Consider the following 226,849-nt stretch of genomic DNA (forward strand, 5'->3'; position numbering starts at 1 on the left):
GGGCGGCGGATCGCGGGTGATGCAGTTCGGCAAGTCTCGCGCCAAGCTCGCGACCAAGGACATGCCCAAGGTCACCTTCCACGACGTGGCCGGTGCCGACGAGGCCGTCGAAGAGCTGGAGGAGATCAAGGACTTCCTGCAGGCGCCGAAGAAGTTCCTCGACGTCGGGGCGAAGATCCCCAAGGGCGTACTGCTCTACGGCCCGCCCGGCACCGGGAAGACGCTGCTGGCGCGCGCCGTCGCGGGTGAGGCCGGCGTGCCGTTCTACTCGATCTCCGGTTCGGACTTCGTGGAGATGTTCGTCGGTGTGGGTGCGTCCCGTGTGCGCGACCTGTTCGAGCAGGCCAAGGCGAACTCCCCGGCGATCATCTTCGTCGACGAGATCGACGCCGTCGGCCGGCACCGCGGTGCGGGTCTCGGCGGTGGCCACGACGAGCGTGAGCAGACCCTCAACCAGCTGCTGGTCGAGATGGACGGCTTCGACGTCAAGACCAACGTCATCCTGATCGCTGCGACCAACCGCCCGGACATCCTCGACCCGGCGCTGCTGCGCCCGGGCCGCTTCGACCGGCAGATCGCGGTGGAGGCCCCCGACATGGCGGGCCGTCACCACATCCTGCAGGTGCACGCCAAGGGCAAGCCGATGGTCGAGGACATCGACCTGCTGACGGTCGCGCGTCGTACGCCGGGCTTCTCCGGTGCCGACCTGGCCAATGTCCTCAACGAGGCGGCGCTGCTGACCGCCCGCAGCAACGCGCAGATCATCGACAACCGCGCGCTGGACGAGGCGATCGACCGCGTGATGGCGGGTCCGCAGAAGCGGACCCGGGTGATGAGCGCCAAGGAGCGCAAGATCACCGCCTACCACGAGGGTGGTCACGCCCTGGTGGCGTCGGCGCTCAACTACACCGACCCGGTCAGCAAGATCACGATCCTGCCGCGTGGTCGCGCCCTCGGTTACACGATGGTGCTGCCGGCCGACGACAAGTACTCCACCACCCGCAACGAGCTGCTCGATCAGCTGGCGTACGCGCTCGGTGGCCGGGTCGCGGAGGAGATCGTCTTCCACGACCCCAGCACCGGTGCCTCCAACGACATCGAGAAGGCGACAGGGCTGGCCCGCAAGATGGTCACCCAGTTCGGGATGAGCGAGCGGATCGGGGCGATCAAGCTCGGGTCCGGTGGCGGTGAGGTCTTCCTCGGCCGCGACATGGGCCACGAGCGCGACTACTCCGAGGACCTCGCCGGTGTGGTCGACGAGGAGGTGCGCCGTCTCATCGAGGCCGCGCACGACGAGGCCTGGCACGCGCTGAACGACAACCGCGACCTGCTGGACCAGTTGGTGCTGGAGCTGCTGGAGAAGGAGACGCTCAACGCCGAGGCGCTGGCGGAGCTCTTCTCCACGGTGCACAAGCGACCGCGCCGTCAGGTGTGGCTGTCCAGCGACGCCCGCAACGTCAGCGACCGACCCCCGGTCCTGACTCCGGCCGAGCGCGAGGCGGTCGCCCGCGGCGTCGACCTCGACAAGCAGGATCGCCAGCAGGTCGATGCCCACCCGCCGGAGGCGGTCATCGAGGTGCCGGACGGTGGGTATGTCGACCCCACCGAGGGTTGATCTTCAGCGCGCCGCCGCCGCGGTCCGTGAGCTGCTCTTCGCGGTCGGGGAGGATCCCGACCGCGAAGGGCTGCTCGACACACCGGACCGGGTGGCCCGCGCGTACGCCGAGATCTTCGCCGGCCTGGGTAAGGATCCCGCCGAGGTCTTGAGCCGCACCTTCGACGTGGCTCACGACGAGATGGTCCTGATCCGCGACATCGAGGTCTACAGCACCTGCGAGCACCACCTGCTGCCCTTCCACGGTGTCGCGCACGTCGGGTACCTCCCGCCGAAGGACGGCCGGGTGCCCGGTCTGTCGAAGATCGCCCGGCTCGTGGATCTGTACGCGCGTCGCCCGCAGGTGCAGGAGCGGCTCACCAGCCAGATCGCGGATGCACTGGTCACCCATCTGCACGCGCAGGGTGTGATCGTCGTGGTCTCCTGCGAGCATCTGTGCATGTCGATGCGCGGCGTCCGCAAACCCGGTGCCCTCACCACGACCTCCGCGGTGCGGGGGCAACTGCGCGACGCCACGACGCGCGCCGAGGCGATCAGCCTGATGGCGCCGGATCACCGACGGTGACGGCGCTCCCAGCCCGCCCCGCGACCCGCCCGCTCGTGATGGGGGTCGTCAACGTCACCCCCGACTCCTTCTCCGACGGCGGCCGCTGGTTCGCCGCGGACGCTGCCGTGCGTCACGGCCGCGAACTGCACGAACAGGGCGCAGACCTCGTCGACGTGGGCGGTGAGTCCACCCGACCGGGTGCGCGCCGCCCGGACGAGCGGGAGGAGCTGCGCCGGGTCGTGCCCGTCGTGCGTCAGCTCACCGCCGACGGAGTACGCGTCTCGATCGACACGATGCGCGCCCGGGTGGCGGCCCGTGCCGTCGAGGCAGGGGCGAGCATCGTCAACGACGTCAGCGGGGGCCTGGCCGACCCCGAGATGGCCGCGACGGTCGCGAGCCTCGGGGTGGGGATGGTGGCCATGCACTGGCGTGGCCACAGCCACCAGATGGCCGACCGGGCGGTCTACGACGACGTGGTCGCCGACGTACGCCGCGAGCTCGGCGCCCGGGTGGAGGCGCTGCTGTCCGCCGGGATCGCCCGCGATGCCCTGGTCATCGACCCCGGCCTGGGCTTCGCGAAGACGGCTGAGCAGAACTGGACGATCCTGCGCGACATCGCCGCATTCGAGAAACTGGGCCTGCCGGTCCTCGTAGGAGCCTCGCGCAAGGGGTTCCTGGCCCGGGTGGGATCCGACGCCCCGCTGCCGCCGGACCGGCGCGAAGGGGCGACGACCGCTCTGACGGTGCTGCTGGCGCAGGCCGGGGTGTGGGGCGTGCGGGTGCACGACGTGGCGGCGGCGCGGGCGGCGCTCGCGGTGCTGGAGACGATGGGGGCAACGGAATGAGCGACCGGATCGGGCTGACCGGGATCGTGGCCGAGGCGTGTCACGGGGTGCTGGAGCACGAGAAGCGCGCACCGCAACGGTTCGTCGCCGACATCGTGCTCGAGTGCGATCTGCGCCGGGCGGGCACCGATGACGAGTTGGCCTCCACCGTGAGCTACGCCGACATCGCCCAGGGCGCGTACGCCGTCCTCACCGGTGACAGCGTCGACCTGATCGAGACGCTCGCCGAGCGGATCGCCGCCGTCGCGCTCGCACCGGTCGCTGTCGAGGCGGTCGAGGTGACCATCCGCAAGCCGCAGGCGCCGGCCGGCGTGCCGTTCGTGGACGAGGTGACCGGCGGCCCGTTCGTGACGGTGCGCAGGGAGCACGACCGGGAGGTCGTGATCGCGCTCGGCGCCAACATGGGCGACCGCGCGGGCACGATGGCGGACGCCGTACGCGCTCTTACGGCAGTCGACGGGCTGGAGGTCGTGGCGTGCTCGCCGCTGCTCGAGACCGGCGCGGTCGGCGGCCCGGAGCAGCCGGACTACCTGAACGCGGTCGTCGTCGCACGCAGCCGCCTCGCGCCGTGGACCCTGCTCGACGAGCTGCACAGGATCGAGCGCAACCACGGCCGGGTGCGCGAAGTGCGCTGGGGTGCCCGGACGTTGGACCTCGACCTGATCCAGGTCGGTGACTCCACGGATGACTTCGACCTGCGGTTCGAGACCGAGGAGCTGACTCTGCCGCACCCGCGCGCGCACGAGCGGGCATTCGTCCTCGTGCCCTGGTCCCGGGTCGACGGCACCGCACAACTGCGGACCGCCGCCGGCTCCGAGGACATTCGCGAGCTGATCGACGGGCTGCCGGCCGCTGCGCTCGACGGCATCCGTCCCGGGCCCGCGTGGGATCCGCTGTGAACGCCGGACAGCTGACCTGGAAGCACGCACTCGGTGTCGCCGCCGTGGTCTTCGTGGTCGCGTACGCCGCCCTCGCCGTGTGGAACGCGCACGGTCACGCGATGCCGCAGAACTCCTGGATCGCCGTGGGAGTCGTGGTCGTCATGGCGGCCATGGTGCTCTTCGCCGGCAACGAGATCCGGATCTATCTCAAGGGCGAGTCCACCCGACCTCCGTCACCGCAGCGGTCGCGTAGCACCCTGGTGGCCGCGCAGGCGTGCATCCTCGCCGGTGCCGCGTTCGCCGGCTGGTACGCCGGGACCGCCGCGGTCGATGCCGGGCGGATGCAGACCACGACGGGCCCGAGCTCGTTCCTGCTGGCCGTCGTGCTGATAGTGGTGTGCGTCGCGCTGGTGGTGAGCGGCCTGGTCGTGCAGTGGTGGTGCAAGCTGCCCGAGGACGACGAGGACAAGAAGCGGCGCACCCCGAAGGGGCCTCCCGGCGAAGTCGTCTGAACGCGCGCGCACGACAGCGCGCGTTCGTTTCCGCCCACGTCGACGCGGGCGGACCCGCTACTTGTCGATGTCGCCGACGACGAAAAACATCGAGCCGAGGATCGCGACCATGTCGGCCAGCAGATTTCCCGGCAGCAGCTCGGCCAGGACCGCGACGTTGTTGAACGACGCCGACCGCAGCGCCAGCCGCCACGGCGTCTTGTCGCCCCGGGAGACCAGGTAGTAGCCGTTGAAACCGAGCGGGTTCTCCGTGGCGACGTAGTCGCTGCCCTCGGGCACCTTCAGCACCTTCGGCAGCTTCAGGTTGACCGGGCCCGCGGGCATCGCGAGCAGTCGTTCGACGCAGGCCTGCGCGAGGTCGAGGCTGACGTGGGTCTGCTCCAGCAGCACCTCCAGCCGCGCGAGGCAGTCGCCGGCCTGCCGGGTGACGACCCGGCCCGGGCCGCCGGCGGCGAACAGCTCGTCGTACGCCAGGTAGGGCTGGTCGCGGCGCAGGTCGACGTCGAAGCCGCTGGCGCGCGCAATGGGTCCGGAGACGCCGTACGACGCGACGGCCTCGCTGGTGAGCACGCCGACGCCGCGGGTGCGGGCCTGCAGGATCTCGTTGCCGATCAGGAGGCTCTCCAGCTCGGGCATCCGGGCACGCACGCCGTCGATCGCGGCCTGGACGCGCTGCAGCCACCCGGCCGGGATGTCCTCGCGCAGGCCGCCGACCCGGTTGAACATGTAGTGCATCCGGCCTCCGGAGATCTCCTCCATCACCGCCTGCAACTCCTCGCGCTCGCGGAAGGAGTAGAAGATCGGGGTGATCGCGCCGAGCTCCAGGGGATAGGAGCCGAGGAACATCAGGTGGTTGAGCACCCGGTTCAGCTCGGACAGCAGGGTCCGCGTCCAGGTCGCACGGACCGGTACCTCCATGCCGAGCATCCGCTCGACGGTGAGCGCGAGACCCACTTCGCTGCTGAACGCCGACAGCCAGTCGTGTCGGTTGGCCAGCACCATGATCTGGCGGTAGTCGCGCACCTCGAAGAGCTTCTCGGCGCCGCGGTGCATGTATCCGACGATGGGCTCGGCGCGGGAGATGCGCTCGCCGTCGAGGGTCACCCGCAGCCGGAGCACGCCGTGCGTGGCGGGGTGCTGCGGACCGATGTTGAGGACCATGTCCGCGGTCGCGAGCTCACCCGCGCCGACACCGACGGTCAGTTCACGGGTGGCCATGGCATCAGTCTGCCAGGGAGCCTCTATCGTCCGCGGCGCGCACGAGCACCACGCCGAGCACGATCAGCGCGCCGCCGGCCAACTGGACCGGCAGCGGCAGCTCACCGAGCAGGAGCCACGCGAAGAAGACCGCGAAGAGCACCTCGGCAAGGGCGACGAACGACGCGACCCGGGTGCCGAGCATCCGCGCGGCGACCACGCCCGAGACGTAGGCGAACGCCGCCGCGACCAGTGAGATGCCGAGCACCGGCACCAGCACGCTGACCTGCCACCCGCCGAGCGGCACCGAGTGCATCGAGGCGTGCATCGGCAGCGCGCCGACCATCCCGAGCAGGAGCAGCGGCACGAGGCCGACCGCCATACCCGCGCCCGAGAGCGCGAGGGGCGACAGGCCGTCCTGCGGCTCGTCGGACGCCACGATGAAGTACGTCGCCGAGCAGACCGCCGCTGCCAGCCCGAAGAGCACGCCGACCGCGTCGACACTCACCGATCCGAAGACGTCGAGCACCAGCACCAGTCCGAGGAGCGCGACCGCGGCGCCGGCCAGCGTCAGGCGCGAGGGCGCCCGCCGGGTCCGCGCCCACGCGAGCACCACCAGCAGCGTGGGGGACAGGTACTCCAGCAGCAGCGCGACGCCGACCGAGAGGTGCTGCACCGCGACGAAGTAGAACAACTGACACCCGGCCACCCCGAAGAGGCCGTAGAGCAGCACGGCACGCGCGTTGGTGCGCAACAGGCGCCAGCGACCCCGCAGCTCATGCGCCGTGGGGATCGCGAGCACCAGGGCGGCGATCCCGATCCGCATGGTGACCGCGGCCGCGGGGGACCAGCCGGCGGTGAAGAGCTCCTTGGCGAACGGTCCGGACGTACCGAACGCCGCGGCGGACGCGAGCGCGATGATCAGGGCGCGCGACGTGGCGCCCGCGGGCGACCCGGTCGTCGTGAGGGTGTGACTGGTCTCGACGTCGACCGACATGGAAGCCCCTTCCGTTACTGATCGCATGTTCGCGTGTAATGAGTCAAGATGATTTAGACTCGTGACTGGATCCGAGCGTACGGTGCCTACAGATCAGGAGTCAACATGCCGTTCACCCATGACACGGAGGATGCGTTGACCTCCGCGGTCGCGCTGGTGAACTCCGTGGCGTCCACGGGTCCGGCCGGGCGGACCGACCCCGAACACGACGTGCTGCTCGACCCGCAGGAGTTCGAGGAGTTCGTCGACCAGTGGGAGTGGACCGGTGCGCGCGACCACGACGAGGCCGAACGACGCGCCGTCCGCGCGTTGCGACCGAGACTGCGCGCGCTGTGGGAGGCCGACGGGGAGGACGAGCTGGTGGTCCTGGTCAACGAGCTGCTGCGAGCGGGCAGGGCGCTCCCACAGCTCGTGCGGCACGACGAATGGGACTATCACCTGCACGCCACGTCGAGGGACGCGCCGTTCGCCACGCGCTGGATGGTCGAGGCGGCCATGGCGATGGTGGACGTGCTGCGGGCCGGGGAGATCTGGCGACTGAAGATCTGCGCGGCCGACGACTGCGACGACGTGCTGATCGACCTGTCCAAGAACCGGTCGCGCCGGTTCTGCGACGCGGGGTGCGGCAACCGCGCGAATGTCGCGGCGTACCGGGCCCGCCGCAAATCCGGCGACGATGCGGCGCGCGGGTAATCTGCGGCAGGTGTCAGACCATCAGGAGCCCTCGTCGCAGGACCGCTACTACCAGCGGTACGAGCAGGCCGGCGGCGGGTTCGGCGGACCCGGCGGCCGGCGTCGGCGCACCGGGGCCTGGATCCTCGGCGGAGCCGCGGCTCTCGTGGTGATCCTGGTCGCGGTCGTGGCCTTCGTCCTCGTCGGTCGCGGCGGCACGAACGACACGGGCGCGTCATCCTCGAGCTCCACGTCGTCCAGCAATGTCGTCACCGCCTCCGCCAGCCCCACCACGGGAGCGCAGGGCGCGCTGTTCGCCCGGCCCGTCGTGCCGGGCTGGCAGGCTGTCGGCGGCGTGGTCAACGACGAGGTCCAGATCTACGGCGCGTACGACGCTCCGCCGAACTGGCAGGTCAAGCAGGACAACGCCATCTACTACGACACCGCCCAGGGCACCAAGATGTTCGGTCAGCACACCAGTTGGGGTCTCTCAGAGCTCAACTACGGCAAGTGCGCCGCCCACCCCAACAACTCGCAGGCCAACGCCAGCTTCGTCGACATCGGCAAGCGTGATCCGGTCGATGCCGTGCAGGGTGTGCTGCAGGACTTCGCCTCCGCCGCCAGCCTCAACAAGGACAAGTCCACCCACGCGGCGCAGGGCACCGTGTCGGTGCAGAACACGACGGTGGCCGGGGGATCGATACCGGCGGTGCGCGGCACCATCACGGCGACGGGGGGCACGCTGAACGCGGACTGCGGCACCGGCCGGACCACCACCTTCCAGGCCGTGGCCTTCACCACCAACGGCAGGTCGGTCATGGTGCTCGTCGCCATCGCGACCTGGCCGGGATACCCGGCGCCGGCCGCCGGCACCATCGACAAGATCCTGAGCTCCGTGCGCCCCGCGGGCGGCTGACCGGACCTCACCGATCCCCTCCCGCGGGGCGGCTGCGCGGATACGATCCGCGGGTGAGCGACAACGGGCGTTACGGGCCGCCGCCGGGTGGCGAGCCGCCCACCGGCCCGCCCGGGTCGCCCCAGGATCGCTACTACCAGCGGTACTCGCAGTCGTCGGGCCCGCTCGACCGGCCACCGCGCCGTGGCCCCGGTCGGTGGCTGGCGCTGGGCGCGGGCGCACTGGTCGTCGTCCTGGTCGCCGTGCTGGGTTTCATCCTCTTCGGCGCGAACGGCAAGGGCGACGCCGTGACGTCGTCGTCCTCGACGGCGCCGTCACCGCGATCCGCGTCGAGCGGCACGCCGTCGTCCGGGACCACGTCGACCGCAGCGGACGGTGCCCTGTCGGTGCGTCCGGTCGTCCCGGGATGGCAGGCCGTCGGCGGCATCGTCAGCTCCGATTTTCAGATCTACGGCGCGTACGACGCTCCTCCCGGGTGGCAGGTCAAGCAGTCCAACAACATCTATTTCGACGATGCCGACGGCACCGGCATCGAAGGCGAACACACCGACTGGGGGCTCGCGGCGTACAACCTCGGCAAGTGCTCGGGATATCCGAACAGCCCTCAGGCCAGCGCGAGCTTCATCGACATCGGCAAACGCGACCCGGCCGAGGCCGTCGGGTCCCTGCTGGTCGACTTCGGATCCGCGGCGAGCATCAACAAGGACAAGACCACCCACGCCGCGCAGGGCAGTCCGGTCACGACGAACTTCACCGTGGCGAACGGGTCGATCCCCGCCGTCCGCGGTCAGCTCACGGTGACCGAGGGCACGCTGAACGCGGACTGCGGGGTGGGGAAGGCCATCACGTTCTACGCCGCGGCGTTCACGTCCAACGGGCGTTCGGTGATGCTGCTCGTCACCGTCGGCACCTGGCCCGGTGTCCCGGGCCCGTCCTCCTCGACGATCACCACGATGCTGCAGTCGCTGCGTCCTGCCGGCGGCTGACCGGATCGACCGACCACCAGAAGTCGCCCAGCCCTCCCGAGGCGGTCAATGCGGTGTAGGCGCTTCGGAGCGCGAGCGATCGCAGGTATGCCGGCGGATCCGTACGCGCGAGCGCGTCGTCGGCAGCTTCCGGGCGAATGCCCAACTCGGTGAACAGGTCCCGCTGTCGCACGAGCCGAGGTGCACCGAGCGTGTCCATCGCGACGTGCGCCGTGACGTCGGTGCTGCCGTCCGGACGTGGCGCGCAGGCCTGGCCGTCGCGGTAGCCCATGAGCGTGCCGCCGTCCGGGCGAGCGTCTCGCAGATGGCCGTAGTCGATCGTGACCACGACGCCGCTGTCCACCGACCCGCGCAGCTCGGCGTACGCCGCGTCGCGGGTCCGGCCGACCTCGATCCGGGAGTCCTCGCGGTCCCAGCCGGGCCAGTTGTCCTCGCACCAGCGCTGATCGGCGGCCGATGCCGGCGCTCCGAGTCGTTCGACGCCGTGCTGGTCGATCTCGACCACCCGCAGCCGCCGCCCGTCGTGCCGCAGCACCGGACACGGCACCACGTCGAGCCACTCGTGGGCCAGGACCAGCACGTCGGACAGTCCGTGCAGCCCCGGCGGCACCTGCGCCCCGCCGGGCCCGGCGACCCAGGCGGCGTCCTGCGGTAGGTCTGCAGGACGGTCGACGACGTCGACTCCCGTCAGGGTGAGATCCGGCGCCAGCGCGCTCAATTGTGTGAGCAGTTCGCCTCTGCCGCAGGCGAAGTCGAGGATGTGCCGTGCCCGGTGCACGCGGGCGAGCGCCACGACGGCCCGCGCCAGCACCGCGCCGCCTCCGGGGATGCCCTGCGCGGAGGTCGCGAAGTGCGCGGCGGGGCCGTGCGTCGAGCGGTAGAAGCCGCGTTCGCCGTACAACGCGTCCTCCCACGCCTGCTCCCACGGCGTCCAGCTCATCGGGCCACCGTAGGTGCAGATCGGCGCGCAGGTAGCGTCACTGCCTGTGAGTACGACGGGTCGGCCACCGAGCTTGCGCGTCGCGGTCGTCGGATGCGGCCGCGTCGGCGCGGTGCTCGGTGCCGCGTTCCGCGCGGCAGGTCATGAGGTCACGGCCACCAGCGCGGTGAGCGACGCCTCCCTGCAGCGGGCGGCCGAGATGCTGCCCGGCGTGCCGGTGCTCCCTCCGCCGGAGGTCGCCCGGTCGGCCGAGGTCGTGCTCCTCACCGTGCCGGACGATGAACTCGGCGATCTGACCCGTTCGCTCGGCGCCCAGGGGGCCTGGAACGGCGGCCGTCTCGTCATCCACACCAGCGGTTTCCACGGCTGCGACGTGCTCGCTCCGGTCGTCGAGGCCGGCGGCGACGCCATCGCGATGCATCCCGCGATGACCTTCACCGGCACAGCGCGCGACCTGCCCCGACTCCTCGGCATCCCGATGGCCGTCACTGCGTCGATGGGCGCGGACCTGATCGCCGAGGCGCTCGTGCTCGACCTCGGCGGTGAACCGTTGCCGCTGTCGGAGGAGCAGCGCCCGCGCTACCACGCCGCCCTCACCCACGGCGCCAACCATCTGGTCACCCTCGTCGCGCAGAGTCAGCAGATCCTGCGGCACGCCGGGATCGAGGCGCCGCAGCAGGTGCTCGACGGCCTGCTCACGGCCGCGTTGACCAACGCGCTCGAGCACGGTGACCGGGCGCTCACCGGGCCGGTGGCACGCGGTGACGTGGAGACGGTGCGAGCCCATCTGCAGGTGCTGTCCGACGAATCACCCGACGTGCCCGACTCCTACCGCGCCATGGCGCTGGCCACCGCCCTGCGCGCCGCGGAGCGCCACGCGACCCCGGCGCGCACCACCCGACCGATGCTGGATCTGCTCGACCCGAACGGACAAGAGGGATGACGCACGAGACACCGACGATCGCCTACAGCCGCGACGAACTGCAGACCGCGCGTGCGGCGCTCGGTGACGACGTGGGCGTCGTGATGACGATGGGAGCGCTGCACGAAGGTCACGCGCGGCTCATCCGCCAGGCGCGCCAGGAGATGGAGCACGTCGTCGTGACGATCTTCCTCAACCCGCTGCAGTTCGCGGCCGGCGAGGATCTGTCGCGGTATCCGCGCACGTTCGAGGAGGACCTGACGATCTGCGCACGCGAGGGCGTGGATCTGGTCTTCGCGCCCTCACCCGACGTCGTGTATCCCGACGGCGAACCCGGTGTGCGCATCTCGGCGGGCGCGCTGGGCAACGTGCTGGAGGGCGCCGCCCGGCCCGGGCACTTCGACGGGGTCCTCACCGTCGTGGCCAAGATGCTGCACCTGGTCCGGCCCTCACGGGCGTACTACGGGCAGAAGGACGCTCAGCAGCTGCTGCTCATCAAGCGGATGGCCCGCGATCTCGATTTCCCCACTGAGGTGGTGGCCGTCGAGACCGCCCGCGAGGAGGACGGGCTGGCGCTGAGCAGCCGCAACCGCTATCTGACCGAGACGGACCGCGAGGTTGCGGGCTGCCTGTCACAGGCGCTGCGCGCAGGCGCCGACATGGCGCGGATCGGACCGGCCGCCGTACGACGTGCCGCCCGCGACGTGCTGGTGCGTGAGCCGCTCGCCCTGATCGACTACCTCGTGCTCGTGCACCCGACCGAGCTCACCGAAGTGGCCGAGTGGTACCGCGGACCGGCCCTGCTGGCGGTCGCGGGACGGGTCGGCACGACCCGGCTCATCGACAACCTGCCCATCGAGCTCGGCCCGGACGGCGGGGCGCGACCGATCTCCTGACGGGGCGATAACACGCGAGAAACCGACATGTCGTTTTTCCGCTAGCTTCGTACCGGCGACCGGCGCAGACTGGTCGCATGCACACCGACACCGACGCTTGCCTGCGGGCCGTCCGATCCCGTGACGCACGGTTCGACGGCTGGTTCGTGACCGGCGTGCGCAGCACCGGCATCTACTGTCGACCCAGCTGCCCGGCGACCCCGCCCAAGGCGCGCAACATCACCTTCCTCCCGACCGCCGCCGCGGCGCAGTCGGCCGGCTTCCGCGCCTGCAAGCGCTGCCGGCCGGACGCCAGCCCCGGCTCGCCGGAGTGGAACGTGCGCGCCGACCTGGTGGGGCGCGCCATGCGCCTGATCGGCGACGGCGTCGTGGACCGCGACGGCGTCACGGGGCTCGCACAGAGACTCGGCTACTCGGTGCGGCAGATCGAGCGGGCCGTCCAGGCCGAGCTCGGCGCCGGTCCGCTCGCGATCGCCCGGGCCGGGCGCGCACAGTCCGCGCGGATCCTCATCGAGACCACGACCCTGCCGCTCGCACAGGTGGCGCACGCCTCCGGGTTCGGCAGCATCCGGGCGTTCAACGAGGCGGTGCAGGAGGTCTTCGCGATGACGCCGTCGCAGCTGCGCGCCGCGAAGACAGCGCGCGGTCGGAGCGGCACCTCGCCCGAGCGCGACCCTTCGCCGTGGCAGCGGCTGTCCCTGCGGTTGCCGTTCCGCGCGCCGTTCCACCCGGACAACGTCTTCGGCCATCTCGCCGCGACCGGCGTGCCGGGGGTGGAGGAGTGGCGCGACGGCCGCTATCGGCGCACGTTGGACCTGCCCGGCGGTCCGGGCATCGTCGAGCTGTCACCCACGACGGACCACGTCCGCGCGGACCTGGCACTCACCGATCTGTCCGACCTCACCGTGGCGGTGAGCAGATGCCGGTGGCTGCTGGATCTCGACTGCGATCCGGAGGCCGTCGACGCCGCGCTGGCCGAGGATCCCCACCTGGCGCCGCTCGTCCGTCGTACGCCGGGCCGGCGCGTGCCCCGGACCGTCGACTCCCGAGAGATGGCGATCCGCCTCGTGCTCGGCCAGCAGGTCTCCACGAAGGCGGCGCGCACCCACGCGGGGCGTCTCGCGGCGACGTTCGGGGCGCACGTCGACGACCCGGGCGGAGGTCTGACGCGGCTCTTCCCCGGGCCGGAGGCACTGCTGACGGCCGGCGACGAGTCGTTCGCGATGCCCGTGACCCGGCGGGAGACGATCCGGTCGCTGTGCCGGGTGCTGTCGCAGGGGTCCCTGGACACCAGCGCCGGTGCCGACCGCGAGGAGGCCAGGCGGGTGCTCGGCGACGTGCCCGGCATCGGACCGTGGACCGTGGAGAGCTACGCCATGCGGGCGCTGGGCGATCCCGACGCCTTTCCCGGCACCGACCTCGGCGTGCGGATCGCGGCCCGGGCCCTCGGCATCGAGGACAGGCCCCGCGTCATCGAGAGCGCATCGGCCCGCTGGCGGCCCTGGCGTTCCTACGCCGTGCAGCATCTGTGGGCCACCGGCGACCACGAGGCCAACAAACTCCCGGAAGAGGACATCTTATGAACCAGATCTCGCATTTCCAGATGACCGGCACTCCGATCGGCGACCTCACGCTCGTACGTCGCGGATCGGCCCTCTCGGCGCTCTACATGCAGGAGCACCGCCACCAACCCGATGAATCCACCTTCGGCCCGCGCGAGGAATCCGCCACGGGCGTGCTGGGCGAGGCAGTGCGCCAATTGAGGGAGTACTTTCACGGCGAACGCCGCACCTTCGACCTGCCGCTGGACCCGACCGGGACCGACTTCCAACAGCGCGTGTGGGCCCAGCTGCGGGCGATCCCCTATGGGCGCACCCGCAGCTACGGCGACCTGGCCCGCGCGTTGGGTTCGGCCGGCGCGAGCCGTGCCGTCGGCCTCGCCAACGGGCGCAACCCGATCTCCATCGTGGTCCCGTGCCACCGCGTGATCGGGGCGAACGGCGCCATGACCGGTTTCGGCGGGGGCATCGAGCGCAAGGTGTGGCTGCTGGACCACGAGCGCGAGACGCTCGGTGACGAGGGTGACGTGGGCTCCGGAAGGGGCGGGACGCAGCAGATGCTGGACCTGCCGCGCTGAGCGACGGGAGGGGCGGCCTACCCTGGAACCATGTGGGCCGCCCTGGAAACACTCGTCCCGTCGATCGGGCTGCTGTTTCTCTTGTATCTCGTGCTGCGCCACATGATGGAGGGCGACCGGCGCGAACGAATAGCGCAAGCGCAGTGGGAAGAAGAACACAAAAGCGATAGGGCGGACGCTCAGGCGCAGCCTCCGACAACGCCCGGCGCATCTCAAGACTCCTGAATTAGTATGTTAGGTTTGTAACTCCTTCGAATGATGCCCAGGTGTGCGTCGTTGAAGGGTCCATCAAACGATGCATAACCCACATCGGGTACACAGGAGATAGATATGGCTCAGCGCGTACAGATTCTGCTCGAGGACGACCTCGACCACTCCGAAGCTGCGGAGACCGTGACTTTCGCCCTCGACGGTGTCAACTACGAGATCGACCTGTCGGCGGCCAATGCCGCGCGGCTGCGAGATGACCTGGCCACCTGGACCGGTCACGCCCGCAAGGTCCGCGGCGCCCGCAAAGCGACCACTTCCCGGGCCAGCAGCGGCAGCACCGCAGGTCGCGACGACCTGAACAAGATCCGCGAATGGGGTCGCGCCAACGGTTTCACCGTGAGCGACCGCGGTCGTGTTTCCGGTGAGTTGCAGACGGCGTACGCCGAGGCGAATTCCTGAATTCAGTCGCCCAGCGCCGCGCCGAATAGATCCCCGTCGGAATCGAGTCGGTCCAGCACTTCTTCGAAATCGAGTTGAGTGAGTCGGCCGGGCTCCTGCACTTCTTCCCAGCTGCGCGGGGCGGCCACCATGGGCCGTTCCCTGCCGCGTAGTGAATACGGGGCGATGGTGGTCTTAGCAGCGGTGTTCTGCGACCAGTCCAGCAGGACTTTCCCCCCGCGGATGGATTTGGTCATCTTCCACACGACCAGGTCCGGATTGCGCCGCGTCAGCGACTGAGCCAACTCCTTGGCCCAGTCGCGGATCTCCTCGCTCGTGCGCGAGCCGTCCAGCGCGGCGTACACCTGCATGCCTTTGCTGCCGGAGGTCACCGGCACGGCGCGTTCCATCCCCGCGTCCGCCAGCTCCTCCCGGACCTGCAGCGCGAGATCCGCGCACTCGGCCAGGCCGGCGGGGGATCCCGGATCCAGGTCGATCACGAGCCGATCGGGGTTGGCCGCGGCGTCGTCGACCCAACGCCACTGGGGCACGTGCAGCTCGATCGCCGCGAGGTTGGCCAGATAGGTCAGCGCGGCGAGGTCCTCCACGAACGGATAGGTGACGCGGTCGCCGCCACCACGCGAACCGCTCGACGCCACCGTCATCCGCGGCAGCCAGGACGGCGCGCCCTGTGGCACGTTCTTCTCGAAGAACGACGTGTCACCGACACCGTGCGGCCAGCGCACGCGCGTGACGGGCCGGCCCGCCAGGATCGGAAGCAGCACCGGCGCCACCCGCGCGTAGTAGTGCAGCACCTCGCCCTTGGTGGTCTCGGTCGCCGGATAGAGCACCTTGTCCAGGTTGCTGAGGGCCAGGCGGCGTCCCTCGACCTCGACGCTCACCTGCTGCGCCTCAGCCATCGGCGACATCCTGTACGGCCGTGTCCATGAGTTCGGCAGGGCTGAGGTCCGGGCGCAGTCCGCGCCACGTCGGTTGCCGCAGCCGGCCCCCCTCGGAGACCCCGTGGTACTCCAGGTCGGCCACCAGGTCCGGCTCGACCCACGTGCAGCCCTTCGCATCGATCGCCGGCACCCGTTCCAGGAACGGGGAGTCCGGTCGGCTGCGAGAGCGCAGCTGTGCCAGGAGCCGGTCACCCGCGGCGCCGGCCAGCCCCGAACCGATGCGGCCCCGGAAGGCCAGTCCGTCCGGGGTCGGCGTCCCCACGAGGAGCGCTCCCAGTCGCGCGGAGTCGGTCTCCGGGCGCCAGCCGCCGATCACGTACGAGCCCGTGGTGCGGTGCACGATCTTGCGCCACTGCGGGCTGCGCGACCCCGGCAGATACGCCGAGTCGGTGCGCTTGGACACGATCCCCTCCAGGCCCTGGTCGGCCGTCGCCCGCAACAGGTCCTCGCCCTCGGTGAACACCGGCGGCACCTGCACCCGCGGGGTGGCGAGGCCGATGCCCTCCAGCAACTCCCGGCGCTGCGACAGCGGCCGCGCCAGCGTCGACGTGCCGGCCATCCGCAGCACGTCGAAGGCCATCAGCGTCACCGGCGCCTGCACCGCGAGGGTCGCGGCGGTGCGCGCATCGCCGACGTTGAACCGCTCGGCCAACGCACCGAACGACGGTCGGCCCTCGCGCAGGCTCACGATCTCCCCGTCGAGGAGCAGATCGTCGTACGCACTGAGGCCCGCGGTCTCGGTCAGCAGCTCGGGGAAGGCCACCGACACCTCGCGTTCGGTGCGGGAGGTGAGCCGCACCCGGCCGTCGTGCACGTCGGCCAGCACGCGCATGCCGTCCCATTTGACCTCGTGCTGCCACCGGTCGCCGCTCGGCACCCGTGCGGAAGGGGTGGCGAGCATGGGGCGCATGGGGCAATCTTGCCTGGTGCGAGCCATTTGGAGAGGTGCCGTGTCGTTCGGCCTGGTCAACGTGCCCGTGCGGCTCTACTCGGCGACCGAGAACCACGACGTGCAGTTCCGCCAGGTGCACCGTGAGGACGGGGGCCGGATCCGCTATCAGCGGGTGTGCTCGATCGACGGCGAGCAGGTCGCCTACGACGACATCGCCAAGGGGTATGAGACCGAGGACGGCCAGATGGTCGTGCTGACCGACGACGACCTGTCGTCGCTGCCGACGAGCAGCAGTCGCGAGATCGCCGTGGACAAGTTCGTCCCGAGCGACCAGATCGACCCGATGTACCTGGACAAGTGCTACTACCTCGAGCCGGACAAGGCAGCGGTCAAGCCGTACGAGCTGCTGCGGTCGGCTCTGGAGGAGACCGACCGGGTCGCCATCGTGACGATCTCGATCCGCACCCGGATGACGATCGCGGTGCTGCGGGTGCGCGGCGGGGTGATCGCGCTGCAGACCCTGCTGTGGCCGGACGAGGTGCGCGAGGCCGACTTCGGCGTCCTCGACGGCGCCGACGATTCGCCCGCCAAGCCCGCGGAACTCGCGATGGCTCAGATGCTGGTCGAGTCGCTGGCCGGCGACTACGAGCCGGACGACTACGTCGACGACTACGAGCAGGCCGTCAAGGAGGTCGTGCGCGCCAAGCTCGACGGCGGCGAGGTGCAGACGCCCCAGGAGGAGGACGACGGAGATTCCGCCCAGGTGGTCGACCTGCTGGCGGCGCTGCAGCAGAGCGTGGACCGGGCGAAGGCGTCGCGGGGTGAAGCGCCGGCGAAGAAGAGCGCAGGCGCCGGCAGCAGCAGAGCCAAGGTGCCTGCAGCCGAGAAGACCGGCGCCGGCAAGGGCGCGGCGAAGAAGGCGACGGCCAAGAAGACGACCGCGAAGAAGACGGCCGCGAAGAGCACTGCGAAGAAGACGACCGCGAAGACGAGCAAGAAGACAACGGCCAAGAAAGCCAGCTGAGTCGGCCTGGTGCGTTCGGGGCCGAGCGGGCCCTAACGAGGGCTGGGCCGGGCAGCGGGTGGTGCGTTTGGGGGCCGAGCGGGCCGTAACCGGGCCTGGACCGGCCAGCGGGGGTGCGTTTGGGGGCCGAGCGGGCCCTAACCAGGGCTGAGGCGAGCGGCGGGGCGTTTTTTGGGGGCTGAGCGAGCCGAAACGGGGGCTGGTCCGGCGGCGGGTCAGGCCTGCGCCAACACTCCGTGCGCGCACAGTTCCTCGACGGCGGCGTGGACCAGCGCGTCGGCGTCAGGGTGGTCGCCGTGCAGTTCGACGCAGATGGAGACCAGCTCCTCGAGGGTGCGCGGCTCGCGGGCCGCATCCCAGACGGTGGCGCCCAATCCGCTGCAGCGGATCGGCAGGTCCTCGATGAGCAGCAGGATCTCCTCGTCGATGCGCACCGCGTCCGCGTACGCGCCACGGCGGACCGATCCGATCGCCCCGGGCGCGGGCTCGTCGGTGGGCGGCGAGAGGTGTTCGACCTGCGCGACCTCCGCCGGGTCGTCGGCGGCCAGCGCCCGCAGCGTGTCGGCGCACTCCTCGATCTCGCTGTAGTGCAGCCGGTGGATGCCACCGCAGGACTGCACGTGCCGGGTGAGGGTCAGCAGGGGCTCGGGCATCTTCGTCAGATAGGACAGCTGCGGGATGAGGGCGAGGATGCCGTCGAGCAGCGGCAGTTGCTCCACCCTGGGCGCTGCACCCGGGGCGCCGTCCCGCTGCAGGAGGACGATGCGCCGCAGCTGCAGTAGCGGTGGCTCTGCCACCGGCAGCAGGCCGAGCTCGTCCGGTCCGTGCTGGTGCTTGTGCTCCTCGCCCTCGATGATCACCGAGAGCGGCTTGGGGAACGGCAGGACCCGGCTGTCGCCGCGTACGGCGACCGTCTCGTCGGTCACGTACGCGAATCCGGCCGCGCACAACCGCTGGGCCGCGGTCGTCTTGCCCGTGCCGGACTCCGCCACCAGGGCGATCACCGCACCGGTCTCGGGGTCGGCCACCCCGGAGGCGTGCAGCATGGTGAGTTGCCCGGCACACAGCTGGATGAAGCGCAGCGTGACGCCGGAGACCACCGAGTACTCGGCGAAATCGGTGTCGAGATCGGCGACGTACTCCACCGAACGCAGCGTGGGGCCGGCGCCGGGATCGGCCAGGCACCGCGACCACTGGTCGCGGACCCGCCCCGCGGACACCTGATCGGGCACCTCGATGTCGACGGTGTGTCCGAAGGCCCCGACCTTGACCACCGTCGTATCCGCCACGGTATGGATCGTAAACGTGCCGCTTCGGCTTTCTGCTGACGGCGAACGTCTTTCGTCTGAGGCCCCTGTGCGGAACACACTGTGAGTGGGTCGCGTTGAGGTCATCAGACACCAGCAGCAGGGCAGGTCGCCCAGCCGCTGCGGATAGCATCGAACGACGCAGGCAGCAGCCTCAAGGGAGTTGACATGTTCGAACGGTTCACCGACCGCGCACGGCGTGTGGTGGTGCTCGCCCAAGAAGAGGCGCGCATGCTTAACCACAACTACATCGGCACCGAGCACATCCTGCTCGGTCTCATCCACGAGGGTGAGGGCGTCGCGGCCAAGGCCCTGGAGAGCCTCGGCATCTCCCTGGAGGCCGTGCGCGAGCAGGTGCAGGAGATCATCGGCCCCAGCCAGCAGACCCAGCCGGGCCACATCCCCTTCACCCCGCGGGCCAAGAAGGTGCTGGAGCTCTCGCTGCGCGAGGGTCTGCAGCTCGGCCACAGCTACATCGGCACCGAGCACATCCTGCTCGGGCTGATCCGCGAGGGCGAGGGCGTCGCCGCCCAGGTCCTCGTGAAGATGGGTGCCGACCTGGCGCGGGTGCGCCAGCAGGTCATCCAGCTCGTCTCCGGCTACCAGGGCAAGGAGACCGCGGGCGCAGGCGTCGGCGGTCAGGGCCAGCAGGAGGGCACCCCGGCGGGTTCGCTGGTGCTCGACCAGTTCGGTCGCAACCTGACCCAGGCCGCGAGAGACGGCAAACTCGATCCGGTCATCGGGCGCGAGTCCGAGATCGAACGCGTCATGCAGGTGCTGTCGCGGCGTACCAAGAACAACCCGGTGCTCATCGGTGAGCCCGGCGTCGGCAAGACCGCCGTCGTCGAGGGCCTCGCCGCGGACATCGTGCGCGGCGACGTGCCCGAGACGCTGAAGGACAAGCAGCTCTACACCCTCGACCTCGGGTCGCTGGTGGCCGGTTCGCGCTACCGCGGTGACTTCGAGGAGCGCCTGAAGAAGGTGCTGAAGGAGATCCGCACCCGCGGCGACATCATCCTGTTCATCGACGAGATCCACACCCTCGTCGGGGCGGGCGCGGCCGAGGGCGCGATCGACGCGGCCTCGATCCTGAAGCCGATGCTGGCGCGCGGTGAGCTGCAGACGATCGGCGCGACGACGCTGGACGAGTACCGCAAGCACATCGAGAAGGACGCTGCGCTGGAGCGCCGCTTCCAGCCCATCCAGGTGATGGAGCCCTCGATCCCGCACGCCATCGAGATCCTCAAGGGTCTGCGCGACCGCTACGAGGCCCACCACCGGGTCACGATCACCGATGCCGCGCTGGTCGGTGCGGTCAACATGGCCGACCGCTACATCAACGACCGGCACCTGCCGGACAAGGCGATCGACCTGATCGACGAGGCCGGTGCGCGACTACGCATCCGCCGGATGACGGCGCCGACCGACCTGCGCGAGTACGACGAGAAGATCCAGCACGTGCGCCGCGAGAAGGAGTCGGCGATCGATGGGCAGGACTTCGAGAAGGCCGCGTCGCTGCGTGACGACGAGAAGAACCTCATCAACGCCAAGGCGCAGCGCGAGAAGGAGTGGAAGGCCGGCGACCAGGACGTCGTGGCCGAGGTCGACGAGGAGCTGATCGCCGAGGTGCTCGCCGCCTCGACCGGCATCCCCGTCTTCAAGCTGACCGAGGAGGAGTCCTCGCGACTGCTGCGGATGGAGGACGAGCTGCACAAGCGGGTCGTCGGCAACGACGACGCGATCAAGGCGCTGTCCCAGGCCATCCGTCGTACCCGTGCGGGCCTGAAGGACCCCCGTCGTCCCGGCGGCTCGTTCATCTTCGCCGGTCCGACCGGTGTCGGTAAGACCGAGCTGGCCAAGGCGCTCGCGGAGTTCCTCTTCGGCGACGAGGACGCGTTGATCACCCTCGACATGTCCGAGTTCGCCGAGAAGCACACCGTCTCGCGGCTGTTCGGTTCGCCTCCCGGCTACGTCGGCTACGAGGAGGGCGGCCAGCTGACCGAGAAGGTGCGGCGCAAGCCGTTCTCGGTGGTGCTCTTCGACGAGGTCGAGAAGGCCCACCCCGACATCTTCAACAGCCTGTTGCAGATCCTGGAGGACGGTCGCCTGACGGACTCCCAGGGCCGGGTCGTGGACTTCAAGAACACGGTGATCATCATGACCACCAACCTCGGCACCAGGGACATCTCCAAGGGTGTCTCGCTGGGCTTCGCCTCCGGCAATGACGCCGCGACCGATTACGACCGGATGCGCGCGAAGGTGCAGGACGAGCTCAAGCAGCACTTCCGCCCCGAGTTCCTCAACCGCGTGGACGACACCATCGTGTTCCCGCAGCTGACCGAGGAGCAGATCGTCGAGATCGTCGACCTGATGGTCGAGAAGCTCGACGTGCGGCTGAAGGACAAGGACATGGCGATCGAGCTGACCACGCCCGCGAAGGCGCTGTTGGCCAAGCGCGGGTACGACCCCGCGCTCGGTGCCCGACCGCTGCGTCGCACGATCCAGCGGGAGATCGAGGACATGATGTCCGAGAAGATCCTCTACGGCGAGCTCGGTGCCGGCGAGATCGTCCTGGTCGATGTCGACGGTGAGGGCAAGACCGCGAAGTTCACCTTCGCCGGCTCGCCGAAGCCGAAGGCGCCCGACGCGCTGCCCGAGCCGGCCGGTGTCGGCGACAGCGGCGGCGAACACGGCGTCGACCTCGGCAAGGACTGACCCAGAACGCAGCACGCATCGGCCCCGGATCCGGCTCGGATCCGGGGCCGATGCGCGTCCGGGAACGCTCTCGTTAGGGTCGTGACGTGGACCACGCGTCGGTGAGCACGACCCTGCGCCCTGCCCGCACTGCCGACGTCCCCGCCATCCGTGCGCTGATCGAGCCGTACGTCGAGACCCGGGCTATCGTCGCCAAGCCGCCGGTCGCCTACTTCGAGGGGCTGCAGGAGTTCATCGTCGCCGAGCGCGACGGAGAGCTCGTCGGGTGCGGTGCTCTGCACGTGATGTGGGAGGACGTCGCCGAGGTGCGCACCATCGCCGTGCACCCGCAGATGCGCGGCCACGGGACCGGCCACCAGATGCTCGGCCACCTGCTGCAGCACGCCCGCGACCTCGGGGTGGCGCGCGTCTTCTGTCTCACCTTCGAGGTCGACTTCTTCGCCCGTCACGGGTTCCGGGAGATCGAGGGCGATCCCGTGGAGCCGGACGTCTACCTGGAGCTGCTGCAGTCCTACGACGAAGGTGTCGCGGAGTTCCTCGACCTGGATCGGGTCAAACCCAACACCCTAGGCAACACCCGGATGCTGCTCACTCTGTGAAGGAGTCGTCGTCCGCGAGCCCCGGCAGCGGTCCGAGGGCAGCTTCCGCCGCGTCGGCCAGGTCGGCGAGATCGGCCCGGTAGCGCCGGATCGCCACTCCCAGTCCGTTCGGTTTCAGCACCAGCCCCTCGTCGTCCCAGTGATCGAGGGCATGTACGCGTACGTGGGCCGGCAGGTCGCCGTACGAGCTGACCACCCGCCACCACGGCACGTCCTCCTGCTCGCACAGCGCCATGAAACGGCCGACCATCCGCGGTGACATGGCGAGCATCCCGGCGATGTCGCCGTAGCTGACGACGGTGCCGGGCGGGACCAGTCGGACGATGGCGTAGACGCTGCTGCGCAGATCCATCAGCGGCTCCCGGCGTAGATGCGGCGTACGACGTCCTCGATGTCGGGCTCCTCGATGGACAGATCGCGCACCTCGGCCCGTGCGGCGACGGCGGCGAGCACCGTCGCGGCGGTGGCGACCTCGGGATCGAACGCCAGGCGCTGCCGGATGCCGCCCGCCTCGCTCCCCAGGTGGGTGGTGGCGTCGATGTCCAGCAGGTCGGGCGCGGGCGCCGCGAGGTCGACGACGAGCACCCGCCTCGCCCCCACCCGCTGGGAGAGCCCGGGCAGGGTGCCGTCGTACGCCAGTCGGCCGTGGTCGACGACGAGGACCCGGTCGCACAACCGCTCGATGTCGCCCATGTCGTGGGTCGTGAGCAGGAGGGTGGTGCCGTGCTCGGCGCGCTCGCGGATCAGGAACTCGCGCAGCCGTTGCTTGGACAGCACGTCCAGGCCGATCGTCGGCTCGTCGAGGATGACCAGCTCGGGAGAGTGCAGCAGCGCGGCCGCGACCTCGGCGCGCATCCGCTGCCCGAGCGACAGCTGGCGCACCGCGGTGTCGAGGAAGTCACCCATCTCCAACTGCTCGGTCAACTCCTCGGTGCGCGCGCGTCGGACCTGCGCGGGCAGGGCGTGGATCGAGGCCAGGATCGCGAAGGACTCCCTGACCGGAAGGTCCCACCACAACTGGGAACGCTGGCCGAAGACCACCCCGATCTGTCGGGCGAGATGGCGTCGCTCACGCAACGGATCGCGTCCGCAGGTGCGCACCGAGCCGCCCGTCGGCACGAGGATGCCCACGAGCATCTTGATCGTGGTCGACTTCCCGGCGCCGTTCGCGCCGATGTAGCCGACGGACTCGCCGGCGCCGATCCGCAGGGTCAGCTGATCGACCGCGGTCAGTTCGGTGCGCACCAGACCACGGCGACGCTTGAAAACTCTTGTCAGAGAATCAGTCTCGATGATCACTTCGGTCATCCTCCTGCTCCTTGATAGTGCCGTACGCCGATCCGCCAGAGCCACAGCCCACCGGCCCACGCCCAGATCGCCGCGAGTGGAGTGCACCAGCCGAGCCACGCCGGCAGCAGGGACGGCCCGGGTTTGCCGAGCAGGAGCAGCGCGGGCAGGAACGCGGTGAAGGCCATCGGGAAGAAGAATCCGAACGCGGCCTTGACCGGGCGGGTCCACACGGAGGCGACCTGCGTGGCGGCGTACCGGCCGCCGTACACGAAGGAGTTGGTGAGCTCGCCGCCGCTGATGACGAAGAACTGGATGCCCGCGGCCCAGGCGAACATCGCCGAGAAGATCGCGATCCCGGCGATGAGGGTCATCGCGAGCAGTCCGACGTGGGCCGGGCTCCACCGGATGTCGTTGATGGACAGGGCGATCACGATGGAGGCCAGGCCGACCGCCGCTCGCGCGAGGCGGCGCAACTCGATGTTGCTGGTGATCAGCTGAAGCAGCAGCGGTTGGGGACGCAGATAGAACACGTCGAGGGTGCCGTCGCGGACGTACCTGTCCAGGTCGTCGCAGTGACCGACCACCATGTCGGCCATCGAGAAGCAGAAGTCGGCGATGCCGAAGACGAGCAGGATCTGCCGGAAGTCGAATCCGCCGAGCGACTGCACGGCGTGGAAGAGCACCCACACCTCGGCGAGCTCGATGAAACTCACCAGGAACGACGCGGCGAGGTCGACGCCGAAACTGAGCCGGTAGGAGCGCTGCGCGCGGATGCGGGAGGCGAGCACGGCCCGGTACGGCGCGGTGCGGGCGGTGACGGTGTCAGCCACCCTGCACCTCCAAGCGCCGCCGACCGGCGTTCGTCAACACGTGTCCGACCGTCCCGACGAGGGCGAGCCACCCCACCTGCGCGGCGATCAGGCCCACCCCGCCGCGGCCGGTGAACACGTCGATCGGGTACTGCAGCATCGACGGGAACGGGGTGCTCGAGGCGAGCACGAGCAGCCAGTGCGGGAAGAGCGAGATCGGGACCAGGAGTCCCGCGAAGAAACCGGACACCATCATGTAGAACACCTGCAGCCCGCGGATCTCCACGAGCCAATACGCGGCCGATGCGACGAGGTAGACGCTCGCCCACGACACGGTAATGCCGAGCAGCAGGCTCACGGCACCCAGCACCCAGGGGAGCGGCCGGTGCGGGATCGTCATACCGACGAACAGGTAGCCGATCAGCATGCTCGGCACGCCACGCGGCAGCAGGGCGCACACGGCCTTGCCGACATCGGTGGCGACGGTGCCCCACTGCAGGGAGATCGGCCGCAGGAAGTCGGTGACCACGGCACCGGACTTGATCCGGTCCGCCAGGTCGGTGCGCCCGGTGAGGTTGAGCGATCCGAGCAGCCCCTGCGACAGCCACACGTAGGTCGCCATAGTCCCGACCGCGTATCCGTGCAGATTCCCGCCACCCGCGCGGACCGCGGCGAGCAGGATGACCGACTTCAGCAGCCCGAACGTCGTGTTGGCGACCAGCCCGCCGAGCATCGCCAGGCGGTAGGTCGTCTGCTGCCGGATGCCCGCTGCGAAGAGGCGCCCGTAGGGCGCGAGAGCGACAGGCACAAACGCAGGAACCTACCAGCTTCTGCTCCGACCGGGGATCGGGATGTCGCGGCCGCCTCGTTAGAGTCGTGGTCCATGAGCGGTGTACCCGACCCGGACCGGCCGACCGACGAGCGCCCGCAGTTCGTCATCGTGATGGGTGTCTCCGGGTCCGGCAAGACCACGATCGCCACGGCTCTGGCGACCAGGCTGGGGTGGGATTTCGCCGAGGGCGACGACTTCCACCCCGAGGCGAACGTCGAGAAGATGGCGCACGGCGTGCCGCTCACGGATGAGGACCGCTGGCCGTGGCTGCGGGCCATCGGGGCGTGGATGGACGAACACGCGCGCGAGGGCCGCAGCGCGGTCGTCACGTGTTCAGCGCTGAAGCGGGCCTACCGCGACCTGTTGCGAGAAGGCCGTGACCGGGTGCGCTTCTGCTGCATCGACGTACCCGTCGAGGAGCTCGAACGACGGCTCGCGGTGCGCACCGGTCACTACATGCCCGCGTCCCTGCTCCCGTCGCAGCTGGCGACGTTGGAGGCGTTGCAGCCCGATGAGCCCGGAGTCGTGGTGCACGCGCACGGCGACCCGCAGCACGTGGTCGCCGAGGCCTTCGAGAAGCTGGGCCTGATCGATCAGGCCGGCAGCGCGTAGGTCCGATCCGGCAGCGGGTCGACCAGGCCGTCCTCGATGAGGCCGGCCAAGCAGCGGCCGCGCTGCGCCGCGTCGGACCAGACGAGGTCCAGGGCGGCCTGCTGCACGGGACCGTCCGCGTCGCGCAGCGCCTGCAGCAGCAGCCCCCGGACCTGTCGGTCAGTGCCCGCCCACCGCTGCGCCCGTTTCACCGGACCGTCGTACGCCGGTCGGCCGGCGGCCAGCCAGGCGCACCGGTCGGAGATCGGGCACAGCTCGCAGGTGGGGGAGCCGGCGGTGCATACCAGTGCGCCCAGCTCCATGACCGCGACGTTCCACGTGGCGGCGTCCGCATCGTCGCGGGGGAGAAGCTCCTCGGCCAGGCGCGTTTCCGCGGCGGTGAGCGCCGGGGCGGCCTGGGCCGACCCGGTGACCGCGCGGGCGTGCACCCGGCGCACGTTGGTGTCGACGACGGCGCAGCGGATCCCGAACGCGAACGCCCCCACCGCCGCCGCGGTGTAGGCGCCCACTCCCGGCAGCGCGCGCAACTGCTCCAGATCGTCCGGGACGGCTCCGTCGTGCGAAGCGACCATCGCCGTGGCAGCGGCGTGCAGCCGCAGGGCCCGGCGCGGATATCCCAGGCGACCCCAGTGCCGCACCGCGTCGCCGGGTGCGGCGGCGGCCAGATCGGCAGGTGCGGGCCAGCGCGTCATCCAGTCCGTCCACACCGGCAGCACGCGCGCGACCGGGGTCTGCTGCAGCATGATCTCGGAGACGAAGACACCCCACGGCGTGGCGTCGAGGGCCCGCCAGGGTAGATCGCGTCGGTGGTCGGCGTACCAGTCCAGGACCGGCTGGTGCAGTCCGGCGTGCGCAGCTGCGGTCACCGGTCGCCGCTCAGACGTACCGCTCGAGGATGCTGTTCTCGGCGAGACGCGACAGGCCCTCGCGCACCGAGCGGGCGCGCAGCTCGCCGACGCCCTCGACGGCCATCAACTGATCGAAGTCGGCCGCGAGCAGCTTCTGCAGGCTGCCGAAGTGCTCCACCAGGCGGTCGTTGATGAGCGGTGGAAGCCGCGGGATCTTGCTGAGCAGCCGGTAGCCGCGCGGCGAGACCGGCGCGTCGAGCGATTCCGCTGCACCGGCCGAGCCCAGCGCGCCGGCACCGGCGTGCAGGTCGAGCAGGTCGGTGGAGCTGATCGCCGCCAGCCGGTCCAGCGCCTGCTGGGTGGTCATGCCGTCACGGGCGACGTCGACGTAGTCGCGCACGACCAGCTCTCGGTCGTCCGACAGGGTGCCGACCAGCTCGTCCAGCTGCAGGGACATCAGCCGACCGTCGACGCCGAGCTCGACGACGTATTCGGCGATCTCCTCGCTGATCCGTCGCACCATCTCCAGCCGCTGCAGCACCGTGGCCACGTCGCGGACCGTGACCAGGTCCTCGATCTCCAGGGCGGACAGGGTGCGGGTGACCTCGTCGAGGCGCGACTTGTAGCGCTCCAGGGTCTGCAGCGCCTGGTTGGCGCGGGACAGGATCGCGTTGGAGCCCTCCATCACGTGCCGCAGCGACCCGACGTAGAGGGCGATGGTCTGCATCGACTGGCTCACCGAGATGACGGGAAGGCCGGTCTGCTTGGCGACCCGCTCCGCCGTGCGGTGCCGGGTGCCGGACTCCCGGGTGCGGATGTTGGGGTCCGGGACGAGCTGTACGGCGGCGCTGATGATCCGCGTGACGCCCTTGTCCAGGACGATCGCGCCGTCCATCTTGGCCAGTTCGCGCACCCGCGTGGAGGAGAAGTCGATGTCGATGGGGAAACCGCCGGTGCTGATGCTCTGCACCACGGTGTCGTAGCCCAGCACGATGAGCGCTCCGGTGCGGCCCCGCAGGATGCGCTCGAGGGCGTCGCGCAACTGGGTGCCCGGAGCGGCCGCGGCGAGCGTGTCGCGCAGCAACTGTTCCTCGGTGGGTGGCACGCGCTGGATTCTATGTGAGGCGCGGGCCGCCCCCGTCGATCAACCGCACGGCGTCGCGTACGTCGTCCACCTCGACGACCTGCATACCCTCCGGCGCCGCTTCCCCGGCCAGCGACCCCGCGGGGATGACAGCCCTCCTGAAGCCGATGCGGAAGGCCTCGGCCAGGCGTCGCGCGACACCGGACACCGCGCGTACCTCACCGGCCAGTCCGACCTCGCCGACGGCCACGGTGCCCGCGCCCATCGGACGGTCCTGCACCCCGCTCGCGATGGCCAGCGCGATCGCCAGGTCGGCCGCCGGCTCGCTGAGCCGCACACCGCCGACGGTCGAAAGGTAGCAGTCGCTGCGCGAGACCGGCAGGCCGGCGCGGCGGTCGAGCACGGCGAGGATCATGGCCGTCCGCGAGGAGTCGATGCCGCTGGTGGTGCGCCGGGGGTTGCCCTGCACGCCGTCGACCATCAGGGCCTGCACCTCCGTGACCAGCGGACGGCGCCCTTCGAGGGTGACCGTGACGCAGGTGCCGGGCACCGGCTGCTCCCGGCGGGTGAGGAAGAGCCCGCTCGGATCCGGCAGGCCGACGATGCCGACGTCGGACAGGTCGAAGCAGCCCACCTCGTCGGTCGGGCCGTACCTGTTCTTCGCGGCGCGCACCAGGCGCAGCCGCGAGTGTCGCTCGCCCTCGAACTGCACGACGACGTCGACCAGGTGCTCCAGCACGCGGGGACCGGCGATGGAGCCGTCCTTGGTGACGTGGCCGACCAGCAGCACGCTGATGTCGCGCTGCTTGGCGACCTGGATGATCGCCGCCGCGACCTCACGCACCTGGCTGACGTTGCCGGGAGAGCCGGGGATCTCGGTGGAGGCGATGGTCTGCACCGAGTCGATCACCAGCAGCTCCGGGCGGACCTGGTCGATCTGCGCCAGCACCGTGCCGAGATCGGTCTCGCTGGCCAGGAAGAGGGTGCGCGCCAGCGCCTCGATCCGCTCGGCCCGCACCCGCACCTGCGCGGCCGACTCCTCACCGCTGACGTAGAGCACCCGGCGCGGCCCTCGTGCCGCGCGCGCGGCCACGTCGAGCAGCAGCGTGGACTTGCCGATGCCCGGCTCGCCGGCGACCAGGATGACGGCCCCGGGCACCAGCCCGCCGCCGAGCACGCGGTCGAACTCGCTGACACCGGTCGGCCGGGCGGAGGCCTGCGACCCGTCCACCTCGCCGATCGGCACGGCGGGCCGCTCGAGCACCGTCGCGGCGGCGGTGTGCACGCCGACCTGGCCGACCTCTTCCAAGGTGCCCCACGCCTGGCACTCGCTGCAGCGTCCGACCCACTTGATCGCGGTCCAGCCGCACTCGGCGCAGCGGTAGGACGGCGCTGGGGGTTTCTTGCGGGCGCTCGCGGTCGGCATACGCAGAAGGTATGCGCCGCCGCCGACAGACGTGCGGCCGGTCAGACGCGCTTGCGGTTCTGCTTCTGCGCGTCGAGCGTGGCGGGGTGGATCAGCAGCGGCAGCAGGGTGCGGTTGCCCGGGCGGCGCGCTGCCTTCGCGAGCGCCAGGTGGGCCTCGCAGTGCGTGACCAGCACGTCGTACGCCGCGTCGCCCATCAGGTGCCGCAGCTCGCCGGCGTTGGAGAGGTAGAGCGGCTCCTTGCCGACGTGCGCCTCGGGGTTGGAGCTGCAGTACCAGTCCAGGTCGTGTCCGCCCGGGCCCCAGCCGCTGCGCTGGTACTCGCCGATCGAGATCTCCAGGTACGACGTGTCGTCGCCGCGCTCGACCGTGCGGAAGGTGCGCCGCAACGGCAACTGCCAGCAGACGTCCGGCTTGACCGTGTGCGGTTCGACGCCGGTGAGCAGCGCGTGCTGGTGCAGGGAGCAGCCGTCGCCCGCGGGGAAGCCGGGCCGGTTGAGGAAGATGCAGGCGCCGTCGACGACGCGCGTCTTGGTCGCGCCGTCCTCCTTCTCGCGCCAGCCCAGGTCGGAGTGTCCCTCCTCGTAGTACTGCCACTCATCGGGGCCGAGCTCCTTGACCACCCGGCGGACGTTCTTCAGGTCGTCCTTGTCGGCGAAGTGCGCGCCGAGCGTGCAGCATCCGTCGTCGGGGCGGTCGGCGTAGATGCCCTGGCAGCCGCGCCCGTAGATGCAGGTCCAGTTCGAGGTCAGCCACGTCAGGTCGCAGCGGAACCGCTCGGCACCGTCGTCCGGGTTGTCGAACTCGACCCAGCTTCGTGCGACATTCGGATCGGTCTCGGCCACGGGCGTGATCGTAGCCCCGGCACACTGCACCCAGCAGACGCAGAAGGCTGTCGCGGGAGATCCTCGACGGCCGGCGGTGGATGGTGCTCACCGACCGAAGGTGCGCCGACTAGTTTGGCCGCATGCGCCTCGGAGTGATCGACGTCGGCTCGAACACGGTCCACCTGCTCGTCGTCGACGCGCACCGCGGAGCCCAGCCCATCCCGGCGTTCTCCCACAAGCGTGAGCTGCGGCTCTCCGAGCACACGACCTCCACCGGCGACATCGCGCAGGAGGGCGTTGCCGCGCTCATCGGCTTCGTCGAGGAGTGCAAGACCATCGCGGAGGACCAGGGCGCCGAGCAGCTGCTGGCCTTCGCGACCAGCGCCATCCGCGAGGCCCCCAACGGCGAGGGCGTGCTGAAGACCGTCCACGACAAGACCGGGATCCACCTCCAGGTGCTCTCCGGCGAGCAGGAGTCGTCGCTGACCTTCCTCGCCGTACGCCGCTGGTTCGGATGGTCCTCCGGCCGGCTGATCGTCATCGACATCGGCGGCGGGTCGCTGGAGCTCGCGAACGGGCAGGACGAGGTGCCGGACGCGGCGATCAGCCTGCCGCTCGGCGCAGGCCGCCTGACCCGCACGCTGCAGGGCGATCCGCCGGCACCGGAGGACCTGCGCGCCATGCGCAAGCAGGTGCGCACCGAGATCGCCCGCAGCATGCGCGACCTGACCCGGTTCGGCCGCCCCGACCACGTCGTCGGCACCAGCAAGACGATCCGGTCGCTCGCGCGGCTCTGCGGAGCGGCGCCCAAGGACGAGGGCCCGTACGTCGAACGCACCTTGGAGCGGGCCGACCTGACCAAGCTGGTGCCGCGCCTGGCGAAGATGACGGCCGCCGAGCGCGCGGGCCTTCCAGGGGTGTCGGCCAGCCGGTCGGCGCAGATGCTGGCCGGCGCGGTGGTCATCGAGGGCACGATGGAGCTGCTCGACGTACCCGCCCTGACGCTGTGCCCGTGGGCACTGCGCGAGGGCGTCATCCTGCGCCGCCTGGACGCCATGGACGGATGGGACGCGGCCGAGTGAGCATCAGCCGCATCCCGGACGCCAAGGTCGTCCTCTCCAGCGCCTCGGTCTACCCCCACGGCGTCGCGGCCACCTTCGACCTCGCCGACCGGCTCGGCTACGACGGGGTCGAGGTGATGGTGTGGAACGACCCGGTCAGCCAGGAGGCCGGTGCGCTGCAACGGCTTATCGACCACTACCAGCTGCCGGTGGTCTCCATCCACGCGCCGACTCTGCTACTCACCCAACGCATCTGGGGCACGGAGCCCTGGGACAAGGTCGACAACTCGGTCCGGGTCGCACGCGAGGTCGGCGCCGACACGGTGGTGCTGCATCCGCCGTTCCGCTGGCAGCGCGAATACGCCGCCGAGTTCGTCGCGGGGGTGGCGCAGCGCGAGGAGGAGACCGGCATACAGCTCGCGGTGGAGAACATGTTCCCGTGGCGTGCCCGGCAGCGCGAGATGCAGGCCTATCTGCCCGGCTGGGACCCGGTCGACATCGACTACGCGCACGTGACGCTCGACCTGTCGCACACCGCCACCGCCGGATCGGACGCGATGGCCATGCAGGCCGCGCTCGGCGAGCGACTGGCCCACGTGCACCTCGCCGACGGCTCGGGGTCCTTCAAGGACGAGCACCTGGTGCCGGGACGCGGTGGGCAGCCGTGCGCGCAGTTCCTGGAGGCGCTGGCGGCGCGCGGGTATGACGGGTCCATCGTCCTGGAGGTCGGCACCCGCAAGCTCGACGACGAGGAACGCGAGCTGGATCTCGCGGAGGCGCTCGCGTTCGCGCGGCTGCACTTCGCGGCACCGGCCCTTCCCTGACAGAGCTGGGTCCAGCCCGGTGCCGGGCGCCAGGTGCGGGTTTTGCGTCTGCGGCCAGCGCTGCAGTCCTGGCCGCAAACGCAAAACCCACACCTCGTCTGTTGCGGCGGACGCGTCGTCGCGCGCCCCGGCGTCCTCTAGTGCAGCTGGTCCTGCCAGTCGGCCGGGATCCTGTCCGCCGGACCGGGGACGCTCTGGTCCCTGGGGTGACTGGTCGGGGGTGCGAGCGCGGGCCCGTAGGCGAATCCGCCGGTGCGGTAGTCGAAGCACCAGTCCTCGCCGGGTTCGAAGCTCTGGATGACCGGGTGGCCGGTCGCATCGTGGTGGGCGGTCGCGTGCTGGCCCGGGGAGGTATCGCAGCATCCGATGTGCCCGCACTGGGCGCAGCGCCGCAGGTGCACCCACCAGCCGGGGCTCGCGCCGTCCAGGCAGTCCGCGCATCCCTCACCGCTCGGCGGGACGGAGGTGTCGAAACCCTCGGTGTCGCTCATTCCGCCAGGCTAGGCCTGTGGGGCTGCGGCGTACGGCGCATGATGACACTGCGCGCACGACATACTTCCGCTCCATGGAGGCGATGCGGGAGCTCACCTGGGGCCGTGGCCAGATCCTGTTGGGGGACAAGCAGATCGGATCGTTCGAGACCATGACGTTCCGCGAACGTGCCACCGTGAGTTTCGAGACGGAGCACTGGGAGTACGCCAAGGAGTTCGGCGGCACCGTCGTCGCCGCGCGGACCGAGGGAGAGCCGCGGCGGATGTCCGCCGACAAGGGCGGCCTCTTCTTCACCTACTGGGACGTCTGTACGCCGACCGCGACCTACCGGCTCAAAGGATCGCGGGTGTCGGTCGCCGGGGCGGCGATCGGACAGTATGACCAGCGCGGGATCGTCCGCTATCTCGCATCGGTGACGGTGCCCGAGACGGTGCCGATGTGCGACCACGTGTTCCTGCTGTGGGTCGTGACCGTCGACGAGCGGCGCCGCCGAGCCCGCTCGCACGCTGCTGGAGACACGGGCTAGCGCGACGTCGCTACTCGAGCTCGTCGTCGTCCTCGACGACGCCGACTCCGACGACGTCGTCGACGCCGCTCAGGACCTTCACCAGGCGCTCGGGTTCGGCCTGACCCGATGCGGTGATGACCACGCCGACGACGCCCTCGGGCAGTCGCGAGGAGTCCTGCATCCCGGTGAGGCCGTCGACACGCCAGCCGAGCGCGGTGAGCCGGTTGATCAGTGAACGCAGCACCCCGCGACCATCGGTGTAGATGATCTGCAGCCGCGTGGCGTTGGTAGGGCTCCCCGGCAGGTGGTGGGCGAGCTCGGTGTAACCGAAGACCGTCACGAAGTGCAGGGCGGTGACCACCAGCGCGATCAACCACAGACCGGCTCCGGCGGCCATTCCGATCGCTGCGGTCTCCCAGACGGCGGCGGCCGTGGTGAGACCGCGTACGACGCCGCCGCGGGACAGGATGAGGCCGGCGCCGAGGAATCCGATGCCCGAGACGACCTGCGCCGCGACGCGTGAGGGGTCGAGCACGACCGAGCCGCTGTGCAGCACGTCGGTGAAGCCGTACTTGGAGACCAGCAGGATCGCCGCCGCGGTGGTGCCGACGATCGACTGGGTGCGCAGGCCCGCGCTCTTGCCGCGCAGCGTGCGCTCCAGCCCGATGCCGGAGGAGAGGACGAATGCGAGCAGGAGCTCGGCGATCTGCACCACGCCCTGTCCGGCGAACGGTCCATGGGCCATCAGCCCAAGCTATCCGGGTCGCTCGCGGCGCGTGCCGGCCCCGGTCGGTCCGGCGAGCACGAGGCGCTCGTACGCCGAGCCCACTCGTCCACCGGCGTCCTGTGCTGATCGTCGAACGGGAGGGCCGACGTCAGCGGCGGTAGGTCCGGCCGTCGATCGCCTCGCGCAACAGGTCGGCGTGGCCGGCGTGGCGGGCCATCTCCTCCACCAGGTGCAGCAGCACCCACCGCACGTTGTTCGACGCGCCGCCCTGGTAGTCCGGCACCTCCTGATCGAGGTCGATCCCGGACCGCACCACCCCCTCCGTGTGCGCCGCCTCGACCTCCCACGCGGCCAGCCACTGAGCGACCGTTTCGTCGTCGCCCAGGGTGAACTCGTCCGTGCGCGGCTGCTCCTCGCCGCGTTCGACGTCGGTGCGGATCCACGACCTCTCCGTGGCCACCACGTGCTTCAGCAGCCCGCCGAGGGAGAGGGTCGTCGATGGGATGGGCGTCAGCCGCGCCTGCGCGTCGGTGATGCCGTCGAGCGCGTAGCGGATGCCGTGGCGCTGCCACTCCAGGAACCCGAGCAGGCCGTCGACCTCGTCCGGCCGCGGAGGCGGGGGAGAGGGCGGGAAGGGCGCCGAGGGCATGGCCGTCACTGTAGGACCGGCGTACGACGCGGTGGACGGTTTGCGTCGGCGGCCAGTGCTGCAGCCCTGGCCACGAACGCAGACCCGCAGCACGAACGCAAACCGGCGGCTCGGACACACCCCGCGACCTGGACCGCGGACCGCGACCCGTGCTGTCGGCGACCGATCGGGTGGGGGCGCCTCGGCCTTTCCACAGCCCGCCCGTCTTTACTGGACTCATGAAGCTGCCGCGGACCAGGATCCCGCGGTCGCGCGCCGTACGCGGATTGCTGGCGGCGTTCGTGGTCCTGGCTCTCGCCGTCGGCGGGATCGCCCTCTTCAGACCCGGCAGCCCGCACATCGCCACGCGGTCGCAGTTCGTCACCGGCACGCCCGAGGGCGGCACCCCGGTGCGGCTCGACACCACGGTCTACCTCCCTGCGAAGACCCCTGCCCCGGCGATCCTGCTGGCACACGGCTTCGGCGGCAGCAAGACCGACCTGGCCGGTGAAGCGCGCTCTCTCGCCGCGGACGGTTACGTCGTACTCGCCTACACGGCAAGGGGATTCGGACGGTCCGGCGGTCTGATCCATCTCGACGCACCTGACTACGAGGTCGCCGACGCGCGACTCCTCGTCTCCTACCTCGCCGCCATGCCACAGGTCATCAAGGACCACCCGGGCGACCCGAGGATCGGTGTCGCCGGGTCGTCGTACGGCGGGGGACTGGCGCTGCTGCAGGCCGGCACCGACCGCCGCATCGACGCCGTCGGCGCCGACATCACCTGGAACGACCTGTCGACGGCGCTCTTCCCCAACGCCGCGCAGGGCCACGCGCCCGGGGTCTTCAAGAAGCTGTGGGCGGGCCAGCTGTTCGGCGCCGCGGCGGGCAGGGCGCCGAGCAGCAACGGCTGCGGACGGTTCGCGGCCGATGTCTGCGCGGCGTACCAACAGGCAGCTGCCACCGGCCGGCCAGATGCGACGATCCTCAGCCTGCTGCAGGCCTCGAGTCCCGCGCGGGTCCTGAGCCGGATCACGGCGCCCACGCTGCTGAGCCAGGGCCAGCAGGACTCGCTCTTCGACCTGTCCCAGGCCGACGCCAACGCCCGCGGCATCGCCGCCGCGGGCACCCCCACCAAGGTGATCTGGCGCAGCGGAGGTCACGACGGCGGCACCTCGACGTCCCAGCTCGTGGGCTTCCTGCGCAGCTGGTTCGACCCGATCCTGAAGCACGGGCGGGTGCCCGACCGGTCGTTCACCGCGTCCCTCACCGGCGCGGCGCTGTCGTCGCAGGACGGCTCGAGCATCGACCAGACCGTCCGAATCGAGGGCGGGTACGGCGCGAACCGGCAGGTGCCGGTCGCCCTGTCCGGTGCTTCGAGGACGATCTTCGCCCCGGCGGGCGGAAACCCCGCCGCGGTCACGGCGGTCCCGGGCCTCGGTGGTCTGCTCGGCCAGGCAGCCGGTCTCGCCGGAGTGACCGGGGCGACCCAACTGGCTTCGATACCAGGGCAGTTCGCATCCTTCTCCTCCGCGCCGCTGACCAGGGCGGAGCTGGTCGCGGGCTCCTCGACCGTCCAGCTGCGCATCACCGCGCGGACCACCACCGACGCGACCCTCTTCGCGTCGCTGCACGACGTCGCGCCCGACGGCAGCGACACCCTGCCCTCCGGTCTCGTCGCCCCGATCCGGTTGACGGGCCTGCGTCCGGGAGTGCCGACCACGGTCACGGTGCGGCTGCCGGGCATCGTGCAGTCGGTGCCCGCAGGGCACCGGGTCGTCGTCCGGGTCGCGACGACCGACCTCGCCTACCAGCTGCCGACCGACGCCCGCAGCTACGACGTCGCGCTCGCCTCTCCCCAGCTTGGGCTCTCCACCGCCGTAGGCCGCGCCGAGGCGACCGGCCACCCGTGGCCCTGGTTGATCGTCGGTCTCGTCGCAATGGGGCTATTCCTGCTCGGCGTCGCGTTCGCCGCCGTACGCCGTCGCCGACGTCACTCGTTCGAGCCCGCGCTCCAGCACGTGCCGGTGAGCATCGAACACCTCAGCAAGGTGTACTCCGACGGCTACCGGGCCGTCGACGACGTCACCTTCTCGGTCCAGCAGGGGCAGGTCGTCGGGCTGCTCGGACCCAACGGCGCGGGCAAGACCACCCTGCTGCGCACCCTGATGGGGCTGATCGCGCCCACCACCGGCTCCATCCGGCTCTTCGGCGAGCTCATCGGACCGGGCGCCGCAGTGCTGTCGCGCACCGGCGCGTTCATCGAGGGCCCTGGGCTGCTGCCGCATCTGTCCGGCCGCGACAACCTGCGGCTCTTCTGGGCAGCGACCGGCCGTCCGGAGGAGGACGCCGACTTCGAGACCGCGCTGGAGATCGCCGGGCTCGGACCCTCCATCGAACGCCGCGTGAAGACCTACAGCCAGGGGATGCGCCAGCGCCTGGCGATCGCGCAGGCCATGCTCGGGCTGCCCGAGGTGCTCATCCTCGACGAGCCCGCGAACGGTCTGGACCCGCCGCAGATCATCGAGATGCGCGAGGTGCTGCGCCGGTACGCCGAGACCGGGCGCACCGTGGTCCTGTCCAGTCACCTGCTCGACGAGGTCGAGCAGACCTGCACGCACGTCGTGGTGATGCACAACGGGCGTCTGATCACGGCCGGGTCGGTCGAGGAGATCGTCGGCGCGGTCGCCGGACCCGACCGGCTGCGGGTGGCCGATCCCGAACGCGCGGTGCGGGTGCTCGCGGACGCCGGCATCGAGGCCCAGCAGGTCGCCACCAGACACTCGCTGGAAGAGGTCTTCATGCAACTGGTCGGAGCGGACGAATGAACGAGATCGCCGCCACCCGCCGCGGTGTCCACGACCGGCTGGCCGAGCTCCCGCCGGGCGAGCGCGCGGCGTTCCGGCCCGGCCGCACCCTGTCGCTGCGGGTGGAGTTCGTGCGCCAGCTGCGCCGTCGTCGTACCCAGCTCGCGGCCCTGCTCCTGATCGTCCTGCCGGTGATCGTGGCGATCGCGCTGAAGGTCAACAACCCCGGCGGAGGTCGTGGTGGTGGCGGGGGTGGGGCCGGCGCGTCCGGCTCGGCCCTGATCACTCTGGGCAGCGCGGGCGCCGCCAACTTCGCCTTCTACACCGAGTTCGCCTCTGCTGCCTTCCTGCTCGTGGTCATCGTCGCCCTCTTCTGCGGCGACACCGTGGCGAGCGAGGCCAGCTGGTCCTCCCTGCGGTATCTGCTCGCGATCCCGGTGCCCCGCTCGCGGCTGCTGCGCCAGAAGCTGGTCGTCGCGCTCAGCCTCAGCCTCGGCGCCAACCTGCTGGTGCCCGTGTGGTCGTTCCTGATCGGCGGGGTGTTCTTCGGCTGGGCGCCCGCACAGTCACCCCTGGGCGGCTCGTTCGGCACCGGTGTCGGACTGCAGCGGCTGCTGATCGTGGTCGCGTACGCGAGCCTTCAGTCGCTGCTGGTCGCCGCCCTGGCCTTCCTGCTGAGCGTGCTGACCGATGCTCCGCTCGGCGCGGTCGGCGGCGCGGTGCTGCTGGTGGTGGTCTCCAACATCCTGGACGCCATCACCGCCCTCGGCTCCTACCGCAACGTCCTGCCCACCCACTTCCAGTACTCCTGGCTCGACGCCCTCGGCCCGAGCGTCAACTGGGACGGGATGATCCGCGGCACCGGAGTCGCCCTCACCTATTCGGCGGTCTTCCTGGCCCTGGCCTGGTGGCGTTTCGAGCGCAAGGACATCGTGAGTTGACGCGTCCGGCACGGACCTCCGCGCGGATCGATGCGGCCGATCGAAACAGGGACGCAACACGGTGCCGATAACGTGACGGCGTGACGCAGAGCCAGAGCCAGACGCAGGGCGGCACCTCGGGTCAGGTTTTCGGCGGATACCGCTCGGGGCCGGACACGTTCGACGAGATGTACGACGGCACCGGCTGCCGGCCCGACTACATGGGCATTCAGCGTCAGATGCAGCGTCTGTCGATGCAGGAGGTGCAGGCGCGCGCCGACTATCTCGGCCACTCCTACCTCGACCAGGGCGTCACCTTCGACATCGGCGGCCAGGAGCGGCCGTTCCCGATCGACATCGTGCCCCGGCTGATCGAGGCGCAGACCTGGTCGCACGTGGAAGCCGGTGTCGCCCAACGAGTCCGGGCTCTGGAGGCGTTCCTGGCCGACATCTACGACGAGGGGCAGGTCTTCCGGGACGGGGTCATCCCGCGCCGTGTCGTGACGAGCAGCCCGCACTTCCTGCGCGTCGCCAAGGGCATCAACTACCCGCACGGCGTCCGGGTGCACGTCTCGGGCATCGACCTGGTGCGCGACGGCAACGGCGACTTCCGGGTGCTGGAGGACAACGTCCGGATCCCCTCTGGGGTCTCCTACGTCATCTCCAACCGGCGGGCGATGTCCACGGCGCTGCCCGAGGTCTTCGCGCACCACCGAATCCGGCCGGTCTCGCAGTATCCCGCGAAGCTGCTCGCCAGCCTGCGGGCCTGCGCGCCGAGCGGTGTCACCGACCCCACGGTCGTCGTGCTGACACCCGGCGCCTTCAACGCCGCGTACTTCGAGCACGCCCTGCTGGCCCGCCTGATGGGCACCCGCCTCGTGGAGGGCCGCGACCTGGTCGCCCAGGGCGGCCGGGTGCTGGTGCGGACCACGAACGGCCTGCGACCGGTCGACGTGATCTACCGACGCGTCGACGACGATTTCCTGGATCCCGTGCATTTCCGCAGGGATTCGATGCTCGGCGTGCCCGGTCTGCTGAACGCTGCCCGGGCGGGCAACGTCACGATCGCCAACGGCGTCGGCAACGGGGTCGCCGACGACAAGCTGACCTACACCTACGTGCCCGATCTCATCCGCTACTACCTGGGCCAGGAGCCGATCCTGCCGAACGTCGACACCTGGCGGATGGAGGACGCGGAGCACCGCGCCGAGGTGCTCGACCGACTCGCGGAGCTGGTGGTCAAGCCCGTCGACGGCGCCGGCGGCAAGGGCATCATCATCGGTCCGCGCGCCACCGCGGCCCAGTTGGACGAGATGCGCAAGCGACTGATCGCCGACCCGCGCGGCTGGATCGCGCAGCCGGTGATCCAGCTGTCCACGGTGCCGACCCTGATCGGCGACACGATGGCGCCGCGGCACGTGGACCTGCGGCCGTTCGCGATCAACGACGGCGAGAAGGTCTGGGTGCTGCCCGGCGGCCTCACCCGGGTGGCCCTGCCGGAGGGTGAGCTCATCGTCAACTCCAGTCAGGGCGGCGGTTCCAAGGACACCTGGGTGCTGGCCGCCGATCGCGGTGCCGTTCCCGAGGCGTCACCGGCCCCCGCGGCCGAAGACGCCGTCGTGCACCCGAGCCTGCGGGCCGGGCGGGCCGCGGAGCGCGCGTCGGACGCCGACGACACCGCACCGCCCCCGAGCGGCCACGGTGGCGAGCAGAGCCAGACCCAGAGTCAGAGCCAGACCCAGACCGCGGTGCGGACGTCGTTCGGCGGTGAGCGCTAGATGTTGAGTCGGATCGCCGAGGCGCTCTTCTGGATCGGCCGCTACGTCGAGCGCGCCGAGTGCACGGCGCGCATCCTCGACACCTACCTGCAGCTGCTCATCGAGGACCCGGTCATCGACGAGGAGGCCACCTGCCGTTCGGTGATGGCTGCCATGGGCATCGCGTACGGCGAGGGCACCCCGGACGCCGGGACGCTGCTGCAGACCCTGTTGCTCGACCGCACGGCTGCCCCGTCCATCGCATACGCAATCGAGACCGCCCGGGAGAACGCGCGCCGCTCGCGGGAGGTCGTCTCGACCGAGGTGTGGGAGGCCATCAACAGCACCTACAACGCGGTGCTCGCGGGGCAACTGCAGCAGCGGCGGCCCGCTGACGCGTTTCGTTTCGTGCGCGAGCGGGCCAGCATGATCTCCGCGCTCGCGGACAGCACCCAGAGCCACGACGACGGCTGGCAGTTCATCGTCCTCGGGCGCAGCATCGAGCGGATCGACATGACCGCGCGGCTGATCACGATGGGCAACTACGTGTCCGGGCCGAACGGCGCCTGGGCGCTCACGCTCCGCTCGTGCGGCGCCGCCCACGCGTTCACCCGCGTCTACCGGGTGACCGAATCCCCGCGCGCCGCAGCGGAGTTCCTGCTGCTCGACCGGCTCTTCCCGCGCTCGATCTCCCACCTGCTCGAGCAGGCCGGGCATTGCCTGGAGGAGCTGGACCCGAGGTCGAGGCGGGTCGGTTTCGGCGGCGACGCGGCACGGGTCATCGGGCAGGCGCACGCGCGACTGTCCTACCTGTCCCTGACCGACCTGGTCACCGACCTGCCCCGGGAGATGGAGGAGCTGCAGCGCGTCTGCGCCGATGCGACCGAGGCGATCGCGAAGCGGTATTTCGAGGGCGTCGTGGCGCCCGAGTGGCTGACGGAGGCCCTGTGAGCGTGACCATGCGGCTGGTGCACCGCACCGGCTACACCTACACCGGCCCGGCGACGCAGTCCTACAACGAGGCGCGTCTGACGCCGCTGTCGAGCGCCCGCCAGACGGTGCTGCACTCCCGCGTCGACGTCACGCCGACGCCGTGGATGGAGCAGTGGACGGACTACTGGGGCACGACCGTCACGTCGTTCGAGCTTCATGAACCGCACGACGAGCTGAAGGTCGTCGCGATCAGCACCGTGACGGTCGACCGCCACCCCGCCGAGACGGCGGGCATGACCTGGGAGCAGTACGCGGACCCCTCGGTGCGCGACGAGTTCGAGGAGGTGCTGCGCATCGTCCCGCGGACGGCGCTCGGCCCCGCCTTCGAGGAGGTCGTCGCGCGGGCGCGCGAGAACGCGGCGACTCCTGCGGTCTTCGTCACCGACGTCATCGCCGCCATCCGCGAACGGCTGGACTACATCGCGGGACGGCGCACGGTCTACGCACGCTGCGCCGGTGCCTGGGACGACGCCCAGGGCGCCTGCCAGGACTTCGCCCATCTCGCCCTGGGCGCCCTGCGTTCGCAGGGCATCCCGGCCAGGTTCGTCACCGGCTACGTCTTCCCCGACCGGGACGCTCCGGTCGGTGCGAACGTCACCGGTGTGTCACACGCATGGATCCAGTGGTGGGACGGCGCATGGACGGCGGTCGACCCGAGTGCAGGAGTCGTCCCCGACGACTTCTACATTGAAGTGGCGCAAGGTCGCGACCATTCAGATGTCGTGCCCCTGCGGGGCATCTTCACCGGCACCCCGGGCAGCAAGATGTTCGTGACCGTGGAGATCAGCCGGCTCGCGTAATTCGAGGAGATCAATCGTGTTGGACCCCAGCGCAGCACTGCGCGCAGGCCTGCTCGGCCTGTCCCGTAACGACAAGGTGCGGCGGGTCGTGCAGAACGCGCCCGTCAGCCGGGACGTCGTACGCCGCTACGTCGCCGGCGAGGGCACCTCCGACGCCGTCGAGGCGACGACCGGACTGCACGGGCAGGGACTGCTCGGCACCCTGGACTTCCTCGGCGAGGACTGCACGGATCTCGAGGGAGCACGGCACACCCGCGACGCCTACCTCGACGTCCTGCGGGCGCTGAGCGACGCCGGGCTCACCGAGCGCGGCGGCGTGGAGGTCAGCGTCAAGCTGAGCGCCATCGGGCAGGCGCTGCCGCACGACGGCCACAAGATCGCTGTGGACCACGCGCGGGAGATCTGCGCGGCCGCGGCCGCCGCGGGCACGACGGTCACCATCGACATGGAGGACCACACCACCACCGACGACACCCTCGAGGGCGTGCGCGAGCTGCGCGCCGACTTCCCCTGGGTGGGCGCGGTCCTGCAGGCCTACCTGCGGCGTACCGAGGCCGACTGCCGCGACCTCGCGACCGCCGGCAGCCGGATCCGGCTGTGCAAGGGCGCCTACGACGAGCCGGGCAGTGTCGCCTACCTCGACAAGGCGCACGTCGACCTGTCCTACGTGCGGTGCCTCAAGGTGCTCATGCACGGCGACGGCTACCCGATGGTCGCCAGCCACGACCCCCGGCTCATCCAGATCGCCGGGTCGCTGGCCGACCGCTGCCTGCGTGCCTCGGACTCCTTCGAGTACCAGATGCTCTACGGCATCCGCCCCGACGAGCAGCAGCGACTGTCCGATGCCGGCCACCAGATGCGCATCTACGTGCCGTACGGCGACCAGTGGTACGGCTACCTCGTCCGCCGGATGGCCGAACGGCCGGCGAATGCGATGTTCTTCGCCCGCTCCCTCATCAGCAGGGGATGACCGTGTCGCGCGCCGACACCGTTGCCATCCTGGGCGCCGGGGTGATGGGCGAGGCGCTGCTCTCGGGCTGGCTGCGCGGCGGACGCGATGCCGTCACGGTCCTGATCAGCGACCGCAGCCCCGAGCGGCTCGCGAACCTGAAGGACAAGTACGCCGTGCGGGCGCTTCCCGCCGCGGAGGCGGCAGCCCAGGCGGCGACCCTCGTGCTCGCGGTCAAGCCGCAGGACATGCGCGCGCTGGTGCAGGAGATCTCCGGCGCGGTCGGCGACAGCACGCTCGTGGTCTCCCTCGCGGCCGGCATCACCACGGCGTTCCTGGAGGCGCAACTGCCCGAGGGCACCTCGGTGGCCCGGGTGATGCCCAACACCCCGGCCCTGGTCGATCAGGGCATGTCCGCGGTGAGCCCCGGCGCGCACTGCGACGCCGACCAGCTGGCCACAGCGACCGGGCTGCTGCAGGCCTGCGGCCGGGTCGTCGCGCTGCCGGAGCACCACCTCGACGCGGTGACCGCGATCAGCGGCAGCGGGCCAGCATACATCTTCTACGTCGTCGAGGCCATGATCGAGGCCGGCGTGCTGCTGGGGATGCCGCGCGCCACCTCCACCGAGCTGGTCGTGCAGACCCTCTACGGCGCCGCGACCATGCTGAAGGAGACCGGCGAGCACCCCACGGTGCTGCGCGAGCAGGTCTCTAGCCCGGGTGGCACCACGATGGCCGCACTGCGCGAACTGGACGACCACAAGGTCCGCGCGGCGTTCCTCACCGCGATCGAGGCGGCGGCACGGCGCTCGGCCCAGCTGGCCGCAGGGGAGTGAGTCGCGAGGGGTGGACGCAGCTACCCCCGGGCGCGACGGCCGTGCGAGAGTACCCGCATGACTGACATCACGGTTCGTGCTCTCGGGGAGCAGGACTGGCAGATCTACCGTGACGTACGGCTGGCTGCACTGTCCGACAGCCCCGATGCCTTCGCGGCCAGCGTCGCGCAGGAACGACAGTTCGACGACGCCTTCTGGCGACGTCGTCTGGTCCGCTCCCGCCGGTTGATCGCCGAGCGCGGCGACGACGTCGTGGGCGTCGTGTCCGTCGGGCGGTCGCCTGCGGAGGACCCCCGCAGCTGCGAGCTCTTCGGCCTCTGGGTGAAGCCCGACCTGCGTGGTCAGGGCGTCGCCTGGCAACTCGTGCAGGCGGGTGTCGAGCAGGCCGGCACCGACTCCTTCCAGTTCGTCGTCTACTGGGTGGGCACCGACAACGGCCGGGGCGTCGCGTTCGCGAGCAGCTTCGGCTTCCGTCCCACCGACGCGCGGCGACCGATGAAGGTCACCGGCGTGCCCGAGGGCACACCCGCCACCCAGGAGGAGCCGGACGTCCCCGAGGACGAGATGGCGATGGTCTACTCCCTCGGCGAGGACCCCGGCTCGGTGCCGAGCTCGGTGCTGTGACGCGGGACCGTCGATGACGAGCCGATGACCGCCTCGACCCGGATCGTCTGGGACGAACGGCTGACCCGGTACGACTTCGGCGATCACCACCCGATGGACCCGCGGCGGCTCGCGTTGACCGCCGTACTGGCCCGTGAGTACGGCGTCTTCGATGCCCCGGGTGTCCAGGTCACGGGGCCCTCGGACCCGACCGAGGACCTGATCCGCACGGTGCACGACGCGGCGTACGTCGAGGCCGTGCGCGTCGCGTCCGCCGACCCCGAGCTGGCCGACACGACGTACGGGCTCGGCACGACCGACGACCCGGCGTTCCTCGGGATGCACGAGGCGTCCGCGCTCATCGCGGCCGGCACCCGCGACATCTGCGACGCGGTGTGGTCCGGTGAGGTGTCGCACGGCGTCAACTTCGCCGGCGGCATGCACCACGCGATGCCCGGAAACGCGTCCGGATTCTGCGTCTACAACGACGTGGCCATCGGGATCGAGTCGATGCTGCGGGCCGGCGCGCAGCGGGTCGCATACGTCGACCTCGACGTGCACCACGGCGACGGCGTCGAGAAGGTCTTCTGGGACGACCCCCGGGTGCTCACCATCTCCATCCACGAGGGCCCACGCACTCTCTTCCCGGGCACCGGCGATCCGGCCGACATCGGCGGCCCGGGCGCGCTCGGCGGCGCCGCCAACATCGCGCTGCCGCCCGGGGTGGGCGACGCGGCCTGGCTGCGGGCGCTGCACGCCGTCGTACCCGGTCTGCTGCGCGCGTTCGCCCCGCAGGTGCTGGTCACCCAGCACGGCTGCGACTCCCACTATCTGGACCCGCTGGCGCACCTGCGCCTGTCGGTGGACGCGCAGCGGACCGCGGCCGAGTCGATGCACGACCTGGCCCATGAGGTGGCCGACGGTCGCTGGGTGGCACTCGGTGGCGGCGGATACGAGATCGTCGACGTCGTCCCGCGCACGTGGACCCACCTGCTCGGGATCGCCGCGCACGCACCCATCCCGCTGGACACGGCCATCCCGGCGGCCTGGCACGACTACGCACGGATGACCTGTGGGCGGCCCGGTCCGCCGCGGATGGGCGACGGGGTGGCCGAGCACGACCGGGTGTGGTGGAAGTCCTGGGCCACCGGCGCCGACCCGAACGATCGGGTCGACCAGTGCGTGCTCGCGACCCGTGAGGCGGTCTTCCCCGAGCACGGGCTCAACGTCTGGTTCGACTGAGCTCGCCGCAAGGGCGCCGCGTGGTCCGTTGTGGGCGCTGATCCGGTGGGGTCGTCGCTGCAAGGGTGCCGCGTGGTTCGTTGTGGGCGTCGGCGTCACTTTCAGGCGGCCTTGATCGGTACGTGGGGTGGCCGGGTGAGCGTGCCGCGGGGAGGGCGCCGCGCGGTCCGTTGCGGGCGATCCGGTGGGGTCGTCGCCGCAAGGGCGCCGCGCGGTCCGCTGTGGGCGTTGGCGCACGCGTAACCGGGCAGGAGGAAAAACACGCTCGTACGGCGTGTCGAGTGGACATTTTAGTCTCAAACTTCACACAGGATGCGTTCTACCTCTAGGGTGCATTTCAGCACCAGCCGACCCGCACTCCTGGCCTGCTGAAAAGACCATCCGTTGCGGACCGCACAGAAAATAGAGGCCCCACCATGCCGCACGAGACGCACGTGGGCGAGGTTACCTTCATGACCGTCGCCGAGGTGGCCACCATCATGCGGGTGTCGAAGATGACGGTCTACCGACTGGTGCACAGCGGCGAGCTCGAGGCCGTTCGGGTGGGACGCTCGTTCCGGGTGCCCGAGACCGCCGTGACCGAGTACCTCAGCCAGTCCTACATGGGCACCGCCTGAATCCGCCCGGCCGGTGCGGGAGACGGTTGATTCGGCCGCATCCCCGGCATGCCGTAGCCTGACTGGCAGCCTTTCTGAAATTTCCGATCATCGAAGGACAGCGTTCACGCATGGGTTCAGTAGTCAAGAAGCGCCGCAAGCGGATGGCGAAGAAGAAGCACCGCAAGCTGCTGCGCAAGACGCGACACCAGCGTCGTAACAAGAAGTAGCAGTAGGACCTACGAAGGCCCCTGTCGCCTGGCGTGAGCCGTGGCGGGCGGGGGCTTCGTCGTACGATCTGCGCACAGCGATCATCCGCACCCGCGAGAGGGAACCCGATGGCTACGACCGTGCTCGTCACCGGGGTCTCGCGTTTCGTCGGCGGACTCGCCGCGCGGGCCCTGTCGACCGACCCGCGGATCGAGCGGGTGCTGGCCGTCGACGTCGTACGCCCTGCCCATGACATCGGCCGCGCGGAGTTCGTCCGTGCCGACATCCGCAACCCGATCATCGGCAAGATCATCAAGCAGGAGAACGTCGACACCGTCGTGCACCTGGGCGTGATCACCACGCCGCGGCAGGCGGGCGGGCGCACGACGCAGAAGGAGATCAACGTCATCGGCACGATGCAGCTGCTCGCTGCGTGCCAGAAGGCGCCCTCGCTGCGACGGCTCGTCGTCAAGTCGTCCTCCGCGGTCTACGGCAGCTCGCCGCGCGACCCCGCGATGTTCACCGAGGACATGACGGCGCGGCGCACCCCTCCGCGCGGTTTCGGCAAGGACTCCGTCGAGGTCGAGACCTACGTACGCGGCTTCGGCCGTCGCCGGCCCGATGTCGACGTGTGCATGCTACGGATGGCCAACGTCGTCGGCCCCGGGCTGCGCACCACCTTCTCCGACCTCTTCCACCTGCCGGTGATCCCGGTGCCGTTGGGATTCGACGGCAGGTTCCAGGTGCTGCACCTGGACGACGCGATCGGCTCCATCCATGCCGCCACCTTGCGCGAGGAGTGCACGGGGGTGATCAACGTCGCCGGCGACGGGGTGCTCACCGTGCACCAGGCCGCCCGCATCGCCGGTCGCCCGACACTTCCGGTGCTGGCGCAGGCCGGGCCGCTCGTTCAGCAGTTCACCTCCCGCGCCCGGGTCGGCAACTTCTCCGCGGAGCAGATGGACCTGCTCTGCTTCGGGCGGGGGATGGACACCACAGCACTACGTACGTCGCTCGGTTACACCCCCGAGCGCACCACACGCGAAGCATTCACCGACGTCTTCGGCGGCGACAACCGAGTGTCGGCGCTGCTGCGAGCAGGGGGAGCCCATGCCTGACAAGACCACCGGATCCGACGCGACAGGCGCGCGCAAGCGTCCGCCCCGCGCCGCGTTCGCCGGCGCGCGTGCCGACCGACCGCTGCGCGTCGTGCCCGACCCCGCACCGGCACCCGAGCCGAGCGGGTCGCCGTACGACATCGAGTCGATCGTCAAGCTGCTGGTGCGCACCCTGCGGATCGCCGGCTCGGCGGCAGGGCTCTCCGGTGACGACCTGGACCGGCGGATCACCAAGGCGCTCGCGTTCCTGCGGCGTCGCATCACCGGGGAGTACGAGGTCGACGACTTCGGCTTCGACCAGGAGTTCACCGACGAGGTGTGGCTGCCGCTGCTGCGGCCCCTCTACAAGCGCTGGTTCCGCGTCGAGGTGCGCGGCATCGAGAACCTTCCGCTCGAGGGCGGCGCGCTGGTGGTGTCCAACCACTCCGGCACGGTGCCGGTCGACGGGCTGATGGTCCAGGTCGCCATCCACGACGAGACGCCCGGCCACCGGTACGCGCGTGCGCTCGGCGCGGACCTGGTCTTCCAGTCCCCGGTGCTCGGCGATCTGGCGCGCAAGTCCGGATCCACGCTGGCGGCGAACGCCGACGCCGAGCGGCTGCTGCGCGCCGGCGAGCTGGTCTTCGTCTGCCCCGAGGGCTTCAAGGGCGTCGGCAAGCCGTTCGGCGAGCGCTACCGGCTGCAGCGCTTCGGTCGCGGCGGGTTCGTCAGCGCGGCGCTGCGCACCGGCGTGCCGATCATCCCGTGCTCGATCGTGGGCGCCGAGGAGATCTTCCCGCTGCTGGGCAACGCCAAGAGCCTGGCCCGGCTCTTCGGCTTCCCCTACTTCCCGCTGACGCCGACCTTCCCCTGGCTCGGCCCGCTCGGTCTGCTCCCGTTGCCCAGCAAGTGGATCATCGAATTCGGCGCGCCCATCCCGACCGACAGCTTCGAGCCGGCGGCCGCCGACGACCCCATGCTGGTCTTCGATCTGACCGACCAGGTGCGCGAGACCATCCAGCAGACGCTCTACTCGCTGCTGCTGCAACGACGTTCGGTCTTCTGGTGAGCGACGAGCCGCGCATCACCCTCATCAGCAAGCCGGGGTGCCATCTCTGTGACGATGCCCGCACGGTCATCGCCGCGGTCGCGGCCGACACCGGCGTCGGGTGGGTGGAGATCTCCATCCTCGATGATCCGGCGTTGCGCGAGCAGTACGCCGAACAGATCCCCGTCACGCTGGTGGACGGCGCCCAGCACGACTACTGGCGGGTCGACGAGAAGCGGCTGCGCGCCGCCCTGGCCTGAGCCCCCGACTCTTCGCCCGAACGCCCGCGAGATGCAGCAGGTGTAGTACCGCCTAGCACTTTCAGCGCTCCAGAGCGATTTTGTGCATGCCTTCACAAAGTCTTATGGTCAGGGGGTATTACTTCCTCTGCGCAGGCGTTTGATATAGGGCCTGCCGACCTCGGGAGGAGTCGAGCGCCCTTGACGACCGACCCCATGACGCGGCGGGACATCCCGGACGCGACGGTAGCTCGACTTCCGGGCTATCTGCGTGCTCTGCACCCCCTCGTATCCGCTGGTGTGGAGGTCGTGTCCTCCGAGGAGCTCGCGACCATCGCGGGCGTCCGCTCGGCTGGTTTGCGCAAGGACCTGTCCTACCTCGGCTCGTACGGCGTGCGCGGCGTCGGCTACGACGTGGAGCGGCTGGCCAGCGAGATCACCCGCCAGCTCGGCCTGCAGCACCCCTGGTCGGTCGCGATCATCGGGATGGGCAACCTCGGGCACGCGCTCGCGGCGTACAGCGGTTTCGCCACCCGCGGCTTCAAGGTGCAGTGGCTCGTCGACCGCGACCCCGCCGTGGTGGGCACCACGATCGCCGGCATGCAGGTCGTGGACTTCGAGCAGTTCGCGGCAAGCGTGACCGAGCAGGTCATCGCGGTCATCTCCACGCCGCCGGTCGCCGCCCAGGAGGTCGCCGACGCCGTCGTGGCTCTCGGCGTGCGCTCCATCCTCAACTTCGCGCCCGGCGTGCTGAACGTCCCGGCCCACACCCAGGTGCGCAAGGTCGACCTCGCCACCGAGCTGCAGATCCTGGCCTTCCACGAGCAGCGCGGCAAGGACGACGCCCGCCTCGGCGCCGACGGGATCGAGGCCAGCGGATGAGCGTCATCGTCATCGGCATCTCCCACCGCACCGCCGACATCGCCACGCTGGAGCGCGTCGTCCTGAACGACGTGCAGCAGGACCGGATCGGGGAGTCCCTGGTCGGCAATGAGCACGTCAGCGAGCTGCTCGTGCTGTCGACCTGCAACCGCACCGAGCTGTACGCCGAGGTCGGCACCTTCCACGGTGCGGTCACCTCGATCAGCGAGACGCTCGCCGCGGTGACCGGTATGCCGCTGCCCGCGCTGCGCGACCACCTCTACGTGCACTTCGAGGACCGGGCCGTCGCCCACCTCTTCTCCGTCGCCGCGGGGCTGGACTCGATGGCCATCGGCGAGAGCCAGATCCTGGGTCAGTTGCGCGCCTCGATGCGGGCCGCCCAGGACGCCGGGCGGCTCGGCTCGTCGCTGTCCGAGCTGGTGCAGCACGCCCTGCGGGTGGGCAAGCGCGTGCACGCCGAGACCGACCTCGACACCGTGAGCCGGTCGCTGGTGGAGCAGTCGCTCGGCATCGCGCAGGAGCACCTCGGCGCACTGTCCGCGCAGTCCGCGGTCGTCATCGGCGCCGGTTCGATGAGCGCCCTCGCCGCCCACACCCTCACCCGCGCCGGCGTCGGCGGCCTCACGATCGTCAACCGCACGCCTGAGCACGGGCAGCGACTGGCCGCCGCGACCGGAGCGATCGCGCGACCCTGGGCGCAGCTGACCGACGCCCTCGCCGGGGCCGACATCGTGATCTCCTGCACCGGTGCCGTGGGCCACATCCTGGTGCCGCACCTGCTGACCGCCGACGGCCCGCCCGCCCGGCACATGGTGCTGATCGACCTTGCGCTGCCGCGCGACATCGACCCCGCGTGCGGCGAGCTCGACGGCGTCACGCTCGTGACGCTCGAGGAGCTCGGCGCCCGGACCACCGCCGACGGCCCGCAGCGCGACTCGCTGCGCGTCGTACAGGACCTGGTCACCGCCGAGGTCGCGGAGTTCCTGGTGCTGCGCCGCTCGGCCGCGGTCGTGCCGACCGTCTCCGCGCTGCGGGTGCGCGCCGCGGACGTCGTCGACGCCGAGATGGACCGGCTGGTCGGTCGCCTGCAGCTGACCGATGCGCAAGCGGCGCAGGTCCGCCAGACCCTGCACCGGGTGACGGAGAAGATCCTGCACACGCCCACGGTACGGATGAAGCAGCTCGCCGGTGAGGAGCACGGACAGGACTACGCCGCGCTGCTGCGCACCCTCTTCGACCTCGACCCGCACGAGGCCCGCGTCTCGCGGGTCCCGCGGCTGTCGGACGGTGATCGCCGATGATGGTGCGACTCGGCACCCGGCGCAGTGCGCTCGCGACCATCCAGAGCGAGAGCGTGGCGCAGTTGCTGCGCGACCGCGGCCACGAGGTGGAGCTGGTGATGATCACCACCGAGGGCGACACCAATCGCGCACCCCTGGAGACCATGGGCGGCACAGGCGTGTTCGCCGCCGCGATCCGCCACGCGCTGCTCGCCGGCGAGGTCGACCTCGCGGTCCACTCGCTGAAGGACCTGCCGGTGCAGCCGGAACCGGGCCTGGTGCTCGCCGCCATCCCGTCCCGTGAGGATCCCCGCGACGCCATCGTCGCCCGTGACGGACTCACGCTCGCCGAGCTGCCCCAGGACGCTGTCGTCGGCACCGGTTCGCCTCGGCGGGCCGCGCAGCTGAACGCCCTCGGGCTCGGACTCGCCGTGCGCGGGATCCGCGGCAACATCGACACGCGCATGTCGCTGGTGACCAGCGGCACGGTCGACGCCGTCGTCCTCGCGCGCGCCGGGCTGGCACGGATCGGTCGTACCGCGGCGATCACCGAGGTCCTCGACCCCTTGCAGATGCTGCCGGCTCCCGGTCAGGGCGCGCTGGCGCTCGAGGTCCGCGAGGACGCCACGGAGCTGCGCGCGGCGCTCGCGCCCCTGGACGACCCCGACACCCGTGCCGCGGTCACTGCCGAACGCGCGCTGCTCGGTGCGCTGGAAGCGGGCTGCTCGTCGCCGATCGGGGCGCTGGCCGAGGTCGTCGAGGAGCTCGACGGTTCTCTGATGATCTCGTTGCGCGCGTTCGTCGGTAGCAAGGACGGCGGTTTCGAACTGCGCCGATCCGTCACCGGCCCGATTGAGGCCGCCCCCCGGCTGGGTATCGAACTGGCACAGCTGTTGCTCCAGGACGGTGCCGCCGACGTCATACCTCCAGGGGCGCCTCCGAAACCGGATGCGTTCCCCACCCACCCCGAAGACCTCGTCCCAACAAACGCTGCGGAGCGTGAATCGTGAGCACCACCACTGCATCGAATCGCAAGAGCGGCACGGCGAAGGGCGCCAAGGCCGTGAAGGCCCTGCCCACTGTCGCCTTCGTCGGCTCGGGCCCCGGCGACCACGGACTGCTGACCACGCGGGCCGTCAGCCTGCTGCGTCGCGCCGACGTCATCGTGATCGACCGGATCGCGCGCGAGGACTTCGTCGCGCCCTACGCCCGCGCCGACGTGGAGATCGTCGACGCCGGACACGGCGAGGCCGGCCAGCCGCTGACCCACGCCTCCCGCGCGAAGCTCGTCGTGCGCGCCGCGAAACAGGCGTCGCCGAGCGACCCGTCCTCCGAGGAGACCCTGGTGGTCCGCCTGATGGACGGCGACCCCGCGATGTTCAACGGTCTGGCCGAAGAGGCGGTCGCCCTGCGCAAGGCCGGTATCCCCTTCGAGATCGTGCCCGGCGTCAGCGCGGTGTCCGCGGTGCCGTCGTACGCTGGAATCCCGTTGACCAACAACGCGACTCGTGCTGTGCACGTCATCAGTGCCGGTGACGGCAAGGTCGTGTGGGAGCGCTCCGCCGGCGACGACACGACCGTCGTGCTGCTCGGTGCCACCGAGAACATCGCCGACGCGCTGGGCCGGTTGCTCGCGGCCGGGCGGGACGGCGACACCGGTGTCGCGCTCACCTCGCAGGGCACCCTGATCGAGCAGGCCACCCAGGTCACCACCCTCGCCGAAGCGGCCGATGCGATCCGCGCCGACAAGGTGCACGCGCCGACCGTCGCGGTCGTGGGCGGCACCGTGGCGCTGCGCGACCAGCTGTCCTGGTGGGAGAACAAGCCGCTCTTCGGCTGGAACGTCCTCGTGCCGCGCACGAAGGAGCAGGCCGGCACGATGACCGAGCGGCTGGCGTCGTTCGGTGCGGCCAGCGATGTGGTGCCGACCATCAGCGTCGAGCCACCGCGCACCCCGCAGCAGATGGAGCGGGCCATCAAGGGCCTGGTCACCGGCCGCTACGAGTGGATCGGCTTCACCTCGGCGAACGCGGTGCGTGCGGTCAAGGAGAAGTTCGCCGAGTTCGGTCTGGACGCCCGCGCGTTCGCCGGGCTGAAGATCGCCGCCGTCGGGGGAGTCACGGCCGATGCCCTGCGCGAGTGGGGGCTGGAGCCGGACCTGGTGCCGGACGGTGAGCAGTCGGCCAAGGGACTGCTCGCGGGGTGGCCGGAGTACGACGACCTGCTCGATCCGATCAACCGGGTCTTCCTGCCGCGCGCCGACATCGCCACCGACACTCTGGTGGCCGGCCTGCAGGAGATGGGCTGGGAGGTCGACGACGTGACGGCCTACCGCACGGTGCGCGCCGCTCCGCCGGCTCCGCAGGTGCGCGAGGCGATCAAGTCCGGTCGATTCGACGCGGTGCTCTTCACCTCCAGCTCCACCGTGCGCAACCTGGTGGGCATCGCGGGCAAGCCGCACACGTCCACCGTGGTGGCGTGTATCGGCCCGGCGACCGCGAAGACCGCCGAGGAGCACGGCCTGCGGGTCGACGTCCTGGCCGCCGAGCCCTCCGCCGCGTCACTGGTCGACGCCCTGGCCGACTACGGCCGCGGCCTCGCGCTGTCCGCCGCCGAGGCGGGCGACGACGTACGCCGTCCGAGCGAGCGGCGTACGGCGGCGCGGCGCAAGGCCAAGGCCTGATGGAGCACCGCCCGCGCAGGCTCCGCCAGACCCCGGCGGTCCGGCGGCTCGTGGCACAGACGCGGCTGCACCCGGCCGATCTGGTGCTGCCGATGTTCGTCAAAGAGGGCCTGGCCGACGCGGTCCCGCTCGCCTCGATGCCGGGCGTGCTGCAGCACAGTCTGGACTCCCTCGTGGTCGCGGCACGGGATGCGGTCGCGGCCGGCGTCGGCGGATTGATGATCTACGGCGTGCCCGAGCACCGCGACGAGATTGGTTCGGGCGCAACGGATCCGGACGGCATTCTCAATGTCGCGCTGCGCCGCCTGCGCGACGAGCTGGGTGACAGCACGGTCCTGATGTCCGACCTGTGCCTCGACGAGTTCACCTCCCACGGGCACTGCGGAGTGCTCGACGACCGTGGTCGCGTCGACAACGACGCCACCCTGGAGCTCTACGCGCAGATGGCGCTGGCGCAGGCCCGCGCGGGCGCCCACGTGCTGGGGCTGTCCGGGATGATGGACGGCCAGGTCGCCGCGTGCCGCGCGGCCCTGGAGGAGACGGGCTTCACCGACACGATCATCCTGGCGTACGCCGCCAAGTACGCCTCAGCGGCGTACGGGCCGTTCCGCGAGGCCGTCGACTCGGCCCTGCAGGGTGACCGCGCGACCTACCAGCAGGACCCGGCCAACTTCACCGAGTCGCTGCGCGAGGTCTCTCTCGACCTGGCGCAGGACGCCGACATCGTGATGATCAAACCGGCGCTGCCCTATCTCGACGTGCTGCACGCCGTCGCCGGTGAGGTCGACGTCCCCGTCGCCGCCTACCAGGTGAGCGGTGAGCTCGCGATGATCGAGGCGGCCGGCGCCAACGGCTGGATCGACCGGGACCGGATGATGCTGGAGACGCTCACGTCCATCAAGCGCGCGGGTGCGTCGATCATCCTCACCTACTACGCCGTCGAGGTCGCCACGATCCTGCGAGCCGCCATCTGAGAAGGTCGGTCGGCGGTAGGCTCGGCTGCCATGAGCGGGCGTCCGTGACAGCCACCGACCAGGTCTGGCTGACCAAGGAACAGCAGCACGCCTGGCGCGCCTATCTACGTGCCAGCCGCGCCCTCGAAGTGCGCCTGGACACCGAGTTGCAGGGCGCCGGGCTCTCGTTCGCGGAGTACGAGCTGCTGTCGATGCTCTCGGAGGCCCCCGAGGGATCGATGCGGATGAGTCAGCTCGCCGACCTGATCATCCAGTCCCGCAGCCGGGTCACCCACACCGCCAACCGTCTGGAACGTCGCGGGTGGGTCGTGCGCAGTGACGCGCCCGAGGATCGTCGCGGTGTGGTCCTCTCCCTCACGGTGCCCGGATGGGACACCGTGCGCCGCGCCGCACGCCTGCACGTGCAGGGGGTGCGCGAGCACTTCATCGAGCAGATCGGTGCGAGCGACCTGGAGGTGCTGGGCGACGCGATGGACGCCGTACGCCGGCATCTGACCGGCAAGGACACCGAGGTCGCCTGACCCGTCAGCTGCCCGACCGCGGCAACGCGTCGCTCTGTGTCGGGGTGCGCAGTTCGCGTCCTCGGCCAGTGCTGCAGCACTGGCCGAGGACGCAGAGCGACCACCTGGACACAGGGTGACCACCTGCCACCCGCTGACCGGCCCTGGTGGGGGCCGAACCGGGCGGCGCAGGGCCTGCGAGGATGGCGCCATGCCTTCTGCACAGCCCACCACCCGGTCCGACGAGTTGATGCGCACCGCGCGCACGGTGATCCCCGGCGGGGTGAACTCGCCGGTGCGAGCCTTCCGATCCGTAGGCGGCACACCGCGTTTCATGGCGTCCGGCACGGGTCCCTGGCTCACGGACGTCGACGGCAACCGCTACGTCGACCTCATCTGCTCGTGGGGGCCGATGATCCTCGGGCACGCCCACCCGGACGTCGAGCAGGCCGTGCGGGAGGCGGCGGCCAAGGGGTTCTCCTTCGGCACGCCGAGTGAGAACGAGGTCCTGCTCGCCGCCGAGATCGTCGACCGGGTCGCGCCGCTGGAGCAGGTGCGCCTGGTGAGCTCCGGCACGGAGGCGACGATGAGCGCGCTGCGCCTCGCGCGCGGCGCGACCGGCCGCAGCAAGGTCGTGAAGTTCGCCGGCTGCTACCACGGCCACGTCGACGCGCTGCTGGCCGCGGCCGGCAGTGGGCTGGCGACGTTCGCGCTGCCGGACTCGGCCGGAGTGCCGGTCTCCAGCGCGCACGAGACCATCGTGCTGCCCTACAACGACGTGTCCGCCGTCGAGGCGGCGTTCGCGGAGCACGGCGACGAGATCGCCTGCGTCATCACCGAGGCGGCCGCCGGCAACATGGGCGTGGTGCCGCCGGAGCCCGGGTTCACCGCTGCGCTGCGGCGGATCACCCGAGAACACGGGGCGCTGCTGATCAGCGACGAGGTGATGACCGGCTTCCGCTGCTCGGCCGCCGGCTGGTACGGCCTGGAGGGCGAGCCCGAGGGCGGCGCACCGGACCTGTTCACCTTCGGCAAGGTGATGGGTGGCGGCTTCCCGGCGGCGGCGTTCGGCGGGTCGGCCGAGCTGATGAGCCGGCTCGCACCGGACGGGCCGGTCTACCAGGCGGGCACGCTGTCGGGGAACCCCGTCGCGACGGCCGCAGGGCTCGCGACGCTGCGCGGGTGCACAGCGGCGGTCTACGACCGGCTGACGCAGGTCAGCGACGCACTGATCGCTGGTGCCACCGAGGCGCTGAACGTAGCCGGGGTGCCCCACGTGATCGGCCGCGCCGGCTCGATGTTCAACGTGTTCTTCCGTGAGGAGCGGGTGCGCGACTACGACGATGCGCGCGATCAGGACACGGCGGCGTTCGGGCGGTTCTTCCACTCGATGCTGCAGCAGGGCGTGCATCTGCCGCCCAGCGCGTTCGAGTCGTGGTTCGTCAGCGCCTCGCACGACGACGAGGCCGTCGACGCCGTACTCGCGGCGCTGCCGACGGCTGCCGCTGCCGCAGCGGCGGCCTGAATCGCCGCCCCTGCGCGCCGTGTTCGCGGCGGTGCCCCGGCGGTCACGAACCACACAGACATGGATGAGAAACTGGGGGACATGACGGGAGGGGACCGCACGATCGTGCACCTGGTGCGCCACGGGGAGGTCTACAACCCGGGCAAGGTGCTCTACGGCAGGATGCCGGGTTTCAAGCTGTCGGAGCTCGGCGTGCGGATGGCGCACATGACCGCGGCCTACCTCGCCGACAACGACATCGCCCACCTCGTGTCCTCGCCTCTCGAACGCGCTCAGCAGACGATCGAGCCGCTCGCCGAGGTGGCCCGGCTGCCGGTGACGCTGGACGATCGGGTCATCGAGGCCGACAACGACTTCGAGGGGCTGACAGTGGGCGTCTCGCCCCGTCAGCTGCTCCAACCGCGCTTCTGGCCGAAGCTGGTCAACCCGGTCAAGCCGTCCTGGGGCGAGCCGTACGCACAGATCGCCGCCCGCATGCGCGCGGCGATCGCCGATGCACGGGTGAAGGCCGAAGGTCGGGAGGCAGTGATCGTGAGTCACCAGTTGCCCGTGTGGATCTCGCGGCTCGACGCCGAACACCGCCGCCTGTGGCACAACCCGCGCAACCGCGAGTGCACGCTCGCCTCGGTCACGAGCCTTACCTTCCGCGGGCCGGAGGTCACGATGGTGACGTACGCCGAGCCGGCCGCCTCGCTGCTGCCCCTCGCCTCCGCGGTGGTCGGCGCATGAGGCCGCTACGTCTGACCGCGGGTGCGGTGTGCGCGGCCGTCCTACTGACGGCGTGCAGCAGCGGTGGCGGAGGCAACACCATCGGCGGGCAGGCCCGCAACGCCGGCGGCACCGGCGGTGGGGGCGCCGTCGAGCAGTTGTCGGTCGCGCAGCGAGGCAAGCCGCTCGCGGTCTCCGGCACGGAGCTGACCGGTGCGCCGTGGTCGAGCAGCGCCGATGCCAAGGGCAAGGTCGTCGTGCTCAACGTCTGGGGTTCATGGTGCGGGCCGTGCCAGACGGAGTTCGCCGACCTGCAGAAGGCGTGGACGCAGCTGAAGGCCAGCGGCCAGCCGGTCGTGATGATGGGCCTGGACTTCAAGGAGGGCGCCGACACCGCGCTCGCGACGACGCGGGAGCGGGGCATGACCTATCCGTCGCTGCAGTACGGCGACGGCCGAACGATCGCCGCGCTCGGCGGCAACTTCAAGAACAGCCCGCCGACCACCCTCGTGCTGGACTCCCAGCACCGCGTGGCGGCCCGGGTCACCGGACCGGTCGACAGCACCACCTTGGTGGGCCTGGTCGACGACACCCTGTCCGGCAAGTGACGGCGATGTCAGCCGACGTGCAGCAGGTCGTGGCCACCGGCAGCCTCCCGCTCGCGGTGGGGCTCGCTCTCGTCGCCGGCTTGGTGTCCTTCGCCTCGCCGTGCGTGCTGCCGCTGGTGCCCGGATTCCTCGCCTACGTGACCGGTCTGACCGACGAACGCCGCCGTACCCGACTCGTCTCGGGCGCGCTGCTGTTCGTGCTCGGTTTCGGCGTGGTCCTGGTCGGCATCTCGATCGCCCTCAACTGGGCGCTGGACCTGACGCGCAACCACCTGGGTCTGGTGACCCGGGTCGGCGGGGTCGTCGTCATCCTGCTGGCACTGGTCTACCTGGGATTCATCGGGCAACGCGGGCTGCCGGTCAGCTGGCGCCCCGCCGCCGGCCTGTTCGGCGCACCGCTGCTCGGAGTGGTGTTCGGGCTCGGGATGAGTCCGTGCGTCGGTCCGGTCTACGGCGCGATCCAGGTCGCGGCGGCCCCGCTCGGCCATGAGGGCGGGCCGGTGCCGCGCGGTGTACTGCTCGCCGTCTGCTACACGATCGGGCTCGGCATCCCCTTCGTGCTCATCGCCGCGGGATGGTCCCGTGCCGAACGCGCGTCGCGCTGGCTGCGCGACCACCACCGGGCGGTGCAGCTGGTCGGCGGCACCTTGATGCTCATCGTGGGAGTGCTCATGGTGAGCGGTCTCTGGGAGGACTTCGTGGCCTGGATCCAGACACAGCTCGTCGGCAACGGCGCGTTCGAGCCGGCGATCTGATGAGCACCATCACCCAGCCCCGGCTCGGCCCGCTCGGGACCGCTCGATGGTTCTGGCGGCAGCTGACCTCGATGCGCACGGCGCTGTTCCTGCTCCTGCTGCTGGCGGTCGCGGCGATCCCCGGGTCGATCATCCCGCAGACCGGCATCGACGCCGGCCGCGTCGCGACGTACAAGACCAACCACCCGAGCCTGGCGCCGTGGCTCGACCGACTGGGCTTCTTCAACGTCTTCACGTCGCCGTGGTTCGCGGCGATCTACATCCTGCTGATCATCTCGCTCATCGGCTGCGTGATCCCGCGCATCCGCATCCACCTGCGCACGCTGCGGGCGCCGGTGCCGCGGACGCCGAAGAACCTGTCGCGACTGCCGGCGTACGTCGAGCGCAGCGTCGACGAACCGGCCGACGTCGTGCTCGACCGCGCGCGGGAGGTGCTGAAGCGCAAGCGCTACCGGGTGCGCGAGGACGAGACCGTCGAGGGCAGTGCGCAGTCGTCGTGGTCCATCGCGGCGGAAGCCGGTCGGATGCGCGAGACCGGCAACCTGATCTTCCACTCGTGCCTGATCTGGGTTGTGTTGGCCGTCGCCGCGGGGCACCTGTGGGGATGGCGCGCCGACGTGATCGTGCCGGTCGGCCAGGGCTTCTCCAACAGCGGCGGCTACGACACCGAGAACCTCGGGCCGCTCGTCGACGACTCGAAGTTCAGCCCGTGGTCGATCCGCCTGAACAGCCTGGACGTGTCGTTCGAGGACAAGGTGCCGCCGACGTCGCCGCAGTACGGCCAGCCGCGCCACTTCACCGCGTACACCACGGTCACCGGCACGAACGGCAAGTCCAAGCGCGAGGTGATCTCCGTCAACCACTCGCTGCCGATCGGCGGCAGCTCGGTCTACCTGCTCGGCAACGGCTACGCGCCGATGATCACCGTGCGCGACGCCAAGGGCAACGTGCTCTACCGGCAGGAGACGCCGTTCCTGTCCCAGGACAACAACTACAAGTCCACCGGCGCGATCAAGGTGTCGTCGCTGCCTGCTGCGAAGCAGATGGGCTTCTTCGGTTTCTTCCTACCGACCGCGGCGTTCTCCGACACCCTCGGACCGGTCTCCACCTTCCCGGCGCCCAAGGACCCCGCGCTGGTGCTCGGGATGTACGTCGGCAACCTCTTCCCGGGGAACGCTCCGCAGTCGGTCTACACGCTCGACACCTCGGCGATGAAGCAGGTGCAGGGCACCGGCGCCCAGGCCAAGCAGCCGCTGCGCATCGTCCTCAAGCCCGGACAGACGACGAAGCTGCCCGGCGGACGGGGCTCGATCACCTTCGACAACGTGCAGCGCTGGGCGGGCCTCTCGACCCGGCACGACCCCGGCAAGATGCCCGCGCTCTACGGCGCGCTGCTCGGCCTGATCGGGCTGATCATGTCGATGACGCTGCGCCGCCGGCGGGTCTTCGTCAAGGTGTCGGCGGACCCCCAGGATCCCGCGCGTAGCCTGGTCAGGGTCGGCGGCCTTGCCAAGGGCGAGGACCCGCGGTTGCAGGTGGCGATCGACGGGCTGGCGCTCGCGGTGGCCGGCGATGACAGCACGCACGTACAGCTCCGTACTCAGGCAGGTGCCCGCACATGAAGCTCGACTTCAGCAACGACCACATCAACACGGGCGTCGCCACCCTCTCCTCCCACTTCCTGTGGGCCTCGGCGCTGGTGCTCACGCTGGCGATGGTCTCCTTCGCGCTCGACCTGGCCGGTGCGCCGCACCGAGCGGCGCGTCTGGAGGCTCGTCGTTCCGCCGCCGCGCAGACCCGGGCCACGGCCGACGGCGACGTGCTCGTCGACGCGCCCGCCACCACGCAGCTGACGCCGGAGAAGCGGCAGTGGGGCGGCATCGGCATGTCGCTGTCCTGGCTCGGCACGCTGCTGCTCATCGTCGCCGTCGCCACCCGCACCATCGCGGTGGGTCGCCCGCCTCTGGGCAACATGTACGAGTTCTCCATGGTCGGCTGCATGTTCGCCATGGTGTTCTTCCTCGCGTGGAGCCTGAAGTCCGACATCCGCTGGCTCGGCGTCTTTGTGACCGGCCCGATCGTGCTCTTCGAGATGCTCGCCGCCGTCGTCTACTACACCGCGGCCAGCTCGCTGATGCCGTCGCTGCAGAGCTACTGGCTGTCCATCCACGTCACCGTCGCGACCCTGTCCGTGGCGCTGTCGACGCTGGCGTTCAGCTTGACCGTGGCCTACTTCGTGCAGAACTGGCGCGACGAGCGGGGCGAGGCGGGTCGCGAGCGCCTCAAGTGGATGGACGCGCTGCCGTCCGCCGCGTCGCTGGACCGCACGACGTACGGCGTGCTCATCGTGGCGTTCCCGATGTGGACCTTCACGCTCATCGCCGGGGCGATCTGGGCGCAGGAGGCCTGGGGCCACTACTGGAACTGGGACCCCAAGGAGGTCTGGACGCTCGTCATCTGGGTCGTCTACGCCGCCTACCTGCACGCCCGCGCGACGGCCGGCTGGTCCGGCAAGAAGGCGGCGTACATCGCGCTGGCCGGTTTTGCCGCGATCCTGATCAACTACGGCGTCGTCAACGTCTACTTCGTCGGCCAGCACTCCTATTCGGGGCTGTGACCTGAATGGCCCGCTACACCCTCCTGCGCCTGTCGACGTTCTTCCTCGTCCTCATCGCGTTGTGGTTCTGCCAGCTGCGCGGCTGGCCGCTGCTGGTGATCTCCGCAGTGGTGTCCGCGGTCATCTCGGTCTACGCCCTGCGGGTGCCTCGTGAGCGGTTCGCCGCCCAGGTCGAGCGCCGGGTCGAAAAGAAGCGCGAGAAGGCCGACGCGATGCGCACGGCCGAGGACGACGACTGACCTCCTGCGCCGAGCAGCTGTGGGTGCTCGACCTGGGGGTGTGCGGCTGCACCGCCTCGACCGTGGCGCCCCGGTCGGGCGGGTCACGTCTGCGGCTCCCGGTCTCGGCGTACCTGGTGCGGCTCGCCGACGGCGCCCACCTGCTCGTCGACACGGGGATGCACCGGGGTCACGTCTACGACGCGGACCTGGCCTGGCGGGGGACGGACTCCGAGGGCGATCTGCGCGGGGTGATGACTCCTGCGGACACGCTCACCCACCGGCTCGGTGAGCTCGGTCTGACGCCCGCGGACGTCGGGTACGTCGTCAACACCCACCTGCATTTCGACCACGCCGGCGACAACGACCTCTTCCCGCACGCGCGGTGCTTCGTGCAGCGTGCCCTGGTCGATTTCGCGCGCGACAACCCCGACTACCCGGCGCGGTTCTGGGACCTGCCGCAGCTGGCGTACGAGCTGCTCGACGGCCCGGCCGAGGTCGCGCCGGGGGTGCGGGTGCTGCCCACTCCAGGACACACGCCCGGTCATCAGTCCGTAGTGGTGCAGCTCCCGCAGACCGGGACGGTGATCCTCGCGGGAGATGCTGTGCACGTCGCGAGCAGCTTCGAGCGGGACGACTGGACGGCCCATCACGACCCGGTGGCGGCTCGGCGCAGCGCGTACTCACTACGGGAGCTGGCCGACGCGACGGGCGGGCTGCTGATCTACGGCCACGACCGGTCGCGGCCCCAGTCCCTGCGTCTCGCGCCACACGACTCCTATCGCTGAGCCGGCGTCAGATCGACCAGGCGAGCCGGAACAGCTCGGCGACCTCCTCCGGTTCCCGGTCACCGTAGGTGTCGAGCTCGTGCCGTCGTACGCCGACCGTGGCGTCGACGATGTCGTCGCCCAGCAGCCGCCTGGCGCGCGTGGATCCGTCGAGCGCCGCCAGGACGGTCGCCAGGTCGTCGGGTAGCAGGGGCACCCCGGCCGCAGCCCGGTCCTCGTCGCTCCATCCGCTGGGGTCTTCGTCGACCTCGGCGGGCAACGACGTGCCGTCGGTGATGCCCTCGAGGGCGAGCGCCAACACCGCCGCGCTCGCGGCGTAGACGCCGGCGGACGGGTCGATGCACTTCACCTCGACATTGGAGCCGCCCGGGGTGCTGCCCCGGATGAGGCGGACGGCGGTCTCCCTGTTCTCCAGCCCCCAGCCGGCGTGCGCGCCGGACCACATGCCGGGGGAGAGGCGCGCACCGGAGAGCAGCGACCCGGTCAGCAGACCCTGCACCTCGGCCAGCCCGCGCAGGACGCCGCCTATCGCGGCACCGCCGTCGCTGGTCATGCCGTGTGGTCCGTCACCGCCTCCGAAGAGCGGCCGGCCGTCCCGTTGCAGCGAGAAGTGCTGGTGCGCACCGTTGCCCACCGCCCCGTGGAACGGCTTGGGGGAGAACGACGCCCGCATCCCGTGACGTCGCGCCGTGCGCCCGACGAGGAGCTTGGCCAGCACGACGGCGTCGGCCGCGTCGACCGGGGACTGCGGTGCGAGGGAGAACTCGAACTGCTGCGGGCCGTACTCGCTGTGCAGCTGCTCGATCCGGAGCCCGCCGGCCTGGGCGGCCATGAGCAGGTCGGAGGCGAAGGCCTCCTGGTCGAGCAGTCCGGTCGCGCCGTACGGCACCCAGCCGCTGCCCTGCGCCGCTCCGTCGGAGCCGACCAGCACGAACTCCAGCTCGTGCCCGACGAGTGCCGCCAACCCCGCGGTCGCCAGCTGCTGCTCGACGGTCCGCAGGAGGCTGCGCGTGCACGCGCCGACCGGATCCCCCTGCTGTGTCCGCAGATCGGCCGGGGCCCACGCGAGTCCGTCGCCGAGGTCGTGCAGCGCATCGATGTCGATGCGCAGCCGCAGATCTCCGGTGGCGTCGATGCCCGGGGCGGAGGCGATCGCGGCGTCGATGCAGAACACCGGCCACACCCGTGCCGCCCCGAGGCCCGTGCGGTGGAACGCCTCAAAGCGCGGCATCGGCACGCTCTTGGCGAGAGTCAGCCCTGCGGCGTTGACGGTGGTGCCGAGCACCGCCCGCACCCCGGCCGTCTCGAGCGTCGTGCGCAGGTGCTCGAACTTCTCGCGATCGGCGTGCTGCGAAGTCGTCATCGCAGCATCATGCCGGGTCGGTCACCGAACCATCCGCAATCCGACGGCGCCGGAATCACCGTCAGGGACGGTCGGGCACCAGCCGCAGGGTGGCGTCGGCCGCGTCGTCGCCGACCATCCGGTCCCCGGAGGTGCTGCCGTACTTGGCGCGGTAAGCGGCGTCGACGTCCGCGCGCAGCTCGGCGGGGCGGCTGCCGACGTCCTCGATGGTGACGTCGGCCTCGAGGCCGGGGACCTCGATGCGGCCCTTCAGGGACCTGGTCGCGTGACCGAACCAGCCGGTGTCGCGCCGGTACCAGGTCCGCACGTACACCTCCGTGCCGACGCACACGACCCAGATCGTCACCCACCGGCGCAACGTCCCGTCCGCCCGCCTGACGGCGATCTGCAGTTCGTCGGCGGCGGCGATATGAGCCGCCTCGTCGGTGGACCACGAAGAGGTCATGACGCTGCTCCGATCCGCATCGACCGTCCGCCGACGCCGTCACCATCCATCATGCCGCGTGGGGTCAGCGCACCATCCGGATCTCCGGCAGGGCCGCGGTCTCGGGCAGGTAGACGTGCCGGCTGCCCTCCGGCGTGAAGCCGTTGCGCCGATAGAAGCGCTGCGCCGCGAGGTTGGCCTCGAAGACCCAGAGTTCGGCCGGCTCGTCGTTCGGGAGCGCGGCGTCGAGGAGGTGTTGGCCGAGGCCGTGGCCGGGGGCGCCGACGTACAGGGTGTAGAGCTCGCGGCTGCGCGCCCGTGGGATGTCGATCTGCTCCGAACGGGCCGGGCCGCTGCACACCCATCCGACGACGTCGTCCCCCTCGACCGCGACGAGCGCGGTCGGCGCGACGCAGAGGTGGGAGCGGACCTCCGCGGCCCAGAACGTCATCGGCACGGTCGCCCAGAAGGAATCGTCGACCAGATCGGCGTACGTCGTGCGCCACATCCGGTCGACCAGGGCCGCGATCGCCGGGACGTCCTCGATCGCGGCAGCCCGGATCGCAGGGCCGCCGCTGTCGCCATGTGCTGTCGTCACCGCAGCATCATGCCCTCGTCGTGCCGAGTGAGCAGCAGTGATGAATCAGCCGACCAGGTAGTCGAGGTAGAAACCGAGGCCGAGCAGCACGCCGTACCCGAGCGCCGCGAGGCTGGTGCCGGCGATCGCGGGGATCAGCGCCCGACCGCGGGTGCCTCGCACGATCAGCAGCATGGACGGGACGGCCGCGCCCACGCCGAGGATCCCGAGCAGCGTCCACGTGCGGGTGTGGGCCGCGAAGATGGTTGCTGCCAGCGCGACGCAGAGCAGGAAGACGTAGAAGATCGCCGTGCCGTGCTCGCCCATCCGCACGGCCAGGGTCCGCTTGCCGACCTCGCGGTCGCCCGGGATGTCTCGCAGGTTGTTGGCGACGAGCACCGCGCACGCCATCGCGCCCACGCCCACGGCGGCAGCCCACGTGGCGCTCTCGACGTGCCCGACCTGGGTGTAGGTGGTGCCCAGCGTGGCGACGAGGCCGAAGAAGACGAAGACGAAGAGCTCGCCGAGGCCGAGGTAGCCGTACGGGTGTTTGCCGCCGGTGTACTTCCATGCGGCGACGATGGCGAGGACCCCGATGAGCAGCAGCCAGAACTGGTTGGCCAGCGCCACGAGCGCCAGCCCGCACAGCGCGGCGAAACCGAACGCCATGAAGGCCGCGAGCTTGACGTTGCCCGCCGTCGCCAGCCGCTGCCCGACCAGCCGGACCGGGCCGACGCGCTCGTCGTCGGTGCCGCGGATGCCGTCGGAGTAGTCGTTGGCGTAGTTCACGCCGATCTGCAGGCTGACGGCGACGAGCAGGGCGAGCACGGCGTACGCCGGGTTGGCGTGCCGCAGCGCGTACGCCGCTCCGGTGCCTGCCACCACGGGGGCGACGGCGAGGGGCAGGGTGCGCGGCCGGGCGCCCTGCACCCACTGGTTCAACGTGGCCATGGTGGGGTGCGGCTGCCTTTCGGACGTGCGGGGAGGTGGCTCAATCCTGCCATCCGGGTAGGGCCGCCAGCGCCACGCGGTCCGGCTTACCTGGTCCGCGCAGCGGGAGCGCGTCCAGCACGAGCAGCCGGCGGGGCAGCGCGTACGCCGGGAGATCGCCTCGCAGTGCGTCGCGCACCTCGTGCACCGTCCATGAATCGGACATGCGCAGCGGGTCGGATGTGCCCCGTTGCGCATGTCCAAAACGGGTGGGGACGACGGCCAGCGCGACCACCTGCCCCCACTCGGGGTCCGGGAGCGCCAGCGCCACCGCGTCCGCGACCCCGGGGAGCGCGGCCGCCGCGTCCTGCACGACCTGCGGAGCGACCTTCATGCCGCCGGTGACGATCACGTCGTCACGGCGCCCGAGCACCCGCAGCACCCCGTCGCGCACCTCACCGAGGTCGTCCGTGCGGAACCGCCGCAGCGGGGTCGAGAGGTCGAACGCCGCTTCCGTGCGCTCGGGGTCGGCCAGGTAGCCGTGCGCGATCGTCGGGCCGGCCAGCGTGATCCGCCCGTCGTCCTCCAGCTCGACCGACACACCCGCCAGGGGCACGCCGTCGTAGACGCAGCCACCTGCGGTCTCGCTCATCCCGTACGTCGTGAGCACCCGCACCCCGGCGTCCGCGGCGCGCGCGAGCAGGGTCGGTGAGGCCGCGGCCCCGCCGAGGAGGATCCCGTCGTAGCGGCGCAGGGACTCCGGCGCCGCGTCGAGCAACCGGCCGAGCTGGGTGGGCACCACCGAGGTGTACGCGCGCTCCTCGGTCAGCTGCGCGGTGCGAGCGACGAATCCGTCGACGTCGAACCGGTCCAGCACCAGCAGGTCGGTCTCGGCGCGCAGCGACCGGATGATCACCTGGGTGCCGGCGATGTGGTGGGCCGGCATGGCCAGCAACCACTGGCCGGGACCGCCGAGTCGCTCGTGCGTCGCGTCCGCGCTCGCCCGCAGCGCCGCCGCGGTCAGCATCGCCCGCTTGGGGGAGCCGGTCGACCCGGACGTGCTGACGACCAGGGCCAGATCGTCCGGGAGGGGACCATCGGGCAACGCAGCGGAGTCGGGCGCGAGCGCGGGCCCCGTCCCCTCCAATGCCTGACCCAGCGCGCTGCGGTACGCGCCGACGTCATCCGGGCGGACGGCGTACGGGACGAGGGTCGGCACGGTCAGCAAGCGTAGGCCGCGGCCCTATCGTTGCCCCCATGACCAAGCGGATCGCAGTGGTGACCGGCGCGAGCAGCGGGATCGGGGAGGCGTCGGCCCGGCGGCTCGCGGCGGACGGCTTCGAGGTGATCTGCGCGGCGCGTCGAACCGACCGGATCGACGGTCTGGCCCGCGAGATCGGCGGACGCGCGGTGCGCTGCGATGTGACGTCGAGCGCCGACGTGGCTGCGCTCGCCGAGGGGGCGGGCGACCGGATCGACCTGCTCTTCGCGAACGCCGGTGGCGCCTACGGTCTCGACCCGGTGGCCACGGCCGATCTCGATGACTGGCGGAAGATGTACGAGGTCAACGTGATCGGCGTCGCCGCGACGATCAAGGCGCTGCTTCCCGCGCTGACCGCCGGGCACGGCACGATCCTCGCGACCGGGTCGTACGCAGCGTGGGCGCCGTACGAGGGCGGCGCGGGCTACTGCGGCGTGAAGGCGGCGGTGCAGGCGCTGATGGGGTCGCTGCGGCTGGAGCTGTGGGATCAGCCCGTCCGGGTCTGCGAGATCGACCCCGGGATGGTGGCAACGCCCGAGTTCAGCCTCGTGCGCCTCGGCGGCGACCAAGCGAGGGCGGACGCGGTCTACCGGGGGGTGAAGGGGCCGCTGACGGCCGAGGACATCGCCGAGTGCGTGGCGTTCGTCGCCGGTCAGCCCGAGCACGTCAACCTCGACAGCATCCTGGTGCGGCCCCGAGCGCAGGCCAGCAAGGACAAGATCGACCGCGAATGATGCAGACCGAGGAGATCCTGGCCCTCCTGCAGGAGGTCGGGGAGCAGGTCGTCACGCCACGGTTCCGGGCCCTGTCGGCCGACCAGGTGATGGAGAAGAATCCCGGCGACCTGGTGACCGTCGCCGACCGCGAGGCGGAGGTGCTGATCACCGCGCGGCTGCGGGCGGCGTACCCCGGTGTGCTCGTCGTGGGCGAGGAGGCGGTCGCGGGTGACCCGTCGCTGCTCACCGCCGCCCGGACGACGCAGGACTTCTTCACGGTCGACCCGATCGACGGCACCAAGAACTTCGTGCACGGTTCGGTCGACCACGCCATGATGATCGGCGAGGTACGTGGGGGCCAGCCGGTGCGCGCGTGGATCTGGCAGCCCGAGCACCGGGCGGCGTACGTCGCCGAACGCGGCTCGGGCGCCTACCGCGACGGCGTGCGGCTGGAGCAGCGGGCGGCGCACGAGCCGGCGGACGGGCGTACGTCGGACCGGGCCATGATCGGCCGAACCCCGGCCGGGTTCGAGCCGCTGACCCTGACCTGGGTCAGCTGCGGGATCGACTACCCCAAGCTGGCCGTCGGCGAGTGCGACTACCTGCTCTATCGATCCGTGATGCCGTGGGACCACGTGCCGGGCTCGCTGATCGTCGCCGAGGTGGGCGGGGCCGTCGGTTACCTCGACGGTGGCGCATACGACGCGGGCAGCCTCACGAAGCCGCTGCTCGCGGCTGCGACGCCCGAGTTGTTCGAGTCGGTCAGAGGTCCCTTGCGCGATCTGCGCTGAGTGCTGTTCGGCAGGCCGAGACGCGGTCCTGCCACCACTGGACCCGGTCCGGCGCTGCCGCCCACCGGTCGAGCAGTTCGGGGGAGACCTCGGGATTGCGGACCTGCAGCGAACCTGCCTGCGGCACTAGGCGATCCGTGGTCACGTCGCCTTCGAGCAGCTCGACCGTGCCGAGCCCGCAGGCGTGCTCCAGCGACGGCAGCGCCGCCGCCAGGGCGAGGCCGGCGGCGATGCCCACACTGGAGTCCAGCGCGCTCGAGACCACGATAGGCAGTCCGCACTCCTGCGCGACAGCGAGGGCAGCGCGCACGCCGCCCAGAGGTGCGACCTTGACCACGGCGATGTCGGCGGCGCCGAGCCGCGCGACCCGCAGCGGGTCCTCGGCCTTGCGGATCGACTCGTCGGCCGCGATCCGCACGTCGACGCCCCTGTGCGCCAACAGGGTTCGCAACTCGACCAGCTCCTCGACGGTCGCGCAGGGCTGTTCGGCGTACTCCAGTCCATACGCCGCAAGGCGTTCGAGGGACGCGGCGGCCTCCTCCACGGACCAGCCGCCGTTGGCATCCACCCGCACCCGGCCGTCCGCGCCGAGGACGTTGCGCACCTCCGCCACTCGCGCCAGGTCGTCGGCCGGGCGCTGCCCGCGCTCGGCGACCTTCACCTTGGCGGTCGTGCAGCCGTCGTAGCGTGCGAGGACGGCGGGCACGTCGACCGCGTCGACGGCAGGGACGGTCGCATTGACCGGAACGCTCTCGCGGACCGCGACGGGCCACTCGTCGTACGCCGCCTCGATCGCGGCCAGCAGCCATCGCGACGCCTCCGGCGGCTCGTACTCAAGGAACGGCGCGAACTCCCCGTAGCCGGACGGGCCTGCCAGGTAAGCGATCTCGCGATATTCGATGCCGCGGAACCGGGTGCGCAGGGGGATGCTCACGACTCTCAGACCGTCGAGCAGATCCCCGAGAGCGGGTACGTCGGCGCTGCTCACGAGGCTCACTCCGGTGGTGCGTCGTGCGGCAGCGGCCCCAGGCCGGCGAAGAGCTCGACGTACGACTCGATGTCGCCCTCCACGGTCCAGGCGCGCAGCTGGTCGGCGCTGCGGCGTGACATCAGCGCGCGGGTCAGGTCGAACTCCGAGGCCTCCACCCGCACCGCCGGCGCACCTTCGCCCGCGACGAACTGCCACGTTGGTGAACGGAGTTCGATCGTGGAGGCGCCGGTGTCACGCACCCGCTCGGCGAACCCGTCCGCCATCCGGTCGCGCAACGCGCGCAGCCCATTGGTGTCCCGGGCACCCGGGGAGTGCAGCGCGGCGCGCAGGTCCTGTTCGTGGATCACCACGTCGCCGAGCGGGCGGGTGGTGTGCGCCTGCATCCATGTCGCGAGAGGCTCGGTGAGCGAACGCCATTCGTCGACCAGAGCCGCGACGTCCCGCCCACGGCGCTGGTCGACCTGTCGGCCGGTCCACGCCTCGTTGTGGTCATCGGGCTCGTCACCGGCGAGGACGTCGGCGTCCAGACCGATCATGTGCGACAGCAGGTCGCGCACGGTCCAGTCCGGGCACGCGGGGACGATCGTCTCCGCCGCGTCCGCGGACAGCCCCTCGACCAGCTCGATGACGCGCGCCTGGGCGTCCTTCCACTCCTGCACCGCATCCATGGCACCGACAGTACGACCGGGTCGACAGCCGCGACCGGCAGGGAGTGCACCCGCACGACCGCCCGGCATACAGTCGTCCGCGTGACCGACGCAGCCGCCGACCAGCCGTTCGATCCCTCGTCCTGGGAGCCGGTGGCCGGCTTCGACCTGACCGACATCACCTATCACCGGTGCACGCTGGAGGGCCCGGCGCGCGGCACGGTCCGGATCGCCTTCGACCGTCCGGAGGTGCTGAACGCGTTCCGGCCGCACACCGTCGACGAGCTCTACCGGGTGCTCGACCACGCGCGGATGACCCCCGACGTCGGCGCGATCCTGCTCACCGGCAACGGCCCGAGCCCCAAGGACGGCAAGTGGAGTTTCTGCTCCGGCGGCGATCAGCGCATCCGCGGGCGCAGCGGATACCAGTACGCGGAGGGCGAGACCGCCGACACCGTGGACGCCGCGCGGGTCAAGGCGCAGGGCGGGCGGCTGCACATCCTGGAGGTGCAGCGGCTGATCCGCACGATGCCGAAGGTCGTGATCGCGGTCGTCGGCGGCTGGGCAGCGGGCGGCGGCCACTCGCTGCACGTGGTGTGCGATCTGACCATCGCGAGCCGCCAGCACGCGCGGTTCAAGCAGACCGACGCGGACGTCGGCTCGTTCGACGCGGGCTACGGGTCGGCGTACCTGGCCAAGCAGGTCGGCCAGAAGTTCGCGCGCGAGATCTTCTTCCTGGGCCGCACGTACGACGCGGAGGCCATGCAGCGGATGGGCGCGGTCAACATCGTGGCCGACCACGCGGAGCTCGAACGCGAGGCGATCCAGGTCGCGGCCGAGATCAACGGCAAGTCCCCGACCGCGCAGCGGATGCTGAAGTTCGCCATGAACCTCACCGACGACGGTCTGATGGGGCAGCAGGTCTTCGCGGGCGAGGCGACCCGCCTGGCGTACATGACCGACGAGGCCGTCGAGGGCCGCGATTCGTTCCTGGAGAAGCGCGACCCCGACTGGTCGCCCTACCCCTGGTACTTCTGATGAACGACCACTACGTCGACCCAGCGGGACCACCGCGCACTCGCGGCTGGTGGCCGCTCGGAATCGGGCTGGTCTGTCTGCTGATCCTGGCGCCCGGATGCCTGGGCCTCGGGATCTGGACCGGCGTGCGCAGCGGCCTGGACGCCCTGCAGCACGGCCGATGGACGGCGTCGGCCCCGCAGCGGCTGGAGGCGTCGACCCGGTACGTCCTCCTGGCCTCCCGCGGCACCGCCGACCAGATCGGCGCGGGCGCGCGGTGCGGCGCGCTGGACCCGTCCGGGCAGTTCATCCGCTTCGTCAGCAGCTCCGGCAGCACCATCAACGACGACACGGAGGCGGCCGCCTTCACCTCGACCACGGCGGGCAGTTACCGGCTCGACTGCGGCGACGCGTCCTTCCGGGTCGCCACCCAGAGCAGGATCGACGGCCTCGGTCACGACATCGGGATCCCGGTGCTCCTCGGCTTCGCCGGTGCGGCCGTCTTCGGGCTGCTCGGGCTCGCACTGGTGATCTTCGCGATCGTGCGGCTCGTGAGCTCCTCCGGCGAGCGCCGCCGGTGGACCCAGAGCGGGGCACCGAACCAGTGGTGAGCGGCGCGCCGTTCGTCGTGGGGTTCGACCTCGACATGACCCTGGTCGACTCCCGGCGGGGGATCGTCGAATGCATGCAGCGGGTGCTGTCCGCTCGCGGTGTCACCGCACGCGACGAGCAGCTGTGGCCGCTGATCGGCGCTCCGCTGGAGGCCAACCTGGGCGGTTTCCTCCCCGCTGAGCAGGTGCGCGGCGCGGCTGACGACTACCGGGCGGTCTATCTACAGCACGCTGTACGACTGACCACCGCCCTCCCGGGGGCGGTCGAGCTGGTCGAGCTGATCCACGCCGACGGCGGCCGGGTGCTGGTGGTGAGTGCCAAGGCTCCCGCGGCGGTGCACGCGGTGCTCGAGCACGTGGGCCTGCGCCCGGATGTGGTGGTCGGGGCGGTGTTCGCCGAGGACAAGGCGGTCCCGCTGCGCGCTCACGACGCGCGGATGTACGTCGGTGACCACCAGGGCGACATGTACGCCGCCCGGGCCGCCTCGGCGTACGCGGTCGGCGTGACGACCGGGCCGCACGACGAGGCGATGCTGAGAAAAGCCGGGGCCGACGCCGTCGTGCCAGACCTGGTGGCTCTGGGGGAGCGGCTCAATGAGTTCGAGCGAGCCGCCTCGACGGGTTAACCTTGTCCGTCAGCGGAAATGCGACGGAACACCCCAACACGCAGCGAACGAGTAGGTGCATCGTGCCCAGCGGCAAGGTCAAATTCTTCGATTCCGAGAAGGGCTTCGGATTCGTCTCCGGCGACGACGGCCAGGACGTCTTCCTGCCCTCCAGCGCCCTGCCCACCGGCACGACCGTGGTCAAGGGCGGCACCCGCGTGGAGTACAGCGTGGCCGAGGGCCGTCGCGGCGCGCAGGCGCTGAGCGTGAAGATCCTGGACGCCGCCCCCTCGCTCGCTGCCCGCCACCGCAAGCCCGCCGACGACATGAGCCTCATCGTCGAGGACCTGATCAAGATGCTCGACGGGCTCGGCAACGGACTGCGCCGCGGCCGCTACCCCGACAAGGCGCAGAGTGGCAAGATCGCCGCCGTCCTCCGCGCGGTCGCCGACGACCTCGAGGTCTGAGTCCATGCCCACCAAGACGCGCTCGACGCGGCCCAAGGCCGACAAGGTCCTGACCGATGCGGTCGAGGTCGCCCGCGCGGCCGCCGTCGAGATCTCCTCCGCCGAGGACGTCGGTGAGCACCTGGGTGTCGTGATGCTCGACGAGCGCCTGGCTATGCACCAGTTCGCTTGCGAGCGCAGGGGATACCAGGGTTGGCACTGGTCGATCTCCGTTGCCCGCGCCCCCCGCGCGAAGATTGCGACGGTCTGCGAGGCCAACCTGCTCCCCGGCGACCAGGCCGTCCTGTCGCCCGAGTGGCTGCCGTACGCCGAGCGCTTGGCGCCCGGTGACATCGGCGCCGGCGACATCACGCCGTACATCGAGGACGACCCGCGCCTGGAGGCCGGCTTCGAGGCCACCGGCGATGAGGACGTCGACGAGACGGGCTTCTTCGAACTGGGCCTCGGACGACCGCGCGTGCTGTCCGCGGAGGGTCGCGACGAGGCTGCGCAGCGCTGGTACGACGGCGCGCACGGGCCCACGTCCGAGATCGCCGTGAAGGCACCGGCACAGTGCACGACCTGCGGTTTCTTCCTGCCCATGGCCGGTGCACTGCGCCAGGTCTTCGGGGTCTGCACCAACGCCTGGTCGCCGAGCGACGGCGCCGTGGTCTCCCTGGACCACGGGTGCGGCGCGCACAGCGAGGTCGAGCTGGATCTGCCGTCCTCCGAGCCCGAACAGGGCCATGTGCTGGACGAGTTCGCGCTGGAGGTCTCCGAGCCCGCGCCTGCTGCGCCCGAGCAGGAGCCGCCCGCCGCGGTGGAGGTCGAGCCGGCCGCGGCAGAGTCCGAACTCCCCGAGCCGACCGACGCGACCTCCGAGTCCGACGCACCGGACGACGGGCCGCAGGAGGCCTGAAGTTCGCCACACCCGATCGCGCTCCACGTTGACGGTGTTCGCGTTCGTTGACGGTGTTCGAACGCCGTCGATGAACGTAAACGCCGTCAGCGTCACGCGGCGGCCCGCTGTCCGGGCCAGGTGGGCATCAGGCCTGGCGTGAGATCCCAGGTGACGCCGGTGGCGGTGACCTGGGCGGTGAGGAGGTCGCGGTGCACGATCGTGTGATGTCGCGCGCAGAGCAGGGCCGCGTTGCCGAGGTTCGTTTCGCCGCCGGCCCACCAGGGCGTCACATGATGTGCATCGCACCAGTCCGGTGGCCGATCACAGCCGGGGAACGTGCAGTGCCGGTCTCGGTGGATAACGGCCGTTCTGAGTCCTCCGGTGAAGAGGCGTTTCGCGCGCCTGACGTCCAACGGTTCGGAGTCGGTGCCGAGGACTGCGGGGATGAGGTCGGCGTCGCACGCCATCCGTCGCAGGGTGCCCGCGTCGAGATGCTCACCGTCGGTGGTGCGCCCGACACCCGGCAGGTACGTCGGTGCGAATCCGCCGTCGTCTGAACCATGTTGGCCGAGCCGACCCGTTTCGCGGAGCCCCTCGTACAGAGTGTTGTAGTCGAGGGTCACCAGGATCTTCGCGGTGCCGCCGAACTCTCCGACCGGCCGCGAGCTGGTGCCATCGAGGACGCCGGCGGCGGTGTCGACCAAGCACACCAGGGCGTCCGCTCGCCGCTTGGCCGGCGTGCGAGTATCCCGCTCTGGCCCTTCGCCGCCAGCTGCCACCGGCGCGGGAGCGGATAAGGCGCGCAGGGCGTGCTTGACCATGGCGGCGTGCCCGCTCGAGAGTTCGGCGACGAACCGGGTCCACCCGGACGGTAGGTCGGCCCAGAACACCGACTCACACTCCTGCTGACGCTCCTCATCCCGCACCAGCTGCTGCGGCGCGTACTCCCCCAGGATGCGGGTGGTCAACTCCCGCAACGTCTTTGCGCCGTAGTCCGACAACGACAGGTACCGGCCCAGCAGGTCATCCCGATCCACGGTCGGCAGCTGCGGCAGGATCATTGGCACCTGCCGTAACGCGGCAGCAGCCACCGGCACACTCGCCGACCCGGTCGCCAACGCCTCAACAACCACCTGATTGGCCGGATCCGCACAGTCCACGCCCACCGAACCCACCCGGCGCACCACCGCGGGTTCGACACCAGCTGCCTGACGGGCGACCCACGCCGGAGCACCCGTCGCCGTGGAGTTCGCCACGGTCCCCCGACTCAGCGCATCCGCGGTCGCCAGCGCGGCGACGTTCTCCGCGCGAGCTGTGATCCGCAGCATGCCCCCGACGACCTCACCCAGGGCCGCTTCGTCCAGTTGCCACAGAGCGTCCGGCCATTCGTCCAGCCCGGCAGCGAACTTGCCCAGCAGAGCCATCAATCGGTCACCGGTACCCGGCGCAGCAGGGCGCCGGTGCTCAGTTTTCGACTGCGCCATGGCCCCTCCTGCGCTGATGACGGCGCCCCTTGCCGTCTATCTTGAATCATACGCGTGTTCGATATGTCACGCAAGAGGTTGAACCACGAAAACTACTGCCAATGTTCACGATCCGAGCTTGAGTTATCCACATTCCCCTGCGCCGAGGTGACATTTTTCGAGGTCGTCCACACCCAGAGCGGACATCACGAGCCGACGGTGGATCGCCGACTGACCTTGATCGATGACGGGGTCCGCGACGGGGGTGCTAGGCCGGGTCCTAGGTCTAAAAATCAGCGAAAGTTAGGTCTGAGATGGATGGGTCCTACACACCGCTGAACCCGACGATCCGCGTGCCGGCAGTCGCCGGCCTCAACAGCTGGTGAGGGCCCGCGCTCACACCCTCAGCAAAAGGATTCAGCCATGTTCAAGAAGTATGTCGCGTTGGCCGGTGTGGGCTTGGTCGCCACGTCCGCACTGCTCGGTACCAGCGCGGCGCACGCCTCGGCGTCGACGTCGAGCGCTGGGGGACCGGTCTTCGTGCACGGTCTGCGTTACCTCGCCCACTTCGACTCGCGCGCCGTGTGCGACAGCCACGCGCAGTGGGCCGTCGATCAGGTCTCCAAGGCCGGCAGCGGGATGACGTTGCTGCCGAGCCTGGGGTATTCGCGCACCTCCGCTCCGACGGAGTGCTACCCGATCGTCAACCGCGACTACCCGGGTTACAGCGGCGAGTGGAGCTACGTCGTGGCCTATCGCTCGGTGACCGGCAAGCCGCTGCTGTCCCCGGTGGACGTCAAGGTGGACCCAGGGCAGAGCCACCCGCCGGCCGTCAATCCCGACCACGACTCGGTCTACGGCTACGCGCACAAGGTCGCGTTCTCGACCAAGACCACCTCTCTGCAGGCGTGCAACAACAAGTTGAACTGGTCGGCGAACGCGGTTCTGGCAAACCCGAATGCGCATCTGAGCTACGCGAGCAAGACCTGCTCGACCCAGGACCAGCTTCTGCCGGGCTACATCGGCTACGAGGTGGACTATCTCGGGACGTCGGAGAACATCGGCCTGGCCGGTGACCGGGCGATCCAGTTCGACAACCCCTCGATGCTCGCGTCGCTGGGGTACAACGTCCGCTGACAGGACTGCACGCGTGGGGTGGCCGGGGGTGTTCTCCCGGCCACCTCTCGTACGTCCGAGGACCGCATGGCCAGCAAGACCGGTGGACATCCGAGCGTTCGCGGACGTGCATCTGGGGTCGTCCACTTTCGACCACTCGATCCTGTGAGAACCCTATGATCTGGGAGCCCGTCGGCGGTCGCCGACGGCTCACTCATAGGGGAAAGAGCTCACACATGCTCAAGACGCTCGCCGCGGTGGCCGGGGCCACTGCGCTTGCCGGCACCGGCATCGCCGTGTCGGCCACGCCGGCGTACGCCGCGGCACCCGCCGCCGCTCATGCCAAGGGATCGATCTACTTCCACGGCTCGAGCCCGGCGGCGCACTTCTGGTCGCGCAGCGACTGCAACTCACACGCTGCGTGGGAGGTCGGGCAGGTCAAGAAGGCCGGATCGGCAGCGGCGCTGCTCCCGGCAGTCCCGGACCCGACCAGCCACGGACAGGAGCTGCGGTTCACCTGCTACCCGGTGCAGGGCGCGCAGTGGAGCTACCTGATCGCGTACAAGTCCGCGACGGGCAACCCGGTGGCGAGCAGCGACCGGTACGTCGACACGGCGCACCGCGACCAGGGGACCGCGAGCACGCTGCCCGACGGCGAGAACGTGTGGCTCTTCGACCACGAGGTGCGCAAGCCGGCCGGGTCGACCAGCGCGTCGACCTGCAACGGATGGCTCAAGTGGTTCCAGAACCTCGTGACGACCAACCCGCATGCGCGGCTGGCCTTCTCGGACAACTCGTGTACAAGGGACGACAGCGGCTTCGGCTACGGCGTCGTCTACTTCTCGACCACGAAGACCGCCGGACTGCGCGGTGACCAGGCGTTCGGCATCCGGGGCATCCCGATGTTGGACGTCCTCGGCTACGACTACGGGCAGGACCTCGGCGACGCGGTGCAGGCGCGGGCGCACGCCTGGTACACGCACAAGTAGCACGTCGACGGCGGGTGTCCGAGGCCATGAGCTCCGGGCACCCGCCGTACGCCGCGAACGTCCGGCGAGAAGCAGGTGAACAACCGTGTCAACGTGGCCACCGAGCCGTGCGCGACTCCTATGATCCGATCGTGAGCGGTCGCTCACGCCGTCTCCCGATAAGGATCACCTCATGCTGAAGACGCTCGCGGCGGTCGCAGGTGCGGCCGCGCTCGCCGGTACCGGCATCACCCTGGCGGCCGCACCCGCCCACGCTGCCGCCCACCCTGCGGGCTCGATCTTCCTGCACGGCACCAGCCGCCAGGCGCACTTCTGGTCGCGCAGCGACTGCGAGTCGCACGCCAAGTGGGAGGTCGGCCAGGTCACCAAGGCTTCCGCGACCGCGACCCTCCTGCCGGGCACCCAGGACTCGGATTTCCAGGGTCCGGAGCTGCGCTTCAACTGCTATCCCGTACGCGGCGCGCAGTGGACCTATCTCACTGCGTACACGTCGAAGACGGGCAACCCGGTCGCCTCCACCGACATCTACGTCGACACCTCCAACCGGCTGTCCGACCTGCTCAACGGCGTGAAGACGGTCGATTCCGAGAACGTCTGGGCCTACGAGCATTCCGTCAGCAAGCCCGCGTCGTCCACCGACGTGGCGACCTGCGACAAGTACCTGAACTACTTCGTCAACCTGGTCAAGGTGAACCCGCACGCCCGTACCGTCGCCGCGGACACCGCCTGCGAGGTCGACAACGGCACCATCAGCTACTACGTCGACTACGCGGCGACGACCGCCACCGCCGGACTGCTGAGCGACAAGCCGCTCCCGACCAGCGAGGCGCCGCAACCGCAGCCGATGCTCGACGCGTTGGGCTACGACTACCCCTTGGCGCAGGACGCCCACCAGGCGCACACGCACGCGTGGCGCGTCCGCCACTGACCGGCAGATGAGAACGGCCGGTCGGGGTGATCCCCGACCGGCCGTTCCTCGTGTGCGCAGCTCAATCGCGAGCAGGCGCACGCCATTTGCGCTCGAAGGGAAGCCGCCAGGCTCGCGGGGCGATGAGCTGGTGGATCTGATTCGGACCCCATGAGCCGAGCGCGTAGGGCCGCACCGGCGGCGGGTTGTCGAGCAGCGGTTCGGAGATCTCCCACAGCCGCTCGATGCCCTCGGCCGAGGTGAACAGCGTGTGGTCACCTCGGATCGCGTCGTAGATGAGCCGCTCGTAGGCCTCCAGCACCGACCCGGCCCAGCTGGTGTCCTGGTAGGCGAACTGCATCGAGAGCTTGTCGAGGCGGAAGCCGGGTCCGGGCCGCTTGCCGTAGAACGACAGCGAGAGCTTGGCCTTGTCCGCGAGGTCGAACGTCAGGTGGTCCGGGCCGTTCTGTCCGACACCGGAACCGGGCGGGAACATCGACTTCGGCGGCTCCTTGAACGCGACCGAGATGATCCGCTGGCCCTCGGACAGCTTCTTGCCGGTGCGCAGATAGAACGGGACGCCGGCCCACCGCCAGTTGTCGATGTAGGCCTTCAGGGCGATGAACGTCTCGGTCTCCGACTCCGGAGCGACGCCCTTCTCGTCGCGGTAGCCCTGGTACTGGCCTCGTACGACGTCGTTGGGGTTGATCGGCTGCATCGACCGGAAGACCTTGTTCTTCTCCTCGGTGATCGCCTGGGGCAGTAGCGCGGTCGGCGGCTCCATGGCGGTGAACGCCAGCACCTGGAAGAGGTGGGTCACGACCATGTCCCGGTAGGCGCCCGTGCCCTCGTAGAAGGACGCCCGCTGTTCCAGGCCGAGGGTCTCCGGCACGTCGATCTGGATGTGCTCGATGTTGTTGCGGTGCCAGATCGGCTCGAAGAGTCCGTTGGCGAAGCGGAACGCCAGGATGTTGAGCGCCGCCTCCTTGCCGAGGAAGTGGTCGATGCGGAAGACCTGGTCCTCGTCGAAGAACTCGTGGACCGCGGCGTTGAGCGCCACGGCGCTCGCGAGATCGGTGCCGAACGGCTTCTCCATGACGATCCGGCTGCCCTCGGCCAACCCCGCCTCGGCGAGCGTGCGGGTCACCGCCAGCGCCGCCTTCGGCGGCACGCTCAGGTAGTGCAGGCGCTGCGGCGGGAGGGTGCCGGTGACCTCGGCCTCCGCTTCGGCCACGGTCTTGGCCAGTCCCTGCGGACCCGCCGACCCGGGCACGTAGTAGACGCGCTTGGCGAAGGCCTGCCAGACCTTGTCGTCGCGGTTGTGCACCGAGAACTCGTCGATGGAGCGCGACGCGAGGTCGATGAACTCCTCGCGAGTCATCTCCTCCAGCGACGTGGCGACGAGCCGGATGTCGCCGAGCAGCCGGGAGTGGAAGAGGTGCAGCAGGCCCGGGAGGAGTTTGCGCTTGGCCAGATCGCCGGTGGCGCCGAAGAGCACGACGGTTGCCGTGCGGTCGGCCACGTTGTCAGTGGACGTCTCGGAAACCATGGGCAGCCTCTCGGGAGAAGGAGTTTCGCCGGATCATGCCGCGCTCGCGTTGCCGCGCCCGCGTCGTACGTAGGCAAGCCCCAGCGCGCCGAGGAGGAGGCCGGACAACGCTGCCCACGGCCACCAGTGACGGTCGCCGCTGTGCAGAGCCGGCACGGCGAGCGTGGCCACGAGCGCGATCGCCCACAGCACCAGACCGACGATGATGATGTGCGGGGTGTCGACCTGCAGCGGCTCGATCTGCGCATCCTGCCCGGGCTCCCGGCCCACGTCCTGGCTCACGGATGCCAGCCTAGCGGCGCCCGGTCAGCGCGCACCGGACGGAGCAGTGTCCCCGAGGTCCTCGGCGTCGACGATCCGGTAGGCGTAGCCCTGCTCGGCGAGGAACCGCTGGCGGTGCGCCGCGAACTCCGCGTCGACGGTGTCGCGGGCGACGACCGTGTAGAAGTGCGCGGTGCCGTGGTCGCGCTTGGGGCGCAGCACGCGCCCGAGGCGTTGCGCCTCCTCCTGGCGTGACCCGAAGGTGCCGGACACCTGGATCGCGACGCTCGCCTCCGGCAGGTCGATGGAGAAGTTCGCCACCTTGCTCACCACCAGCAGGGTGATCTCGCCGTCGCGGAACTGCTGGAAGAGCTTCTGGCGTACGGCGACCGTCGTCTCGCCGGTGATGATGTCGGCGTTCAACCGGCCGGCGAGAGTGTCGAGCTGGTCGAGGTACTGGCCGATCACCAGGGTGGGCGCGCCGGCGTGCCGGGCGACCAGCTGCTCAACGACCGGGTTCTTGACCTCCGAGCAGGACGCGAAGCGGTAGCGGTCCTCGGGCTCGGTCGTGGCGTAGACCAGACGATCGTGCTCGGGCAGGGTGACCCGCACCTCGACGCAGTCGGCGGGGGCGATGTAGCCCTGGTTCTCGATGTCCTTCCACGGCGCGTCGAAGCGCTTCGGCCCGATGAGGCTGAAGACGTCGGACTCACGGCCGTCCTCGCGTACGAGGGTCGCGGTCAGACCGAGGCGACGCCGGGCCTGCAGGTCGGCGGTCATCCGGAAGATCGGGGCCGGCAGCAGGTGGACCTCGTCGTAGAGGACGAGGCCCCAGTCGCGGGCGTCGAGCAGCTCCAGGTGCGGGAAGACGCCCTTCCGCTTGTGCGTGAGCACCTGGTACGTCGCGATGGTGACCGGGCGGATCTCCTTGCGTGCGCCGCTGTACTCGCCGATCTCGTCCTCGGTCAGTGAGGTGCGCTTCAGCAGTTCCTCGCGCCACTGCCGGGCCGAGACCGTGTTGGTCACCAGGATCAACGTGGTGGCCTTGGCGCGTGCCATCGCGCCCGCGCCCACCAGCGTCTTGCCGGCGCCGCAGGGAAGCACGACGACGCCGGACCCGCCGTGCCAGAACCCGTCGACGGCCTGCTCCTGATAGGGCCGCAGCGACCACTCGGTCGTGTCGAGGGAGATCTCGTGGGCCTCACCGTCGACGTACCCGGCGCGGTCCTCGGCGGGCCAGCCCACCTTGATGAGCTGCTGCTTGATCGCGCCGCGCTCGCTGGGATGCACCGCCACGGTGAGGTCGTCGAGCCGCGCGCCGACCATGGGCGCGATCTTCTTGTGCCGCAGCACCTCCTCGAGCACCGGTTTGTCCGTGGAGGTCAGCACCAGCTGGTCGTGCTCGCGCTTCTCCAGCACGAGGCGGCCGTACCGGTCCATCGTCTCGGCGATGTCGATCAGCAGGGCGTTGGGCACGGGGTAGCGGCTGAAGCGGACCAGGGCGTCGACGACCTGCTCGGCATCGTGCCCGGCCGCACGCGCGTTCCACAGCCCGAGCGGGGTGACCCGGTAGGTGTGGATGTGCTCGGGTGCGCGTTCGAGCTCTGCGAAGGGGGCGATCGCCCGGCGGGCCGACGTCGCGTCGGGGTGGTCGACCTCCAGCAGCACCGTCTTGTCGCTCTGCACGATCAGGGGTCCGTCGGTCATACCTGCTCTTTCGCCTCGGGGTTCGCCCGTACAACGCATCGGGCGGCGCCGATCTTCCGGCGCCGCCCGTTGGGAACTGTCTGCGAGGTCAGAACGTCGAGCTGTAGCTGGGAGAGTTCCCGTAGTCGTCGTTGTAACTGCTGGAGTGGCTCCCGAACTCACCCACGGCGAAGAGCACGATCAGAGCGATGACCGCGAGCGCGACGAGGACGCCGAAGACGATCCACCCGATCTTCGCGAGCCGAGCCGCGCCGCCCGGGTCGTTGGATTGCTTGGTGAGCGCGATGATGCCCAGGATCAGCGAGGGAACGCCGGCCCCGCAGCACAGGAAGATCGACAGCCCCGACACGACCGTCAACACGATCGCCGAGGTGTTGCTGCCGTTGCCCTGGGTGGCGGGTGGGGAGTAGTAGCCCTGCTGTCCGTAACCACCCTGGCCGTACGCGTCGTACCCGCCCTGCGGCGCGCCGTACGGGTCCTTCTCCGTCTGGCCGTAGGGCGCCGACTGGCCGTACTGCGGAGCGCTGCCGTACTGCGGCGCCGATTGGCCGTACTGGGGCGCGCTGCCGTACTGCGGCGTCGGCTCGCCGTACTGAGGGGGCGGGGCCTGCCCGTACTGGGGCGCGCTGCCGTACTGCGGCGTGGACTGTCCGTAGGACGATCCGGACGATTCGCCGTACGGGGCGGCGGAGGGCGGCGCTGACCAGCCGTTGCCGCTCTGGGTGCTCCCCGAGTCGTCTCCCTGCCCCTGCTCCTCCACGTGCGGCACGCCCTGTGTCGGCTGCTCGTGGATGGGGTTCTGCGAGCCGTCGTAGGGCGGCTGGTTGCTCATCGTGATCTCCCGGTGCTGGCGTGAGCGGCAAGCATCGCACGAAGGCAGGGCCGCAACGGGATGCGAGCCGGTGGCGCCGAGGTCAACCGTTCTGGGAGCGCTGGAGCGTGACCCAGTCCCGCAGTGCGGCTGCGGTGGTCGTGACGTCCTGTTCCGTGGTGTCGATCACCTCGACCATCCACGAGGGACCCGTCCCGGCACCCGGCAGCCACCGGTCCCAGCGCATCCCGGCTGCGGCGCCCTCGGTGAGGACCTCGGGGTGGAACGCCGCGTCGACGGCGTGCGCACGATGCCACCGCGCCCACCCGACGAAGGCGCGCTTCTCCTCCCTGGACCACTTCCCCGGATCGCGCTCCTCCAGGCGGCGCCATCGGGTGCGGTCTTCGACATCCATCAGGAGCACCGCGGTGGCCAGTCGGTCGGCCTCGGGCACAGCCAGGAGTTCGCCGATGGGGGACTGACCCGTGAGCAGCAGGTCGGTGCCCGTCCGCTCGAGCCGGGTCGCCTCCTGCACCCAGCGACGCAGGTCGCGCTGGCGCCAGGCGGTGTCCGCGTCGCTCGGTACGCCGTGTTCGTCGCTGTCGTGCACGGCCAGGTGCGGCAGGTCGGCACAGAGCCGCGCGGCCGTGGTCTTGCCCGAGCAACTCGATCCGGTCACCAGCAACAGCACGATTCGACGATGTCATGCGGCGAGCGGCGTTACGCCTGGGCTGGTGACGTCAGATGGGCAGCTGGGGTTCATCGTCGCGGAGGCGCTCGGCGGCTGTGACGGCGGCGAGAACGTGGTGGGCGGCGTCGACCACGGCGTCGGGATGGGTCGTGGGCACCATGTGCGCGGCGCCTCGAACAGTGCTCAGGTGGCCGCCCGATGCGCTCTGCACCGTGGCCGACCACTCCTTCGCCGCGATCTGGTCCCGCTCTCCCCGCACGATCGCCACCGGTGCCTGCACCGAGCGGAGGGCGTGATCGGTGCGGAAGGGGCGTACGGCGTTCATGCCGCGGATCATGCTCCCCGGCCCCGTGCGCGCCCACTGCCGGAACAGCGCGGGCAGCTGCCACCACGGTTCCCGGACCGCCGTACGAGCCCACTGCACCAACAACCGCGGCCACGACGCGGCAGCGGGATCGGTCACCGGTCCTACGAGGACCAGGCCGACCACATCGCCTGACCGGGAGGCGAGGTCGGCAGCGATCGGGCAACTCGCGGAGTGCGCGACCAGGATCAGCGGAGCGTTCCGGGGCAGGCGCCGCGCGAGCAGTGCCGCCTGGGCCTCGACCCGCAGGTCGAGACCGCGGGGAGCCGGCTGCCCCATCGTCGGTAGCACCACCACGACGCTGTCCCGATCGAGACGGGCGCGTACCCGCTCCCACTCCAGTTCGTCCAGACCGAGGCCGGGTACGAAGACGACCAGTGGGTTCCCCATGATGTCGCCGACTCTGTCAGACAGGCGCCACCCCTTCGACCATCACCCTGCGGCCCCAGCGACCTGCAGTGCCTCGTCGGCCGCGCAGGGGACGTCGGGGGCGACTCCGACGCCTTCCCAGTTCCCGCCCGTACGGGCGATGACTGAGCGCGCCACGGGGATCTGACAGATGAGCCCGTCGGCCAGCGTGAAGCGTTCGACCGGGTGCGCGCCGCCGCCCGTCCTCTCACCGATCACGCGGGCACGCCCGTTCGCCTGCAGGACGTAGGCCAGGTCCTCGCCACCGGAGAACGTGCGGTGGGAGGTCAGGATGTCCACCGGGCCGTCGTACGCAAGGGTCCGCGGCCTGCTGAGGTAGTCGACGGTCGGCTGGTGGCGATGCTCGAACCAGCCCAGCAGGACCGGCTCCGCGCCCAGCAGCCAGCCGTGGATCATCGCGATCGTGTCGGTGTCACCTCCACCGCAGGCCCGCAGGTCGATGACGAGCCGCTCCGCGCCGGCGACCAACGCGCACATCGCGTCGATGCAGGTCTCAGCGCGATCCGCGTCGTCCAGGTACGGGCTGATCGTGACGACGGCGATGCCATCGAGGCGACGCTGCACCCCGGCGATCCCCGCGGCCGGAGGGCGCGGTGCCGGTGCCTGCACGGTCGCGGCCCGCAGACTGAGGTGCCGGTCGGGGATCAACTGGTGGATGCGGGCGTTGACGGCATCGCGGTCCGGTACGAGCGCCGCGAGCTCGGCCGAGTGCTGACGCAGGAGTCCTGCGTATCGGGCCGCATCGGCCTCGAGAACGTAGTGGTGCTCGACCAGGTCTGCCATCTCATCGAAGATCGTCATCGGCACAGGATCGAAGGCTCTTGACGCTCACGCCAGTCCAGTTGACGCTTCGGGGGTGAGCACTGACGTACCGGATGCCTTGAACGTGTCGACGCCCCAACAGCACGAGGCGATGCGGCACCCGTCACGGCACCGCATCACCCTGGCCCTCGGCATCGAACCCATGACGGTCAGCGCCCTCTCGCGCGAGCTGGCCATGAACAAGGGCAACGTCGCCCACCACGTCAAGGTGCTGGTGGACGCCGGCCTCGTGAGGCGTGTCGGCACACGGACCGGCCGTGGCGGCACCGGGACGCTCTACGCGCGCGCCGGTCGATCGCTGCACTTCCACGACCGTGACGCGACGACCGGCATGCTCGGCGCGGTCCGGGCCGGACTGGATGCGGATCCGCAGTCCTTCGCGTTCCTGCGCGCCGTGCGTCTGACGCCCGTCCAGACCCGCGAACTGACCGCGCACCTCGAACGATGGGTCGCGGGCCTGCCCGCCGACGACTCCGGATCTCTCGTGAACGTCTTCGTCGCCGTCGCTCGCGGCTGACGTGCGGCGTGATGGCAACATGACGGGATGAGCCTTCCCCAGGTCGAGCCGTCCTCCGTCATGCCGGACCGGATCACGATCTACGAGGTCGGTCCGCGCGACGGACTGCAGAACGAGAAGACGATCCTTTCCACGGACGTGAAGGCGCAGTTCGTACGACGCCTGGTCGCGACCGGCCTGCAGACCATCGAGACGACGTCCTTCGTGCCGGCCGCGTGGGTGCCGCAGATGGGCGACGCGCCGCAGCTGCTGGAGCAGTTGGGCGAGCTCGGCCGCGGTGCCGACCGGCCGGTGCTCGTGCCGAACGAGCGGGGCCTGGACGCGGCGCTCGCAGCAGGCGTGGGAGCGGTGGCCGTTTTCGGGTCGGCGACCGAGACCTTCGCGCAGAAAAATCTCAACCGCAGCGTCGAGGAGTCCCTGCGGATGTTCGCTCCCGTCGTCGAACGCGCGAAGGCCGCAGGGCTGTGGGTGCGCGCGTACGTCTCGATGTGCTTCGGCGACCCCTGGGAGGGCGCGGTCCCGATCGATCAGGTGGTGACGGTCTGCGAGGCGATGCTGGCGCTCGGCGCCGATCAACTCTGCCTGGGCGACACCATCGGCACCGGCACGCCCGGTCACGTCGTACGGCTGCTGGATGCGTTGGGGGAGAAGGGGATCGCGCCGGCGACACTCGGCGTGCACTTCCACGACACCTACGGCCAGGCCCTGGCCAACACCCTGGCCGCGCTCGCGAAGGGGGTGCGCACGGTCGACGCCTCCGCCGGCGGTCTCGGTGGGTGCCCGTACGCCAAGAGCGCGACCGGCAACCTCGCCACCGAGGACCTGGTGTGGGCCTGCCGCGGGCTCGGGATCGAGACCGGAGTGGACCTGACCGAGCTGGTCGCCACGAGCGTCTGGATGGCCGGGCAGCTCGGCCGCCCGTCCCCGTCGAGGGTCGTGCGCGCCCTTGGTGACAGTGGTCAGTGACAGGATGCAGGAGACCAGACCAACGTCGGGTCCTCGCGCGCCACGGGGGAGCAGCACCGCGCCCGTCGCGCTCGCGTGAGGCACCCGCAGTCGACGCAGCGGACAGGATTCTTCGTGGGGCAGACATCGGGCATCACCGCAACCTTCGATCCGGACATCCGGGCGCAGGACGACCTGTTCGGGTACGTCAACAGCGTCTGGGTGCGTGAGACCCAGATTCCCGGCGACCGGGCGCGCTACGGCTCGTTCGACCGGCTGCGCGAGGCGTCCGAGGCGAGCATGCGCGAGATCGTGCAGCAGGCGGCAGCCTCGCAGGACGCGCCCGGCACCCCCGGTCGCAAGGTCGGCGACCTCTACACCTCGTTCATGGACGTGGAGCACATCGACTCCCTCGGAGTGGCCCCGCTCGTGCCGACGCTCGACGCGATCACCGCCGTCGCGACGGTGGAGCAGCTGTGCAGCCAACTCGGCGTGCTGGCCCGCGCGGGCATCCCGAACGCGGTGGCGGCGTACGTCAGTGCGGACGCCAAGGACCCCGACAGCTACGTGGTCTACCTCGAGCAGGCGGGCCTCGGGCTGCCCGACGAGTCCTACTACCGCGAGGAGAAGTACGCCGAGATCCGAGGCACGTACGTCGCGCACATCGCGGCGATGTTCGGGCACGCCGGCATCGACGAAGGTGAGCGGCGTGCGCAGGCCGTGCTGGAGCTGGAGACCCGCCTCGCCTCCCACCACTGGGACGTCGTCGCCACCCGCGACGCGGTCAAGACCTACAACAAGTTCGACGCGGCAGGCCTGCGTGAGCTGGCGCCCGAATTCGACTGGGACGCTTGGACGTCGGGCCTGCAAGCCCCCGAACGCGCGTTCGCCCAGATCGTCCTGGGGGAGCCGTCGTTCTTCAGCGGCCTCTCGGACACCCTGCGTGAGCTGCCGCTGGAGGACTGGAAGTCCTGGCTGCTGTGGCACACGATCAGTGCGCGCGCGCCCTACCTCAGCTCGCCTCTGGTCGATGAGAACTTCGCCTTCTACGGCAAGGCGCTGTCCGGGGTGCCGGAGCTGCGTGAGCGGTGGAAGCGTGGGGTCGCCCTGGTGGAGGGCGCGCTCGGCGAGGTCGCCGGGCAGCTCTACGTCGAGAAGCACTTCCCGCCGCACGCCAAGGAGCGGATGGTGCAGCTGGTCGACAACCTCATCGAGGCCTACCGGCGCGATTTCCAGACGCTGCCCTGGATGGGTGAGCAGACCCGGGCCAAGGCCCTGGAGAAGCTCGCGAACTTCACCCCGAAGATCGGTTACCCCGACAAGTGGCGCGACTACAGCGCTTTGGAGATCGACGCGGACGACCTGCTCGGCAACGTGGTGCGGTCGGCACAGTTCGAGTCCGATCGTGAGCTGGCCAAGCTCGGCGGACCGATCGACCGCGACGAGTGGCTGATGACCCCGCAGACGGTCAACGCGTACTACCACCCGACGATGAACGAGATCGTCTTTCCCGCCGCGATCCTGCAGCCGCCGTTCTTCGACGTGGATGCCGACGACGCGGTCAATTACGGCGGCATCGGCGCGGTCATCGGCCACGAGATCGGGCACGGCTTCGACGACCAGGGCTCGCGGTACGACGGGGACGGTCGGCTGGAGGACTGGTGGACCGAAGAGGACCGGTCCCGGTTCGACGCCCTCGCGAAGGCCCTCATCGAGCAGTTCGACGACCAGGAGCCCGCGGACGCGCCCGGGTCGAAGGTCAACGGCGGCCTGACCGTCGGGGAGAACATCGGCGACCTCGGCGGCCTGACCATCGGCTTCAAGGCCCACCGGATCGCTACCGAGAAGGCACCGTCACCGGAGCTCGACGGGCTGACGGGCGACCAGCGGTTCTTCGTCGGCTGGGCGCAGATCTGGTGCGCCAAGGCCCGCGGCGAGGAGGCCGTGCGACTGCTCGCGATCGACCCGCACGCCCCCGCGAACTGCCGGGCCAACATCGCCCGCAACCTGGTCGAGTTCCACGAGGCGTTCGGCGTCTCCGAGGACGACGGCATGTGGCTGCCGGAGGACCGGCGGGTCCGCATCTTCTGATCATCGAGGGGCAGGGAACGAGCCGAGGGGTGGGGACATGTCACCACCCCTCGTGCGTTTCTGCACCCCTCGACGGGGACGGATCGCTCAGGCGACCTCGACGATGCCGGTGATGCGGTGGATCGAGAACGTCCGCGGATGCTCCGGATCCTGCTCGTTCGGGCTGATCAGGCCGGACACCCGGCCGCCCTCGATCCGGCGCGGCCGGAAGAGACCGCGACGCAGCTCACCGGACGGCTCGGCATACCCGATCCACACCCGCGCGCTGCTGCCGACGGCCTCCTGCAGCAGCGACCGGGTCACGCTCGGCTCGGTCGACGGGATACGCGGACCTGCGGCAGGCTCCGGGCGGTCGCGCTCGCCGGCACGCATGGCGGCGACCAGTCGCTCCGCCAGGGGTTCGTCGACCAGGGAGACCTGCACGGCCTGCGGCGCGCGTGGCGTCGGAGCGCGGTCCTTGCCCGGGCCGGTGCCGACGACCGTGCCGGTCGCGCTCTCCGCGACCGGCGTGTGCCGATGGTCCCGCAGCATCTCCAGCACGGTCGTCGCAGGCGCGGGGGAGACCAGCACGGTCGGCGCGATGCGGCGCAGTTGCAACGGGGCGAGCGAGCGGTCGCCGAGGATCGCCTGCAGCGATGCCTCGTCGTCGCTGCGCAAATAGCAGCCGGCGGCTCCGATCCGGGTCTGTCCGTGCCGGCGGGCGACGTCTCCGACCAGATACTCCAGCGGTTGGGGCAGCGGGGTGCGACTGGCGCCGCGCAGGCGTTCCAGGACGTCGTCGGCGTCGGCGCCCCCGTCGAGCACCGTGCGGACGGAGGTGGGCGTGAAGCGGTAGACCGTTGCAGCACCCCGTGATTCGACCTCCGCTGCGCGGTGCATGAAGCGGCGCAGGTCGTCGCTCAACGCGCCGGGCGCCACCGCGGTCAGGTCGGCCTGCACCAGGAGTTCGTCGATCGGCGTCGGCAGCGCGGGCGCCGGTTCGGTGCCGCCGACGAGCGCGCGGCCCGCACTCGTCACGGCACCCGTTGCTACCAGGCCGAGCCATTCGGCCTCCCTCAGCACGATCGCGGCGCGGGTCGGAGCGCTGCGCGGGAGCCGCATCGGCAGGTGCCAGCGCAGCAACTCGCCCACCTCCTCGAGCGTCGCGGGCCGGCCCGGCTTGAGTGCGGCAAGGACGCCGAGCACCTCGTGCCGGCGGGTCCGCAGCAGCGGCCAGGTCGCCTCGGGCGCGAGCACGTTCAGCGGACCGCCCGGCTGGTCGGCGTCGGTGCACAGGCTCGGCGCGCGCAGCGTCGTCCACCACGTCTGCGCGAGCAGCCTCCACCGGTGGGCGGGCTCGGCGTCCAGCCACTCGTCGTACTCGGCCGTGGGAAGGAAGACGGGCACGGCGTCGACGGTCCGGCCGACCAGACCACTGGCCGCGGCGATCTCGATGACGAACGCCGCGATCTCGGGTGAGACCTCCAGCGCGGTCGTGGCCGCACGGTGGTCCTTCACGCCCAGGCCACCCGAGCGCAGCACCCGTGGCCGTTCGCTGCTCCACAGGTCGGCCAGCTCCTCGACCCGGACGAGCAGGTCGTAGGCTGCGCTGCCGCCGGCGGCATCGACCGCGGCCGGGTCGAGCGCCGCCGAGGCGGCATCCGGACGTGAGAGCGCGTCTTCGTAGAGTCGACCGTCGCGCAGTGCGAGGCCGACCTCGCGGGGCAGAACAGCGGTGTCCTCCGCCACGGAGGCTGCGAGCGACGCCTCGAGCAGCTCATCCCGCACCGCGCGGGCGCCGTTGCTGGAGAACGTCACCCGCGGACCGGCCCACCGCAGGCGACCCAGCGCGCCTCGGGTCGCGTCGGAGCACTGTTCGATCGTGGCGGCGATGTCGGCCGGCGGCCGCACACCGAGCTCGCGGGCCGTCGGTCCGAGGTGGGCCGGCTCGGGAAGCACCTCGGCGACTGCACGGGCCGGGGTGAGACCGGTCGACGAGCGCCAGAGCAGGCCGAGCTCCTGCAGCGAGCGCAGCTGCGGGGCGACGGTCTTCTGGGCGACGCCGAGCAGTCCGGCCGCGCTCTTGTCGTCGGCGACCAGGACCGCTTCCAGCACCCGTAGCGTGTCGGCCTCGAGGGCCTCGATCGCGCGTTGCACGCTCGGCCGGGTCGCCGCGCGCGCGGCGAGGCCGGTCAGATCCGCCGGGGCGGGCCGGGCCAGGTCGGGGCGGCGAAGCACCAGACGGCGCAGCTGGGCATCGGTGCGCGACCGCACGTCGTCGGCGAAGCTGCGGGCGGTCATCACCCGAGCGTATGGCGCGGGCGAACGACGCCGCGAACCCCCGCCCGCCGGTCTAGGGTCTTCTCACCGCATCGCCCGCGTTCCAGGAGGCTCCCCGTGGTCACCGTCCCTCTGCCGTCCTATGCGTCCGGCACCTCCGACGTCCCCCTGCTCGGCGACACCATCGGCGCGAACCTGCGTCGTACGGCGGATGCCCACGGTGAGCGCGAGGTGCTGGTGGACGTCCCCAGCGGACGGCGGTGGACCTACGACGAGTTGGTGCGGGACGTCGACCGGCTGTCCCGAGCGCTGCTCGCGAGCGGGGTGCAACGCGGCGACCGGGTGGGCATCTGGGCGCCGAACGTCCCGGAGTGGGTGCTGGTGCAGTACGCCACCGCGACCATCGGCGCGATCCTGGTCTGCGTCAACCCGGCGTACCGCTCGCACGAGCTCGCGTTCGTGCTGCGCCAGTCGGGCATGCGCACCCTCGTCAGCGCGACGGCGCACAAGTCGTCGGACTACCGCGCCATGGTGGAGGAGGTGCGCGGCGACTGCCCGCAGCTGCAGGACGTGGTCTACCTCGGCGAGGACAGTTGGTCGCAGCTGCTGGCGCGGGCGGGCGAGGTGAGCGACGAGGACCTGGCGAGCCGAGCCGCCGACCTCGACCCCGATCAGCCGATCAACATCCAGTACACGTCGGGTACGACCGGTTTCCCCAAGGGCGCGACCCTCACCCACCACAACATCCTCAACAACGGCTTCTTCGTCGGGGAGATGATCGCCTACTCCCACGAGGACCGGATCGCGGTGCCGGTGCCGTTCTACCACTGCTTCGGGATGGTCATGGGCAACCTGGCAGCGACCTCGCACGGCGCCTGCCTCGTCATCCCGGCGGCGTCGTTCGAGCCGGCCGCGACGCTGAAAGCTGTGCAGCAGGAACGGTGTACGTCGCTCTACGGCGTGCCGACGATGTTCCTGGCCGAGCTGGGGCTGGAGGACTTCACGTCGTACGACCTGTCGAGTCTACGGACCGGGATCATGGCGGGTTCCCCGTGCCCGGTGGAGGTGATGAAGCGGGTCATCGCCGACATGCACATGGAGGCGGTCGCGATCTCCTACGGCATGACCGAGACGTCGCCGGTGTCGCTGATGACCCGGATGGACGACAACCTGGCCCGGCGGACGGAGACCGTGGGCCGGGTGATGCCGCACCTGGAGGTGCGGATCATCGACCCGGCGACCGGTCAGCGGGTGGGACGCGGGGAGACCGGCGAGCTGTGCACGCGCGGCTACAGCGTGATGCGCGGCTACTGGGAGCAGGACGACAAGACCGCCGAATCCATCGACGAGGCGCGCTGGATGCACACCGGCGACCTCGCCACCATGGACGACGACGGCTACGTCGCGATCGTCGGCCGCATCAAGGACCTGGTCATCCGCGGCGGCGAGAACATCTACCCGCGGGAGATCGAGGAGTTCCTCTACACCCATCCCGACATCGCAGACGTGCAGGTCGTCGGGGTGCCCGACGAGCGGTACGGCGAGGAGCTGATGGCGTGGGTCATCATGCGTCCGGGCCGACCCGAGCTGCAGATCGACGCGCTGCAGGACTTCTGCCGGGGCAAGCTGGCGCACTACAAGATCCCGCGCTACCTGCACGTGACCGGAGAGTTCCCGATGACCGTGACCGGCAAGATCCGCAAGGTCCAGATGCGCGAGGAAGCGGTCGAGATCCTCGCCCGCTGACGTTTTGGACATGCGCGACGGGGCGGATGTGCCCCGATGTGCATGTCCGAATGCTGGATCGTGCTGAGATTGCCCTATGGCAACGGCGCTTCCCAGCGGGGACCAGTGGACGATCCGGCACGATGACCACGAGGCGGTGATCGTGCAGGTCGGTGGCGGGCTGCGCACCTACCGCGCCGACGGCCGCGATCTGCTCTTCGGCTATCCGGAGGACGCGAAGTCCGATGCCGGTCGCGGACATCTGCTGATGCCGTGGCCGAACCGGATCCGCGACGGGAAGTACACCTTCGCGGGCAAGGACCAACAGCTGGCGCTGACCGAACCGGCTCGCTCGAACGCTTCGCACGGCCTGGTCCGGTGGGCCGACTGGTCTGTCGTGCAACATGACTCGGATGCCATTGTGGTCGAGCACCTGCTACGACCGCAGCCCGGCTGGGACTGGACGCTGCGCCTGCAGGTGGCCTACACGCTGAGCGCCCTCGGTCTGATGGTGACGCCGGCGGCGACCAACCTCAGCGACACCCCGGCCCCGTTCGGGTACGGCGTCCACCCCTACCTGACCGCGGGGGAGGACACCGTCGACGAGTTGACGCTGACCCTGCCGGGATCGCGCACCATCACCGTGGACGAGCGGCTGCTCCCGATCGGGTCGGCGGCGGTCGAGGGGACGCCGTACGACTTCCGCGCCGGGCGCGCCATCGGCACCACCCAGCTCGACCACTGCTACGCCGACCTGACCTCGAACAACGGGCGGTGGACGATCTCCCTCGACCACCGCGGGACCCGGACGACCCTGTGGGCGGACGCGACCCGCTTCCCGTACGCGCAGGCCTTCACCGGTGACACGCTCCCGCCGGGACGGGTGCGTCGCACCGGCGTTGCGCTGGAACCGATGACCTGCCCGGCGGACGCCTTCAACAACGGCGAAGGGCTGCTCACCCTCGAGCCGGGTCAGACCTGGACCGGGTCGTGGGGGATCAGCCCGGGCTGAGGCTCAGCGCGGGGGCATCCGCAGCGCGCCGTCGAGTCGGACGACCTCGCCGTTGAGCATCGGGTTGTCGACGATGTGGGCGACCAGTGCGGCGTACTCGGCGGGCTTGCCGAGGCGCGACGGGTGCGGGATCTGCGACTCCAGCACCTCGATGGCCTCCTGCGGGAGCCCCGCGAGCATCGGCGTCTCGAACGTGCCGGGCGCGACCGTCATGACCCGGATGGACTTGTCGGCCAGGTCGCGCGCCGCCGACAGGGTGAGCCCGACGATGCCGCCCTTGGACGACGCGTACGCCGCCTGGCCGATCTGACCGTCGTACGCCGCGACCGACGCGGTCATCGTGATGACGCCGCGCTCGCCGTCGACCGGCTCGAGGTCGAGCATCGCCGCGGCCGCGAGGCGTAGCACGTTGAAGGTGCCGATGAGGTTGATCTCGACGACGGTGCGGTAGTCCTCCAGCGGGAGCACCCCACGCTTGCCGACGATGCGGCCCGGCGTGCCGATCCCTGCGCAGTTGACGGTGATCCGCAGGTCGCCGAGCTCGCGTGCAGCATCGATGGCGGCCTGCACCTGCTCCTCGTCGCGCACGTCGGCGGCCACGAACCGGGCCCGCTCGCCGAGCGACGCCGCCACCTCGGCACCGGGGGAACGGTCCAGGTCGAGGATCACGACCGCTGCACCGTCCGCGGCCAGCCGTCGCGCGGTCGCCTCGCCGAGGCCGGACCCGCCTCCGGTGACGAGGGCGACGGTGGAGTCAGTGATCTGCACTGGGGGTTCCTTTCGGGGGAGTGGTGCCCGCGAGCAGGTGCCGGGCGATGACGATGCGCTGGATCTGGTTGGTGCCCTCGAAGATCTGGGTCACCTTGGCGTCACGGAACATCCGCTCGACCGGGAAGTCACTGGTGTAACCGGCGCCGCCGAGCACCTGGATCGCGTCCGTCGTCACTCGCATGGCGGCGTCGGTGGCGATCAGTTTCGCGCTCGATGCCTCCATCGAGAACGGCCGGCCGGCGTCCTTCAACCGGGCGGCCAGCAGGTACGCCGACCGCGCGGCATACGTCTGCGCCTGCAGGTCGGCGAGCAGGAACTGCAGTCCCTGGTTGCTGGCGATCGTGCGCCCGAACTGCGTGCGCGTGGCGGCGTAGCTCACGGCGGCGTCGAGTGCCGCCTGGGCCAGTCCGGTTGCGGCAGCCGCGATCCCGAGACGTCCGGAGTCGAGCGCCGCCAGTGCGAGATGCATGCCCTCACCGTCGGCGCCGATCCGGCGACCGGTGTCGACGTGGACGTCCTCGTAGTGGATCTCCGAGACGGTGTCGCTCGCCAGGCCCATCTTGCGCTCGGGCGTCCCGGCCGACAGCCCCGGCGCGTCCGCAGGGACGAGGAAGCAGGACAGGCCGCGGCTGCCGGTGTCGGCAGTGCGCACGAAGCTCGTGTAGTAGTCGGCATGGCCCGCGTGCGAGATCCAGGCCTTGGTGCCGCGGATGATGTACGCCGAGCCGTCCGCGACCGGCTTCGCCCGCGTCCGCATGCTCGCGATGTCCGAGCCGGCGTCGCGCTCGGACAGGCAGTAGGCACCCAGCAGGTCGCCGCCCAGCATGTCCGGAAGCCACGTGGCCTGCTGCTCATCGGTGCCCGCTGTGACCAGGGGGAAGCACGTCAGTGCGTGTACCGAGACGCCGACCGCGACGCTCATCCAGGTGGCCGCGATCTCCTCGACCACCTGCAGATAGGTCTCGTACGGCTGGCCTCCGCCGCCGAGCTCCTCGGGGTAGGGCAGGCCGAGCAGCCCGCTGCGGCCCAGGGTGCGGAAGACATCGCGGGGCAGCTCCCCGCTGGTTTCGGCGGCCTCGACGCGCGGCGCGAGCTCCTTGCGGCACAGGTCGCGGGTCAGCTCGATCAGGTCGTCGCCAGCGGCATCCGGCAGCAGGCGTGAGGCAGGCATGCGACCGACTGTAATTGGCGTCCGGAACGGCGTGTGGCGCGCCCCACATCCCGTCTTGCGGCAGGAAATAATCTCGCCTAACCTTCGCTCGACAGGAAATAGTGATGCAAGGAGACGTGGTGGCTGTCTTTCCGAAGGTTCTGGTCGAGCAGGAGCATTCCAGTGCCTGGGCGCTGGATCGCGGGCTCGCTGCGGTGATCAATCCCGCGAACCCCGACGACGCCAGCCTGGAGCGCGCCGCGGCGACGCTGCGCGCCCGCGGCTTCGAGGTCGCCGCGCGGCACGACGGCCGGGTCAGCGCCTCGAGCCTCGACACCGCCGACGTCTACGTCATCGCCCACCCTGCCGACGGACGCTCCGAGCGGGTCGCCGGCAGCCTGCCCGCGGCCTTCGAGCAGTCCGAGCTGGACGCGATCCTGCAGTTCGTGCGCGCCGGCGGCGGCCTGGTCGTCCTTGCCGACTGCGACCAGGACGTCCACGGCAACAACGTCAACGACCTGCTCGCGCACTTCGGCGTCAGCGTCCGCAGCACCGTGGTGCACGAGTCCGCCGACGGCGGCCACCGCCACCTGGGCAACGCCACCTGGGTGCTCGCCGACCTGGCCGGCACCAAGGGCCAGGGCCTGCTCGCCGGCGTCGACGAGCTGTGCTTCTACCGCAGTGGCGTCATCGACATCGAGCCCGGCGCCGACGTGCAGGTGCTCGCGCGCACGAGCCCCACGGCGTACCCGGCGGAGGAGGCGCTGGTCGTGACCGCGTCGTACGGCGCGGGCCGGGTCGTCGTACTCGCCGACTCCGACATCATGGGCGACGACTCGATCGGCGAGCTCGACCACGGGCAGTTCTGGACGAACGCCGTCACCTGGGCGGCCGGTCGGCGCACCCACGAGACGCGGCACCAGGGGTCGGGCGTCGAGACCTCGGCCGAATGGCTGCGGTTGAAGGACGCGGTGCAGGAGCTGCGCCTCCTGCAGTCCAAGGACGGGTCCATCGACGGTGCGGCGCACGACCACACGCGCGCCGCCGACCTGGTCGACGTGATGAAGCGCGAGATCGCTGCGCTGGCGCCGCGATTCCCGCACGACGCCGCCTACCTCGCGGCGCTGCCGCGCGACCTGGACGCCTGGGTCGACGGCGGCTTCGGCGTGCCGGACTTCCTGGACTCCCTCATGCTGTTCCGCCCGGACCAGCACCGCGCGGACGGCGTCGAGCACCTCGTGCTCTTCCCCATGTACACCCAGAACGGCAACCCCGACCGCGTCTTCGAGGCCGTCCTGCTGTGGGTGGCGTGGCCGGACTGGCTGGCGTGGGTCGAGGCGTCGTACGACAACCCGATGTTCCTTGCGATGAACTTCATCGACTTCACTCCGGGTTACGACACCAACTCGGCCGTGCTCTTCCCCGAGACCGTCGCGGTGCGCGAGATCCCGAAGTTCAACTGGGGCGGCATCTTCTGCGACCGCGAGGGCGCGCGGTTCCGCCGCGTCGTCCGCGAGGCCTCGGCGCTGCTGTCGCTGCAGCTGCCGCCGGACGCCGAGCGGCTCATCGCGTCGCAGGACCTGGCTCAGAGCACCTTCGCCATGTGGGACCTGATCCACGACCGCACCCACAGCCACGGCGACCTGCCGTTCGACCCGTTCATGATCAAGCAGCGGATGCCGTTCTGGATGTACGCGCTGGAGGAGCTGCGCTGCGACCTCAACACCTTCCGCCAGGCGGTCAAGCTGGAGGCGGCCGGTCAGCCGTACGCCCGGTCGGTGCAGCTCGCGATCGTCTTCGACCGCATCTTCCGCTTCCCGATCACCGGTGACCGGGTGCGCAACTACGACGGGCTCGGCGGGCAGCTGCTCTTCGCCTACCTGCACAAGCACGACGCGCTTCGCTGGACCGACAACAAGCTGTCCTTCGACTGGCGCCGCGTGCCCGAGGTGGTCATCGAGCTGTGCGACGAGGTCGAGCACCTCTACCGCGCGGGCATCGACCGGTCGCGGGTCGGCCATTGGCTCGCGTCGCACGAGTTCGTGGCTCGGTACGTCGCGCCGCACCCGGCCTCGACCTGGGCGAAGGGCGCCGCGGCGCTGCCGCTCGACGGTCCGCTCAAGCCGCTGACCGACGCCGTGCAGCCCGACGAGTTCCCGCTCAACGTCTTCTACGAGGCGCTGCGCAAGAAGATGACACCGGTCATCGCCTCGACCGCGGGCATCACTGCGGCGACCGCGGATGACGCTGCCGGTGCTGCTCCGGCACCTGCGGTGCGGGTCGCATGACGGATCTCTCCCAGCTCGTGATCGTGGTCACGGGCGCCACCGGTGCGCTCGGACCGGCCGTCGTACGTCGCGCGGCCGGCGCCGGTGCCCATGTGGTGGCGGCCGGCCGTGACGAGACCGCGCTGGTCGAACTCGCCTCTGCCACCGAGGGATCGGTGAGCCCGAGCACGGTCGACCTGGCCGACGAGCAGGCCACGCTGGCGTGGGGCCATGAGCTGGTCGAGCAGTACGGCCGGGTCGACGGGCTGCTGCACCTGGTCGGCGGGTGGCGCGGCGGCAAGGGCATCGTCGATTCGGACCTCACCGACTGGGACGTGCTGCACGCGTCGCTGATCCAGACTCTGCAGCATGCGTCCCGGGCGCTGCATGACCCGATCCGGGACAGCCCCCGCGGGCGGCTCGCGATCGTCTCCTCCACCGGCGTGGCGCGCCCGCGGGCCAAGAACGCGTCGTACGCCGCCGCGAAGGCCGCCTCCGAGGCGTGGACCCTCGCCGTGGCCGACTCGTTCAGCGGCACGCAGGCCGCCGCGAGCGTCGTACGCGTGATGGCGCTGCTCACCCCGGCGATGCGCGAGGCGCGTCCCGACGCGGCGTTCAAGAACTACCGGGACGTGGACGACGTCGCGGCGCAGCTGATCTCGCTGTGGGACTCGCCGGCCGCAGAGGTCAACGGCGCGATCCTCTGAAGGCCCCCGCCCTGACCAGCCCCGAGTGGCATACATATGTTTCGGGTGCACCCCGCACAGGTATGCCACTCGAGCAGTTGGTATGCCACTCGATGAAAGGTGGCCGACCGTGAGCCTGCCGATCCTGCACGACCGCGCCGAGCGCGGATTCGCGAGCGACAACTACTCGGGGGTGCATCCCGAGGTGCTCGCCGCCATCATCCGCGCGAACGGCGGCCATCAGACGTCGTACGGCGACGACGTCTACACCGCTCGCCTGCAGGAGGTCTTCCGCGAGCACTTCGGCCCGCGCGTCGAGGCGTTCCCTGTCTTCAACGGCACCGGTGCGAATGTCGTTGCGCTGCAGTCGGTCACGCAGCGGTGGGAGTCGGTGATCTGCACCTCCACTGCGCACATCCACGTCGACGAGTGCGCGGCGCCCGAGCGGATGGGCGGCCTGAAGCTGATGACCGTGCCCACCCCGGACGGCAAGTTCACCCCCGCCCTGATCGACACCGTGGCCATCCGGCTCAACGACGAGCACCACGCGCAGACCAAGGTCGTCTCCATCACGCAGACGACCGAGCTGGGCACCGCGTACGCCGTTGACGAGATCGCCGCCATCGCCGAGCACGTGCACTCCCGCGGGTGGGTGCTGCACGTGGACGGGTCCCGCCTGTCCAACGCCGCCGCGTCGCTGGGCGTTTCCTTCAAGGAGATGATCACCGACACCGGCGTGGACATCGTGTCGTTCGGCGGCACGAAGAACGGACTCATGGTCGGCGAGGCCGTGCTGGTCCTCAACCCGGACGTCGTCACCGGCATGAAGTACCTGCGCAAGCAGTCGATGCAGCTGGCGTCGAAGATGCGCTTCATCTCCACCCAGCTCGAGGCGCTGTTGTCCGGCGATCTCTACCTGCGCAACGCCTCGCATGCCAACGCGATGGCCCGGCTGCTCGCGGAGCGGGTGCGCGACATCCCCGGCGTGCAGGTGCCCCGGCCGGTGCAGGCGAACGCCGTCTTCGCGATCCTGCCGCACGACGTCAGCGAGCGGCTGATGGAGCGTTTCCACTTCTACTTCTGGGACGAGGGCGTCGGCGAGGTGCGCTGGATGTGCTCCTTCGACACCACGGAGGACGACATCGAGACGTTCGCCGCGGCGATCCGCGCCGAGATGACGAGCGCGACGAGCGAGACGAGCATCGCGCACTGACCCGCTCGGTAAGAGCGGGCCGGGGTCACCAGAGGTGCAGCGACCCCGCGAAGACGTCGTGGATGTCCTGCTCGGTGACGTCCTTGGGAGCGGTGGCGAGCAGCCGCTGCTGTTTCATCGTCCCCTCGACGAGGTCGTCGAAGTCGGAGGCCGAGTAGCCGATCGCCGCAACGCCGTTCGGCATGCCGATGGCGCGCATGAGGTCTGCCAGCACCGAGGGCAACTGGTCGCGGGGGTCGTCGGTTCGGGGCGCGTCGGGCGCGAGCAGGGCTGCCGCCCGCAGGTGCCGATCGGGTGACGCGTCGTACGTGAAGCGGAACGCCGCCGGCGCGGTCAGCGACACCGACATCCCGTGCGGCACCATCGCGGCGTCCTGCGGGTAGTCGGCGGGCCGGTAGTCGCGCACCCGCCCGGCGATGGGGTAGGCGTTCGCGTGCGGGATGTGCACGCCCGCGTTGCCGAAGCCCATGCCGGCGAACGTCGCCGCGAGCGCCATGTCGAAGCGCGCGTCCTTGTCCGACCCGTCCTGCACGGCGCGCCGGAACGAGCCCGCCATCAGAGTGAGGGACTTCTCGGCCCACATGTCGGCGACCGGGTTGGCGCCGCAGTAGGGCACCCGCTCGCTCGGTTGCTTCGCCGCGAACGACGTGTACGGCTTGGCCGTGTAGCTCTCCAGCGCGTGGCACAGGATGTCCATGCCGGAGCACGCGGTGACCATCGGCGGCTGGCTGACGGTGAGGTCGGGGTCGACGACGGCGGTGGTCGGGCGCAGCGAGACGTGGCTGATGCCGGTCTTCACGTGCTGGGAGAGCACGTCGAGCACGCAGATGGTGGTGCTCTCCGACCCGGTGCCCGTCGTGGTCGGTACGGCGACCAGCGGCTTGAGAGGCCGCGTCGGGTCGGCGCCCTTCCCGACCGGCGCGTTGACGTAGTCCATCAGCTCGCCGGAGTTGGTGGTGAGCAGGTTGATGGCCTTGGCGGTGTCGATGCTGGAGCCGCCGCCGACGGCCACGAAGGCGTCCCACGGTCCATGCTCGCGCGCCCAATCCACAGCAGCCGCAAGGCTCTCGTCGGTCGGCTCGACATGGGACCCGTCGTACACCTCGACCTGCACGCCCGCCTCGCGCAGCGAGTCGGCGACGTGTCCGGGCGCACCCGTGGCGGCGACGCCCTTGTCGGTGACGACCAGGACCCTCCGCGCTCCTTGCGCCGCCAGGTCGTAGCCCACTTCGCGCGATGCCCCCGGGCCGAGCTTCAGGTGCGGTGCGGCGTAGGTGAAGACGGTCTCGCGGGCATCGCTCATTTCGCCAGTATGTCGTCGCCCGCCGCGGCGCCCTGATCGGCCCATACGACGACGCGTGCCGGGTCGACGTCGAAGCGGCAGGTGCCGCCGACCGGTACCTGCGACAGGTCGCGGGCCGTGGCGGCGAGGAGGACGTCGTCCCCGAGCCGCAGGGTCACCGCGATGTGGGATCCGAGGTCGGCAGCGTCCTCGACGACCGCATGATGCTCGCCGTCCGGGCGGAGCACGACGTCCTGCGGGCGCACGCACCACGTCACCGGCGTATCGGCCGGTAGCCCTGTCGTCACGAGAAATTCGCAACCCCCTGCCCGCAACGCCCCGCCGGCCGTGAGCCGGCCCACCGCGACGTCCGGGATGCCGACCAGCCGCGCCACGGTCGGTGATGCCGGGCGCCGGTAGACCTCGGTGACGGGACCTGCCTGCAGCAGCTTGCCGTCCGCGATGACCAGCACCTCGTCCGCGAGCAGCGCCGCCTCGACCGGGTCGTGCGTGACCAGCACGGTGGACAGCCCGCTCTCGCGCTGCAGACGTCGCACTGTCGTCTGCAGGCCGGCGCGCACGGGTACGTCCAGCGCGGAGAACGGTTCGTCGAGCAGCACGACGCGAGGGTTCTGGCTCAGCGCCGCCGCGAGGCTCACCCGCTGGCGTTCCCCGCCGGACAGCTCCTGCGGGCGGCGGTCGAGCAGCTGGTCCAGGCCGAGCGTCTGCAGCCACCACGCGGCCAGCGCCGGGTCCGCGCGCACCCCGAACGTCGCGTGCTCCCACACGGTCAGATGGGGGAAGAGGCCACGGTTCTGCGGGACGTAGCCGACGCCGCGCAGTTGGGCGGGCACCTGTGCGACCGCGTCCCCCGCGAAGTCCACTTCGTCGCCGGGTGCGGCGTTCAGTCCGGCAATCGCTTTCAAGGTGAGGGTTTTTCCCGACCCGGAGGGTCCGAGCACGGCCAGCCGATCGCTGCCCGCCCGATGGGCGAGCTGGAGGTCGAAGTCGCCCACCCGCTGTCGCAGGGCGAAACCGACGGGCACCCGTGCGGCAGCCTGCGGGTGCACGGGCGAGGGGACCCGGGCGCGGTGTCGGCGCCGGGGGAGGCGCAGACCGGCGAGCAGGAGGCCGACGACCGCGATGCCGAGCGCGAGGGCGGTCGGTGCCTGGGTGGTGGGCAGACCGGTGGCCGAGAACTGCACCGAGGTGAAGACGGGCAGCGTGTACGGGTGGTAGGCGAGCAGCACCGTGGCGCCGTACTCGCCCAGCGCTCGCAGCCAGGTCAGCACCGCACCCGCTCGGATCCCGTCCGCGGCCAACGGCAGATCCACCTTGAGGAAGCGAGCGAGCGCGCCGTGACCGAGGGTGGCTGCCAGGTCGTCGAGCGCGGGGTCCCGCTCCGCGAAGGCCGACCGTGCCGCGATGATCAGGAACGGGGCGGCGACGAAGGTCTGCGCGATCACCACTCCGGCCGTGGTGCCGGTGAGCCCGCCGCTGACATGCGTGCCGAGCCAGGTGTAGGGCCCGACCAGGTAGATCAGCACGATGCCGCTCATCACCGGCGGCAGCGCGAGCGGCAGTTGGACGACGACCGTCACCACGCGTGCGAACGCGCCGGTCGACGTCGCGAGCCAGCGCGCGAGCGGCACCCCGAGCAGCAGGACGATGACGGTGCTGATGCTGGCGCTCGCGACCGACGTACGCGCCGCCGCCCACAGCCCGGACTCACCGAATCCACGGTCGCCGGAGGTCGCGAAGCGCCAGGCGAAGTAGACCAGCGGCACGAGCAGATAGAGCGCCAGCAGCCCGCCGAGATACCTCAGCGGGCTGCTGCGCGTCGTGGCGCGACGGTGGGCTACGGGGTGCTCCTCAACTGCTGGGCAGCAGACCTGCGGGCGGTGTGCCGGTGACCTTGGGCGGCGAGGTCACGGTGAACGCCGCGGCCTTGAAGATCGCCTGTGTCTGCGATCCCAGCAGATATTTCACGAACGCCGCGGCACCCGCGGCGTTCGGCGCGCCCTTCAACACCGTGACCGTGTAGCTCGCCTTCAGGTCGGTCCCGGTCAGCGGGACCGTCTGGATGCCGGCCGTCTTGGCCTCGCTGGTGTAGAAGAAGCCCGCGTCCAGCTGCCCCGACTGCAGATTCGCGACCAAGGTCTCCTCGGGGAAGACGTCGGAGGTGGACGAAGCGACCTTCGACAGAGCCGGATGGGCCTTCGCGTCGTCGCTCAGCGCCTGCGCGGTGAGCTTGCCCTTCGGATCGGTCTTGGGGTCGGTGAAGCCGACCTCGAAACCGGGCTGGGTGATCACGTCGTACCAGGGCTTGGTCTTGAGGGCGCTCGCGAACCTGCTCTTGGGGTTGATGCCGAGGACGAGCTTGGAGGAGCCGAAGGTGACGTACCAGCTCACCCAGTCACCGTTGGCGGTGCCCATCAGGGACTGGTCGGCCTTCGGGCTGGCGCTCACGAAGACGTCGCCCCGGCGCACCTTGCCCTTGATCTGGCTCGCCAGAGCGGTCGACCCCGCGGAGAAGCCACTGAACGAATACCCGGTACCGGCCTTGAATCCCGGCCCGATCTTGTCCTCCATCAGCTTCACCAGCGACCCGGCGTAGAGCACGTTGACGCTCCCGGTGCCCTTGGCGGGCGACGTGGACGAAGTCGTGGTGGACGCACTGCTCGAGCTGGAGCCGGACCCGGATGCGCCGGCCGAAGACGAGCCCGGCGAGGACGACCCACTGCTGCATCCGGCGGTGGCGCAGGTACCGAGGGTCACGAGGACCAGACTGCCGAGCAGGCGCTTCATGGGTGGTGCCTTCCGGTGGACGACGACAGCGCGTGCGCGCGACGGGACCATCCTGTCCCATTCGGTAGTCAAGGTGCGACTACTACGCCGGTTCGTCGAGGATCGTGTCGAGGAAGTCGATCGCCACCCGGGTCGACAGCAGCCGCCACACCACGACCCGGCGATCGAAGCCCACGCTCTGCTCCAGTTCCTGCTCGATCTGCGCCACCCGTTCGGTGAATCTCGTGCGCTGTGCCCGGGCGAGCGGACGCGGGTCGGCCCCGGCGCCGTCGATCAGGGCCAGCTTGAGCAGGAACATCGACCGGAAGTCGCGTACCCGTTCGACCGGCTCCGCCAGCCAGCGCTCGGTCTCGACCTGCCCGGCCGCGGTGATGTCGACGATGGTGCGCCGCGGGCCGCGGTCGCCCGGCTCGCCCGCCCGCTCGCGCACCAGGTCGCGTTCGATCAACCGGGCCAGCTCGCGGTAGACCAGGGGCCGGGTGAGACTCCACACCCGTCCCAGGTCGCCGGTGGGCTGCAGCCGCCGGGCGATCGCGAAACCGTGGGTAGGCCCCTGCGCGATCGCGCCCAGCACGGCGTACGCCGCGGGGCTCATCGGTGGGTGGCTGGGCGGCATCGTGCGGGCGGTCGCCGAAACGGCGGGACGCTCAGTCGTTCCGCGACGTGAGCCGGCGCGGTTCGGGCTGCTTGGGCAGCAGGTCGTCGCCGGAGCTTCGGCCCTTCAACCGCCGCTGCACCCAGGGCGCCAGGTAGTCCTTCGCCCAGGCGGCGTTCTCGTGGGCGATGTGGGCGCGCGACAGGACGGGCCCGGCGGGCAGCGCCGCGGCCCACTCGCGCTCGCCCTCGATGACGCCCAGGGTCCAGCCGGCCTGCAGGGCGACCCGACGGTGGCCCTCGGTCGACAGGTGCAACCGGTCCGGTGACCACATCCGCGCGTCCCGCAGCGACCGCATCGACCAGATGTCGAGCACGTACGCCTCGGTGCGCTGCGCGATACCCCACAGGTTGGCGTTGTGTGCCGCGATCCTCGGGCGGGCGGCCTTGATGACCGGCGCCTGCGCGGGATCGGCCAGCGTGGCCAGCAGGACGTCCGCGCCCGCGGTCCGGGCCCGCATGACGGCCGCCTCGATCCGGTCGGCGATGTCGTCCAGGTCGGCCCGGGGGCGCAGGATGTCGTTCCCGCCGCCGATCATCGACAGCAGGTCGGGTTTGAGGGGCAGCGCGGCGTCGAGCTGCGGCCCCACCACGTCGGCCAGCAGCCGTCCGCGGATCGCGAGGTTGGCGTAGTCGAAGTCGGTGCGGCGGTCGCTGTTCTGCTTGGCCAGCTGCCCGGCGAGGCGGTCGGCCCAGCCGATGTAGGACTCCGGGCGCGCCGGGTCCGGGTCGCCGACCCCCTCGGTGAAGGAGTCCCCGATCGCGACGTACCGATGCCATGTCATGCCAAGCTCCAATCCACGGGGGCGCCACCCTGCTCGGTGAGCAGGGTATTCGCGCGACTGAACGGGCGGGAGCCGAAGAAGCCGTTGCGTGCGGACAGGGGGGAGGGGTGCGCGCTCTCGACGTACGGCGTGCTGCCGAGGCGGGGCACCAGCGAGCGGGCGTCTCGGCCCCACAGGATCGCGACCAGCGGCTGGTCGCGCGCGACGAGCGCGTCGATGGCGCGCGCCGTGACCTCCTCCCAGCCGTGGCCGCGGTGGCTCGCCGGCTTGCCGGGCTGCACGGTCAAGACCCTGTTGAGCAGCAGCACCCCGCGCTCGGCCCACGGTGACAGGTCGCCGCTGCCGGGGGTCGGGACGCCGAGGTCGCTGCTCAGCTCGGTGTAGATGTTGGCGAGACTGCGGGGCACCGGGCGCACGTCCGGTGCGACCGAGAAGGACAGCCCGACCGCGTGGCCGGGCGTCGGATAGGGGTCCTGACCGACGATGAGCACCTTCACCTCGTCCAGCGGCTGCCCGAACGCGCGCAGCACCCTGTCACCGGCGGGAAGGTAGCCACGTCCGGCGGCCAGCTCGGCGCGCAGGAAGGCTCCGCAGGCGCTGATCGTGTCGGCGACCGGCTCGAGGGCGCCGGCCCAGCTCGGGTGGACGAGCTCGGGCAGCGGCGCGGTCGGCATACGGCCAACCTACGACGCCCATGTGGCGCGGCCGGCCTGGCACCTACACTCGCGGTCGTGCACGGCTACGACGAATACACGCAGGACCTGGGCAAGTCGATCCTCGAGTACGCCGCGGAGCGACTCGCGCTCGACCCGGTCCCTCTCGACGGTCCGCGGACCAAGGAGCAGCTGGACGCTGTGGCCGGGGAGGCGTTGACGGAGAAGGGTATCGGCGGCCAGGAGGCGCTGCGCCTCTTCGCCGAGGAGCTCTCGCTGGCGTGCCTGTCGACCGACCACCCGCGCTATCTGTCCTTCATCCCGTGCGCACCGACGCGCGAGGCCGCGATGTTCGACCTGGTCGTGGGGGCCTCGTCCATCTACGCGGGTTCATGGCTCGAGGGGGCGGGCGCCGTCTACGCAGAGAACCAGGCCCTGCGCTGGATCGCCGACCTCGTCGGGCTGCCCGAGGGCGCCGGCGGCTCCTTCGTGCAGGGCGGCACGATCGGCAACCTCTCGGCGCTGGTCACCGCCCGCGAGACCGCCCGCGTACGTAGCGGCGCCCGACCGTTCCGCGTCGCGGCCACCGTCGGATCGCACTCCTCCATCGCGTCGGCCTGCCGGGTCATGGACGCCGAACTGGTGCAGGTGCAGGTCGGCGACGACCTGCGGCTGACCGGTGAGGCGCTGCGCGAGGTGCTCATCGACGAGGGGCCGGAGTCGTTCTTCGCCGTCGTGGCGACCTGCGGCACCACCAACTTCGGCGTCATCGACGACCTGGAGTCGGTCGCCGCGGTGTGCGAGGAGTTCGGCATCTGGTTCCACTGCGACGGCGCGTACGGCGGCGCCGGGCTCGCCGCGCCCAGCGTCCGGCCCAAGTACGCCGGCATCGAGCGCTGCGACTCCTTCATCGTCGACCCGCACAAGTGGCTCTTTGCGCCGTTCGACTGCTGCGCGCTGCTCTACCGCGACCCGGCGCTGGCCCGGGCCGCGCACACCCAGCACGCGTCGTACCTCGACGTCCTCACCGACGCCCCGGACTGGAATCCCACGGACTACTCGGTGGGGCTCACCCGGCGCGCGCGGGGTCTGCCGTTCTGGTTCTCCCTGGTCGCGAACGGCACGCAGAAGTACAGCGCGGCGATCGAGCGCACCCTGGAGGTGACCCGGTTCGCCGAGGCGCAGGTGATCTCGCGCGACTACCTCGAGGTCGTGCGCCACGCCGACCTGTCGATCCTGGTCTTCCGCCGGCTCGGCTGGGAGCCCGCGGACTACCACCGCTGGTCCGACGGTCTGCTGGAGCGCCAGGAGGGGTTCGTGGTGCCCACCTCGCACGACGGGGAGACGCTCGCGCGCTTCGCGATCGTCAACCCGCTCACCAGCGAGGACGACATCACCGCGATCCTCGACTCGATGGCCTGACCTGCCCGGACCTCCCGCGGCGCGCGGACGTTCGTTGGTGCGGGTTCTGCGTCTGCGGCCAGTGCTGCAGCCCTGGCCGCAGACGCAAACCGGCCACGCCGACGCTTTGGCTTCGCCGTCGGATCGCCTCAGGCGGCGCGGATCTGCAGCTGTTGCCCGTCCGGGTCGGTCACGTGGACCGACCGCGCGTCGTCCTCGTGGGTGACGGTCGCGTCCGCGTAGCCGTGGTCCTGTAGGTCCTTCGCGACCGTGTCGAGGTCGCGCGCCGTGGTCAGGCACAGGCTCACCAGAGCGCCGGACCTGCCGGTGAGGGAGGTGCCGTCGCCGACGTGCAGGCCCACCGCGCCCGTCCCCGCGGAGAACTGCGCGTACGTGCCGTCCGCCGCGCTCATCGAGCGCTCGAGCCCCAGTGTCCGGAGGAACCGCACGTAGGGGCCGGCGGGATCGGTGAAGCGGACCGCCACCACGCAGGTCGAGGCGTCGGGCGTCGGTTCGTGCGTCTGGTAGCCGTAAGTGTCGGCGTGCACCGAGTTGATCTGCACCTCGTCACCCAGCGGATCGGTGATCATCAGCGATGCGCCGAAGGTCTCATCGACGTACGTCGTGCCGAGTCGCTCGGCCAGGCCGATCAGGTCCGAGGACTCGAAACACAGATTCGTCTGACCGGCGGCGCTCGGGGAGTCCGCGTCGCCGGCGGAATGCAACCAGACGCGGCCCGCACCCGCGTGCAGATCGACCCAGCCGGACGACGTGACGGCGGGGGAGAGGCCGAGCACCTCGAGGAACTCCCGCATGGCCGGCAGGTCGTCGGTGTAGCGGATGGCGGCGACGGTCAGAGGCATGGTCATGACTCCCTTTCGGTGGACGTGCTCGTGGGCGTGCCGGGGTGGTCGGGGGCGTCGCCGTCGAGGTAGTCGGTGAGCGCACGTGAGACGAGGGTGGACAGGCTGCTGCCCTCGTCGACGGCCCGGTGCTTCACCCGGGTCACGAGGTCGGGCGGGAGGTAGACGTTGAACTGCACCTTGGAGGAGGGGTCGCGAGCTGTCATGACAGAATGCTAGCAAAGTAGCAAGCGAGTGGGAAGGGGTTGACGAGATGCTCGAAGATCGCCCCATCCGGCTCATCCGTCACGGCACGCCGCAGCGGAATGACAAGGGTGTGATTCGCTCCTATAGTCGAGGCTGTTCATCTCGACGGCTGAAAGGTTGCCCATGAGCGTCGCCGACGCGCAGGTCCAGGGGGCCGACCGCACCAGTGATCTGTCCGATCGTGACCGTCGCATCCTGGACTTCGAGCGCACCTGGTGGAAGCTGCAGGGCTCCAAGGAGCAGGCCATCCGCGAGACGTTCGACCTCAGCTCCACGCGTTACTACCAGGCGCTGAACTCCCTGATCGACACCCCGGGCGCCCTCGCGTACGACGCCATGCTGGTCAAGCGACTGCAGCGGCTGCGGGCCGGCCGGATGCGCCAGCGCACCGCTCGTCGACTCGGGTTCGACCAGGGCGAGAAGGCCTGACCCCCTCCAGCCGCCGGGCCTGAAGTCCGGCCTCCCATCCGGTGCGATCCGCGGGGCCCCAGCCGTTTGCACTCGGGGGCGGCGAGTGCCAATAATGCTGTTAGCACTCTCGCCATGAGAGTGACAGACAGTGGCCGTCCGACGAGTGCCGCTCACCGCCGGGTATCCGTACACCCGGGCAGGCGCGGCTCGTCCGTCGCGGGCGTCGTACGGCCAGCTTCGGTACGCACTGTGGGAGGACCACGCAGATGGCCAAGACCATTGCATTCGACGAAGAGGCCCGCCGCGGCCTCGAGCGGGGCATGAACATCCTCGCCGACGCCGTGCGCGTCACACTCGGCCCCAAGGGCCGCAACGTGGTGCTCGAGAAGAAGTGGGGAGCCCCCACGATCACCAACGACGGTGTCAGCATCGCCAAGGAGATCGAGCTCGAGGACCCCTACGAGAAGATCGGCGCCGAGCTGGTCAAGGAGGTCGCCAAGAAGACCGACGACGTCGCCGGTGACGGTACGACGACGGCGACCGTGCTGGCCCAGGCCATGGTCCGCGAGGGGCTGCGCAACGTCGCCGCCGGCGCGAACCCGATGGCCCTCAAGCGCGGCATCGAGGCCGCCGTGGCCGCGGTGTCCGCATCGCTGCTGAGCCAGGCCAAGGAGATCGAGACCAAGGAGCAGATCGCTGCTACCGCCTCCATCTCGGCCGCCGACCCGCAGATCGGCGAGCTCATCGCCGAGGCGATGGACAAGGTCGGCAAGGAAGGCGTCATCACCGTCGAGGAGAGCAACACCTTCGGGCTGGAGCTCGAGCTCACCGAGGGCATGCGCTTCGACAAGGGCTACATCTCCGGCTACATGGTGACCGACACCGAGCGCATGGAGACGGTGCTGGACGACCCGTACATCCTGGTCGTCAACTCCAAGATCTCCAGCATCAAGGACCTGCTGCCGCTGCTGGAGAAGGTCATGCAGTCCGGCAAGCCGCTGATGATCATCGCCGAGGACGTCGACGGCGAGGCGCTGTCGACCCTGGTGGTCAACAAGATCCGTGGCACCTTCAAGTCGGTTGCCGTCAAGGCCCCCGGTTTCGGTGACCGTCGCAAGGCCATGCTCGGCGACATCGCCATCCTCACCGGTGGTCAGGTCATCTCCGAGGAGGTCGGCCTCAAGCTCGACACCGCGGAGCTGGACCTGCTGGGCACCGCGCGTCGCGTGGTCGTCACCAAGGACGAGACGACCATCGTCGAGGGTGCGGGTGACACCGACCAGATCGCCGGTCGCGTCAGCCAGATCCGCGCCGAGATCGAGAACTCCGACTCCGACTACGACCGCGAGAAGCTCCAGGAGCGCCTCGCGAAGCTCGCCGGTGGCGTAGCCGTCATCAAGGCGGGCGCTGCGACCGAGGTCGAGCTGAAGGAGCGCAAGCACCGCATCGAGGACGCCGTCCGCAACGCGAAGGCTGCCGTCGAAGAGGGCATCGTCGCCGGTGGTGGCGTCGCGCTGCTGCAGGCGACCGACGCCGCGTGGGGTGGACTCAAGCTCGAGGGCGACGAGGCCACGGGTGCGAACATCGTCAAGGTGGCCGCCGAGGCTCCGCTGAAGCAGATCGCCTCGAACGCGGGCCTCGAGCCCGGCGTCGTCGTCGAGAAGGTGCGCAACCTGCCCTCCGGTGAAGGCCTGAACGCCGCGACCGGCGAGTACGTCGACATGGTCGCCACCGGCATCATCGACCCGGCCAAGGTGACCCGCTCGGCGTTGCAGAACGCCGCGTCGATCGCCGCGCTCTTCCTCACCACCGAAGCGGTCATCGCCGACAAGCCGGAGAAGAACGTGCCGGCGGCGCCGGGTGGCGGCGACGAGATGGGTGGCATGGGCTTCTGACGAAGCACGCAGCGAAGGTTGTCGACGAGGCGCTAGCCGAGTCGGCGGCCGCAGCGGAGTGCGAGGAGGAAGCCCAGAAGGAACAGCTTCTGAGCTGAACCGAGAAGGAACAGCTTCTGAGCTGAACCGATACGGACCAGTCTCCGACTGACCACTCCGCGAACCACGCAAGCGAACAGCGCAAGCGAACAGCGCAAGCGAACGACCGGGACCGCCCCGCGCCAGAGATGGCGCGGGGCGGTTCTGTCGTACCCAGCTCAGGAAGAGGGGCACGGTTGCCGAAAGCAGCGGGAGCGGGTGCGACGATGGCGCGATGGCGATCCTCGACGCGAGCCTGGACGAACTGCGCGCGACGCGCACGAGCATCAAGTGGCGTGCCTACGACCCGGACGTGATCCCGGTCTGGGTCGCCGAGATGGACTGTGCGCCGTGCGACCCCGTGGTCGAGGCCATCGAGGGTGCGCTGCGTCGGGGCGACGTGGGGTACGCGGCCCCGGGTCCGCTGGAGGAGGCGTTCGCGCACTTCGCGAAGGAACGGTGGGACTGGGCGGTCGACCCGGGCCAGGCGATGATGCTGCCGGACGTGATGATCGGCGTGGGTGAGCTGCTGCGCGCGAACACCCGCCCCGATGCGGCCGTCGTGGTGAGTCCGCCCTGCTACGACGCCTTCTTCGGCTTCGTGCAGGCCGTCGGACGTCGGCTGGTCACGGCCAGCCTCGACGCGGATTCCCGGCTCGACCCCGAGGCGCTGGAGGCGGCGTTCCGGGACGCCGGGCCCGGCGCGGCGTACATCCTGTGCAATCCGCAGAACCCGATGGGCACCGTCCACACCGCGGACGAGCTGGCGATGCTGGCCCGGCTCGCCGACCGGTACGACGTGCTGGTCGTGTCCGACGAGATCCACGGGCCGCTGACGCACCCGGGGGTGACGTACACGCCGTACCTCGCGGTGCCCGAGGCGAGCCGGGGCATCAGTGTCGTGAGCGGGTCGAAGTCCTGGAACCTCGCGGGCCTGAAGATCGCGCTCGCCGTGCCGGGCGCGGACGCGACGGCCTCCCTCGGCGCCCTGCACGAGGTCAACACGCACGGCGCCAACCACCTGGCCGAGATCGCCCACACCGCGGCGTACGCGCACGGCGGCCCGTGGCTGGACGAGCTGCGCGGCGAGATCGTCGAGCGGCGAGAGCTGTTGCGGGGGATGCTCGCCGAACAGCTGCCCGAGATCCGGGTGACACCAGGGGAGTCGACCTACCTCGTCTGGCTCGACTGCACCGAGCTGGGACTGGCCGATCCGGCACGCTCCTTCCTGCAACAGGGCCGGGTGGCGCTCGGCGTCGGGACCAACTACGACCCCCGCGGTCGGCAGTTCGTCCGCTTCAACGTGGCGACCTCGCCGCAGGTGATCGGTCAGGCCGTCGAGCGGATGGCCGGCGTCCTCCACTGACCTGTTCACCCGCGTGTCGGCAGTCGGAAACCGAGGGCACAATGGACGCTCGTGACCACTGAGCAGGCCCTCCCGAAGGGCGCACCGGCCGACCGGCCGACCTCGCCCGTCACCCACGGATCGAGCGGTCCCGCGCTGGCGCTCGCAGCTCTCGGCGTGGTGTTCGGCGACATCGGCACCAGCCCGCTCTACGCGCTGCAGACCGTCTTCTCCATCGACCACAGCAAGGTCACCGCCGACCGAGGTGACGTCTACGGCGTGATCTCGCTCGTCTTCTGGTCGATCACCGTGGTGGTGTCGATCAAGTACGTGCTCTTCATCCTGCGGGCCGACAACGACGGCGAGGGCGGCGTGATGGCGCTGGCCGCGCTGGTACGCCGCCACGTACCGACCGGCGGCAAGCGTTTCGGCGTCGTGATGATCCTCGGCGTGCTCGGCGCGTCGCTCTTCTACGGCGACAGCGTCATCACGCCCGCGGTCTCGGTGCTCTCGGCCGTGGAGGGGCTCGAGGTGCCGGCGCCGTCCCTGGCCCACGTCGTCGTACCCGTCGGTGCCGTCATCATCACCGTGCTCTTCCTGGCCCAGCGCTTCGGCACCCACGTCGTCGGGCGGCTCTTCGGCCCGGTGATGGTGGTCTGGTTCGTGGTGCTGGGAGTGCTCGGGCTGCGCAAGGTCATCGGCGACCCCGCGATCCTCAAGGGCCTGTCCCCGTCGTACGCCGTGCTCTTCGTCGTCGACCACCAGTACATCGCGTTCGTGGCGATGGGCGCGGTGGTGCTGTCGATCACCGGGGCCGAGGCGCTGTACGCCGACATGGGCCACTTCGGTCCGAGCCCCATCCGCCGGGCATGGTTCTTCCTGGTCTTCCCTTGTCTCACGCTGAACTACCTCGGCCAGGGCGCGCTCATCGTGCACGACCCGTCCAGCGTCAAGAACCCGTTCTTCCTCCTCGCACCGAACTGGGCGCAGCTGCCGCTGGTCGTGCTCGCGACCGCCGCCACGGTCATCGCCTCGCAGGCGGTCATCTCGGGCGCGTTCTCGGTGTCGCGGCAGGCCGAGCGGCTCGGCTACCTGCCCCAGCTGACGGTGCGCTACACCTCGGCGTCCAGCAGCGGCCAGATCTACGTCCCGAGCATCAACTGGATCCTCTACGCCGGCGTGATGATCCTGCTCCTGGTCTTCCAGTCCTCCGCCAAGCTCGCCACGGCGTACGGACTGGCGGTGACCGGCACCTTCCTCATCACGACCACGCTCTTCCTGGCGTACGCCGAGTCGGCGTGGAAATGGGCCCGCTGGAAGCTGCTGCTGGTCGGCATCCTCTTCGGCCTGCTGGAGCTCACCTACTTCGGCGCCAACCTGACCAAGATCGTGCACGGCGGCTGGCTGCCGTTGCTGATCGCGCTGCTGGTCTGCACGGCGATGCTGACGTGGCGCAAGGGCAGCCGGATCGTCACCGAGCGCCGCGCCAAGCTGGAGGGCCCCATCGAACCGTTCGTGCAGTGGCTGAATGCCGCGCCGCTCACCACCGTGCCGGGCACTGCGATCTTCCTGCACCCGGGTCGCCCCACGACGCCGCTGGCGCTGCGGGAGAACGCCAACTTCAACCACGTCATCCACGAGAACGTCTTCATCGTCTCGACGTCGCCGGAGAACATCCCGCATGTCGCCGACGCCGACCGCTTCGAGGCGCAGCCCCTCGGCGGGTCGTACGACGCGATCACCCACGTCACGCTGCGCTTCGGCTTCCAGGACGAGCAGGACGTGCCGGAGGGTCTGCGGTTCGCCGCGACCCAGGGTCTGGCCATCGATCCCGATCAGGCCTACTACTACCTCTCGCGCATCACGGTGCACCCCAGCTCGCGGCCGGGGATGTCGCGCTGGCGCAAACGCGTCTTCCTCGGGATGGCGCACAACGCCGCCTCCCCGGTCGACTACTTCAAGCTGCCGCCGGACCGCACCGTCGCGATGGGCGCCCAGGTCTTCTTCTGAGGCGCGGCTGGATCAGTTGTAGCTTTTCGTGTGCCGGCCCGACGCGTCCGTCCACGAGATGCTCTGCACGAAACCGTCGGCCGACGACGCGTCCTTGACCGTTCCCGTGACGTAGACGACGTCGTACGCCGTGTCGCCCAGCCGGCGTACCTGCGGCGCGTTCGCGGTGTCGCCCTTCGTCACGCGCACCGAGACGTCGCGTGCGCCGTGCGGGACGGTCGCCGCGAAGTGCGACGTACCGCCCGAGACCCCTCCGCTGGTCGACAGATATCCGGACACGAACGACCCGAGCCCACTGGTGTCACCGACCGGATAGGCCCCGGTCACCCCGTAGACCCCGAACCGCTCGTACCAGTAGACCTGCGTGTGGCCGAATGTCGCGACCTGCGCCCGCTCACCCGTCGTGGAGCGGAAGTCAGCACCCGAGGACCAGAGGACCGCGCGGACCATGACCGGCTGATCGGTGACCTCCAGGTCGACGTTGAGAGCCGAGTTCACGCGCAACTCGGCGCCTGAGGTCGTCGTCTGGTCCGCAGGGTCCTTGGTGAAACGGACGGACACCTGGTCGGCAGTGCGCGGCAGTGGTGTGGCGACGATCGTCTGCGACCCGTCCCGGAACACCGACGCCCCGCCGCTCAGGTGCTGGATACGACGCAACGTGCTCGAGCTGCCGACGACACGCACCGTGAGGTCGTCGGCCGTCCCGCTCACGACGTACTGGTCGAAGTGGTCGTCGCCGAGCTTCGCGTGCGCGAAGAGCGCACCGATCGGCCCGGTGGCCGTCTCGGTGGCCGGTGTGAGATGCGAGCGGTTCGCGACCACCCGGTCGGCGCCGACACCGACGCCGACGACCAGGGCCGCGGCCAGGCCGTACGCGCCGTACCGGGCACGTCGGCGACGGCGGGTGCGCCGCGCACCGGCGATGATCTCTTGGGCGCTGACACCCATCGCGGGCGCGTCGGCGTGCCGCAGCAACGTCTCGATGTCGTCACTCATGACTGGCTCTCCTGTTCGCTCAGGGCGGCGCGAAGTGTCGAAAGACCACGGGACGCACTGCTTTTCACGGTGCCGACACTGATCTGCAGCATGTCCGCGACATCCCGCTCGGACACGTCGGCGTAATGGCGCAGGACGACGACCTCGCGCTCGCGAGGGGGCAGAAGACGCAGCAGCCGGATGACCTGGTCGCGGTCCTCGATCCAGCCACCGCCCACAGCCGGGGTCTCGTCGATCGAGCCGTCGTACGTCAGGACCTCCTTGTGGCTCCGGCGCCACCGGTCGGTGTTGATGTTGATCAGTACCCGACGGGTGTAGGCGAGGGGCTGACCGCCTCGACGCACCCGTCCCCACCGCAGATACACACGTTCCAGGGACTCCTGCACCATCTCCTCGGCACGATGCGAGTCGCCGCACAGCAGCCATGCGGTCCGCAGCAAACCCGGCGAGGAGACCCGGACGAACCGCTCGAACTCCTCGGTGTCAGCTGTGTTCACAGCCACCCCCTCCCTGTGTGCATGCATTGTCCACGCACGCGACGCCCGAAAGGTTGAGTCGTTAGCGTGGCGGGCATGACGTTCTCCATCGTTGGCCACGATCCGGCCACTGGCGACCTCGGTGTCGCGGTCGCATCCAAATTCCTGGGGGTCGGCGCCGCGGTGCCGGCCGCGCGCCTCGGGCAGGGTGCGATCGCCACGCAGTCCTTCGCCAACACCCTCTACAAGCGCGACGGGCTGGCGGCGCTCGCGGGCGGGGCCGACGCGGCCGCGACGCTGCGCTCGCTGACCGAGGCCGACGACCAGCGCGAGGAGCGGCAGGTCGGCATCGTCGACGCGGCCGGGCGCGCCGTCACCTTCACCGGCGAGGGGTGCAACGCCTGGGCGGGCGGAGTCGCGGGCGACGGGGTCGCGATCCAGGGCAACATCCTCACCGGCCCCGAGGTGGTCGAAGCGATGAGCGACGCGTGGATCGAGGGGGAGGGCCGGTCGCTCGCGCAGCGGCTCTACGCCGCGCTCGTGGCAGGGGACGCCGCGGGCGGCGACCGTCGGGGGCGTCAGTCGGCGGCGCTCTACGTCGTCTCGCAGACCGGTGGCTACACCCCGGGTGACGACCTGGCGTACGACCTGCGCGTCGACGACCACCCCGACCCGGTGACGGAGCTCGGTCGGCTGCTCGACATCCACGACGTGCTGTTCAAGCCGCCCACCGACGAGGAGCTGCTGCCGCTCGCCGGCGAGCTCGCGCAGGAGGTGCGGTCGCGGCTCTTCACCCTCGGGTACGACGACCTGGACACCTGGGCGGGTGTGGAGAACCTCGAGCTGCGCCTGCGGGCGGGCCACATCGACACCACGGTGCTGCGCATCCTGCGTTCGCAGACCCCCGCCTGACCCCGGCGCGCCCCGTCCGACCTCGGTCGGTGGTCGGGGTGGGGCGCGATACCGTGCACCGGCCCGCCCACCGCCCATGCACAGGGAGTCCTCGATGCCGTACGACCGGCTGCTCGCGCCGCTCACGATCGGTGGCATCACCCTGCCCAACCGGGTTGTGATGGGGTCCATGCACACCGGCATGGAGGACCGGGCCAAGCATTTCGGTGAGCTCGCGGAGTACTTCGCCGAACGCGCCCGCGGCGGGACCGGGTTGATGATCACCGGCGGTTTCGCGCCGGACACCACCGGCTGGCTGCTGCCCGCCGGGTCGCAGCTGACCTCCTCCCGTGCCGCCGACAAGCACCGGGTCATCACCGATGCCGTCCACGAGGCGGGCGGGCGGATCGCGTTGCAGATCCTGCACGCCGGCCGCTACGGCTACCACCCGTTGGTGAAGTCGGCCAGCGCCGTCAAGTCGCCGATCAGCAGGTTCAAGCCGCGCGCCATGTCCGGCAGGGACGTCGAGCGCACCATCGGTCACTATGCCCGGGCGGCGCGCCTGGCCACGCAGGCCGGCTACGACGGCGTGGAGATCATGGGGTCGGAGGGCTACCTGATCAACCAGTTCCTCACTGCCCGCACCAACGGGCGCACCGACCAGTGGGGCGGCATTGCGAGCAACCGGATGCGCTTCCCCGAGCAGGTCGTACGCCGGGTGCGCGAGTCCGTGGGGGAGGGCTTCCTGCTGATCTACCGCCAGTCGCTGCTCGACCTGGTCCCGGACGGGCAGTCCTGGGAGGAGACAGTCGAGCTCGCACAGCGCGTCGAGCAGGCGGGCGCGTCCGTCATCAACACCGGCATCGGCTGGCACGAGGCGCGCATCCCCACCATCGTCACGTCGGTGCCGCGGGCGGCGTTCGCGTCGGTGACCGGCAAGCTGCGCGAGCACGTCACCGTGCCGGTGATGGCCTCGAACCGGATCAACACCCCCGAGGTGGCCGAGCAGATCCTGGCCGACGGTCAGGCCGACCTGATCTCGATGGCGCGGCCCCTACTTGCGGATCCGCAGTTCGTGCGCAAGGCCGAGCAGGATCGCGCCGACGAGATCAACACCTGCATCGCCTGCAACCAGGCGTGCCTGGACCACACCTTCAAGAACCAGCGCGCCAGCTGCCTGGTCAACCCGCGCGCAGGTCGCGAGACGACCCTGCGCCTGCTGCCGGTCGGCCCGCACGCCGCCCGCACGGTGGCGGTCGTCGGCGCAGGTCCGGCCGGACTCGCGGCGGCTGTGGCGAGCGCCGAACGCGGCCACCGCGTGACGCTGTTCGAGGAGCAGGACGAGATCGGCGGCCAGTTCCGATACGCCATGCGAATTCCCGGCAAGGAGGAGTTCGCCGAGACGCTGCGCTACTACACCCGGCGGATGCAGGTCCTGGGTGTCGAGGTCCGCACCGGCACCCGCGTGGACGACGATCACCTGGCGGCGTACGACCACACGGTCGTCGCCACCGGTGTCACCCCGCGCGTCCCGCCGATCCCGGGGATCGAGCACCCCAAGGTCGTGATGTACGACGACCTGTTGAGCGGGCGCGCCACCGCCGGTGCCCGGGTCGCGGTGATCGGTGCCGGAGGCATCGGCTTCGACGTCAGCGAATACCTGCTGCACGACCGCGACGAGACCGTGGAGCACTGGAAGGCGCGCTGGGGCGTCACGGATCCGCAGGAGTCGCGCGCCGGCCTCGGGCCCAAGCACGACGAGCCCCCGAAACGCACCGTCCACCTGCTGCAGCGCAGACCGGCGCCGCTCGGCAAGGGGCTGGGCAAGACCAGCGGCTGGGTGCACCGCCAGACCCTCAAGGACGGCGGTGTGGAGTTCATCGGCGGCGTCACCTACGACCTGATCGACGACGAGGGTCTGCACATCACGATCCGCTCCGGTGACGGCAAGGAGCCCGATGCCGAGGCCGATTCCGAGCAGCGGCTGCTGCAGGTCGACACCGTGGTCATCTGCGCGGGTCAGGAGTCCGTGCGCGACCTGGCACGCCCCGACGACCCGTCGCGACACCTGGTGGGTGGCGCGGACGTGGCCGCCGAGGTCGACGCCAAGCGGGCGATCCGCCAGGCGACCGAGCTAGCGGCGAGCCTGTAGCGACCGGCCGGCTCAGGGCGTGAACGTCGACATCACCTGGTGCTCGACCGCGGCGTACGCGCCGCCGGCCCGGCCGAGCGCGACGCTGATGTCCTCCAGGGTGGCGCGCACCTTCTCCTGCGCGACCTCCCACTCGTGGTGCAGCTGCACGTACTGACCGGCCGCCGCGCCCTTCCAGGTGCCCTGCAACGACTCCAGTTTGGTGCGCATCGCGCCCATCGAGTCGTGGATCTGACCGGCGATCATCGCCACGTCCGCGCCGTGCTGCGACAACTGGCCGCTGTCGACGGCGAACGCGCCGTCTGCGTGCTGATGCATGGTCCCTCCCGGGTGTCGATCGGGCCGCTCGTACGGCGGTCCGCTGCACCGGACGCTACGCACGACGGGCGACCCGCCGCAGAAGTTGTGCACAGGGCCCGACATGACGCAGGAGGCTCCCGCCGCATCGGCGGGAGCCTCCCGGTCGGGCCCGGCCCCGTCACTGGCCGGGCCCACCCCGTCAGGGTCGTCGCGTGAAGGAAGGGAGACTCCGCGTCGATGACCCCGTCACGTCACTCAGTTCGAGGAAGCCTCCCCGAGGGTGACCGTGACCTTCTGCTGCTGGCCACCGCGTACGACGGTCAGCACGACCTTCTGCCCGACGTTGCGGGCCCGGATGAAACCGACGAGCGAGTCGCTGCTCGCGACCTGCTGGCCGTCGACGTCGATGATGTAGTCGCCCGGCTTCAGACCGGCCCGGCCGGCGGCACTACCGCTGTTGACGGACTTCACCTGAGCGGCAGCCTCGGTCGCACCGTTCAGGGTGGTGGTCCCGTCCTGGGCCATCACTCCGAGCTGGGCGTGGGTGGCCTTGCCGCTCTTGAGCAGCTGCCCGGTGATGTTCTTCACGACATCCACGGGGATAGCGAACCCGATCCCGATGTTGCCCGACTGGGAGGAACCCGAGGACTGACCGAGAGTCGCGATCGAGGAGTTGATCCCGATCAGCTTGCCGCTGGCGCTCACCAGGGCGCCACCGGAGTTGCCCGGGTTGATGGCCGCGCTCGTCTGGATCGCGTTGGTGACCACCGGGAGCGTGGTCGCGGCGGAGTCTGACTCCGAGGTGTTCACCGGCCGGTTGAGCGCGCTGATGATGCCGGTGGTGACCGTGCCCGAGAGTCCGAGCGGGTTGCCGACCGCCATCACCGGCTGACCCACGACGAGCGAGCCGGCGCTGCCGAGCGGCATGGGGGTGAGCGTGCTGGGCGGGTTCTTGAGCTTGATGACGGCCAGGTCGGTGCTGGCGTCGGTGCCGACGATGGAGGCGCCGTAGGTCTCGTTGTTGCTGAGTGTGACCTGGACCGTTCCCGAGTTCACGGCGGCGGACACCACGTGGTTGTTGGTCACGATGTCACCGCTCTTGTCCAGGACGACACCGGAGCCCTGGTCGCCGCTGTTGCCCGAGCGCACCGTGATCGACACGACCGACGGGCTCACCTTGCTGGCGGTGCTGGTCCAGTTGACGGCGTTGTTGTTCTGGTAGTCGGCGGGGTTCAGCTTCACCGTGGCCGGGCTGGTGGCGCCGGCCGAGGTCGTGGACCCGTGGTCGGTGAGGGCGTAGGTGGTCCCCGATGCCAGCGCCGCGGCGAGGATCGCCGCGATGGGCACGGCGTACAACGTCGACCGGTTGCGACGCCGGGGGGCCACGGGGGCGGGGCCGAACGCGCTGCCGCCATGAGCGGACTGGTAGGCGTAAGGAGACCCCTGCGGACCCTGTGGACCCTGTGGACCCTGCTGGCTCTGCGCGGCGTACGCGCCCTGCGGATGCTGCCCCTGCGGATGCTGCCCCTGCGGGTGCTGCCCCTGCGGGTGCTGCCCCTGCGGGTGCTGCCCCTGCGGGTTCATCGGTTGGCCGTAGGGCTGCTGCGGATAGATCGGCTGGGTGTGAGAAGGCCCGCCCGCGGAGCTGCCACCGGCCGGTGCCGAGCCGCCGGCACCCTGCGCCGGAGCGCCGGGGTCGGTGCGGTCCCGATCATCGAACTGATCGCTGTTTCCTGGGAATTGGTCCTGCGGCATACGTGCTGCTCCTCAATCGGCGCGGATTCGATCTGCACCGAAGTCTTCGGTGGTCGACTGGGCCGGACCTTCGTCGTCACTGTGGGCCTGCTGTGCGATGGACGGTATCTGCACGGTGAACGTCGCGCCGCCGCCCGGTGTTTCCGAGAGGTCCACCGAGCCGCGGTGAGCGGCCACGATGGCCGACACGATCGCGAGACCCAGGCCACTGCCTCCGTGCGCGCTGTTGCGTGCGGCGTCGGCCCGGAAGAAGCGCTCGAAGACCCGCTCGCGCAGGTCCGTGCCGACCCCAGGACCATGATCGCGCACCACGACGTGTGCCGCTTCCTCCCGGAGCCCCACCATGACCTCGATGTCGGTGCCCTCAGGGGTGTAGCGGACGGCGTTGGCGAGCAGATTGGTCAGCACCTGGCGCAGCCCCGCCTCGTCTCCGGAGACCATGGTGCTGCGCAGCGGCCCGCTCAGCCCGGTCATCCGCACCGTCCGGCCCGGCGCGCGGGCGCGGGTGTCCTGCACCGCGTCGGCGGCCAGCACCATCAGGTCGACCGGTGCGAAGGGGCGCGGCGGGTCGCCCGGCCCGCTGGGGTGCTCGTCGAGCCGGGTGAGGAGCAGCAGCTCATCGACCATCAGCCCGAGCCGGGTGGCCTCCTCCTCGATCCGGCGCATCGCCGAGGCGACGTCGTCGGTGCTGGTGACCGCGCCCATCCGGTAGAGCTCGGCGTAGCCGCGCACGGATGCCAGGGGGGTCCGCAGCTCGTGCGAGGCGTCGGCCACGAACCGGCGCATCCGCTCCTCGGACTCGCGCCGCGCGGCGAAGGACTCCTCGATCCGCGTCAGCATGCGGTTGAGGGACTGCGCCAGGCCGGCGACCTCGTCGCGCGTGTTCTGCACGGGGATGCGCTGGGTCAGGTCACCGGCGGCGATGGCGCGCGCGGTGTCCTGGATACGGCGCAGCGGACGTAGCGCCCGGCGTACGGCGAACCACCCGAGCACTGCGCACGCCAGTAGGGCGATCAGTCCGGCCAGCGCGACGATCGCCGCGAGGCGGTCGACGGTGTCGTGCACCCTGTCCTGGGAGAGCGCGACCGCGTACGGGATCGTGCGGCCACCCACGGTCGCGGTGCCCGCGACCACGCGCCACTGGGTGTCGGACTGCAGGGAACCGACGGTGAACGGCCGCCCGGTGCGCACGCGGGGCGACCCCGGTTGCAGCTCGGGGAAGCGCGGCCGGTCGGTGCCGCTGCGGAAGTAGTCCTCCGAGGTGGTCGGAGTCCACTGCAGCCGTACGACGTAGCCGTTGCGGGAGGCGACCGCCGGACGTACCGGTGCGGTCGACTGTGGACGCGCGACGGCTGCGGCGACCAAGTCCCTCGCGGTCACCTGCAGCTCGGTGTCCTGCTGCTGCTGCAGGAAGGAGCGCAACTGGTAGGTGGCCGCGGCGCCCGTGACGACCAGAGCCGCCATCAGCAGCGCGACCAGCAGCGCGGCGAGGCGCAGCCGCAGGGGCAGTTCGTGCAGCTCGCGCACTGCCCGCCGGGTGAGGGAGGGGTGGCCGGACGTCACGCGCCGCTCACCCGTGCCTCATTCGCGGGGTGCGCGCAGGACGTAGCCGATGCCGCGCTTGGTGTGGATCAGCGGCGCCGCGTCGATGTCGATCTTGCGACGCAGGTAGGAGATGTAGCTCTCGACGATGCCCGGCTCACCGCGGAAGTCGTAGTCCCACACGTGGTCGAGGATCTGGGCCTTGGACAGCACCCGTCCATTGTTCAGCATCAGGTAGCGCAGCAGCTTGAACTCGGTGGGGGAGACGTCGATGATCCGTCCGGCCCGGTTGACCTCGTGGGAGTCGTCGTCGAGTTCGAGGTCGGCCACCCGCAAGGCGGGGTTCTCTCGCTGCTCCACGCTCGTACGCCGCAGCACGGCGCGGATCCGTGCGACGACCTCCTCGAGGCTGAAGGGCTTGGTGACGTAGTCGTCACCGCCGACCGTGAGGCCCTTGACCTTGTCCTCCGTGGCGTCGCGCGCGGTGAGGAAGACGATCGGCATCTGCTTGCCGTGATCGCGCAGCTGGCGGGTGACGCTGAACCCGTCGAAGTCCGGCAGCATGACGTCGAGCACGGCGAGATCGACCTGTTGGGTGTTCGCGACCTGCAGCGCCTCGGCGCCGCTGGCCGCAGGAAATACCTCGAACCCGGCGAAACGCAGGCTCGTGCACAGCAACTCGCGGATGTTCAGCTCGTCCTCGGCGACGAGGAGGCGGGCTTCGGCTGTCGTCATACGCGCAGTATCAGGACCATCCCTGGACGTTACCTGAGAGTCGCTGGTGCGCGAGGTCCATGAGCGGCCGGGAAGAAATACTTAGCACAAGTAATGAGTTAACCTAAGTACATGAAGCAACAGGACCGCCGTCGCCTGGCCGTCGAGTTGCGTTCCGTCTGTATGCGGATCAGCCGTCGCGCCCGTTTCGAGAACGTCGCGACGATCGCACCCCACCAGTTCTCGGTGCTCGCGAAGCTCGACTCCGGCAGTTCCACTCCGCGCACGCTCGCGGAGCTGGAGTGCGTGAGCGCGCCGTCGATGACCCGAACGCTCACCGGGCTGGAGCAGCTCGGCGCGCTGACCCGGGAGACCGACCCCCAGGACCGCCGCCGCGTCGTCGTGACGATCACCGATGCGGGTCGCGCCATGCTGCGCGAGGGTCGCCGGTCCCGTGACGAGTGGATGTTCGAACGCATCAGGTGTCTGAGCGATGAGGAGTGTGCAGTGTTGCGCGAGGCCCAGCGGATCCTGGACGGGGTGGTCGCTCGATGAGCCCCACCTTCGCGTCACTGCGGATCCGCAACTACCGGGTGTACGCCGCGGGCGCACTGGTCTCCAACATCGGCACCTGGATGGGTCGAGTCGCCCAGGACTGGCTGGTTCTGACCCAGCTCACCCCGCATGACTCCACCGACCTCGGCATCGTCACCGCGCTGCAGTTCGCGCCCGTCGTGCTCCTCGCGCCATTCGCGGGTGCGGTCAGCGACCGGTTCCACAAGCGCAAGGTGCTCATCGCGACCCAGTCGGCGCTCGCGATCACCTCGGCCCTGCTCGCCGGGCTGGTGCTCGGGAACGTCGTACAGCTGTGGCACGTCTACGTGCTGGCGCTCCTACAGGGAGTGGCGACCGCCTTCGACAACCCGACGCGACAGGCGTTCGTCTCCGAGATGGTGCCCCGCGAGCGGCTCGCCAACGCGGTCGGTCTCAACAGCGCATCGTTCAACGCCGCGCGGCTGATCGGCCCCGGCGTCGCGGGACTGCTGATCGCAGCGGTCGGCACGGGCTACACCCTCGTCTTCAACACGGGGTCGTTCATCGCGGTGCTCGTGGCCCTCGGGCTGCTGCGCACCAGCGAGCTGCGACCCTCCCCGCGCAGCTCGGGCAAGGGCCGGATCCGCGAGGGGCTCGCCTACGTGCGGCACCGGCCGGACATCGTCCTGGTGATGGTCATGGTGTTCATGCTCGGCACCTTCGGGATGAACTTCCAGATCACCATCGCCCTGATGTCGACCTCGGAGTTCCACGAGGGCGCCACCGAATACGGCCTCCTGGGCTCGATCATGGCGATCGGCTCCCTCGCGGCGGCACTGATGGCGGCGCGCCGACCGCGTCCACGGCTGCGCATCCTGTTGGTCTCCCTGGCCGGGTTCACCGTGGCGTCCACGGCCGCCGCGCTGGCCCCGTCGTTCTGGTTCTTCGCCCTCTTCCTCATCCCCACGGGCCTGTGCGCCCTGACCGTGCTCACCACCGCGAACGCGACGGTGCAGCTCGGCGTCAGCCCGGAGATGCGCGGACGCGTGATGGCGCTCTACATGGCCATCTTCATGGGCGGCACCCCGCTCGGCTCGCCGGTGATCGGTTGGATCGGCGGAGCCTGGGGCCCGCGCTGGACCATCCTGGTCGGCAGCATCGCGACCGGTCTGACGGTGATCGGTGCGATGGTCTACCTCATGCGCAACCAACAGCTGCGGCTGCGGATCGAGCGTCAGCCCCTGCCGCACCTGCCGCTGGTGCAGGTGACGGCGCGCGAGGTCGCCCGCGAGATCATCCCCGAGCGGGTCGCCTGATGTCGCCGAGGTTCCGCCGGCTGATTGTGCTGGTGGCCCTCGCGGTCTTCGTCGGCATCGCCGTGGTCGCGGCGCTCGTGCACTGAGGCTCAGCGCGCCGCGCGTACCCGCAGCGTGCGTTCGACGTCGTCCAATCCCTCGACCACACCGCGCCGCAGCGCCGCGGGTGCCTCGTCGTGGCGGCGCAGCCAGTCCCGCGCCATGACCACCACGGGTTCGTCGTCGGCCGTCACGTCGTCGCTCGCCTGCGGCGCCGGGAACATGCCGCTGACGAAGCGGCTCGCCATGGTCTGCGACTGCTGCGCCCAGACCGTGGTGAGGACGTCGAAGTACGGCTCGGCGTACTCCCTGGTGAGGTCGCTGCTGACCGGCTGACCGAAGCCCACGATCAGGGCGCGCTGCCGGTCGTTGGTCAGCCCCGCGCCGGACGCATCCGCGAGCGAGTGCCACGCCTGCGCCTTCGCCTCGGACTCGGGAAGACTCGCCAGCGCCTGGTCGTACGACGTCTGCCCGCTCATCGTGAAGTCGCGTCGCAGGTCCTGGGCCAACAGAGTCCGCGGCCGTGCACCGGTGGCGCTCAGCGCGGTCACGAACGACCACCGCAGCTCGTGGTCGACGTTCAGCCAGGGTGGCGGCTGGTCCTCGGTCACCAGCGGCTGGATCAACGGCGCGACGTCCGGGGTGAGGGCCCCGAACCAGGCCAGCGCCCGCGCCCACACCAGTTGCACATCGCCGGTGGTCTGGGTCATCCGGCTGTGCGCAAGGCGGGCCAGGTCGGTCGCCGTCCGGCGCTGGTCGTCGCCCTGCAGGAAGTGGTGCACGGCCGAACGTGCCATGGCGAGCACGGATTGCAGAAGGAACGAACTGCCCTCGGTGATCAGCTGGCCGCGGACCGTCTCCAGGAAGCGCACCGGGCACAGCTGAGCGTCACGGGTGTGGTTCCACAGCGCCGACCAGATGAGGGCGCGGGAGACCTCCGACGGCACGGTCGACAGGAGCCGGTGGGCGGTCTCCTGCGAACCGGGGTCGAGTCGGCTGATGGCGTACGTGAAGTCCTCGTCGTTCGGCAGCACGAGGTCGGGCGAATCGCGCACGGCACGGTCGAGCCGTGCCTCGACCGAGGGGCCGTCGAGGCCCACCCGTAAGAGCTGGGTGCGCTGCAGGGCAGCATCCTTCTCCGTGTAGACGCCCACCGAGAAGACATGGGGTCGCGGGTCGACCGCGGCGCCAGCAGTCTCCGGGGTCGCCTGCCGCACGACGAGGACGTCCTCGGACCGATCCTCGCGGGCCTCGGCGCTGATCTCGCTCGGTCCGGAGGTGCGTAGCCACGCCTGCGCCCAGATGCTCAGGTCGCGTCCGCTGGCCGCGGAGAGCGGCTCCAGGAAGTCCTCGAGTTCGGTGGAACCGTAGGCATGCTGGGCGAAATAGCGGCGGACGCCGTCGTCGAACCGGTCGCGTCCGACGTACGCCTGCAACTGCTTGAGGACCGCCGCGCCCTTGGCGTAGGTGATGCCGTCGAAGTTCTGCGCCGCAGCCTCGACATCGAGGATGTCGGCGGCGATCGGGTGGGTCGTCGGCAGCTGGTCCTGGGTGTAGGCCCACTGCTTGCGCCCGATCGCGAAGGACGTCCAGCCGGAGGTGTAGCCCGTGGCCTCGACGCTCGCCTGGTAGCCCATCAGGTCCGCGAACGACTCCTTCAGCCAGAGGCCGTCCCACCAGCGCATCGTGGCCAGGTTGCCGAACCACATGTGCGCCATCTCGTGCAGGATCACCTCGGCACGGCTCGCGAGCTCCGGCAGCGTCGGCTGCCCGCGATGCACGAAGCTCTCCACGAAGGTCACCAGGCCCGGGTTCTCCATCGCGCCGATGTTGTACTCGGGAACGAAAATCTGGTCGTACTTGCCCCACGGGTAGGGGAATCCGAAGAGCTCGTCGAAGTAGCGCAGACCCTGTTTGGTGACCTGGAGGATGTCCTCGGCGTCGAGGTGGTCGGCCATCGACGCCCGGCACATGACGCCGAGCGGCACCTCGTGTCGCGTGCCGCCGGCACGGTCGACCGACCACAGATCGGTGACCAGGTGATAGGGGCCGACGGCGACGGCCGTGACGTACGACGACTGCAGCGGGGTGGGGGCGAAGCGCACGTCCGCGAGCCCGTCGTACTCCCGCCGGGACACCTCGGACTGGCCGGAGCGGATCAGCCATCGTGCATCGGCGACGACCTCGAAGGTGAATCGGCACTTCAGGTCCGGCTGCTCGAAGACCGCGAAGACCCTTCTGCTGTCGGTGGGTTCGAAGTGGGTGTAGAGGTAGGTCTCGCCGTCGGAGGGGTCGGTGAAGCGGTGCATCCCCTCGCCGGTGCGGCTGTAGAGACAGCGTGCGTGGACGACGAGCTCGTTGACCGGCGCGAGACCGGGCAGCGGCAGCCGGGCTCCGTCGTAGCCGCTGACGTCCAGGGCGGTGCCGTTGAGCGTCGCGGAGACGATCTCCTGCGCCACGATGTCGATCCAGCTGGCGTCGTCGGTCGCCGTGAACCGCACCGTGCTGCGGGACTCGAAGGTCTTCTCCGCGGGATCGGCGGCGTGCCGCAGGTCCAGGCGCACGTGGTGCTCCAGCAGGCGCACCTGCTCGGCACGCCGGGCGCACTCCTGCCTGGTGAGGTTCAGGTCGGCCACGGTCGTCAACCTCGCTCGTTCTCGGTCGCGATGCACGCGGTGCCCACGCGTGCATATCCGACCGTCTCGTAGACGGACACCGCGGACCGCGTGGCTGCCGAGAGGAAGGGCGACTGACCCTCTCGCAACGCGGTCCCGGTGAGGATGCTGGTGATCGCCGTACCGATGCCGCGGCCCCGGTGGGCGGGCAGGGTGCCGATCCCGGTCACCTCGGTGAGGTCACCCCTTGGATTGTGCATCCCACCGCCGACGGGTCGCCCGAGGGTGTCGAACGCACCCACCAGCACCAGGAGGCGGGCGCGCATGCGCAGCTTCTGCTCGCTGGATTCCGGTGGCCCCATCCGGTCGCTGTCGCGGAAGCTGGCGTCGATGGCGGCGAGCACGGCGCCGGTCTGCGGATCGTCCGCGGTCATCTCGTGCACGCGGTATCCGGTCGGCGTCTCCGTCGGCGCGAACCGCCCCAGACGCAGCAGCGCGCACTCCTGCACGCTCATCCCCGCCTCCCGTGCGGCCGGCAGCAGGGTGGGGGTGGTCTCGTGCACCCACTCCAGCGCGCGGGGCACCCCGATCGCGCGCTGGAAGTCCAGGACCCGGCGTACCTCCTCAGGGGAGACGGGTCGGGAGTAGCCGAGACGCGGCCGGGCGTAGAGGGGATGTCCGCGCGGGTTGTCCCGCACGAAGACGGTGAACGGCCCGCATTCCCTGGACACCGCTACCGCGCGGGGTGCGAGGTCGAGGTAGCGCTCGAGTGATCCGAGTTCGTCCTCGCCAGCGTGCGTGTCGATCACGGTCTCCCTTCGGCTGCGCTCAAACCTACCCATGACACATACCCCCATGGGGTATATATTCGGACGATGGAGAGCGGACCCGTCGCGCAGGTCGCGGACGCGTTGCGGATGGCCGGCCTGATGACCTGGCAGATCCTGTGGTCGCTGATCCTCGGCTTCGGCATCTCCGCGGTGGTGCAGGCACTGGTCCGGCGGGAGGCGATCATCGCCACCCTCGGCGATGACCGCCCGGCGACGCTGGCGCGCGCCACCGGCTTCGGGATCGCGAGCTCGTCCTGTTCGTACGCCGCCGTCGCGCTCGCCCGCTCGCTCTTCCGCAAGGGTGCGAGCTTCACCGCGGCGATGGTCTTCGAGATCGCCAGCACCAACCTGGTGGTGGAGCTCGGGGTGATCCTCGCGCTGCTGCTCGGATGGCAGTTCACCCTGGCCGAGTTCGTCGGCGGCCCGCTGATGATCCTCGTGGTCGCCGTGTGCTTCCGGCTCTTCCTGCACTCACGGGTGGTGCAGGCGGCGAGGGAGCAGGCCGATCGCGGCGCCGCGGGCTCGATGGAGGGACACGCGGCCATGGACATGACGGTCGGCGGCGAAGGCTCCTTCGCCGGACGGCTGCTCTCGCCGGCAGGCGCCACGAGCATCAGTCACATCTTCGTGATGGAGTGGCTGGCGGTCCTGCGCGACATCGTGATCGGGCTGCTCATCGCGGGCGCGGTGGCCGCGTGGGTGCCCGACAGCTTCTGGGGGCACCTGTTCCTGGCCGGCCACGGCGGCTGGTCCAAGGTGTGGGGGCCGCTGATCGGCCCGGTCATCGCGGTGGCCAGCTTCGTGTGCTCGATCGGCAACGTCCCGCTGGCGGCGGTGCTGTGGAACGGCGGCATCAGCTTCGGCGGCGTGGTGTCGTTCATGTTCGCCGATCTGCTGATCGTGCCGATCCTGCTCATCTACCGCAAGTACTACGGCACCCGCATGACCCTCGTCATCGCCGGCGTCTTCTACCTGGCGATGGTCGTCGCCGGGTACGTCGTGGAGGTGGTCTTCGGCGTCCTGCACCTGGTCCCCGCGGCCGGGCACGCCTTCACCGGCAACGGCGCGATCAGCTGGAACTACACGACCTGGCTCAACCTGGTCTTCCTCGTGGTGGCGGCCGGGCTCGTCCTGCGGTTCGTGCGCACCGGCGGGGTGGGGATGCTGGCCTACATGAACGGCGACCCGGTCGACGAACCGGCCCACGCCCACCACCACTGAAGGCGCCTCCGTAGATCCCCACCCTGACGGTGTTTGCGTTCGTTGACGGTGTTCGAACGCCGTCAACGAACGTGAACGCCGTCAGCGTGCCGACGGGAGCGTCAGGCGATCCGCTGCACGACGTACTCGATGCACGCGGTCAGCGCGCTGACGTCGTCCGGATCGACCGAGGGGTACATGCCGATCCGCAGCTGGTTGCGCTTCAGCGCGCGGTAGGGCTCGGTGTCGACCACGCCGTTCTCGCGCAGGGTCCTGGCGAGCAGGGCCGCGTCGATCGCGTCATCGAAGTCGACGGTCGCCACCACGCGCGAGCGGGCGGCCGGGTCGGCGACGAACGCGCTCGCGTACGACGTGTGCTCGACCCAGTCGTAGAGCCGCCGGCTGCTCTCGGCGCTGCGCGCGACGGCGAAGTCGAGACCGCCGCCTGCCTGCAGCCACCGCAGCTGGCTGACCATGAGGGCCAGCGTCGCCACGGCAGGGGTGTTGTAGGTCTGGTCAAGGCGTGAGTTGTCCACTGCCGTCTGCAGATTCAGACTGGGTGGAATCCATCGGTCACTCGAGGAGATCGTGGCCGTGCGCTCCAGTGCGGCCGGGGACATCGCCGCCAACCACAGGCCGCCGTCGGAGGCGAACGACTTCTGCGGCGCGAAGTAGTAGACGTCCGCCTCGCGCAGGTCGACCGGCAGGCCGCCCGCGCCGGAGGTGGCGTCGACCAGCATCAGCGCGCCGGCATCGGCGCCGGTGACGCGGCGTACCGGCTGCATCGCGCCCGTCGACGTCTCGTTCTGGGCGTAGGCGTAGGTGTCCGCGCCGGGGACCGCGCTCAGCGGATCGACCTCGCCGGGCACCGAACGGGTGACCACCGGTTCGGCCAGGAAGGGCGCTGCCGCCACCGCGGCCGCGAACTTCGAGCTGAACTCCCCGCACACGCCGTGCACGGACCGCTCCCTGATCAGCGAGAACGTCGCGACGTCCCAGAAGAGCGTGGAACCGCCGTTGCCCAGCACGATCTCGTAGTCCTCCGGGGCGCCGAGGAAGTCGTGCAGCGAGGAGCGGACCTCGCGCACCAGGGCGCGCACCGGTTCCTGTCGGTGGGAGGTGCCGAGGACGTCGGTGCCGAGGTCGCGCAGGAGGTCCAGCTGCTCGGGGCGCACCTTGCTCGGTCCGGAACCGAACCGACCGTCGGCCGGCCGCAGTTCGCGTGGGATGACGATGCTCACGGCCGAAAGTGTGCCAGCGCCTACGCTGGCTCGATGAGTGAGATCACCCGGTGGGACTACGACGGGCGCGGCCTCGAGGAGGGCGAGGTGCCGGACGCGCCCTGGCCGGTCATCGAGGAGTGGGTGCGACAAGCCCGCGAGGCCGCGGCGGACGACACCCAGCCCGGGGTGCACGAGCCGGACGCGATCAGCGTCGCCACCGTGGACGCTTCGGGCGCCCCCACGGTCCGCACGGTGCTCATGCGATACCTCACCCCCGCGGGACCTGGTTTCTACACCAACCTGGAGTCGCGCAAGGGCACCGATCTGGCGGCCGATCCACGGATCGCCGCCACCCTGACCTGGCCCGCGCTCTACCACGCGATCCGCTTCACCGGCCGCGCCGAGCAGTTGCCGCGCGACATCGTCGCCGAGTACTTCGACTCTCGTCCGTGGGGCTCGCGCATCAGCGCGTGGGCCTCGGACCAGAGCCGCCCGGTCGCGGACCGCGCCTCACTGGAGGCTGCCGAGCAGCGGTACGCCGAGCGCTATCCCGACCACGGCCGCGCCGGCGACGTGCCGGTGCCGCCCTTCTGGGGCGGCTACGTGGTCCACGTCGACGAGGTGGAGTTCTGGGTAGGTCAGGCGAGCCGGCTGCACGACCGGGTGCGCTTCACGCGTACCGGCGAGGGTGCCCTGGACGACCCGTCGGTCTGGACCCGGGAGCGCCTGCAGCCCTGACGTGCTCGATCCGCTCGACCCGCTCGACCTGTCGAGTGGCGTAGAAGCCGCTCGAGTGCACCCGGTGGGAGTGCGCCACTCGAACCATAGGTATGCCACTCGGGAGTGGGCGTGAAACAGCCCGCGGGGTCCGACCTGGTGGCCGGTGCGCGATGGACGGGTCGCGCCCCCACGGGCTGCGGTGGTGCGTGGTCTTCACCAACGCCGTCCGTTGAAGAGTCGGTCACCGAATGGGAGGCCGACCAACGGCTGCGCTAGTGCGCAACCACCTCACGCGTCCTAGATGAATGCACTCTCGGACCACCTCCTCTCTCGTGTACCCAGCACGGTAGACACGCCGGCAGGTGGCCCGCAACGGGGTTTCGCGAGGCGGTGGGGAAGGAAGAGGGCGACCGCCATACAGGGGGAGATGGCGGCCGCCCGAGCCGGGCTTCGCAGCCCGCTCGCCCCGGACCGGAGTCCGAGACCTTCGCGTGACAGCGGACGAGGGGACGTCCGTGCTGCCACGCCCAGTGGAACGACCGTCCGGCCCGGATGATTCCCGAACGGGCGCTGCGTGGTCACTGTGCGCCGACGGGTGCCGACACCGGTCCGGGATGGGAAGATCGACCCTGTGACCGACTTGATCGACACCACCGAGATGTACCTGCGCACCATCTTCGATCTGGAGGAGGAGGGCATCGTCCCGCTGCGCGCCCGGATCGCCGAGCGTCTCGGCCACTCCGGGCCGACGGTGTCCCAGACCGTCGCCAGGATGGAACGCGACGGCCTGCTCACCCTCGCGGGCGACCGCCACCTGGAGTTCACCGAGCACGGCCGCACCCTGGCCACTCGCGTCATGCGCAAGCACCGGCTGGCCGAACGGCTGCTGGTCGACGTGATCGGGCTGGAGCTGGAGTACGTGCACGACGAGGCCTGCCGCTGGGAACACGTGATGAGCGAGCGGGTCGAGCGCAAGATCCTCACGATGCTGAAGGACCACACCCTCTCCCCCTACGGCAACCCGATCCCCGGTCTCGCCGAACTGGGGGAGACCGGGACCATCGAGAAGTTCCGGGACGGCGTCGCCTCCCTCACCGAGGTGGTCTCCGCCGAGCCGTCCCTGCTCGTCGTACGCCGCATCGGCGAACCCGCGCAGGCCGATCACGCCACTTTGGAGGTGCTGACCGCCGCCGGCATCTCACCCGGCGCCGTCGTGCGCGCACGCCTGGAGGACGGGCGGGTGCTGGCCCGGGTCGAGGACGGGCCGGAGGGCGTCTCGCTTCCCCCTGAGATCGCCTCCCACGTCTTCGTGCAGCTGCCCTCCACGGCGGCCCTCGCCGCGGGAGCCGTAGCCGTCTCCTGACGTCGTGCGCCGCCGTCCGGCCGGCCGTCCACAGGTCCCGTGACCCGATTGTGATGTCGGTGTGCAGTCCATGTATCGTCGGCGGCGGTTCTCAGCCTGAGGACCCCCGAGCGGCACCGCCGAGTCCTGCCAAGCAGCCCGGGAATGCAACGATCCGCAAGGCAGGAGCGGGGGACCCACCTTCGGCCGTTCGCAGTATCGGGACGGCCTCGGGGCTAAGTCACGGGCAGTCATCGGGGAACGGACTGCCACGGACCGGGTAACACCTCCACCCGAGCCCGACAGCTCACCTCGTAGGCGCCGAGAGGTTTTCATCCGTGTCTGTCATGCAGCCCCGGGGGCGTCATCGCGCCCCGAGCAAGTTGTCCACGTCCTTCAACACCACCGCACGCGTGTCCGCCGCGGTAGCTGTCGGCGGCGGCCTCGTGGCCTCCGCCGTGTTCTCCCAGTCCGCGCAGGCCGCTGACACGAAGCACCAGGGCCCGGCCTCCGCCGCGGCTCCCGCCCAGGCGTCGATGACGCTGGTGCAGAACACCGCTCGTACGTCCGCGCCGCACGTCGCCGCGGCGGTCGACGCCCACACCCGGCTCGTCGCCGTCCACGCGGACACCTACGTCGCGCCCGTCGTGGAGAAGGCGGCTCCGGCTCCGGTGCGCCACGTGGTCGCCCCGGTGCGCCACGTCGTGCGTCAGCCCGCGCCGAAGCACACGACGCCGGTCCGGTCGGGCAACGGCGGTGGCAGCACCGTCTCGGCGCCCTCGTCCGCCAGCGGCGTCGTCGCGATCGCGGAGCGCTACATCGGTGTTCCCTACGTCTACGGCGGCACCACCCCCAGCGGGTTCGACTGCTCCGGGTTCACCAGCTACGTCTACGCCCAGCTCGGCATCAACCTGCCGCGCACCGCGGCGGCCCAGCAGGCGTCGGCGACTCCCGTGAGCACCCCCCAGCCGGGCGACCTGGTGTTCTTCGGCAGCCCCGCCTACCACGTCGGCATCTACCTGGGTAACGGCATGATGATCGCCGCGCCCAAGCCCGGTGACCACGTGAAGATCGAGGCCGTCTACGGCACCCCCTCGGGGTACGGCCGCCCCTGAGCGTCCACGTCATGACGATGCCCCCTCACCGATGGTGAGGGGGCATCGTCATGTCGTGCAGAGGTTCGGTCAGTCGCGCGCGGCGGGGCCGTCGCCCGGCCGCTTCTCGTCCTCCTGCTGCGAGAAGCTCTTGTCCTCCCCGGTCGCGGCGCCGCTGCCGCCGCTCGCCTCGGAGTCCGCGACGAGCCCCGTGTCGCCTGCCTCGCCCTCGTCGGGGCTGAGCTGCTGGGCGGGTTCCTGGGGGTTCGGGTCGTTCGCGTCATCGCTCATTCGGCCAGTATGTCCGCACCGGGCCCACCTAGGCTGACGCTCGTGCCCTCCACCCCACCCGCACCCGGCGCCGCCTCGCATGTGCTGAGCGGTCGACGTCCGGTCGAGATCGTCGACATCGGCGCCAACCCCATCGACGGGGAGCCGCCGTACGCGCCGCTGTTGGAGCAGGGAGTCGCCCGGGTGACCGGGTTCGAGCCGCAGGAGTCCGCGTATGCCGAACTCACGACGAGAGAGGACGGGGCGCACCGCTACCTGCCGTACGCGGTGGGGGACGGGGCCGAGCACACCCTGCGACTCTGCGTCGAGAGCGGCTTCGCCAGCATGCTCGAACCGGACCGTGCCCAGCTGGGACTGTTGACCGACTTCCCGCGGATGGCGTCGGTGACCGACCGCATTCCGATGGCCACCCGACGCCTGGACGACATCACCGAGATCGAGCAGCTGGACTACCTCAAGATCGACATCCAGGGCGGTGAGCTCGACGTCTTCCGGCACGGCCGGCGGCTGCTCGCCAGGGCCGTCGCCGTGCAGACCGAGGTGGGGTTCACCCGGTTGTACGAGGACCAGCCCACCTTCGCCGACCTCGATCTGGAGCTGCGGGCGCACGGCTTCGTGCCGCACCTGTTCGTCAACACCAAGACCTGGCCGCTCGCGCCGCTGCAGTGGGCCGACCCGCTGCAGGAACAGGCTCGGCACCTGGTGGAGGCCGATGTCCTCTACGTGCGCGACCTGGCGCGCCTCGACGTGCTGAGCGAGGACCAACTGCATCACCTGGGGCTGATCTGCGACCTGGCGTACGCGTCGTACGGCGTGACGCTGCTCTGCATCGCGGAGCTGGTCCGCCGAGGTGTCCTGGACCCGGACAGTGCCCGGATCTTCCGGGACCAGGTGGCGGTCCGTGCGCAACCGACGCCGTCGCGCTGATCAGACCCGGCTGCACGACCCGACGACCACCCGGCTGAGGGTCGCGGCGGGCGGGCTCGCGGCGACGATTCAGTGCTGGGTCGTGCCCTCCCGCCCGGGTGGCGGCGGGTAGATGTCGGTGTGCTGGGCGGTCGCGATGCTGACGTCCTCGGCCTGCACGTTGGTCAGTTGCACGACACGGGTCGGCAGGATCGAGCGTAGAGCCAGTCCGTGGCCACCCGCACCTTGGCGGCCGCGCTGGGGAGCGCGAAGAGGTGATAGCCGCGCGCCGTGACCTTCGCGATCGGGCCGGTGAGGGGCACACCGAGCGCCTTGGCCACACCCTGTGTTCCGCCCAGATCAGCCACGAGGCCGAGGTCACGGTGCCGGTACGGGCGGGACTGCCCGACGCCGAGGCTGGCGGCGACGTTCCGGGCGGCGGTGTGGCCCTGGCGTTGGGCATGCTGCGCCGTCGGGGCGGTGACCGGGCGGCTCCCGTCGGCCAGGGCGCCCTGGGTCAGGTCGGGCACCGCGGCCGAGTCGCCGAGCGCCCAGACGTGCGTGTGCCCGGGGACGCTCAGGTCGTCGTTCACCACGAGTCGGCCCTTCGTGGTCGGGAGGCCCAGAGTGGCGATCAACGGGCTGGGGGCCACGCCCGCGCTCCACACCAGCGTGCGGGTGCTGATGACGTCGCCGTCGGTGAGCGTGACCGAGGTGGCGGTGGCCGACACCACGCTGACGGTGAGCCTGACCTCGACGCCGCGGTGGTGCAGCACCTTCATCGCCTCCGCGCCGAGGCGAGGGCCCAGCTCCGGCAGGACGTGGGGTGCCAGGTCGATGAGCAACCATCGGACGTCGTCGGGTCCGAAACTGCTCCACCGGTCGGCGATGCCGTACATCCAGTTCTGCATCTTTGCGACAAATTCCGTCCCGGTGTAACCGGCGCCCACCGCAACGACGGTGAGCAGTTCCTGGCGCTGCTGCCGGCCGGCAGGGGTGTCGGGGAGGGCATCCGCCAGGTCCAGCTGACCCAGGACGTGATTGCGCAGGAACGTCGCCTCTTCCAAGGTCTTCAGTCCGCGGGCGTGTTCGGCGACGCCGGGGATGTCGAACTCGCGCGTCACGGATCCGGGGGTCAGCACCAGACGATCCCAGCGCTGCTGCTCCGGCTTCCCGTCGCGCCCCAGGACCGTGAGCGTGCGCGAGGCGAAGTCGACGTCCGTGACGTGCCCGAAGACCGGCGTGGTGCGCCGCAGGGTCTGGCGCAGGGACACGGCGATGTCCCGCGGGTCGAGGACGCCCGTCGCGACCTCGGGCAACAGCGGGCTGTAGAGCAGGTAGTCCGACGGTGCCACGAGCACCAGGCTCGCCTGCTCGGGGGACAGGGTGCGCTCCAGTCGGCGCAACGTGTGGAATCCGGCGAAGCCCGCGCCCACGACCACGACTCTGGGCGCGCTGTCGGGCGTGTCCTGTGCACCTTCGCGTCGTCGTCGCGCGCGCATGCGGCTCCCGGAGGTCTCGATCCGCCTCGGTTCGGCGCAGCCGCCGGTGCGGTCGGCGACGATGCCCGAGACGGGCGTCTGGACCGATGATCCTCGCAACGGACGTCGTCCACCAGGGGTCAGTCCGTGGTGACGCCGTCCTCCGCGCCGCGGCGGCGTCCGGGTCGACGGGCGACAGGCGGCACGATCCGCTGCCCCGTCTGGACCCAGGTGCGTGGAGCCCACTCCAGTCCGGGCCGCACGTTCCACGCCGCCGTCGCCTGCTCGGGATGTTCCAGGTCGAGCTGGCGCACGATCTGGTCGATGGCGGCCAGCATGGATCCCTGCATCATCCAGGAGTCGGTGTCGGTCATGGGATCGATCATCACGAGCTCGGTGTGCCGGGCCCGGGTCTCCAGCACGACCTCGCGGATCCGGTCGAGCGCCTGCTCGGCCTCGTCCACCCGATCGGCGGCCACGAGGTCCCCGAACTCGTGCACGCCGGAGGCCAGGGAGTCCAGCAGCACCGAGAAGACCACCCGCAGGTTCGGGTCCCACGCGTCCGCGCCATCCGCGCCGTCCGAGGCGAAGGCCCTGCGCTCGGCCAGGACGGCGAGGGCGCGTTCGGCGGCGCAGCAGCGGTCCAGTCGCTGCAGCGCGACCCGCAGCTCAGGATGGATGCGCAACGCGACCAGCGCGCGCGGGTTGAGTTTGCGGCTCTCCTCCAGGGCCTCGACGGCGGTGGCGGCTTCGGCCAGCTCCCGGCCGATCGCCTCGGCGGAACCGATCCAGGACTGCGCCTCCTCCACCCCTGGCGCCCGGGATGACAGGGTGCGCGCGATCTGGCCGAGCAGGGCGGCCTGTGAGCGGGCCACTCCGCGTACGGCGTCCCGGGCCCGGGTGTTGGGGATCGCGACGGGCACCAGCACGCTGAAGGCGACCCCGACGACGGTGCCGATCAGGGTGTTGCCGATCCGGATCTCCGCGGCGAGCCCGGGTGAGCTCACGGCCAGGATCAGCATCGCGCTGATCGGCGTCTCGAGGGACTGCGCACCCAGCCGCAACATCTTGGCCAGCACCAGGGAGGCACTGATGACGGCCGCGAGAGACCACCACGACAGTCCGAAGTAGTTGGAGAACGCCGTGGCGACCAGCACCCCCGTGAGGACGGCTCCGACGCGGACCATCGCCATCCGCAGCGTGCCGACGGTGGAGGCCTGCACGACGAGCAGTGCCGTGAGGGGCGCGGTCAGGTCGACCACGTGCGTGAAGAGGAGCGTCGAGCCCAGGTACGCCAGCACCGCCGCCCCGGTGAGGCGGCCGATCTGTGCGGCGGCGGGCTGCACACGGCGTGATGCCTCGGACCAGGTCGAGGGGAAGGTCGGCCAGGCTCGCCGGAAACCCCGCATGAGCGGACGCGGCACGCGCAACGTGTCCCGACGCATCGACCACCGCCTCTCCTTCAGTCCAGCCTGGCACGCGGTGGCCGCGGACGGCCGCGCTGCACCGGCCACGCTCCCACGGCCCGGCGCCGCGCACCGGGGTCCGGGCGACACCACGATGCGGCTCGACATGTGCCGAGAGGCCTCCGGCTACGCGACGCCGCCGCTCTTCGATGTGACATCTGCGATGGAAGGGCGATGATGCTGAGAAGTCTTCCTCCTCATCGCGCGCGGCGGGGCTCTGGGCAAGAGCGGGCGATCCAACGGTCCGTCCAGAGGTGCCGCCACTGATCTGAGCGCCCTCTAGTTGAGCCAAAAAGCGTTTCTCCGCAATAGGTTTCGTGCAATTAATGCTGTCGGAGTCACCCCGTCGAGGCGACCGAGGCCGTCGGCTGAAGGCCGGAGATGGGAGGAGCGCACGCTGCGCGGGCGGGTCACGAAGGAGTAACGATCAAGGTCTTGCAACTATATATTTAACAAGTTCTATGAGTAATGTGGTCTGAGTCACAGCAATCGACGTCGACGGAGGAGGCACCGTGAGCGCGATCGACGCCACCTGCGGCATCGACGTCGGCACTCAAGGAGTGCGCGCCTCCCTGGTCGACGCCGAGGGCCGCACGCTCGGTTCCGGGGCGGCGCCCATCACCAGCGACCACCGTGACGGTCGTCGCCACGAGCAGGACCCCGAGCAGTGGTGGACGGCGCTGTGCGACGCGGTCCGGCAGGCGCTGGACGTTGCGGGTGAGGTGCACGTGACCGCGATCGCGATCGACGCGACGTCCGGCACGGTCCTGGTCGAGCACGCCGACGGCAGCCCGGCAGGACCGGCCCTGATGTACGACGACACCCGAGCCCAGGGGTTCGCCGACCGTGCGCAGCGCGCCGGAGAGTCGCTCTGGTCCTCTCTCGGCTATCGCATCCAGCCCGCCTGGGCGCTGGCCAAGGTGTTGTGGCTGCGCGGCGAGGACGTCCTCGGTGCCGGCGACCGGGTCGTGCATCAGTCCGATCACCTGGTGCGTCGACTGGTGGGCTCCGTCGTGCCGACCGACACCTCGCACGCTCTGAAGACCGGTGTCGACCTGCGGACTGCCGCCTGGCCGGCCGATGTCTTCGCCGAGCTCGGGATCCCGCTCGAACTGCTCCCGGGGGTGGCCCTGCCGACCACCGTGGCAGGCGTGGTCAGCAGGTCGGCCGCGTCCGAGGCCGGGCTGACGACGGGCGCCGTCGTCCGCCTCGGCATGACCGACGGATGTGCGGCGCAGATCGCGGCGGGCGCGCTCGAGATCGGCCACTGGAGCAGCGCCCTCGGCACCACCCTGGTGGTGAAGGGCTCCACCGACGAGCTGGTGCTGGACCCCTCCGGCGCCGTCTACTGCCACCGCCACCCGGACGGCGGCTGGTTGCCGGGGGGCGCTTCCAGCACCGGTGCCGGTGCGCTGCGCGATGCGTTCACGCACGGCGAGGACCTGGGCCAGCTGACCGAACAGGCCGCCGGTCTGGGGGTGATCCCCGGTGCGACGTATCCGCTGATCGGTCGTGGGGAGCGCTTCCCGTTCGTGGCGGCGGATGCGGTGGGTTTCGTCGGCGGCCACGCGGACTCCGACGCCGCCCGCTTCGCCGCGCTCTGCCAGGGCATCGCGTACGTCGAGCGGCTCAGCTACGACGTGTTGGCCTCCCTGGGCGCCGACACCACGGGCCCGGTCTCGTTCACCGGCGGCCCCACCGCCAACGAGTGGTGGAACCAGCTGAGGTGCGATCTGCTGGGCCGCCCGGTGCGGGTGCCGCGCGAACCGCACCCGTCGACCGGGATGGCCATGCTTGCGGCGGCCGAGCCCGGCCGGCTGACCGAGACCGTCGCGTCGATGGTCGGGATCGGCCGGTCCTACAGTCCCGATGCCGACCGGGGTGGACAGCTGCGGCAGGGGTACGCCGAGCTGGTCACCGCCCTCGTCGAACGCGGGTGGCTCGGGTCGCAGGCCGCGTCGTACGCGCTGGCCGAGGCCGGGGGAGTGCCTCGATGAGCGATCGCGTGAGTCTGTGGCTGGCCCGGCACGGCGAGACGGTCTGGCACGCCGAGAACAGGTACGCCGGCGGCGACAGCGACATCGACCTGACTCCAGAGGGGCATGAGCAGGCATCCGACCTGGGCCGCTGGTCGCTGCGCCACGGGATCGAGGTGGTCGTCAGCTCACCGGTGCGGCGCGCGCAGGAGACCGCGCAGCCCTCCGCGTCGGCGATCGGGGTGGACCTGGTGGTGTGCCCGGGGCTGAAGGAGGTCGCCTTCGGGGTGGCCGAGGGTCGCACGGCCGCCGAGATCGAGTCCTCCGATGCGGCGGTGATGGCGGCCTTCCGCGACGACCCGGTGGCCAATCCCTTCCCGGGCGCGGAGTCGGCGGCCGACGCCGCGGCGCGCGGTGCCGGCACGCTGCGGGAGATCGCCGCGGAGCATGCGGGTCGCAAGGTGCTGGTCGTCGCCCACAACACCCTGCTGCGGCTCGCGCTGTGCGAGCTGCTCGGCATACCCCCGGCGCAGTACCGGCGCGTCTTTCCCCGGCTGGACAACACCGCGGTCGCCGAGGTCGTCGTCCCCCTGGACGGCCACGGGCTGGCCGCACTGCGTTCTCTCAACGTCCCGACGAGGGCGGCGCCGACGTGACGCCCGCCCCTTTCCGCATCTGCCCGACCGACCGTTCGTCAGCCCGCTCAACCCATCCCACGAAGGAACCGAACATCATGACCGCTCGCAGGATCACGCAGATCTCCGTCGCTGTTGCCGTGGCTGCCACACTGCCCATCCTGGGTGCGTGCAGCTCCGGCAAGAACTCCTCGACCAAGTCGGGTGCAGCCGGCTCGTCCGCCGCGGCCGGCGGTGACAAGGGCGCCAAGATCGCCTTCCTGATGCCGGACGAGGCGTCCACCCGCTACGAGCAGCACGACAAGCCCGGCTTCGTGGCGGAGCTGAAGAAGGTGTGCCCCACGTGCACGCCGCTCTACAACAATGCCACCGGTGACGCCAGCAAGCAGCAGCAGCAGTTCAATGCGGCGCTCACCCAGGGCGCGAAGGTCATCGTGCTCGACCCGGTGGACTCCACCGCCGCGTCGAGCCTGGTGTCGGCCGCCCACTCCAAGGGCGTGAAGGTCATCGCCTACGACCGGCCGATCCCGCAGGCCAAGCCGGACTTCTACGTCTCCTTCAACAACGAGGAGATCGGCAAGTCGATCGCGCAGTCGCTGGTCCAGGACCTGAAGGCCAAGGGTGTCTCGACCGGTGGCGGCAACGGGATCCTCGAGGTCAACGGGTCCCCGACCGACGCCGCGGCCGGTCTGATCAAGAAGGGCGTCCACGAGGGTCTCGCGGGCAGCGGCTACAAGACGCTGTCGGAGTACGACACCCCGGAATGGGACCCGAGCAAGGCGCAGTCCTGGGTCAGCGGCCAGGTCTCACGTTTCGGTAAGAAGATCGTCGGCATCGTCGCCGCGAACGACGGCACCGGCGGCGGCGCGATCGCCGCCCTCAAGGCTGCCAGCGTCAACCCGTTGCCCCCGGTGACCGGCAACGACGCCACGACCGCCGGACTGCAGCTGATCATCGCCGGCGACCAGTACAACACCATCTCCAAGCCGAGCGAGATCGTCGCGGGCGCGGCGGCCGACGTCGCCGTCGACCTGCTCAACGGCAAGTCGGTCACGGCGGTCGGCGGCGGCAGCCTGACGACCGTGTTCGGCACCAAGACGATGCTCTTCGTCCCGAAGGTGATCACGCAGAGCAACCTCAAGACCGACATCATCTCCACCAAGATCGCCACCGCCTCCCAGCTGTGCACCGGTAGCTACAAGGCCGGCTGCACCAAGCTCGGCATCTCCTGATCGTGGGTGTGCTGATGCGAGACACGGCGAGAAAGGACGGCGCGGCATGACTGCCACAGCCACGGAGACCACGCAGGCACCGTCGGGGACACCCGTCCTGCGCCTGCGCGGGGTCGGTAAGACCTTCGGGGCGGTGTCGGCCCTCACCGACATCGATCTCGAGGTGCACGCAGGTCAGGTCGTCGCCCTCGTAGGGGACAACGGAGCCGGCAAGTCCACCTTGGTGAAGGTCTTGTCCGGGGTGCACGCACCGACGTCGGGCGAGGTCTTCTTCGACGGGAAGCAGGTGACGATCGACAGCCCGTCCAAGGCGATGGAGCTCGGGATCGCGACCGTCTTCCAGGACCTGGCGCTCTGCGAGAACCTCGACGTGGTCGCCAACCTCTTCCTCGGGCGCGAGCTCAAGGGCGGCCACCTGGACGAGGTCACGATGGAGACCAGGTCGTGGGAACTCCTCGGGGAGTTGTCCGCCCGGATCCCGAGTGTGCGGGTGCCCATCGCCTCGCTGTCCGGCGGCCAGCGGCAGACCGTCGCGATCGCGCGGTCTCTTCTGGTCAATCCGCGACTGATCATGCTCGATGAGCCCACCGCGGCCCTGGGCGTGGCCCAGACCGCCGAGGTGCTGAACCTGATCGAGCGGGTCAAGGCACGAGGACTGGCAGTCGTGATGATCAGCCACAACATGGAGGACGTGCGCGCTGTCGCCGACAACGTCGTCGTCCTCCGTCTCGGCCGCAACAACGGCGAGTTCGGACCCGACGCGAGCAACCACGACCTGGTGGCCGCGATCACCGGGGCCACGGACAACGTCGTGACGCGCCGGTCGGCACGCCGGTCCGGCGGCGCCGACACCACCGACGCCACGGCGGACGACGCCGCGGCGCCCACCGCGGGGGCGCACGCCGCTCCCACTCTGTCGGAGGAGGACTCCTGATGGCACAGACGGCAACCCCGCCCCCGAAAGCGCTCGACCAGCAGGACGCCAGGGTCAAGGTCGGCAGCGGCAGCCCCAAGGACATGCTGACCAACTTCGGCTACCGGGTCCGCTCCGGTGACCTCGGCCCGTTGCCGGTGGTGATCGGGCTGATCGTCATCGCCGTGGTCTTCCAGGCGTTGAACTCCCTCTTCCTGTCCTCCGGCAACCTGGTCAACCTCATCTACGACAGCTCGGCCGTGGGCATGATCGCGCTCGGCATCGTCTTCGTGCTGGTCCTGGGTGAGATCGACCTGTCGGTGGGCTCGTTGAGCGGCCTGTCCTCGGCCCTGCTCGGTGTCCTCTACGTCAACAAGGGCTGGAACCCGATCCTGGCGATCGTCGTCGCGGCGTTGTCGGGAGCGTTGATCGGCTTCGTCTACGCGCAGGTCCGCAACAGGTTCGGCATGCCGAGCTTCGTGATCACCCTGGCCGGACTGCTCGCCTTCCTCGGACTGCAGCTGCAACTGCTGGGGTCCCAGGGCTCGATCAACCTGCCGTACGGATCGGGGCTGGTCACGTTCGGACAGCAGCAGTTCCTGACGCCGATCCTCGCGTACATCGTCGCGGTGCTCGCAGCCGCCGCCGTCTTCGTCGCCGGGATCCTCAACATCCGACGCCGCAGGGCCGCCAACCTGTCCGCGAGCTCCCCGGCGAACGTCGTCATCCGGGCCGTCGCACTGCTGGTCGTCCTGCTGCTGGCCGCGTGGTACCTCAATCGGGACAACGGCGTGCCGTGGATGTTCGCGATCTTCGTGCTGATGATCGTGGCAGCGAACTACGCGTTGACCAAGACGAATTGGGGCCGGCACATGTTCGCGGTCGGCGGCAACGAGGAGGCCGCGCGTCGCGCCGGTATCAACGTGAACATGATCTACACCTCGGCCTTCGTGCTGACGGGTCTGTTCGCGGCGGTCGGCGGCGTGCTGAGTGCCGCACGGCTCGCGTCGTCCAGTCAGAGCGCGGGCACCGGTGACGTCAACCTGAACGCGATCGCCGCCGCCGTCATCGGCGGCACGAGCCTGTTCGGTGGTCGCGGCAGCGCCTACTCGGCCCTGCTCGGGATCCTTGTCATCCAGTCGATCTCCAACGGGTTGACGCTGCTCAACCTCTCGTCGGCCTACCGCTACATGATCACCGGTGCCGTCCTGGCGCTCGCGGTGCTGATCGACTCCCTGGCCCGGCGCTCCCGCGTCCAGCACGGGACGGCCTGATGCGGGTCGTCTGCGTCGGCGACCGGTTCATCTCGGCCGCCTCCTTCGCCCACGCGGCGAAGGAGGCGTTCGGGCCGGACACCGAGACCGTCGAATACTCCACGCGCTGGCCGGACGAGGCGTACGGAGCGGTCGAAGGGGTCAAGGAGTCGTCCGGATCGGTCGACGAGATCGCCGAGCTGATACCCGGCGCAGACGTCCTGCTCACCCATCTCGGCCCGGTCACCGCCACCGTCCTGGCGCGCGCCGACCGGCTCAAGGTGGTGGGGATAACTCGCGGTGGCCCGGTCAACGTCGACCTGGCCGCGGCCACCGCGCACCACGTCCCGGTGGTCTATCTGCCGGGTCGCAACCTCGGCGCGGTCGCGGAGTTCGTGATCGGGGTGATGATCACGATGCCGCGCGGCGTCGTACGCGGGTCGGCCGAGCTGGTCCACGGGCGCTGGAGCCCCAGGGCGTTCCGCTACGAGACGGCGGGTCCGGAGCTTCGTGCGTGCACGGTCGGGCTGGTCGGCATCGGCGCCGTCGGGCGGCGGGTCGCGCAGCTGCTGGACGCGTTCGGCGCGCGGGTGGTCGCCTACGACCCGCACGTCGACCGTGCCGACGGGATCGAGCTGCTGGACTCCCTGGAGGCGGTGCTGTCGGTCAGCGACATCGTGAGCGTCCACTCGCGGTTGACCGACGAGACGCGGAAGTCCTTCGACTCCAAAGCATTCGGCGCGATGAAGCACGGTGCCTACTTCGTCAACACCGCCCGTGGGGAGATCGTCGACGAGGCCGCCCTGCTGGAGGCGTTGGACTCCGGGCAGCTCAGCGGCGCAGCGCTGGACGTGTTCGATCCCGAGCCCCCTGGGCCGGACAACCCGCTCGTACACCGACCCGACGTCATCGGCACCCCGCACCTCGCGGGTGCCTCCCGACAGGTCAGTTCGGAGTCGGTGCAGCGGGTGGTGCGCGACGTCGCGAGCTATCTGCACAGTGGCCGGATGGACCACTGCGCCAACCCGGACGCGTTGAAGGAGGGCTCATGAGTGTGATCGGGGTCGATCTGGGCACCTCCCGGATCAAGGCCGTCCGCTACGGGCAGGACTGGGCCGAGGCCGACAGCTGCGCCGAGGACGCCGTCGTCGACCGGCCGGCGCCCGGGCACTCCGAGCAGGACATGGCCGACGTGTGGGCCGGTCTGGTGCGCGTCGTGCGCACCGTTGCCGAGAGGTCGCCGGACGACATCCAGCTCGTCGCCGTCACCGCCCAGGGCGACGGCTGCTGGCTGATCGACGCCGACGGCGACCCGGCCGGCCAGGCACTGCTCTGGAACGACGCCCGCGCGACCTCCCTCGTCGACGCCTGGGAGGCCGACGGCACGCTGCAGCGGGCCTTCGACATCAACGGATGCTTCGGCTTCGCCGGGGTCGCCTCCTCGCAATTGCGCTGGTTGCAGGAGAACTCGCCCGAGGTCATCGAACGGGCGACGACGTTGCTCAGTTGCGGCGGGTGGGCCTACTTCAAGCTCACGGGCCGGCGTGCGATCGACGACAGCGAGGCGGCGAACCCGTTCTTCGACACCCGCAGACGTGCGTACGACGAGCGGATCCTCGATCTGTACGGCATCGCGGACCTGCGTCGCCTGCTCCCGGACGCCGTGCGCGGCAAGGACCGGGTGGCACCCCTGCTCGGTGACGTCGCCCGGGAGATCGGGCTCCAGGAGGGCACCCCGGTGGTCGTCGCGCCGTACGACGTGGCGTCGATGGCCACCGGTAGCGGGGCGCACCGCCCGGGCGACGCGTTCGCGATCCTCGGCACCACGTTGTGCAACGGGCTCGTCTCGGACGACCCCCGGCTGGACCGGCCGGGTAACGGCATGTCGCTGCCCGCAGCGGAGGAGGGCGGCTGGCTGCTGACCTATCCCACGATGGTCGGCACCGAGGTGATCGGTTGGTGTCAGAAGCTGTTCGGCTTGGACCAGCCGGGCGACGTGATCCGGCTCGCGGACCGCTCGGACCGCAGCCGGACGCCGATGGTGCTTCCCTACTTCTCCACCGCCGGCGAGCGCAGCCCTTTCCTGGATCCGCGGGCGCGTGGGGCGATCCTCGGCCTGGACGTCACCCACACCCGCGAGGAGGTCGCCGCCGGCATCGTGGACGGGCTCAGCATGGCGGTGAAGGACTGCGTCGCCAGTGCGGGGTCGGCCACCATGGTCGCGATCTCCGGCGGCGGTGCGCGCAGCGTGAGCTGGTGTCAGGTGATCGCCGATGCCGTCGGGGTGCCGGTGACGCTGCCGGACGTGGAGGAGATCGGCGCGCGCGGCGCGGCGCTCGTCGGCGCGTACGAGATCGGGATGTTCGATTCGCTGCACGACGCTGTGACGGCGGCCGTCCGCCCACGCCAGGTGCTCGAGCCGGACCCCGAACGCACGAAGGTGCTGGCCGAGCGCTACGAGCAGTTCCTGCAGGTGCGGGGCAAGTTGTTCGGGTGACCGCTCGCGCGAGAAGCGTTCGCGGTCAGACGTTTTCGTCGCCGGTGGAGGCGACTCGCACGTCGGGGCAGCGGTCCCGCAGGAGCTGCAGGTCCTCGTCGGCGACCCGGTCGTCGGTGATGACCGTGTCGAACGCCTCGACGCCGCACAGCACGTGGGTCGCGGGACGACCGAACTTGGCGTGGTCGACCAGCAGCACCTTGCGCAGGCTGCGCGCCAGAAGGGCACGGCGCACCATGACGGTCGCTTCCGAGCGGTGCACGCAGCGGCCGCCGGTGATCCCGGTGGGCGACATGAACAACAGATCGGCCTGCAGGGCGTCGATCGCGTCGATGGTCTGCAGTCCCGAACACGACTGCAGACGCTCGTCGTAGGCGCCGCCGAGCAGTTTGGCCTCGACGCCGGACGATGGGCTGAGCATGGCCATCGCCGGCACGAAGTTGGTCGCGAGGGTGATCGGCACGTGCGCCGACAGGAGCGGGACGAGTCCGACGGCGGTGGTGCTGTCGTCCAGGAAGATGGTCTGCCCTCGCCCGAGCAGCCGTCCCGCCTCCCGCACGATGGCGGCCTTCTCGGCGCTCATCGAGAGGCTGCGTTCGGCCACGCCCGCGTCACGCAGCGCCGTGGGGTTGGCGGTGGCGGCGCCGCGGATCTTGGTGATCCAGCCCTCTTCCTGCAGCTGGTCCAGGTCGCGGTGCATCGTCATCAGGCTGACGCCGTGGGTCTGCGCGAGGTCCTCGACCCGGACGTAGCCGGCCCTCAGCACTTCCTCGCGCACCTGGTCGCGTCGGTGCGACAACCCTTGTGTCGTCACGGTTCTCGTCACTCCTGCTGGTCGGTCGCCACGCCTCGCACGGGCTGTGTGGTGTCAGCGTTAATTCTCACACCGACGACGCTCGAACGGCAGGAGGGTGGGGTCCCCGTCCTCAGAGCATGGCGAGATGCACGTCGAGCCGCTCGCGCAGCTCATCCACGGTGATCCCGAAGGTGTCCCGCACGACCGCGCCGTCCGGCCCCACGTCGAAGACCGCGAGCTCGGTGTAGACACGGCTGACACACGCCAGGCCGGTCAACGGCTGGGTGCACTGCGGCACGAGCTTGGGTCGGCCCTGCTTGTCGAAGAGCGACATCAGGACGAACACCTGGCGAGCGCCGATCGCGAGGTCCATGGCCCCGCCGACGGCGGGGATGGCGTCCGCTTCACCGGTGTGCCAGTTCGCGAGGTCGCCGTTCGTCGCGACCTGGAACGCTCCGAGGACGCAGACGTCGAGGTGGCCGCCGCGCATCATCATGAAGGAGTCGGCGTGGTGGAAGTACGACGCGCCGGGCAGCTCGGTGACCGGCTGCTTGCCGGCGTTCGTCAGGTCGGTGTCGATCTGCTCGCCGGTGGCGGCCGGGCCCATGTTGAGCATCCCGTTCTCGGTGTGCAGCACGACGCCCGATCCCGGCGTCAGGTGGTCGGCCACGCGGGTCGGCCGGCCGATGCCGAGATTGACGTAGGAGTACGGCGGGATGTCGCGGGCGATGACCGCGGCGAGCTCGTCGGGGTTCAGCGCCATCAGCGGGCTCCCTGCACGGTGTAGTGGCGGGGCGCGACGCACACGACGCGATCCACGAAGATGCCGGGGGTCACGACCGCCTCCGGGTCGAGCGCTCCGGTGGGCACGACCTCGTGCACCTGCACGACGGTGGTGCTCGCCGCGGTGGCCATGACGGGCCCGAAGTTGCGAGCTGTCTTGCGGTAGACCAGATTGCCCATCCGGTCCGCGCGGTGGGCGGAGACCAGGGCGACGTCGCCCTTGATCGGGTACTCCAGCAGGTAGTCGCGCCCGTCGATGGTGCGGGTCTCCTTGCCCTCGGCCAGCATCGTTCCGACGGCGGTGGGGGAGTAGAAGCCTCCGATGCCCGCGCCGGCGGCGCGCATCCGCTCGGCGAGGTTGCCCTGCGGGACCACCTCCAGCTTCACCTTCCCGGCGCGGAAGAGCTCGTCGAAGACGTAGGAGTCGGCCTGGCGGGGGAAGGAGCAGATCACCTTCGCGACCCGGCCGGCCTTGAGCAGCGCCGCTAGGCCCACCTCGCCGTTGCCGGCGTTGTTGCAGACGATCGTCAGGTCGGTGGCGCCCTGTCGGATCAGGCCGTCGATCAGGTCGAACGGCATTCCCGCCAGCCCGAATCCGCCGACCAGCACGGTGGCACCGTCCTCGATGCCGGCGACCGCCTCGTCGACGGTGTCCAGGTGCTGCACCTGGCTCATCCGGCCACCTGCAGGTTCTCCAGCACGACGGCCAGGCCCTGGCCGACGCCGATGCACACCGCGGCGACGCCGTACCGCTCACCGCGCTCGCGCAGCACCTTGGCCAGCGTGGCGAGCACGCGGCCGCCGCTGGCGCCGAGGGGGTGGCCGATCGCGATCGCCCCGCCGCGGGTGTTGACCAACGACGGGTCCTTCAGGCCCTCGGCGAGCCAGGCATCCACGCACACGAGCGACTGCACCGCGAAGGCCTCGTTCAGCTCGACGGCGCCGATCTGGTCCCAGCCGATGCCGGCGCGGACCAGCGCCCGGTTCGCGGCCTCGACAGGCGCGTACCCGAAGGCCTGCGGGTCGAGCGCGAACGTCCCTCGTCCCGCGATCCGCGCGACCGGCTGCAGCCCGATCCGCTCGGCGGCGGCAGCGGACCCGAGCAGCGCAGCCGACGCACCGTCGGACAGCGGCGAGGCGTTGCCAGCGGTGATGGTGCCGTCGGGGCGGAAGGCGGGGGCGAGCCCAGCGAGCTTGTCCACGGTGGAGTCCGCGCGGATTCCCTCGTCCCGGGCCAGGCCCTCGACCGGTGCCACCAGGTCGTCGTAGAACCCGTCGTCCCATGCGGCCGCGGCCAGCTGATGGGAGCGCACGGCGAACTCGTCCTGACGCTCGCGGCTGACGCCGTATCTGTCCTGCAACTGCTCGTTGCACTCACCGAGCGACGCGGTCCATTCCTTCGGCATCTTCGGGTTGGTCAGCCGCCAGCCGAGCGTCGTGGACACGGCCGTGACATCGCGTGCCGGGAAGCCCTTTGCCGGCTTGGGGAGCACCCACGGCGCCCGCGTCATCGACTCGACGCCACCGACCACGACGACGTCCGCGTCACCGGTCTCGATGGCCCGTGAGCCGCCCATCGCGGCGTCCAGGCTCGACCCGCAGAGCCGGTTGATGGTGGTGCCGGGCACCGACGTCGGGAGGCCGGCGAGCAACGCGGCCATCCGACCGACGTTGCGGTTCTCCTCACCCGCGCCGTTGGCGTTGCCCCAGATGACATCGTCCACCGCGGCCCCGTCCAGACCCGGCGCCTTCGCGAGCAGCGCCTCGATGACGCGGGCGGCCAGGTCGTCCGGTCGGACGCCGGCGAGCGCTCCGTTGAAGCGGCCGAACGGCGTACGGACGGCGGAGTAGAGGAAGGCATCCATACGGGCAACCGTAAGCCGTGACGTTGATAGTGTGAAATATCTGTATCCGGCAGTATTCATATCTGCGAGGTCTTGACGATGGAGCTGCGACAGCTGCGCTACTTCGTCGCAGTCGCCGAGGAACGCCACTTCGGTCGCGCAGCGGTGCGCTTGCACATGGCGCAGCCGCCGTTGTCCCAGGCGATCCGACGGCTCGAGGAGGAGCTCGGCGTCGAACTGCTGCACCGGACCACCCGGCGGGTCGAACTGTCCGACGCCGGCACCGTCTACCTCGGGCGAGCCCGCGCCATCCTCGCAGGGGTCGACGACGCCGGACATCTGGCTCGACGGGTCGCCGCCGGCGCCGTGGGGCACCTGACCATCGGGTGCGTGGGATCGGCGACCTACAGCCTGCTGCCCGCGCTGGCCCGCCGGCTGGCCGTTGAGCTGCCGGGGGTCGACTTCTCGTTCCGCGGCGAGATGCTGGTGCCCGACCAGGTGCGAGCTCTGCTCGCGGGCGAGGTCGACGTCGCCCTGCTCCGCCCGCCGGTGGCCGATACATCGCTGGCAGTGACGACCCTGCGACGCGACCGCCTCGTGGTCGCGGTGCCGTCCGACAGCCCGCTGGCACAGCGCGCGCAGATCCGGGTGGGTGATCTGCAGGACGCCGGGCTCATCGTGCACTCCGCCGGGCGGCGCTCGGTGATGTACGACGTGGTGCTGCGACTGTTCCGCGACGCCGGCCTGGAACCGCGCATCCGTCACGAGGTGGGGGAGACCTCGACGCTGATCACTCTCGTCGCGGCGGGACTCGGAGTCGCCGTCGTGCCCGAACCCGTCACCGCGCTGGCGCTCGACGGGGTCGTCTACCGCCGCCTCGTACGTCCTGCCGAGACCGTCGAACTGGCCCTGGCCCACCGGGCCGAGCGCAACGAACCGCACCTGGTCCGGACGGTGGAGCTGATCCGCGGGCTCATGTGACGCGCCGGATCCGCACCGCGCGTGCTCACCCGTACGTCGTGAACGGCAGCACGAGCCGTGAGGGGTGCGTGGCGTCGCGGTAGATCTTGTGGGTCACCGGGCGACCCACCGGGAGGTGAAACGCATCCGGTGGCAGCAGCGCGTTGTGCGCGTCGGCCAGCGGCTCGTCGTTCGACAGTTCGACCACGAGGCGATGACCCGGCCGGAACGTCGTGGCGAACGGGTAGAGCCGCAGCACGTACTCCTCGACGCTGCCGGGCTCGACCGGTACAGCGCGGGTGTGCGGGTGATACGGATTGCCATGCGTCGTTCGTTCGTCCAGCTCACGGTGAGACGCCTTGAGGAAGCCGGTCGTCACCAGCTGGCGTGCACCGCCGGGGGATTCGTCCCACAGCCGCATGATGAAGTTGGTGTCCGGCTGGTCGATCTCGGCGAAGATGTGCGCGGCGCCCGTCCCGATGAGCTCGGTGGCCTCCTCGAACGCGTCCGTGCTCCATTGCAGGATCTCCACCTTGTCGGTCACCGTGAGCGGTGCCTGGTAGAAGCCGTCGGGGGCGGCGTACGCGGTGCCCATGGTCTCCGGCTCGGGGGTGAGCTTGCGGCGTGGGCGCAGATAGAGCGAGCGGTACTCCACGTCCCTGGGCGGCCACTGGTCGCCCGTTGCGGTCTCGCGAGAGCCCTCGACGAAGACGCTGACGGCCGGCTCGTCCATGACGCCGTTGTCGATGCCCTTCAGCCAGTAGTCGTACCAACGGAACATCTTGTCGTGCTCCTCGACGAAGGGGCGCGACTGCATCGGGGGGTAGGGGCCGATGGTGAGCTTCCTCGGGCCTTTCAACTCGTTGAAGAGCTCGATCGTGCCGTCCATCGTCCAGCCGCGGCCCTGGTCGATCTGCAGCCAGACCGGGATGTCGACGTTCGGCGCCAGGGTGATCGGGTTGCGCTCCTCGTACCAGTCCGAGTCGAGCTCGTTCATGACGATGTCGAACCACGCCTCGTGGTGCTTGGGGTAGTGCAGCAGGTGCACGAGGTTGGGCCAGGCGGCGACGTCGGGGTCGGCCAATCGGGCGGCGACGCGAGCCGTGATCTCCTCGGGTGAGAACGACTCGAGCATCCGCGACGTCACCCGGTCGGTGAACGCCCAGCCTGAGTCGCCCCCGCGGCCCTCACGCGCCGCGCGGGGCATGAACCACATGACCCCGCCGTGGTAGGTCGTCTCGTAGAAGTCGAAATGGCCGCCGGAGACGAAGATGGCCTTCAGGTGCGGCGGTCGCTCGGCGGCGGCCAGCACCTGCATCGAGCCGAAGTAGGAGATGCCCACCATGCCGACGTTGCCGTCGCACCACGGCTGCGCCGCGACCCACTCGATGTAGTCGTAGGCGTCCTGGCCGAGCGAGACGCCGCCGGCGTTGTAGTTGCCGATGTGCTCGCCCTCGGAGGCTCCCGTGCCGCGCAGGTCGCCGATGACGTGGGCGTACCCCTCGTCGACGATGCGGGCGGTATCACCGGCCTCGATGCAGCCGTCCCACATCGGCGACGGGCGCCGCTGCGGCGGGGTGGTCAGCGCAAGGGCCTGCAGCTCCTTGCCGTACGGGCTGAGCGCGACGAGCGCGGGCCGCGGCAACTCCTCGGTGCCGTGATACACGTCAGTAGCAAGCGTCACACCGTCGCGCATCGGCACCCGCAGGTCCTTGCGGACGGCGATGGTCTGCCGACCCGCGTCGATGGTCTGGTAGTCGGGCATGGAGGGATTGCTCCTCGTCACGAGTTCGGGTGGGCGTGCCTGCGGTAGCCGTGCATCGAGGTGAAGAACGGTGACGGCTCGAGGGTGGGGTCGCCGGCGTACTCGACGGCCTGGGCTACCGGGTCGAAGGGGGAGTAGGCCGAGTCGGTGTCGAGCAGTCCGTCTGCCAGGCAGCGGTGAGCTGCGGCGCTGAGACCGGCCTCGATGTCGAGGCTTGTCTGCAGCGCCTCGTGCGCCTGCGCGCGGTCCAGTTCGACGCCGTACGGCGTGCCGTCCGCGCGCCGGTAGGGATGACCGAGGTAGAGGCGCTCGGGGCGCACCTCGTCGCGTAGGCGGGTGAGGCTCGCGCGGTAGCTCACCGGGTCCTCGAAGCCCGGGAAGCCGTTGGCGGCCCCGTGCACCTGCACCGCGTCGCCGACGAAGACGGACCCCTGCCCGTCGATCTCGTAAGCCACCGACCCGGGCGTGTGGCCGGGGATCGCGTGGACCGTGATCGACACGTCGCCTCCGAGGGAGATGCGCTCGCCACCCGCGACCAGCATGGTCGGCTCCATCTCGCCCGAGATGACCGTCTCGGCCGCGGCCGCGATCTTCGCCTCGCCCTGCGGGTCCTGCAGATACCGTCCGCGCCCGGCGAGGTACTCCTCGACGTGCGCGCGCCGCGAGCGGAGCATCGGCGCGTCGGCCTGGTGGATGACGACCTGGGCCCGGCGGCCGGTCAGCTCCCACAGGGCGTGGGCACCGCCCAGGTGGTCGATGTGACCGTGGGTCAACAGGATCCAGCGGACGTCCTCGATTTTGCGGCCGATGGCCTGGAGCGCCGGTGCCATCCCGTCGGTGGGGGAGGAGGCGATGCCCGCGTCCACGATCGCGAGCTCGGGGGCGTCGATGAGGAAGCTGTAGAGGTGGAATCGCCCCCAGGGCGATGCGAGCGGGTGCACCGCGATCGGAGACGTCATCGCAGGAACTCCGCGGTCTGCTCGAAGGCCCGGTGGTACTCCGGCAGCCACGAGAAATGCTGCACGAACCCGTGCCCGGCGCCCTCGTACCGCGTGACGGTGACGTCGACGCCCGCCCGGCGCAGCCGCTCGCCGTACGACTCGCCCTCGTCGCGCAGCGGGTCGAACTCGCCGGTGAGGATCAGCGCCGTGGGCAGCCCCGTCAGGTCGGTCCGTTTGATCGGGGAGACCAACGGGTCGGCGGGGTCGGCGCCGGAGTCGAGGTAGAACGCGTTGAAAGGTTTCAGGCCGGCGGTCTCGAGGCCGTAGCCCTCGGCGTTCTCGCGCAGCGACGCGTAGCGGTGGACGTCGAAGTCCAGATCGAGCGAGGGGTAGTAGAGGACCTGGTGGGTGATGGCGGACAGTCCGTCGTCGTGCGCCATCGCGGCGACGGCGGCGACGTACGTCGCGCCCGAGCTGTCGCCGGCCAGGGCCAGCGTCTGCCCGTCCCAGCCGATCTCGTCGCCGTGCTCGACCACCCAGCGGACGACGCCGTAGCAGTCCTGCAGCCCGGCCGGGTACGCCGCTTCGGGTGCGCGCCGGTAGCCCACGGAGACGACCGTGAGACCGCTCTCCTTGGCGAGCGCGCGCGCCACGTGGTCGTGGGTCTCCAGGCTGCCCAGGAAGAACGCGCCGCCGTGCAGGTAGACGAGCACACCGCCGGACTTCGCCTCCACGGCGGAGTAGATCCGTACCGGCACGTCGCCGTACGGCGTGGTGGCGGTCGTGTCGCGTACGTCGTGCAGCGGCAGCCGGTCCGACAGCGGGACGACGTGCGACTCCTCGTCGGCACGCAGGACGGCCGGATCGAGCGGCCCGGGCGGTGGGGCCGGCAGGGTGGCGAGGACCCGGGCGATCTCGGGATGCAGCGACACGGCGTCAGGCCTGCGCGCTGAGGGTCGCGGGCTTCTGTCCGGGGAAGACGTCGTCGACCTCGTCCTCGCTCCACCCCTGGCGCGAGATGCGCTGCAGCTCGTCGGTCACCGGCTTGCGGGTGGCCTGGAAGAGGGTGAGGGCGTCGGCGAGGGTGGCCGCGTCGCGCAGGCAGTCGGCGAGGACTCCGGCGTCGAGGATCGCGGAATTCGCGCCCTGTCCCTGGTGGTGGCACATCGCGTGCGCGGCGTCGCCGACCAGCACGACGGAGCCGGTGTGCCAGGTGTCGACCGGGTCGATGTCGTAGACCGCGCGGACGTTGACGGTGTCCATGTCGAGGTCGTGGGTGATCGCCACCAGCCGCTCGTCGAAGCCCTCGACGGTCGCGACGATGTCCTCCTTGGTCACCTCGGGCGCCCAGGTGCCGTCGGCGTTCAGGGCGGTGATGTCGAAGGACACCTGACCCCGGTGCAGCAGCGGCAGCAGGTAGATCTTCGTGCCGCGCCCGATGTACATCCGCAGGTTGTCGTCCACGGCCATCCCGTGCGCGTCCGCCACGTCGATGACCGCGCGGTAGGCGTGCTCACCGGCGAAGACGGGGCGTTGGTCGCTGAAGAGCTGACGGCGTACGACCGAGCCGATGCCGTCCGCGCCGATGACCAGATCGGCGGTGGCCTTCTCGCCGTTCGTGAACGAGAGCGTCGCGCTGCCGCCGTTGTCGGTGACCGTCTCCAGCCGGTGCCCGAGCTGGACCATGCCGTCGGGCAACGTGCTCACGAGGGCGTCGATGAAGTCGCCGCGGTGGATCAGGTGGGTCGTGACACCCAGGGTGTCGATCTCCGGCCACGCCTCCTTCATGATCGGGTCGGAGGTGGCGGTGAGGATCTCGAAGTAGTCGCTCGCCGAGCTGACCTTCGTGATCGCGTCCATGATCCCCCACTCGCGGAACCGGTCCATGCTCGACGGCCGCAGTCCGATACCGGCCCCCACCTCGCGGATCCGGCTCGCTTGTTCGTAGACGGTCACCTGGGCTCCGAGCAGGCTCAGCGCCTTGGCGGTGGCGGCCCCGCCGTACCCGGCTCCGACGATCGCGATGGTGAGGTTCTTGAGGTCCTCGGTCTGCATGGTGGTCTCTCTCGGCTCAGGGGATCAGCGGCGGATGGTGAGGAAGTCGGCCGGGTTGTCGACGAAGACGGTCCGGATGGTGTCCTCGTCGAGGCCGGCGTCACGCAGGTCGGGGATCAGGTCCTCGAAGATGTAGTTGACGGTGTGGCCCTTCACCCCGGGCCAGCCGAGTGGGCTGCAGTTGGCGTCGGCGGACGCGAGCACCTGCCGCAGCCGACCTTCGCCACCGATGAAGCGCAGGAAGTGGTCCAGGCGCTCCTTGCGGGGTCGCGCCCAGAACGGCGGGTCGGGCAGCTCGGTCTCGTACCCGAACGTGTCGAAGCCGATCCGGCCGCCTTGCTCGGCGATCCAGACGTCGCGCGTCTTGTCGGCGTTCACCCCGTCGTCGACGTGCCCGAAGAGCACACGGTCGAGAGGAAGCCCCTCCTCGGCGAAGATCGCGATCGCGTTCTCGGCATCGATGGCCAAATGGGTGAGGATCGGCACTCCGGTGCGCAGGGCCGCACGGGCGGCGGCGCGGTAGATGCGCTTGTCCAGGTCGGTCATTCGCCCACCACGGCTGACGCCGACCTTGATGACGCCCGCCTTGCTGCCGGTGTCGCCGATGCCGACGGTGATCTCGTGGGTGAAGTGCTGCGCCAGGTAGTCGACACTCGCCCGGGCGAAGAACGCCAGGGCGGTGTCGCCGCCGACGAAGCCGGTGCAGGCCACGATGTGCACGCCGGTCTTGGCGGACAGCGACTTGTAGTAGTCGACGTCCCGGCCGTTGCAGATGCCGGTCACGTCGACGAAGGTCCCGCCGCCGTACTCGTGGAACTGCCGCAGCTTGGGGACGGTCTCCGCGTACCGCTCCTCCGGCGTCTTCCACCACCGGGTGTCCAGCTCGGAGCCGGGCATGCCGTAGCCGACGTGTTCGTGGATCGCCACGATCCCCAGCTCCTCGGCCGGGATAGCTCCCAGGACGGTGTTCACTCTCGACACGACACTTACCTTCAGCAGAGACGACGCTTGACGGGTTTCTCGGTGCTCAGCGCACCGACAGCAGCCGGCGCGGGTTGTCGACCAGGAGCTGGTCGACCTGTCGATCGGTCACGCCCAGCGAGCGGAGCAGGGGGACGAAGGTCGACAGCAGGTAGCTGTACGGCAGGTCGTGCGCCGGGTGGCTCGGGTGGCCCATCGCGACACCGACTGCGTTGCTGGACAACAGGATCCGATCTCCGAAGCCGACTCGAATCAGCTGGACCACCAGGGCGGCGCGTTCTTCGTCGGTGACGTACGCGGCGTCCTTCGCCCCGACGTGGTCGAGTGCTACGAACGCTCCACGGCGGGCGATCTCGGCAGGCGCGCCGGCGGCGACCGCCTCCGTGCGGTCCAGGCCCCCGACGAGGACGCGGTCGGCAGGCAGTCCCTCGGCCAGAACGATCTCGAGGTCCTGGACGGCGTCGCCCCCGTAGCGGATCGAGACCGGGACGCCGGTCTGTAGGGCAGCGCGGGCCGCACCGCGGAAGAGGCTCTCCTCGGTGGGAGTGATGCCGTCGCGATCGGCGACGGTGGCCACCAGGCCGGCGGGGCCGCGGCGCTCCACCCGGGGGACCACCATGCCGTCGGTGATCTCTGCGGTGAAGAGCTCGGCGAACTTCTCGGCCGGCCAGGGGGTCGGCGGGTTGGTCTGCGGCGTGAGGAAATAGCCGCCGAGCATCTCCTCGGGGCCCATGCCCGTCGACGCGACGATGTGCACCCCCGTGGAACGGGAGAGCGCCTCGAGCAGGAGGACGTCCCGGCCGTGGAACATGCCGGTGCTGTCGACGACGGTGCGGCCGCCATGGTCACGGAAGTCGGTCAGCTTCTGCGTCAGCGTCTGGAAGATCTCGGCGCGGTCCATCCGGATGTCGAACGCGTACTGCGCTCCCGGGAGCACCGACAGCAACGCCTCGTGCACCGCGACGACGCCCAGCTGGTCGGCCGGGATCGGGCCGAGGACGGTGGTGACGGTCTCGGTGCCGCCGTGGTGGATGGACACGTGGGTACTCCTGCGGTCGAGGGGTTCTCGGATCGCCCGCCGAGCGGGGCCGCGGTGGTCGGCGCATGTGAGCGCGGTCACCGGATGATGTGAAGGGTGTCACAAAGCTTTACATGTTGTCAAATAAATATTCGTGCAGTTAAGTAGATCTGGAGTAGCCGTCGTGGACGGCAGTGGGGACCCCGCCCGACGGGTCGAGATCCCCACTGCGTGCCTGTCCATAAGGGGTCGCAGGCTCAGAGCGAGACCAGTTCCTCGCGCTCGTCCGTCTGCACCTCGACCACCGTCTTGTGGTGCCCTGCCAGGCCCGCGAGGCTCAGCCCCGCCGCGACCAGTGCGCACAGCCCGGCGACCAGGAACGCGGTGTCGTAAGCACTCCCGAGCGAGTGCAGGGCGAGCTGATGCAGTTGCGGCGGCATGGGCACCGGCCGCATGTTCGGACCTGCGCCGGGCACGACCGGCAGCGAGTTGATCGCGATCGCTCCGCCCTGGTGTGCGATGCCGCCGGCGACGTCGGTGTACGGCGGCTTGAGGCCGGAGGCGCCGATGGCTCTACCGAGCCCGCTGGTCAACTTCCCGTCGGCGCGGCTGAACGCGAACGATGCGATGAGCACCGGGCCGAGGGCGAAGCCGAAGTCGCGCAGCAGATTGGTGGTGGCGCTGGCCATCCCGGCGAGCCGCACGGGCACCGCGTTGATGGCGACGGCGGTGATCGACCCGACGGTCAATGCGAAGCCGCACCCGAAGACGAGCATCGGCAGCATGAACCGGGTCCAGCTCATGTCGGTGACGGAGAAGGTCGAGCACCATAGGCCGCCCACCGACATCAGGGCGAAGCCGCCGCTCAGGATCCAGCGCGGCGAGACGTTGCGGATCAGGTGAGAGACCACGGGCACGAGCACGAACGCCGGGCCCTGGATGAAGAGGAAGAGGACGCCGATCTTGATCGCGCTCTGATGCTGGATGGCACCCAGCCAGATGCTCATCGAGTAGCAGGTGGCGAGGAAGGCGAACATGCCGATGACGGTGGCGATCGCGACCACGGCGTACGCGCGGTTGGCGAAGAGGTGCAGATGCAGCAGCGGCACCTCGGTGCGCAGCTCGATGACCACGAACGCGGCGAGCAGGACGACGCCGACCACGAGCGCAGCCAGGATGTTCGGCCTGTCGAAGCCGGACTCCGAGCCATGGGTGGCGGCGTACAGGACGGCGATCAGGCCGAGCGCGAGGGTGGCCTGGCCGGGGATGTCGAGCTTGCGGCCCTTGGGCGCCGAGGAGTCGGTCGCCTTGAAGGTGATGAGGAAGGAGACGAGCGCGGCCACGATGACCACGACGTACGCGCCTCGCCAGCTGCCGTTGGTGGCGAACGCGCCGCCCAGCAAGGGGGAGATGGCAGCGCCGACGGACAGGAAGCCGGCCCACAGGGCGATCGAGCGGGCACGGGCGTCGTTGTCCGGCGCGAGAGCCGCGATCATCGCCAGCGAGGTCGGATAGAGGATCGCGGCGCCGAGTCCGGAGACGATCTGGCCGGCCCACATGACGTGGACCGTCCCGGCGACGGCGGAGACGAGCGAGCCGACGACGGTGAGCCCGGCGCCGGTCTGCAGCAGGCGCTTGCGGCCAAAGAGGTCGCCGATCACGCCGGTGCTGAGCTCGAAGACGACCATCGGGATCGCGAACGCGGCGGTGATCCACGTGAGCTGCGAGCCGGTGGTCTGGAACTCCTGCTGGAAGGTGCCGCTCAGGGACGCGGGCAGCGAATACGCGATCTGCGCGAGGAGGACGGCGAAGCATCCGGCCACCACGGTGGCGGTGTAGCCCTGCGGTCGCGCGACGGATCTGGACATCGGGACTCCTGTCGGTGGCGGGTGCGCGGAGGCCCGGACCCCGCGGGTCGCGGCGGGACTGTGAGGCACATCACCCTTGATGCGAGCAAGGTGTCAGATTGATTAACAGTCCGTCAAGCATTTGGCCAAGATGTATGACGCAATCTCGCGGGGTGGGCGGCGGCGGTGGCTTGTCCCCTAGGGTTGGCGCGTGGCGAGCCTCCGCGAAGCGCAGAAGCAGATGACCCGGCGTCTGTTGCTCGATGCCGGGCTCGACCTGTTCGGCAGCAAGGGGTACGCGGCGACGACGGTCGACGAGATCGCCACTGCCGCCGGCACGACCCGGGTCACCTTCTACGCGTACTTCGACTCGCGCAGCGATCTGATGAAGGCGTTGATCGACGAGCAGCTCAACGAGCGGTTGCTTCGCACTCGATCCCCCGAACACGGCTCCACGGCGCAGGATCTGATCGATGCGGTGCGCGACGGGAGCCGACCCGCGATCCACGCCTGGCTGACCCAGACCTCGGACCGGTGGCCCTCGATCCGACCGATCATCCGGATCGGACGAGATGCGGCCGCGGTCGACCCCGAGCTGCGCGACCTCGTGGACCGGTGGCTCGAGGAGGCGATCAGCGATGTCGAGGACGGCCTCGCGCAGGCGCGCCGCTTCAAGCCCCGGCAGCGCCATTTCCGCGGTGTCCTCGCGATGTCCCAGCTCGACTACGTGGCCCAGCACTGGGGCGAGGCGGACTGGAAGATCACCCGCGAGCAGATGCTCGCCGAACTCGCCGACAGTTGGGTGAGCCTGCTCGGCGACTGATCCCGATCGCGGGAGGGATCAGCCCTGTCCCCAGTCGGCGATTCGCCACGGCTGGGTGCTGGAGCTTCGGACGAGGTAGTAGGACCAGGGCTGCCGGCCGTCCTGCATGCCGCTCCAGTCGTGGAACACCGCATCGGTATCGACGACCGCGACCTGGCGGTAGCGGGTCACTCTGCTGTCGGGGAAGTCGGCCCCTGTGGCCACCGGGGCCGCGCCGGTGATCTTCAGGTGGGTGATCGTGGGGCCGCCGAACCATCCGTGCTGCTCGAGGTCCGGCCCCATCGTCTGTATCGAGTTCGATGTGGTGTAGTCGCGGGCGTCCAAGGCGCGCACATACGCACGCACGACATCGGTCGGGGACGTTGCGGGGCCCGGTAGCGCGACCGACCCGCGGGGCATCGACCACCACACGAAGCCGCCGGTCAACAGCAGAAGGGCAACGGTGGCGGCGACGAGGACTCGTACCTGCGTGTTCTGCACGATCGGAAGTATCGCGGCGAGCGTGCATCGGCGGGCCGGAACGAGGGAACGTTTCGGAATCTCCTTCTCCGGTGATCGATCGGCGAACGCCTCGATTGGTGTACTCGGCCATCACAAACACTTGACAAGATGTTAGCTTAATAGTCACGCTGTTAGTCCACCACCCCGGTGTGACCCCGCTCACCCTGCCGCGTCGCACCGCCCCCGGGGTGGTCCTGACTCCAGGAGGACAGCATGACCACCATCTCGGCGCCGCCCAGCATCGATCTCGACCTCTTCGCCGACGAGGTGCTCCTCGACCCGTACCCGACGTACGCGCAGCTGCGCGACCTCGGCGGCGTCGTGCACCTGCCCATCAACGACGTCTACGCCCTCACCCGGTACGACGTCGTCCGCGACGTCCTCGCGGACTGGGAATCGTTCTCCTCACGCTCGATCGGCTTCAACCCGATGGTGAACGAGGCGTTGACCGGCACCTCGTTGGCCTCCGACCCGCCGATCCACAGTCAGCTGCGCGCGACGCTCACCGAGAACCTCTCGCCCCGCGCCTTACGGGGCCTGAAGGACCAGATCGAGAAGAAGGCCGACGCGCTGGTCGCCGACCTGGTCCGTCAGGGCTCCTTCGAGGCGATCGACGCGCTGGCCCGCGCGTTCCCGCTCGAGGTCGTCGCAGACCTCATCGGCTTCACCGGCAGCGCCCGCGCCAACATGCTGCGCTGGGGTCAGGCCGCGATGGAGGTCATCGGGCCGATGAACGCGCGCACCGCCGAGAACTTCCCGATCGCCGGCGAGCTCTACGGCTGGTGCTCGCAGGTCACGGCGGCGGATCTGGCTCCAGGGTCCGTCGGTCGTGGGATCTTCGACGCGCAGGAGCGCGGCGCCATCCCGGCGGGCACCGCGGGCCACATCATCCACCAGTACCTCGGCGCCGGCATCGACACGACGGTGGCCGCCATCGGCAACATCGTTGCCCTCTTCGCGCGGCACCCCGATCAGCTCGCTCTGGTCCGCGCAGACCCCTCGCTGGTGCCCGCGGCGTTCAACGAGGTGCTGCGCTTCTGGGCTCCGGTGCACGCGTGGGGCCGCTACGTCACGCGCGAGACCGAGATCGACGGAGTGGTGCTGCCCGAGGGCGCACAGGTCGCGATCCTCTTCGGCGCCGGCAACCGCGACCCGCGGCACTTCGCCGACCCCGACACCTTTCTCGTCGAACGCAACCCGGTGGATCACCTCGCGTTCGGCTACGGCCCGCACGGGTGCGCCGGGCAGGGGCTCGCGCGCCTCGAGGGTCACTCGATCATCGCGGCCCTGGCCCGCCGGGTCGCCCGGCTGGACGTCGGCCCGGAACGCCGAGTCCCCAGCAACATCACCCGCAGCATCGACGCGCTGCCCGTCCTGGAGGTCGTCCCCGAATGAAGATCGTGCTCGACCGACCACGCTGCGAAGGCCACGGGCTGTGCGAGGAGTCGGCTCCCCAGCTGATGCACCTGGACGACGAGGGCGAACTGGTGCTGGATCGCGAGGACGTCACCGACGCCGGTGACGTCGCAGCCGCCACCGGCGCCGTCCGGGTCTGCCCGGTCGCGGCTCTCCGACTCGCATGACCGTGCGTCGGATCGTGGTGGTGGGCAACGGGATCGCCGGGCTCACCGCTGCGGACTCGCTGCGCGCCGGCGGGTACGACGGCGACCTCACCATGGTGGGTGACGAGCCGCACGCGGCGTACAGCCGGCCCGCTCTTTCCAAGGCGCTGCTACGGGACCTCGACGACCTCACCTCCCATCAGCTCGCGGCCGCCGCACACGGCGCCACCGAACGTCTCGGCATCGGCCTGAGCGCGCTCGACCCCGACCGGCGGCTGATCACGCTGGCGGGCGGTGAGGCTCTGGAGTACGACGGACTGGTCATCGCCACCGGCTGTCGGGCCCGCCGCCTCGGACCGGCCGACAGCGGCGAGGTGACACTGCGCAGCCTCGACGACGCGCTGCACCTGCGCGAGCGGATCGTCGACCGCCCCACGGTCATCGTCGTCGGGGGAGGGCCGCTGGGCATGGAGATCGCCTCGGGCTGCCTCGGCGCCGGCTGCGAGGTGACCCTGGTCTGCCGCGCGGCCCCGCTGCTCGCGCAGCTCGGGGAGCACCTCTCGGGTCTCTTCACCGCGGCCGCGACGGCCCGCGGGTTGCGCATCGTGACCAGCCCGGGCGCCGGCGTCCGTCGCAGCGGGAGCGGGTCGGTCGTCGACCTCGGCGACGGTCGTCGTCTCCTCGCGGACCTCGTGGTGACCGCGGTCGGTGACATCCCGAACACCGAATGGCTGGCGTCCAGCGGACTGGTGCGCAGCGGCGCGGTGCATGTGGACGCACGCGGACGGGTGCGCCCGCAGATCGTGGCCGCGGGTGACGTCGCCGCAGTGCCATCGCGGCAGGGCGTACGCCGAATGCCATTGTGGAACAGCGCGATCGACCAGGCCAAGGTGGCCGCCGCAGGGCTGTTGCTCGGCGACGAGGCACCGGTGCTGGAGCACCGGCCGTACTTCTGGACCGAGCAGTTCGGTCTTTCGCTGAAGGCCGTCGGCGACCTGCCGTGCAAGGGCGAGGTCACGGTGCTCGAAGGCGACTCCGACCGATGGCCTGGGGAGGACCCGGAGAGCTACACGGCGCTACTGCGCTGGGAGCGAGCGGGTGCTGCTGCGACGGTGGCGGCGATCAACTGCCGGATCCCGATCCCGCGGATGCGCCGGCTCGCCATCGCGGCATAGGGGCCCGCGTTCAGGACCGCAGGTCGCTCTCGAGTGCGGCGCCGGCCGCTCGCAGCAACGCGATTAGAGCGGGCAGCCGCTGCTCGTCGAAGCGCACGCTCGGCATCGAGACCGACAGCCCCGCCACGAGGGCGCCGTCGCCGTCCCGGATCGGTACGCCGATCGCGACGACGCCCCGCTCGGAGCGGCCCTGGTTGAGTGCGAAGCCCTGCCGCTGGATCTGCGCGAGCTCGGTCCGCAGTGCGGCCAGGTCGGGCCGGGCCTCGGTGCTCTCGGCGTACCGCTCCGGCGCGTAGACCTCCTCCAGCTCCGCATCGGGCAGCTGCGCGAGCAGGAGCAGCCCGCCGCTCGTATGGTGTGCCGGGAAGACCATGCCCTCACGAGATCCCACCCGCAACGCCTGGTCGCACTCGACCGAGGCGATGAAGCGCGCCGTGTCCCCGGTGCGGATGGTGAGGTTCGCGGACTCCTGGACGACGTCGACGAGTCGGCGCAGGTGCGGAAGGGCGAGCGAGCGCAACTGTGCGGTGTGCGAGCGGGAGTGCGCTGCGAGCTCGAGGACGGGCCCGGCGTAGTACGCGCGCCCGGCGTCCTGCACCGCGAAATCGCGGTAGACGAGCATCTGCAGCATCCGGTGGGCGGTCGAGCGGGCGATGCCGAGCCGCTGCGCCGCCTCGGCCACCGTCAGAGCCCCTTCGAGCTGCAGCATCGTCGCCAGCCGCAAGGCGTGGTCGACCGAGGCGATCGCGTACGCCGGGGGTTGTTTCAGGTCGCGTGCCACCGGTCTCATCCGTTCTGCTGTGCAGAATATTGTGTTCTGCTGAGCGTAGCGCGGGTCACCATGGAGCTATGACCGCGATCACACCCACCTCCTCGCCCGTCACGCTGCACGCCGTGGACGCGCCCGGTCAGCCGGACGCGACCCCGGCCCTGCACGATCTCTACCGCGGTTTCGAGCAGGAGCTGCTCGTGCCGCTGTGGACCGAGATCGGCGACCTCATGCCGCTGCACCCGAGCTCGCACGCCGTACCGCACCTGTGGAAGTGGGACCGCCTGGTCGCCCTCGCCGACCGGGCCGGCCACCTCGTGCCCGTCGGTCGTGGCGGCGAACGCCGCGCGATCGCGCTGGCCAACCCGGGCCTGGACGGGCGGCCGTTCGCCACTCCCACCCTGTGGGCCGCGATCCAGTACCTGATGCCCGGCGAGGACGCGCCCGAGCACCGGCACACCCAGAACGCCTTCCGGTTCGTGGTCGAGGGCTCGGGTGTCTGGACCGTCGTCGGGGGTGACGCCGTCCCGATGAACCGCGGCGACTTCCTGCCCCAGGCGGGCTGGAACTGGCACGCGCACCACAACGCGACCGACCAGCCGATGGCGTGGATCGACGGCCTGGACATCCCGTTCCAGTACCTCACCGACGCGCAGTTCTTCGAGTTCGGCCGCGACCGGATCTCCGACGCCGAGCGGATCACGCCGGCGTTGTCCCGCTCCGAGCGGCTCTGGGGCCACCCCGGTCTGCGTCCGCTCGGGATCGAGCACACCGCCGCCGGTTCGCCGCTCCTCGCCTACAAGTGGGAGCACACCGACCGTGCCCTTGCCGACCAGCTGGCGCTGGAGGCAGAGGGTCAGCCCGGCACCGTCGAGCACGGGCACGCCGCGGTCCGCTTCAGCAACCCCGTCGACGGCCGGGATGTGCTGCCGACGCTACGTACCGAGTTCCACCGCATCGCCCGCGGATCACAGACGAGCCCGGTGCGCGAGACCGGCTCGAGCGTCTATCAGGTCTTCGACGGCTCCGGCAGCGTCACCGTCGGCGACCACACCTGGTCGGTCACCCGCGGCGACCTGTTCGTCGTGCCGTCGTGGCAACCGTTCTCCGCCCGCTCCGAGGCCGGGTCCACCGACTCCGACTCCGGGGCGCTCGACCTCTTCCGTTTCACCGACGCGCCCGTCTTCGAGGCGCTGCGACTCGACCGAACCCAGAAGGATTCCTGACATGAAGCTCGCCACGATCCGCCTGTCCGGCAACGACACCCGCGCGGTGCGCCTCGACGGCGACCGGCTCGTCGACCTCGGGGTCGACGACCTCGGCACCCTGCTCGCCGACCCCGCTTGGCGAGACGTCGCGCGCGACGCCACCGGCCCGACGTACGACGTCGCGGGCGCCGACTTCGCGCCCGTCGTGCCCGACCCGAGCAAGGTCGTCTGCGTCGGGCACAACTACAGGAACCACATCCAGGAGATGGGCCGGGAGCTGCCGTCGTACCCGACGCTCTTCCCCAAGTTCGCCGACAGCCTGATCGGCGCCAACGACGACATCGTCAAGCCGGACGAGACCGACGCGCTGGACTGGGAGGTCGAGCTCGTGATCGTCATCGGCGAGCGGGTACGACGCGCCGACGACGCCCGGGCCGAGGCCGCGATCGCCGGATTCACCGTGATGAACGACGTGTCCATGCGTGACTGGCAGAACCGCACCATCGAGTGGACCCAGGGCAAGATCTGGGACTCCGCGACCCCGGTTGGGCCGTTCCTGGTGACCCCCGACGAGGTGGGCGGCGTGCGCCCGGCACTGCATGTCAGCACCACGGTCGACGGTCAGGTGATGCAGTCCGACGACACGGGGACCCTGCTCTTCGATCCGGTCTTCCTGGTCAGGTACATCTCTACGATCATCACGTTGCGGCCCGGTGACCTGATCGCCACCGGTACGCCGGCCGGCGTCGGGCACGCGCGCGACCCGAAGGTCTACTTGGTCGGCGGCGAGACCGTCGTGACCGAGATCGAGGGCCTGGGTGCGTGCACCAACCGGGTCGTGAAGAGCTCCTGATGGCGCACACGTTCGCCGATTCACGCCGGTGGATGACCGACGGCACGACGCTCCTCGCCGACGAGGTCGCCGGCCTCACCGAGCAGGAGTACGACGCCCCGACCCTGCTGCCGGGATGGACACGGCGACACCTGGTCGCGCACGTCGCGGCCAACGCCGACGCCCTGGGGCACCTGGTGCACTGGGCCGCCACCGGTGACGAGACCCCGATGTACTCCTCACCGCAGGACCGGGCCGCGGGCATCGAGCGCGGCACGTCGATGTCCGCCGACGAACTGGGGGAGTGGCTGCACGGGTCGGCCGACCGCCTGGCGGCCGCGATGGCGGAGCTGTCCGACGAGCAGTGGGCGGCACCGGTCGTGACCGCTCAGGGCCGCACCGTCCCCGCCACCGAGACCCCGTGGATGCGGTCGCGCGAGGTGTGGGTGCACGTCGTCGACCTCGACCGCGGTCATCGTTTCGAGGACCTGCCCCCGGACTTCCTGACTGCGCTCGTCGAGGACATCACCGCCAGGCGCGGAGAGGTGCCCCCCGTCGACGGGCCGCTGCCGCAGGTCGCGGCGTGGCTCGCCGGTCGCCCGCACACCCTCACCGACGCCCCGGCACTCGCGCCCTGGCTCTGACGCCTCTTGAATCTGGAAGGAACGACACCATGAGCGACCCCGAGGTGATCGTCGTCGGCGGTGGGATCGGCGGGCTGGGCGCGGCGTACGCGCTGCGCCGCCAGGGCCTGCGCGTGGGGGTGCTGGAGCGGTCGGCCTCGTTCGGTGAGGTCGGCGCCGGCATCCAGCTCGCGCCGAACTGCACCCGCATCCTGGACGCGTACGGCCTGCTGGACGAGGCCAAGGCGCTCGGCGTCGTGCCGGACTCGATGGTGATGCGTGACGCCACCGACGGCAGCGAACTGACCCGGCTGGACCTGCGCGCCCTGGAGGAGCGCTACGGCTCCCCCTACATGGTGATCCACCGCAGCGACCTGCACGGGCTGTTCCTGCGGGCGTGCGAGCGCGCCGGTGTCGAGCTGGTGCACTCGCAGCAGGTGGTCGGGTACGAGAACACGCCGACCGGTGCGCGGGTGTCGTTCGAGGACGGCCGCACGCAGGAGGCGCGAGTCGTGATCGCCGCCGACGGTCTCAACTCCGTCGCACGCAAGCTCCTGGTGGACGACGAACCGGTCTCCTCGGCGTACGTCGCCTACCGCGGCACGGTGCCGGCCACCGAGGCGCGCGTGGCCGACGTCGACCTCAGCGAGGTCGCCGTCTATGTCGGCCCCGGCTGCCACTTCGTGCACTACGGGCTGCGCGGCGGCGAGCTGCTCAACCAGGTCGCGGTCTTCGAGTCGCCCAAGGCCCTTGCGGGGGAGTCGGACTGGGGCACGCCCGACGAGCTGGACGCGGCATTCGCTCGGACCTGCGATTTCGTGCGGGACGGGCTGCCCTTCATGTGGCGCGACAAGTGGTGGCGGATGTACGACCGCGACCCGATCATGCACTGGGTGCACGGCAACATCGCGCTGCTAGGCGACTCGGCGCATCCGCCCCTGCAGTACATCGCGCAGGGCGCGATCATGGCGATCGAGGACGGCTGGGTGCTGGGGGAGCACGTCGCCCCGCACCAGGGCGCGGACGGGTCGGTCGACTGGACCGGCGCGCTCGCGGCGTACGAGGCGGTCCGCCCCGAACACTGCCGCCGGGTCGTGACCACGTCCCGGGCGTGGGGTCAGCTGTGGCACCTCGACGGGTTGGCGCGCGAGCAGCGCAACGCGCTGCTGCGCGGGCGGGACACCCGCGACTGGTCGTTCATCGACTGGCTCTACGGCCCGACCGCTCTGGAGCCGCGGGACGAGCCGGAGATGTTTCACCCCGTGCCGCTCGCCTCGGCGGGTCACGACCCAGTGCCTCCTGCGTCGCCGGCGCAGCCCGTCGTTGCGGTCGCGGCCGGGCGCGGGTAGGACTGCACGTACGACGCGGGGTGCGACCCGCCCGTACGCCGTCTCGACATCAGGAGAGTGGATGGGCACCGCACCGATCGCCGTCACGGGAGTCACCGGGTACGTGGGTGGGAGAGTGGCGGCGTCATTGGCGGACGCCGGCGTGCCGCAGATCCTGCTGGCCCGCGACGTCGGGAGGGTTCCGCGGTTGCCGGACGCGCAGAGCCGCGCGGTCGACTACTCCGACGGCGACGGCGCCCGTCGCGCGTTGGACGGCGTCGAGGTCCTCCTGATGGTGTCCGCTGCCGAGAGCGCCGACCGGCTGGACCAGCATCGGACCTTCGTCGATGCCGCGGCCGCTGCCGGGGTGCGGCACATCGTCTACACCTCGTTCCAGGGTGCGGCGCCGGACGCTGCCTTCACCCTGTCGCGCACCCACGCGGCGACCGAGCAGCACATCCAGGACTCGGGGATGAGCTGGACCTTCCTGCGGGACAGCTTCTACATCGACTTCCTGTCGAGCCTGCCCGGCGACGACGGCGTGATCCGCGGTCCTGCCGGCGACGGCAGGGTGGCGGCGGTGACCCGAGACGATGTCGCGCGCGTGGCTGCGCGGATCCTGCAGGCACCCGAAGCACACGCTCGGCGCACCTACGACCTCACCGGTCCCGAGGCGCTGACCCTCGCGGAGGTCGCGGACATCGTCGGCCGGGCGACGGGGCGTGCGGTGAGCTTCCACGACGAGACGATCGACGAGGCGTACGAGTCCCGTAAGAAGTGGCCCGCGCCGCAGTGGCAGTACGACGCGTGGGTCAGCACGTACACCGCCATCGCGTCCGGAGAGCTGGCCGCGCTGAGCACGGCGGTGCAGGACATCACCGGGAGCGCGCCCACCTCGCTGCGCGACTACCTCGCGGGGCAGTCTCAGGCTTGAGACCGGCGTTCGGGGCCGTCCGTTCGTGACCGGTCAGGGCAGGTCGGGCCAGGCCGCGATGTCGACGAGGTTGCCGTCCGGGTCGGCCAGAGTGGTCCACTGCGGTGCGAACCGGTCGTTGACCACGCGCCCGCCCGCCTCCAGGGCTGCCGCGATGCGACGCGGAGCCTCGGCGGCCGGGACGGAGATGTCGATGTGCAGCCGTGCGGGGGCCTCGCGCTCGTCGTTGACGGCCTGATTCCACACGCCGGGCGCGCGCCGCAGCGGGTCGATCAGGTCGGCGTCCTCCGGGCGTTCGTAGCCGGTCACGGCCTGCCAGAACGGCACCGCGCCCGACCCGCCGTCGACGGCGATCTGGATCGTCTGCAGGTGCGCGGTGTCCGCCGTCAGGCCGAGCTCTCTCGCGACGGCCGAGATGCGGGGCGCCACGTCGGCTGCGGCGTCGGGGAGGCCGCCGGCTTCGAAGGTGGCGGCCAGTCGGACGGTCACGCCTCTGCTGCGCAGCTCCAGATCGGGGGACAGTTCCTCACCCGCCGCCGCTACCACCTGGCGAGCGAACTCGACCCTGGCCGACCGGTCGGCGCAGACGAAATGAGCCAGAGCGCCCTCGAACGTGAGCACCCACTCCGTTCGCGGCGCGCTCTCGTAGAAGTGACTCGCATCGATGGCCACGGCACACCCCTCGGCTCGACGGTTTCGACTCAACCTAGCGAGGCCCGCTGACAGTGATGGGCAGACTCCCGACAATCCCGGCCTCAGGCACGACCTACCAGGGGACGATCTCGCGGTCCTCCCACAGCACGCCGGTCACCGCGCCGTCAGCGGACCGACCGGCAAGCCACACGGCGGTCTCGGCTCCCTGCTCGGCAGAGCGCGGCGCGTCGGGGCCCCCCATGTCGGTGCGGCAGTGGCCGGGGCAGGTCGCGTCGACGAGTACGCCGCGCATCCCCATGCCCTGCTCGTGGGCCAGGTTGCGCACCAGTGCGTTGACGCCGGCCTTCGCCACCCGGTACGGCGCCAGGCCGCCGGCGTTGCCCGGTCCGCTCATCCGACCCAGGCAGGCACTGACCGCGATCACCCGGCCGTGGCGCCGTTCGACCATGCCCGGGACGAACGCCGCGATCGTCCGCCAGACCCCGTCGAGGTCGACCGCCATCACCCGGCGCCATTCGGTCTCGCTGGTGCGCAGCGTCTTGGCGGTGCGCTCGCTCATCACCCCGGCCGCGCAGATCAGGATGTCGACCGCGGCGAGCGGGCCCAACCGCCCGGGTAGGGCGGCCACTTCCTCGGCGTCACCGACGTCGCAGCCGACCCCGAGCGCGTCGATGTCCTCCTGCACCAGCGCCGTGGCAGCCGCCTTGGCGGAGTCTTCGCTACGGCCGACGAGCAGCACGGTCGCGCCGCGCGCACCCAGCCCACGGGCAGCGGCGAGCCCGATGCCCCGGGTGCCTCCGGTCACCAGCGCCACCTGGCCGTCGAGGCGGCCGTCGGACTGCCCATCCGGTTGGGTGTCGTGTGAAGTCATGTGCCCACTATGCGTCTCACCATGCCCGCGCTGCGGACGGCCCACGTCGGATCACCAGCGCAGACCATCCCGCCGAGATGTCATCTTGAGAGGGTGTTTCGCCAGTCGCATGCTCCGAGAGCGACATCTCGCCGCCATACGTTATTCGGAGCGACCCATGACCATCCCGAGCAGCACCCACACCGCTCCGAGGACGATCGAGCCGCCGTGCTCGCCGCCGGCGACGCCGACGAACATCCCGAGGAACGGCAGTAGCGCCGCCCACCGAGCGTGACCGCCGACCAGCGCGGCGACTCCCAACACGAGCAGGCCGACGAGGGAGAGCAGCAGGCCGCCGAAGAACAAGCCACTCAGAGTGTTGCCGTCGTGCAACCCGCTCACGACCGACTCGATCGCCATGGCGGCGAAGCCGATCTGCGCGGCGATGATCCCCACGCGTCCGACGCGGTTGACCTTCAGCCACCGGCCAAGGGCGGGTAGAGCGAGGATCAACGCGACGACGGCCACGGCGTACGCGGCGTTGAGCACCTGGCTGGGGCCGTCCCAGTGATCCTCGCCCGTGTGGTGGACGAGCGTGATGACGCCTTCGACCATGAATCCGGCCGCGGCGACGAACGCGGCAACGGGTGCTGACCGCACGAGAGCGGGACGACGATCCGTGCGGGCGACTGACGATGTAACCATGATGTTTGCACTCCTGGATGTAGCGGAATTGATGGCACCGACGCTAGGAATCGGCAGGGGTGGCGCGCGTCGGAGCCAGGGCTGAATGAGCACTACGACCAGGGGATGACCTGCGGAGGGAATCAGCCTGTGGTCGGACGCGGCGAGCGCCCGATCGCCCTACAGTGGCGCGATGATCGATCCGCCGGTCGCGCTCAGGGCGACCGCCCTGGCCGGGTGGCGGCGCATCGCCGGCCGGCGTGATGCGGCGCTCGCGGGGGCGCTGTGCGCTCTGGGGGAGCTGGAGCTGTTCGGGGGCGAGAAGTACAATGGCAGGCCCGTGTGGCCGGGGCCGGTCGGCGTGAATGCCGTGCTGATCGTCGCGTTGACGGCCCCGTTCGTCTGGCGGCGTCGTCGTCCTCTGGGAGCGGTGCTGGCGACGTTCGCGGTGATGACCGCTTCGACGTTGATCCTCGGGGGTGCGGAGGCGGCGACAACCTTCATCGTGCTGATCGCGGCTGCTTTCTCCGGGGCGGCGTACAGCCGTCACCTGGTCATCGTCATCGTTGCCGCCGTGATCGCCTCGGTCGCGCATGGCATCAACGACCCTTCGTCAGAAGGTCTGGCGGATCTGACCTGGACGTACGGTCTCGTCGCAGTGGCCGCACTGATCGGCCGCGCGGTCTGGGTGCGGCAGCACCGCATCGGGTCCCTCGAGAACGACGCCGCGTCCGCCGAGGATCGGCATCTCCGCGAGATCGCGGCGGCCACGGCGGCCGAACGCGCCACGATCGCACGGGAATTGCACGACATCGTCAGTCACGCGGTGTCGGTGATCGTGATCCAGGCGCAGGTCGGCAGCCGAGCCCTGCCCTCCGAGCTCGAGGTCGTCGGCGAGTCGCTTAGCGCGATTGAGGGCACCGCCCGGGGTGCCATGTCGGAGTTGCGGCAGCTGCTGACGCTCCTGGCCACCGACGACGAAGCTGCCAGCGTCGCACCGATCGCTTCGCTGCGACAGGTGGCGCAGCTCCTGGACCAATGCCGAGCCGCGGGTATGACGATCGACGCCGACATCGACGAGACGGTGGGCCCGCTGCCCCCGGTCGCCGACCTGGCGGCATACCGGCTCATCCAGGAGGCGCTGACCAACACCATGCGTCACGCCCCGGGAGCGAAGGCGCACATTCGGGTCCGCCGCCACGGCGAAATGATCGAGCTGCTCGCCCAAGACAGTGGGGGAGACCCGGTGTCGCCAAGCGGGCCACCCGCCGGATCCGGACGGGGGCTGATCGGCATGCGCGAACGCCTCGCGTTGGCCGGTGGGCATTTGGTGGAGGCGGCCCATGGTGCAACCGGATTCCGGGTGCGTGCACTGATTCCCGCGGGCGACCACCCGCAGCCGCCGGCCGAGCGGGTCTCGTGATCAGGGTCCTGATCGCCGACGACCAGGACCTGGTCAGGACCGGCTTCCGGCTCATTCTGCAGGCCGAGCCCGACCTCGATGTCGTCGGCGAAGCCGCGCACGGTGCCGCCGCCGTACGAATGGCCGCTCAGCTGCACCCCGACATCGTCGTGATGGACATCCGGATGCCGGTCCTCGACGGCATCGCCGCGACCCGCCAACTTCTCACCGCTCACGGCACCACGCGCGTCGTCATCCTTACCACGTTCGATTTTGACGAGTACGTCTTCGCCGCGTTAGCCGCCGGGGCTAGTGGGTTCCTTCTGAAGGACGTCAAAGCAGCCGCACTGGCCGACGCCCTCCGAACGGTGCACGCGGGGGAGGCGTTGCTCGCGCCCTCCGTCACCAAACGCCTCATCGAGCGCTTCGTCGCGCACCAGCCCGTCGCCTCGGTCGCCCCCACCAGCCTCGGAAACCTGACCGGCCGCGAACGGGAAGTGCTCGTCATGATCGCCCGCGGCCTCTCCAACGACGCCATCGCGTCGGCGCTGTTCGTCAGCCCGGCCACCGTGAAGACTCATATCAGCCGCATCTTCGCCAAGCTGGACGTCCGCGATCGTGCGCAGGCCGTCATCGCTGCCTACAACGCAGGACTGGTCAAACCCGAAGTCCAGGCTTGATCGCGTAAAGCTCGAGTCTGTTGCGTAAGAGGTGGGCCCTAAAGACACCACAACAGCAGGAGTCGCATCGTCAGAGTCTCGGCGTGCGTCCTACCGCCCAGAAGGACACACCCCTTCCACGGCTCCAGATCACCCCCACGTTTAGGGCCGTAGAAGATCCATGACGTCAGCTGTGAGTCCTGCGCAGCGCGCTGTGGACCGGTGCCGAAGAGCGGGACACTGGGGGACTGGATCCAGGTGCCTCTGACAAGTGCGGTCATCGAGCTGTGATCGCCTTTGCAACGCGGATGGGGGCGCCGCGTACCACTGAACGCTCTGCGCTGCAGATCAGGCCGTGCCGCGGCGCGACAAAGAGATAGCCGGACGTTCGGTACCGAGGAAGCCCGCAGGGCGCTGCCGCGTCAACGTAGCCGCGACGCGCTCGGAAGCCGCGCGTAGCCGACTTCCATCCTGTGCGTCGGGGTGGGTCGCGGTATCCGGGATTCGTTGTGAGTCATCGGCGTTCGATCCTTGGTCAGAGCGAGACGCGCAAGGAAACGAAGGCAGTTCGAGGTGGGATCGCTGTGTGTCCGAGGCCAGTGGCATGATGCGCAGCGTGGGCACTAAACAACTTGTCGTGCATGCCAGCACATCGGGGGATGAGCTGGATGCCGTTGAACGACGCGATGACACGCGCCCATGGGACTACGCGGATCAAGCACGCGGCACGTCCCCAAAACTCTTAGGCACCATTGGTCTCTTGCGCCTAGCGGAGGACCTGGCCCTTCACGGGTACCGGCTAGCGGAAATTGATGTCAGGGACAGCACCTACGACCCCCTGGCCGATGAGGCAGAGTACATCCTCCAAAATCAGCTGAAAGAAGCGCTGACGAGCGGGGACTCGGTTCGTCGCGCTCGCGACTTGCTGCTGGCGCACGACTCCGTCCTTGTGAGCATTACGGTGCGTGGTCAGAGGTCTGGGCACGAGTTGATCGTAAACCGGGACGGAGAATTGCGGTTTCGAATGGGACTTGAATTCGACGAGTTCCGGAACGATTTGTCCCGCGCCTTGGGGTATAGCGAGTAATTGGTGCAATCATGGTTCGGGCCGGTTGACGGCCTACTTCGGACTGCCACGGCTATGGGGAGCTACTTCCTCCTTGAGTTCCTACAAAATCAGTTTGGCTGGGCCCCTCCGTTCTTGATTGGTGAAGCATTACCCGTTTTGCTCGCGCTCGCCATATCGGGCCTCGCCAGCACAAAGATTTGGGGATTGCCCACCCTCCGCATCGTATGGAAGCACGAAAGGGTGCCGGTCGAGAGTGACACCTTCCAGTTTAGAGGGTCCGACCAACGCCAGAGGCGCCTCATTGAGCACAGCGTAGTGCAGCAACGACGCTCCCTACTTTCGATGATTATAATGAAGCGGCTTGCACGCTTCGAGGTTAGGCTTCAACTTCGACTAGTTCCAGCGGGTATTCTGCACGTTACGGAGGACCTGTCTGCTGACGGCGTTTCGTTCTCGGCCACACACTCTGGTTTTGCGGTAAACATCCCCGACCTTGACCAGGAGGGTGAGCTCCTAGTGACGCGTGTCGAATGGGAACCTGCAACACCGGGCCTTCCGGGCCGGAGCGACGTGCGCTACTCCCTCGAGACGCCCTCCGGTCGCGGCGGGATCTCTGCCCGTCTGGTACACCTAGAACGCAAGGTGCAGGTCGTGGACCTCACCGATTGACACCCAAGGGGCAATATGTCGACGACAACGTCGGGTCAGATTTCAGTCACTCCAGTCCGAATAGTCGCAGACACGACTCTCGACGAGCTTCATCAAGCAGTTACCTCGCTCGATTTGAGGTATGCCGGCAAGATTGATCAGTCAGGCTGGGGCTCGGTCCGAGACGCAACCGACAACTTGCTCGGGCAGGTAATGACGCGCTCAATTTCGGCGGGACAACCCGAGCCCAAACTCAGCCCTGAGATCTACCCGGAGCAAGTGCGCGCGAGGTTGTATTGGGATGAGCCAGACCGGGCGCTTCAGCGGGCGTTGGGTGAGACCCTAGAGGTTGCCGCGACCAGGCGTCTTCACGCTGCAGACGTCACGATTACTGCCGGCAGTAGAGACGGAGAATTTCTTGCCCTGCTCGGAGAGCGAAACCAATCTCGACTGAAAAATTATGTCATTCCAACGGTCGAGAAAACCGTGGATCTGGTCGACCCCCGAGGGCAGGTCTTGAGGGAGGACAACGATCTAGAGTTTGGTGATGATGACTTTTTCCGCTGGATTCTTTATCGAGCCACGCATGATCCCGACCTCGGTAGCGACCTGACTGTTGAAAGGATTCGTGCAATGTCCAATCAGGACATCTCCTATCGGCCTACAAACCTCTCACACGGCGTCGAGCTGGATAGGCCGGAATTGCTAGCCCTGTTGATTGGCACACTTAATCGCTTTGGCCCATCAAAGTTTGTCGTATCATCAAAAGACCTAAAGTTGCGCCTATCACTAGAACTGGCGAAGACTGGGCAGTTCTCGATATATCGTGGGGATAGCGAATATGACCTAGGCCCGGGCGAAAATCTTACGCCAGAGGAGGAAGGTTTGCGCCTGTTGCAAGATGCCGCTTTTGAGATCTTGCCCGAATTGCGCCGTTTACACAATGCAGACGGTGAGTGGCGCGAAACGCATCGCGACGAGTTTAAGGCAGAGGCGAGGGATCTCCTTCGCGGTATCTTGGATAAGCTTTAATCCTTGACGGGGCCAAATCGTTGATTGGCCGTGACGGACTCTGGTGGCAGTATGGTCGGAGTCGCTAATACCGATCCTTGCTCTGATGACTACCTTGGCCTGACATTTCAGCCTTAGCGACAGAGTCCGTAAGAATTGCTAGCTGCGCCTCGCTTTTCGGGGCACTGGTCAAGATCTTCTTAAGCGGTGGGCGGCTCTCGTAGTGAGCCAACTTTGGCCGCTCGTCAGGTAGCAACGTGCTGTCAGAAACAGTGCATCGTCGGCCGTCAGCATGTCCCCTAGTTCGGTAAAGTGCACTTGGAGTAACGTGTCAAGAGCACGTCGGAACGATTTGGTCATCAGACACCGGGGTTTCGGTAGAGCCACCGTGTGCGCTAGTCTGTCCCCGTCCCACATCAGTTCAGTATGGCTGGAGCTGCTGGAGGCCCCGGTATATTTCGGCCTACCGCCCCAAGAGCCGTCAGCTAGATGAAACGGCGGAACGCGACGACTGGGACATCCGGGATGGCCAGGTCATCGCGAGTGTAGAACTCGGCGCAAACGTAATTGTGATAAGCCGCGGTCCACTCGAACTTCGCGTGCACATCCGGAGATCCCGCAGTGGCTTGAAGCGCCTCCATCACTCGGTTCCGGTGTGAGGCTAGCCCCAAGTCAGTGTCTCCTGGCCGCATCCACTCGTCTTCGCTCGCCGCAGGGAGGTAGTTGACGAAGACGCGCTCGTCGGCGTCGACCAGCAGGAACGTTGCGTAGGCCGAATCCCCCGGATTGACGTGGCCGCCGTTCGCGACCTCGGCTCGAGCGAGCTGGAGGCTCATGTCGTCGAGTAGCACTCGAGGATTTTTGGCTTCATGCTCTTCCATGATCACCGCCTGCAGGTGCGCGGGACCAGTCACGAAGGAGTGATCGGCGTAGGCGTCGCCCACCGCGATCCCGCCCCGCATGTAACGCCCGCGGATCGACATGTTCAGCTGATAGCAGGCCGCACTGAACACCTTGTAGAACAAGCCGAAGTCGTCCTCGTGGACACGCGGATCACAAGGCGCGACGATAACAACATTGTCGCTGAAGTACAGCGTTCGCTGCGACTCCGAGTCCGAGCTCGCCGACTCGTCGTGAAGCATCCACCGGAGTTCGTCGTATGCTGCGAGGTCATCACTTAGATCGTCGTCTGTCATCGCTGAAGCACGCGCCGACGTCCCGAGCTCGTCGAGGTACACAACGAAGGACGGTCGCATTACCGGGTTGCCGGCGTCATCCCGATATAGCGCCCGCCCCTCTTGCTTATGCTTCTGCCTGGCCTTCTCTGCACGCGCCCGACGCTTCTTACCGTCCTTGATGATCTGGTCGACCTGCTTGCGGTCCATCGATCCTCCACGATCGTCGTCTCACTGCAGTGAACGAGCGTCACCGCCCCTTAGCGCCGGCTGGCTGGCCCAACCGAGGCCCAATATAGGGATCGTCCCGGTAGCAGCCTCGACAGCGTCGGGGATGCCGAGCACGTCGGTACCGTCCCGTGCAACCCCACTCATCAGCCGAACGCTGACGGCGAACGGGTGAGTGCCTCGCGCTGGGACGTGCCGCGCGTGCGCTTCATAAACCGGCGTCTTACCGCCGCCAGACCGGTGCGGCCTTGCAGCTCTTGAGCGACGTAGCGTCGGTGGGTCCACATGCCTGGCCGCGCGGGCGGCGAGCGGGGTTTGGGTCAGCCTTGGTCGCCGCGAGGTGACGTGATGTCCACGACAACGATGGTGTCGCCCTTCGAACCGGCAACGATGTCGAGCGCACAACTGGCGGCGGTGTCCTTCCTGGCCCGGTATTCCGGACGAACGCACGCGCTGTACGCGTTCCAGCTCCGCCAGTGGTTCACCTGGTGCGAAACAAACGCGCTCGACCCGCTGACCGGCGTCCAGCGCGCCCACGTTGAGCTGTATATCCGCGGTCTGAGCGAACGCGGACTGATGGACTCCTCGGTCAACACGATGATGCACGCGGTCCGCGGGTACTTCCGCTTCGCGCACATCGATGGGCTCATCGCCGCCGACCCAGCCATCTACGCCCGACTGCCCAAGGTGAACCGTGACGAGAGCCGCACGCAAGGACTGGACCGCCTGGAGCTGATCCGATTCCTGCAGGTCGCCCAAACCCTCACCGTGCACCACGGGGCCCTGGCGTTCCTGCTGGGCATCAACGCCCTTCGTGCCTCCGAAGCCGCCGCCGTCCAGATCGAGGACTACGCCGACACCCTCCGCGGGTACCGAGTGCTGCGGCTGATCGGCAAGGGCAACAAGCCAGCCACCATGCCTTTGACCGTTCCCGTCCTGCGCGTGTTGGAGGCCTGCCGCGGCGAACGGACCGGCGGCCCGCTCCTGCTGCGGCCGGTATCTGGCAAACCAGTCGACCGCCGCGACGTTTACCGGATGGTCACCCGGATGGCCGCAGCAGCCGGCATCCCGCGGCACATCAGCCCGCACTCGCTGCGCCACGCCGCGATCACCAACGCCCTCGACGCCGGGGTCCCACTACGCGACGCGCAGATCCTGGCCCGCCACGCCGACCCCCGCACCACCGAGCACTATGACCGCGCCCGTGGCAACCTCGACCGCCACGGTGTCCACTTCCTCACCGCCTACGTCGCCGGTGTATGAGACAGGCACGTCCTGCCTGCATCGAATCCGCCAAGTTTGCGTCGCAAACTGGCACCCAGGGTTTCACCCTCTTGAACGACCGAGGCGCTTTGGATAGCCATCAACTTACTGTCGACGTGCTGGCCCGTTGCTTCGGGGCGCGTACCCATCCCGACCTCAAGGAGACCTCTTTCGCCTGCGGGGGCAGTAGATCCCTGAAACGCATCATCGTGACTTAACCTTCTGCCGGAGAGGGAAGCAGGTGGGGCAGATGGCTAAAAAGCGGGGGCTCTTCGCCGAGTTGCAGCGGCAGGCGGCGCAAGCGGAGAAACGACGGCAACAGGCTGAGAGGCAACGGCAACAGGCGGCGGCACACGCGGCACGTATGGAGGAGCACAACCAGCGCATGGTGCTGATGCATGCGCGCGAACGTGAGCACCAGGAACGTCAGAACGCGAGAGAGTTTGAGTGGGAGCAGCGCCGCCGAGCGACCGAGGCCAAGGTTCAGCATCAGCAGGAACGTCTGACTGAGGTTGCCGCACTTAACCGACACCTGGCGAAGCGCACCGCCGACCTCGAGGGCGTTCTATCGAACGTGTCTGCGCAGGTCGCACCCATAAACAGGGCGAACTTCCACACCACCGCGGTCCACCCGCCGTTTCAGTCCAGACACGACACGGTCGTCGCGCCGCCACCGCCGCCGGCGCTCCCGGCCGAACCGCGCTTCAGGCCCCCGCCTGCCCCTCAGGGACTGGGCGCGAAATTGGGTGGAGCTAAGAAGCATGCTGCGGAAGTTGCGCGGTTGCAGGTCGAACACGCCGCGGCCGTCGCACAGGTGAACGCGCAGCGTGCTGCTCTCTTGAATGAGCACGGCCGTCGGGTCAACGCACACGCACAGGCGGAGGCGACACGGCTTCAGCGTGTGAACTTCGACAGGATGAAGTATGAATCAGACTGCGAGGCGCGTAATGCGGCAGCGGCGCAGGCCAATCGGCATGCGGACGAGTTGCTGGACGCCTACGACCGCGGAGAGCCGGCGGCGGTCCGCGACTTCATCGAGGTCTGCCTCGGTGCCTCAGGGTGGCCGGACTTTATGCCGGACGATGCGGAGATTGACTACGACGAAGCTCTCGGGGAACTTACGATCGTGCAGCCTCTTCCGCAGCCCGACGTGGTGCCGAGTGCACGCGAGTATAAGTACAAGGCCGCCTCGGACGAGATCGTGTCGGCCAATTTGCCCGTCACCGCGCGCAAGAAGCTCTACCGAGGATTCGTGTCAGCGGCCGCTATCCGCACGCTCGCCGAGATTTTCACCTACGACACCGGCCATCGAATCGCGACCGTCTCCTACCAAGCCGTCGTGGAGGGGATCGATCCCGCGACCGGGCGGGACGCGCTCATCCCCCTCGTCGCTTTGGCTACCGACCGCGAGCGGTTCACTCAGTTAGACCTTGACCGCATCGAGCCAGAGGCCACTATCAAACACCTCGGAGGAGTGATGTCGAAGTCGCCGCTGGATCTGCAACCGGCGCCAACCGCTGGTGGCATCCGGTCCGTCCATGAGTAGACCCGTATTCAATCCCCCGCCAGGTTGGCCGGCCCCACCAGCGGGCTGGACTCCGCCCCCTGGGTGGAAACCAGATTTGTCATGGCCGCCTCCGCCCCCGGGTTGGAAGCTGTGGCTCCCAGCATCGAATGAACCTGCGGCCACCATCGCAAATCCGGGCGCAGACGATAGCGAGGACACTCGCCAGGCACGAGACGCGGAGGCACGCCTCGCCGACCTCGAGGCCGAGATCCGGGACCGAGCCATCCGCCTACGAGGACTGGAGAACCAGATTCGACGGGCTGCCCAGCAACTGGCGGACGAGGCCGCACGTCCTGCACACCAATCCGTGACCGAGGCATCCGCGACGGCGTCCACGTTACGGGCACTTGAGGCCGACATCGCAGCACGCCGCGAGGAGCTCGTCGAGCTTGACGATCAGCTGACGTTGCAGAGGGTCGGCGTGTACTACTACCGCCACCCGCTGGACAACTCCCCGCTGTACAAAGAGGCACTCACAGAGCTGAGAGAGCACATCAAAGACTCCATAAAACAGAACGACGCCGTGGTTGCCTCGGATTCCTTCGTGTTCAACAACTCACTTGCCCTAGGACGCAAGATGGTCGCGGACTACGCCAAGTTGATGCTCCGGGCGTTCAACGCTGAAGCAGACGCTAGCGTGCGGTCCCTGCGAGCAGGCGGCCTGGAAACGGGCGAGGCTCGACTCCAGAGGTCGGCTGACGCGATCGCCAGACTGGGCCGGCTGATGGAGATCCGCATCTCCGAGTCCTACTTCAACCTTCGGAAGACCGAACTCGAACTCACCGCGGACTACCTGATGAAGGTCCAAGAGGAAAGAGAGCAGGAGCGCGAAGAGCGTGCGCGTCTTCGCGAGGAACGTCTGGCTGAGAGGGAACTGGCCGCAGAACGTGAAAAGCTCAACAAGGAACGCGACCACAATGACAACGTGTACAAACAACTTATCGCGCAAGGCAGGACCGAGGAGGCGGAGCGGATCCGCCAGCAGATCGCATCGATCGACGCGGCCATTGCGCAGAACGACTACCGCGCAGCGAACATCCGCGCCGGGTTTGTGTACGTGATCAGCAACATTGGCGCCTTCGGCGCGAACGTGGTGAAGATCGGTATGACGCGACGATTGGAACCCATGGACCGAGTGCGCGAACTAGGGGATGCCTCCGTGCCATTCCCCTTCGACGTGCACATCATGTACTTTTCGAACGACGCCATTACACTTGAAACTCAACTGCACCAAGCGTTCGCTGAACGCAAACTCAACAACGTCAATTTACGACGAGAATTCTTCTTTGCCACGCCCGCAGAAGTAAAAAAAGAACTTCAGCGGAATGTCGGAACGCTCCTCGAATACGTCGATACTCCCACCGCTGAGCAATTTCTGCAGAGTCAAGGAGCCTGGCCGGACGACAGTCGCGCACGCTTCGTCGTCTGAAATTTGAGCCACGTAACCGACAGGGCCACATCTCAAGGCTCGCGGATTCCGCTTGGATGTGTGACGGTGGGGCAGCCGAGGCAGTTGACCATACTCCACGAGTCAGCCTGTCCTGCTCACTTGCCAGTGCTCCGGCATCGGTCTGGTGGGTTTGCCTTCGCCCAGGTCGCTGTCGGTGGAGCCGCCCATAATGAGACCCATGCCAAAGTTGCGCGATGAAGAGATGTGGGTCGCCGCATGCGTAGAGAACGCTCTACTGGGTGTGCATGTGCGCCAACACGACGACGGTGCACAGCCAAGCATGTACGACCTTGATCTGGTCCGTAACGACGTGGTGTTCGGCGCCATGGAAGTGACGGCTGCTGCCGACGCGGCTTCGATCGAATTCTGGAACCTCGTCAACGGATCCAACAATCGGTGGGTCGATTCAGACTTGGCCGGTGGGTGGCTGGTGACAGTAACCTCAACCACCCGAGCCAAGCGCCTGAAGAAGGACCTACCGGGACTGCTTCGTGCCATGGAGGCGGGCGAGGCGGACCATCAGACGGTCACCGGTCGGATGACCGACCTAGGGGTTGTGTCCGCCCACCAGGGGAGCACGGACTTCCCGGGAAGCATTTACGTCACACTTCAGCAGGATGCGGAGCGAACGGGGGGAGCAGTGCCACTGACCGGCAACGTCCTCGTTCATTGGTTCGATGAATGGATCGAAAAGGATGCCCAGCGGGACAACGTGGAGAAGCTTCGCACTGCCGAGCTTCCGGAGAAGCATCTATTTGTCCTGCTGCCAGGCTTCACGACGGCTCCATTCGGCGCCTCAGACGTTCTCATGCGGCCGGATGGACCGTTGCCCGAAGTGGCGCCGAGACTGCCCGAAGGGATCACCAACATCTGGTTCATGAGCACTTGGACCACAGGCAAACTCTTCCACTTCGGACACGGGGGGTGGACACGCTCGGTCAAGGTCCTCGAGGTTGCTCGCTCTTAGACCCCACGCCAGAAAAACACTGTGTCTTACCGCCGCGATGGGTGAGCACCGATTCACGTCGGCTTCCTACGCGAAGTGCAGCGGAAGGTCTAGGTCGCAAGGCTGTGGACGGCCCCCGCTCCACCATGTTCCAGCGCCAACCTCAGCCCCTGGTGATCTCTCGCGCATAGCTCCTCAGTTGCACAGCGCACCGCTAGTCGTTGCCGGTGCACTCATCAAGTCGAACGCATTGGCGTCCCCGGGAGCGATGGGCCGCGTGGGTGAACGGATCATCAGGATGGTCGGCTCGCACCAAGACCCATTGGCCGTCGGCTGCCGCTCCACTCAACACCGCCGCCGTTGCAGCACCCATCGGAAGATCAACGCCGGCCTCGCCGTATCTAACGGCGAAGACCCGATCTAATCGCGACACGGTTATTGGCGCGATGGGACGTCCCTCGAGCCAGGTCCGGCTTGGACCTGGTGCTGAGGACATTACCCGCCTACTTCGGACGACTGGCGTTCCTGACCCTGCGCGTCATTAGACTCGTCCACGCCGACTGAACTAATGATGAAACCGTGTCGGTGATGTTTACCGCAGTGACCGCATCGGTGCCTATACCTCGTCTCCTACCGCGTCGTCGATTCCATGGTGAGCCAGCGCCCACGGATTGAACTTGACGACTGCGACAACCGCTTTCCTCCGCCGAGGACGGTCCGCTGACATACGTGTGCCCTTACGTGGCCCCCTCGACCGGGGCTGACCGTGCCTCGACCGCATCGCAGATGACAGCGACCACGCGATGGCTGGTCTCCAGCATCGGAGCTGCCATCCCGAGACTGAAGGCGGGCTGATTCTTCGGATGGCTGAACTCGTTGCGCAACTCCCGACCCACGTGAAGCTGCTCAGCTGTGCGGTCGTCATACATTCCCTCAGACAAGCCGTCGTTGATCAAGCGCTTGAACGGGACTGACTCTCTGGCGATTAACGCCCATCGGAGTGCCGACTCAACGGCCATGAGGGACCATGCAACTCCAACTGCATTGAACTCCCACACCAGCAGGCAATGGGTATATAGGTCACGAGCGACCCTGAGTTGTTGGGCAATGTCATCCGGCGTGCTCGCGCTGACGGGCCAGCCGGAAGCCGTAGCCATCAGGTGCTGTCGCTGAAGCGGCACGGGATGACCGGTTGCATCGAGACCGCCGATCATGTGCTGCACGCGTTTGTCTATCGGATAGTCCAACTCTGATCCTCCTGATCAAGATTCCTGGCTCACTGGCGGACTTGGAATCATGCCGCCAGATGGACAGTCCGACCGAAGCTCCTAGCGCGTCACACCGCCGCTTTTGCCCCACACCGCCGGGTGCGCGAACGTCTCACTGCGCCGCCTGCAGAGGCGGCAGCGATGACCAGGGCGGGGTCTGGCGTCGGTGCGGTTCAAGAACCGGCGTTCAGTCCGCCAACGTCGAGCTGCATATCCGCCAGCCGGTGGCCGGCCGCTGACTGGCTCCTCTGTCAACACGGTGATGCACGCCGTCGTTGCATCCGGTTCGCCCACGTCGACAGCCAGATTGGCTCCGACCTGGCCGCGTACGCCTGGTTGCCCACGGTCTATCGCGATGGCTCCCGCAGCCCGGCACTGGATCAAGCAACCCGTCGTCCGTTGGTCCTGGGTTCAAGACCCATCCACCCCACCGCGTTCCCCCAACCCCTGGGAGCTACAGCCAGTCGCGTCGTTTGAAGGAGACGTAGAGGATCAATGCCACAGCCACGATGGAGACGTCGCTGGCGATGGTGCCCCACGTCTTGCCAAAACCCGGGTAGGGCACGTTCTGGCCGAAGTACCCGGTAATGGCCGTCGGGATGGCGATGATCGCCGCCCAGGACGTCAGCTTCTTCATCACGGTATTCAGCCGGGCGTCCTGCAGCGACAGGTTCGTCTCGAAGATGGTGCTGACCATGTCGCGCAACGACTCGGTCCACTCGGTGGCCCGCAGCACGTGGTCGTAGAGGTCGTCGTAGAAGGAGTTCAACTCGACCGGGGAGTCCAGGTCCTTGCGATGCCGCAGCACCGAATTCACGACTTCCCGCATCGGCAACACAGCGCGACGTAGATCGACCAGGTCCCGACGCACTCGATAGGTCTGCTGTTGCACGACCTTGCTCAACGACTCGTCGTCGAACAAGGTGTCCTCCAACGATTCGATCTGATCATCGATCAGTTGCACAGCGTCGAAGTGTCCGTCCACGACGTAGTCCAGGAAGCCATGGACTAGCGCGCCGGGCCCGAACTTAAGGAGGTCCGGATTTTCGTCCCACCGTTGTACGACCTGGTCGATATCGAACTCCTGCCCGTGACGGACCGTGACGATCCCGCGGGGCATCACGAAGGCCGAGACCCGTGTCATGGAGATGGACGAGGTCAGCGGGTCTTGCAACGGCCGCTCGTCCTCCGAGGCGTTGACCGCGTACACGGTGATGAAGGTGTGCGTCGCATACCGTGTGGCCTTGGCCCGCTCGGCGTGACCGACCGCGTCCTCGACAGCCATCGGGTCCAGGGTGAGCTCCTCGGCTAAGGCCGCAAGATCGTCCTGGTCCGCATCGCACAGGTCCACCCACACCAGAGCGCCGTCCTGGTCCAGATAGTCGGAGATCTGCTCGAACGGGAAGTCCTCCTTCTCCAGCTTCCCGTCTCGCCATACCCGATTGCGCATGGAGCCCCTGGGCTGTGTCATGGACGCGAGGGTCTCATTGGTTCCTGGGCCGCTCATCCGGTCCATACCTCCACCCCGACATCGCGCCCAGCAGCCGACGTGTGAACACCAATAGACGCCTCCGCTCCCTGGGCACACGTCGATGGCTCACACCGTCCAGCGACGTGCCCGAGGCGATGAGCTCGAGGTGAACGGGTACCCGCCGAGCCCGAATGCCGGCGTTACCCAGATGGATCAGCCGCCCAACGCCGCGCGGCAGGTGTTTCATACCCGGAGGCGAGATCGCGGTACGCGACTGGGAGACCATCGCATCCGAGACCGTCTCCCAACTACGACTGATGAGCGGTCGACGGCCCGACGACGCCCGAATCGCAGAACTCGTGCGGACTCTCGCAACGCACGGCGAACCGTTCTGGCGACCCTGGGACACGGGGATGTCGCGGAGAGGCGAACGGGATCCGCGGTCATCGCGCATCAGCTGGTCTGCCGACCAGGCGGCCGAGTCGGTCACGCCGAGCTTTCGCGTCGACGGGTCCTGAGCGCTACTGCGACAACGGACTGTTCGATACCGCTGCCTCTCGCTGGCTTGCCGGCGGGCGTGGAGCGCGTGTCGTGCCGGCTAGGGCGCGGTGACAGTCTGGCCCCATGACCACGATCAAGATCAATGCCATCACCGTCCCAGCCGGTTCGGGCGGTGAGCTCGCGCACCGGTTCGCTGCCCGAGCCGGCGCAGTCGACCACGCCGATGGCTTCGAAGGTTTCGAGCTGCTGCGCCCGACCGACGACAGGGAACAGTGGCTGGTCATCACCCGCTGGCGCGACGAGGAATCCTTCCAGGCCTGGGTGACCTCGCCCGAGTTCGCCGACGGCCACCGTTCAGCCGTCGAGCGGGCGGGCGGTGACGCACCGCGGCCCGTTTCCACCCACAGCGAGGTGTGGAACTACGAGGTGGCAGGTGGCTCGTCCGGGACGCCGGACGAAGGGTGACCGCAGCGAAGGATCGAGATCTCGATATATGCGCGGGTGGCGCGCTGGTCGCACACTCCGGAAGCGACATCTCCCCCCGGGCGCGTATCAGACGAACGCGCTCTCGCCGGTGATCGCGCGTCCCACGATCAGCGTGTTGATCTCGCGGGTGCCCTCGTAGGAGTAGATCGCCTCTGCGTCGGCGACGAACCGGCCGACGTGGTGCTCGAGCAGGATGCCGTTGCCGCCGAGGACCTCTCGCGCCCAGCCGACGGCCTCGCGCATCCGCACGGTCGAGTGCGCCTTGCACAGTGACGCGTGCTCGTCCTTCAGGAGCCCCTGATCCTGCAGTTGAGACGCGCGTACGTTCATCGCCGTGGAGGCGGTGACGTTGGCGAGCATCTTCACCAGCAGGTCCTGCACCATCTGGAACGAGGAGATCGGTCGGCCGAACTGCTCGCGGCCGGTCGTGTAGCGCAGCGCGTGTTCGAACGCGCCGCGGGCACATCCCGCGGCCTGCCAGGCCACACCCATCCGGGTCACCCGCAGGACGTCGGCGGTGGAGCGGAAGCTTGTCGCGTTCTGCAGCCGGTTGGACTCGGGGACGCGCACGTCGTGCAGGTGGATCTGGGCGTTCTGGACGACGCGCAGGGCGATCTTGTCCTCCTGCTTGTCGAACGTCATACCGGGCGTGTCCTTCTCGACGACGAACCCCTTGACCTGCTCGTCCTCCTCGTCGCGCGCCCAGATGATGACGAGGTCGGCGAACGCCGCGTTGCCGATCCACTTCTTCTCGCCGTTGAGGATCCACTCGTCCCCGTCGCGTCGCGCGCTGGTCGCGAGACCGGCCGAGATCGCCGAGCCGACGTCCGGCTCTGTCAGCCCGAACGCGCCGATCAGCTCTAGGCGCGCCATCGCCGGCAGCCAGCGCTCGCGCTGCTCCGGGGACCCGCAGAGCTGGATCGACCCCATCGCCAGACCGCCGTGCACGCCCATGAAGGTCGACATCGACGGGTCGACCCGGGCGAGCTCCATCGCGACCATGCCGTCGACCAGGGCGCCGCGGTTCGGGCAGCCCGGACCGTCGTACGCCAGGCCGGCGATGCCGAGTTTGGCGATGCCCGGGAGCAGGTCGTGCGGGAACGCAGCACGGGTCCAGTAGTCGTTGATGACCGGCTCGACCTCACGAGTCATGAACGCGTGCACCCGGGTGAGCAGCTCGCGGTCCTCGTCCTGCAGCAGCAGCTCGAAGCCGAGGAAGTCGGAGAAGGGGGAGTCCTCCAGGGCCGGGGTGTCGTCACTCATCCGGGGTGCTCCTCGTGCGGGTCGGGTCCTCGTCGTCGAGGAACGTGTCGATGACGGGGGCGAGGGCGTCTGCCTCGGTCAGGATGCCGAGGTGTCCGCCGTGGTAGATGTGCAGCTGCGAGTGGGGGATCAGCGCGGCCTGCATCTTCGGGTTGGCGACCGGGATGATCGGGTCGTCGTCGCCGCCCATCACCAGGGTGGGCTGGCGCAGCAGACGCAGGAACGGCAGGCTCGTCCAGCCGGTCATCGCCGCCAGTTGGTAGTAGTAGCCGAGCTTGGAGCCGGACCGGGTGGCGCCGTGCAGCAGCGCCGCGCCGCGGGCGGGATGGGTGCGCATCGAGCCGCCGTAGATCTGCGGCGCGACCTTCGCGGCGTACGCCGGATCGCGGTGCCGTTGCGGGGTCGACATGATCCGCAGCACCCGCGGGTGCGCCGGCACCATCAGCGTCCCGGTGCCGGTGGCGACGAGCACCACCCGGCGTACGCGACGTGGACCCTGCACCGCCAGCTGTTGCGCGAGCCCGCCACCCCAGGAGAGGCCGAGCACGTCGAAGCGGCGATGCCCCAGCTTCGCCATCAGCGCGGTGACCCAGGAGGCCAGCCCGGCGATCGTGTAGGGGAACGGCGGCAGCTGCGAGCCGCCCACACCGGGTACGTCGAACCGCACCAGGCCGCGGTCGGGATGCAGCTCGTCGACCAGCGGCTGCAGCGCTTCCAGGCTCGTGCCGATCCCGTTGCAGAGCAGCAACGGGACCTGGTCGGTGTAGGAGCCGACGCCGGGCCGCACCGAGACGCGCCCGGTGACGCCTCGTACGGTCACATTGCGCACCCGGTCCTCGGCGCGCGGCCGGGCCCGCTCAGCGGTCATGGACGTAGGTGCCCGGAGCCTTGTCGAGCGGGGCGTACTTCGCGTTGCCGAGCCTGCGCGGGGCGGTCCGCTCCTCGCCGGTGCGACCGGCCAGCCAGGTGGTCCAGTCCTCCCACCAGCTGCCCTTGACCTTTACCGCCCTGGCCAGCCACTTCACGGTGTCCTTCGGGTTGTCGCTGCCCTGCCGGCCGCCGCCCGAGGGCGCGGTCTGGAAGCTGGCCTTGGGGTTGCCGGGCGGGTTGACCATGGCGGCGATGTGCCCGCTGGTGGACAGCACGAACTTGGTGTCGCCGCCGAAGAGCTGGGTGGTCTGGTAGCAGGACTCCCACTTGCACAGGTGGTCGGCGATCCCGGCGACGATGTAGGAGTCGGTGGTGATCCTACCGAGGTCGACCTTGGTGCCGAGCATCGTGGAGGCGCCCGGCTTCACGAGCGCGTTGCGCATCGCGAGGTCCATGAAGTCGCGGTGCATCGCGGCGCTCATCCGCACCGGGTCGGCGTTCCAGTAGAGGATGTCGAAGGCCTTCGGGGCGTGCCCCATCAGGTAGTTGTTCACCCAGTAGTTCCAAATCAGGTCGTTCGGCCGCAGCCACGCGAAGACCTCCGCGAGCGTGCGCCCGTCGAGGTATCCCTTCTCCTTGGAGGCCAGGGTCGAGGCGGCGGCCGCCTCCTCCGAGAGCAGCGCACTGGTCACGCCGGCCCGTTCCTGGTCGAGCACGGTCACCGCCAGGCTGTACGCCGCGACGCGGTCCGCTTGGCCGATCTCGGCGAGGTGGGCCAGCACCATCGAGGCGATCAGACCGCCGGAGCAGATCCCGAAGATGGACGTCTGCTTCTGCCGGGTGATCTTCTCGCAGGCCGTCATCGCCTCCAGGATCGCCTGACCGTAGGTGTCCAGGCCCCAATCGGCATGCCGCACATCGGGATTGCGCCACGAGATGCAGAAGACCTGCTGGCCGTTCTGCACCAGGTGCTCGACCAGCGAGCGGTGCTCCGCCAGGTCGATCACGTAGTACTTGTTGATCGTCGGCGGCACGATCAGCATCGGCACCGCGCGGACCTTCGGGGTCTGCGGGGTGTACTGGATCAGCTCGAAGACATCGGTGCGCAGCACGACGGCGCCGGGCGTGACCGCGATGTCGCGACCCACCTCGAACGCGTCGGCCTCCACCATCGACGGCACGCGCGGGGCGGTCGCGAAGTCCTTCACGAACCGGCGACTGCCGGCGACCAGGCTGCCCCCACCGGTGTCGAGCGTCCGCTTGAGCACCGCGGGGTTGAGGAAAGGGTTGTTGCTGGGCGCCGCCGCCTCGACCACGTTCTCGACGATGAAGCGCATCCGCTGGTCGTCGCCCCAGCTCAGGCCGGCGTCGTCGACCAGGCCACGGGCCGCCGCACCGAGGGCCAGATAGCTCTGCAGGGCGCGCTTCAAGGCGGGGTTCTTCGCCCAGCCCTCCTCGGCGAAGCGGCGGTCCTTCTCGGCCGGCGCCAGCTGCGAACGACCGAGGCCGACCCGGGTCAGCTCGTACGCCAGCCCCGCCGTCCGCTTCGCGACCACCCTCGGATGACGGGCGACCCCGGCGGCGAGCCGCACACCCGACATACCGGGGACGAACTGGCGAAGAGGCCCGCTCCCCGCCTTGGACAGGAGCAGGTCGAGCGGCGTCGCCAGCGCGGTGTCGGCCGATCGTTCGGCGGCCTCCTGCGACTCATCGACGTCGTGCATGCGGCGTTCGGCCTGCGCGGCCGTCGTGGCGGAGGCGTCCCCCTCGGAGGCTGCTTTCTCCGCGGCCCGAGGCGCCCGCTGCTTCGACCCGGTCGATTTCGTGGCCGTGCTCTTCCGGGGACGTCGGGTCCGCGCTCCGGTGGTCGTCACTTCGACTCGCCGTCCGGTGCGCTGACCTCGCGCCGCAGGATCTTCCCGGTCGGCCCCTTCGGCAGTTCGCTCACGATCCACACGGTCCGCGGATACTTGTACGCCGCCAACCGCTCCTTCGCGAACGCCTTCAGGTCCTCCTCGCTGACCTCCTCGCCGCGCTTCAGCGCGACGGCAGCGCCCACTTCCTCGCCGAGGTCGTCGTGGGGGATGCCGATGACGGCCACCTCGGCGACCGACTCGTGCTCGTAGAGCGCCTCCTCGACCTCGCGGGGATACACGTTGTAACCGCCCCGGATGATCAGGTCCTTCTTGCGGTCGACGATGAAGAAGTAGCCGTCCTCGTCGACCTTCGCCAGGTCGCCGGTGTGGAACCACCCGTCCTTGATGGCCTCGGCCGTGTCCTCCTCGCGCCCCCAGTAGCCCTTCATCACGTTCTCGCCCTTGACGACGATCTCGCCGACGTCGCCCTGTGCGACGTCCTCGTCGTCGTCACCGACCAGCTTCATCTGCACCCCGCGCACCTCGGTGCCGATGGATCCCGGCTTGCGCTCCTGGCCAGGCTTGTTGAACGACGCGACGGGGGAGGTCTCGGACAGGCCGTAGCCCTCCAGGACGATGCAGTCGAACTGCTCCTCGAACTTCTTCATCACCTCGACCGGCATCGCCGACCCTCCGGAGATGCAGGCGCGCAGGCTGGACATGTCGGCCTCGTCCGCGCTCTCGGCGTTCAGCATGGCGGCGTACATGGTCGGCACGCCCTCGAACGCGGTGACCTGGTCGCGGCCGACGATCGCCAGCGCCTTGTCGGGGTCGAAGCGGGGGATCAGCGTCAGGCACGCGCCCTTGAGGATCGAGGCGTTGAGCCCGCAGGTGAGGCCGAAGACGTGGAAGAGAGGCAGACACCCCATCACGACGTCCTTCTCGGTGAGCTCCAGCAGCGTCTCGGCACTCGTGGCGGCGTTGCTGCTCATGCTGTGGTGCGTCAGCTCCGCGCCTTTCGGCGCGCCGGTGGTGCCGGAGGTGTAGAGGAGTACGACGGCATCATCGTCCGCGCGGTCCACGACCTCCTCGTCCGGCTCGTACCCGCCGAGCACCTCGGCGAAGTCGGTGCCGACCTCGACGCACTCGATCCCGACCTCCGAGGCGCCCTTCCCGGCCTCGGCCGCCATGTCCTTCCAGGCGAAGACGATCGAGGCGCCGGAATCCTCCAGGTAGTACTTCACCTCGCGGCCCTTGAGTAGCGGGTTCATCGGCACGACCACGGCGCCGACCGCCAGCGCGCCATAGAAGAGCACGGGGAACGGTGGCACGTTCGGCAGCACTAGCCCGACCCGGTCACCCGGCCCGACGCCCTTGTCCTTCAGGAGCGTCGCAACGCGCCGGGCGCCGTCCTGCAGCTCGGCGTAGGTGAGCACCAGGTCGTCGAGCTTGATCGCGGGACGGTCCCCGTGCTGCTCGGCGGTCTGGGTCAGGTTGTCGGCCAGGTTGGTCACGGTCTGCCTCCGGCGTGCGTCGTCCGCTGGGTCGTGCCACGCAGAAGAGTCCGCTGGGCGACACAGCGACCCCGCCGACGGCAGGGTTGCTGCCTCACTGTCTACCTTGTCGACGACCGCCGCGACCACGGGTCGGGGATGCGCCGGGCATTTGGTTCAAGCCACGGTCGGGCTCGCGCCTCGCCGAACCACCGTCGAGCAAAGGCGAAGTCTCACAGCAGACGTGGTGCCCCCGGCATGATTCGAACATGCGACACCCGCTTTAGGAGAGCGGTGCTCTATCCCCTGAGCTACGAGGGCGGGGATGGTCGGTGTCGCGACTGACCTCACGCCGCACCGACCGATGCTCGCGACCTGCGGAGATGGCGCCCCGCAGGCTGGAGCGCGTCCGATCGTAGCCGAGCGGGCCGGCCCGCCCGCGACGCCAGGGAACAAGAACGCGGTGCCGGGGGTCGGTGCTCCGTGCCACGCTGGTGCGTGCGCCCTGAGGATCGCGGCGCCACCCTCGTACGAAGGTCGTGACCGTGCCGTGCCCGAGATCACCGACGAGATGCTGCTGCAGCTGACCGCGGCCGAACGCGGACAGCTGACCGCCCGCCTGCAGGCGCTCGCCGCCGCGGACTACCACCCGCCGACCAGGGTGGTTCGGGCGAGGCGGTGGTTCCCGCGCATCCTCGCCGCCTGCTGCGCGTTGCTCGTGCCCTGGATCATCACGCTGGCGGCCCGGCTGCCGCGGCACTACGTCGCCGGTCACTGGCAGGTGGTGTGGATCGGTTTCGACGTGGCGCTGTTCGGAGCGCTCGCCTGGGCGGCGTGGTCGCTGTGGCGCCGGCAGACCATCGCCATCGCGGCCACCATCGTCGCCGCCACGCTGCTGCTGTGCGACGCGTGGTTCGACGTCACCACCTCGGCTCCTGGATCGGACCTGGCGGTCAGCCTCGCGACCGCGTGTCTGGTCGAGATCCCGCTGGCAGCGTGCCTGGTCTTCGTCTCCTATCGGGTGCGCTCGGTCACCGTCAGCCTGAGTCGGGGGCGCGTGCCGACGTACCGCCGCTGACAGCGCCGAAATGCAATCCATGCCCGCCGGGTGAACGAACCACGGGACGACAGGCCTCTCTCGAAACAACAGGAGTACCTACTGCCATGACCACCGTGACCGCGAGCTCAGGACTGTTGGGCAAGACCAACCTCTACGTCGAGGACTCCGGCGGTGACGGACGCGCCATCGTCCTGATCCACGGCTGGCCGCTGTCGGGGGAGTCCTGGGCGGGTCAGGTGCCCGCGCTGCAGCAGGCGGGCTACCGCACGATCGTCTACGACCGTCGCGGGTTCGGGCGCAGTGACAAGCCCACAACCGGCTACGGCTACGACACGCTCGCCGAGGACCTCGACGCCGTCCTCGCCGAGCTCGACATCCGCGACGCGACGCTGGTGGGCTTCTCGATGGGCGGCGGCGAGGTCGCCCGCTACGTCTCGAAGTTCGGCGAGGAGCGGCTGCGCAGCGTCGTCTTCGCCTCCGCCGTGCCGCCGATGATGCTGCAGACCGGTGACAACCCCGAGGGTCCGCTCACCAAGACCGCCGCCGCTCAGATGACCGCGCAGCTGACCAAGGACCAGGACGCGTTCTACGACGAGTTCACGACGGCCTTCTTCTCGGTCAACGGCGAGCTGAAGGTGACCGAGGCCCAGCGGCAGGACGCGCTGCGGATGGCCGGTCAGGCCAGCAAGCTGGCGGCGCTGCAGTGCATGACGTCGTTCGGCACCACCGACTTCCGTGATGACCTGTCGAAGGTCACGGTGCCGACGCTCGTCATGCACGGTGACGCCGACGGCACCGTGCCGTTCGAGGGATCCGGCAAGCGGACCCACGAGGCCATCACGCAGAGCCGGCTGCACGTCATCGAGGGCGCTCCGCACGGGGCCAACGTCAGCCACGAGGCCGAGTTCAACGAGGCGCTGCTCGACTTCCTGGCCTGAGCGCTCCTCGGGTCACAATGGCCCGATGACCGACTCCGCGCAGCCCACCGACCCGCCCGCACTCGTCACGTACGACGTGTCCGGGCGGGTCGCTCGCGTCACCCTGGACTCCCCGCGCAACCGCAACGCCCTCAGCACCCACCTGCTCGACGAGCTGCTGCGGGCGCTGGAGAGCGCGGCCGAGGACGAGTCGGTGCGGGTCGTCGTCCTCGGGCACACCGGCGGCACCTTCTGCGCAGGAGTGGACCTCAACGAAGTCACCGGCGAGGACGACCCGAACACCGCCCGGGGGATCCGCCTGACCGCCGTGATGCGGGCGATCGCCGCGCACCGCTGCCCGGTGGTCGGGCAGATCGACGGGCACGTACGCGCGGGCGGGGTCGGCCTGGTCGCCGCGTGCGACCTGGTGGTCGCCGGACCCAAGTCGACCTTCGCATTGACCGAATCGCGGCTCGGGCTCGCGGCGTTCGTCATCTCCCTCACCGTGTTGCCACGCCTCACGAGCCGGGCGGCCGCGCGCTACTTCCTCACCGGTGAGACCTTCGACGCGGCGACGGCGCGCGAGATCGGTCTGGTGACCGAAGCCGCGGAGGATGCCGAAGCAGGTGCCGGCGAGTTGGTCGAGCGCCTCACGCAGGCGTCACCGCAGGGGCTCGCGGAGTCCAAGGCGCTGGTGAACCGCCAGCTCCTGGCCCGCTTCGACCACGACCGCGAGTGGGCCATCGAGCAGTCCGCGCGGCTCTTCGCCTCGTCCGAGGCACGCGAGGGGATGGCCGCGTTCCTCGCGAAGCGGCCGCCGAGCTGGCTGGCCTGACGTCTCGTCGCCCGCCCGCGCGTTTGGGGCCGAGCGGGCCGAAACGGTCGTCGGCAGCGGGTGATCGGCGCGCGGCTGGGACCGAGCGGGCCGAAACGACGGCTGGCGACCAGCGGCGGGCGCTCGTTCGGGTCCAGGCGGGCCGAAAAAAGGGCACCGCGCGGTCCCTTACGCGGGAGGAGACGGCTCCCGTCCGCTGACAAGGGCACCGCGCGGTCCTTGGTGCGAGAGGGCGGGGCGCAGGTGTGCTGACAAGGGCGCCGCGCGGTCTGTTGTGGGGTAGGGCGAGGCGCGGGTGTGCTGACAAGGGCACCGCGCGGTCCTTTGTGCGGGAGCGCGCGGCTCCCGTCCGCTCACAACGGCGCCGCGTGGGCCCCCATGCGACGGCAGCCGGCTTGCGCCGAGCGTGAGCTAGTCCTTGTCCAGGGTGTCGGCCACGTCCGGGTCGACCGTCCCGCGAGAGGCGTCGGGTTTCGAACGACGGACCCGACCGAGCAGCGCACCCACGCGACCGGTCGACTCGTCCTCCGCGTCGGGCCGATCTGACCGCCACCGCTTCGCCATCACGATGCCGTGCTTCTCGCCGGCTTCGGCGGCCATCACTCCCTCGGGTGTGATGGGTTCCAGCTGATCGGCGTGCACGTCGCCGGTACGCAGGTCGATCTGCTCGTTCATGTAACGGAAGATCACCGTCACGGTGGCGGCGACCGGCACGGCGAGGAACGCGCCGGTGATCCCGAACTCGTCACCTCCGAAGGCCACCGACAGCAGCACCACGCCGGGGTGCAGCTCCATCGACCTGCTCTGGAAGATCGGGGACAGGATGTGCCCCTCGAGCTGTTGCACCAGCACGATGACGCCCAGCAGGATCAGCGCCTTGGTCAGCCCGACCGTCACGAGCGCGACCAGCACTGCGATGGCACCGGCCACGAACGCGCCGACGATCGGGATGAAGCCGCCGAAGAACGTCAGGACGACCAGCGGTAGCGCGAGCGGCACCTGCAGCACCCACAGGCCGATGCCGATGCAGATCGAGTCGATCGCGCTGACGATGGCCTGGGCCCGGATGAAGCCGCCGAGCGTGCTGTAGGCCCGGGACAGCGCCTCGGTCATGTGGGAACCGGCGCCACGACCGGCGATCCGGCGTACGAAGGGCAGGAAACGCGGCCCGTCCTTGATGAAGAAGAAGGTCAGCACGAGGGCGACCAGCAGGGAGACCAGCACCTGGGTGGCGATGGTCGCTCCGGAGAGCACGCCGTTGGCGATCTTGTCCCCGCTGGTCTGCAGCTTGCTGGTCAGTTGCTTGACGGCGCTGTTGAGCTGGGTGGACGACAGGTTGAAGGGCGCCTCGCTGAGCCGGCTCTGCAGGTCGTGCACGCCGGCCACGGCCTTGTCGGTCAGGTCGCCCCACTGCGAGCTCACGGTGGTGCCGATGAGGGTGAAGACCCCGCCCAGGACCACGAACATCCCGATCATCGTGGTCGCCGCGGCCAGCGCCGGGGGGAAGCCCTTGCTGCGCAGCCACCGGGCCGGCGGCCACAGCACGGTGGAGAGGATGAGCGCCAGGATGACCGGGAGCAGCGCGCTCCAGAAGATCCCGATGACCTTGAACACCACCCAGATGCCGGCGGCGATGATGACCATCCGCAGCGACCAGCTGGCCGTCCAGCGCAGGCCCGCGCTGATCACCTGGGAGCGGTCCACCCCGACGTTCGGCGTGCGGTCGATCGCGTCCTGGCGGCTGGTGTCGGTGCGTTCCTCGACATTCGGTCTCTCCAGGGACGCCGGACTCGGCCTCTGCGTCATGATGTGCCCTTCGTCGAGGTCGTGACCAGGTCACGTACGGCTGGGCCCCACCCAACCAGGTCAGGTCCATTGTGACTGCAGGGGAGGCTTCTGCAGATCGCCTACGCGCCTGGATACGCCCGGGTAACCTCGGAACGACCATGGCAGGCGACAACGATCCCGAGCGTCCTTCGGGCTCCCGCTGGCCACGTCGAGGTCCGCGTTCCTCCGGGCGCGGACCGGCGGACGAGCCGCAGGAGCGCGACGAGACGGCACCGGGCCGTCCGGGCGCAGTTCAGCGTTCGAACGCGGCACCGGGGCGGCCTCGTGCCGCGAAAGCACCGGCGCCCTCCGGCAGTACGTCGGCACGCCTGAGGCCCGCTGCCCGGCGCCCACGTCCGTCGGTCGGAGGCGCGACACCGGCGTCGGCCGGTAGGTCGGCACGTCCAGGGCCTTCTGCCCGACCTGCCGGGTCCACCCGCCCGGTCGTTACGGGCGCGTCTCGGGCCGTCCTCCCCGCCGATGCATCGATGGCGTCCGGTGCGGCCGGGGGTGGCGTGTCCGGAGCCACCGTCGCCGGGGGCGGCGGGCGGCAGGGTCCCGTGGGCAAGGTCGCCAGGCTCGGTGTCCTCGCCCTGATCCTGGTGGTGGTGATCGCCGGGGCGTTGGTGTGGCAATACGGCCAAGGAAGCAGCAGCGTGGCGAGCGCGTGCCCGAAGAAGAGCCAGGTGAAGGTGGCGGTGCCCGACGAGATGTACAGCCTCGTCCTCGACCAGGCTCGCGCTGCTGAGGAGGCAGGCGGGTGCGCGGCGTACACCGTGGTGGACGAACCCGCCGGCCAGGTCGCCCAGCAGATCACGTCTGGCGGCGACAGCGTGCCGGATGTGTGGATCCCCGACAGCCCGATCTGGGTCGATGACGTTTCGAGCAGGCTGGGCAGCGGATGGGTCACCCAGGGCGGCACGATCGCCACCAGTCCGGTGGTCTTCGCCGTGCCGAAGAGCCTGCAGGGCATCCGCAAGTACAACAAGAAGACCGACTGGCGCACCATCTTCGCGTCCGGGTTGCCGATCAGCGTCAGTGACCCGGTCGACTCATCGACCACCATCTCCGCCGCCGCGACCGCCGAGCAGGTGACCAGCAATATCAGGCAGCGGAACACGTTCTTCAAGAGCCTGATCACGCTCAGCAGGAGCTCGCAGACGCCGCGCGCCCTGCAGGACAAGGCGACCAAGGGGTCCTCGCAGGCCCGCATGTACCCCGCGACCGAGCAGCAGGTGCTCACGTTCAACCGCGCGCACCCGACGCGGAAGTTGCTGACGTTCACTCCCCGTCAGGGAGCTCCCCAGCTGGAGTACCAGTGGGTGGTGCCCGTGAAGTCGGACGCCCCCGACGCGAAGGTCCTGAGCGCCCTGTACGAGCGGCTGACCTCACCGGGCGTCAAACGCCAGCTCGTCGCCGCCGGTTTCCGGGTGCCGGACGCCGCCGCGCCGAGCCCCGCGGCCCTCCCGAGTTACGCCAAGATAATCTCCCAGCCCAGCAGCTCGGAGTCGGTGCTCGCGGTCAAGGACTACAACGAACTTGCCAAGGACGCGCGGATGCTGGTCCTGCTCGACGTGTCCGGGTCGATGACCGCTCCGATCGCCCAGGGGCAGAGTCGGATCGAGCTGCTGGAGCAGTTCAGCATCGGTGCACTCGACGCGCTGCCGCCGACCACGAAGATCGGAGCGTGGGCGTTCTCCACCAACCTGGTCGGCTCTCAACCCTGGCTCGACGAGTCCGGCGGCATCGAGTCGATCGCGCACACCCCCGCCGGCGACGCCTTCAAGGCCAACCTGAAGGCTGCCGTCAAGACCCTGCCCGACCTGGTGGTCCGCAACGGTGACACCGCGCTCTACGACAGCACCTGGGCGGCGTACCAGCGGGTGAGCGCCTCGTACGATCCTCGCTACGTCAACTCCGTGGTCATCCTGACCGACGGGGCCAACGACAACCCTGCCGGCGGTCTCAGCCTGCAGCAGCTCGTCAGCAAGCTGCGCGGCGCCTACAACCCCGCCAAACCGGTCAAGATCGTCGCTATCGGGATCGGCGACCAGATCGACAAGTCCGCGCTCGACACGATGGCGTCCGCGACCAACGGACTGTCCTACCAGGCGCGCACCCCCCAGGACGTCACGAACGTCTTCTTGGACGCCTACCTCAAACGCGGCTAGTGCGGGGCGTCGTCGAGGCCACCGCACCGTTAGCCTGTCGTGGTGACAGACGTCGAGACCGGCACGGACGAATCAGCCCGCACCGCACTGGTTTCGAAGGCGGCCAAAGCCTGGCAGGAGCAGCTGTCCGCCATCGGCGGGCCGAACTCGCTGCTGTGGGACGCCGGCACCGTCACTGATCAGCGGATCGATCTGACCACCGCGCATCCGGCGGGGATGGCCCGCCTGCTGTCCTCCGGCACCGCCCGCTTCTCAGAGCTCTTCCGCGAGCCGGCTGCCCGCGAGCGGGTGCTGGAGCAGGGCCGCGGCGTCGCGCACCTCGCGGCCCGCCTGTACGACGACTTCGGGCTCACCTCCTGCCATCTGGCCGCCGGCATCGCGAGCTGGTCCTGGGCCGGCGCCGACCGCACCCCGCACGCACCGGTGCTGCTGCGCACCTGCACGTTGCGGCCGGTCGCCGATGATCTGCACCTGGTCGTCTCCGACCGGGTCGAGGTCAACCCGGTGCTCGTCGCGACCCTCACCGCCCTCGGCGTGGACCTGAACACGCGGGCCGTCCTGGACGCGGTCGCGCTCGGCAGCAACTTCGACCCACGCGCGGCGTACGACGTCATGCGCGCCGCCTGCGCGGGGCTGCTGGACTTCCGCATCGAGCCCCGCCTGACGGTGGGTGTCTTCAGCCGTTTCAAGCTGCCGTTGATGCGCGACCTGCCCGATCAGGCGACGACGCTCGCGCAGGGACACGTCGTGCCCGCGCTCGCCGGCGACCCGCAGGAGATGGACGAGGTCGGGGCACTGCCGCCGGAATACAGCGAGCACGACCCCAGGGACGAGTGGCTCGCGCTCGACCTGGACTCCACCCAGCAGGAGGTGGTGGACGCCGTCATCGCCGGTGCGAACCTGTGCGTGCTCGGCGCCGCCGGCACCGGCAAGACGCACACCGTGGCCGCCCTCATCGCGTCGATGGCGGCACAAGGTCGGCGGGCCCTCTTCGTCTCCCACGCCCGGGCGAGCATCGACGACGTGCAACAGCACCTGGCCGGGGCCGGCCTCACCGATGTGATGCTCGACCTCGGACGTGCGGACCGCACACCCCAGCAGGTGCTCCAGCACCTGCGGGACGTGCTGCACGCCGCGTCGGGATCGGCCGAACGAGTGCCCGCGCTCGATGTGGACGTCGCAGCACTGCGCTCGCGCGTGCAGCAGCACTACGCGCTCATGCACGAACCCCTCGACCCGTGGGGGGTGACCCTGGACGAGGCACAGGATCAGCTCACCCGGCTCAGCCGTCGCACCCCGCCGCCGCGGTCTCGGGTGCGGCTCACCGGCGACGCGTTGACCGGCATCGGGGGCGTCCGTCGACGCAACGACCTGCAGCAGCAGCTGGCGGCCGTGGTCGCAGGCGGCGCCTGGTCGACCACGGGGGAGACCGACGCCTGGTACGGCGCGCGCCTGGTCGGTGCCAGCCAGACCGAGCGCGCCCAGGAGATCGTCGAGCGGCTCTCCGGCGGAGGGCTCGCGACCCACCAGGCGCCATGGGAGGAGCTCTGTACTGACCTGGGGCTGCCCGCGCCGACGAGTCTGGTGGCCGAGGAGGAGCTGCTCGAGCTGCTGCGGCAGGTGCACCAGACGCTCGAGGTGTTCCAGACGGAGATCTTCGACGCGCCACTCGACGACATGGTCACCGCCACCACCGGTCGCCGCGAGCGTGCCGGCGTCGAGCAGCGCGTGGGCGCGCTGGAGCGCCGGCGGCTCGAACGACAGGCCCGCGCGTTGTTGCGCCCCGGTGCGCCGCCGCGCGATCTGCACGCCGTGCTGGTGCGCGCTCGCGACCAACGCCAGCAGTGGCGTGCGGCTGCCGGACCCGGAGCCCGTCCGGCGACCCGCACGAGCGTGCCCGAGTTGGCGCGCCGGGCCGAGGAGCTGCGCGGTGAGCTGGAGTGGCTGGGCGAGCGTCTGGCGGACACCCCGGACGGCGGCGAACTGCTCGACATGGACTACCAGGCGCTTCAGGAACGACTGGAGCTGCTCGCCGCCCAGCCTGCGCGTCTGCAGGCCGCGGCGGCGTCCCTGCCGACCCTGGACCGGCTGCGGGACGTCGGGCTCGGGGACCTCCTCGCCGACCTGGCGTCGCGGCACGTGCAGGCTGCGGATGCCGCGCAGGAGCTGGAGTTCGTGTGGTGGGCATCGATCGTGAACCACGTCGCCGCGTCCATCCCGGCGTACGAGGAGGGCACCGGAGACCAGGTGCGCGGGACGGCGCAGGCGTACGCCGGCGCCGACAGCCGCCACCTCAGCCTCGGCGCCGCCCGGTTGCGGGCCACCATCGCCGCGCAGCGCGCGGCGGCCGAGCGTGACCTGCCGGAACAGGTGGGGTCCCTCGAGCGCCATTCCGGGCGCGTCGGTGAGTTGCTCCGGGTGGCACCGGAGCTCACGACTGCGCTCGCGCCCTGCTGGGCCATGTCACCCCTCGCGGTGCCCACGCACCTGCCCGCCGGGCTCTGGTTCGACGCCGTCATCGTCGACGACGCGTCGGCGGTGTGGACCGCGCACGCCGTACCGGCGATCGCCCGGGGGGCGCAGCTGGTCGTCTTCGGCGACCCGGCCGGTGCCGCGCCCGCGCCGTTCCCGACCGGCCCTGCCGCACGCGGCGGCGACGTGCTGCTCGACCGCGCGCGTGAGCTCTTCCCCGTATGCGCCCTCGGCACCCACTACCGCTCCTTCGACGAGCGGCTGTTCGGTTTCGCGGCGGCCCGGGTCTACGACGAGGAGATCGTCACCTTCCCCGCGGCCGACCGGTCCGGCGGTCTGCGCCTGGACGTGGTGGGCGACGTACGCTACGACGACGGCACGTCACCGGGCGAGGTGGAGCACGTCGTGCAGGTCCTGCTGGACCAGGTGCGCGCCCGCCCGCAGGAGAGCATCGGGGTCGTGTCCTTCGACGCCCGCCATGCGGAACGGATCCGCGCGGCGCTGCGCACCGCTGCGGGCGACGCTGCCTCGGCCGCGCTGCTCGATCGATGCGTCGTGACCACCGCGGACCGCGCGCTCGGGCTGGTGCGTGACGCAGTCGTCGTGGCGGTGGGGTTCGGACGGGACACGCGCGGACGGGTGCCGCAGCGTCTCGGCGCGGTGAGCGAGGGGGGCGGCGAGCGGCTCGTCACCACCGCGATGAGCCGGGCCCGTCGCCGCATCGTGGTGGTGTCGGGCGTGTCCGGGGAGGATCTGGATCCTTCGGCGCTGCGCTCCCGCGGCGCCCTGCTGCTGCGCGACTACCTGCTCTATGCCGCGTCCGGCGGGTCCGGGCGACGGATCACGCGCGGTGACGACGCTGCCGCTCCGTCCCCGTCCGGCACGCCGGGGCGCAGGCGACGTACGGCGTCGACCGGCAGCGTGCTCGACGCGCCGTCGGCGCCGCAGGGCTCCCCGGTCGATCTCTCGGTGACAGTCGTCGACCTGGCACGCCGTCTCGGCGCCGAGGGGCTGACGGTGCACACCGGGCACGGTCTCGGCGATCCGCGCATCGACCTGGTCGTGGAGGATCCCAAGCGCCGCGGAGACCTGCTGGTCGCGATCGAGACCGACGGAGCCGCGTACGCGTCGCAGCCCTACGCCCGCGACCGCGAGCGCATCCGGCCCGCGCAGCTGCGGGCCCGCGGCTGGAGCCACGAACGGGTGCTCACCCGTGACCTCTTCCGCGACCCCGCCAAGGAGGTCGCCCGGTTGGTGCGCGCGGTGAACGCGGCGTCGGCCCGGCGGAACGCGGTGCTCGGACTGTCGCCGCAACGGAGCGATGACTGAGCGACGACGCCGCCCTCGGCGTGCCGTGCGGCCGCCGACCGCGGCCCCGCGTGAGCGACCCGCGGAGCCGGCCGACGACTTCGCGGTGTCCGCGGACGATCAGGACGAAGGCTGGGCCGGATCGGGCGAGGCGGCTCGCACGTCGTCCGGCGAACCCGACGACCGGGACGAGCGCTGGTGGCGCGAACAGCGCCCACCGCACTGGGAGTAGCGCGTCGAGCTCTCGCTGCGGGCGCCGGGATCCCGGCGCGTGCTTCAGGCCGCGGGGTGCAGCACGACGGTCAGTTGGGTGTCGGCAGTCCGTGAGGTCACGGTCTCGGCAGCGATCCGCGCGGCGACCGACGTCGGGGCGCTGACCCAGATCTCACCCGATGATGTGCTGGGCGCGGTCGGGGCCTGAGTGACCAGGAGCACCGGGAGGTCCGCACCCACCGACCCTGTCGCCCCCAGCACGTCGATGCGGTCACCCGCGCGCAGCAGCCGGGTCAGCATCGGGTCGGCGACCGGCACGGACACCACGACGTCACCGGCGCGTACGCCGGGCCATCGACGACCGGTGCGCACCCGGGAGGCGGTCACCGGCTCGCCTGCGGCGATCACACCGGTGGTGACCGATCCCTGGGCCGCCGAGCGAGGGAGTGCTCCCGCAAGGCCGGCTCCGGCGGGCCAGGCACGCTCGCGCAGATCGCCCGGCTCCACGACGTGGCCTGCCGGCAGCTCGTGCGCAGCGACGATGATCGAGCCCGATGCGGCGGCGGGTCCTTGCAGCGCACCCCACCCGAGCAGGCCGGCGACCAGCAGCAGGCCGGCGCTCGCGACGCGGCGACCACGGGCACGCCGCCACGCAGCAGCACGGCCGGGTCCGCGCCAGGCCGGTGGCAGCAGGGCGTGCACGCGGTTCACGGCAGGGTGAAGGGCAGCGACAGTCCGTCGAGCGCGCGGCGGCAGCCGCACGTGGCGTCTGCGTCGGAGACGGCCGCGGGCATCCGGGCGATGGTGTCCATCAGCAGCGACTTCAGCCCCTCGATGTTGCGCTCGAAGACGCGCAGCACCTCGGTGTGGCTGACGGCCTCGCCGGAGTCGACCCCGGCGTCGAGGTCGGTGACCAGGCACACGGAGGTGAAGCACATGGCCAGCTCCCGCGCGATCGCAGCCTCCGGCATGCCCGTCATACCGACCACGCTCCACCCCGCGGCCTGATGCCACAGGGACTCGGCCCGGGTGGAGAAGCGCGGGCCGTTGATGACGACCATCGTGCCGCCGTCGACCAGGTCGAGTCCTGGCGCGGCGGAGTCCGGCGAGCCCAGCACGGCCGAACGCCCGTGCGGGCAGTACGGATCCGCGAGGCTGACGTGCACCACGGTGCCCGGCTCGTCGTAGACGGTCTGGTCGCGGCCGTAGGTGCGGTCGACGACCTGGTCGGGGACGACGACGGTGCCGGGCCCCTGCTCGCGGATCAGCGAGCCGACCGCGCACGGCGCGAGCACCTGACGCACCCCGACCGACCGCAGCGCCCACAGATTGGCGCGGTAGTTGAGCCGGTGCGGCGGGTAACGGTGACCCTGCCCGTGCCGGGCGAGGAAGGCGACCCGCCGACCGCCGACGTCGCCGATCACGATGTCGTCGGTCGGGTCGCCGAACGGGGTGGTCACCTTGACGTGCTCGGTGTCCTCCAGGAAGGAGTAGAAGCCCGAGCCGCCGATGACGCCGAGGTCGGCAGGGGCTGCAGCTGTAGTCATGGCCGCACGCTATCCACCGTGCGCCGCCGCCCGACCGGTCGGGCGGCGCGGTGTGGGCAACCGGGCGCCCGCGGCGGGGGTGTGGAAAAGGGGCGCGAGCCGGTCAGGAGGCGGGCTTGGAGCCCGCGCTGCTGCCGGAACCGGAGGAGGACCCCGTGGAGCCGGTGGAGCCCGACGCGGGCTTCGACGAGTCGGAGGACCCTGAGGACGAGGAGGACGAGGACTCCTTGGACTTGGCAGTGGAGGCATCGGACGACGTGCTGCCCTCGGAGGAGCTGCTCGAGGCGCTCGCGGAGCTGGTCGACTTCTTCTTGTCGGCGTCGCGGCTGTCGTTGCGGTAGAAGCCCGAACCCTTGAAGACCACGCCGACCGAGCCCCACACCTTGCGCAGGTTTCCGCCGCAGTTGGGACAGATGCTCAGGGCGTCGTCGGTGAAGGCCTGCGAGATGTCGAACGCGTGACCGCAGTCCTTGCACGCGTATGAGTAGGTGGGCACGGGCGCCAAGTCTAGGAGAGCGCTACGGCGTGCCGGACCCGCGGGCCCGCCAGTCCGCGAGGCGGCCGCCCTGGCTCACCGCGCGTACCCGCCGGATGGTGGCGCCACGCGTGGCGGCCGTGGTGACCAGCAGGAGCTGGTCGCTGCGCCGTAGGACGGTACGGCGGTCGGGGACGAAGCTGGCGCCCTCGCGCACCACCATGGTCACGTTGGCGCCCGGTGGCAGGCGCAGTTCGTGCAGTTCCACGCCGTGCAGCCGGGAGAGCGGGCCCACGCGCACCTGCAGCATCTCCGCGTGCAGGTCCTCCAGCGGGGTGGACTCCACCTGCATGTCCAGGGCCTGGGTGTCCTCGATCAGTCCGAGGCGCCGGGCGAGCGCCGGCAGGGTCGGGGCCTGCAGCAGGGTGAAGACCACGACGAGCACGAAGACGAGGTCGAAGATCCACTCGGTGCGGGGCGTCCCGAGCGTGAGCGGGACGGTCGCGAGGACGACGGGGACCGCGCCGCGCAGGCCGGCCCAGGACAGGAAGACCTGCTCGCGCCACCGGAACCCGAACCACGACATGCTCGCCACGATCGAGGCGGGACGGGCGAGCAGCAGCAGGACCAGCCCGATCACCAGGGCCGGCACCAGCTGAGCCTCGAGCCGGGAGGGGGAGGCCAGCAGTCCCAGCAGCACGAAGAGGCCGATCTGGGCCAGCCACCCCAGCGCCTGCCCGAACCCGAGCACCGCCTGCCGGTGCGGCAGGTGCAGGTTCCCGAGCACCAGCGCCGTGAGGTAGCAGGCGATGAAGCCGCTGGTGTGCGCGAGCGTCGCGCCGGCGTAGGAGAGCACGCAGATGGCCACGATGCCGATGGAGAACAAGCCGGACGACCCGACGCCGGCGCGCCGGATGAGCCGGCCGAGACCCCAGCCGAGCAGCAGTCCGATCACGGCCCCGCCGGCCAACTCGAAGACGGCCGTCAGCACCACGGTCCACCAGGCACCCCCCGACTGCCCGGGGGTCGCGGCCTCCGCGAGGGCGATCACGATCAGGACGACGGGCGCGTCGTTGAAGCCGGACTCGGCCTCCAGGACACCGGTGAGGCGGTGCGGCAGCGGCACGTTGCGCAGCACGGAGAAGACGGCGGCGGCGTCGGTGGAGGACACGATCGCGCCGAGCAGGAAGCTGATCTGCCACGACAGGTCGAGCAGGAAGTGCGATGCGACTCCGACGACGGAGATCGAGACCACCACGCCCAAGGTGGAGAGCAGGGCGGCCGGCGCCACGGAGGATTTGATGGTCGACCACCGGGTCGTGAGCCCGCCCTCGGTGAGGATCAGGACCAGCGCGGTGTAGCCGAGCACCTGCGTGAGCGTCGGGTCGTCGAAGCGGATACCGAAGCCGGCCTCCCCGATGGCCACGCCGATCGCCAGGTAGAGCAGCAGGGTCGGCAGCCCGGAGCGGTTCGCGAGGCGCACCGCCGCCACCGAGACGAGGAGCACCAGGGAGCCGACGAGCAGGGCGATGGCGAGTTGGTGCGGGCCGAAGGAGTCGATCGCCGTGGAGCCCCCCGACGTCGGCATGCGGGTCTCCCTTCAGCGGCGAGTCGTCATTCTGTCAGGTGTCGTACCCCTGCCCGGGGTGTGAGCACGGCGTCCACGGCCAGGTCGTGGGGCTCGCTGGGTACGACGTCCGCCAGCTCGTCGTCGTAGACCACGGCCAGCGCGAGTGACCCCGGCGAACGCCGATGCAGGGAGCGGTCGTAACTGCCCCCGCCCTGTCCGAGCCGCATGCCGCGGCGGTCGACCGCTAGGGCCGGGACGATCAACAGGGTCGCCTCGGCAACGTACGACGGGTCGTGAGCGTTCCCGTCCTCCCATCCGAGATCGTTGTCCGGCAACAGGATCGGCACCATCACCCGCCATCCGGCCTGCTCCAGCAGCGTCCTCATGGCCCTGGTGGGCGGTTCGGTCGGCAGCGCGGAGTACGTCGCGGCGAGACCCGGCAGCCGGTCGCCCAGCAGGTCCCGCAGGTGCCCGGCGAGTGCCGCGTCGTCCTCGGAGCGCTCCTGAGCGGGGCGTGCGCGACGGCCGGCGCGGATCAGCGCCCGGGCCGCACGTTTGTCCTGGGGGAGTTCACGCCACATGGGGCCCAGTCTGCCGACCCGCCGGGCTGGACCGGGGCTCCGGGGAACGCGTCACCCGCCCCGAGGGCGAGCCGTTAGCCTTCGGGCATGACGGCACCCCACAAGACCGACGTGCACAAGGCCGTGATCCCCGCGGCCGGCCTCGGCACCCGGTTCCTGCCTGCCACCAAGGCGATTCCCAAAGAGATGCTCCCGGTCGTGGACAAGCCGGCGATCCAGTACGTCGTCGAGGAGGCCATCCGCGCCGGATGCGACAACATCCTCACCATCACCGGTCGCAACAAGTCCGCCATGGAGAACCACTTCGACCGGCACTGGGAGCTCGAGCAGGCGTTGGAGCGCAAGGGCGACGAACTGCGCCTGGACCGGGTGCGCAAGTCGGCCAACCTCGGCAATGTGCATTTCATCCGCCAGGGCGAGCCGCTCGGCCTCGGCCACGCGGTGCTCTGCGCGAGACCGCACGTGGGTGACGAACCGTTCGCCGTGCTGCTCGGCGACGACCTCATCGACGAGACCGAGGACCTGCTGGAGCGGATGATCGCGGCGCGCGGCACGTACGGCGGTTCCGTCGTGGCGCTCATGGAGGTCCCCGAGGACCAGGTGCAGCTCTACGGCTGCGCTGACGTCGAGCCGATCGAGGGCGAGCGGGACCTGGTCCGCGTGAAGTCCCTGGTGGAGAAGCCCGAGCCGGGCGAAGCGCCGAGCAATCTGGCGATCATCGGTCGCTACGTGCTCGACCCGGCGATCTTCGACGCGTTGGAGAGGACCGAGCCGGGGCGCGGCGGTGAGATCCAGCTGACCGATGCGATGCTGAAGCTGACCGACCCGGGCGTGCCCGGCGGCGGGGTGACCGGCGTGATCTTCCGCGGCAACCGCTATGACACCGGAGACCGGCTGGACTATCTGAAGGCCGTGGTGCGGCTGGCCGCCCGCCACCGTGACTTCGGCGACACCTTCCGGGACTGGGTGCGCGAGTGGGCGGCGTCCGACGAGGCGGCGGGTAAGGCCGAGCACCGCCTCATGGAGCATTGAGGCGACTTTCGGGTCGAGGCCATGCGTAGCGTCGAGGATCACCGCCGGCACCTGCTCGATCAGGTCAGGTCGCTCGCGCCCCGCCGCATCCCGGTGCTCGCACCGGAGCTGCTGGGGTCGGTGCTGGCCGCCGATGTCGTCTCCGGTGCCGCCCTGCCCGGTTTCGACAACTCCGCCATGGACGGATACGCCGTTCGCGCTGCCGATGTCGCCGACGCACCGGTGACCCTTCCGGTGGACGGCGACATCCCGGCCGGTGACACCCGGTCGTCGGTGCTGCAGCCGGGCACCGCCTGGCGGATCATGACCGGCGCGCCCGTGCCCGCCGGCGCGGACAGCGTGGTGCAGGTCGAACTGACCGACGGCGGCACCCATCAGGTGCGCGTCGAGCACGCCGTCGCGCCCGGCACCGCCGTACGCCGGCTCGGTGGCGACGTCCAGAAGGGCGACGTGGTGGCGTTGGCCGGCACCAGGATCGCGCCGTGGCACATCCCGGCCATCGTGTCCGCCGGGCACGCCGAGGTGGAGGTCATTCCCCGACCGCGCGTCGGGATCGTGACCACCGGCGACGAACTGCGCCCCGCTGGGAGCGATCTGGCATACGGGCAGGTCATCGACTGCAACGGCCCGATGCTGGCCTCGCTGGTGACCGCGCACGGCTTCGCGGTCGGTGCGGTCCGCGCGGTCGGCGACGGGGGACCCGAGACCCGCGCGGCCCTGACATCGCTCGCGGGGGAGGTCGACGCCATCGTGACCTCCGGCGGAGTGAGTGCGGGCGCGTTCGAGCCCCTGAAGCTGGCCTTCGCCGACGACTTCGAATTCACCCAGGTGGCGATGCAGCCGGGCAAGCCGCAGGGGTTCGGGATGCTGGGGGACGTGCCGGTGTTCTGCCTGCCCGGCAACCCGGTCAGCTCCCTCGTCTCGTTCGAGGTGTTCGTGGCGCCGGCGCTGCGCAGCATGGCCGGTCGGCCCGATGCCGCGCGCAGCGTCCGCGCGACGGTGCAGACCGGGTGGTCCTCCCCGCCCGGTCGCGCACAGTTCGCCCGGGTCGTCCTGGATCACGATCGGCGCATCGTGTCCTCCGGGGGCCAGGCATCGCACATCATGGGCGGGCTCGCGCACGCCAACGCTCTGGCGGTGGTGCCCGCAGAGGTCACCCAGGTGCACGAGGGTGATGTGCTCGAGGTCATCCCGTTGATCGGCGGCGCCTGACATGGACCGGCTGACCCACCTCGACGACGCCGGCGACGCCCGGATGGTCGACGTCTCGCAGAAACCGGTGACGGCGCGCGTGGCGCAGGCACGTGGTCGGGTCCTGTTGTCGCGCGCGGCGATCGGTGCGTTGCGCGACCGGACCGTGCCGAAGGGCGACGCCCTGGCCGTGGCGCGGATCGCGGGCATCCAGGCCGCCAAGCGCACCCCGGAGCTCGTGCCGCTGGCGCACCCCGTCGCCGTGCACGCCGTGTCGGTGAGCCTGGTGGTGCGGGACGACGGCGTCGACATCGAAGCCGAGGTGCGCACGGCCGACCGCACCGGCATCGAGATGGAGGCGCTCACCAGCGTGTCCGTGGCGGCGCTCGCGCTGGTCGACATGATCAAGGCCGTCGACAAGCACGCGCGGATCACCGATATCCGGGTAACGGCGAAATCCGGTGGCCGCTCCGGTGATTGGAGCGAACAGGATGCCTAGGGCGTTGATCATCACCTGTTCGGACCGGGCCTTCATGGGCGAGTACGACGACCGCTCCGGTCCGCTGCTCGTGGCCGCCGTGCGGGAGTGGGGGTTCGACGCGGACGAGGCGCTGATCGTCCCCGACGGTCCGCCGGTGGGGGATGCTCTGCGGGCCGCCGTCGCGGACGGGGTGGATCTGGTCCTCACGACGGGCGGCACGGGCCTGGCGCCGTCGGACCACACGCCGGAGGAGACGGCAGCACTGCTCTACCGCCGGGTCGCCGGTATCCCGGAGGCGCTGCGCGCGGCCGGCGTGCGCAAGGGGGTCGCGTCTGCGGTGCTGTCACGGGGACTGGCAGGAGTGGCCGGCCGCACGCTGATCGTCAACCTCCCTGGCTCCACGGGCGGGGTGCGGGACGCGATCGAGGTGCTGCGGGACGTCGTGCCGCACGCGGTCACCCAGGTGCACGGCGGTGGTGACCATTGAGCGACCGGCCGTGGCCGATCGCGATCGCCGGTGATTGGCGCGGGATGCGGATCATGTTGCGACCGTTGCGTGCTCGGGCCGACCGGGCCGAGTTCGTGCAGTTGCGTGCGCAGAACGCCGCCTGGACCAGGGAGTGGGACTCCACGTCGCCGATCCAGCAGGCCCCCGTGTCGTTCGCGCAGATGGTGCGCCAGCAGGACCGGCTGGCGGCGCGCGGTGAGCTGTTGCCGTTCGCGGTCGCCGTCGACGGCGAGCTGGTCGGCCAGATGCACCTGTTCAACATCGTGCGGGGCGCGCTGCGGTCCGCGGGGGTGGGCTACTGGATCTCGCAGCGGTACGCCGGGCGCGGCATCACGCCGTACGCGCTCGCGACCGCGATCGATCACGCCTTCGGCACCGTCGGACTGCACCGGGTCGAGGTCAACATCCGCCCCGAGAACCACTCGAGCCTGGCGGTCGTCCGCAAGCTCGAGCTGCGTGACGAGGGGCTGCGCCGGGCCTATCTGCACATCAACGGCCAGTGGCGCGACCATCGCACGTTCGCGGTCGTGAGGGAGGACCTCGCCGCGGGCGAGACGATGGTCGGGAGGCTGCGGGCGACGTATCCGGAACCGGTCTGACGACACACCGACGGTGCTGCGGTGCAAGGCTTTCCGTACGCCGTAGCGTCGCCCTCGTGGACAACCCGAGCAGCCTCATCTTCGTTGCGATCGTGGTCGTCTGGGCCGGTTGGCTGTTGCAGCACCAGATCCGCCGCCGGCAGGTGCTCCTGACGGCGCGCACCGTCGAGACGTTCTCCGACGCCATGCGGGTGCTGGAGCGCCGTACGCCGGTCACCGTCGATGCCTCTGACTCGCACGCTGCCGAGCGCACCTCGCTGCGCGCCGGCACCGTGATCCACGGTGAGCACCCCGTGCACGATGAGCCGCAACTTCCCGCACACCATTCGAACGAGGTTGCCATGTCTGCGGATTCGCCCATGACGGACAAGCTCCACCACGTGCTCGACCGGGCACGCACCGTGGCGGGTCAGCGCCGTACGCGCGGCATCGCGTTCCTCGTCGCCGCCGGCCTGCTGCCGCTGACGCTGCTCCTCGTGGTCGCCGGGGCCGTGTCCTGGCTCGCGATCGTCGCCTCGCTGATGCTGCTGGGTGCAGTCCTGCTGTGGCTGCGCGCCGAGACCGTGGCCGAGCAGCGCCGTGCGGGCCACGATGCACCGGCCGTGCGTCGTACGACCCCGCAGTCGCGACCGCAGCAGCCGCGTCAGGCCGCGCAGCCGGTGCGCCGCCGGCGCCCCGTCGCCGAGCGCCACGACGACGAGACCCACGTGGAGTTGATCCGCTGGGACGACGTGCCGTTCGACGCCCAGCCCGCGCCGGTCCGTGCCCAGCAGGCTCCCGCGGCGCGGACGAATGAGAGCGTCGAGGTTGAGAAGGTCGCCACACCGACCGTCGATGCCCCCGAGTCGCCCGTGCCCGCCGCGTCTGTGACAGCGCAGAGCGCCCCCGACGGCACCTGGTCGCCGGTCCAGGTGCCCAAGCCGACCTACACGATGAAGGCCAAGGCGCCCGAGCGTGCTCCCGCCGCACCCGCGTCCTATGAGAACGTGCCGGTGCAGGAGCTGCCCTTCGACGGGATGGCGCTCGACCCCGAGGTCGAGGAGCTGCCCTCGGCCTTCCGCGCCGGCTGACCCGCCCTACCTGGGGTTTCGCTGGGAACGGCTGCGTCCGGGCTCAAGACCGTTGTGCTTGCTCTAGGTTCACCTCATGCACTGGTTCATGATCCCGTTCTTCATCCTGTTCTTCGGCATCGCCCTGTGCAACGTCATCGCGCCAGAGGCCACCTGGCGACGCACCCGTGCGTGGCAGTACAAGAACCCCGGAGCGGCCGAGCCCAGCGCGGCCGCGTTCAAGGTGCAACGCATCAGCGGGGCGGTCGCGATAGTGGTCGGGGTCGTGATTCTGGTCGTGACGCTCAGCAGGTGAGCCGGTTCGGCGGATGGGGCGCGCGGTGTTAGAGTTTCGCTTGCTTTTGGGGCTGTGGCGCAGTTGGTAGCGCGTCTCGTTCGCAATGAGAAGGCCAGGGGTTCGAATCCCCTCAGCTCCACCAGTGGCAGACCCCGTCAGGTCGGCGCGACAGCGTCGGGCGGCGGGGTCTGATTCATTTTCCGGACCCGGTGATCAGCCCTGCGACGTGGGTCGGATGGTCAGGTCGCCGATCTCCACGTCGTCGGGCTGCTCGATGGCGAACGCGATGGCGCGGGCCACTGCGGCGGGGTCGATGCCCAGCTCGGCCATCCGTCGCCGCATCTGCTCCCGGATCTCGGGGTCCTCCACGGAGTCGACCAGTTCGGTGCGCACGAACCCCGGCGAGATCGAGGTGGTGCGCAGGACGCCGTCGGTGGACTCCTGGCGCAGCGCCTCGAGCAGTGTGCGGACCGCGTTCTTGGTGCCCGCGTAGACGGCCTGGGTCGGGGCGATCTTCAGACCCGAGGTCGACACCGTGGTCACGAGATGACCGCGCCCCTGTTGCCGGAAGACGGGCAGCGCGGCGGCGATGCCGTGCAGTACACCCCGCACGTTGATGTCGATCATCGCGTCCCACGAGTCGACATCGAGGTCGGATACCGGTGCGGTTCGGGCGATTCCCGCGTTGCTGACCAGGACGTCGAGCCGTCCGAACGTCTCGACGGCGACTGCGACCAGTCGCCTCAGGTCGGCGCGTCGGGTGACGTCTGTCGCCACGATCTGAGCGCGCCCTCCATCGGCGCGGATCCGCCCGGCCAGCACCTCCAGGCGGTCGGTGCGTCGGGCACCCAGGACGACCGCCGCGCCGCGTCCGGCCAACTCCAGCGCCGTCGCCTCGCCGATCCCGCTGCTCGCGCCGGTGATGGCCACGACCTTGCCGTCGATCCCGCTCATGCCTGCCTCCAGCTCTAAACTGACACCTGTCCGGTTGATGGCAGCGTAACGGACATTTGTCCGTTTAGCTCGAGTCCCGAACGGGGAGGCCATGCCAGCACGCACACCTCGTGCGGACGCGGTCGTCAACCGTGCTCGCATCGTCAGCTCCGCACGCGCGGCGCTGGTCGCGTCGGGCGGATCCGTCGACGGTCTGCGGCTGCAGGCCGTCGCCAAGGACGCGCGGGTGGGGCAGGGCACGCTCTACCGTCACTTCCCGACCCGGGAGCACCTGGTCGCCGAGGTGTACCGGCAGGAGATGGGCGACCTGGTGCAGACGGTGCCCGCGCTGCTCGCCGAACACCCGCCGCTGCGCGCGCTGGAGCTGTGGCTGGACCGTCTCCTGGAGTACGCGCGCGTCAAACGCGGCGTCGTCGCGGCGATCGAGGCGTCGGCGTGGCAGGACCTCTACGCCGACAACGAGAAACGGCTGGACCACGCGCTGCAGACCCTGCTCGACGAGGGCGCGGAGGCCGGCGACGTGCGCGAGGATGTCGACGCGACCGACGTCATCCTGCTGCTCGGTGCCCTGTCGCGTGTGCCCGAGGGGGAGTGGGTTGCCCGCGCTCACACCCTGGTGACGGTCATCCTCGACGGCCTGCGCCGCTATCGGTAGTCCTCCACGGGCATAGGCGCTGCCCCGTCCCCGGCGGTGCGGCGGGCCAGGTAGCCCCAGCAGTCCGGGCGCGACCCGTCGGCGTCGGTCACGCCGTACGCGTCCGAGAGCTGGCGGGCGGTGACGATCTGACCGGACCATCGGTCGACCCCCGGATCGGCGGCTGCCGCCGCGACTCCGCGCGCGACGTACGTCGGGGACTCGGAGATGGCGAAGCCCGGCTCCTTCGCCAGGGCGTCACGCCATTGCTCCTCGGTCACGCCGAACCCCTCGAGCATCGCTTCGGAGCGCAACCAGCCGGGTGTGACGCCGATGGCCGTGACCGGCTCCTCCCGCAGCTTGAAGGTGAGGCCCTTGACGATGCGTTCGACGGTGGCCTTGACCAGGTCCTAGTAGAAACCGACGCCCTCGCGGAACGAACTGTTGAACTGCGCCGTGCCGTCGGTCATCTCCACCACCAGCGCGCGTACGCCGGTATCGCGCGCCGTGCGCAGCATCAGCGGCAGTGCGTGGTGGCTGGTGATCAGGTGGGTGTCGACGCCCATCCGCAGCATCCGCAGGCCGCCCGCCAGGTCGTGCTCCCACAGCGGGCGGTCCCACTGCGCGTAGCGGTCGCCGCCGAAGATGTCGTTGACGAGCACGTCGAGGCGGCCGTGGTCCTGCTCGATCTCGCGCACCAGCGCCTGCACCGCGTCCGGATCCTCGTGGTCGACCACCACGGCGCGCCCGGTGCCGCCGGCCGCGTACATCGCCTCGGCCGTGCCCTCGATGGTCTCGGGGCGGTCGATCTCCGAACGGCCGGACGCCCGGCTGCTGCGGCCGGTCGCGTAGACGAAGGCGCCCGCGCGCGCCAGTTCGACGGCGATCGCCCGGCCGGCGCCGCGGGTGGCCCCGGCGACCAGGGCGACCCGGTCGGTCAGCGGTCCGTGCTCCATGGGGTGCTCCTGCCGCGCGACGCTCGGGCCCCTTTGCTACCGCAGTCGGCGCGGCGCCGCAACGGCGCTCAGTAGCGCTGGGGCGCCCGGCCCGCTCCGCCCCGCAGGTACTCCAGTTCGCGCTCCGTCGGCGACTTCTTGAACGCGAAGACGAAGAACATGATCACGTTGAGGATCGGGACGAGCCCGATGAGGACCCACCAGCCGGAGTAGCCCGAACGGCGGATGATGCGCACGATCGCCCAGATGTAGAACACCAGAACGATCAGGTAGACCACGCCCGCACCGATGAACACGCCGCTGGCGATGTGGAAGTCGTTCGTGTTCTCGGTGTCCATGACGCCCCTCGGTCAACCCGCGCAGATGTGGTGTGGCCGAAGGTAATACACCGGTCGCGTCGGCGGTGGGGGAAGATCTGCAGGTGTCGACATCCCGCCCGGAAGCCGTGCTCTTCGATCGTGACGACACGCTCATCGCGAACGTCGCGTACAACGGCGACCCGGCCCTCGTCGTGCCCGTCCCAGGTGCGCGAGAGGCCCTCGACGCCGTACGCGCGGCCGGCCTGCGCACCGGCGTGGTGACCAACCAGTCGGCCATCGGGCGCGGGTACATCACCGAGGCCGACATGCGGGCCGTCAACGACCGCGTCGAAGAACTGCTCGGGCCGTTCGACACCTGGCAGTTCTGCCCGCACACGCCACAGGACGACTGCGCGTGCCGCAAACCGCGGCCCGGCATGGTGCTCGCCGCTGCCGCGGCGCTCGGGGTCGCGGCGAGTGCATGCGTGCTGATCGGCGACACCGAGGGCGACATGTCGGCGGCGCGCGCGGCCGGTGCCCGCGCGATCCTCGTGCCCGGACCGGCGACGACGCAGCAGGCCGCCCGCGCGGCGTCGGCCGTCTGCGCAGACCTCGGCGAGGCCGTTCGTCTGGCGTTGCGCGGGTCGGCGAACGAGGAGCCGTGAGAAAGTTTCCCGTGTGGATCAGCTGAGGGAGCCGAGACACCTGGTGGCGCCCCGCGCGAAGGCCATGTGGGCGACGCAGTACGGAGTCGCGGGGGTCGTCGTGCTTGCCGTGGTGGTGGTCCTGGCGTGGACCGGCGCCATCACCGGGGTGTGGCGTTACGTCGCGTGCGCGGCCGCTGCGCTGCTGGCCGTGGTCGGGATCTGCGTGGTGCCGTTCTGGCGCTACGCCGTGCATCGCTGGGAGATCACCGACACCGCCGTCTACACCCAGCGCGGCTGGCTGGTGCGCGAGCGGCGCATCGCGCCGGTCTCCCGGGTGCAGACCGTCGACACCGAGCGCGGCCCCATCGACCAGCTGTTCGGCCTGACCACCGTCACGATCACGACCGCGTCGGCCAAGGGCGAGCTGCGTATCGAGGGTCTGCGGCGCGGCGACGCCGAGAAGGTCGTCCGCGACCTCACCACCGCCACAGCGGCCAGTCCCGGCGACGCGACGTGACGGCACCGGGCGGTGTCGGGTACATCGCGGACATCCCCGAGGACGGCGTCTGGCGGCGGCTCAGCCCGCGGATGCTGCTGATCCACCCGGTCCGGGAGATCATCCGCTTCCTGCCCGCCCTGGTCACGGTGGTCTTCGCCGGTCGCAGCGGCGGACAGAACTGGTGGGGGCTGATCGTCACGGCGGTCGCCGTCGGCGCGGGGGTCGCCCGCTGGCTCACGACCCGCTACCGGTTCACCGACAGCCAGGTGCAGCTGCGCTCCGGGCTGCTGCGGCGTACGACGGTCTCCGCGCCGGCCGACCGGGTGCGCTCGGTCGACGTCACCGCGTCGATCCTGCACCGTGCGCTCGGCCTCGCGGAGGTGAAGATCGGCACCGCCGCCGGTGAGAAGGAGATGCGGCTCAACGGGCTGACCACGCGGGAGGCGGCCGACCTGCGAGCCGACCTGCTGCACCGCAGCCGGGCCGGGGGCGTCGAACTGTCCAAGGAGCCCGGGCCGGTCGAGCCGGAGCGGCAGCACGACGACGGTGCGGACGTCGAGCTCTATCGGCTCGATCCGTCCTGGCTGCGGTACGCGCCGTTCGGCCCGAGCGGGCTGGTCGCCGCCCTGGCGATCTTCGGTCTGGCCAGCCAGGTCGTCCAGGACACCGGGCTCGACCCGACGCGGTCGGGGGCCCTGCGCGATGTGAGCGGGGCGGTGCTGCGCGCCGGGACCGTGCTCGCCGTCGCCGTCGGCGTGCTCGTCCTGCTCGTCGTCGTGGTGCTGCTGTCCCTGCTCGCGTACGCGCTGGCGTTCTTCGGTTTCCGGCTGACCCGCAGCCGTGGCGGGGAGACCCTGCACGTCGCCCGCGGGCTGCTCACCACCCGCGCCGTGTCGCTGGAGACCCGGCGGCTGCGGGGGATCGAGCTTCACGAACCGATCCCGCTGCGCTGGGTCGGGGGCGCCCGGCTGCGGGCGGTCACCACCGGCCTCAAGGGCGACGATCGCGGAATGAGCGCGATGCTGGCCCCTCCGTCGCCGACCGCTGTGATCGCGCGGACCGCAGGCCGGGTGCTCCGGTTGCCCGGAGAGCTGCGGATCCCCCTGCGACAGCACGGCGTTGCGGCCCGTCGCCGGCGGTGGGGTCGGGCGTTCGGAGTCTCCGTCCTCGTCGCGGCCGTCCTCCTCGTGGTGGCGTGGTGGATGTCCTCGTGGTGGTGGGTGGCGCTGGCCGTGCTCGCGATAGTGCTGGCCTGGCCGCTCGCGGTCAGCCGCTCGACCGCGCTCCGCCACCAGGTCACCGACCGTTTCGTGGTCGGCCGGTCCGGTGCCGTGCGCCGCACGACGTTCGTGATCGAGCGAGGCGGGGTGGTCGCTCTGACCACGCGGCAGTCGCTCTTCCAGCGTCGGGTGGGCGTCTGCTCGGTGATGCTCGCGACGGCCGCCGGCAGCGGCTCCTACGAGATCCTCGATGTGACCACCGACCGTGCGGACGAGGTCCTCGACGAGGTGAGCGGCGGTCTGTCGCGCCAGTTCCGCGCACGGCCCGCGAACTGAGCCTTCCGTGCGGTGACTCGTCTGCGGCCGTGCCGGTTCCGAGGCGGCTTGGACGAGGATCGCTGCAGCCGGCCCCCGCTGCCGGCGTCACCCGCGTTGGTTGTCGGCGGATCGGTCACTTTCCTGCACCGGCGCCACGGGCCGACGTGGGTTGTCGGCGGATCGGTCACTTTCCTGCGTCGGCGCGCGGGTCCTCAGACCCAGCTGGGGAACCACATCCGCCACTGCCAGTGCGTCTGCGGGATGACCTGGCCGGTCCAGATGGGCCAGAAGAAGATGAACAGTCCCGTCACCAGGAGCAGATAGCCGCCGACGGCCACCTTGCCGAAGAGCACCCGGCGCGCGTCAGCCGTGACCGGCCCCAGCATCAGCCCCAGCACGAAGACGCACGCGAGCACGACGTACGGGGAGAAGACCACGCTGTAGAAGGTGAAGATGGTCCGCTGCTGGTACTGGAACCACGGGAACCAGCCCGCTGCGACACCGCCCCAGATCGCACCGGCGCGCCAGTCGCGGCGTAGCAGCCAGCAGAAGAGCAGCACCGCCAGCGCCACCGTGCCGAACCACCAGATGCCGACGTTGCCCAGTGAGGTGATGGCCTTGCTGCATTGCGCCGCGCCGCACTCGTGCGGGGGCGGGCTCTCGTAGAAGAACGACGTCGGGCGGGTCTGCAGCATCCACGACCACGGGTTCGACTCGTACGGGTGCGGCTGCGTGATCGACAACGCGGCCTTGTACATCTCGACGTTGTACTCCCACAGCGAACGCAACGGATCGGGCAGCCACGCGAAGAGGTGACTGTCGGGTGAGATGCCGTCGTTCTTCACCGCCGGGTTGTTCACCGCCCATTGCCGGTCGTAGGCGTCCGGATGGGTGAACCACCCGATCCAGGTGATCAGATAGGTGCCGACGGCGACCGCCACCATGTAGACGGCGGCGGGCAGCGCGTCCTTGAGGAACGTCGCGCTGATCCAGCGGCGTACGCCGACGCTGCGCCGGGCGCCGACGTCCCAGAGCACCGACATCACGCAGAAGACCGCGAGGTAGTAGCCGCCGGACCACTTGGTGGCCACGTCCAGACCCAGGCACACGGCAGCGACCCAGCGCCACGGCCGCCAGCCGAGCCACGGTCCGGCCAGGTCGTGCGCGTCCCAGGTGCCGGCGTCCTTCATCGCGGCGACCTTGCGGGCCAGGATGCCGCGGGTGCGGGCCCGGTCGGCGAGCAGCGCGACGAACCCGGCGAGCGCCCAGAACATCACCATGATGTCGAGGATCCCGGTGCGGGACATGACGAACTCGCTGCCCTCGAAGCACAGCAGGAGCGAGGCGACGGTGGCGAGCAGCGGTGACCGGAAGAGGTGCCACGCGGCCCGGCCGACGAGATAGATGCTGAGCGTCCCGGTCACCGCGACCGCGAACCGCCACCCGAACGAGCTGTTGATGCCGAAGAGCGACTCCCCGAAGCCGATCAGCCACTTGCCCATCGGCGGGTGCACCACGAAGTCCGGGTTCACACCGTAGATGTGCGGATTGCCCATCGTGAAGAGGCTGTCGGGGTTGTTCGTGATGCCGGTGGTCTTGTCCTGCTTGCGCTCGTACCCGAAGCGCATGAGGGACCAGCCCTCTTTGACGTAGTACGTCTCGTCGAAGATCAGCTGGTGGGGGCGGCCGACGTTCCAGAACCGCAGGATCCCGCCGACGACGGTCAGCATCGCCGGGCCGAGCCAGCCCCAGAGCTTCTCCTGCGCCGTACGCGGTCGCCCGAGCAGCCGTCGGCGCAGCTGCTCGGTGGTGCTGAGGGCCCGGGTCGGCGCCAGGCGGGTACGCCGCGGCGGACGCACGAGCGTCTGGATCACGGGTGACCTCCCTGCCACGTCGCTGCGCACCGCGGTCCGCCACCGGTTGGCAGGGCCGCCGCAGGGAGATTAACCGACGGGGCTGCGTCACGCCGTGTCTGCCACGGCCCGGTCGCCGTGCCAGGGTGGCGTGCGTGACTGGAGCACTGGTGCTGGCCGCCACCCCGATCGGCGATCCGCGCGACGCCGCCCCACGGCTCGGCGCGGAACTGACCACCGCCGACGTGGTCGCCGCCGAGGACACCCGCCGCCTGCGGCGGCTCACCGACGACCTCGGCATCACCGTCGGCGGCGCGATCGTGAGCTACCACGAGCACAACGAGGCGCGGCGTACACCGGAGCTGGTCGAGCGGATCGCGGGCGGCGAGCGGGTCGTGCTCGTGACCGACGCCGGGATGCCCTCGGTGTCCGACCCCGGCTACCGCTTGGTGGTGGCCTGCGCCGAGCGGGGGCTCGCGGTGACCTGCGTGCCCGGCCCGTCGGCGGTGCTCATGGCACTGGCGGTGTCGGGCCTGCCGGTCGACCGGTTCTGCTTCGAGGGGTTCTGCTCCCGCAAGGCCGGTGAACGCGCCCGCCAGTTGGCCGCATTGGCCGGCGAGCGCCGCACGATGGTCTTCTTCGAGGCGCCGCACCGGTTGTCCGAGACGCTCGCCGCGATGGCCGACGCGTTCGGCGCCGACCGGCGCGGTGCGGTGTGCCGTGAGCTCACCAAGACCTACGAGGAGGTCCGCCGCGGCGGGCTCGGTGAGTTGGCGCGGTGGGCCGCGGACGGCGTCCGCGGGGAGATCACCGTCGTGGTCGACGGCGCCCCGCAGGTGCAGGTCACCCTTGAGGACGCTCTGCCGCAGGTGCTGGGGCTGGTGGCGGACGGCGTACGACTGAAGGACGCGTGCGCGAGCGTCGCCGACCGGACCGGGCTGTCGAAGAAGGCGCTGTACGACGCCGCGGTCGTGGCCAGAGGACAGAAGGCGGCGCCGGTGGTGCCCGAGATGCCGGAGCCCCGCTGACCCCGCGTTCGCGGTAGGTGCACGGTTTGCGTCTGTGGCCAGGGCGGCAGCACTGGCCACAGACGCAGAACCCCCACATCGTCGTACGACGCCCTGCGCTGACTCAGCGGGCGCCGCCGTTCGGGCTGAGGAAAAGCGGTGGCCCGCCCTCCCTAGACTTACCCGGTCATGAAGATCCTGTCTGCAGTCGCCTGGCCGTACTCGAACGGTCCCCGCCACATCGGTCACGTCGCCGGTTTCGGGGTGCCCGCCGACGTCTTCAGCCGGTACATGCGGATGGCCGGGCACGACGTGCTCATGGTCAGCGGCACCGACGAGCACGGCACGCCGATCCTGGTGCTCGCCGAGCGCGAGGGCGTCACGGTGCGTGAGATCGCCGACAAGTACAACGCGGTGATCGCCCAGGACCTGACCGATCTCGGGCTGTCCTACGACCTGTTCACCCGCACCACCACCGTCAACCACTACACCGTCGTCCAGCAGCTCTTCGAGTCCATCGACGCCAACGGCTACTTCGTGGAGCAGACCACCCGCGGCGCGATCAGCCCGAGCACCGGGCGCACCCTGCCCGACCGCTACATCGAGGGCACCTGCCCGATCTGCGGATATCCCGACGCACGCGGCGACCAGTGCGACAACTGCGGCAACCAGCTGGACGCCACCGACCTGATCGACCCGCGCAGCAAGATCAACGGCGAGACGCCGGAGTTCATCGAGACCCAGCACTACTTCCTGGACCTGCCGGCGCTGGCCGACGCGCTCGGGGAGTGGCTGGACGAGCGCGAGGCCAGCGGGGAGTGGCGGCCCAACGTCATCAAGTTCAGCCAGAACATCCTCGCCGAGATCCGGCCGCGCGCGATGACCCGCGACATCGACTGGGGCATCCCCATCCCGCGGGAGGGGTGGGAGTCCAAGCGCTTCTACGTGTGGTTCGACGCCGTCATCGGCTACCTGTCGGCCTCGATCGAGTGGGCACGCCGGCTGGGGGAGCCCGACCGCTGGCGGGAGTGGTGGAACGACCCGGCCGCGCGGTCGTACTACTTCATGGGCAAGGACAACATCGTCTTCCACTCCCAGATCTGGCCCGCGGAGATTCTCGCCAACAACGGCAAGGGGACCCGTGGCGGACAGCCGGGGGAGTACGGCGAGCTCAACCTGCCCACCCAGGTGGTGTCCTCGGAGTACCTGACGATGGAGGGCGCCCAGTTCTCGACCTCCCGAGGGCACGTGATCTACGTGCAGGACATGGTCGCCCGCTACGGGCCGGACGCGCTGCGCTACTTCATCAGCGCCGCCGGTCCGGAGACCCAGGACTCCGACTTCACCTGGGTCGAGTTCGTGCAGCGCAACAACTCCGAGCTGGTCGCAGGCTGGGGCAACCTGGTCAACCGCACCGCGTCGATGATCGCCAAGAACTTCGGCGAGATCCCGACCCCCGCCGCGACCGAGCCCATCGACGAGGCCCTGCTGGACGGCGTACGCGGTGCGTTCGCCGAGGTCGGCCGCCTCATCGAGGCGCACCGGCAGAAGGCGGCGCTGCAGGAGGCCATGCGGTGGGTGCGCGAGGCGAACAAGTACGTCACCGACACCGAGCCCTTCAAGCTCAAGGGCGATTATCAGCGTGACCGGCTCGCGACGGTGCTGCACACCCTCGCGCAGGTGGTGAGCGACCTCAACACGATGCTCGCGCCGTTCCTGCCGCACAGCGCCAACGTCATCCACCGGGTGCTCGGTGGGACGGGTGAGTTCGTGCCCATGCCTCGACTGGAGCAGGTGCGCGACCTCGACGAGCCCGAGCGCGGCTACCCGGTCATCACCGGCGACTACTCCGCCACGCCTCGCTGGGAGCGTCGCGCGATCGTGCCGGGTGCGCCGGTGCCGAAGCCGGCGCCGGTCTTCACCAAGCTCGACCCGAGTGTCGTCGACGACGAACTGGCCCGGCTGCAGGGCGAACTCGCGTGATCGGTCGTACGCCGTGAGCCGGGGTCACGAGGCCGGCTCGCGCGGCGGGCCGCCGCCCGCGCCCGACCGGCTGCCCGTCGCCGTGGTCGACAACCACACGCACTGGGACATGGCGCGCGACGGCGAGAGCCCGCCCGACATCCCGCAGGCCATCGCCGCGGCGCGGGCCGTCGGGGTGGACCGGTTCGTGCAGGTCGGCTGCGACGTCGAAGGTGCCCGGTTCACCGCGCGGGTCGTCGAGCAGTACCCCGAGCTGGTGGGCGCTGTCGCGCTGCACCCGAACGAGGCGCCGCGGCTGGCCGCCGAAGGCACCCTGGACGATGCCCTCGCCGAGATCGCCGCCATCGCCGCGCACCCGCGGATCCGGGCGGTCGGCGAGACCGGGCTGGACTACTACCGCACCGACGAGGTCGGTCGCCCGGCGCAGCAGGCGTCGTTCCGTGAGCACATCGAGCTCGCCAAACGCCTCGGCAAGGCGCTGCAGATCCACGACCGGGACGCGCACGACGATGTGCTGGCGATCCTCGCCGAGCAGGGCGCGCCGGACCGCACGGTGCTGCACTGCTTCTCCGGCGATGTGGCGATGGCGCGCGAATGCGTCGAGCAGGGCTACTTCCTCAGCTTCGCCGGCACGGTGACCTTCAAGAACGCGCGTGACCTGCGCAACGCGCTCGCGGTGACCCCGCTGGAGCACCTCCTGGTCGAGACGGACGCGCCGTACCTCACCCCCTCGCCGTACCGCGGGGCGAGCAACGCGTCCTACCTCGTGCCGCTCACCGTGCGGGCGATGGCCGGCGTCCTCAACGTCGACGTCCCGACGCTGGCGAAAGCGTTGTCGGACAACAGCGAACGGGTCTACGGGCCCTGGTGACCGGCTGGTCCCGCGATGGTCAGCGTCCTTGTGGCGCCGACGCCCCGCGGACGCTGACAACCGGTCGGGTACTGCTGCGTAGGGTGGCGCCGTGACGACGCCCGCCGGTGACGGCCTCCTCGGCGCGACGCAGGTGCGCGCGCTCGCCGCGGAGCTGGGTCTGCGGCCGACCAAGCAGTGGGGCCAGAACTTCGTCATCGACGCCAACACGGTGCGCAAGATCGCGCGCCTCTCCGGCGTCGGCCCGGATGACCAGGTCGTCGAGGTCGGCCCGGGCCTGGGGTCGCTGACCCTGGCCCTGCTGGAGTGCGCGGGCGGCGTGACCGCGGTGGAGATCGACCCGACCCTGGCCGCGAGGCTGCCGCAGACCGTGCGCGAGGTGGCCCCGGACCGTGCCGACCGGCTCCAGGTGGTGCAGGCCGACGCGCTGCGCACGCCGCTCCTGCCGGATCCGCAGCCTGTCGCCCTGGTGGCCAACCTTCCCTACAACGTGTCGGTGCCGGTCGTGCTGTCCTACCTGGAGTGGTTCCCGAGCATCACCCGCGTCCTCGTGATGGTGCAGTGGGAGGTCGCCGAGCGCCTCGCGTCACCGCCGGGCAGTCGCGTCTACGGAGCCCCCAGCGCGAAGGCCGCCTGGTACGCGCGGGTCCGCCTCGCCGACCGCGTCGGCCGCAACGTCTTCTGGCCGGCGCCGAACGTCGACTCCGGGCTGGTCGAGATGATCCGCCGCGACGCGCCGGTCTCGCAGGCCCCGCGGGAGGCGGTCTTCACCTGCATCGACGCGGCGTTCGCCCAGCGCCGCAAGACGTTGCGATCGGCGCTCGCCGGCTGGGCCGGCAGCCCTGCCCTCGCCGAGCAGGCCCTACGCGCCGCCGGTGTGGATCCCGGCCTGCGCGGCGAGCGATTGACCATCGAGGCGTTCGCCGCGATCGCCGCGAATCGTCCGGCATAGTGGGCGGCATGCGGACCGTTCCCTCCTCACCCGGTGTCCAGGTGAGGGTGCCCGCGAAGGTCAACCTCGAGCTGCAGGTCGGCCCGTTGCGCGACGACGGCTACCACTCCCTCGCGACGGTCTTCCACGCCGTCAACCTCACCGACGACGTCCGTGTGACGCCCGCGACCCATTGGGGGTGCGTCGTCAACGGTCCGTACGCCGCCGCCGTGCCCACCGGTACCGACAACCTCGCGGTCCGCGCGGTGCAGCTGCTCGGTGAGCGCTTCGGCATCGAGGAGATGCTGCAGATCGACATCGACAAGCACATCCCGGTCGCCGGCGGGATGGCCGGAGGGTCGGCCGATGCCGCGGCGGCGCTGGTCGCGGCCGACGCGCTCTGGTCGCTCGGGCTGACCCGGGCCGACCTGATGGGTATCGGCGCGGAGATCGGCTCGGATGTGCCGTTCGCCATCACCGGTGGGACGGCCCTCGGCTCGGGGCGTGGTGAGGTGCTGGCCCCGGTGCTCACGCAGGCCGACTTCCACTGGGTGTTCGCCCTGCAGCACGAGGGCCTGTCGACCCCGAAGGTCTACGCCGAGTGCGACCGGTTGCGCGTGGGGGAGTCGGTGCCCGCGCCCGAGCCGTCCGGAGCCCTGATGTCCGCGTTGCGGTCCGGCGACGTCGACGAGTTGGCGCCGCACCTGCGCAACGACCTGCAGGACGCCGCCATCTCCCTGATGCCGAGGCTGCGCGAGGTCATCGACACGGGGATGGAGGCCGGGGCGTGCGGAGCGGTCGTCTGCGGGTCCGGCCCGACCGTGGCGTTCCTCTGCGCGAGCCACCATCTGGCGCTCGACCTGATGGTGACCCTGAGCGCGGGCAAGGTGGCCGACGACGTCGTACGCGCCGTCGGACCCGCCCCCGGAGCCCACGTGGTGACCGACCTGCACTCGGTCGGTCCGGCCTGACCTCGCGCGGTCGTGAGCACCGTCGCTGCTCAGGCGCGCAGCGGCTGGTCAGGAACGTGCACGCACCGCATTAGCCTTGTCCCATGCCGAATCTGCTCGCCTGCGAGCGCATCTCGCTGGCGCTGGGCACCCGTCAACTCCTCGACGAAGTCTCCCTCGGTGTCGGCACGGGAGACCGCATCGGGGTTGTCGGGCGCAACGGCGGCGGCAAGTCGACGCTGCTGCGGGTGCTCGCGGGGGTCCAGGGCGTGGACGACGGCCGGGTCACGCGGGTCGGCGGTCTGCGGGTCGGGATGCTCTCCCAGGACGACCGGCTCGACCCGGCGTCCACGGTGCACGCCGCCGTGGTCGGCGACCGCGCCGAGCACGAGTGGGCCGCCGACGCCCGGGTGCGCGACATCCTGGACGGGCTGCTGGGCGGTGTCGGTTTCGACACCGTCGGGGGCCCGGACGCCCTGGTCGGGCCGCTGTCCGGGGGCGAACGTCGCCGGGTCGCGCTCGCGCGCCTGCTCATCGACGACCCCGCGCTGCTGCTGCTCGACGAGCCCACCAACCACCTCGATGTCGAGGGCGTGCAGTGGCTGGCCGCGCACCTGGTGCGCCACCGCGCGGGCACCTCGGGCGCGTTCGCCACGATCACCCACGACCGGTGGTTCCTCGACGAGATCGCGACCCGCACCTGGGAGGTCGTGGACGGTCAGGTCGAGCAGTACGACGGCGGTTACGCGGCGTACGTGCTTGCCAAGAACGAGCGCGACCGGATGGCCGCGGTCACCGAGGAACGCCGCACCAACCTGCTGCGCAAGGAGCTGGCCTGGCTGCGCCGCGGACCGCCGGCCCGCACCAGCAAGCCGCGCTTCCGCATCGACGCGGCCAACGAGCTGATCGCCGGTGAGCCGGAGCCGCGCAACGGGGTCGAGCTCGTCCGCTTCGCCACCACCCGTCTCGGGAAGGACGTCGTCGATCTCATCGACGCGACCGTCACCGTCGACGAGCGGCCGCTCATCGATCGCCAGACCTGGCGACTTGCTCCCGGTGAGCGCACCGGCATCGTCGGGGCCAACGGCGCCGGCAAGTCGACCCTGTTACGGGCGATCGAGGGCACCCAGCCGCTCTCGGCCGGAAAACGTAAGCAGGGCAAGACCGTTCAGCTCGCGATGTTGACCCAGGAGGTTCGCGAGTTGGAGCGCTTCGACGGGCTGCGGGTGATCGACGCGATCACCGACGTCAAGTCGCACATCATGCTCGAGGGCAAGGAGGTCAGCGCCAGCAGCCTGGCCAAGCGGCTCGGTTTCGACGGCGGCCGCCAGCAGGTGCGGGTGTCCCAGCTCTCCGGTGGCGAGCGGCGTCGTCTGCAGTTCCTGCGGCTGCTGATGCACGAGCCGAACGTGCTGCTGCTGGACGAGCCGACCAATGATCTGGACATCGAGACCCTGACCTCGATGGAGGACGTGCTCGACGGATGGGCCGGCACGCTCGTCGTGGTCTCCCACGACCGCTACCTGCTGGAGCGGATGTGCGACCGGCAGGTGGCGCTTCTCGGCGACGGCCAGATCCGCGAGCTGCCGGGTGGGGTGCACCAGTTCCTCGAGCTGCGCGCGGCCCGGCGGGCTCGTTCGGACGACGGCGCGCCGACTCGTGTGGCCGCGCCGCAGGCCGCGCGGACGGACCCCGCTCAGCAGCGAGAGGCGCGCAAGGACATGGCCCGGTTGGAGCGCTCGATGTCCAAGCTGGCCGACCGTGAGCAGATGCTGCACGACGCGCTGGTCTCGGCGGCGTCCGACCACGCCCGCGCGGCGGAGCTGGACGGTCAGTTGCGCGCGCTGCACGCCGAACGCGAGGAGATGGAGCTCAGCTGGCTGGAGATCGCCGAATCCGTGGAGGACTGAGCGAGTCTCAGGCCTCTACGGCGGTGAGCAGGGTGCGCAGCGTGCCCGCCAGCCGCTCCTGCTCGCGGACCGGCAGGTGTGCCAGGAGCTTCTGTTCGTGCTCCAGCAGGTCGGCCATGGCGGCGTCGACGACGGCGAGCCCGGACGGGGTCAGTCGCACCAGGACGCCGCGGCGATCGTGCGGCGCGGGGCCGCGGCGTACGAAACCACGCTGCTCCAGTCGGTCGACGCGGTTGGTCATCGTGCCGCTGGTGACCAGGGTCTGCTGCATGAGGGCGCCCGGTGAGAGTCGGTAGGGCTTGCCCACCCTGCGCAGGGCGGACAGCACGTCGAACTCCCAGCCGTCGAGGTCGTGCTTGCTGAACGCGGTGCCGCGCGCCTGGTCGAGCAACCGGGCGAGGCGGGTGATGCGCGAGAGCACCTGCAGCGGGCGGACATTCAGGTCGGGGCGCTCGCGCGACCAGGC

221 protein-coding genes, 2 tRNA genes and 1 riboswitch (2 of these 224 cut by a window edge) are annotated in these 226,849 nt (G+C 70.1%); of the genes, 132 read left to right on the plus strand and 91 right to left on the minus strand.

All coding sequences use genetic code 11. From position 1 onward, the window contains the following. The 5 genes in view from ftsH to HNR15_RS02180 are tightly spaced (each overlapping or abutting the next) and all read left to right on the plus strand, a layout consistent with a single transcriptional unit that may run on beyond the window. Positions 1-1,615, plus strand: partial view of an ATP-dependent zinc metalloprotease FtsH gene (ftsH, locus tag HNR15_RS02160; protein ID WP_425484497.1) — the 3' portion only. 425 nt of this gene lie to the left of the window's left edge; only the last 1,615 of its 2,040 coding nucleotides appear in the window; its start codon lies beyond the left edge, outside the window; it ends in the stop codon at positions 1,613-1,615. Then, positions 1,593-2,180, plus strand: a complete 588-nt coding sequence (gene folE / locus HNR15_RS02165; RefSeq protein ID WP_179478746.1) for a GTP cyclohydrolase I FolE — start codon at positions 1,593-1,595, stop codon at positions 2,178-2,180. The genes ftsH and folE overlap by 23 nt, the downstream gene beginning before the upstream one ends. Next, positions 2,177-3,007 (plus strand): dihydropteroate synthase, encoded by an 831-nt coding sequence (gene folP / locus HNR15_RS02170; RefSeq protein WP_425484498.1) that lies wholly within the window; start codon positions 2,177-2,179, stop codon positions 3,005-3,007. Before folE ends, folP begins: the two co-directional genes overlap by 4 nt. Continuing rightward, complete coding sequence (gene folK, locus HNR15_RS02175) at positions 3,004-3,906, plus strand: 2-amino-4-hydroxy-6-hydroxymethyldihydropteridine diphosphokinase (RefSeq protein ID WP_179478748.1); 903 nt, start codon at positions 3,004-3,006, stop codon at positions 3,904-3,906. Before folP ends, folK begins: the two co-directional genes overlap by 4 nt. Continuing rightward, entirely contained in the window at positions 3,903-4,400 is a 498-nt protein-coding gene (locus HNR15_RS02180) for a DUF3180 family protein (protein ID WP_179478750.1), read from the plus strand. Before folK ends, HNR15_RS02180 begins: the two co-directional genes overlap by 4 nt. 57 nt (positions 4,401-4,457) lie before the next feature. On the opposite strand, the gene HNR15_RS02185 is transcribed toward HNR15_RS02180, so the two are convergent. Both HNR15_RS02185 and HNR15_RS02190 read right to left on the minus strand, forming a co-directional pair. Further along, positions 4,458-5,618, minus strand: a complete 1,161-nt coding sequence (locus HNR15_RS02185) for an NADH-quinone oxidoreductase subunit D (RefSeq protein WP_179478752.1) — start codon at positions 5,616-5,618, stop codon at positions 4,458-4,460. Between the two features lie 4 nt (positions 5,619-5,622). Beyond that, positions 5,623-6,594 (minus strand): EamA family transporter, encoded by a 972-nt coding sequence (locus HNR15_RS02190; RefSeq protein ID WP_179478754.1) that lies wholly within the window; start codon positions 6,592-6,594, stop codon positions 5,623-5,625. Positions 6,595-6,699: 105 nt separating this feature from the next. On the opposite strand from HNR15_RS02190, the gene HNR15_RS02195 reads away from it, so the two are divergent. Genes HNR15_RS02195 through HNR15_RS02205 form a run of 3 tightly spaced genes read left to right on the plus strand, consistent with a single transcriptional unit; the run spans position 6,700 to position 9,168 of the window. After that, positions 6,700-7,287 carry a CGNR zinc finger domain-containing protein gene (locus HNR15_RS02195; protein WP_179478756.1) on the plus strand — a complete coding sequence of 196 codons (588 nt, stop codon included), beginning with the start codon at positions 6,700-6,702 and terminating at the stop codon, positions 7,285-7,287. Between the two features lie 10 nt (positions 7,288-7,297). Beyond that, a complete protein-coding gene (locus HNR15_RS02200) occupies positions 7,298-8,182 on the plus strand; it encodes a DUF8017 domain-containing protein (RefSeq protein ID WP_179478758.1) in 885 nt (294 codons plus the stop codon). Positions 8,183-8,235: 53 nt separating this feature from the next. Then, entirely contained in the window at positions 8,236-9,168 is a 933-nt protein-coding gene (locus HNR15_RS02205) for a DUF8017 domain-containing protein (protein ID WP_179478760.1), read from the plus strand. On the opposite strand, the gene HNR15_RS02210 is transcribed toward HNR15_RS02205, so the two are convergent. Beyond that, positions 9,128-10,108 carry an SAM-dependent methyltransferase gene (locus tag HNR15_RS02210; RefSeq protein WP_179478762.1) on the minus strand — a complete coding sequence of 327 codons (981 nt, stop codon included), beginning with the start codon at positions 10,106-10,108 and terminating at the stop codon, positions 9,128-9,130. The two genes, HNR15_RS02205 and HNR15_RS02210, sit on opposite strands and share 41 nt — an antisense overlap. A 46-nt stretch (positions 10,109-10,154) precedes the next feature. Between HNR15_RS02210 and HNR15_RS02215 the strand changes: the two genes are divergently transcribed. From HNR15_RS02215 to HNR15_RS02240, 6 genes are all read left to right on the plus strand, one after another. Further along, the gene (locus HNR15_RS02215) at positions 10,155-11,051 is read left to right on the plus strand and encodes a DUF2520 domain-containing protein (protein WP_179478764.1); all 897 of its coding nucleotides are present in this window, start codon (positions 10,155-10,157) and stop codon (positions 11,049-11,051) included. Then, complete coding sequence (gene panC, locus HNR15_RS02220; RefSeq protein WP_179478766.1) at positions 11,048-11,926, plus strand: pantoate--beta-alanine ligase; 879 nt, start codon at positions 11,048-11,050, stop codon at positions 11,924-11,926. Before HNR15_RS02215 ends, panC begins: the two co-directional genes overlap by 4 nt. 77 nt (positions 11,927-12,003) lie before the next feature. Further along, complete coding sequence (locus HNR15_RS02225; protein WP_179478768.1) at positions 12,004-13,509, plus strand: AlkA N-terminal domain-containing protein; 1,506 nt, start codon at positions 12,004-12,006, stop codon at positions 13,507-13,509. A 20-nt stretch (positions 13,510-13,529) separates the two neighbouring features. Further along, entirely contained in the window at positions 13,530-14,063 is a 534-nt protein-coding gene (locus tag HNR15_RS02230; protein ID WP_281373816.1) for a methylated-DNA--[protein]-cysteine S-methyltransferase, read from the plus strand. Between the two features lie 30 nt (positions 14,064-14,093). After that, positions 14,094-14,288 (plus strand): hypothetical protein, encoded by a 195-nt coding sequence (locus HNR15_RS02235; RefSeq protein ID WP_179478770.1) that lies wholly within the window; start codon positions 14,094-14,096, stop codon positions 14,286-14,288. Between the two features lie 105 nt (positions 14,289-14,393). Continuing rightward, a complete protein-coding gene (locus HNR15_RS02240) occupies positions 14,394-14,732 on the plus strand; it encodes a histone-like nucleoid-structuring protein Lsr2 (protein WP_179478772.1) in 339 nt (112 codons plus the stop codon). A gap of 2 nt (positions 14,733-14,734) precedes the next feature. Here the strand turns inward: HNR15_RS02240 and ligD (HNR15_RS02245) are convergent, their stop codons facing one another. After that, positions 14,735-15,631 carry a non-homologous end-joining DNA ligase gene (ligD, locus tag HNR15_RS02245; protein ID WP_179478774.1) on the minus strand — a complete coding sequence of 299 codons (897 nt, stop codon included), beginning with the start codon at positions 15,629-15,631 and terminating at the stop codon, positions 14,735-14,737. Beyond that, positions 15,624-16,583: a non-homologous end-joining DNA ligase gene (gene ligD / locus HNR15_RS02250; protein WP_179478776.1), complete on the minus strand. Its 960-nt coding sequence runs from the start codon at positions 16,581-16,583 to the stop codon at positions 15,624-15,626. The genes ligD (HNR15_RS02245) and ligD (HNR15_RS02250) overlap by 8 nt, the downstream gene beginning before the upstream one ends. Between ligD (HNR15_RS02250) and ku the strand changes: the two genes are divergently transcribed. Next, positions 16,582-17,589, plus strand: coding sequence for a non-homologous end joining protein Ku (gene ku / locus HNR15_RS02255; RefSeq protein ID WP_218883513.1), 1,008 nt, complete (start codon positions 16,582-16,584; stop codon positions 17,587-17,589). The two genes, ligD (HNR15_RS02250) and ku, sit on opposite strands and share 2 nt — an antisense overlap. Before the next feature lie 215 nt (positions 17,590-17,804). Here the strand turns inward: ku and HNR15_RS02260 are convergent, their stop codons facing one another. Beyond that, complete coding sequence (locus HNR15_RS02260) at positions 17,805-18,878, minus strand: hypothetical protein (RefSeq protein ID WP_179478780.1); 1,074 nt, start codon at positions 18,876-18,878, stop codon at positions 17,805-17,807. 186 nt (positions 18,879-19,064) lie between these two features. Between HNR15_RS02260 and HNR15_RS02265 the strand changes: the two genes are divergently transcribed. After that, positions 19,065-21,611: an ATP-dependent Clp protease ATP-binding subunit gene (locus HNR15_RS02265; RefSeq protein WP_179478782.1), complete on the plus strand. Its 2,547-nt coding sequence runs from the start codon at positions 19,065-19,067 to the stop codon at positions 21,609-21,611. A gap of 86 nt (positions 21,612-21,697) precedes the next feature. Then, complete coding sequence (locus HNR15_RS02270; RefSeq protein ID WP_343048381.1) at positions 21,698-22,210, plus strand: amino-acid N-acetyltransferase; 513 nt, start codon at positions 21,698-21,700, stop codon at positions 22,208-22,210. Here HNR15_RS02270 and HNR15_RS02275 read toward each other — a convergent pair. From HNR15_RS02275 to HNR15_RS02290, 4 genes are read right to left on the minus strand one after another with little or no spacing between them, the layout of a single operon-like run. After that, the gene (locus tag HNR15_RS02275; protein WP_179478784.1) at positions 22,200-22,562 is read right to left on the minus strand and encodes an MGMT family protein; all 363 of its coding nucleotides are present in this window, start codon (positions 22,560-22,562) and stop codon (positions 22,200-22,202) included. The two genes, HNR15_RS02270 and HNR15_RS02275, sit on opposite strands and share 11 nt — an antisense overlap. Then, a complete protein-coding gene (locus HNR15_RS02280; RefSeq protein ID WP_179478786.1) occupies positions 22,562-23,518 on the minus strand; it encodes an ABC transporter ATP-binding protein in 957 nt (318 codons plus the stop codon). Before HNR15_RS02280 ends, HNR15_RS02275 begins: the two co-directional genes overlap by 1 nt. Then, positions 23,515-24,330 carry an ABC-2 family transporter protein gene (locus HNR15_RS02285; protein WP_179478788.1) on the minus strand — a complete coding sequence of 272 codons (816 nt, stop codon included), beginning with the start codon at positions 24,328-24,330 and terminating at the stop codon, positions 23,515-23,517. The genes HNR15_RS02280 and HNR15_RS02285 overlap by 4 nt, the downstream gene beginning before the upstream one ends. Further along, on the minus strand, positions 24,323-25,117 hold the full coding sequence (locus HNR15_RS02290; protein WP_343048382.1) for an ABC transporter permease: 795 nt from the start codon (positions 25,115-25,117) through the stop codon (positions 24,323-24,325). Before HNR15_RS02290 ends, HNR15_RS02285 begins: the two co-directional genes overlap by 8 nt. A gap of 75 nt (positions 25,118-25,192) precedes the next feature. Between HNR15_RS02290 and HNR15_RS02295 the strand changes: the two genes are divergently transcribed. Next, positions 25,193-25,753 carry a gluconokinase gene (locus HNR15_RS02295; protein WP_179478790.1) on the plus strand — a complete coding sequence of 187 codons (561 nt, stop codon included), beginning with the start codon at positions 25,193-25,195 and terminating at the stop codon, positions 25,751-25,753. Here HNR15_RS02295 and HNR15_RS02300 read toward each other — a convergent pair. Genes HNR15_RS02300 through HNR15_RS02315 form a run of 4 tightly spaced genes read right to left on the minus strand, consistent with a single transcriptional unit; the run spans position 25,735 to position 29,956 of the window. Next, positions 25,735-26,619 (minus strand): HhH-GPD family protein, encoded by an 885-nt coding sequence (locus HNR15_RS02300; RefSeq protein ID WP_343048383.1) that lies wholly within the window; start codon positions 26,617-26,619, stop codon positions 25,735-25,737. The two genes, HNR15_RS02295 and HNR15_RS02300, sit on opposite strands and share 19 nt — an antisense overlap. Positions 26,620-26,629: 10 nt before the next feature. Next, positions 26,630-27,706, minus strand: a complete 1,077-nt coding sequence (gene disA, locus HNR15_RS02305; protein ID WP_233763843.1) for a DNA integrity scanning diadenylate cyclase DisA — start codon at positions 27,704-27,706, stop codon at positions 26,630-26,632. A gap of 10 nt (positions 27,707-27,716) precedes the next feature. Then, complete coding sequence (gene radA / locus HNR15_RS02310; protein WP_179478792.1) at positions 27,717-29,111, minus strand: DNA repair protein RadA; 1,395 nt, start codon at positions 29,109-29,111, stop codon at positions 27,717-27,719. Positions 29,112-29,152: 41 nt separating this feature from the next. After that, positions 29,153-29,956, minus strand: a complete 804-nt coding sequence (locus HNR15_RS02315; RefSeq protein WP_179478794.1) for a DUF3109 family protein — start codon at positions 29,954-29,956, stop codon at positions 29,153-29,155. Between the two features lie 122 nt (positions 29,957-30,078). Here HNR15_RS02315 and HNR15_RS02320 point away from each other — a divergent pair, with 122 nt between their 5' ends. Both HNR15_RS02320 and HNR15_RS02325 read left to right on the plus strand, forming a co-directional pair. Next, the gene (locus HNR15_RS02320; RefSeq protein WP_179478796.1) at positions 30,079-31,020 is read left to right on the plus strand and encodes a Ppx/GppA family phosphatase; all 942 of its coding nucleotides are present in this window, start codon (positions 30,079-30,081) and stop codon (positions 31,018-31,020) included. After that, a complete protein-coding gene (locus tag HNR15_RS02325) occupies positions 31,002-31,823 on the plus strand; it encodes a sugar phosphate isomerase/epimerase family protein (protein ID WP_179478798.1) in 822 nt (273 codons plus the stop codon). The genes HNR15_RS02320 and HNR15_RS02325 overlap by 19 nt, the downstream gene beginning before the upstream one ends. A gap of 137 nt (positions 31,824-31,960) precedes the next feature. On the opposite strand, the gene HNR15_RS02330 is transcribed toward HNR15_RS02325, so the two are convergent. Continuing rightward, positions 31,961-32,314: a UBP-type zinc finger domain-containing protein gene (locus HNR15_RS02330; RefSeq protein WP_179478800.1), complete on the minus strand. Its 354-nt coding sequence runs from the start codon at positions 32,312-32,314 to the stop codon at positions 31,961-31,963. 74 nt (positions 32,315-32,388) lie between these two features. Between HNR15_RS02330 and HNR15_RS02335 the strand changes: the two genes are divergently transcribed. Next, on the plus strand, positions 32,389-32,841 hold the full coding sequence (locus HNR15_RS02335) for a hypothetical protein (RefSeq protein WP_179478802.1): 453 nt from the start codon (positions 32,389-32,391) through the stop codon (positions 32,839-32,841). Between the two features lie 10 nt (positions 32,842-32,851). Here the strand turns inward: HNR15_RS02335 and HNR15_RS02340 are convergent, their stop codons facing one another. Next, on the minus strand, positions 32,852-33,568 hold the full coding sequence (locus HNR15_RS02340) for an MgtC/SapB family protein (RefSeq protein WP_179478804.1): 717 nt from the start codon (positions 33,566-33,568) through the stop codon (positions 32,852-32,854). A gap of 130 nt (positions 33,569-33,698) precedes the next feature. Beyond that, positions 33,699-34,199, minus strand: coding sequence for a DinB family protein (locus HNR15_RS02345; RefSeq protein WP_179478806.1), 501 nt, complete (start codon positions 34,197-34,199; stop codon positions 33,699-33,701). Between the two features lie 218 nt (positions 34,200-34,417). On the opposite strand from HNR15_RS02345, the gene HNR15_RS02350 reads away from it, so the two are divergent. The 28 genes from HNR15_RS02350 (at position 34,418) to HNR15_RS02485 (ending at position 61,813) form a co-directional block, all read left to right on the plus strand. Further along, the gene (locus tag HNR15_RS02350) at positions 34,418-37,006 is read left to right on the plus strand and encodes an alpha/beta fold hydrolase (RefSeq protein WP_179478808.1); all 2,589 of its coding nucleotides are present in this window, start codon (positions 34,418-34,420) and stop codon (positions 37,004-37,006) included. Next, positions 37,003-37,926 (plus strand): ABC transporter permease, encoded by a 924-nt coding sequence (locus HNR15_RS02355; RefSeq protein WP_179478810.1) that lies wholly within the window; start codon positions 37,003-37,005, stop codon positions 37,924-37,926. The genes HNR15_RS02350 and HNR15_RS02355 overlap by 4 nt, the downstream gene beginning before the upstream one ends. A gap of 167 nt (positions 37,927-38,093) precedes the next feature. Continuing rightward, complete coding sequence (locus HNR15_RS02360; protein WP_179483546.1) at positions 38,094-39,683, plus strand: circularly permuted type 2 ATP-grasp protein; 1,590 nt, start codon at positions 38,094-38,096, stop codon at positions 39,681-39,683. Beyond that, the gene (locus tag HNR15_RS02365; protein ID WP_179478812.1) at positions 39,684-40,613 is read left to right on the plus strand and encodes an alpha-E domain-containing protein; all 930 of its coding nucleotides are present in this window, start codon (positions 39,684-39,686) and stop codon (positions 40,611-40,613) included. It abuts the gene before it with no gap. Then, a complete protein-coding gene (locus HNR15_RS02370; protein ID WP_179478814.1) occupies positions 40,610-41,455 on the plus strand; it encodes a transglutaminase N-terminal domain-containing protein in 846 nt (281 codons plus the stop codon). Before HNR15_RS02365 ends, HNR15_RS02370 begins: the two co-directional genes overlap by 4 nt. Before the next feature lie 16 nt (positions 41,456-41,471). After that, entirely contained in the window at positions 41,472-42,425 is a 954-nt protein-coding gene (locus HNR15_RS02375; protein ID WP_425484500.1) for a proline dehydrogenase family protein, read from the plus strand. Then, entirely contained in the window at positions 42,422-43,240 is an 819-nt protein-coding gene (gene proC, locus HNR15_RS02380) for a pyrroline-5-carboxylate reductase (RefSeq protein WP_179478816.1), read from the plus strand. Before HNR15_RS02375 ends, proC begins: the two co-directional genes overlap by 4 nt. 57 nt (positions 43,241-43,297) lie before the next feature. After that, positions 43,298-43,864 carry a GNAT family N-acetyltransferase gene (locus tag HNR15_RS02385; protein ID WP_179478818.1) on the plus strand — a complete coding sequence of 189 codons (567 nt, stop codon included), beginning with the start codon at positions 43,298-43,300 and terminating at the stop codon, positions 43,862-43,864. A 24-nt stretch (positions 43,865-43,888) separates the two neighbouring features. After that, the gene (locus HNR15_RS02390; RefSeq protein ID WP_179478820.1) at positions 43,889-45,085 is read left to right on the plus strand and encodes an acetoin utilization protein AcuC; all 1,197 of its coding nucleotides are present in this window, start codon (positions 43,889-43,891) and stop codon (positions 45,083-45,085) included. A gap of 416 nt (positions 45,086-45,501) precedes the next feature. After that, positions 45,502-45,702 (plus strand): helix-turn-helix domain-containing protein, encoded by a 201-nt coding sequence (locus HNR15_RS02395; RefSeq protein WP_179478822.1) that lies wholly within the window; start codon positions 45,502-45,504, stop codon positions 45,700-45,702. A gap of 110 nt (positions 45,703-45,812) precedes the next feature. Beyond that, positions 45,813-45,911 carry a 30S ribosomal protein bS22 gene (locus HNR15_RS02400; RefSeq protein ID WP_082775156.1) on the plus strand — a complete coding sequence of 33 codons (99 nt, stop codon included), beginning with the start codon at positions 45,813-45,815 and terminating at the stop codon, positions 45,909-45,911. 108 nt (positions 45,912-46,019) lie between these two features. Beyond that, positions 46,020-47,009: an NAD-dependent epimerase/dehydratase family protein gene (locus HNR15_RS02405; RefSeq protein WP_179478824.1), complete on the plus strand. Its 990-nt coding sequence runs from the start codon at positions 46,020-46,022 to the stop codon at positions 47,007-47,009. Next, a complete protein-coding gene (locus HNR15_RS02410; protein WP_179478826.1) occupies positions 47,002-48,057 on the plus strand; it encodes a lysophospholipid acyltransferase family protein in 1,056 nt (351 codons plus the stop codon). The genes HNR15_RS02405 and HNR15_RS02410 overlap by 8 nt, the downstream gene beginning before the upstream one ends. Beyond that, a complete protein-coding gene (locus tag HNR15_RS02415; RefSeq protein ID WP_179478828.1) occupies positions 48,054-48,296 on the plus strand; it encodes a glutaredoxin family protein in 243 nt (80 codons plus the stop codon). Before HNR15_RS02410 ends, HNR15_RS02415 begins: the two co-directional genes overlap by 4 nt. Positions 48,297-48,476: 180 nt before the next feature. Next, positions 48,477-49,157, plus strand: a complete 681-nt coding sequence (locus tag HNR15_RS02420; RefSeq protein WP_218883514.1) for a redox-sensing transcriptional repressor Rex — start codon at positions 48,477-48,479, stop codon at positions 49,155-49,157. Beyond that, positions 49,154-50,458 (plus strand): glutamyl-tRNA reductase, encoded by a 1,305-nt coding sequence (locus tag HNR15_RS02425; RefSeq protein WP_179478830.1) that lies wholly within the window; start codon positions 49,154-49,156, stop codon positions 50,456-50,458. The genes HNR15_RS02420 and HNR15_RS02425 overlap by 4 nt, the downstream gene beginning before the upstream one ends. After that, entirely contained in the window at positions 50,455-51,447 is a 993-nt protein-coding gene (hemC, locus tag HNR15_RS02430) for a hydroxymethylbilane synthase (protein ID WP_218883515.1), read from the plus strand. The genes HNR15_RS02425 and hemC overlap by 4 nt, the downstream gene beginning before the upstream one ends. After that, positions 51,444-53,120 (plus strand): bifunctional uroporphyrinogen-III C-methyltransferase/uroporphyrinogen-III synthase, encoded by a 1,677-nt coding sequence (locus HNR15_RS02435; protein ID WP_425484501.1) that lies wholly within the window; start codon positions 51,444-51,446, stop codon positions 53,118-53,120. Before hemC ends, HNR15_RS02435 begins: the two co-directional genes overlap by 4 nt. Continuing rightward, the gene (gene hemB / locus HNR15_RS02440) at positions 53,120-54,094 is read left to right on the plus strand and encodes a porphobilinogen synthase (RefSeq protein ID WP_179478832.1); all 975 of its coding nucleotides are present in this window, start codon (positions 53,120-53,122) and stop codon (positions 54,092-54,094) included. The genes HNR15_RS02435 and hemB overlap by 1 nt, the downstream gene beginning before the upstream one ends. A gap of 44 nt (positions 54,095-54,138) precedes the next feature. Beyond that, positions 54,139-54,615 (plus strand): MarR family transcriptional regulator, encoded by a 477-nt coding sequence (locus tag HNR15_RS02445; protein WP_179478834.1) that lies wholly within the window; start codon positions 54,139-54,141, stop codon positions 54,613-54,615. Positions 54,616-54,805: 190 nt separating this feature from the next. Next, positions 54,806-56,119, plus strand: coding sequence for a glutamate-1-semialdehyde 2,1-aminomutase (hemL, locus tag HNR15_RS02450; protein WP_179478836.1), 1,314 nt, complete (start codon positions 54,806-54,808; stop codon positions 56,117-56,119). Between the two features lie 81 nt (positions 56,120-56,200). Continuing rightward, entirely contained in the window at positions 56,201-56,848 is a 648-nt protein-coding gene (locus tag HNR15_RS02455) for a histidine phosphatase family protein (protein WP_179478838.1), read from the plus strand. Continuing rightward, positions 56,845-57,435 (plus strand): TlpA family protein disulfide reductase, encoded by a 591-nt coding sequence (locus HNR15_RS02460; protein ID WP_179478840.1) that lies wholly within the window; start codon positions 56,845-56,847, stop codon positions 57,433-57,435. The genes HNR15_RS02455 and HNR15_RS02460 overlap by 4 nt, the downstream gene beginning before the upstream one ends. A 5-nt stretch (positions 57,436-57,440) precedes the next feature. Continuing rightward, positions 57,441-58,190, plus strand: a complete 750-nt coding sequence (locus tag HNR15_RS02465) for a cytochrome c biogenesis CcdA family protein (RefSeq protein WP_179478842.1) — start codon at positions 57,441-57,443, stop codon at positions 58,188-58,190. Then, positions 58,190-59,812: a cytochrome c biogenesis protein ResB gene (gene resB / locus HNR15_RS02470; protein ID WP_179478844.1), complete on the plus strand. Its 1,623-nt coding sequence runs from the start codon at positions 58,190-58,192 to the stop codon at positions 59,810-59,812. Before HNR15_RS02465 ends, resB begins: the two co-directional genes overlap by 1 nt. Further along, on the plus strand, positions 59,809-60,807 hold the full coding sequence (gene ccsB, locus HNR15_RS02475) for a c-type cytochrome biogenesis protein CcsB (protein ID WP_179478846.1): 999 nt from the start codon (positions 59,809-59,811) through the stop codon (positions 60,805-60,807). Before resB ends, ccsB begins: the two co-directional genes overlap by 4 nt. A gap of 5 nt (positions 60,808-60,812) precedes the next feature. After that, positions 60,813-61,046: a DUF4229 domain-containing protein gene (locus tag HNR15_RS02480; protein WP_179478848.1), complete on the plus strand. Its 234-nt coding sequence runs from the start codon at positions 60,813-60,815 to the stop codon at positions 61,044-61,046. 23 nt (positions 61,047-61,069) lie between these two features. Continuing rightward, entirely contained in the window at positions 61,070-61,813 is a 744-nt protein-coding gene (locus HNR15_RS02485; RefSeq protein ID WP_218883516.1) for an N-acyl homoserine lactonase family protein, read from the plus strand. 7 nt (positions 61,814-61,820) lie between these two features. Here the strand turns inward: HNR15_RS02485 and HNR15_RS02490 are convergent, their stop codons facing one another. The 5 genes from HNR15_RS02490 to menE form a co-directional block, all read right to left on the minus strand. Continuing rightward, positions 61,821-63,176 (minus strand): type I glutamate--ammonia ligase, encoded by a 1,356-nt coding sequence (locus HNR15_RS02490; RefSeq protein ID WP_179478849.1) that lies wholly within the window; start codon positions 63,174-63,176, stop codon positions 61,821-61,823. A 61-nt stretch (positions 63,177-63,237) separates the two neighbouring features. Continuing rightward, on the minus strand, positions 63,238-63,621 hold the full coding sequence (locus tag HNR15_RS02495; RefSeq protein WP_179478850.1) for a DUF2255 family protein: 384 nt from the start codon (positions 63,619-63,621) through the stop codon (positions 63,238-63,240). Between the two features lie 64 nt (positions 63,622-63,685). Then, positions 63,686-64,198, minus strand: a complete 513-nt coding sequence (locus HNR15_RS02500; RefSeq protein WP_179478851.1) for a GNAT family N-acetyltransferase — start codon at positions 64,196-64,198, stop codon at positions 63,686-63,688. A gap of 45 nt (positions 64,199-64,243) precedes the next feature. Continuing rightward, positions 64,244-65,128, minus strand: a complete 885-nt coding sequence (locus HNR15_RS02505) for a 1,4-dihydroxy-2-naphthoate polyprenyltransferase (protein WP_179478852.1) — start codon at positions 65,126-65,128, stop codon at positions 64,244-64,246. A gap of 40 nt (positions 65,129-65,168) precedes the next feature. Further along, the gene (menE, locus tag HNR15_RS02510; protein WP_179478853.1) at positions 65,169-66,326 is read right to left on the minus strand and encodes an o-succinylbenzoate--CoA ligase; all 1,158 of its coding nucleotides are present in this window, start codon (positions 66,324-66,326) and stop codon (positions 65,169-65,171) included. 38 nt (positions 66,327-66,364) lie between these two features. On the opposite strand from menE, the gene HNR15_RS02515 reads away from it, so the two are divergent. Together HNR15_RS02515 and HNR15_RS02520 are read left to right on the plus strand one after the other, a co-directional pair. Continuing rightward, the gene (locus tag HNR15_RS02515) at positions 66,365-67,102 is read left to right on the plus strand and encodes an SDR family oxidoreductase (protein WP_179478854.1); all 738 of its coding nucleotides are present in this window, start codon (positions 66,365-66,367) and stop codon (positions 67,100-67,102) included. Continuing rightward, positions 67,099-67,875: an inositol monophosphatase family protein gene (locus HNR15_RS02520; RefSeq protein WP_343048385.1), complete on the plus strand. Its 777-nt coding sequence runs from the start codon at positions 67,099-67,101 to the stop codon at positions 67,873-67,875. The genes HNR15_RS02515 and HNR15_RS02520 overlap by 4 nt, the downstream gene beginning before the upstream one ends. Here the strand turns inward: HNR15_RS02520 and HNR15_RS02525 are convergent. Both HNR15_RS02525 and HNR15_RS02530 read right to left on the minus strand, forming a co-directional pair. Continuing rightward, a complete protein-coding gene (locus HNR15_RS02525) occupies positions 67,847-68,872 on the minus strand; it encodes an o-succinylbenzoate synthase (protein WP_179478855.1) in 1,026 nt (341 codons plus the stop codon). The two genes, HNR15_RS02520 and HNR15_RS02525, sit on opposite strands and share 29 nt — an antisense overlap. Then, positions 68,869-69,534: a maleylpyruvate isomerase family mycothiol-dependent enzyme gene (locus HNR15_RS02530; RefSeq protein ID WP_179478856.1), complete on the minus strand. Its 666-nt coding sequence runs from the start codon at positions 69,532-69,534 to the stop codon at positions 68,869-68,871. The genes HNR15_RS02525 and HNR15_RS02530 overlap by 4 nt, the downstream gene beginning before the upstream one ends. An 81-nt stretch (positions 69,535-69,615) precedes the next feature. On the opposite strand from HNR15_RS02530, the gene HNR15_RS02535 reads away from it, so the two are divergent. The 5 genes from HNR15_RS02535 (at position 69,616) to HNR15_RS02555 (ending at position 73,111) form a co-directional block, all read left to right on the plus strand. Continuing rightward, positions 69,616-70,551 (plus strand): 1,4-dihydroxy-2-naphthoyl-CoA synthase, encoded by a 936-nt coding sequence (locus HNR15_RS02535; protein WP_179478858.1) that lies wholly within the window; start codon positions 69,616-69,618, stop codon positions 70,549-70,551. Beyond that, on the plus strand, positions 70,551-71,141 hold the full coding sequence (locus tag HNR15_RS02540) for a hypothetical protein (protein ID WP_179478860.1): 591 nt from the start codon (positions 70,551-70,553) through the stop codon (positions 71,139-71,141). The genes HNR15_RS02535 and HNR15_RS02540 overlap by 1 nt, the downstream gene beginning before the upstream one ends. Next, a complete protein-coding gene (locus HNR15_RS02545; protein WP_179478862.1) occupies positions 71,138-71,767 on the plus strand; it encodes an HAD hydrolase-like protein in 630 nt (209 codons plus the stop codon). The genes HNR15_RS02540 and HNR15_RS02545 overlap by 4 nt, the downstream gene beginning before the upstream one ends. A 62-nt stretch (positions 71,768-71,829) precedes the next feature. Further along, entirely contained in the window at positions 71,830-72,213 is a 384-nt protein-coding gene (locus HNR15_RS02550; protein WP_179478864.1) for a cold shock domain-containing protein, read from the plus strand. A 4-nt stretch (positions 72,214-72,217) separates the two neighbouring features. Next, a complete protein-coding gene (locus HNR15_RS02555) occupies positions 72,218-73,111 on the plus strand; it encodes a DUF3027 domain-containing protein (RefSeq protein ID WP_179478866.1) in 894 nt (297 codons plus the stop codon). Between the two features lie 92 nt (positions 73,112-73,203). Here the strand turns inward: HNR15_RS02555 and HNR15_RS02560 are convergent, their stop codons facing one another. Further along, positions 73,204-74,577: an HNH endonuclease signature motif containing protein gene (locus tag HNR15_RS02560; protein ID WP_179478868.1), complete on the minus strand. Its 1,374-nt coding sequence runs from the start codon at positions 74,575-74,577 to the stop codon at positions 73,204-73,206. A 402-nt stretch (positions 74,578-74,979) separates the two neighbouring features. Between HNR15_RS02560 and HNR15_RS02565 the strand changes: the two genes are divergently transcribed. The 3 genes from HNR15_RS02565 to HNR15_RS02575 all read left to right on the plus strand — a co-directional run bounded on the left by HNR15_RS02565 (position 74,980) and on the right by HNR15_RS02575 (position 77,589). Beyond that, a complete protein-coding gene (locus tag HNR15_RS02565) occupies positions 74,980-75,693 on the plus strand; it encodes a hypothetical protein (protein WP_179478870.1) in 714 nt (237 codons plus the stop codon). A gap of 215 nt (positions 75,694-75,908) precedes the next feature. Next, positions 75,909-76,661, plus strand: a complete 753-nt coding sequence (locus HNR15_RS02570) for a hypothetical protein (protein WP_179478872.1) — start codon at positions 75,909-75,911, stop codon at positions 76,659-76,661. Between the two features lie 172 nt (positions 76,662-76,833). Beyond that, positions 76,834-77,589, plus strand: a complete 756-nt coding sequence (locus HNR15_RS02575) for a hypothetical protein (RefSeq protein ID WP_179478874.1) — start codon at positions 76,834-76,836, stop codon at positions 77,587-77,589. Positions 77,590-77,650: 61 nt separating this feature from the next. Here HNR15_RS02575 and zwf read toward each other — a convergent pair whose 3' ends face one another. The 7 genes from zwf to HNR15_RS02610 all read right to left on the minus strand — a co-directional run bounded on the left by zwf (position 77,651) and on the right by HNR15_RS02610 (position 84,181). Continuing rightward, positions 77,651-79,090: a glucose-6-phosphate dehydrogenase gene (gene zwf / locus HNR15_RS02580; RefSeq protein ID WP_343048386.1), complete on the minus strand. Its 1,440-nt coding sequence runs from the start codon at positions 79,088-79,090 to the stop codon at positions 77,651-77,653. Between the two features lie 60 nt (positions 79,091-79,150). After that, positions 79,151-79,399, minus strand: a complete 249-nt coding sequence (locus HNR15_RS02585; RefSeq protein WP_179478878.1) for a DUF2530 domain-containing protein — start codon at positions 79,397-79,399, stop codon at positions 79,151-79,153. A gap of 24 nt (positions 79,400-79,423) precedes the next feature. Continuing rightward, on the minus strand, positions 79,424-81,085 hold the full coding sequence (locus HNR15_RS02590; protein WP_179478880.1) for a DNA repair helicase XPB: 1,662 nt from the start codon (positions 81,083-81,085) through the stop codon (positions 79,424-79,426). Positions 81,086-81,173: 88 nt separating this feature from the next. Continuing rightward, entirely contained in the window at positions 81,174-81,917 is a 744-nt protein-coding gene (locus HNR15_RS02595; protein ID WP_179478882.1) for a DUF4190 domain-containing protein, read from the minus strand. 82 nt (positions 81,918-81,999) lie between these two features. Further along, a complete protein-coding gene (locus HNR15_RS02600; protein ID WP_179478884.1) occupies positions 82,000-82,587 on the minus strand; it encodes a hypothetical protein in 588 nt (195 codons plus the stop codon). Between the two features lie 49 nt (positions 82,588-82,636). Further along, positions 82,637-83,341, minus strand: coding sequence for an alpha/beta fold hydrolase (locus tag HNR15_RS02605; RefSeq protein ID WP_179478886.1), 705 nt, complete (start codon positions 83,339-83,341; stop codon positions 82,637-82,639). Between the two features lie 42 nt (positions 83,342-83,383). Beyond that, positions 83,384-84,181: a S41 family peptidase gene (locus HNR15_RS02610; RefSeq protein WP_179478888.1), complete on the minus strand. Its 798-nt coding sequence runs from the start codon at positions 84,179-84,181 to the stop codon at positions 83,384-83,386. Positions 84,182-84,236: 55 nt separating this feature from the next. On the opposite strand from HNR15_RS02610, the gene HNR15_RS02615 reads away from it, so the two are divergent. The 3 genes from HNR15_RS02615 (at position 84,237) to HNR15_RS02625 (ending at position 87,755) form a co-directional block, all read left to right on the plus strand. Further along, positions 84,237-84,719: a helix-turn-helix domain-containing protein gene (locus HNR15_RS02615; protein WP_179478890.1), complete on the plus strand. Its 483-nt coding sequence runs from the start codon at positions 84,237-84,239 to the stop codon at positions 84,717-84,719. Between the two features lie 27 nt (positions 84,720-84,746). Continuing rightward, positions 84,747-85,685, plus strand: coding sequence for a hydroxymethylglutaryl-CoA lyase (locus HNR15_RS02620; protein ID WP_179478892.1), 939 nt, complete (start codon positions 84,747-84,749; stop codon positions 85,683-85,685). 114 nt (positions 85,686-85,799) lie between these two features. Beyond that, positions 85,800-87,755 (plus strand): M13-type metalloendopeptidase, encoded by a 1,956-nt coding sequence (locus HNR15_RS02625; protein WP_179478894.1) that lies wholly within the window; start codon positions 85,800-85,802, stop codon positions 87,753-87,755. Positions 87,756-87,842: 87 nt separating this feature from the next. On the opposite strand, the gene HNR15_RS02630 is transcribed toward HNR15_RS02625, so the two are convergent. After that, on the minus strand, positions 87,843-90,035 hold the full coding sequence (locus HNR15_RS02630) for a helicase-associated domain-containing protein (protein WP_179478896.1): 2,193 nt from the start codon (positions 90,033-90,035) through the stop codon (positions 87,843-87,845). Positions 90,036-90,131: 96 nt separating this feature from the next. Between HNR15_RS02630 and HNR15_RS02635 the strand changes: the two genes are divergently transcribed. Together HNR15_RS02635 and HNR15_RS02640 are read left to right on the plus strand one after the other, a co-directional pair. Beyond that, on the plus strand, positions 90,132-91,760 hold the full coding sequence (locus tag HNR15_RS02635) for an AMP-binding protein (RefSeq protein WP_343048387.1): 1,629 nt from the start codon (positions 90,132-90,134) through the stop codon (positions 91,758-91,760). 76 nt (positions 91,761-91,836) lie between these two features. Then, positions 91,837-92,751, plus strand: coding sequence for an aldose 1-epimerase family protein (locus HNR15_RS02640; RefSeq protein WP_179478898.1), 915 nt, complete (start codon positions 91,837-91,839; stop codon positions 92,749-92,751). A 3-nt stretch (positions 92,752-92,754) separates the two neighbouring features. On the opposite strand, the gene HNR15_RS02645 is transcribed toward HNR15_RS02640, so the two are convergent. Further along, positions 92,755-93,519, minus strand: a complete 765-nt coding sequence (locus tag HNR15_RS02645; protein WP_179478900.1) for an SDR family NAD(P)-dependent oxidoreductase — start codon at positions 93,517-93,519, stop codon at positions 92,755-92,757. Continuing rightward, complete coding sequence (locus HNR15_RS02650) at positions 93,506-94,693, minus strand: acyl-CoA dehydrogenase family protein (protein ID WP_179478902.1); 1,188 nt, start codon at positions 94,691-94,693, stop codon at positions 93,506-93,508. Before HNR15_RS02650 ends, HNR15_RS02645 begins: the two co-directional genes overlap by 14 nt. A 119-nt stretch (positions 94,694-94,812) precedes the next feature. Between HNR15_RS02650 and HNR15_RS02655 the strand changes: the two genes are divergently transcribed. The 3 genes from HNR15_RS02655 (at position 94,813) to HNR15_RS02665 (ending at position 98,838) form a co-directional block, all read left to right on the plus strand. Beyond that, on the plus strand, positions 94,813-96,960 hold the full coding sequence (locus HNR15_RS02655; protein WP_179478905.1) for a DUF6421 family protein: 2,148 nt from the start codon (positions 94,813-94,815) through the stop codon (positions 96,958-96,960). Next, complete coding sequence (locus HNR15_RS02660) at positions 96,957-97,646, plus strand: SDR family NAD(P)-dependent oxidoreductase (RefSeq protein ID WP_179478907.1); 690 nt, start codon at positions 96,957-96,959, stop codon at positions 97,644-97,646. The genes HNR15_RS02655 and HNR15_RS02660 overlap by 4 nt, the downstream gene beginning before the upstream one ends. An 82-nt stretch (positions 97,647-97,728) precedes the next feature. Then, on the plus strand, positions 97,729-98,838 hold the full coding sequence (locus HNR15_RS02665; RefSeq protein ID WP_179478909.1) for a threonine aldolase family protein: 1,110 nt from the start codon (positions 97,729-97,731) through the stop codon (positions 98,836-98,838). A 25-nt stretch (positions 98,839-98,863) separates the two neighbouring features. Here HNR15_RS02665 and HNR15_RS02670 read toward each other — a convergent pair whose 3' ends face one another. From HNR15_RS02670 to HNR15_RS02695, 6 genes are all read right to left on the minus strand, one after another. Continuing rightward, positions 98,864-100,141 (minus strand): hydroxyacid-oxoacid transhydrogenase, encoded by a 1,278-nt coding sequence (locus tag HNR15_RS02670; RefSeq protein ID WP_179478911.1) that lies wholly within the window; start codon positions 100,139-100,141, stop codon positions 98,864-98,866. Then, entirely contained in the window at positions 100,138-101,907 is a 1,770-nt protein-coding gene (locus tag HNR15_RS02675) for an ATP-binding cassette domain-containing protein (protein WP_179478913.1), read from the minus strand. Before HNR15_RS02675 ends, HNR15_RS02670 begins: the two co-directional genes overlap by 4 nt. An 85-nt stretch (positions 101,908-101,992) precedes the next feature. Then, positions 101,993-102,928: a substrate-binding domain-containing protein gene (locus HNR15_RS02680; RefSeq protein ID WP_179478915.1), complete on the minus strand. Its 936-nt coding sequence runs from the start codon at positions 102,926-102,928 to the stop codon at positions 101,993-101,995. A gap of 82 nt (positions 102,929-103,010) precedes the next feature. Next, a complete protein-coding gene (locus HNR15_RS02685; RefSeq protein WP_179478917.1) occupies positions 103,011-103,523 on the minus strand; it encodes a PadR family transcriptional regulator in 513 nt (170 codons plus the stop codon). A 52-nt stretch (positions 103,524-103,575) separates the two neighbouring features. After that, the gene (locus HNR15_RS02690; RefSeq protein ID WP_179478919.1) at positions 103,576-104,367 is read right to left on the minus strand and encodes an SGNH/GDSL hydrolase family protein; all 792 of its coding nucleotides are present in this window, start codon (positions 104,365-104,367) and stop codon (positions 103,576-103,578) included. Continuing rightward, positions 104,364-105,041 carry a uracil-DNA glycosylase gene (locus tag HNR15_RS02695; protein ID WP_179478921.1) on the minus strand — a complete coding sequence of 226 codons (678 nt, stop codon included), beginning with the start codon at positions 105,039-105,041 and terminating at the stop codon, positions 104,364-104,366. The genes HNR15_RS02690 and HNR15_RS02695 overlap by 4 nt, the downstream gene beginning before the upstream one ends. Positions 105,042-105,098: 57 nt before the next feature. Here HNR15_RS02695 and HNR15_RS02700 point away from each other — a divergent pair, with 57 nt between their 5' ends. Further along, complete coding sequence (locus tag HNR15_RS02700) at positions 105,099-106,442, plus strand: pyridoxal-dependent decarboxylase (protein WP_179478924.1); 1,344 nt, start codon at positions 105,099-105,101, stop codon at positions 106,440-106,442. 128 nt (positions 106,443-106,570) lie between these two features. Here the strand turns inward: HNR15_RS02700 and HNR15_RS02705 are convergent, their stop codons facing one another. Together HNR15_RS02705 and HNR15_RS02710 are read right to left on the minus strand one after the other, a co-directional pair. After that, positions 106,571-107,284: a VOC family protein gene (locus tag HNR15_RS02705; RefSeq protein ID WP_179478926.1), complete on the minus strand. Its 714-nt coding sequence runs from the start codon at positions 107,282-107,284 to the stop codon at positions 106,571-106,573. 2 nt (positions 107,285-107,286) lie between these two features. Then, on the minus strand, positions 107,287-107,490 hold the full coding sequence (locus HNR15_RS02710) for a ribbon-helix-helix domain-containing protein (protein ID WP_179478928.1): 204 nt from the start codon (positions 107,488-107,490) through the stop codon (positions 107,287-107,289). A gap of 163 nt (positions 107,491-107,653) precedes the next feature. Between HNR15_RS02710 and HNR15_RS02715 the strand changes: the two genes are divergently transcribed. The 4 genes from HNR15_RS02715 (at position 107,654) to HNR15_RS02730 (ending at position 113,269) form a co-directional block, all read left to right on the plus strand. Then, the gene (locus tag HNR15_RS02715) at positions 107,654-107,959 is read left to right on the plus strand and encodes a DUF3263 domain-containing protein (RefSeq protein WP_179478930.1); all 306 of its coding nucleotides are present in this window, start codon (positions 107,654-107,656) and stop codon (positions 107,957-107,959) included. Positions 107,960-108,207: 248 nt separating this feature from the next. Further along, positions 108,208-109,836, plus strand: coding sequence for a chaperonin GroEL (gene groL, locus HNR15_RS02720; protein WP_179478932.1), 1,629 nt, complete (start codon positions 108,208-108,210; stop codon positions 109,834-109,836). 313 nt (positions 109,837-110,149) lie between these two features. Further along, a complete protein-coding gene (locus HNR15_RS02725; RefSeq protein ID WP_179478934.1) occupies positions 110,150-111,280 on the plus strand; it encodes a MalY/PatB family protein in 1,131 nt (376 codons plus the stop codon). Positions 111,281-111,331: 51 nt separating this feature from the next. Next, entirely contained in the window at positions 111,332-113,269 is a 1,938-nt protein-coding gene (locus HNR15_RS02730; protein WP_179478936.1) for a KUP/HAK/KT family potassium transporter, read from the plus strand. 12 nt (positions 113,270-113,281) lie between these two features. On the opposite strand, the gene HNR15_RS02735 is transcribed toward HNR15_RS02730, so the two are convergent. Next, complete coding sequence (locus HNR15_RS02735) at positions 113,282-114,265, minus strand: hypothetical protein (protein WP_179478938.1); 984 nt, start codon at positions 114,263-114,265, stop codon at positions 113,282-113,284. Then, positions 114,262-114,762, minus strand: coding sequence for a SigE family RNA polymerase sigma factor (locus HNR15_RS02740; protein ID WP_343048388.1), 501 nt, complete (start codon positions 114,760-114,762; stop codon positions 114,262-114,264). Before HNR15_RS02740 ends, HNR15_RS02735 begins: the two co-directional genes overlap by 4 nt. Before the next feature lie 75 nt (positions 114,763-114,837). Between HNR15_RS02740 and HNR15_RS02745 the strand changes: the two genes are divergently transcribed. Together HNR15_RS02745 and HNR15_RS02750 are read left to right on the plus strand one after the other, a co-directional pair. After that, positions 114,838-115,653, plus strand: a complete 816-nt coding sequence (locus tag HNR15_RS02745) for a DUF1028 domain-containing protein (protein WP_179478943.1) — start codon at positions 114,838-114,840, stop codon at positions 115,651-115,653. Between the two features lie 94 nt (positions 115,654-115,747). Further along, a complete protein-coding gene (locus tag HNR15_RS02750) occupies positions 115,748-117,784 on the plus strand; it encodes an NADPH-dependent 2,4-dienoyl-CoA reductase (protein ID WP_179478945.1) in 2,037 nt (678 codons plus the stop codon). Positions 117,785-117,796: 12 nt separating this feature from the next. Here the strand turns inward: HNR15_RS02750 and HNR15_RS02755 are convergent, their stop codons facing one another. The 4 genes from HNR15_RS02755 to HNR15_RS02770 form a co-directional block, all read right to left on the minus strand. After that, positions 117,797-118,102: a WXG100 family type VII secretion target gene (locus HNR15_RS02755; protein WP_179478947.1), complete on the minus strand. Its 306-nt coding sequence runs from the start codon at positions 118,100-118,102 to the stop codon at positions 117,797-117,799. Between the two features lie 237 nt (positions 118,103-118,339). Further along, a complete protein-coding gene (locus tag HNR15_RS02760; protein ID WP_246305875.1) occupies positions 118,340-119,839 on the minus strand; it encodes a S1C family serine protease in 1,500 nt (499 codons plus the stop codon). Between the two features lie 12 nt (positions 119,840-119,851). Then, positions 119,852-121,402, minus strand: coding sequence for a sensor histidine kinase (locus tag HNR15_RS02765; protein WP_343048390.1), 1,551 nt, complete (start codon positions 121,400-121,402; stop codon positions 119,852-119,854). Between the two features lie 18 nt (positions 121,403-121,420). Then, entirely contained in the window at positions 121,421-122,116 is a 696-nt protein-coding gene (locus HNR15_RS02770; RefSeq protein ID WP_179478948.1) for a response regulator transcription factor, read from the minus strand. Between the two features lie 111 nt (positions 122,117-122,227). Here HNR15_RS02770 and HNR15_RS02775 point away from each other — a divergent pair, with 111 nt between their 5' ends. After that, positions 122,228-122,650, plus strand: a complete 423-nt coding sequence (locus HNR15_RS02775; protein WP_179478949.1) for a MarR family winged helix-turn-helix transcriptional regulator — start codon at positions 122,228-122,230, stop codon at positions 122,648-122,650. Further along, entirely contained in the window at positions 122,647-123,945 is a 1,299-nt protein-coding gene (locus HNR15_RS02780; protein ID WP_179478950.1) for an MFS transporter, read from the plus strand. The genes HNR15_RS02775 and HNR15_RS02780 overlap by 4 nt, the downstream gene beginning before the upstream one ends. 89 nt (positions 123,946-124,034) lie before the next feature. Here the strand turns inward: HNR15_RS02780 and pepN are convergent, their stop codons facing one another. Then, complete coding sequence (gene pepN / locus HNR15_RS02785) at positions 124,035-126,620, minus strand: aminopeptidase N (protein WP_179478951.1); 2,586 nt, start codon at positions 126,618-126,620, stop codon at positions 124,035-124,037. Positions 126,621-126,625: 5 nt separating this feature from the next. Next, complete coding sequence (locus HNR15_RS18745) at positions 126,626-127,408, minus strand: GNAT family N-acetyltransferase (protein ID WP_179478952.1); 783 nt, start codon at positions 127,406-127,408, stop codon at positions 126,626-126,628. A gap of 66 nt (positions 127,409-127,474) precedes the next feature. On the opposite strand from HNR15_RS18745, the gene HNR15_RS02795 reads away from it, so the two are divergent. Beyond that, positions 127,475-128,650, plus strand: a complete 1,176-nt coding sequence (locus HNR15_RS02795; protein WP_179478954.1) for a permease — start codon at positions 127,475-127,477, stop codon at positions 128,648-128,650. 101 nt (positions 128,651-128,751) lie between these two features. On the opposite strand, the gene serC is transcribed toward HNR15_RS02795, so the two are convergent. Further along, positions 128,752-129,864, minus strand: a complete 1,113-nt coding sequence (serC, locus tag HNR15_RS02800; protein ID WP_425484557.1) for a phosphoserine transaminase — start codon at positions 129,862-129,864, stop codon at positions 128,752-128,754. 39 nt (positions 129,865-129,903) lie between these two features. Here serC and pdxH point away from each other — a divergent pair, with 39 nt between their 5' ends. From pdxH to HNR15_RS02815, 3 genes are all read left to right on the plus strand, one after another. Beyond that, on the plus strand, positions 129,904-130,590 hold the full coding sequence (pdxH, locus tag HNR15_RS02805) for a pyridoxamine 5'-phosphate oxidase (protein ID WP_179478958.1): 687 nt from the start codon (positions 129,904-129,906) through the stop codon (positions 130,588-130,590). A gap of 613 nt (positions 130,591-131,203) precedes the next feature. Continuing rightward, positions 131,204-131,935, plus strand: a complete 732-nt coding sequence (locus HNR15_RS02810; protein WP_179478960.1) for an iron-dependent transcriptional repressor DtxR — start codon at positions 131,204-131,206, stop codon at positions 131,933-131,935. A gap of 142 nt (positions 131,936-132,077) precedes the next feature. Further along, a riboswitch (cyclic di-AMP (ydaO/yuaA leader) is annotated at positions 132,078-132,247 on the plus strand. A gap of 14 nt (positions 132,248-132,261) precedes the next feature. Continuing rightward, on the plus strand, positions 132,262-133,029 hold the full coding sequence (locus HNR15_RS02815) for a C40 family peptidase (protein WP_179483556.1): 768 nt from the start codon (positions 132,262-132,264) through the stop codon (positions 133,027-133,029). Between the two features lie 69 nt (positions 133,030-133,098). On the opposite strand, the gene HNR15_RS02820 is transcribed toward HNR15_RS02815, so the two are convergent. Further along, on the minus strand, positions 133,099-133,299 hold the full coding sequence (locus HNR15_RS02820; protein WP_179478962.1) for a hypothetical protein: 201 nt from the start codon (positions 133,297-133,299) through the stop codon (positions 133,099-133,101). A gap of 42 nt (positions 133,300-133,341) precedes the next feature. Between HNR15_RS02820 and HNR15_RS02825 the strand changes: the two genes are divergently transcribed. After that, a complete protein-coding gene (locus tag HNR15_RS02825; RefSeq protein WP_343048392.1) occupies positions 133,342-134,226 on the plus strand; it encodes an FkbM family methyltransferase in 885 nt (294 codons plus the stop codon). A gap of 164 nt (positions 134,227-134,390) precedes the next feature. Here the strand turns inward: HNR15_RS02825 and HNR15_RS02830 are convergent, their stop codons facing one another. Both HNR15_RS02830 and HNR15_RS02835 read right to left on the minus strand, forming a co-directional pair. Next, positions 134,391-135,641 carry an FAD-dependent oxidoreductase gene (locus HNR15_RS02830; protein ID WP_218883520.1) on the minus strand — a complete coding sequence of 417 codons (1,251 nt, stop codon included), beginning with the start codon at positions 135,639-135,641 and terminating at the stop codon, positions 134,391-134,393. A gap of 185 nt (positions 135,642-135,826) precedes the next feature. Further along, entirely contained in the window at positions 135,827-137,131 is a 1,305-nt protein-coding gene (locus HNR15_RS02835; protein ID WP_179478966.1) for an FUSC family protein, read from the minus strand. Positions 137,132-137,664: 533 nt separating this feature from the next. On the opposite strand from HNR15_RS02835, the gene HNR15_RS18750 reads away from it, so the two are divergent. The 7 genes from HNR15_RS18750 (at position 137,665) to HNR15_RS02870 (ending at position 145,658) form a co-directional block, all read left to right on the plus strand. Then, positions 137,665-139,149, plus strand: coding sequence for an FGGY family carbohydrate kinase (locus HNR15_RS18750; protein ID WP_179478968.1), 1,485 nt, complete (start codon positions 137,665-137,667; stop codon positions 139,147-139,149). Next, complete coding sequence (locus tag HNR15_RS02845; RefSeq protein WP_179478970.1) at positions 139,146-139,784, plus strand: histidine phosphatase family protein; 639 nt, start codon at positions 139,146-139,148, stop codon at positions 139,782-139,784. The genes HNR15_RS18750 and HNR15_RS02845 overlap by 4 nt, the downstream gene beginning before the upstream one ends. 77 nt (positions 139,785-139,861) lie before the next feature. Beyond that, on the plus strand, positions 139,862-140,995 hold the full coding sequence (locus HNR15_RS02850; RefSeq protein WP_179478972.1) for an ABC transporter substrate-binding protein: 1,134 nt from the start codon (positions 139,862-139,864) through the stop codon (positions 140,993-140,995). Between the two features lie 46 nt (positions 140,996-141,041). Then, on the plus strand, positions 141,042-141,929 hold the full coding sequence (locus HNR15_RS02855) for an ATP-binding cassette domain-containing protein (protein ID WP_179478974.1): 888 nt from the start codon (positions 141,042-141,044) through the stop codon (positions 141,927-141,929). Further along, complete coding sequence (locus HNR15_RS02860; RefSeq protein WP_233763572.1) at positions 141,929-143,182, plus strand: sugar ABC transporter permease; 1,254 nt, start codon at positions 141,929-141,931, stop codon at positions 143,180-143,182. The genes HNR15_RS02855 and HNR15_RS02860 overlap by 1 nt, the downstream gene beginning before the upstream one ends. Beyond that, positions 143,182-144,213: an NAD(P)-dependent oxidoreductase gene (locus HNR15_RS02865; protein ID WP_179478976.1), complete on the plus strand. Its 1,032-nt coding sequence runs from the start codon at positions 143,182-143,184 to the stop codon at positions 144,211-144,213. Before HNR15_RS02860 ends, HNR15_RS02865 begins: the two co-directional genes overlap by 1 nt. Then, positions 144,210-145,658 (plus strand): FGGY-family carbohydrate kinase, encoded by a 1,449-nt coding sequence (locus tag HNR15_RS02870; protein WP_179478978.1) that lies wholly within the window; start codon positions 144,210-144,212, stop codon positions 145,656-145,658. The genes HNR15_RS02865 and HNR15_RS02870 overlap by 4 nt, the downstream gene beginning before the upstream one ends. A gap of 25 nt (positions 145,659-145,683) precedes the next feature. Here HNR15_RS02870 and HNR15_RS02875 read toward each other — a convergent pair whose 3' ends face one another. The 4 genes from HNR15_RS02875 to HNR15_RS02890 form a co-directional block, all read right to left on the minus strand. Next, positions 145,684-146,472: a DeoR family transcriptional regulator gene (locus tag HNR15_RS02875; protein ID WP_179478980.1), complete on the minus strand. Its 789-nt coding sequence runs from the start codon at positions 146,470-146,472 to the stop codon at positions 145,684-145,686. A gap of 112 nt (positions 146,473-146,584) precedes the next feature. Continuing rightward, positions 146,585-147,217 (minus strand): 3-oxoacid CoA-transferase subunit B, encoded by a 633-nt coding sequence (locus HNR15_RS02880; protein WP_179478982.1) that lies wholly within the window; start codon positions 147,215-147,217, stop codon positions 146,585-146,587. Further along, complete coding sequence (locus tag HNR15_RS02885; protein WP_179478984.1) at positions 147,217-147,912, minus strand: 3-oxoacid CoA-transferase subunit A; 696 nt, start codon at positions 147,910-147,912, stop codon at positions 147,217-147,219. Before HNR15_RS02885 ends, HNR15_RS02880 begins: the two co-directional genes overlap by 1 nt. Next, positions 147,909-149,102, minus strand: coding sequence for a thiolase family protein (locus tag HNR15_RS02890; RefSeq protein ID WP_179478986.1), 1,194 nt, complete (start codon positions 149,100-149,102; stop codon positions 147,909-147,911). Before HNR15_RS02890 ends, HNR15_RS02885 begins: the two co-directional genes overlap by 4 nt. Before the next feature lie 78 nt (positions 149,103-149,180). On the opposite strand from HNR15_RS02890, the gene HNR15_RS02895 reads away from it, so the two are divergent. Further along, positions 149,181-150,062: a LysR family transcriptional regulator gene (locus HNR15_RS02895; RefSeq protein ID WP_179478988.1), complete on the plus strand. Its 882-nt coding sequence runs from the start codon at positions 149,181-149,183 to the stop codon at positions 150,060-150,062. Positions 150,063-150,087: 25 nt separating this feature from the next. Here HNR15_RS02895 and HNR15_RS02900 read toward each other — a convergent pair whose 3' ends face one another. From HNR15_RS02900 to HNR15_RS02930, 7 genes are all read right to left on the minus strand, one after another. Next, entirely contained in the window at positions 150,088-151,806 is a 1,719-nt protein-coding gene (locus HNR15_RS02900; RefSeq protein ID WP_179478990.1) for a CocE/NonD family hydrolase, read from the minus strand. Between the two features lie 17 nt (positions 151,807-151,823). Beyond that, positions 151,824-152,765: an MBL fold metallo-hydrolase gene (locus HNR15_RS02905; RefSeq protein WP_179478992.1), complete on the minus strand. Its 942-nt coding sequence runs from the start codon at positions 152,763-152,765 to the stop codon at positions 151,824-151,826. Then, a complete protein-coding gene (locus HNR15_RS02910; protein ID WP_179478994.1) occupies positions 152,762-153,679 on the minus strand; it encodes an alpha/beta hydrolase fold domain-containing protein in 918 nt (305 codons plus the stop codon). The genes HNR15_RS02905 and HNR15_RS02910 overlap by 4 nt, the downstream gene beginning before the upstream one ends. A gap of 4 nt (positions 153,680-153,683) precedes the next feature. Next, positions 153,684-154,802 (minus strand): FAD-dependent monooxygenase, encoded by a 1,119-nt coding sequence (locus HNR15_RS02915; RefSeq protein ID WP_179478996.1) that lies wholly within the window; start codon positions 154,800-154,802, stop codon positions 153,684-153,686. A 24-nt stretch (positions 154,803-154,826) separates the two neighbouring features. Then, positions 154,827-155,783, minus strand: a complete 957-nt coding sequence (locus HNR15_RS02920) for a phosphotriesterase family protein (RefSeq protein WP_179478998.1) — start codon at positions 155,781-155,783, stop codon at positions 154,827-154,829. Positions 155,784-155,829: 46 nt separating this feature from the next. Further along, positions 155,830-156,822, minus strand: a complete 993-nt coding sequence (locus tag HNR15_RS02925; protein WP_179479000.1) for a phosphotriesterase family protein — start codon at positions 156,820-156,822, stop codon at positions 155,830-155,832. A 236-nt stretch (positions 156,823-157,058) separates the two neighbouring features. Further along, positions 157,059-158,669, minus strand: coding sequence for an MFS transporter (locus HNR15_RS02930; protein WP_179479003.1), 1,611 nt, complete (start codon positions 158,667-158,669; stop codon positions 157,059-157,061). Positions 158,670-158,859: 190 nt separating this feature from the next. On the opposite strand from HNR15_RS02930, the gene HNR15_RS02935 reads away from it, so the two are divergent. Next, complete coding sequence (locus tag HNR15_RS02935) at positions 158,860-159,471, plus strand: TetR family transcriptional regulator (RefSeq protein ID WP_179479005.1); 612 nt, start codon at positions 158,860-158,862, stop codon at positions 159,469-159,471. An 18-nt stretch (positions 159,472-159,489) separates the two neighbouring features. On the opposite strand, the gene HNR15_RS18755 is transcribed toward HNR15_RS02935, so the two are convergent. Further along, entirely contained in the window at positions 159,490-159,951 is a 462-nt protein-coding gene (locus tag HNR15_RS18755; RefSeq protein WP_179479007.1) for a DUF4829 domain-containing protein, read from the minus strand. Between the two features lie 234 nt (positions 159,952-160,185). Here HNR15_RS18755 and HNR15_RS02945 point away from each other — a divergent pair, with 234 nt between their 5' ends. From HNR15_RS02945 to HNR15_RS02955, 3 genes are read left to right on the plus strand one after another with little or no spacing between them, the layout of a single operon-like run. Beyond that, entirely contained in the window at positions 160,186-161,367 is a 1,182-nt protein-coding gene (locus tag HNR15_RS02945; protein ID WP_179479009.1) for a cytochrome P450, read from the plus strand. Continuing rightward, positions 161,364-161,555: a ferredoxin gene (locus tag HNR15_RS02950; protein WP_179479011.1), complete on the plus strand. Its 192-nt coding sequence runs from the start codon at positions 161,364-161,366 to the stop codon at positions 161,553-161,555. Before HNR15_RS02945 ends, HNR15_RS02950 begins: the two co-directional genes overlap by 4 nt. Next, positions 161,552-162,709 carry an NAD(P)/FAD-dependent oxidoreductase gene (locus tag HNR15_RS02955; RefSeq protein WP_179479013.1) on the plus strand — a complete coding sequence of 386 codons (1,158 nt, stop codon included), beginning with the start codon at positions 161,552-161,554 and terminating at the stop codon, positions 162,707-162,709. Before HNR15_RS02950 ends, HNR15_RS02955 begins: the two co-directional genes overlap by 4 nt. Before the next feature lie 10 nt (positions 162,710-162,719). Here HNR15_RS02955 and HNR15_RS18565 read toward each other — a convergent pair whose 3' ends face one another. Beyond that, the gene (locus tag HNR15_RS18565) at positions 162,720-163,490 is read right to left on the minus strand and encodes an IclR family transcriptional regulator domain-containing protein (protein ID WP_179479015.1); all 771 of its coding nucleotides are present in this window, start codon (positions 163,488-163,490) and stop codon (positions 162,720-162,722) included. 68 nt (positions 163,491-163,558) lie between these two features. On the opposite strand from HNR15_RS18565, the gene HNR15_RS02965 reads away from it, so the two are divergent. The 5 genes from HNR15_RS02965 to HNR15_RS02985 all read left to right on the plus strand — a co-directional run bounded on the left by HNR15_RS02965 (position 163,559) and on the right by HNR15_RS02985 (position 168,403). Beyond that, positions 163,559-164,704, plus strand: a complete 1,146-nt coding sequence (locus HNR15_RS02965) for a cupin domain-containing protein (RefSeq protein WP_179479017.1) — start codon at positions 163,559-163,561, stop codon at positions 164,702-164,704. 1 nt (position 164,705) lies between these two features. Further along, a complete protein-coding gene (locus HNR15_RS02970; RefSeq protein ID WP_179479019.1) occupies positions 164,706-165,539 on the plus strand; it encodes a fumarylacetoacetate hydrolase family protein in 834 nt (277 codons plus the stop codon). Next, the gene (locus HNR15_RS02975) at positions 165,539-166,162 is read left to right on the plus strand and encodes a maleylpyruvate isomerase family mycothiol-dependent enzyme (RefSeq protein WP_179479021.1); all 624 of its coding nucleotides are present in this window, start codon (positions 165,539-165,541) and stop codon (positions 166,160-166,162) included. Before HNR15_RS02970 ends, HNR15_RS02975 begins: the two co-directional genes overlap by 1 nt. 29 nt (positions 166,163-166,191) lie before the next feature. Beyond that, positions 166,192-167,490, plus strand: a complete 1,299-nt coding sequence (locus HNR15_RS02980) for an FAD-dependent monooxygenase (protein WP_179479023.1) — start codon at positions 166,192-166,194, stop codon at positions 167,488-167,490. Positions 167,491-167,551: 61 nt separating this feature from the next. Continuing rightward, a complete protein-coding gene (locus HNR15_RS02985) occupies positions 167,552-168,403 on the plus strand; it encodes an SDR family oxidoreductase (protein ID WP_179479025.1) in 852 nt (283 codons plus the stop codon). A 33-nt stretch (positions 168,404-168,436) separates the two neighbouring features. Here HNR15_RS02985 and HNR15_RS02990 read toward each other — a convergent pair whose 3' ends face one another. From HNR15_RS02990 to HNR15_RS03000, 3 genes are all read right to left on the minus strand, one after another. Beyond that, complete coding sequence (locus HNR15_RS02990; protein ID WP_179479027.1) at positions 168,437-169,075, minus strand: VOC family protein; 639 nt, start codon at positions 169,073-169,075, stop codon at positions 168,437-168,439. A 94-nt stretch (positions 169,076-169,169) separates the two neighbouring features. Beyond that, entirely contained in the window at positions 169,170-169,928 is a 759-nt protein-coding gene (locus HNR15_RS02995; protein ID WP_179479029.1) for an SDR family NAD(P)-dependent oxidoreductase, read from the minus strand. A gap of 141 nt (positions 169,929-170,069) precedes the next feature. Then, positions 170,070-170,612, minus strand: a complete 543-nt coding sequence (locus tag HNR15_RS03000; RefSeq protein ID WP_179479031.1) for a hypothetical protein — start codon at positions 170,610-170,612, stop codon at positions 170,070-170,072. Between the two features lie 172 nt (positions 170,613-170,784). On the opposite strand from HNR15_RS03000, the gene HNR15_RS18075 reads away from it, so the two are divergent. From HNR15_RS18075 to HNR15_RS03020, 4 genes are all read left to right on the plus strand, one after another. Then, the gene (locus tag HNR15_RS18075; protein ID WP_179479033.1) at positions 170,785-172,014 is read left to right on the plus strand and encodes a sensor histidine kinase; all 1,230 of its coding nucleotides are present in this window, start codon (positions 170,785-170,787) and stop codon (positions 172,012-172,014) included. Continuing rightward, a complete protein-coding gene (locus HNR15_RS18080) occupies positions 172,011-172,673 on the plus strand; it encodes a response regulator (protein WP_179479034.1) in 663 nt (220 codons plus the stop codon). Before HNR15_RS18075 ends, HNR15_RS18080 begins: the two co-directional genes overlap by 4 nt. A gap of 565 nt (positions 172,674-173,238) precedes the next feature. Beyond that, a complete protein-coding gene (locus tag HNR15_RS03015; RefSeq protein ID WP_179479035.1) occupies positions 173,239-173,739 on the plus strand; it encodes a hypothetical protein in 501 nt (166 codons plus the stop codon). Positions 173,740-174,405: 666 nt separating this feature from the next. Beyond that, entirely contained in the window at positions 174,406-175,401 is a 996-nt protein-coding gene (locus HNR15_RS03020; protein WP_179479036.1) for a hypothetical protein, read from the plus strand. 464 nt (positions 175,402-175,865) lie between these two features. Here HNR15_RS03020 and HNR15_RS03025 read toward each other — a convergent pair whose 3' ends face one another. Beyond that, a complete protein-coding gene (locus HNR15_RS03025) occupies positions 175,866-176,765 on the minus strand; it encodes a hypothetical protein (RefSeq protein ID WP_179479037.1) in 900 nt (299 codons plus the stop codon). A 366-nt stretch (positions 176,766-177,131) separates the two neighbouring features. Between HNR15_RS03025 and HNR15_RS03030 the strand changes: the two genes are divergently transcribed. From HNR15_RS03030 to HNR15_RS03045, 4 genes are all read left to right on the plus strand, one after another. Beyond that, positions 177,132-178,046 carry a tyrosine-type recombinase/integrase gene (locus tag HNR15_RS03030; protein ID WP_179479038.1) on the plus strand — a complete coding sequence of 305 codons (915 nt, stop codon included), beginning with the start codon at positions 177,132-177,134 and terminating at the stop codon, positions 178,044-178,046. Between the two features lie 250 nt (positions 178,047-178,296). Then, complete coding sequence (locus HNR15_RS03035; protein WP_179479039.1) at positions 178,297-179,592, plus strand: hypothetical protein; 1,296 nt, start codon at positions 178,297-178,299, stop codon at positions 179,590-179,592. A 328-nt stretch (positions 179,593-179,920) separates the two neighbouring features. After that, positions 179,921-181,042 (plus strand): SNIPE associated domain-containing protein, encoded by a 1,122-nt coding sequence (locus HNR15_RS03040; RefSeq protein WP_343048393.1) that lies wholly within the window; start codon positions 179,921-179,923, stop codon positions 181,040-181,042. A 199-nt stretch (positions 181,043-181,241) separates the two neighbouring features. Next, on the plus strand, positions 181,242-182,030 hold the full coding sequence (locus tag HNR15_RS03045) for a hypothetical protein (RefSeq protein WP_179479041.1): 789 nt from the start codon (positions 181,242-181,244) through the stop codon (positions 182,028-182,030). 716 nt (positions 182,031-182,746) lie between these two features. Here HNR15_RS03045 and HNR15_RS03050 read toward each other — a convergent pair. After that, the gene (locus HNR15_RS03050) at positions 182,747-183,232 is read right to left on the minus strand and encodes a DUF4145 domain-containing protein (RefSeq protein WP_179479042.1); all 486 of its coding nucleotides are present in this window, start codon (positions 183,230-183,232) and stop codon (positions 182,747-182,749) included. A gap of 499 nt (positions 183,233-183,731) precedes the next feature. Then, complete coding sequence (locus tag HNR15_RS03055; protein ID WP_179479043.1) at positions 183,732-184,748, minus strand: magnesium transporter CorA family protein; 1,017 nt, start codon at positions 184,746-184,748, stop codon at positions 183,732-183,734. A gap of 191 nt (positions 184,749-184,939) precedes the next feature. Here HNR15_RS03055 and HNR15_RS18960 point away from each other — a divergent pair, with 191 nt between their 5' ends. Together HNR15_RS18960 and HNR15_RS03065 are read left to right on the plus strand one after the other, a co-directional pair. Continuing rightward, positions 184,940-185,266 (plus strand): MmyB family transcriptional regulator, encoded by a 327-nt coding sequence (locus HNR15_RS18960; RefSeq protein WP_218883522.1) that lies wholly within the window; start codon positions 184,940-184,942, stop codon positions 185,264-185,266. A 106-nt stretch (positions 185,267-185,372) separates the two neighbouring features. After that, positions 185,373-185,714 carry an antibiotic biosynthesis monooxygenase family protein gene (locus tag HNR15_RS03065; RefSeq protein ID WP_179479044.1) on the plus strand — a complete coding sequence of 114 codons (342 nt, stop codon included), beginning with the start codon at positions 185,373-185,375 and terminating at the stop codon, positions 185,712-185,714. Between the two features lie 87 nt (positions 185,715-185,801). Here HNR15_RS03065 and HNR15_RS03070 read toward each other — a convergent pair whose 3' ends face one another. The 5 genes from HNR15_RS03070 to HNR15_RS03090 all read right to left on the minus strand — a co-directional run bounded on the left by HNR15_RS03070 (position 185,802) and on the right by HNR15_RS03090 (position 191,538). Further along, positions 185,802-186,998 carry an acyl-CoA dehydrogenase family protein gene (locus tag HNR15_RS03070; protein WP_179479045.1) on the minus strand — a complete coding sequence of 399 codons (1,197 nt, stop codon included), beginning with the start codon at positions 186,996-186,998 and terminating at the stop codon, positions 185,802-185,804. Then, positions 186,991-187,866: a poly(3-hydroxyalkanoate) depolymerase gene (gene phaZ, locus HNR15_RS03075; RefSeq protein WP_179479047.1), complete on the minus strand. Its 876-nt coding sequence runs from the start codon at positions 187,864-187,866 to the stop codon at positions 186,991-186,993. The genes HNR15_RS03070 and phaZ overlap by 8 nt, the downstream gene beginning before the upstream one ends. Continuing rightward, positions 187,856-189,742 carry a PHA/PHB synthase family protein gene (locus HNR15_RS03080; protein ID WP_343048394.1) on the minus strand — a complete coding sequence of 629 codons (1,887 nt, stop codon included), beginning with the start codon at positions 189,740-189,742 and terminating at the stop codon, positions 187,856-187,858. The genes phaZ and HNR15_RS03080 overlap by 11 nt, the downstream gene beginning before the upstream one ends. Continuing rightward, complete coding sequence (locus HNR15_RS03085; protein WP_179479049.1) at positions 189,739-191,238, minus strand: long-chain-fatty-acid--CoA ligase; 1,500 nt, start codon at positions 191,236-191,238, stop codon at positions 189,739-189,741. The genes HNR15_RS03080 and HNR15_RS03085 overlap by 4 nt, the downstream gene beginning before the upstream one ends. Before the next feature lie 224 nt (positions 191,239-191,462). Further along, positions 191,463-191,538, minus strand: a tRNA-Arg gene (locus tag HNR15_RS03090). Positions 191,539-191,767: 229 nt separating this feature from the next. Here HNR15_RS03090 and HNR15_RS03095 point away from each other — a divergent pair. The 3 genes from HNR15_RS03095 (at position 191,768) to HNR15_RS03105 (ending at position 194,029) form a co-directional block, all read left to right on the plus strand. After that, complete coding sequence (locus tag HNR15_RS03095; RefSeq protein ID WP_179479051.1) at positions 191,768-192,295, plus strand: hypothetical protein; 528 nt, start codon at positions 191,768-191,770, stop codon at positions 192,293-192,295. An 86-nt stretch (positions 192,296-192,381) separates the two neighbouring features. Beyond that, on the plus strand, positions 192,382-193,215 hold the full coding sequence (locus HNR15_RS03100) for an alpha/beta fold hydrolase (protein ID WP_179479053.1): 834 nt from the start codon (positions 192,382-192,384) through the stop codon (positions 193,213-193,215). A 25-nt stretch (positions 193,216-193,240) separates the two neighbouring features. After that, positions 193,241-194,029, plus strand: a complete 789-nt coding sequence (locus HNR15_RS03105) for an enoyl-CoA hydratase family protein (protein WP_179479054.1) — start codon at positions 193,241-193,243, stop codon at positions 194,027-194,029. Between the two features lie 411 nt (positions 194,030-194,440). On the opposite strand, the gene HNR15_RS03110 is transcribed toward HNR15_RS03105, so the two are convergent. After that, entirely contained in the window at positions 194,441-195,835 is a 1,395-nt protein-coding gene (locus HNR15_RS03110) for an AI-2E family transporter (protein WP_179479055.1), read from the minus strand. A 509-nt stretch (positions 195,836-196,344) separates the two neighbouring features. Here HNR15_RS03110 and HNR15_RS03115 point away from each other — a divergent pair. The 3 genes from HNR15_RS03115 to HNR15_RS03125 are packed head-to-tail and all read left to right on the plus strand — an operon-like array spanning position 196,345 to position 202,039. Then, a complete protein-coding gene (locus HNR15_RS03115) occupies positions 196,345-198,027 on the plus strand; it encodes a substrate-binding domain-containing protein (RefSeq protein ID WP_179479056.1) in 1,683 nt (560 codons plus the stop codon). A 42-nt stretch (positions 198,028-198,069) separates the two neighbouring features. Further along, positions 198,070-201,828, plus strand: a complete 3,759-nt coding sequence (locus HNR15_RS03120; protein ID WP_179479057.1) for an AAA family ATPase — start codon at positions 198,070-198,072, stop codon at positions 201,826-201,828. After that, complete coding sequence (locus tag HNR15_RS03125; protein WP_179479058.1) at positions 201,821-202,039, plus strand: hypothetical protein; 219 nt, start codon at positions 201,821-201,823, stop codon at positions 202,037-202,039. The genes HNR15_RS03120 and HNR15_RS03125 overlap by 8 nt, the downstream gene beginning before the upstream one ends. Positions 202,040-202,083: 44 nt before the next feature. On the opposite strand, the gene HNR15_RS03130 is transcribed toward HNR15_RS03125, so the two are convergent. The 5 genes from HNR15_RS03130 to HNR15_RS03150 form a co-directional block, all read right to left on the minus strand. After that, a complete protein-coding gene (locus HNR15_RS03130; protein WP_179479059.1) occupies positions 202,084-202,731 on the minus strand; it encodes an SAF domain-containing protein in 648 nt (215 codons plus the stop codon). Further along, a complete protein-coding gene (locus HNR15_RS03135) occupies positions 202,728-203,567 on the minus strand; it encodes an S-methyl-5'-thioadenosine phosphorylase (protein ID WP_179479060.1) in 840 nt (279 codons plus the stop codon). Before HNR15_RS03135 ends, HNR15_RS03130 begins: the two co-directional genes overlap by 4 nt. A gap of 103 nt (positions 203,568-203,670) precedes the next feature. Then, positions 203,671-204,063 carry an FmdB family zinc ribbon protein gene (locus HNR15_RS03140; RefSeq protein WP_179479061.1) on the minus strand — a complete coding sequence of 131 codons (393 nt, stop codon included), beginning with the start codon at positions 204,061-204,063 and terminating at the stop codon, positions 203,671-203,673. A gap of 22 nt (positions 204,064-204,085) precedes the next feature. Continuing rightward, entirely contained in the window at positions 204,086-205,630 is a 1,545-nt protein-coding gene (locus tag HNR15_RS03145) for a potassium/proton antiporter (RefSeq protein ID WP_179479062.1), read from the minus strand. 26 nt (positions 205,631-205,656) lie between these two features. Further along, entirely contained in the window at positions 205,657-206,193 is a 537-nt protein-coding gene (locus HNR15_RS03150; RefSeq protein ID WP_179479063.1) for a 5-formyltetrahydrofolate cyclo-ligase, read from the minus strand. 87 nt (positions 206,194-206,280) lie between these two features. Here HNR15_RS03150 and galU point away from each other — a divergent pair, with 87 nt between their 5' ends. From galU to HNR15_RS03190, 8 genes are all read left to right on the plus strand, one after another. Next, complete coding sequence (gene galU / locus HNR15_RS03155; protein WP_179479064.1) at positions 206,281-207,225, plus strand: UTP--glucose-1-phosphate uridylyltransferase GalU; 945 nt, start codon at positions 206,281-206,283, stop codon at positions 207,223-207,225. 21 nt (positions 207,226-207,246) lie between these two features. Further along, complete coding sequence (locus HNR15_RS03160; RefSeq protein ID WP_179479065.1) at positions 207,247-208,437, plus strand: molybdopterin molybdotransferase MoeA; 1,191 nt, start codon at positions 207,247-207,249, stop codon at positions 208,435-208,437. Position 208,438: 1 nt separating this feature from the next. After that, positions 208,439-208,915, plus strand: a complete 477-nt coding sequence (gene moaC, locus HNR15_RS03165) for a cyclic pyranopterin monophosphate synthase MoaC (protein WP_179479066.1) — start codon at positions 208,439-208,441, stop codon at positions 208,913-208,915. Further along, positions 208,908-209,384, plus strand: a complete 477-nt coding sequence (locus tag HNR15_RS03170) for a MogA/MoaB family molybdenum cofactor biosynthesis protein (protein WP_179479067.1) — start codon at positions 208,908-208,910, stop codon at positions 209,382-209,384. The genes moaC and HNR15_RS03170 overlap by 8 nt, the downstream gene beginning before the upstream one ends. Then, on the plus strand, positions 209,381-210,004 hold the full coding sequence (locus HNR15_RS03175; RefSeq protein WP_246305878.1) for a GNAT family N-acetyltransferase: 624 nt from the start codon (positions 209,381-209,383) through the stop codon (positions 210,002-210,004). Before HNR15_RS03170 ends, HNR15_RS03175 begins: the two co-directional genes overlap by 4 nt. 56 nt (positions 210,005-210,060) lie before the next feature. Beyond that, positions 210,061-211,074, plus strand: coding sequence for a hypothetical protein (locus tag HNR15_RS03180; protein ID WP_179479068.1), 1,014 nt, complete (start codon positions 210,061-210,063; stop codon positions 211,072-211,074). Between the two features lie 76 nt (positions 211,075-211,150). Continuing rightward, a complete protein-coding gene (locus tag HNR15_RS03185; RefSeq protein ID WP_179479069.1) occupies positions 211,151-211,369 on the plus strand; it encodes a DUF6199 family natural product biosynthesis protein in 219 nt (72 codons plus the stop codon). A 48-nt stretch (positions 211,370-211,417) separates the two neighbouring features. After that, positions 211,418-211,493 (plus strand) — tRNA-Ala (locus tag HNR15_RS03190). A gap of 71 nt (positions 211,494-211,564) precedes the next feature. Here the strand turns inward: HNR15_RS03190 and HNR15_RS03195 are convergent. Continuing rightward, complete coding sequence (locus tag HNR15_RS03195; RefSeq protein ID WP_179479070.1) at positions 211,565-212,305, minus strand: SDR family oxidoreductase; 741 nt, start codon at positions 212,303-212,305, stop codon at positions 211,565-211,567. A 91-nt stretch (positions 212,306-212,396) separates the two neighbouring features. Between HNR15_RS03195 and HNR15_RS03200 the strand changes: the two genes are divergently transcribed. Then, a complete protein-coding gene (locus HNR15_RS03200; protein ID WP_179479071.1) occupies positions 212,397-212,960 on the plus strand; it encodes a TetR/AcrR family transcriptional regulator in 564 nt (187 codons plus the stop codon). On the opposite strand, the gene HNR15_RS18085 is transcribed toward HNR15_RS03200, so the two are convergent. The 3 genes from HNR15_RS18085 to HNR15_RS03210 all read right to left on the minus strand — a co-directional run bounded on the left by HNR15_RS18085 (position 212,951) and on the right by HNR15_RS03210 (position 214,233). Then, the gene (locus tag HNR15_RS18085) at positions 212,951-213,253 is read right to left on the minus strand and encodes an SDR family oxidoreductase (RefSeq protein ID WP_246305879.1); all 303 of its coding nucleotides are present in this window, start codon (positions 213,251-213,253) and stop codon (positions 212,951-212,953) included. The genes HNR15_RS03200 and HNR15_RS18085 overlap by 10 nt on opposite strands. A 96-nt stretch (positions 213,254-213,349) precedes the next feature. Continuing rightward, positions 213,350-213,895, minus strand: coding sequence for an SDR family NAD(P)-dependent oxidoreductase (locus tag HNR15_RS18090; protein WP_246305880.1), 546 nt, complete (start codon positions 213,893-213,895; stop codon positions 213,350-213,352). Between the two features lie 68 nt (positions 213,896-213,963). Next, positions 213,964-214,233, minus strand: coding sequence for a DUF805 domain-containing protein (locus HNR15_RS03210; protein WP_179479072.1), 270 nt, complete (start codon positions 214,231-214,233; stop codon positions 213,964-213,966). An 83-nt stretch (positions 214,234-214,316) separates the two neighbouring features. Between HNR15_RS03210 and HNR15_RS03215 the strand changes: the two genes are divergently transcribed. Genes HNR15_RS03215 through HNR15_RS03225 form a run of 3 tightly spaced genes read left to right on the plus strand, consistent with a single transcriptional unit; the run spans position 214,317 to position 216,896 of the window. After that, entirely contained in the window at positions 214,317-214,859 is a 543-nt protein-coding gene (locus HNR15_RS03215) for an HAD-IIIA family hydrolase (protein WP_179479073.1), read from the plus strand. Positions 214,860-214,872: 13 nt separating this feature from the next. Continuing rightward, positions 214,873-215,358 carry a PH domain-containing protein gene (locus HNR15_RS03220; RefSeq protein ID WP_343048398.1) on the plus strand — a complete coding sequence of 162 codons (486 nt, stop codon included), beginning with the start codon at positions 214,873-214,875 and terminating at the stop codon, positions 215,356-215,358. Then, complete coding sequence (locus HNR15_RS03225; protein WP_179479075.1) at positions 215,355-216,896, plus strand: PH domain-containing protein; 1,542 nt, start codon at positions 215,355-215,357, stop codon at positions 216,894-216,896. The genes HNR15_RS03220 and HNR15_RS03225 overlap by 4 nt, the downstream gene beginning before the upstream one ends. A 194-nt stretch (positions 216,897-217,090) precedes the next feature. On the opposite strand, the gene HNR15_RS03230 is transcribed toward HNR15_RS03225, so the two are convergent. After that, a complete protein-coding gene (locus tag HNR15_RS03230) occupies positions 217,091-218,752 on the minus strand; it encodes a dolichyl-phosphate-mannose--protein mannosyltransferase (protein ID WP_343048399.1) in 1,662 nt (553 codons plus the stop codon). 134 nt (positions 218,753-218,886) lie between these two features. On the opposite strand from HNR15_RS03230, the gene rsmI reads away from it, so the two are divergent. The 6 genes from rsmI to HNR15_RS03260 all read left to right on the plus strand — a co-directional run bounded on the left by rsmI (position 218,887) and on the right by HNR15_RS03260 (position 226,383). After that, positions 218,887-219,759, plus strand: a complete 873-nt coding sequence (rsmI, locus tag HNR15_RS03235; RefSeq protein ID WP_179479077.1) for a 16S rRNA (cytidine(1402)-2'-O)-methyltransferase — start codon at positions 218,887-218,889, stop codon at positions 219,757-219,759. A 168-nt stretch (positions 219,760-219,927) separates the two neighbouring features. Beyond that, positions 219,928-221,721 carry a methionine--tRNA ligase gene (gene metG / locus HNR15_RS03240; RefSeq protein ID WP_179479079.1) on the plus strand — a complete coding sequence of 598 codons (1,794 nt, stop codon included), beginning with the start codon at positions 219,928-219,930 and terminating at the stop codon, positions 221,719-221,721. A 13-nt stretch (positions 221,722-221,734) separates the two neighbouring features. Continuing rightward, a complete protein-coding gene (locus HNR15_RS03245; RefSeq protein ID WP_343048400.1) occupies positions 221,735-222,592 on the plus strand; it encodes a TatD family hydrolase in 858 nt (285 codons plus the stop codon). A gap of 91 nt (positions 222,593-222,683) precedes the next feature. Beyond that, entirely contained in the window at positions 222,684-223,544 is an 861-nt protein-coding gene (gene rsmA / locus HNR15_RS03250) for a 16S rRNA (adenine(1518)-N(6)/adenine(1519)-N(6))-dimethyltransferase RsmA (RefSeq protein ID WP_179479081.1), read from the plus strand. 8 nt (positions 223,545-223,552) lie between these two features. Beyond that, entirely contained in the window at positions 223,553-224,494 is a 942-nt protein-coding gene (locus tag HNR15_RS03255) for a 4-(cytidine 5'-diphospho)-2-C-methyl-D-erythritol kinase (protein ID WP_179479083.1), read from the plus strand. Positions 224,495-224,577: 83 nt separating this feature from the next. Then, positions 224,578-226,383, plus strand: coding sequence for an ABC-F family ATP-binding cassette domain-containing protein (locus HNR15_RS03260; RefSeq protein WP_179479085.1), 1,806 nt, complete (start codon positions 224,578-224,580; stop codon positions 226,381-226,383). A 7-nt stretch (positions 226,384-226,390) separates the two neighbouring features. Here the strand turns inward: HNR15_RS03260 and HNR15_RS03265 are convergent, their stop codons facing one another. Further along, positions 226,391-226,849, minus strand: partial view of a MarR family winged helix-turn-helix transcriptional regulator gene (locus HNR15_RS03265; RefSeq protein WP_179479086.1) — the 3' portion only. Its footprint extends 84 nt past the window's final position; 459 of the gene's 543 nt are visible here — the last part of the coding sequence; its start codon lies off the right edge, out of view; the stop codon is at positions 226,391-226,393.

Origin of the sequence: Allobranchiibius huperziae (assembly GCF_013410455.1) — a bacterium.
GTDB classification, from domain to species: Bacteria; Actinomycetota; Actinomycetes; order Actinomycetales; family Dermatophilaceae; genus Allobranchiibius; species Allobranchiibius huperziae.

Coding starts and splice junctions, on each gene's coding strand:
- folE (WP_179478746.1), top strand. CDS start 1,593: ATGTCGACCCCACCGAGGGTTGATCTTCAGCGCGCCGCCGCCGCGGTC.
- folK (WP_179478748.1), top strand. CDS start 3,004: ATGAGCGACCGGATCGGGCTGACCGGGATCGTGGCCGAGGCGTGTCAC.
- HNR15_RS02185 (WP_179478752.1), bottom strand. CDS start 5,618: ATGGCCACCCGTGAACTGACCGTCGGTGTCGGCGCGGGTGAGCTCGCG.
- HNR15_RS02190 (WP_179478754.1), bottom strand. CDS start 6,594: ATGTCGGTCGACGTCGAGACCAGTCACACCCTCACGACGACCGGGTCG.
- HNR15_RS02195 (WP_179478756.1), top strand. CDS start 6,700: ATGCCGTTCACCCATGACACGGAGGATGCGTTGACCTCCGCGGTCGCG.
- HNR15_RS02210 (WP_179478762.1), bottom strand. CDS start 10,108: ATGAGCTGGACGCCGTGGGAGCAGGCGTGGGAGGACGCGTTGTACGGC.
- panC (WP_179478766.1), top strand. CDS start 11,048: ATGACGCACGAGACACCGACGATCGCCTACAGCCGCGACGAACTGCAG.
- HNR15_RS02225 (WP_179478768.1), top strand. CDS start 12,004: ATGCACACCGACACCGACGCTTGCCTGCGGGCCGTCCGATCCCGTGAC.
- HNR15_RS02230 (WP_281373816.1), top strand. CDS start 13,530: ATGACCGGCACTCCGATCGGCGACCTCACGCTCGTACGTCGCGGATCG.
- HNR15_RS02235 (WP_179478770.1), top strand. CDS start 14,094: ATGTGGGCCGCCCTGGAAACACTCGTCCCGTCGATCGGGCTGCTGTTT.
- HNR15_RS02240 (WP_179478772.1), top strand. CDS start 14,394: ATGGCTCAGCGCGTACAGATTCTGCTCGAGGACGACCTCGACCACTCC.
- ligD (WP_179478774.1), bottom strand. CDS start 15,631: ATGGCTGAGGCGCAGCAGGTGAGCGTCGAGGTCGAGGGACGCCGCCTG.
- ku (WP_218883513.1), top strand. CDS start 16,582: ATGGGGCAATCTTGCCTGGTGCGAGCCATTTGGAGAGGTGCCGTGTCG.
- ligD (WP_179478776.1), bottom strand. CDS start 16,583: ATGCGCCCCATGCTCGCCACCCCTTCCGCACGGGTGCCGAGCGGCGAC.
- HNR15_RS02265 (WP_179478782.1), top strand. CDS start 19,065: ATGTTCGAACGGTTCACCGACCGCGCACGGCGTGTGGTGGTGCTCGCC.
- HNR15_RS02275 (WP_179478784.1), bottom strand. CDS start 22,562: ATGGATCTGCGCAGCAGCGTCTACGCCATCGTCCGACTGGTCCCGCCC.
- HNR15_RS02280 (WP_179478786.1), bottom strand. CDS start 23,518: ATGACCGAAGTGATCATCGAGACTGATTCTCTGACAAGAGTTTTCAAG.
- HNR15_RS02295 (WP_179478790.1), top strand. CDS start 25,193: ATGAGCGGTGTACCCGACCCGGACCGGCCGACCGACGAGCGCCCGCAG.
- radA (WP_179478792.1), bottom strand. CDS start 29,111: ATGCCGACCGCGAGCGCCCGCAAGAAACCCCCAGCGCCGTCCTACCGC.
- HNR15_RS02320 (WP_179478796.1), top strand. CDS start 30,079: ATGCGCCTCGGAGTGATCGACGTCGGCTCGAACACGGTCCACCTGCTC.
- HNR15_RS02325 (WP_179478798.1), top strand. CDS start 31,002: ATGGGACGCGGCCGAGTGAGCATCAGCCGCATCCCGGACGCCAAGGTC.
- HNR15_RS02330 (WP_179478800.1), bottom strand. CDS start 32,314: ATGAGCGACACCGAGGGTTTCGACACCTCCGTCCCGCCGAGCGGTGAG.
- HNR15_RS02335 (WP_179478802.1), top strand. CDS start 32,389: ATGGAGGCGATGCGGGAGCTCACCTGGGGCCGTGGCCAGATCCTGTTG.
- HNR15_RS02340 (WP_179478804.1), bottom strand. CDS start 33,568: ATGGCCCATGGACCGTTCGCCGGACAGGGCGTGGTGCAGATCGCCGAG.
- HNR15_RS02345 (WP_179478806.1), bottom strand. CDS start 34,199: ATGCCCTCGGCGCCCTTCCCGCCCTCTCCCCCGCCTCCGCGGCCGGAC.
- HNR15_RS02350 (WP_179478808.1), top strand. CDS start 34,418: ATGAAGCTGCCGCGGACCAGGATCCCGCGGTCGCGCGCCGTACGCGGA.
- HNR15_RS02355 (WP_179478810.1), top strand. CDS start 37,003: ATGAACGAGATCGCCGCCACCCGCCGCGGTGTCCACGACCGGCTGGCC.
- HNR15_RS02360 (WP_179483546.1), top strand. CDS start 38,094: ATGTACGACGGCACCGGCTGCCGGCCCGACTACATGGGCATTCAGCGT.
- HNR15_RS02365 (WP_179478812.1), top strand. CDS start 39,684: ATGTTGAGTCGGATCGCCGAGGCGCTCTTCTGGATCGGCCGCTACGTC.
- proC (WP_179478816.1), top strand. CDS start 42,422: ATGACCGTGTCGCGCGCCGACACCGTTGCCATCCTGGGCGCCGGGGTG.
- HNR15_RS02385 (WP_179478818.1), top strand. CDS start 43,298: ATGACTGACATCACGGTTCGTGCTCTCGGGGAGCAGGACTGGCAGATC.
- HNR15_RS02390 (WP_179478820.1), top strand. CDS start 43,889: ATGACCGCCTCGACCCGGATCGTCTGGGACGAACGGCTGACCCGGTAC.
- HNR15_RS02395 (WP_179478822.1), top strand. CDS start 45,502: ATGCCGCACGAGACGCACGTGGGCGAGGTTACCTTCATGACCGTCGCC.
- HNR15_RS02400 (WP_082775156.1), top strand. CDS start 45,813: ATGGGTTCAGTAGTCAAGAAGCGCCGCAAGCGGATGGCGAAGAAGAAG.
- HNR15_RS02405 (WP_179478824.1), top strand. CDS start 46,020: ATGGCTACGACCGTGCTCGTCACCGGGGTCTCGCGTTTCGTCGGCGGA.
- HNR15_RS02410 (WP_179478826.1), top strand. CDS start 47,002: ATGCCTGACAAGACCACCGGATCCGACGCGACAGGCGCGCGCAAGCGT.
- HNR15_RS02425 (WP_179478830.1), top strand. CDS start 49,154: ATGAGCGTCATCGTCATCGGCATCTCCCACCGCACCGCCGACATCGCC.
- hemC (WP_218883515.1), top strand. CDS start 50,455: ATGATGGTGCGACTCGGCACCCGGCGCAGTGCGCTCGCGACCATCCAG.
- hemB (WP_179478832.1), top strand. CDS start 53,120: ATGGAGCACCGCCCGCGCAGGCTCCGCCAGACCCCGGCGGTCCGGCGG.
- hemL (WP_179478836.1), top strand. CDS start 54,806: ATGCCTTCTGCACAGCCCACCACCCGGTCCGACGAGTTGATGCGCACC.
- HNR15_RS02455 (WP_179478838.1), top strand. CDS start 56,201: ATGACGGGAGGGGACCGCACGATCGTGCACCTGGTGCGCCACGGGGAG.
- HNR15_RS02460 (WP_179478840.1), top strand. CDS start 56,845: ATGAGGCCGCTACGTCTGACCGCGGGTGCGGTGTGCGCGGCCGTCCTA.
- HNR15_RS02465 (WP_179478842.1), top strand. CDS start 57,441: ATGTCAGCCGACGTGCAGCAGGTCGTGGCCACCGGCAGCCTCCCGCTC.
- resB (WP_179478844.1), top strand. CDS start 58,190: ATGAGCACCATCACCCAGCCCCGGCTCGGCCCGCTCGGGACCGCTCGA.
- ccsB (WP_179478846.1), top strand. CDS start 59,809: ATGAAGCTCGACTTCAGCAACGACCACATCAACACGGGCGTCGCCACC.
- HNR15_RS02480 (WP_179478848.1), top strand. CDS start 60,813: ATGGCCCGCTACACCCTCCTGCGCCTGTCGACGTTCTTCCTCGTCCTC.
- HNR15_RS02490 (WP_179478849.1), bottom strand. CDS start 63,176: ATGACGACTTCGCAGCACGCCGATCGCGAGAAGTTCGAGCACCTGCGC.
- HNR15_RS02495 (WP_179478850.1), bottom strand. CDS start 63,621: ATGACCTCTTCGTGGTCCACCGACGAGGCGGCTCATATCGCCGCCGCC.
- HNR15_RS02505 (WP_179478852.1), bottom strand. CDS start 65,128: ATGGCCACGTTGAACCAGTGGGTGCAGGGCGCCCGGCCGCGCACCCTG.
- HNR15_RS02515 (WP_179478854.1), top strand. CDS start 66,365: ATGACCAAGCGGATCGCAGTGGTGACCGGCGCGAGCAGCGGGATCGGG.
- HNR15_RS02520 (WP_343048385.1), top strand. CDS start 67,099: ATGATGCAGACCGAGGAGATCCTGGCCCTCCTGCAGGAGGTCGGGGAG.
- HNR15_RS02530 (WP_179478856.1), bottom strand. CDS start 69,534: ATGGATGCGGTGCAGGAGTGGAAGGACGCCCAGGCGCGCGTCATCGAG.
- HNR15_RS02540 (WP_179478860.1), top strand. CDS start 70,551: ATGAACGACCACTACGTCGACCCAGCGGGACCACCGCGCACTCGCGGC.
- HNR15_RS02555 (WP_179478866.1), top strand. CDS start 72,218: ATGCCCACCAAGACGCGCTCGACGCGGCCCAAGGCCGACAAGGTCCTG.
- HNR15_RS02560 (WP_179478868.1), bottom strand. CDS start 74,577: ATGGCGCAGTCGAAAACTGAGCACCGGCGCCCTGCTGCGCCGGGTACC.
- HNR15_RS02565 (WP_179478870.1), top strand. CDS start 74,980: ATGTTCAAGAAGTATGTCGCGTTGGCCGGTGTGGGCTTGGTCGCCACG.
- HNR15_RS02570 (WP_179478872.1), top strand. CDS start 75,909: ATGCTCAAGACGCTCGCCGCGGTGGCCGGGGCCACTGCGCTTGCCGGC.
- HNR15_RS02575 (WP_179478874.1), top strand. CDS start 76,834: ATGCTGAAGACGCTCGCGGCGGTCGCAGGTGCGGCCGCGCTCGCCGGT.
- HNR15_RS02590 (WP_179478880.1), bottom strand. CDS start 81,085: ATGACCGACGGACCCCTGATCGTGCAGAGCGACAAGACGGTGCTGCTG.
- HNR15_RS02595 (WP_179478882.1), bottom strand. CDS start 81,917: ATGAGCAACCAGCCGCCCTACGACGGCTCGCAGAACCCCATCCACGAG.
- HNR15_RS02605 (WP_179478886.1), bottom strand. CDS start 83,341: ATGGGGAACCCACTGGTCGTCTTCGTACCCGGCCTCGGTCTGGACGAA.
- HNR15_RS02610 (WP_179478888.1), bottom strand. CDS start 84,181: ATGACGATCTTCGATGAGATGGCAGACCTGGTCGAGCACCACTACGTT.
- HNR15_RS02620 (WP_179478892.1), top strand. CDS start 84,747: ATGAGCCTTCCCCAGGTCGAGCCGTCCTCCGTCATGCCGGACCGGATC.
- HNR15_RS02630 (WP_179478896.1), bottom strand. CDS start 90,035: ATGACCGCCCGCAGCTTCGCCGACGACGTGCGGTCGCGCACCGATGCC.
- HNR15_RS02640 (WP_179478898.1), top strand. CDS start 91,837: ATGGCAACGGCGCTTCCCAGCGGGGACCAGTGGACGATCCGGCACGAT.
- HNR15_RS02650 (WP_179478902.1), bottom strand. CDS start 94,693: ATGCCTGCCTCACGCCTGCTGCCGGATGCCGCTGGCGACGACCTGATC.
- HNR15_RS02660 (WP_179478907.1), top strand. CDS start 96,957: ATGACGGATCTCTCCCAGCTCGTGATCGTGGTCACGGGCGCCACCGGT.
- HNR15_RS02665 (WP_179478909.1), top strand. CDS start 97,729: ATGCCACTCGATGAAAGGTGGCCGACCGTGAGCCTGCCGATCCTGCAC.
- HNR15_RS02670 (WP_179478911.1), bottom strand. CDS start 100,141: ATGAGCGATGCCCGCGAGACCGTCTTCACCTACGCCGCACCGCACCTG.
- HNR15_RS02680 (WP_179478915.1), bottom strand. CDS start 102,928: ATGAAGCGCCTGCTCGGCAGTCTGGTCCTCGTGACCCTCGGTACCTGC.
- HNR15_RS02685 (WP_179478917.1), bottom strand. CDS start 103,523: ATGAGCCCCGCGGCGTACGCCGTGCTGGGCGCGATCGCGCAGGGGCCT.
- HNR15_RS02690 (WP_179478919.1), bottom strand. CDS start 104,367: ATGACATGGCATCGGTACGTCGCGATCGGGGACTCCTTCACCGAGGGG.
- HNR15_RS02695 (WP_179478921.1), bottom strand. CDS start 105,041: ATGCCGACCGCGCCGCTGCCCGAGCTCGTCCACCCGAGCTGGGCCGGC.
- HNR15_RS02705 (WP_179478926.1), bottom strand. CDS start 107,284: ATGCCTCTGACCGTCGCCGCCATCCGCTACACCGACGACCTGCCGGCC.
- HNR15_RS02710 (WP_179478928.1), bottom strand. CDS start 107,490: ATGACAGCTCGCGACCCCTCCTCCAAGGTGCAGTTCAACGTCTACCTC.
- HNR15_RS02715 (WP_179478930.1), top strand. CDS start 107,654: ATGAGCGTCGCCGACGCGCAGGTCCAGGGGGCCGACCGCACCAGTGAT.
- groL (WP_179478932.1), top strand. CDS start 108,208: ATGGCCAAGACCATTGCATTCGACGAAGAGGCCCGCCGCGGCCTCGAG.
- HNR15_RS02725 (WP_179478934.1), top strand. CDS start 110,150: ATGGCGATCCTCGACGCGAGCCTGGACGAACTGCGCGCGACGCGCACG.
- HNR15_RS02735 (WP_179478938.1), bottom strand. CDS start 114,265: ATGAGTGACGACATCGAGACGTTGCTGCGGCACGCCGACGCGCCCGCG.
- HNR15_RS02745 (WP_179478943.1), top strand. CDS start 114,838: ATGACGTTCTCCATCGTTGGCCACGATCCGGCCACTGGCGACCTCGGT.
- HNR15_RS02750 (WP_179478945.1), top strand. CDS start 115,748: ATGCCGTACGACCGGCTGCTCGCGCCGCTCACGATCGGTGGCATCACC.
- HNR15_RS02755 (WP_179478947.1), bottom strand. CDS start 118,102: ATGCATCAGCACGCAGACGGCGCGTTCGCCGTCGACAGCGGCCAGTTG.
- HNR15_RS02760 (WP_246305875.1), bottom strand. CDS start 119,839: ATGCCGCAGGACCAATTCCCAGGAAACAGCGATCAGTTCGATGATCGG.
- HNR15_RS02770 (WP_179478948.1), bottom strand. CDS start 122,116: ATGACGACAGCCGAAGCCCGCCTCCTCGTCGCCGAGGACGAGCTGAAC.
- HNR15_RS02775 (WP_179478949.1), top strand. CDS start 122,228: ATGAAGCAACAGGACCGCCGTCGCCTGGCCGTCGAGTTGCGTTCCGTC.
- HNR15_RS02780 (WP_179478950.1), top strand. CDS start 122,647: ATGAGCCCCACCTTCGCGTCACTGCGGATCCGCAACTACCGGGTGTAC.
- HNR15_RS02795 (WP_179478954.1), top strand. CDS start 127,475: ATGGAGAGCGGACCCGTCGCGCAGGTCGCGGACGCGTTGCGGATGGCC.
- pdxH (WP_179478958.1), top strand. CDS start 129,904: ATGAGTGAGATCACCCGGTGGGACTACGACGGGCGCGGCCTCGAGGAG.
- HNR15_RS02815 (WP_179483556.1), top strand. CDS start 132,262: ATGCAGCCCCGGGGGCGTCATCGCGCCCCGAGCAAGTTGTCCACGTCC.
- HNR15_RS02820 (WP_179478962.1), bottom strand. CDS start 133,299: ATGAGCGATGACGCGAACGACCCGAACCCCCAGGAACCCGCCCAGCAG.
- HNR15_RS02835 (WP_179478966.1), bottom strand. CDS start 137,131: ATGCGTCGGGACACGTTGCGCGTGCCGCGTCCGCTCATGCGGGGTTTC.
- HNR15_RS02845 (WP_179478970.1), top strand. CDS start 139,146: ATGAGCGATCGCGTGAGTCTGTGGCTGGCCCGGCACGGCGAGACGGTC.
- HNR15_RS02850 (WP_179478972.1), top strand. CDS start 139,862: ATGACCGCTCGCAGGATCACGCAGATCTCCGTCGCTGTTGCCGTGGCT.
- HNR15_RS02855 (WP_179478974.1), top strand. CDS start 141,042: ATGACTGCCACAGCCACGGAGACCACGCAGGCACCGTCGGGGACACCC.
- HNR15_RS02860 (WP_233763572.1), top strand. CDS start 141,929: ATGGCACAGACGGCAACCCCGCCCCCGAAAGCGCTCGACCAGCAGGAC.
- HNR15_RS02865 (WP_179478976.1), top strand. CDS start 143,182: ATGCGGGTCGTCTGCGTCGGCGACCGGTTCATCTCGGCCGCCTCCTTC.
- HNR15_RS02870 (WP_179478978.1), top strand. CDS start 144,210: ATGAGTGTGATCGGGGTCGATCTGGGCACCTCCCGGATCAAGGCCGTC.
- HNR15_RS02880 (WP_179478982.1), bottom strand. CDS start 147,217: ATGGCGCTGAACCCCGACGAGCTCGCCGCGGTCATCGCCCGCGACATC.
- HNR15_RS02885 (WP_179478984.1), bottom strand. CDS start 147,912: ATGAGCCAGGTGCAGCACCTGGACACCGTCGACGAGGCGGTCGCCGGC.
- HNR15_RS02890 (WP_179478986.1), bottom strand. CDS start 149,102: ATGGATGCCTTCCTCTACTCCGCCGTCCGTACGCCGTTCGGCCGCTTC.
- HNR15_RS02895 (WP_179478988.1), top strand. CDS start 149,181: ATGGAGCTGCGACAGCTGCGCTACTTCGTCGCAGTCGCCGAGGAACGC.
- HNR15_RS02900 (WP_179478990.1), bottom strand. CDS start 151,806: ATGCCCGACTACCAGACCATCGACGCGGGTCGGCAGACCATCGCCGTC.
- HNR15_RS02905 (WP_179478992.1), bottom strand. CDS start 152,765: ATGACGTCTCCGATCGCGGTGCACCCGCTCGCATCGCCCTGGGGGCGA.
- HNR15_RS02915 (WP_179478996.1), bottom strand. CDS start 154,802: ATGCAGACCGAGGACCTCAAGAACCTCACCATCGCGATCGTCGGAGCC.
- HNR15_RS02930 (WP_179479003.1), bottom strand. CDS start 158,669: ATGTCCAGATCCGTCGCGCGACCGCAGGGCTACACCGCCACCGTGGTG.
- HNR15_RS02945 (WP_179479009.1), top strand. CDS start 160,186: ATGACCACCATCTCGGCGCCGCCCAGCATCGATCTCGACCTCTTCGCC.
- HNR15_RS02950 (WP_179479011.1), top strand. CDS start 161,364: ATGAAGATCGTGCTCGACCGACCACGCTGCGAAGGCCACGGGCTGTGC.
- HNR15_RS02955 (WP_179479013.1), top strand. CDS start 161,552: ATGACCGTGCGTCGGATCGTGGTGGTGGGCAACGGGATCGCCGGGCTC.
- HNR15_RS02965 (WP_179479017.1), top strand. CDS start 163,559: ATGACCGCGATCACACCCACCTCCTCGCCCGTCACGCTGCACGCCGTG.
- HNR15_RS02970 (WP_179479019.1), top strand. CDS start 164,706: ATGAAGCTCGCCACGATCCGCCTGTCCGGCAACGACACCCGCGCGGTG.
- HNR15_RS02975 (WP_179479021.1), top strand. CDS start 165,539: ATGGCGCACACGTTCGCCGATTCACGCCGGTGGATGACCGACGGCACG.
- HNR15_RS02980 (WP_179479023.1), top strand. CDS start 166,192: ATGAGCGACCCCGAGGTGATCGTCGTCGGCGGTGGGATCGGCGGGCTG.
- HNR15_RS02985 (WP_179479025.1), top strand. CDS start 167,552: ATGGGCACCGCACCGATCGCCGTCACGGGAGTCACCGGGTACGTGGGT.
- HNR15_RS02995 (WP_179479029.1), bottom strand. CDS start 169,928: ATGACTTCACACGACACCCAACCGGATGGGCAGTCCGACGGCCGCCTC.
- HNR15_RS03000 (WP_179479031.1), bottom strand. CDS start 170,612: ATGGTTACATCGTCAGTCGCCCGCACGGATCGTCGTCCCGCTCTCGTG.
- HNR15_RS18075 (WP_179479033.1), top strand. CDS start 170,785: ATGATCGATCCGCCGGTCGCGCTCAGGGCGACCGCCCTGGCCGGGTGG.
- HNR15_RS03020 (WP_179479036.1), top strand. CDS start 174,406: ATGTCGACGACAACGTCGGGTCAGATTTCAGTCACTCCAGTCCGAATA.
- HNR15_RS03025 (WP_179479037.1), bottom strand. CDS start 176,765: ATGGACCGCAAGCAGGTCGACCAGATCATCAAGGACGGTAAGAAGCGT.
- HNR15_RS03030 (WP_179479038.1), top strand. CDS start 177,132: ATGTCCACGACAACGATGGTGTCGCCCTTCGAACCGGCAACGATGTCG.
- HNR15_RS03035 (WP_179479039.1), top strand. CDS start 178,297: ATGGCTAAAAAGCGGGGGCTCTTCGCCGAGTTGCAGCGGCAGGCGGCG.
- HNR15_RS03045 (WP_179479041.1), top strand. CDS start 181,242: ATGCCAAAGTTGCGCGATGAAGAGATGTGGGTCGCCGCATGCGTAGAG.
- HNR15_RS03055 (WP_179479043.1), bottom strand. CDS start 184,748: ATGACACAGCCCAGGGGCTCCATGCGCAATCGGGTATGGCGAGACGGG.
- HNR15_RS18960 (WP_218883522.1), top strand. CDS start 184,940: ATGCCGGCGTTACCCAGATGGATCAGCCGCCCAACGCCGCGCGGCAGG.
- HNR15_RS03065 (WP_179479044.1), top strand. CDS start 185,373: ATGACCACGATCAAGATCAATGCCATCACCGTCCCAGCCGGTTCGGGC.
- HNR15_RS03070 (WP_179479045.1), bottom strand. CDS start 186,998: ATGAGTGACGACACCCCGGCCCTGGAGGACTCCCCCTTCTCCGACTTC.
- phaZ (WP_179479047.1), bottom strand. CDS start 187,866: ATGACCGCTGAGCGGGCCCGGCCGCGCGCCGAGGACCGGGTGCGCAAT.
- HNR15_RS03100 (WP_179479053.1), top strand. CDS start 192,382: ATGACCACCGTGACCGCGAGCTCAGGACTGTTGGGCAAGACCAACCTC.
- HNR15_RS03105 (WP_179479054.1), top strand. CDS start 193,241: ATGACCGACTCCGCGCAGCCCACCGACCCGCCCGCACTCGTCACGTAC.
- HNR15_RS03110 (WP_179479055.1), bottom strand. CDS start 195,835: ATGACGCAGAGGCCGAGTCCGGCGTCCCTGGAGAGACCGAATGTCGAG.
- HNR15_RS03115 (WP_179479056.1), top strand. CDS start 196,345: ATGGCGTCCGGTGCGGCCGGGGGTGGCGTGTCCGGAGCCACCGTCGCC.
- HNR15_RS03125 (WP_179479058.1), top strand. CDS start 201,821: ATGACTGAGCGACGACGCCGCCCTCGGCGTGCCGTGCGGCCGCCGACC.
- HNR15_RS03135 (WP_179479060.1), bottom strand. CDS start 203,567: ATGACTACAGCTGCAGCCCCTGCCGACCTCGGCGTCATCGGCGGCTCG.
- HNR15_RS03145 (WP_179479062.1), bottom strand. CDS start 205,630: ATGCCGACGTCGGGGGGCTCCACGGCGATCGACTCCTTCGGCCCGCAC.
- HNR15_RS03150 (WP_179479063.1), bottom strand. CDS start 206,193: ATGTGGCGTGAACTCCCCCAGGACAAACGTGCGGCCCGGGCGCTGATC.
- galU (WP_179479064.1), top strand. CDS start 206,281: ATGACGGCACCCCACAAGACCGACGTGCACAAGGCCGTGATCCCCGCG.
- HNR15_RS03160 (WP_179479065.1), top strand. CDS start 207,247: ATGCGTAGCGTCGAGGATCACCGCCGGCACCTGCTCGATCAGGTCAGG.
- moaC (WP_179479066.1), top strand. CDS start 208,439: ATGGACCGGCTGACCCACCTCGACGACGCCGGCGACGCCCGGATGGTC.
- HNR15_RS03170 (WP_179479067.1), top strand. CDS start 208,908: ATGCCTAGGGCGTTGATCATCACCTGTTCGGACCGGGCCTTCATGGGC.
- HNR15_RS03185 (WP_179479069.1), top strand. CDS start 211,151: ATGCACTGGTTCATGATCCCGTTCTTCATCCTGTTCTTCGGCATCGCC.
- HNR15_RS03195 (WP_179479070.1), bottom strand. CDS start 212,305: ATGAGCGGGATCGACGGCAAGGTCGTGGCCATCACCGGCGCGAGCAGC.
- HNR15_RS03200 (WP_179479071.1), top strand. CDS start 212,397: ATGCCAGCACGCACACCTCGTGCGGACGCGGTCGTCAACCGTGCTCGC.
- HNR15_RS18090 (WP_246305880.1), bottom strand. CDS start 213,895: ATGGAGCACGGACCGCTGACCGACCGGGTCGCCCTGGTCGCCGGGGCC.
- HNR15_RS03210 (WP_179479072.1), bottom strand. CDS start 214,233: ATGGACACCGAGAACACGAACGACTTCCACATCGCCAGCGGCGTGTTC.
- metG (WP_179479079.1), top strand. CDS start 219,928: ATGAAGATCCTGTCTGCAGTCGCCTGGCCGTACTCGAACGGTCCCCGC.
- HNR15_RS03255 (WP_179479083.1), top strand. CDS start 223,553: ATGCGGACCGTTCCCTCCTCACCCGGTGTCCAGGTGAGGGTGCCCGCG.
- HNR15_RS03260 (WP_179479085.1), top strand. CDS start 224,578: ATGCCGAATCTGCTCGCCTGCGAGCGCATCTCGCTGGCGCTGGGCACC.